The organism is Chryseobacterium nakagawai (assembly GCF_900637665.1).
Classification (GTDB): Bacteria; Bacteroidota; Bacteroidia; order Flavobacteriales; family Weeksellaceae; genus Chryseobacterium; species Chryseobacterium nakagawai.
Genome location: NZ_LR134386.1, coordinates 2998672 through 3229357, shown reverse-complemented (window position 1 = coordinate 3229357; position 230686 = coordinate 2998672). Strand labels below are relative to the sequence as shown.

Below are 230686 nucleotides of genomic sequence, written 5' to 3'. Positions count from 1 at the left end.
GGCTTATGGCGAACAGTTTTTCTATGATGGAGAAGTGCTGCATTTCGGAAATATGCCGGTTCCGGCTGCTCCTCTTGAGCTGATAAGCGGAAGTAATACTTCAAATATTCATACTGAACTTAGGGCAATTCATGCTCAACCTAATTATTACGGATATAACAGCAGTAAAAATACGATGTTGACTTCGGGAGAAACTCCGTTAAAACATATGGGAAATCTTGCTCAAACCGCTTATATAAATAATGAAAGTATTTTCAAGACCCCTTCTCTTCAATCGGCGCCTATCCGGGCAGCTACTGATATGGATGTAGTGAATTCTCAAACCGGAGCATGGGGAAGTAAGGGTGTTGATGTATTTGTAGTATCCGGTGATACCACAATGCCTTTTCTTTATCCCGGCTGCACAGCAGATCTTTATCTGAGAAAACCTGATTCCAGCAAAATGGGGTATTTCACCAAACTCATGATGACCAAGGTTATTCATGAGATTGATACCCTAGGCCATTATAAAGGAAGTTTTGAAGCCATTGCTTCTGATACGGGATATATGCCCAAACCTGAATTTACAGTTCCTTTTGCAGAAACCCAGCCAGCAGTGGTCGTTTCCAATGAAGATCCTTTGGGACAAGGACGTGTAAGAGTGAAATTTCTTTGGCAGCTCAATGAAACTACAGATTTTATCAGAGTAATGAGTCCTGATGCGGGTGGAACAGATCAGATCACCCAAAACAGAGGGTATGTAGCCATTCCTGAAGTAGGAGATCAGGTAATGGTGGGATTTGTTCATAATCATCCCGATCGTCCTTTCGTAATGGGAGGAATGTTTCATGGCGGTGTTGCTCTGGGTGGAGGGATAAATAATCACCTGAAATCGATTCAGACCAGAAGCGGAATCCGTATTCTGATGAACGATGCTGAAGGCAGTGTGAATATTGTGGATCCAAGCGGCAACAATTATTTCATGGATGGAAAAGGAAATATTACCGTATCTGCTCCCAATGATATCAACTTCAATGCGGGCGGAAACCTCAATATCAATGTCGGACAAAATATGTCTACCAGTGTTGGGATGAATAAAACAGATACTGTGACCATGAACCATAGTGAGAGTATAGGAATGATTAAAACCTCTTCTGTAATAGGAGATTCTCAGGTTTTCATAACCGGAAAACTGACAGAATTTATAGAAGGAGACGTACACAGCGAAGTAAAACAGGAACGTAATGAAATTTCAAGAAAAGAAATGAATTTCAGTACAGAAGAAAATTTTACCAGTCATACGAAAAGCTCGATCTTTATGAACAGTGGAGAAAAAGGCCATAATCATTAATACTTTTCTTATGAGCAGAACAAGAATTGTAAACGGAAAGTATACCAAGGTGACCCAAAAGGGATACAATCTGTACTCTGAAGGAAATACCAATATTAATGCATCAGGTTTGAATAACCTGAATGCTGATAAAGATATCCATCATGGTTCAGCGGTGGAAAAAGCGGCAGGTTATCAACCCAAAGACTCTATCAATATTTTTATCGGGATGTTTTTTGACGGAACAGGCAACAACAGGTATAATTCTGATAAAACCTATTACAGTAAAATCAATTCCGGAGAAACCTATTATAAAAATGATACCGTTCCCCAGGAATATTACGAAACGATTAAGGATCCTAAAACCGGAAAACAGAAAAAAATAAAAATCTCAGACCGTGACAGCTACTGGAATCCCTATTCGAACGTGGCAAAATTGTTTGATCTTTATAAAGAGAAAAAAAATCCAAGTGAAGATGCAAAAGGAAGTGAAGATGCGCATCCAGAATATGGAAACTATGTTATTTTAAAACAATATATAGAAGGAATAGGAACAAAACAGGATAAAGAAGATGATATTGCCGGTTCCTGCGCAGGAAGGGGCGATTGGGGAGTAATTGGCAGAGTAGAAGAAGGAATTAAAAATGTCATAGCCAATGAGTTTAGCAATATTTCTAAAGATAAGAAAATCAATAAGATTGTATTCGATGTTTTTGGGTTCAGTCGGGGTGCTGCTGCTGCAAGACATTTTTGTAATGAAGTAAAGAAATCTGCAAAATACGATACGGTCATGAGAGATGAGATGGATACCAAGATGGGACGTCCAAGAGTCACTTATGTTTCTGAGCATGCAGGTGGTCTTTTGGGAAAAAGACTGAGTAAAGCAGGCTATAAGCCTGTGGGAGATACTTTTACCATAGAAATTCGTTTTCTGGGGGTATTTGATACGGTAGTTTCAGATATGGTAGTGAAAGAAAATTTAGGGTATAAAGTAGCAGGGGTATTGGCGACCAGTCCTTTAACGGTTCCTTACAGTATTGCTGCTTTTTTGGGACAGGCCTCGCTGCAGAAGATCAAAACCAAAGTCTCAGGGTTGGGGATCAAAAAAATATTTCATATTACAGCACACAATGAGTGGCGTAAGAATTTTGCATTAACCCCTACGGAAGAAGGCTATACTTTATCAATGCTGGGAGCGCATTCAGATATAGGCGGGGGATATGCCCATCTGGATAAATATACCGCGGTACTGGATTATTTTGATGTAAAAGTAGGAGATCATAAAACGCTTCAGGAAAAAGAAAAAATCAGACAGTTTTATATCAACCAGCGTATTTCTACAGAAAAAGAGATTGTATTTAGGAATACCTATGACCACGTTAAGGAAACAACAGTGACCGGTGCAGGAGTTGGAACACGGGAAATTAAAGCAGAACCGGATTTCCCGGATAAAGAAAATACAGTATCTACAAGTCCTTATTATCAGATATTCCAGACCAAAGAATCAGACCATTATATTCTGGAAGACTCCCGGTATATTTCCAATAAATACAGCTTGGTAGCAATGTACATGATGTTGCAGAAAGGGATAGATAATAAAGTACCTTTTTATGATGATTATAATAAATCCCCTGATGTAAAGAAAAAGTTTGAGTATGAAATTCCGGATACAGACAAGTATAGAGTATTGAAACAATATATGGATTTGATGTTGGAAGAAAGTAAGAAGGAAGGTGTGGGAACTTATACGATGCCAACAGAAATATATCAGCATATCTGTAACCATTATATTCATCTTTCTGCTAACTTTGGGGGATTGGCAGCAATAGGAGTAAAAACAGGAGATCATCATCTTCTGGAAAGTGTAGGTTTTGTCAATCAGCCGGTAATGCCAAAAGTCGATAAAGAAGGGAATATTTATTATGAAAGAGAAAAATGGCACCCTTAAATTAATAATAATGATAAACAGAATAAAAAATATAGTAGTACTCTTATCAGGTTTTCTATTAATAATAAGTTGCCAACCCAAGGATAAATTTGAATGGAATGCTGCAATTTCAGCACCAAAGAATTATATATCAGGAGGCCCGTTTGTAGAATATTTTTATAAAGGAAAAGGAGTAGCAGGTACATCTGCCAATGTAGGAATAAATCCTGGTTGGGGGGTGACAAGTGGTGGTTATACAGGTGGAGAAATATTCAAACCTGTACCTGATAGCATTTCTGTTAGTTGGCGCTGTGGCCTTGATTTAATTGAATATAAAATTGGGGCAAAACTTCCAAGAGAAAAAATGTTGAAGCTCTTTCAAAAAGGCAAAGAAATTAAAGGAGAAAAGCAAAATTATACTCAAATCGTAACAGGGATGGCGCCTGGAGGAAATATAACAGTTTGGCTCTCTGGATCATTGGGAAATGAGGAAATCACAAAAATTAAAGCTGAGCGTGTAGGAGAAACGGGCAAAGATGACCCGAACTCTGTAACCCTTTGGTCATCAACTGGAAACGAGGCTAAAAATATTTTGAAATATGCTTATTTCCACGGTATTCCTTATTCAGTTTGGGAAAAAGGAGATAAATTATACAAATATGATCTAGGTTTTAGTAGTGAGGACAATTATAAATATTCAATTACTTATTACTCAAAAGATGGCAGTGTTTACTTTTTAGATTCTGATCCTTACTTTTTACAATGGGGCAATCGTTTTGCAAGCTATCCTAAAAACCCTAATCCACAGCATCAGTTAAAACTTCCTGTACAGATGGATTTGATATGGCATTCGTATGATAATGAATCACGCTGGTTTGAGGGAAGTGTAGTTTTACCCCAAAATCTACAGGGAACATTTGAAAAAGGCCATTATGATCGAATGATTGTGACAATTCCTAAAGATACAGGAGGGGATTTTGTTGAAGGAGAAATTTATTTTGTGAATAAACAGAAACATGATCGGGTAATGGGCTTTCGTTTAGGAAGATTTAATGATGAACAGAAAAAATTAATGTCACCTAAATACACACTCCCTAAAGGATTTGTAGTTCCTAAATGGGAAGGCCGAATTCCAATCCAAAAGCCTACCGATCTTGAATACTGGCAGGAGGAATAACAATAAGGGATAGTATTTATACTATATAACCTTTGCTGCCATGTGCTACAATCTTCTACAATACAACAAATACTTTTCTCATCAATACCAAAAAATCAATACATTTGAATAGATAAAAAAATTGTGGATTCTATTCTCAACGTTGCGGTTCGCTCCCTGTGCGTTTACCTTTTTATGGTAATCGCTATTCGTTTGTTTGGCAAGAATCAGCTTTCTCAGCTCAATGCGGGAGATGTTGTTTTGTTACTTTTAATATCTAACGCCGTACAGAATGCAATGGTTGGTCCGGATACTTCATTGCAAGGAGGTTTGATTGCAGCTTTAGTTTTATTTGTCGCCAATTTTATTTTAAAAAGACTGATGTTCTCCAATCGCTCCTTTGAAGCTTTTATGCAGGATGAACCCGTTATTTTAATAAGAGATGGAGTGGCAGATCAGACCGCCTTAAGTCGGGTTAAAATTACAGAAAATGAACTGGAAGAAGCCATTAGAGAACACGGTATCGAAGATATCAAAAATGTTAAATTATCCGTATTAGAGGTAGATGGGAATATAAGTGTGGTCTCTCAGGATGAGAAAAGCAAACAAACCCATTATGCACGAATCAAAAGAAAATACAAAAGAAAATATCATTAATCCTATGAATTACGAATTACGAGAAATGCTTCCCAATGACGAAGCAAGAGTGTTGGAAATTTTCAGACAGGGAGTAGAGGGCGGTATTGCTACTTTGGAAACAGAAGTTCCCACTGCTGAAGCCTGGAGTATGGAATATTTCAATGATTGCCGTTGGGTGCTGGAAAACGAAAATAATGAAGTGATAGGATGGTGTGCCCTTAAACCGGTAAGCAAAAGAGAAGCTTTTAAAGGAGTGGCAGAAGTCAGCATTTACTTCGATAATGAATATCAAGGAAAGGGATTGGGCTCGATATTGCTTAAAAAGATCATACTGGATAGCGAAGACCATGGATTCTGGACCTTGCAGACTAATCTCTTTTCCGAAAATGAAATGGCAATCAAATCTCACCAGAAAAATGGATTCAGAATGGTTGGTGTTCGTAAAAAAATAGGAAAACTGAACGGTGAATGGAAAGACCTGGTTATGATGGAAAAACGAAGCGAAATTATCTGATGAATAATGAGGTTGGGAAAGTTGCTTACAGGATATCTCAACTTTAAGCTCTACACTCCAAAGATTGAATACTAAATAACTTGGTTCGAACCTTGTTGTAGATCATTCATTAAATTGGAAAAAGTAGAAATAATGAAAAGTATGTTTAAGATTACAGGCATTTTAATGGTTGTATTGATGCTTTCTTCCTGTGTGGCATATAATAATGAGGGGTATCAGACCAAGAAAATTCCACCAGGACAAGCTAAAAAAATATATGGCGGAAGCGCAAAAGATTATGCTCCTGGACAGGTGAAAAAAAGAAATGGCTATTAAGAAATTATGATAAAAACATTCCTTCAAAAGGAGTGTTTTTTTATTTTAAAATAAGATATTTTTTTGAATGATTTGGCATCAACATTGATTATTTTAATACAGAACAAAAAGTTGAAAAAATGAAAACAATGCTTAAGGCTCTTGGAGTCATGGCAATAATACTCACGCTGTCATCTTGTGCAGTAGATGGATATTATGGAGGCAGAACGCATGGATATGGATATTACGGACCTAGATATTATGGTTACGGTCCCAGATATACAGAAAGAGTATATGTTTATGGTGGTGGCCATCATGGCGGATATTATCACCATGGAGGCGGAGGCCATCATAACGGATTTCATAGATAATAGATTAGATAAAAAAAGCACTGAAGATTTCAGTGCTTTTGCTTTATCATTACAGTCTCGATTTTTTTGGATTCAGAAGCGTGTCAAAAATCATTACTTCCGGTCCGAACTTATTTTCAATTCGCTCTGCGATATTTTTCAATTCACTTTCAAGAAAATCAGTTCTAAGTTCATCATTATCAAAGACCAGAAGGAGATTGTAATTTTTTCCTTCATCGATATAATCACTATGAACTTCAGATAGAATATACTTGTCGACATCCATCAGATTTTCGGTCATTAAAATCAGGGTTTCATCAATATAATTTTCCCATTCTTCCAGATTATTTTTCGTGCAGTGGAAAGTTATACTTAATACGCTCATATTTTAAGAATTTTTAAGATTTTGTGGATAAATTCTAACGCAAAAATCGGCATTTTTTTCGTAAATTAGCCCGTTAATAAAAATTGGAAATAAATAATTTTCAGACTTACAGCTAATGGTCTGACAATCATTATAATAAAATTTGTTTATGCAAAAAGAAGGAGAAAGACTGATTCCTATCAACATTGTTGATGAAATGAAGTCGTCTTACATCGATTATTCGATGTCCGTTATCGTTTCAAGAGCGTTACCGGATGTAAGAGACGGCTTGAAACCCGTTCATAGAAGAGTACTTTATGGTATGTATGGACTAGGGGTTTTTTCGAATAGAAAATATTTAAAATCTGCGAGAATTGTTGGGGATGTTTTGGGTAAATATCACCCGCACGGAGACTCCTCTGTATATGACGCGATGGTGAGAATGGCTCAGGAATGGAGCTTACGTTATCCTCAGGTTGACGGACAAGGTAACTTCGGTTCCATGGATGGTGACCCGCCGGCAGCAATGCGTTATACTGAAGCAAGACTGAAAAAAATCTCTGATGAGGTTCTTTCTGACCTTGATAAAGAAACTGTTGATTTCCAGAATAACTTCGATGACAGCTTACAGGAACCGACTGTAATGCCTACAAAGGTTCCTAACCTTTTGGTAAACGGAGCTTCAGGTATTGCTGTAGGGATGGCAACCAATATGGCGCCACACAACCTTTCTGAATCTGTAGATGCCATTTGTGCATATATTGATAATAAAGAAATTACGATCGATGAGCTGATGCAGCATATTGTTGCTCCGGATTTCCCAACAGGAGGTATCATTTATGGATACGACGGAGTAAGAGATGCATTCCATACAGGTAGAGGTAGAGTTGTTCTGAGAGCAAAAGTTAATTTCGAAGAAATCGGAAACAGAAATGCGATTATCGTAACAGAAGTTCCTTACCAGGTAAATAAGGCGGAAATGATCGCCAGAACTGCAGAACTTGTTAAAGATGAGAAAATTCCTGGTATCCACGAGATCAGAGATGAATCGGACAGAAAAGGACTTCGTGTGGTATATGAATTGAAAAACGATGCAATTCCGAACGTAGTTCTAAACCTTTTATATAAATATACAGCCCTTCAGACTTCTTTCAGCGTAAATAACATTGCGTTGGTACACGGAAGACCAGAGCAGTTGAATCTTAAAGATATCATTCATCACTTTGTAGAGCACAGACACGAGGTAATTGTAAGAAGAACTCAGTTTGAGCTTAAAAAAGCAAAAGAAAGAGCACATATTCTTGAAGGGTTCATGAAGGTGATTGGAGGTCAGGATGCTTTAGACAGAGCAATTTCAATCATTCGTCACAGTGCTAACCCTCAGGCTGCAAAAGAAGGCCTGATCGAAGCATTTGAACTTTCAGAAATTCAGGCTCAGGCAATTCTTGATCTTAGATTAGCTCGTCTTACCGGAATGGAGCTTGATAAGATCCGTGATGAATATGATGCAATTATGAAAGAGATTGCTAATTTGGAAGATATTCTTGCGAGTGAACCAAGAAGATTCCAGATTATCAAGGAGGAGCTGATCGAAATCAAAGAAAAATATGGTGACGAAAGAAGAACTGAAATTGATTATTCAGGAGGAGAAATGTCTATTGAAGATATTATTCCAAATGAATCAGTAGTTCTTACAATCTCTCACGCAGGATATGTTAAGAGAACTTCACTTTCAGAATATAAAATTCAGAGTAGAGGAGGTGTAGGAAACAAAGCAGCTACAACAAGGGATTCTGACTTCCTTGAATATATTGTATCTGCAACGAACCACCAATATATGTTATTCTTTACCGAAAAAGGTAGATGTTACTGGTTAAGAGTATTTGAAATTCCTGAAGGCTCTAAAACGGCAAAAGGAAGAGCGGTACAGAACCTTATCAACATTGAACCGGATGATAAAATCAAAGCATATATCAGAACCAACAACCTGAAGGACTCTGAATATGTAAACCAAATGAGTGTAGTAATGGTAACTAAAAACGGTACCATCAAGAAAACATCATTGGAAGCGTATTCAAGACCAAGGGTAAATGGAGTAAATGCTATTGAAATTAGAGATAATGATCAATTATTAGGAGCTTACCTAACAAATGGTACTTCTCAGATTATGATTGCTACTAAAAATGGTAAGTGTATCCGTTTCCCTGAAGAAAAAGTAAGAGAAGTAGGTAGGGGTTCTATTGGGGTACGTGGTATTGCGATGGAAGACAATGATGAAGCTATTGGTATGATTGTTGTGAATGACGTAGAGAACGAAACCGTACTTGTAGTATCTGAAAAAGGATATGGTAAGAGGACTGCGGTAGAAGACTATAGAATTACAAACAGAGGAGGGAAAGGAGTTATCACCCTAAACATTACCGAGAAAACAGGAAATCTGATTGCTATTCAAAACGTAACAGACGAAGATGGATTGATGATTATCAATAAGTCTGGTGTTGCTATCAGAATGGGAATGGATGAAATGAGAGTGATGGGTAGAAATACACAAGGGGTAAAACTAATCAATCTTAAGAAGAGTGACGAAATTGCAGCCATTGCAAAAGTAGAAATGGATAAAGATGTAGAAGAAGATTCTGAAGAGATAGATGGTATTGAAGGAGTTGACGAAACTGAAGGAGAAATTCAGGAAGGAATGGAGTCCTTATTTGATAACCTGGAAAATGATAATACAACCCCTCAGGCTGAGGAAGATGAGAATTCTGGTTCTGAAGAATAAATGTACAATTAATATAAAATAGTTATTATGAAGAAACTAATTTTAGGGATGGCGATCGTAGCATCTGCTTTTGTTTTTGGGCAGAAAGGAGATGTAAATGCTAAGCTTCAGGCTGCTAACAAAGCTGCTATGGATGCATATAATGCAAAAAATTATACAGCTGCAGCACCTAAGTTTGTAGAAGTTTACGACTTATTGAAAGCGAATGGTCAGGATAATAAGATATATATGTATTATTCAGGACTTAGTCATGCATTAGCTAACGAAAGTGATCCGGCTATTAAAATATACACAGACCTTATAAATTCCGGATTTACAGGAGTAGAAACTACTTATACTGCTAAAGAAAAGAAAAGTGGAAATGTAGTAAACTTGGATAAAGCTACTTGGGAGCTTATGAAAAAGAATTCTGAATATTCAGATTTTAAAACTGAGCAGTCTGCAGGAGTAGAAGTAGATTTATATGAAACTTTATCTTTATTGCTTCTTAATGCTAAAAAACCAAACGAGGCACTTGTAATCATTGAAAAAGGGTTGGTTAAATATCCAAACAATGCTAAATTGAAAGAAGGGCAAACCAATGCCTATCTTCAGTCAGGAAATACAGAAAAATTTGTTGCTGGTTTGAAAGAACAGTTAGCGAAGAATCCTAATGATGCAACCAACTGGTATAACCTTGGAGTTATGCAGGCAAAAACTCCGGCTACAGTTAATGATGCTTTAGAATCATTCAAAAAAGCTATTGAGCTTAAACCTGATTTTGCAAACGCTTATCAGAACCTTGTATATACTACCATTGGAGATGACTCTAAAATTGTAGCCGATATCAATGCGCTGAGAAAGGACAAACCGGATGAAGCTACTAAATTAATTGATGCAAGAAGAGAAAGATTTGCAAAAGCTTTACCATTTGCAGAAAGCTGGTATAAAGTAGATCCTAAGAATATTGATGCAGTTAGTACACTAAAGGAAATTTATGTAGTAACTAAAAATATGGATAAAGTTAAAGAAATGAAAGCTAAAGAAGCTGAGCTAAGCGCAGCAGCGAAGTAATCATTAATAATTTAATAATAAAAAGCCGAAACATCAGTGTTTCGGCTTTTGTTTTTAGCAAAAATCAAGATTCATTGCCTAAAATTTATCATTCAAAATTTCTATTCTTTCTGAAGAGGATCGGTAAATTTCATCCCTAGAAATTCTCTGCAATTCCGTATCTTTGAGAAAAATTTTACCAAAATGATCGAGTGGAAAACCGCTAAGGAATACGAAGATATTACCTATAAAAAATGTAATGGTGTAGCAAGAATTGCTTTCAACAGACCGGAAGTACGTAATGCATTCAGACCAAAGACAACCTCAGAATTATATGATGCCTTTTATGACGCTTCTGAAGACCCTTCAATAGGTGTTGTTTTGCTTTCAGGAGAAGGGCCAAGTCCGAAAGACGGCGGTTGGGCTTTCTGCAGTGGAGGAGATCAGAAAGCAAGAGGAGACCAGGGGTATGTTGGAGAAGATGGAAGACATCGTTTAAATATTCTGGAAGTTCAGCGTTTGATCCGTTTCATGCCGAAAGTAGTAATTGCAGTAGTTCCGGGATGGGCTGTAGGTGGTGGACACTCACTTCATGTAGTATGTGATCTTACTTTAGCGAGTGAAGAGCATGCTATTTTTAAGCAAACTGATGCTGATGTGACAAGTTTTGATGGTGGGTACGGTTCTGCTTATCTGGCAAAAATGGTAGGACAGAAAAAAGCTCGTGAAATATTCTTTTTAGGAAGAAATTATTCTGCTCAGGAAGCATTTGAAATGGGAATGGTGAACAAAGTAGTTCCTCATGCAGAATTAGAAGATACAGCTTATGAATGGGCTCAGGAAATCTTAGGCAAATCCCCAATGTCTATCAGAATGTTAAAGTTTGCAATGAACCTTACGGATGACGGAATGGTTGGACAGCAGGTATTTGCAGGAGAAGCAACCCGTTTAGCTTATATGACTGAGGAAGCTAAAGAAGGAAGAAATGCATTCCTTGAAAAAAGAAAACCGAATTTCGGAGAAGATCAATGGATATCATAACATTGGTAATGAGTAATAAGTGATGAACTAACTTTTTCATTATTTATTGCCTATTACCCATTGCTTATTTATAAATTTATGACTGATTGGATTAAAGCCGCAAGGCTCAGAACTTTACCGCTGTCATTAAGCGGAATTATTATGGGAGCTTTCATTGCAAAATGGAGACTTTACAGAGAAGGCGGAACCTGGGACTGGAAGATTTTCGCCTTGGCCCTTTTGGTAACCCTTTTATATCAGATTTTATCAAACTATGCCAATGATTATGGCGATGGGGTAAAAGGAACTGATGCAAAAAGAATCAATGAAGCAGAAGCAAGAGCGGTTGCCTCAGGAAAAATTACTGCCAAGCAGATGAAAAATGCTGTCATTCTTTTCTCGGCATTGTCTTTCGTTGCTACGATTGCATTATTGTATGTTGCTTTCATTCCAAACTATATGAATGAATTCTATATTTTTATAGGTTTGGGAGTTGCATGTATTTTGGCTGCAATCGGATATACAGTAGGGAAGAAGCCTTATGGATATATGGGATTGGGAGATATTTTTGTATTTATCTTCTTTGGATTGGTTTCCGTATGCGGAAGTTATTTCCTGTTTACAAAAACATTCAGCTGGGATATGTTGTTACCGGGAACTGCAGTAGGAATGATGAGTATGGCAGTTTTGAACCTGAACAATATGAGAGATATCGAAAGTGATAAGCTATCAGGAAAGAATAGTTTTGCATTAAGAATCGGATTCAAAAATGCAATGATCTATGAAATGATCCTTTTACAGCTTCCATTGGTACTCATTCTTATCTTTTTAGGAGTAAATGGATTTATACAGCAGCAAAATTACTATGTATTCATCGTAATGATTCTGTTGTTCCCATTAGCAAAGCTGAGAAGGAATATCATGTCGGTAAAAGAGCCGAAAGAATTAGATCAATATTTAAAGCAGGTTGGAATTATGACGTTTGTAATGGCTATTCTTACAGCTGCCGGACTTAATTTATTTAACTAAATCTTAAAATATTATATCATGAGTTCCAATGTCTATGTTGAAGCACAAATGCTTATTAGAAAATCAATTGAAGATGTTTTTGAAGCATTTATCAATCCTGAAGTAACCACTCATTTCTGGTTTACAAAATCTACGGGTAAATTAGAAGAAGGGAAAACAGTGACCTGGGAATGGGAGATGTACGGCGTGAAAAACGTGGTAAATGTTCATCAGATTATTCCGAACCAACTGATTAAAACAGAATGGGGAGAACCTTCAGTACATGTAGACTATGAGTTTAAAACTATGGAAAACGGAACTCTTGTTGTGATTAAAAGCTATGGATTCAGCCAGACGGGTGAAGATCTCCTAAGACAAATTAACGACAATACAGGCGGTTTTACGACGGTTTTAGACGGTTGTAAAGCTTATATGGAACATGGAATTAATTTGAGGCTTATTGAAGATAAATTCCCATCGAAATAATTAGAGTAAATAGACAACGCTTTGCGTTTTTAAAAAAAAACACGGATGGCACGAATCTTTTCACGAATGTCACTCACCTTATGGTGTTATTTGTGAAAGCATTTGAGTCATTTGTGTTTAATAATAATTGAAATTAAACTTACAATGAAAATACAATTTTTAGGGCAAAATTGTTTTCTGTTCACGTACAAGGACAAAACAATTTTAAGTGACCCTTTTTACAACTACAAAAAAGCGGAATCAGGTTTTGATATTACCGCTCAAAAAATCGATTACATCCTATTGACTCATGCCCATGGAGATCATATTGCAGATGTAGCGGAAGTATTACAGCATTATCCTGAAGCTACCGTAATTGGAGTACCTGAAGTATGTGGATACTTTACACAAGCTAAAAATAAGGATGATGTGAACCTCGGAGGATCGGCAAAAATCGACGATCTTAAAATTTCCATGGTTCCGGCTCATCACACCAGTTCTTTCCCAGATGGGAGCTATGGTGGTGTTCCTGTAGGCTATATTTTCAGATTACCTGAAGGTAAGAATGTGTATTTAGCTGGAGATACAGGTGTAATGGCAGATATGGAGCTATTCCCAAGATTATACGGGAATATTGACCTTTCTATCCTTCCAATCGGAAGCCATTATACAATGTGTCCTAGAAAAGCATCTTTTGCGGCAGCAGAACTATTAAAAACTCCAAAGGTAATCGGATGTCACTTTGATACGTTTCCAGCTATTGAGATCAATCATGAAAGTGCATTAAAGCATTTCGCCGATAAAAATGTAGAACTTGTTTTACCAAAATTAGGAGAAACTTTCGAATTTTAATCAATAATAAGACGGAGGTAATATAACAATTAGAAAAATGAAAAAGATGTGTAAAGTATTAAAAACAAAAAAAGATAATTATTCAATTACCTCTCTCTTCACTTTAAACCAAAAAAAAATGGCAAGCTACCTAAATCACACCGCTACGACCAATTACCTTTGCTGCGTTCCCACCCTGGAGGATTCTCAGGAGCTGGTTGTTTAGGACTTGCCGTTGCAAAGGTAGGAAATATTTGTAAACTTCAAAACTTTATTAAAGAAAATTTGTCGAAAAAATGTAGTAGTAGAGCTAATCAGCTGACATTTAGGAGGATAATTTTTCAACTTTTTTCTAAAAATTTTAACATGACGAAAAGTCCATCAACACTAGGAATTATACTTTTTATCGCTACAATGATCGTTTTCTTTGTAGTGTACACTTTTTTTTCAGGAATCAATTATTTTGATATTTCACTGAAAGCCAATGCTTTCGTATTGCCTATTCTCTATGCCGGAGCTGCATTCTGGTCCGTAAAAACCTATTGGAACAACCATAGAGTAGTAACTTTTAAGGAAGCGTTCAAAAGAGCATTCGTTCCGATGTTCATCGGAGGAATTCTTTCGATTTTCAGTATTTATGCTTTTTTAAACTTTGCAGATACGGATGCAAAAAAGCTTTTGAACTACCAATATGTTCAAAGACAGAAGTCGGAATTGGATACAGAATATACTTCGGCGAGAAAAATTTTGAAACATCAGAAAGATATTGACGAACTGGATGAGAAGTATAAAGAGAGAGTACAAAGCTTCTCTCCAGAGGCTGTAAAAGGAAAAGATATGCTTACGGCAAGTCATTTTTCAGGATATTTTGCAGCAATTCTTATATTTTACGTAGTTTTGTCGGTGTTTTTCGGAGCATTTTTCAGAACGAGAAGTATCTATCAGCCCGAAGAAACGAATCAAGACTAATTTTTATTAAAATTAAATGAACTTATCTATAGTTATTCCATTACTGAACGAAGAAGACTCTTTGGAACAGCTTTTTTCAAGGATTGACAAAGTCTGCCAAACCAATAGTTTATCTTACGAAATCTGGTTTGTAGACGATGGAAGTACGGATTTGTCGTGGAGCATTATTGAGAACTTAAAAGTACAGTATCCTCAAATCCACGCGATTAAATTTTCCCGAAATTATGGGAAATCACAGGCTCTTCATGCCGCTTTTGAAAGAACAAACGGAGATGTGGTGATTACCATGGATGCCGACTTACAGGATTTTCCGGAAGAAATTCCCGAACTGTATAATATGGTCATTCATGATAATTACGATATTGTTTCCGGCTGGAAAAAGAAACGCTTCGATAATGTAATGACGAAAAATATTCCGTCAAAACTATTCAATGCTGCGGCAAGAAAAGTTTCAGGAGTCTATCTTCACGATTTCAACTGTGGTTTGAAAGCTTACAAAAAGCAAGTGGTAAAATCTGTAGATGTATACGGAGATATGCACCGCTATATTCCGGTATTGGCTGCAAATGCAGGTTTCAGAAGAATTACAGAAAAAGAAGTACAGCATCAGGCAAGACCTTACGGAACTTCAAAATTCGGAACAGAAAGATTTGTAAGAGGATTTTTGGATCTGGTAACGCTTTGGTTTGTAAGTCGTTTTGGAGGAAGGCCTATGCATTTCTTCGGAGCAGTTGGAACCGTAATGTTTATTTTAGGTTTTCTTTCTGCACTGTGGCTGGGAGTATCCAAACTGATTGATGTAGCCAGAGGAATCTATGGCCATTTAATCACTAATAATCCTTGGTTCTACATTGCATTAACCATGATGATTATGGGAACGTTATTGTTTGTAGCAGGATTCCTGGGAGAAATGATTATCAGAACCAACCGCGAGCATAAGAATTATAATATTGATGAAGTGATATAATTTAAATTTTATATACTTTATTGAACATACAATATCTCAGAAAGAAAACTTTCTGAGATATTTTTTTAAACATTATTTTCCCGATCTTAGTGTAAGATGAAAAACACACAAATGGAAAATATTAGAATTAAAATTAAAGATATTACCGATCTGGATTCGCTTTCCAGAGAATATGGTATTTCTAAGGAAGAACTGATTGCCTTTCATAATCAGCATTGTGCTTTACACGAAATTATTCCCGGAAATCTACCAAAATACCTTAAATATATTTATATCCCTGCCGATAAGGAAAGTAAACGGAAAGAGAAAAGTCTACTCATTTCACAGATAACACTTCCCGATACCCCCGAAGAATCTACCTATGGTGTATTGATAACAACTGCTTTACCTGAAACAAAAATACATTACCTTGTTGATATCCAAAGAAAAGAGAAAATGGCGGTGTCTGTTGTCAGAAAAAAAATATACGTCAATGATCAGGAAATAGAACTGATGGTTGAAAAACTAATAGAAACTGCAGGTGAGGCTCTTTATCCATTACAAATTTCTTTAAAAAAAGATGGGCGACCAGAGGCGGTACTCAATGCAAATGAGATCAAAAATCGTTGGAAGGAAGAATATTATCCCAGAATACATCAATATTATGAAGGCGAGGTAGCAGATGAAGCGATCAGGAAGCTAAACCGGTTTTACGAAAACATGAGCGGGAGTACAGAAGTATTGCATCATAATCTGTTTTATGCAATTTACTTTATGCCGCTATACACTTTATATTCTAATTATCAGAAAGAAGAAATACTTACCTTCTATTTTCCCTCTCTGGAAGAGGTAATTTCTTATACAGCTATTTTTTCGCTGCAAAAAACACTGACGGATCATGATAAAATTCTTATTCATATAAAAGGAGAACAAATAAATACTCCCATTGCAACAGATTTGAAGAAAGGCTCTCTTGATCTTCTCTATCAGCTTAATAAGGAGACAAAAAGTATTTCTTCGATCGTGGGAAAATTATCAGTTTTTCATCAAAATAAGGAAATTGGTATTGATGTTGAAATATATCGGCAAAAATTTTATATTTGATATACCTAATCATTAAAATTAATGGTATGAAATATATTATGACCCTAAAAAAATAGGGCATACTTAAATTTCGACCTATTTTGTTACCGGAATAAAAAATTTCCAGAGCGAATGATTTATCCTTTAGATATTTCATGTAAGTCTCAGAACAAAATAAAATTGTAAAAACACAAAACACAATGAGCGAGAAACATTTAGTATGCCAGGGAGCCATCTGTAAATGCCAGTTCGGCACAGCTCCGGATAAATTGCTGGTGAAAACCCAAAGCAAACGATACATTAACGATAAGGAAGGCAGCAGTAAACTGATGGCTACCCACGTAGATATTGGTAAAACTTTTGAGAAAAATACTTTTGGAAGCTGTGCCAAAATGAACAACAATCCCTGTCAGGTTACCATCACCCAATGGAGCGGTTATTATCAGAACATTACGCTGGAAGATAATAACGGAAAAGCGCTGTTGGAAGACAGTAAAGCAACCTGTCCGATAGGAAGCCCGGATTGTATTACTATTACCAACCACGGACAAACAGCAGAAATTTCTCAACAAAACATAGATCATGCACGTCCTGAGGTACTTGCAGAAGTATTTCCGTTTGTTGATTTGAAGAAAGAAGAAATTGCAGAGGAGGAAAAGGATATCGTTAAACTTTAAAAAACACATTGATGAAAATTATAGGAGAAACAAGACCCCTTACTTATAAATCATACAGCTACAGCCTGCTGGCCATCACAGGAAATCCTAAAGTAAAAGAGTGGAAAATAGAATACAATGGTAAGATACTGTCGACCAACACTGCGGGAAGTTTCAAATTTCACCCTAATCTGGCAGGAAAGAAAGTAAGACTTATTGCTGTAGTTATTCAAAATGGTAAAAATACTGAGCATTCTATTGATTTATTTATTCTTTTGGGAAATCCAAAAATTCTATCCATAGAATGGCAGGATTTCAGAGGTAAACCGATAGGAAAAAGAAAGGTAGGCTATCTGGATAAAATACAGTTAGCCATTAAAACAATCAATATTCCAAAGGGAGATTCCCTAAAAATATCTATTTATGAGGAGGAAACGACTAAAGATCGGTCGATGGGTACTTCTACGACCAGCGGTGTAGATGATAAAGGTTTTGCCTATCTGTATTTTAATCAGCTCAGTCTCTATCAGGATGCTCTGAACAAAAAGGATTGGATTGAGGAAGGTGAACACGAGTATTATATCAAGGTAAAATATGAAAATTATATCAACCGTACAGAAGAAAAAATACAGCTTGTTATACAAAATGAGCTGACACAACATGTTGATAAACCGCAACAGACGAATAAGCCAGTGGTAGTTAGTGCCCCTGATAACAAACCTAAACAGGATAATAAATCTAAGAGAGACGTAGTTTTCAATATGTTCTTTGATGGAACTATGAATAATATGACCAATACTACGGAGAGGATTGGAAAAACAGATGTTTATAACAGGAAAAGCAATAAAGAGGATGATAGTTATACTAATTTCTACTCCAATGTAGCTTTATTATATATGAATAACGATGTTAAAGAAACCGAAGATATTATTAAAATTTATACCGAAGGGATAGGTACTGAAGATAAGAAAAAGGATCAGGCTTTTCCGGGAGGCGCATTGGGGACGGGCATCGCTATTTATATGAGAGGTATCAAAGATAAAGTACAGCGGGGAGTACAGCAAATGCAGGACTTCGCCAATAAAAAATATTTTGATAAAGATATATCTATTGGCAAAGTAACCATTAATGTATTTGGTTTCAGCCGGGGTGCGGCAGCGGCAAGATATTTTTTGTCCCAGGACTCATTAATTGCGATTTATCTGAATTTAAAAAGTTCTAAAGAAATTACCTTTAACTTTATCGGGTTGTTTGATACCGTTGCGTCTTATGGTATCCTCCATTTAAATGATGTGATAGAGCTTCAGTTAAAATTAAGAGGCAGAGCAAAAAAGATCGTACAGTTGGCCGCTGCTGATGAATACAGGAATAATTTTAAATTGACTAATATTGAAAGTTCTGTAAAAGCGGGAGTAGGTTACCAGCTTACGATGCCGGGAGTGCATTCAGATATTGGCGGTGGGTATGGTGAAATAAGTGACGAAAAAAGATATTTAGGAGAATACATGCTCTATGGAGATAATGAGAGTACAGCGAAAAAAGAACTGGAAAAAATAAAAAAACGTTATATTGAAGAAGGATGGTATCAGCCGGAACAGTTTATGATTACAAAAGAGCTTAAAACCAATTTTTCTAAACTGGATACCCTTTCTTACAGTCATTTATATACATTATATGGGGTAAGAAAAGGCTTGTCTAATATTATCAATATATTCCTTTATCAATAATGCTAAAGCTTTCTGAAAAGTATAGTAATTTGAAGTATAATAAGTTTTATATTGAAACTCCTGGAGAGAAATATAATGTGGACGAGGGGTTGCAGCCAATAAAAAAACAATTATATAATTATGCAATTGGCAATGATGGTATTAATTCTCTTGCAGTAACATTACCTAAAGAACAGCTAATGTGGGTTCGAAATAGATACCTTCATCGTTCAAATAAAGATGATGAGACACTCACTATGGATGGACGTTATGTAGGCGGAAAACCAGAAAGAGATATTTTAAAAGGTTAAATATGAAAGTGAATTTTTTATTTACATTAGGGATTTTATTGATTTTAACCTTGTTAAAAGATCAATATTATTTTTTAGATTATAGACAGATTATTGCTATTTTAACTGCAATAACTCTACTTATATTGTTAATCCAGCTTGTTATTCCTCTCATTTCAAGAGTAATAGATAATAAAAGATTTTATAATAAGTTTTTAGTTTTATTTTTTATGAAAAGGATAGGTATATTATTTTTAAGTTTAGTTCCTATAATACTTACATTTATTTTGGCTAATAATTATTTGATTGATTTTAATTCAGGCTATTTATTTTTTATATTGAGTAGTATCTTTTGTTTAGGTATTTTTGGATATATTGTCCTTGAAACAATAATTTTTTATAGAAAAAAGAGGCATCGATTATTTTTAATAAATATTTATCTTATTTTCTATGTTTTACTAACCTGTTTTTGTTTTGATGTTTAATACTATGAAAAATATAATTATATCAATTTTGATTGCTTTCTTTTGTAGTGGCTGTGAAAAAATAAATAATATGAACAATAAGTACGAATGGCTGACTTTGACAACTGCCGATATGGGATATAATATGGAGATTGTTGATGGATCCTTTTATGATAATAAGGGTGAAGTTATCGCTGGAATTCCTAGTAGGCAGGTTCTGCAATCTCAATGGTGGAATGGAGATTCCGGAGTTATGATTGTAGGAGAACAATATCGACCCATTCCTTTCGGGATGAAAATCAGATGGTTTTCTTATGCGGAAGACAAGTTTTATGAAGGCGATTTTAAATTGGATTATGAAAAATTGTCGAAGCTATTTAAGGAAGGATTAAACTGTAAAGAAAGTTCTAATTATAAATATTTTAAAATAGCCCTTGCTCCTGGTGGGCAAGTATTTCTTTATTTACTGGGAGGGAATTCTCTCTTGGTTGGTGATTTTTTAGCGAAAGAAAGCCATTCGTTGCAATGGACTGATCTTGGAAATAAAAGTAACGAACAAAGGAATAATGCGGTAAAACATTTTCAAGGTGAGATGCCTCTTCAAACGCAGCAGGAAATTTCAGAAAAAAGAATCAATACCCAGATTTGGAAAGATATTAATCTTCATTATCCCTGGAGCTATACTTTTAAGGTAGCAGATTTTAACAATTCTTTTGAATTAAAAAAGCAGAAAATGGGAGTCGACTACATTAACGGAGAGGAAGCATGGTGTATCTCTGAAATAGATTACTTAACGAAGTCCTCCCCCAAAGCAATCCCAATGGAGATTGATGGTAAATTTGAAACTTCTGCCGGAAGAAAATTTACCATTCGTGTCTATCCTGGCAACGTAAATGGACAAGAGCCCAAGATGCAGCCTTATGAGATAAGGAGAGGTCGTGAGCAGGAATTGGTAAAACTGTTTAAAGATTTTTATGAAAAGGTTGGAAAGAAAGATTTTGAAATTCATCTAAAACTTTCACCAGACTTTAAAACGGGTAAAGTATACCTGAAGAAAGATAATATAGAGCAGGAAATTCCTAAAGTACAGGTGGATATTTTCGATATGACATTTGATCAATGATAAATAAGCTATCCTCAATATTACTCTCATTATTGATTGTTTTGCAATTTTTTAGAGGTAAAAAGATTAATAATATGAAAGTATATATTCTCACTATGCTTTGCAGTATATTTATATTGTTGACATGCAACAAAAATGATATATCAAAGATAAAAAACAGCCAACAAGAAGAATTCTCTTACATGGTTACAGTGAGTGCACCTGAAGGATACCCTGTAGAAGTATACGAAGGTTGGTTGTTGAATAAAGACAAAAAGCTAATCTGCGGAATGCCAAGAGTAGGCCGTACAACGGGAAGTTGGGAGTATGATGGAAGTGAGGCTGGGCAAGGAAGCAATGAAATGCCTACTCACCTTAATCTTACATATGTGGCTTATGCAGAGAAGAAATTCTATACTGTGGATGCAGATTTACCATCTGCTAAAATTTTGGAAGAATTTCGCAAAGGTTTTTCGTTGGTAGAAGTTCCTAATGATCAGAATATTTATACTGATATTAAGCATAGTACTTACGATACATTTACAGTAGGAGCTGCACCTGGAGGTGTTATTGTAGTATGGTTATCAGCTGGGCATCATAGAGTAGAGATTTGTAGATTGCAGGCTAAAGAAGTTTTTGTGGATAAAAATGTTTTTATGGGATTTGTGGACAAAAATGAAAGTCAGCAACAATTTTATGATGATCTTTATAATATAATAGTTAAAGATAGTGTAAGAACAGAAATCAGTAAGAATGGTATTCCATTTGGTCTTTGGGATAAGTATCGCACCAAGTACAAATATCGTTTTGTTTTAAAACCCTATGATGAAAAAGATAAGATTACGTTTGAATCTATAAAATACTATAATGGAGAAGCAATCATATATTATCCACAGGATTTAGCAAAAACAGACTATAGGGCAGCAGCCCTTCCTTATAATGCCAATATATCTTTTACAAAGTATAATACAGAGATTTTTTTCAATGATAAAGAGCTAATGAAGATATTTGAGGACTTTAAACAAAAGTACCCTGATCAACCTGTAGACATTGTATTAGTACCTACATTTATGTACAATGAGATTAAGGTATATGCAGAATGCAACGGCGAAAAAATAGAATTACAAAAAGCTAAAGTTAATAAGATCTGGGGTGGGTAAATAAAAGCTTTAGGGTTCATTATTGTCTTAATATTTGATACTATGAAAAATATAATTATATCAATTTTGATTGCTTTCTTTTGTAGTGGCTGCGAAAAAATAAATAATATGAATAATAAGTACGAATGGCTGGCTTTGACAACTGCTGATATGGGATATAATATGGAAATTGTAGATGGATTCTTTTATGATAATAAGGGAGAGGAAATCGCTGGAATTCCTAGCAGACAGGTTCTGCAATCTCAATGGTGGAGTGGCGATTCCGGAGTTATGATTGTAGGAGAACAATATCGGCCCATTCCTTTCGGGATGAAAATCAGATGGTTTTCTTATGCGGAAGACAAGTTTTATGAAGGCGATTTTAAATTGGATTATGAAAAATTGTCGAAGCTATTTAAGGAAAGATTAAACTGTAAAGAAAGTTCTAATTATAAATATTTTTAAATAGCCCTTGCTCCTGGTGGGCAAGTATTTCTTTATTTACTGGGAGGGAATTCTCTCTTGGTGGGAAGTTATCAGGCTAAGGAATATGTTGTTAATGATTTTAAAAAAGAAATGCACCTACCTTTGCATACAGAAATTACAAGGAGCGAATTGGTAAATTTAATATAAAAGAAATGCCTCTTCAAACGCAGCAGGAAATTTCAGAAAAAAGAATCAATACCCAGATTTGGAAAGATATTAACCTTCATTATCCCTGGAGCTATACATTTAAGGTAGCTGATTTTAATAATTCCTTTGATTTAAAAGAAAAAGATATAATAGTCAACTATATCAATGGAGAGAATGCACGATGTATCTCTGAAATAGATTACTTAACCAAATCCTCTCCCAAAGCAATTCCATTGGAGATCGATGGAGAATTTGAAACTTCTGCTGGAAGAAAATTTACCATTCGCATTTATCCTGGCAACGTAAACGGACAAGAACCCCAAAAGCAAACTTACGGGGTACAAAGAGGTCGTGAGCAGGAATTGGTAAAACTGTTTAAAGATTTTTATGAAAAGGTTGGAAAGAAAGATTTTGAAATTCATCTAAAACTTTCACCAGACTTTAAAACAGGTAAAGTATATCTGAAGAAAGATAATATGGAACAGGAAATCCCTAAAGTACAAGTGGATATTTTCGATATGACATTTGATCAATGATAAATAAGCTATCCTCAATATTACTCTCATTATTGATTGTTTTGCAATTTTTTAGAGGTAAAAAGATTAAATTGGATAAACAAAAATAGCTAAGATTTTGGGTGGTTAGAAGGTATATTTATATTGAAAATATCATTAAGGTGATATAAGGGTTAAATAATATTTTTTGGAAAGCTTAAAAAAGATTAGGTAAAATCAGAACATAAAAGAACAACATCCATTTATTGGGTGTTTTTTTATTGCTGCCTATAAAAAATACCCGTTATATGAAAACTGAAAAATTGAAAATTATCAGGTATTTTATTGTCAAAAGACAAAGATTTTTAGAAATTTTAATCCTATTTTTGTTAAAACATATTATTGAAAGTCTTGAAAACTTTCGGTAAATGATCGTCAGTAGAATATTTAAAATTAAATATGAAAAAAGTACTATACACATTGATGCTGGTAGCAGTTGTTTCCTGTGGGAAAGTTTCTCCAAAGGGAAATATTGAAAAGAAAGATGTGGACGTTCCAGAATTTGTAAATCTGGATCTGGCAGGTAAATTCCGTGTATTTTATGCCAAAGGCCCGAAAAACTTCGTGGAAATAGAAACCTATCCCAACGTAGCGAGTAATCTGGATGTAGATGTAAAAGACAAAACCCTTATTATTAAGGAAAAAAGAGGAACAAAAGGAGTAGATTTTTACAATGTAACCATCTATTCAAAATATAATCTTGAGAAAGTAGCCGTTTCTGACTCAGTAGAAGTGAATATTTCAAGTGAAATTAAAACCGATAATTTCAGACTGAATATGAAAAATAACGCAAGCTTCATGGGATCTGTCAACACAAGAAGAGCAGAGGTGGAAATGCATAACAGAAGCCGTGCTAACTTTTTGGGATTAACAAAAGATGCCGTAATAAAGATTTCAGACACAGCAAGTTTAATTTCCCCTTACTGGAAAATTACCAATCTGAATATCGATTCCAAAAATGGAAACTATGCAGAAGTGAATGTAAAAGATTCTTTAAAAGGGAATATTCAAAATACAGCAAAATTTATCTATTATAACGATCCAATCAGGGCATTTAAAGTAGAGAAAACAACGAAAGTTGAGAATAAAAAGCTGGATTAAAAAACAATCTAATTGAAACTAGGAAATTTACAAACTATAAAAGAACAACATACAAATATGAATACAGTTGAAAAAGCGAAACTTTGGTTAAGTGAGACCTTTGATGAAGAAACGAGAAAGGCAGTACAGGCATTAATCGACAGTAATTCCCCGGATCTGGAAGATTCTTTCTACAGAGAACTGGAATTCGGAACAGGAGGAATGCGTGGAATAATGGGAGTTGGGACCAACCGCTTAAATAAATATACATTAGGGCAGGCGACTCAAGGATTGGCTAACTATATGCTGGAGCAGTTCAAAGGTGAGGAAATTAAAGTAGCCATTGCCTATGACGTTCGTCATAACTCAAAAGAATTTGGGAAACTGGTAGCAGATGTTTTAACAGCAAACGGAATTAAAGTATTGCTTTTCAAAGATCACAGACCCACTCCTGAACTTTCTTTCACGGTTCGCGATAAAAAATGTAACGGAGGAATTGTATTAACGGCTTCTCATAACCCACCTGAATATAACGGATATAAAGTATATTGGAATGACGGAGCTCAAATCGTGCCACCAAACGATGAAGCTATTATCAAAGAAGTATATTCTGTAAAATTTGAAGAAATCAAATTCAACGGAAATGATGATCTGATCGAATGGATCGGAGAGGAGCAGGATGATATTTACATTGATGCATGTATTGAAAACTCTACGTACCAGAACGAAGGAAAAGAAAATTTAAATATTGTTTTCACTTCCATTCATGGGACCACTTATACTACAATTCCTAAAGCATTAGCAAAAGCAGGTTTCAAAAAAGTAGATCTGGTAAAAGAGCAAATGATCCCGAGTGGAAATTTCCCAACCGTAGACTCTCCAAACCCGGAAGAACCTGCTGCGTTGGAAATGGCAATGGATCTTGCAAAAATTACCAACGCTGATATCGTGATCGGAACAGACCCGGATGGTGACAGATTAGGAATTGCCGTAAGAAACCTGGAGGGTGAAATGCAGTTGCTGAACGGAAACCAAACAAATACAATCCTTACTTATTACATTCTGAACGAATGGAGAAAGCAGGGAAGAATTACAGGGAAAGAATTCATTGGTTCTACCATCGTAACGTCTGATATTTTCTATGATATTGCACAGAAATTTGGTGTTGAATGTAAAGTGGGTCTTACAGGATTCAAATGGATCGGAAAAATGATCCGTGAAGCTGAAGGAACTCAGAAATTTGTGTGCGGTGGAGAAGAAAGTTTCGGATTTATGACCGGAGATTTTGTTCGTGATAAAGACTCTTGTGGAAGTATCCTTTTGGCTTGTGAAATTGCTGCTTGGTGTAAAGCTAACGGTAAAACAATGTATCAGTACATGATCGAAATCTATGAAGATCTGGGGATGTACTTTGAAGGATTAATCAATATTGTTAGAAAGGGAAGACAAGGTGCTGAAGAAATTCAGAATATGATGAAAGACTTCCGTGAAAATCCACCAAAAGAATTGGCTGGCTCATTAGTGGAAGAAGTAAAAGATTTCAAAGAGCAGACAAGTCTTACCATTTCTACAGGAGAGAAAAAAGTAATGAACGAAATTCCACAATCTAACGTATTGATTTACTATACACAAGATGGAACAAAGGTTTGCGTAAGACCTTCAGGAACAGAACCAAAAATTAAATTCTATGTTTCAGTAAAAGATGCCATCTCTTCTGAAGCAGACTTTAAAGATAAACTGAAATCATTAGAAGCTAAAATTCAGGCTGTTAAAACAGACTTAAAGCTGGATTAATCTACTGATAAAGAAGAATGATAAAAAAAATTATAGCAGTTTTTATGCTGTCTGTAGCTGTAGTTTCCTGTAAAAAGGAAACTACGGTTTCTGATGTAAAACCTGCAAATGACTCAATAGCTAAAAACGAAACCCAAGAGAATCAGTATAAACCCATTGATACAGCGTGTTCTTCAGAAAATAAAACGGAAGATTATATTACAGCTTTACAATGGTATCGTACTAAAATAAATAAAGAGATTGCAGGAAACAGTCTGGAGCAGAATAATAAAGTGTATGAAGCTTATGTGAAAATCAGAGATAAGTACACCGATTGTTTGAATACGTCTCAAACTGAGGTGCTTGACAAATATATCGATTATCATACAGGACCTGAGACCTATAATCTGCCGGATCACATAAAGAAAATGGCTACCGAGTTGAATAAAGTAGGTCTTGAATTCCGCGAGATGGGAGAAGGTCTTACAGAAATTCATTCGTTGCCGGGATATTATGAGTCTGTTTTTAAGAATAAGGTAACTCCTGATTATGATGCTTACATCTTACAGAAGGCAAAAGATAATAAGGAAAATTATGCTGTGAATGGTGGCCTCTTAATTACCTGGGAAGAGCTGGGAGACCGATTGATCGCTTGGGAGAATTTTATTAATAAATATCCTAAAAGCCCGTTGATAAAGGCTACAAGAAATATATATAACGATTATTTGCTGGACTATCTGCTGGGAATGGACAGTGATCGTATTTATGATAGTGAGGAAGGAAAAATTTATGATGATAAAAGAGAAGCATATAACAAACTCATCAAAAAATATCCAAATTCTACTACCGCGAAAAAAACTAAAGAACTAATAGCCGCTTACGATGCCCACGTTCCTGTGGATCAAATAGAAGACAAAATTAATCTGAGAAGATAATATTAGTAAATTTTAAATAAGAATAAAGTGAAAGTTTCAAAATTAGCAGCGAACCTGATCGGTTCTGAAATTGTAAAAATTGGTAACGAAGTAAATGATCTAAAAGCAAAAGGTGCACAAATTGCCAATCTTACTATTGGTGACCTGAATTCTAATATCTATCCTATTCCGGCATTGCTGAAGGAAGAAATTCAGAAAGCCTATCAGAATAACCTGACAAACTATCCACCTGCCAACGGACTTTTATCTTTAAGAAAAGAAGTATCCAAGGATTTAAAAAATAGATGGAACCTGGATTACTCTCCTAATGATATTTTGATTACGGCTGGATCAAGACCTTTGATCTATGCAGTATACAAAACCATCGTAGATGAAGGAGATAAAGTAATATATCCTACACCATCATGGAACAATAACCACTATGCTTACCTTACCTCTGCCAATGCCGTAGAAGTAAAAACAAAGCCTGAAACCAATTTTCTTCCAACAGCAGATGATTTAAGACCTCACTTGGATGGAGCTGTTCTATTGGCGCTTTGTTCTCCGTTGAATCCAACAGGAACAATGTTTACAAGAGAACAACTTTCAGAAATTTGCGAATTGGTAATTGCTGAAAACAAGAAAAGAGGAGCAGACGAAAAACCGTTATACCTTATGTATGACCAAATCTATTCTAACCTTACATTTGGTGCAGAACACGTAGATCCGGTTTCTCTTTTCCCTGAAATGAAGGAATATACTGTATATATTGATGGAATTTCAAAATGTTTGGCAGCTACAGGAGTACGTGTAGGATGGGGATTCGGTCCTGCACACATTATTGATAAAATGAAGGCTCTTCTTACGCACGTTGGAGCTTGGGCACCAAAACCAGAGCAGGAAGCTACAGCAAAATTCTATGAAAATCCTGAAAATGTAAATGTATTCGTAGAAGATTTCAAAGGAAAACTTGAAGAAAGTTTAAAAGTTCTTCACGGCGGAGTTCAGGACCTGAAAGGAAAAGGCTTAGCGGTAGATAGTATCGAACCGATGGGTGCTCTTTATCTTACCATTAAATTAGATTATATAGGAAAAACAAAACCGGATGGAGCGGTAATTGAAAACTCTTCAGACCTTGTATTCTACCTAATTAATGAAGCTGGGGTAGCTTTAGTACCATTCTCAGCATTCGGGGAAGATACATCTGAACCTTGGTTCCGTGCTTCCGTTGGAGGATTAGCTGTTGATGAGATCAAAGTAATGCTTCCGAAATTGGAGACTGCTTTGAATAACTTGAAGTAATTAATTAAGTTAATAACTATAAATGTACCAGTGTAACTGTTTACCAATTTTATTATTGGTGAATATTGTTACACTGGTATATTGTTATATGGATACATTTTAAAATCATTTTCCTGATTAATTATATAAACTAAGACTCAACTGCTATTTTATAAAAAAATTAAATAAATATTAAAAAATAAGTAAACATTTTGTAGTAAAGTCAACAAGGATTTATCTTTGGGGCTTTTATAAGCTAAGAATAAACAGGGTTGAAAACAACAACGATGAAAAAATTGAGATTTTTGCTGCTGCCAATGTCTATACTGGTATGTTCGCAAGAAGTAGATACGTTACAGGTAAAGGAACTGTCGCCAGTACCAGACTTACCTAAAGTACAAACTTACACTCTGAAAGACGGTTCTGTCAGAACATATCCAAAACCTAAACTGCTGGATTTTGTAACCAAGCTTCCGCGAAATTTTATTGATACCAATAAAGATTTTGTAGCAAAAGATCATGCCTACTATTTAGGAGGTGCCGTTGCTTCAACACTGATCCTTTTGCCTTTTGATCAGAAACTCATCGATAACTCAAGAGAGTTGGGTGAAAGATGGGGAATGGATAAAGATAACAACTATACCAAATTGGGTGGTGTTTTCAAAATTCCCAAAGATATCGGATCTACATTGTATCTTATAGGAAATGGATCTACATTAGTATTTCTTGGAATCGGTTTCGGAGCCTATGGTTTAATTAAAAATGATTATAGAGCACAGGCAACAGCGAGTGGATTAATGGAAAGTTTAATTCTTTCCGGAGTTTTCACCCAAACGATCAAAAGAATCACTGGAAGAGAAAGTCCGTTTATTGCGGAAGAAAACGGAAATAAAGGAGGGGCATGGAATCCGTTCCCAAGTTTTTCAGCATTTGGAAAATATACTTCTAATTATGATGCCATGCCATCCGGACACTTAACTACCTTTATGGCTGGGATCACCGTTATTGCAGACAATTATCCGGATGCCCGATGGATAAAACCTGTAGGATATACATTAGCTGGAGCTTTATGTTTTCAGATGATGCAAAGTAAAGTTCATTGGGCTTCAGACTATCCTTTAGCATTATTAATGGGATATTTTATTGGAAAAACCATATCAAAAAGCAGGTATACAACCTCAGAAGGAACAATAGGAAAAACAAAATATAAATTTGACCTTATGGCATCCCGCCAATGGGAATACAATATGGTAGGCGTAAAGCTATCTTTTTAACAACTGACTCATTTAAATAAAAATCTATACCCGATTCCCACATCTTCAATAAGAATGTGGGAATTTTGTTTTTTTAAAAGAGATAAAATTATAGTGTTTAATAGAAAATTTGGTTAGAATACCACATTTTATAGAACAAACTAAAATAGTTTTCACTATTTTTGGTCTGAATAAGCCATATCATTCATTTTTTTGGAGATATTGGCTTGAAAAGACTTAATTAATATTTACTGAATGAAAATAATCGCCGTTATCCCTGCGCGCTATGAAGCAAGCCGTTTTCCGGGAAAACTGATGCAGATTCTGGGAGAAAAAACTGTTATTACAACCACTTATCAAAATGTTGTGGAAACAGGACTGTTTGATGAAGTATTTGTAGCAACAGATTCTGAAATTATTTTGGAGGAAATCACTAAGAACGGAGGAAAAGCTGTAATGACAGGACAGCATGAAACAGGAAGTGACCGTATTGCTGAAGCTGTACAAAATATAGATTGTGATATCGTTATTAATGTTCAGGGTGATGAACCATTTCTTAAGCTGGAGCCTTTGAAGCAATTGATTGAAGTTTTTAAACAAGACGATCAACAGGAGATTTCCCTGGCTTCCCTAAAAATAAAATTGTCAGAAAAAGAAGAAATAGAAAACCCCAATAATGTAAAAGTAATTACGGATAATAACGGTTTTGCCTTATATTTTAGCCGTTCCGCAATTCCTTTTCACAGAGAAGTTTCTTATGATGTGAGCTACTTTAAGCATATCGGAGTATATGCATTCAGAAAAGAAGCTTTATTACAATTTTCTAAGCTTGAAATGAAACCCCTGGAGATATCCGAAAAGATCGAATGCATTCGCTACCTGGAATATGGAATGAAAATCAAAATGATAGAAACCAATTTCGTTGGAGTAGGCATCGATACACCGGAAGACCTGGAAAAAGCAAGAAAGCTGATTTAATTTGAAAAACGAGAGAAACTTGAGAATGTGATAATAAGACTCATACTTTCTCAGTCTTTTTGCTTTTTATCCCAATTCCCCTTATATTTGAATTGATAAATAAGTTTTTGATAGCAAGCTTATTTTATTAGCATTATTAAGATTCAGTTTTGAAATCTCAAAATTGTCACCTGTAAAATTTGAAAATAAAATATTATATCTTACAAAAACGTTAGGTTTTAAAGAAGATCCGGGAATGATTTTTAAATATATAAATGAAAATCAGGTTCCTCAAAATAAAAATAGCAAGGTAGGCTTGATTTTTAATTCTTCTTTAAATAACTATTTTAATAAAATTAAATGAAAAAAATAATATACTTAATTCTTTTTACCATTACAAGTTCATTGTACTATGCTCAAACTGCAAAGGAAATTATAGATAAAAATATTGAATTATCCGGAGGTTTAACCAATTGGAAACTTTTAAATTCCGTATTGTTACAAGGAAAAGTGGTATTGGGAATTAAAGATGAATATCCTATAAAAATATATCAGCAGAGACCTAATCTTACCAAAACGATCATTGTAATTGGGGGTAAAGAAACTGCAATTGAAGGTTTTGACGGAAACAAAGGTTATGCGATGAACTATGCCGCCAATAAACTTCAGGTATATCCGGAATATGTACCGGAAAACTTTGATAATGATTTTATTGACTGGGAAAATAAAGGCTTTGATGCTAAATATCTTGGAAAAGAAAAAGTAGGTGAGATTTATTGTCATAAAGTGGAACTAACAAAGAATGTGAATAAGAATATGTATTATTTTGATACAACAACTTACATGCTTTTAAAGGAGATTAAAAAAGAAGAAACGGTAGTATATTCCGATTATAAAAAAGTAGGAAACCTTACGATGCCTTTCAGAATAGAATCTTCAAGTCCTAAAAAAGATGGAGACTATGTGATGCTTCTTAACAGAATAGATATCAACAAGGTCTTTCCTGCCAATATTTTTAAGTTTTAATTCATCTGCAGCTTCGGTTGCTTAAATTTATAAGAAATGAAAAATATTTTTTTAATGCTGCTTTCTTTTATCGCGTTTCTGCAAAGCTGCACCAATCAAAAAAGTGAAATTTCTCAAGCTAAAACCAAAGAACTTATGGGAAAAACAATATATGACTTTAAAGTTGAAAGCCTTGATGGTAAGGAAATCAACTTTGCAGATTTCAAAGGAAAGAAAATCCTGATCGTGAATACGGCTTCTGAGTGTGGATTTACTTCTCAGTATGCAGACCTTGAAAAGCTATATGAAGAATATAAGGACAAACTGGTGATTGTAGGCTTCCCTGCCAATAATTTTGGTGGCCAGGAACCAGGAACCAATGCTGAAATCGGAACATTCTGCCAGAAAAACTATGGTGTGACATTTCCTATGGCAGCGAAAGTTTCTGTAAAAGGAGATGATACGGCACCTATCTTTAAATATTTAACAGAACAGGAATTGAACGGAGTAAAAAATACAGCTATCCTTTGGAACTTTACCAAATTCCTGGTTGATGAGAATGGAAAGTTGATTGATAGTTTTGTAAGTACTACAAAACCTACAAGTGAGTCAATTACAAAATATTTGAAATAAGAAATAAAAAAAAGTATATTTTTACAAAGTGGATGATTACATCCACTTTTTTTATTTTAAAATAAACAATAACTCATGAAAAAAATATTTTTTGCAGTTTGCATTCTGGCAGCTTTTTTATCAGGATTTGCCTTTAAAGCAGTGACAGAAAAAGAATCTGACGCTCTGAAAAGAGTAACAGGGATAGGTGGAATCTTTTTTAAATCCAAAGAGCCCCAAAAAATGAGAGAATGGTATAAAGAACATTTAGGTTTTGAAGTCAATGAATATGGATCTGTCTTTGAATGGTATCAAGGAGCAGATAATTCTAAAAAAGGTTTCAGCCAATGGAGTCCTTTCAGTGAAAAAACAAAATATTTCCAACCTTCAGAAAAAGATTTTATGATTAATTATCGGGTTCATGATCTTGAAAAGTTGGTTGAGCAGTTAAAAAAAGAAAACGTAACCATTCTGGACAAAATTGAAACCTATGATTACGGGAAGTTTGTTCATATAATGGATATTGAGGGAAATAAAATAGAGCTTTGGGAACCTAATGATACTGAATATGAGAAATTGGGACAAAGCATGGGAAGTAAGACCACAAAATAAATTATATTTTTGTTCCGAATCTTAAAAAAACAAACTAAATCAAAGCATCTGTGCCAATCTGCGAAAATCTGTGGTTAAATAAAAATTACCACAGATTGCACGGATTTACACAGATTTTAGTATAATGTTTTATCATCTATCAATCACCTTTTCTGCAAAACAAAAAATATTTCCAAGCTTGATACTGGAATAACCATTGCTTTTAATTTTCGAAGAATTAATCATAGCTTTGGCTAAAACATCGGTAGGTAAGGGTTTCTGGCTTTCTAATAGTCCCAATTTATTGGCGAATTTTATAATCCTGCTTCCCAAAACTTCGCCTGTTCTCTCAGAATCTCTTCTTTCAAGCATTCCAGGTTTAAAAATGGTTATTTTATTAAAATGTAATTGTTTTACAGCCTCTTCCAGCTCACCTTTCATTTTAGAATAGAAAACTTTAGACTTAGGATTGGCACCATAAGCCGATACAAGGATATAATCTTCCACATCATTTTCTTTGGCAGCTTTGGCAAATTCATATTGATAATCAAAGTCTACTTTTTTTTGAGCATCCTTGCTTCCGGCATCTTTTAAAGTAGTTCCTAAACATGAAAATGCAACATCTCCATGTACCATTCCTTTCCATTCTTCCGGCTTTTCAAAATTTACAACATGGACTTTTAATTTTTCATTCTTAATGTCAACAGGTTTTCTTACAAAAATATTGACTTCCTCAAAAGCCTTGTCATTAAGTAGCTGATTCACCAAGTCTTTTCCTGTAGCGCCTGTGGCACCTATTACTAAAGCTTTCATAATAATCGGGTTTGGTATAGTGGTATTTTCTTTTTTAAATTTACTAAATTTGGATAAAAGATAAAAGATAAAAGATAAAAGATAAAAGATAAAAGATAAAAGATAAAAGATCTTGTCATTAAAAATCTTGTCTATCAATTATCATTTATAAATTATTTTACTTATTATTAATTGCCCGTAAAAAACTATGGATGCCAACGAAATATTAGACTATTGTCTTACTAAAAAAGCGGTTACAGAAAGTTTTCCTTTTGATAATGAAACTCTTGTATTAAAGGTAGATACAAAAATATTTTTGTTGATGGGTCTCGAAAGGCAGCCTCTGTCTGTTAATGTAAAGACAGATCCGGAATGGAGCGCAGAGCTTAGAGAACAATACCCTCAGATTACGGGAGCCTATCATATGAATAAAACCCATTGGAATTCAGTGAATTTAGATGGACTGAAAAGAGATCTGATTTTTAAATTAATAGATCATTCTTACGATTTGGTGTTTAAGTCGCTTACCAAAAAAGTACAGCATGCCATCAATAATTCTTAAAAAATTTAATTTCTAATTTAAGGCTAATCAATTCAGGTACGAATTTTGTTATCAAATATCTGTGAAATATTAAACTGAAATTAATTAAAACAAAGAACATATGAGAAACCACCTTTTATTATTAATGGCAGCCGGGGCCTTAACACTATCAAGTTGTAATAAGCCTGCAGAGAAAAAAGATCAGACAGTTACTCCTGAAAGTACTGAGAATGTGAAGTCAGAAAACCTTAAGATTGAATTTACAGGGACTGATCAATTTACCATCAAAAATCCAAAACTTAAAGTAAGTTTATATGGAGTGAGTGAAGGCCTGCAGGATGCACCAGCAACATTGATTACCGAACAAGAATTTGAAGGAAAAACAATTCCTTTTACCATCGAATTACCAGTACCGCAAGATGCTGAAAGCAAGATCAATCCAAAACCTACAAATGGAGTAAAATATTATATTGCTACTGAATGGGATTCTGATGGCAATGGAAAAGCCAATGAAAAAGGAGATATCTTTATTGACCACGATAAAGCGTTTCCTAATGTAAAATTAAATAGTGACACCCAAAAAATCTATGTAAAGATTTTGAAATAAAAAAATTAAAGGCTATTCAGGAATGAATAGCCTTTTTTATATCTTAAAAATTAAATGCTTCTGTTAGTTGTTTATCTTCATCAAGTCGTTCAATAAGCTTTTCTAATCCTTCAAACTTGATTTCATCATGAAGAAAGTCTCTGAATCTCACGGTGATCTTTTCATTATAAATATCCTTATCAAAATCAAGAATATATACTTCAACAGTTAGTTTTTCTCCGTTGACAGTAGGATTTGTTCCAATGCTCAGCATTCCCTTATATTGTTGACCTTTTACTTCCACTTCAACAATATAGGCTCCTTTTTTAGGTAAAAGTTTAATGGATTCCGTGTCAATATTGGCAGTTGGATAACCAATGGTTCTCCCAATCTTCTTTCCATGCACTACAGTTCCGGAAACAGGATAGAAGTATCCCAACATTTCATTGGCTTCTTTAATATTTCCAGTTAAAAGAGCATTGCGAACTTTGGTAGAGCTGATATTATTCTCGTGAATATTAATGGCTTCCATCTGTTCAACCTCAAAATCAAGTTCTTTAGACAGCTTTTGAAGAAGTTCGAAATTTCCGCTTTTATTTTTCCCGAAAGAATGATCGTATCCTATAATAAGATATTTTACATTCAGTTTATCAATCAGGATCTGACGTACAAATTCTTCTCCGGTAAGATTTCTGAATTCTTCATCAAATTCCTTCAGAAACAAATTATCAATACTATATTTTTCAATACGTTGCTGCTTTTCCTCTATGGTATTCAGAAGTTTTAAATCTTCATTGGGATTAAAAACAAACCTCGGATGTGGCCAGAAAGTAAGGATGGCAGTTTCCAGATTGTTTTCTGTTCCTACCTTAATGAGCTCATCTATAATACTTTTATGTCCAAGATGCACCCCGTCAAACATCCCTAAAGACAGTGCTAAAGGCTTTTGAGAGGAATAATCTTTAAAATTCTTGAAAACTTTCAAAACGGAAAAATTTGATTTGCAAATATAAAACCTTTAAAATTATTCATACGGATATAATTAAATTATTTGAACTATTATTTATATTTAAATAATTCGTTGTTTTTCATTGAGATATTTTTATTGAAAATTGGTTTGTTTTAATAATTTTTGTATTTTAGAAAGAAAATGATATGAATAAAATATTACTTATTGGTGCAGTTGTTTTAGGAATTCAGATAAGTGCACAGTGCAATCCTTTGAATTTACCCTATACTGAAGATTTTGAAAGTGTAACAACGCCGGCATTGCCTGCGTGTTCTACTATTGAAAATGCTGGATCTGGTAATGACTGGACCACTAGACAGAGTGCTTTTACTGGTATTGACAGTAAGGCATTAACCTATAAATATCACTCCTCAAATGATGCTAATGCCTGGTTTTTTACTCCAGGTCTGAATCTTATGAGTGGAGTAGAATATAAGTTGACTTACACTTATTCAGGAAGTGGATTTGATGAAAAGCTAAAAGTAGCTTACGGAATGAATGCTAATAGCTCTTCAATGACTAACCAACTGGCAGACTATCCGGATATTGCGGATGAAGATATTCATACGGAGACCGTAACATTTATACCTCAAACTACTGGAGTATATTACATGGGGTTTAATTGTTATTCGGATGCTGATCAATTTTATTTACAAGTGGATGATATTAGTGTAACGACTTCGCAGCTGAGTACATCAGAAGTAACAAATAGAAATAATGGAGTAAAAATATATCCTAATCCATTTACAGAGGTAATCAGTATTAATAAGATTGAAAATGTACGATCTATTTCAATTACAGATATTTCTGGAAAATTGATCAAAACATTTGATAAACCATCATCAGACTTATATGTAAAGGAGATTGGCTCCGGAATATACATGTTGAAGCTAGAAATGAAAGATGGTTCACAAAAAGTGATTAAGATTATTAAAAAATAAATATTTTTTGATTAACTGAAATAAGCAATTAATTAATAATAAAGAATATTTACAGGTTAGAGCCAAAGGAGTTTTTCTTCTTTGGTTCTTTTATTAAAAAGCATGATAAAAATCTTTTTTTTACCAATTGCGTGTTTACGAAGAATCACTATATTTGCACCAAGAAAAAATTTAGCAATGGCAAACCAAATTAAAGGTAAAATTTCTCAAATTATTGGTCCGGTAATCGACGTTGTCTTTAATGATGTGGAAGCAGTTCCAGCAATCTATGACGCGTTAGAAATTACAAAAGAAAACGGTGAAAAAGTAGTTTTAGAGGTAGAACAACATATTGGCGAAGATACAGTAAGATGTATTGCAATGGACGCTACTGATGGTCTTAAGAGAGGTCAAGATGTAATCGGATATGGAGATCCTATTACTATGCCAATCGGTGAGGCTGTAAACGGAAGACTATTCAACGTTGTTGGTGATGCTATCGACGGACTTCAAAATATATCTAAGGATGGTGGTCTTCCAATTCACAGACCAGCTCCAAAGTTTGATCAATTATCAACTTCAGCAGAAGTTTTATTTACAGGTATTAAAGTAATCGACTTAGTTGAGCCTTACGCAAAAGGAGGTAAAATTGGATTGTTCGGTGGTGCTGGTGTAGGTAAAACAGTATTGATTCAGGAGTTGATTAACAATATTGCAAAAGGACACGGAGGTCTTTCTGTTTTCGCTGGAGTAGGTGAAAGAACGAGAGAAGGAAATGACCTTTTGAGAGAGATGCTTGAATCAGGAATTATCAAGTATGGTGATGACTTCATGCACTCTATGGAAAACGGAGGTTGGGATCTTTCTAAAGTAGACCTAGAGGCTATGAAAGAATCTAAAGCAGCATTCGTTTTCGGACAGATGAACGAGCCGCCAGGAGCAAGAGCTAGAGTAGCACTTTCTGGTCTTACATTAGCTGAGTATTACAGAGATGGTGGTGAAAGCGGACAAGGTAGAGACGTACTTTTCTTCGTAGACAACATCTTCCGTTTTACACAGGCTGGTTCTGAGGTATCTGCACTTCTTGGTCGTATGCCATCAGCGGTAGGTTACCAACCAACACTTGCTTCTGAAATGGGTGCGATGCAGGAAAGAATTACTTCAACTAAAAATGGTTCAATTACTTCAGTACAGGCAGTATATGTACCTGCGGATGACTTAACTGACCCGGCTCCTGCAACAACATTTGCTCACTTGGATGCAACTACGGTACTTGACAGAAAGATTGCTTCATTAGGTATTTACCCAGCGGTAGATCCACTAGCTTCTACTTCAAGAATCTTATCTCCGGAAGTTATCGGTCACGATCACTATAACTGTGCTCAAAGAGTAAAAGAAATTCTTCAAAGATACAAGTCACTTCAGGATATCATCGCGATTCTTGGTATGGAAGAACTTTCTGAAGAAGATAAATCAGTTGTTTACCGTGCAAGAAAAGTTCAGAGATTCTTATCTCAGCCTTTCCACGTAGCAGAACAGTTTACAGGTATTCCAGGATCTTTAGTAGATATCAAAGATACTATCAAAGGATTTAACATGATTATGGATGGTGAATTAGATCACTTACCAGAAGCTGCTTTCAACTTGAAAGGAACCATCGAAGAAGCTATCGAAGCTGGACAAAAAATGTTAGCTGAAAACGCTTAATAATTAGACATAAAGATATCAGATACTAGACATGAGACTTTAAAGTGTCTGAAATCTGAAATCTGAAATCTTCAAATCTAAATTAAAATGAATATTAAAATTTTAACACCAGAATACGTAGTTTTTGAAGGAGAAGTAAACTCTGTATTATTGCCTGGGAAAAATGGTGAATTTCACATCATGAAAAACCACGCAGGAATCGTTTCTTCTTTAGTTGGTGGAAAAGTAAAGCTTTTTACTAATTCTGTAGATGAAGCTTTCGCTAAAAATCTAACCAAAGAAAATGATAAAGATTCTATCTTTTCATATTCTATCAAGAGCGGTGTTGTGGAATTTAATCATAACAAAGGAATTATCCTTTGCGAATAATTAAATGAAAAGCTAAATATATTTTCAAAAAAGTGTAACTTTGGTTACACTTTTTTTATTTCAATTCATGTAAAAATCTGATTCTATGAAGAAAAATATAATCATATTCTTTACAATTCTGGGTACTTTCCTCAATGCCCAGAATATTAAGACCAAAAGAGGAATTATTAATTTAGACGGAGTTCCGGTAGCTAAAATTTCAAATAAGTCTAATGAATACACTTTCATGGACTTAAAGGAAACACCTCTGTATACTATAAAATTTATTGATAAAAGTATTGTAGACTCTGTTAGAGATAGCTATATACAAATCAATAGGGTATATAACAGGGATAAAACCATCGAAGTCGATTATTCTTCACCTTCCGCATTTTCTGGAGAAGAAAAGTCTGCCATTTATACTTCCGTAAAAGACTTTAAAATTATAGATAATAAAGGGATCAATATAAAGACCCTGGATGAGTTGTTTTCAAATGTTCCGAAAAGGAAACTGGACAGTAAAACTAAGGATGCCTATACTATCAGAAAAAAGATCGATAAACTGAATCTTGAAGTAAACAAGGTAGGTGAAATTCTCAGTAATGGTGTTCCTGTGGGATATTTTACCAACTTACCGGTAAGTTTTGGCTCAGATGATAAAATTATAGATAAAAGCTTTATTGATATTGAGATCTATGATGCCAAGAGTAAACTCATCGGTAAATATATTACAACAACAAAACAGTTGAAAACGGCTGGCGGAAAGTCTTTTACCCTTTTCAAAGAAATGTCCGGCAGAGCATCTATCTTAAAATATCCAACCTATAAAGCGCTTGCAGAACGTATGGCCATTATGGATCCGAATTTTATTAAAATTCAGGAAAAAGTATCTGTAGGACCAGTTACGAAAGACAGCCCTAATTAAGTCTACTGAAAAGGTATAGATAAAACCTTGGAAAAGCTTTTTGAGGTTTTGTTTTATCTATTAATATATATTATTCGTGTATTCATGGCAGAAAATAGATGCTAAGAATACACGAATTTTTTTATAAAATATGATATAATAATCAGATAAGCCGGAATGGCAAAAATTATGGACATTTTATTTTTAGCAGATATAAAGCTATTCAATAGAAACGGGCTTTAATCCGTTTAATTATAAAAGGAGAATTCCATTGGCTAGCCAAAACCTATTTTTACCCTTTCATTTAGAAAATTCTGCTATTTAGAAAATCCCTGAGAAAAATTGCCGCAATTTTACAAACTCAAAATCACTCCATTTTCCTTCAATTGTTGTATTGGTTTTGAGAACCAGAACAATTCGAAATCTTCAAAATTCTCTTCAAAATGATTCTTAAGTTGTTGAGCTGTAGGTTTTTTCTGATTGTCTATTGAATATTCTTCCAACATACTCGTCAGCCATTCTGCTTTGTCCTGTTCCATTTCAACCTTAACAATATTGGTTTTTAGGTGGAATGTAAGAAGCGTATATGTACCAGAATATTTCTTTTTATTTTTTATGCGATTCTCAGCGATTACATTTTTAGTTAAAAAGACAATTTTTGAATTTCCTTTGAATTTAAAATCTTCATCTTCCAATAAGCTATCATGAATATAATCGGGATGAATTGTTGTTCTTGGAATTTTAAAATCAAACCACTCTTGAAGAGGAAGTTCAAAATTAACTCCGTGCATATAATTGAATAAAGATTTTTTTAAACCTGAACTAAATTTATTATGATTGATCCCTGTTTTGTCTGTAAAGTCAATATCATTATTTGCAAATAGAATTTCCTGCTTGATGGGAGTAACTCCAAATTCTTCTGGATTCAATCCAACAGGTGAATGGGCAGTCATGGCAAACTGATGCCAAAAACCACTTTGTAAAATTCCCATTTCAAATAACTGACGAATCATTTCCATAGAATCAATTGTTTCCTGAATGGTTTGTGTAGGGTAGCCATACATCAAATAGGCATGGATCATAACTCCGGCTTCTGTAAAATTTCTTGTCACTTTTGCAACTTGTTCCACAGAAATCCCTTTATCAATTAATTTCAACAAACGATCACTTGCCACTTCCAATCCACCGGAAACGGCGACACAACCTGAAAGTTTTAATAAATAACATAAATCACGGGTGAAACTTTTCTCAAAACGGATATTCGTCCACCAGGTAACGACAAGATTTCTTCTTAAAATTTCAAGGGCTACTTCTCTCATCAAGGCAGGAGGTGCTGCTTCATCTACAAAATGGAAACCGGTTTCTCCTGTAGTTGTAATGAGTTCTTCCATTCTGTCAACCAGAATTTTGGCAGAGATAGGTTCGTAAATTTTAATGTAATCTAAAGAGATATCACAGAATGTACATTTCCCCCAATAACATCCATGGGCCATCGTTAGTTTATTCCATCTTCCGTCACTCCATAAACTGTGCATTGGATTGGCTATTTCAATAACAGAAATGTACTGATCCAGTTTTAAATCGGTATAATCCGGAGTTCCAATATCTGACTGCTTATAGTCGTGCCTTTTGGAATTGTTCTTATAAACAACTTCTTGATTTTCAATTAAAAAAGTCCTTTTATATTGAGATTCTTCACTTTGCTCAGAATGACCAAAAACATTTTCACATAGAAGCTCAAGAGGAATTTCACCATCATCAAGAGTGATAAAATCAAAGAATTCAAATACTCTTTGATCTTTTATTTCTCTTAATTCAGTGTTGGGAAAACCTCCGCCCATTGCGATTTTAATATGCGGGTAATTTCTCTTGATAAATTGTGCAGACTTGAAAGCCGAATATAAGTTTCCAGGAAAGGGAATAGAAAAACAGACCAATTTAGGCTGAACCTCTTTTATTTTTTTCTGAAGAATTGTTAAAGTAAAATCATCGATAAATGTTTGCTGATCGGATAATTTTGAATACAATTCATCAAAAGAATTGGCGCTCTTTCCAAGGCGCTCAGCATACCTGCTGAAACCGAAGTCAGCATCAATATTTTCAACGATATAATCTGAAATGTCCTCCAGATATAAAGTCGCCAAATGTTTAGCTTTATCTTGCAAACCCATGTTTCCGAAGGCAAATTCCATATCATCCAACTGGTTGAAACGGGAAGCTTCCGGGAGAAAGTTCATGCTGCAAATCTGCCTCGCCAATGTTGGCGTTTTCCCTTGTAAAAAAGGAATAACCTGATCGATGGTTTTTAAATATTCTTCTCTTAATGCATAGATTCTCTGAGCGTTTTCAGAAGCATTGTGAATATCAATTTCTTTATTGAAAACCTTTTGTAATCCACCTTTTGAAAATAATTCCAAAATAACATCTATTCCTAAATCAATCTGATAACTGGAAATATTTTTGGTATTTAAAAATCCTTTAATATAAGCAGTTGCCGGATAAGGAGTGTTAAGTTGGGTAAAAGGCGGAGTAATAAGAAGTAGGTCTTTCAACAGAAATTTTTTGCAAAGTTATTCTAAAGTTTTTTTAGAAAAAAATTTTTTACTCTGATTATAAACAGGGTTGAAATAATACCTGTATGCTTTGAATTATTTTCTCGGAGATCTCACTGATTTCGTAGATCATCATATAGTGTTATAGTATTATCAAAAAAAGAAAAATTTTTGCATTTGTGACTTAAAAATTTATGCCACGAATGCACGAATTAAATAGTGTAGTTTTTTAGAATTTCAATAAGGTAAAAGGATGGGTAGATATTTTGAATTTTGTTTTGACGCAAAGTTTTTATTATTAAGTTGGATATTTTAAGGGAGCAAAAGATGGAATCAATGAAATTGATTCTTATTAAGCGAGCGCATAGCCATAAAGCTTCTTCAATGACGAAGTCAGCTCCTTAGCTCCCTAAAATAAGATATTAAAATAATTTTAGCTTTGCGTTTAAAAATAAATATCTACTATTTTTGATGCAAAGTTTTTTATAATCAAGCTGAATATTTCAAGAAAGCAAAAGATGGAATCAATGAAATTGATTCTTATTAAGCGAGCGCATAGCCATAAAGCTTCTTCAATGACGAAGTCAGCTCCTTAGCTCCCTAAAATAAGATATTAGAATAATTTTAGCTTTGCGTTTAAAAATAAATATCTACTATTTTTGACGCAAAGTTTTTTATAATCAAGCTGAATATTTCAAGAAAGCAAAAGATGGAATCAATTTCATTGATTCTTATTAAGCGAGCGCATAGCCATAAAGCTTCTTCAATGACGAAGTCAGCTCCTTAGCTCCCTAAAATAAGATATTAGAATAATTTTAGCTTTGCGTTTAAAAATAAATATCTACTATTTTTGACGCAAAGTTTTTTATAATTAAGCTGAATATTTCAAGAGAGCAAAAGATGGAATCAATGAAATTGATTCTTATTAAGCGAGCGCATACCCACACAGCTTCAACGACGAAGTCGGTTCCTTAGCTCTCTAAAATAAAACGTTAGTTTGCGTTTAAAAATAAATTATAGCTATTTAAATACAGTATCAACAGCATGATTACTGATGAAATTAAGAAAAGATTCTTCGTCAAAATATCAATTTTTATCTATAAGTTCAGGATGTAAAAATTCGGCTTCATGAGAACCATCTAAACTTATATTTTCTATAAATCTGCCTGTTTTTCCCTCAATTACATTGTGAAGACTTATTAAATATGTTGAATGTATACTGCCTTCTGCAACAGTATAATGTCCGTTTTCTGCAATAAGGGAACTGGTTATATTTCCATTACTATAGGTTTCATTATCGTTGCCGGATGCTCCAACAAAACATTACAGGAAATATTTCCGGAACAATAAAGACAACCATTAACAATGATATTTTTGGCCTGTATATTTCCGATAACAATAAGTACAACATAATCCTCCACAAAAAGATCTTCGGAAAGGTCAATGTCTTGCTCGGATAAGATGATTTTATATCCTTCTCAGTCTTCTGTAGTTAAATCAAGAGTGTTCGGTTCTTCGTTTTCTGCAAGGATAATCGTAGGCGTATCATCATCATTATTGGAATCTAAAGAAGCTGCTTTTATCTTTTCCGCAGTTTCCTCATCCAACATTTCAATAAATTCTGAAAGATCTTCTTCCTCTATAGAGTGATCTTCGAAAAAAGTGAAATCCAATGTTGATGAAACTGTAGAATAAAAACTTTCTGAGTGATTTTTAAGTCGGGTATATAATTGATCTTTTGTGAGTTGTTGTAATTCTTTCATAAACTTTAACCCTATTGCATCTACTTATTGTAGAGAAAATAGGATAGATGCAATATAAGGAGATAAGTTTTATTATGCTAAAAAGCCAAATTTATTCTCAAACATTTTTCCGATCACCGGAATAGGCTTTTTCTGTTCATTGGCAGCATTAATAATCCCAAATATCCATAAGATTAATAGAACTAATCCTATATAATTTAAAAAAGATAAGGCAGGAAGAATGGGGATTATGATGGAAAGAAGAACATTGATAACGACAGTCAATAGGAAGAATCCTAGCCCTTGTTCCAAATGATAGTTGGCCAGGTCATTTTTAGCATGCAAGTCTTTGCTTTTAACATAAGCAATGATCCATCCGATAATTGTTACATAACTTAGAATAGAAATTGTTTTACTGTTCATATTGAATATTTTTTGTCAAAGGTAGAACAGTAGATTTCATCTATCAATAACTGATTGGTTAATGGCAACTTTCAATTGGTATTCAGTAGATCTTGGAAAAAAATGATATTCCGGTAATTTTATTCTTCCTTCATCAGTTTAAAAAAAGCTTCTTTCTTTGCCCTTGATATCGGAATACTGGCTCCATTTTCCATTTCAATCATCCCTTCTCTGGAATAGCTTACAATATAATTGGTATTAATTAGGAAAGACTGATGTACCCGGAAAAAATCGGGTGGGAGGAGAATGCTTTCATAGTTTTTAAGAGGTTTAGAAATCATGATTTTCTTTCCATCGTTTAGGTAGAAAGTCGTATAGGAACCAGACGTTTCACAATGCATAATTTGGTTAATTTTTACCACATGCATCGCCTCTTGAGTAGGGAGAATGATTCTTTGGGGAGTTTTGTGCATATTATGATTGAGCTCATGTACCTGTTGTTCTTCAAGAAAACGTTCCTTTATTCCTGAAATTCTGTCAATTGCTATTTCAAGTTCCTCAGCATCAATAGGCTTTAGTAAATAATCCAAAGCGCTGAATTTGAATGCCCGAATAGCGTATTCCTCATAAGCTGTTGTAAAAATCAAATGAAATTTCCGGTAAGAAATCTGTTGAAGTACCTCGAATCCTGTTCCATTTTTTAACATAATATCCATAAATACAAGATCAGGCTGTAGTCTGTCAATAAGTTTTGCTGCTTCATCAGCACTCTCAGCATAACCTATAATCTGGATTTTATCCGGGGCAATCATTTCCAACATAATGGACAAAGCTTCCCTTAAGTGATATTCGTCTTCTATAATTATTGTTTTGTACATATGTTATAATATTGGAATAGATAATATCACCGCACACCCTGATTGGCCATCCTTATCAATGGTAAGCTCTCTAACTTCAAGTTTTGCCCTTGAATTATCTTTAAGCATAAGAAGCAGTCTCTCATCCGTAATCTTAGTGGAAAGAGAACGATGAGAATCATCTGTTTTCTGTTTTCTGGAAGCGGTGAGTCCGATTCCATTATCTTTGATGGTGCAGATCAGAAGATTTTCTTCCGGCTTTTCTTCAAAATTAATAAATAATATTCCTTTTTGGAAAGCTTCTAAAGGTTTTAATCCGTGTTCAATTGCATTTTCAACAAATGGCTGGATTAAAAGAGGCGGAATATGAAGTTGGAGATCTACAGATTCATCACATTGTATCTGGTAATTAAAGCTTTGATTTAAACGAAGCTGCTGAAGTTCAATATAGTTTTCTAAAGTATGTATTTCTTCTTCAAGAGTAATCGTTTCCATTCGGGATTGTTCTAGTACTCTTCGACTGAGTTTGGCAAATTTTCCAAGATACAATACTGCAAGATCTGTATCTTTTCTGAGAATCATTCCCTGGATATTTCCTAATGCATTAAAGATGAAATGCGGATCCATCTGAGATTGTAACAGTCTTCTTTCAAGAGATAGTTTTTCCGCTAAGCTTTCCAATGTTTCCTTTTCCAAAAGTTCCATTTTAAGTTCATTATTGGTTTGTTGTTGTTGAAGAAAATCTTCTCTTTTCTGATGATAACGCTGTCGGAAATAGTAAGACCGATACATAAAGACAAGTCCAATAAGTAGAACTGCAGAAATTCCATATCCTAATAACTGATTCTTTTTCTGAAGCTTATTTTCCTGCTCCAGTTGTTGAATACGAGCAATTTTCTTTTCCGATTCATATTTGGCATCAGCATTCTGAAGGATCTGTTGGGTTGATTCGTCGTATTTGAGTTTGTTATATTTAATAAAATATGTATCATATTCAAGATAGGCCTTGTAATCCTTTTCTTCCGCTGCAATATTTTTCAGACATTCATAAAATGCTGCCAAAAGATAATTGTCTTTGTAGGGAAGGCTTTGCTGATAGGTAATTCCTTCTTTAAAAAGATTTTCTGCGGTTCTGTATTCCCCTTTTGCTACATAAAACTGTCCGCGCAGTCCCATAGAGCTCCTGTATACGCTTTTGATACCATATTGTTTTCCAATTGCTAAAGCTTTTTCCAATGCAGATAAAAATGAATTTTCATCAATGGGCTTAGGCCCATTCATATATAAAGCAGCAAGGTTGATATAGGCAATTCCGATATTACTTTTGCTATCTATTTTGGCTTCATTTTTTTCTATAAAAGTGATGGTTTGTTTAAAAAACAAAATGGCATCCTGCCAACGATCGGTGTTTCCTGAAACAATGAGATCAGAAAGATAATTTCCTACCGCCAGTCTTGCATGAAGAATACTTTCAGGATTTCCAGATTTTTCCGCGAATGAAAGTCCTTCATCAGCATATTTTTTAACTTTTTCAGGAGAATCTGGTGAAAAGAGGTAAGAGATGTCCGCACCGAGTTTAGCAGATTGGTCATAGCTCTGCATTGTATTAAATAGAGCATAAGCCTTCAAAAAATAAGTAAGAGCCTGTGACTTATCATCAGTATATGATTTGAGATATCCCATCGCAGCATTAGCAAAAGCGTTTGCTCGATCACTTTTTAAAGACTTGGCAATATCATAGGATCTTTCTGTGTATTTTGTAAATTCCTTGAGATGAAGAAGACGTTTATGGGTTAAAGCAAGATACGCACTACAAATTGCTTCATCTTCTTTATTTCCTGTTTTTTGAGAAACTTGAAGAGCTGCCATCTGCATTTTGAGGCTTGCTGATGAATCAATAAACCTTTTAGAATAGCCTGTACTGGCCTCATGTTCTATAGACGATATCTGCTGAGCTTTTATAGTACTCAGAGAAATCCAGCAAAATAGGAAAAAAAATAAAAGTTGGGTTATGTCGTTTTTTGTGATCATCTTAATTGATACGTTGGGCTAAATTATAAATTGTGGAAGGATTAACAAAATAACGATAGGTTTAAAATGCTGATTTTAAGAGTGAAATTGAAATAAATTAAGCCCGTTATAACAGGTTTTTTACCAAATACCAATTCAAAATATACAAATACCAATTGATGCTCGCAAAAGGACATCCAAATCTTTAATCTTGCATAAAATATAATGCAGTAAACCATGAAAACTATATATAAATTCCTGACTTTCCTTATCTTATTTTTCTCGGCTAACATACTATTCTCTCAACAAACAGATGAAAAGCGGATGAAAATTCAAGTATCTGTGAAAGATGGAAAAAATCAGATTGTTTCTGTTATTAAATCCTATACCATATCCTATAACAGAACTTTATTAACCCCTGAGAATAATAAATCAGGGGAGACTAAAGCATTTTATATATCATTGGATTTTGAAAAACAGGATATTCCTTTTTTAAGAGCATTTATCCAAAACAAAGCAGGTTTGGACGGTCAGATTACAGTAACAGATACTTATGGGAAATTACCTTCCCGAAAAATTGATTTTCAATCGGCCACAATGGATATTATGAACGATCAGGCGATGGGAGAGTACAGTGGGATGTTCATGAATTTAAGCTGTAATATTATTACTATTGATGGGTTGAAAATAGAACATTAAGCCTCACAAATGATGAAAAAAAACACAATATATTCAATGCATTAAAATTTCTGAAATGAGGTATCTGCAGTTTAAAAATATTAAGCATAAATTTCCAAAAGATAGTTGGCTGTATTGGCGCAATGAAAAACGTGCCGGAGAATTTGATGATGCCTGGCTAATTTATATAGAACATGACGTGGAAGTAAAGAATCTGAACTTGGATGATCCTTTCTCTATTTTTACAACCATAGAAAATCAATTTGAAATAGATCAGGAAAGTTGTCTTGCTATTTTTATTGAAGGAAACCTTATAGCAAAAAATATTTATAATCATGAGCCAGATGGTTCTATTTGTCTTTGTGTATTAGGAAATCTTGAAGCAGATAATGTGATTGTTGGTGGTCAGGAGTTATATATTGCCGGAAATCTGAATGTCAGAGAATGTTTCTGGGGTGACTATAATCATGGAGACCTTATTGTAAAAGGAGAAACCAAAGCCAAGGTATTTGTTGCGACGGAAGGCTATCATTATGATTATAAAAAAGAACGGATCGACGCTGAATTTTTCCTTTGTGACGAAGAGGAAGAAGATGGGATTTTCGATCGTACATTTCCTGAAGCTGTTTTTCCTGAAGAAATTTTATATACAGAAGAGGAAGTAGAGGAAGATGATCTTTTTACCTGGCATGCATGGCTTTCCCGCTCTACAGCCATTAAAATGTTGGAAGAAAACCATTCAATTGTAAATCAGAATATCCAAATCCTTTCAAGAGAAGAAGAAAAAGCTATGGAACTCGCTTCTATTCCAAAGTATTTTGAAAATACAAGATTTAATGACTTATCCTCTTTTCTACTTCAGCTGAATAACTTTCATAAGTTGATGGGTATTGTGAAATTGCATAAGGAAGAATATCAGTATTATACTTTTGAAGAGTATGAAGTGCAGTTACATCCTGATACAGAAGATGGTCAGGCTCATGTAATGTTTACCCATCCATCAGGTTTTATTTTTTTCATCTGTACCATACAGGATGAAAATAGTAAGGAAGCACTGTCTGCAGTATATCGTGAAAATGAAGAAACTTCATTTATAGATATTTTTCATCCGGTAACTTCCATCAATTATTGTACTCAATTAGACATTTTATGGAAGAATCTTCTCACAAGAGCTGAGTGTGGTGCTTACTTCTATAGTAAATTCTTGGACACCGTTAGGCCCTCAGCGATTCTAAGTTATCTGAATCTTGCTATGGTACACGAAAAGTACAATGACTATAAGGATGCGGATAAAAATAATTTTTGGTATAATGGCTATTGCTTCCTGATGCGTAGACATGGTGAAAGAGGATTAGTAGGAAGTATAGATATTGGAAAGGAGAGGGAAGGTGATATTTTTGATCTGAGAACTTATTGTTTCCGTCCGGATGAACTCGATGCTCCTGAAAAATGTAACCTTTTTTATGCTTCAAGCCAGGAAGGACTTGCAGATGACAGTTACTCAGGTGACGGAGAAGTGTTTAAAGTATTTCTTTACGATTGGGAGCTCTTTAGAGAATCTTTAGAATGGTATCCTAAAATAGAAAAAGCTTTTACAGCAATGAATGAAGAGTATCTGGAAGAAAAGAATATATAAATCTAAAGATAAAACCGTGAATACATTACATCAGGAAGCCATTGAAGCATTCCGTCAGAAAAACTATGCTGTTGCTGCTAAAAACTGGATAAAAGGGCATGCTCTTCCGGATAATAGAGAAGAGCTCAAGGAAATCTACCTTTGGGCAAATTCTTTAAATGAAACTTCTCCTGATTCTGATCTTTGCGCCATATTAGGACTCATTGCTCTGGATCATTATGAAATATTTACGAGTAACCGTGAAAAGTCCCTTCTTCAGTGTATAGAATGGAGCAAACAGGGAATCAGTATCAGCCCAAACCACCCTTGGTGCCATCGCCATGCAGGTTCTGCTTTCTATTGGCTGAATCAATGGAATGCAGCGGTTCCTTATTATGAAAAAGCGTTATCTTTAACTCCGTCACCAACTTTACAGGTGAGACTATTTACCATTAATAATAAAGAAAATACTACTCCTGATTTTCTGTTATTGGATATAAATCCTGAAACTTCCGAAGCCATGGAAGCCTATAACGCAGGCGTCGAAATTAATAAAATTCTCAACCAATATCCTCAAATGTCTGAATTTGAAAAGGAGAGGCTTACCCAATTGAAAAGAGACTGTTATACTGTAGCTTATGATCTTTATCATAAAACGTTGGTTGAAAGAAACGGCAATTCCTATAATGAAGATCCTCATACCTTTGCGATGTGCTGTAATAATTTAGCAGCAGAATTTATCAATCAGGAAAAATATGACGAAGCTATTGTTGTGGCTACAGAAGGGATGAAATTCAGTTATTTCATGTACATTCTCCAGAATAGATTTAATGCCTACTTAGAAGCAGGATATCTCAAAGAAGCTATAGCAGATGGAGAACAGTTCATGGAGGATTTTATAAATGACATGGATTCTATAACCTACTTTAATAGTATAGACCAGCTTTGTTACAGTTATATGGAATTGAAAGATGATACGTCTGCTATGGAATGGATTAATGCAGGGTTGGAAAGTTATCATGAATTAGATATGACAGATCCTTTACTGACCCATCCGGAAATTGTACGATGCTTTACCAATTTTTATATCCATAAATCAAAAATTGAAGAAAAGACTGGAATACAACCAGATCCAGCTATGGCTTCAAAAGAAGCTGATCGTATTTTGGAGGAAATGCCGGACAATCCAAGTATATTAATCAGCCGTTCCAATATTTTTTTAGAAGAAGAAAACTATGAAAAAGCGCTGGAATGTTTGCAGTATGCTATACATTTTGCGTCAGAACAAAATAAGATAAGATCTGCACAGGTGGCTTTATACAATATGGGGTATATTCATGTTGCGAAGCTTCGGGATGAAACAACGGCATTTGAAAGTTTTGAACAGAGTATAGCCTTAGGAAATGAAGATTTTTGGTGTTATTATTGGGCAGTTCATTGCGGATATCACTTGCAGGAAAATGAAAAAACGGTAGAATATGCCTTGCAGGCACTCCAGACTTTACCCCAACAGGAAGCAGGCGTAACCGCAGATATTATAGCAGAGATTTATGAACATTTAGGAACAGCACAGTTAGATTTAGCTCAATATGTTGAAGCAGCAGAAAATCTGAAATTGTCTTTACAGTACAATCATTCACCTATAGCAGAAGATAATCTGAAAACGGCCGAAGCAGAAAATAAGCGTAATAATTCCGGAGGCTTTTTCAAAAAAATATTCGGAAAATGATGACTGAAGCTTGATGCTGAATGAGGGGTGTTATGAAGGTCATAAGAGGCTATCAGATTTCTTTTCACTTTTTTTAAGTTGTTTATCATAACTTTCATTAACCCTACCAAAGGGAATTTCTATCCTACAAAATACAAACCCCGAAGAATTTCTATTCTCCGGGGCCATTTTTATAAATTACTTTAAACTCTTTAGGTATGAACTGAGCTCTTTCGGTCAGAAATAACATTCAGTATTACGCCCATTAAAATAAGCGTGATCCCAATCAGTAAGTTGGTGGTAAACTTTTCATTAAACATAAAGACACTTACCATTACAGCAACAACGGGTTCCAATGCACCTAAAATAGCAACCGGAGTAGAACCAATGCTCTTAATAGCATACACCAGACATAAACTGGAAATAACGGTAGTAAGGAATGCAAAAATAAGAAAGTTAACAAAAACTGTCATTGAAGGGATCGCAAATGATTGATGTGCAATAACAGACTTGCTCATAAAAAATACAGACGTAAAAAGCATCGAGTAGAAGGTAAGTTTAAACCCGGAAACTTTCAGTTTTGATTTATTGACGATCACCATATAAAGGGCATAAAACAATGAACTCAGCATAACGATTCCCAATCCTGCAAAATTGATTTCAAAGCCATTTCCTTTCAGGCATAAAACAATGACTCCGGCAAAGGCAAGAAATAATGAAGCAATAGACAATTTGGTGAGTTTCTCTTTATAAAAGAAAAACATAATCAATGCTACAATCACGGGATAAATAAATAAAACTGTAGAAGCAATTCCCGGGGTAAGAAAATCATATCCTATAAACAGAAATTCAGAGGAAAGAGCATAGCATACTCCCAGAATGGCTAATATTAAGGTTTCCTTTTTATTGATTCTGAAATTTTGTTTGGAATAAATGAGATATCCACCCACCATTATGGCTGAAAAGAAAAACCTGTAAAACAGTGTAATATCCATGGAAAAATGAGCATGCTTGATCGGTAGGATAAAAATCGGAATCAATCCATATGAAACCGCCGACAAAACACCCAATAAATAACCCCTAAGTTTTATTTGCATTTTATAGTGTATAGTTTTTAAAACAAAAAACCACTGAATCAATCAGTGGTTTTTTATTATTTTGTTAAAGATTAGATCGGTTTAAAACTTAATCCCTGTTCCTGCAGTAATAATTGTTCCTGCTCTTTATAGTAACCACTTACTAGTTTATCGTGAATCGCTTCAAACGCGGCCAGAGTTTCATTAATTTCTGAATCCGTATGAGAAGCGGTAGGAATCAGTCTTAAAAGAATCATTCCCTTAGGAATTACCGGATAGACTACTACTGAAGTAAAGATCCCGTAATTCTCTCTAAGATCTTTTACCAATAGAGTAGCTTCTACAGGAGTTCCCTGCATCATTACCGGAGTAACACAAGTATTCGTATCTCCGATGTTGAATCCTCTTTCTTTTAATCCGCTCTGTAATTTTTCTACATTTTCCCAAAGTTTAGCTTTGATTTCTGGTCTCGATCTCAATAGCTCTAATCTTTTCAATCCTCCGATTACCATTGGCATCGTAAGAGATTTTGCAAAGATTTGTGATCTTAGGTTAAACTTCAGGTATCTGATGATTTCTTTGTCACCCGCAAGGAATGCTCCGAAACCAGCCATTGATTTTGCAAAAGTAGAGAAATATACGTCTATCTGATCATTACAGTCTTGCTCTTCACCTACTCCGGCACCCGTTTTACCTAGTGTTCCGAAACCGTGAGCATCATCTACTAAAAGCCTGAACTGGTATTTTGATTTAAGTTCGCAAATTTCTTTAATTTTTCCCTGCTGGCCTCTCATTCCGAAAACCCCTTCAGTGATCACAAGGATTCCTCCTCCTGTTTCTTCTGCTACTTTGGTAGCTCTCTGAAGGTTTTTCTCAAGACTTTCCATATCGTTGTGCTTGTAGGTAAATCTTTTACCAGCATGAAGTCTTACTCCATCCACGATGCAGGCATGAGAATCCATATCATAAACAATAACGTCATTTCTGCTTACCAAAGCATCAATGGTAGAAACCATTCCCTGGTAACCGAAATTTAATAAATATGCTGATTCTTTTTGTACGAAGTCTGCCAATTCTCTTTCCAATTGAAGGTGCTGATCTGTTTCTCCAGACATCGCTCTTGCTCCCATTGGATAGAACATTCCATATTCTGCAGCCGCCTTGGCATCTGCTTCAATTACTTCAGGATGATTACACAATCCTAAATAATCATTGGCACTCCAGAAAATTACTTCTCTACCCTGAAATTGCATTCTCGGGCCGATAGGTCCCTCTAATCTTGGGAAAATAAAATAGCCTTCTCCGTAATCTGCAAATTGTCCAAGAGGTCCTGGATTTTCTTTTATCCTTTCAAAAATATCCAACATTGTATCGTAATTTTTAAGTAAAAAAGCCTTTTTTGTAGAACACGCAAAAGGCTTTATTTGTATCGTGATTTTATTTATTACTATTTGATAAACTCAGTCTTAAAGACTTCGTCATAATTGTGGACACAGTTATTAACAAATCCCTGTTCGGCCATCCATTTATCACTATATACTTTAGTGATGTATCTTGAACCGTGGTCAGGGTAGATTAATACAACCATATCATTTTCGGTTAATTCATGAGACTTTGCATATTGTATCAGTCCCTGCGTTACAGCTCCTGTCGTATACCCTCCCATAATAGCTTCCTTCAAAGCAATTTCACGGGTTCTGTAGGCAGACATCTCATCATTTACCCTTACAAACTCATCTACCTTATCGAAAAGAAGAGCGGCAGGGATTAAATTTTTCCCCATTCCCTCAATTTGATAAGGATGTACATCTTCCTTGTGAATCTCACCCGTCTCGTGATAGCTTTTTAATATAGAACCATCTGCATCCACCCCAATAATTTTAATATCCGGGTTTTTCTCCTTCAAAAACTTTGCTGAACCAGATAACGTACCTCCTGTACCGGTACAGGCAAAAAGGTGAGTGATCTTACCTTCTGTCTGTTCCCAGATTTCAGGACCTGTGGTCTGGTAATGGGCATCAATATTCAGTTCATTAAAGTACTGATTGATGTAAATAGAATTGGGAGTTTCCAAAGCGATTCTTTTCGCTACTTCATAATAAGATCTCGGATCATCCGCCGCTACGTTGGCAGGACATATATAAACCGTAGCTCCTAAAGCCTTAAGATAAGCGATTTTTTCCGGTTTGGTTTTATCACTTACCGCAAGAATACATTTATATCCCTTAATGATACATACCATTGCAATAGAAAACCCAGTATTTCCGGATGTAGTTTCTACAACTACAGAATCTTCTTTCAATAAGCCTCTTTTCTCTGCGTTCTCAATAATATGAAGTGCGATTCGGTCTTTGGTGGAATGTCCAGGATTATATGATTCTAACTTGGCATAAACGGTTGCTGGAATATCTTTTGTAACAGTATTTAGCTTCACCATAGGAGTATGTCCTATTAGGCCAAGAATATTATCGTAAACATTACTCATTATTTGTTATTTTCAATAAAAATCTGACTGCAAAAATACAAAAAAATAAATAATTACTAAACTTTTGTTTGATTTCTAGGGCATCGTTCCGTAAAAAAATATTTTTTTGTTTACAGTTTTAGCAGGAGTATAATCGCAAATTTTGCGCCAAGTTTTTAAATTTTGTTAAAAACAATATAAAATAATATAAAAGCCTTATTTTCGCATAATTGATTTAATACTATGAAAAATTGGACTTTTAGGCAATGGAACACCGTCTTAGGATGGGGGATTTTCGTCATTGCGTTTTTCACGTACTTGTCCACAATAGAACCTAATTTCAGTTTTTGGGATTGTGGTGAGTACATTTCTTCTGCAGTAAAACTTGAAGTAACGCATGCTCCCGGAGCGGCTTTATTTCAGATAGTGGGTGCCGTGGCAGCCATTTTTGCATTAGGGAAAGGCGAAAATTACTCCATCGTAATCAACGCGATGTCTGCATTGTTCAGTGCGCTGACTATTTTATTTTTGTTTTGGACGATTACTCATTTTGTGAGAAGATTGCTCAACAAAGATTTTGAAGAAATTACAAAACATCAGGAAATTTCTATCTTGTTTGCCGGAGCAGTAGGAGCACTTTGCTTCACCTTCTCAGATACCTTTTGGTTCTCGGCGGTAGAAGGAGAAGTTTACTCAATGGCTTCTATGTTTATCGCGCTTTTGGTCTGGTTGATTACGAAATGGGAAAATGAGTATCAGGCAGCAGACAGTGAGAGATGGATTATCCTTATTTTCTTCGTTTTAGGGCTTTCCGTTGGGGTACACATGATGTGTATGCTGGCGACTCCTATGGTATGTCTTGTATATTATGCAAGAAACTATAAGTTTACGTGGAAGAATTTTATTTGGGCTAACCTTATCACATTAGGGATTTTGATTATCGTTTTCAAAATTATTTTCCCATTGATCATGACGATGTTCGGAAGATTGGAGATCTTCTTTGTAAACGGTCTTGGGCTTCCTTTCCACTCAGGAACTATTGCCGCATTTATCCTCATGGTAGTGATTTGCTATTTCCTGATTAAGTATGCGAGAAAAGCAAAAAAGAATATATATCAAACAGCTGCTTTATCTGTAGTTTTTATGATGATTGGTTTCTCTTGCTGGATGGTTATTCCGATCAGAGCGAATGCAAATCCGCCAATGAACCTGAATGACCCGGATACTGCCATTGGTATGTTAGATTATTATAACAGAGAGCAGTATGGAGACTGGCCAACTATTTATGGACAAAACTATACGGCTTTCCTTGATGCGAACGGAATTCAAAAGAATGAAGACGGAAGCTTTAAAACGAAAAAGACTGGGGAAATCTACGAAAAAGATGAAAAAACCGGAACCTATAGAAAAACCGGAGATCGATTCAATTATATTTTCAGTCAATCTCAAGTAAGCTTAATGCCAAGAATGTTTAATGAGGATAAAGATGTAATGGCCAACTACATATCAATGTATGGAGCTCCTGATTTTACATTCAATTACGCAAATGAAGATGTGGCAGATAACCCTCAGGCTAAACAGATCTTTGATGAACTGAGAGCTAAATATGATGATAAATCTATTACGGCTGCAGACTATTTAAAGGTAAAACCTTATAACCTTATTAATGTTCAGAAGCCATCATTGCTTCAGAATATGGATTATTTTATTTCTTTCCAGAATGGATATTACTTTGTAAGATACCTGCTTTGGAACTATGTAGGAAGACAGAATGATCTTGAAGGAAATATGGAGAGCACAAAAGGAAACTGGATTTCCGGAATTCCTTTTATTGATAATGTAAACGTAGGAAATCAGGATAAAATGCCGGCTAAGTTTAAGAATGAAAGTACGGTAGCATTTTTCTTCCTTCCATTAATTTTAGGATTAATCGGATTCTTTTTCCAATTGAACAGAGACTTTGGAAGATTCTATGCTTTATTATCCTTATTTATTATTACCAGTGTCGGAATTATTTTCTATACAGGAGTAAAACCTTTCGAACCAAGAGAAAGAGATTATGCAATGGTAGGTTCATTCTACGCTTTTGCCATCTGGATTGGATTGGGTGCCGGTGCTATTTTATGGTTCGTACAGTCTAAGATAAAATCTAATGGAGTTAATATTGCACTGGGAGTTGTTTTATTAGGAGTTCCTTTTATGATGGGCTTCCAGAATTACAATGTTCACGACAGAAGTAACAGATATACGGCTTATGATTATGCTTATTCAGTATTAAAATCATTACCAAAGAATGACATCCTATTCGTATATGGTGATAACGATACTTATCCGGTTTGGGCAATTCAGGAAACAGAAAGATTCAGAGATGATGTAAAAGTGGTCAACTTCACCCTTGCTTCGACGCCTTGGAATCTTGATCAGGTAAAAAGAAGAACTTACAACGCAATGGGGATTCCAAGCGAATTGACTCACGAAGATTACAGAGATGGAGTAAATGACCAAATCTATATGATGAAGAAGGAAGATTGGGAAGGTGTTTTCTCTATGCTGAAAGAACAAGGAGTTCCGGATACAGAATTCAAGGACTTCAGAAAGTACCTAACACAGGATTCTTTAACCCTGAAAGATGCCATTAAGTTTATCAAATTTAAATCTCCTGAGAAAGATCAGTTACTGAAAATGTATTTCGGAGAAGAGAAATATGAAAAGTATAACATTCTTCCGGTAAACAAATTTATTCTTCCTGTGAATAAAGAAAATGCTTTAAAAGCAGGAATTATCAACCAGGCAGATCTTCCGAATGTAGCCAATCAAATTATGATTACTTATAAAGGAAATACCTTATATAAAAACAACCTGATCCTAATGGATTTATTGGCAAATTTCGATTGGAAACGTCCAATTAACTTCTCTTCAGGGGGTATTTATGACAGTGAAAACATTTTCTATCTTAACGATTATCTTCAGTTTGACGGATTCAGCTACAGATTAATCCCAATTCAAACACTACCATCAGCAGATGGAGATATGGGAAGAGTAGATGCCAACAATCTTTATAATGTGGTGAAAAACTTCAGATGGGGGAACTTTAAAGATCTAAGCGCTCACTTTGATGAAACAGCAACCTCTAACATCATCAGCTACAGAATGTCAGCAAGTAGAGCTGCTTCAGCATTAGCATTAAGCGGACAGAAAGCTAAGGCATTAGAAATTCTGGATCTTGCAGCAAAAGAAATTCCTGCTGAAAAATACAATGATCCACGTTCATTAAGCTCAATTGTAACAGGATATATTATTGCAGGACAGGAGCAAAAAGGATTACAGCTGGCAGAAGTACTTAAAAAAGGAATCTTTGATGAGTATGACTATTACTTAAGCCTTTCTAAAGCGGATCAAAGCTATGTGAGAAGACAAATGAGAACAAAACCAATGGAATATTCTCTTGTAGTAGCAGCGGTTACAGATGCTTATATGAAGATCGGACAAAAAGAAAAAGCCTATGCTTACCTGGTGAAATCCATCGAGCCGATTGATAAGAAATTCAATGCTTTTGTGAAGGAACTTCAGCAGATGGGCAAAGAAAAAGCAATGAAGGAATCTGAAGATGTTCAAAAGATCACTCCATTCTACCAATATTTATTTGATGTAATGGAACCTTTTGATTCAACTTATTCTAAGGAAAAAGAAAATCAGATTACTTCAGCAATCATCAAAGTAACAACACAATAAAATACTTTTAAAAACGGAACTTCGGTTCCGTTTTTTTGTTATTGGAAGTCCTGAATTTTAAGATTATATTTGTGAAACTAAAAATGCATAATGGCAGAAACACAAAAAAGCAGGTTCCCAATGTATGCCGTAATCGTTACGGTAGTTTTTAAACTTCTTTTCTTATTGACACATTACATTCAGGAAGATGCCTTCATCACCTGGAGAGTAGCCCAGAATCTACTGGATTATGGAGTGATTGGCTTCAATGGTGATACTAAGATTTCTGCCTCTACTACCCATTTATACGTTTTTGTATCTTATATTTTCAACCTGATTTTTGGTAAAGAATATTTTATTGAACCTCTTTTAATTTTTAATTCCATATTGTTCACCATAGGAACATTATTCTTATCTCATCTGGTTCTTAAAAACCCTTGGCATAAGGCTATTTTCATCTTTTTAATTGGAATCCTGCCTCCTGCCATTAAGATCTCGATCCTTGGGATGGAGTACGGGCTTTTATTTTTCCTGGAAATGTCTCTATTATATTATGGGTTCAACAAAGGGAAAAAATGGGTGTTAACTCTTCTTCCGATTCTGATTATGTTTACAAGAATTGATACCGTCATATTTCTTGGAATTGTATTTCTGGTTGATCTGTTTTGGACTAAAAAAATCAGATGGAACTATATTTTTGGTGGAATTTTAGGAATGCTTTCAACGGTTGCTTTCAACTGGTTTTATTTTGGAGAAGTCGTTAATAATACCATTACTGCGAAAAAACTCCTTTATGAGCAACAACTGACTTTCGGAGAACATCTTGATTATTTTCTGGTAAGTTTTGGAAACTTTTGGGGAATGCTGAAAGTTCCGGGAGCTTTTAATCCAATTACGGTGATCGTTCTTATTTTTGAAATACTTTGTTTTATTTACCTTATCAGACAAAAAGAAAAGAGAAATTATTTTCTATGGATGATCTTTATCTTCGGATGGGTAAAACAGGTTATTTTTATCTCCCAAAAAAGCTTATTTGACTGGTATTATTGGGTGCCACAGCTCTTGCTTTTCGTTCCGGTTCTTATTTTTGTATTGGAGCAGAAAGAAAGAAGAAACTTATGGCTGCCTTTGCTTGTTATATTCTATATCGTTCCGATGCTGGCTTTCCAGACCATTCATGCCATTGCCACTGGAAATGGGGAATGGAACTACAGAAGAACCATAGGTATATTTCTTAACAAGTATGAAAAAGATAAGAATCAATGGATTTTATTGGAACCTGCGGGGTATGTTCCTTATTTTTCGGGATTAAAAACCATTGATGAAGTTGGGCTGGTAGACAAACAGATTCAGGAGGAGATCAAAAAAGATAAAACGAATTATTGGATCAACACAGTTAAAAATAGGAAACCAAAATATTTACTTTCATACCAAAATCTATATGAAGGTACCAATACAGCATATTATCAAACCCATTATAAATTATTGAAGGAATTTAGGGTCAAAGATCATCTGAAAAGTGACAATAAAATACTGGAAAAGATCTATAATCTGAAGCCTTCCGGAACAGACTATAATTTGTATATTAGAGTGGATTAAGAAGATTAAAATTTGAACTCTAAAATATTCAAAACTAGTAACCTATGAAGTATTGTGCTTTTCTCCGCGGTGTCAATGTAAAAGGAACAAACATGAAAATGGCAGATGTCTGCCAGGTCTTTAAGGAAGCCGGAATGAAAGAGGTGGCTTCTATATTAGCTTCCGGAAATATTGTTTTTTCGTCTGATCAACAGGCTGATGAACTAAAAATAATTCTTGAAAAGGCAATGTCTGAGTATTTTTCCTATGAAGCTTTCCTGTTCATCAAATCTCATGAAGAGACAGCCGTTTTTTGGAATAGTATTCCTTTTGAAAAAAATGGGGATCTTCATATTTACGGTTTTGTTGGAATGCCAGGGGTAGAAAATGTTTTAATGGGAGAATTTGAAAAGGCTGCTCAGGCTGAAAATGAAAAAGCAGAAATTGTCAATGGTATATTTTATTGGCAGGTTCCTAAAGGAAATACTCTGGATTCTACATTTGGAAAAGTCTTAGGAAAGAAAAGCCTAAAAGATCAAATGACTAGCAGGAATGTCAATACTTTTGAGAAGATTTTGAAAAAAATGGAGTAGGTCTTATATAAAATCTCACGAGGAATTCGAAAATAAATAGCAATAAAAACATATGATACATCATCATCTGATGTATATAATTCAATAGGAACGGGCTTTAGCCCGTTCTTTTTTTATCAAAATTCCATTGGCTTTAGCCAAAACCTAAAATATCTGTGATCTTTGTCAGTGCGAGCAGAGCGAAGCAATCATACTATATATGCTGGAAATCGCAAAGACGCTAGGCTTTTTTGAATATATACTGTGTTTAAGGCGTAAGGATTTTATCTTCGATAAAATGATATGCTGCATATTCTTTAACAGATCGTTCAACTGCTTTTATTTATAGAACACTAATACCACTAATATTCACATAAATATTCACAAACATCTGCGTAAATCTGTGAAATCTGCGGGAAATAAAAATCCGGAAACTTTAATCAAAGCTTAACCCATAAAATAGCGATTGCTGGAATAGAGGCATTACCTTTCCTTAAACCTTAAACCTTAAAAATTTCCATTTCTGAAACTTTCTCAGTATTTTTACTGAACTTTTTAATTATAACAAAAATGATTCAGTATTTAGATAATATTCAGCACAAAGATTCAAAGAACTTTTTCCTTATTGCAGGACCTTGTATTATTGAAGGAGAAGATATGGCATTGAGAATTGCTGAAAAAGTAATCAATATTACAGACAAGTATAATATTCCTTATATTTTTAAAGGGAGTTTCAAAAAGGCGAACAGAAGCCGTGTGGACTCTTTTACAACCATCGGAGAAGAAAAATCTCTTGAAATCCTTAAAAAAGTAGGAGAAACATTCAATATTCCTACGACTACAGACATCCATGAAAATGAGCATGCAGCATTAGCTGCGCAATATGTAGATGTGCTTCAGATTCCTGCATTTCTGGTACGTCAGACAGACCTATTAGTGGCAGCAGCAAAAACAGGAAAATGTGTGTCTTTGAAAAAGGGACAGTTCCTTTCTCCGGAATCCATGAAGTTTGCGGTTCAGAAAATTACAGATTCTGATAACCAGAAAGTATCCATCATAGAAAGAGGAAATTCTTTCGGATATACAGATTTGATCGTAGATTACAGAGGAATTCCCACCATGAGAGAATATGCGCCTGTGATTCTGGATGTTACGCATTCATTACAGCAGCCTAACCAAAGCTCTGGAGTAACAGGAGGAAGACCAGATCTTATTGAAACCGTTGCCAAAGCTGGAATTGCAGTAGGAGCAGACGGAATTTTCATTGAAACTCACCCAACTCCGGAAACCGCATTATCTGATGGTGCCAACATGTTAAGACTAGATTTATTAGAAGATTTGTTACAAAAATTAACAAGAATTAGAGAATCGATTTTGTAATTGTTAAAAAAACATTAATTTTAGAAATTCTAAAATATTTCTTTTGAAAAAACTAGTTTTACCGCTAAGCCTTATGGTCCCAATGCTGATTTTCTCCCAACAGAGAAAAAGGGATACAGCGACCAAAGTAACCGATATAGAGGAAGTTGTCTTCCAGAAAAAAACAACAGGAAGAACCAATGACCTTACCAATGTAAAGATTTCAGCAAAAGAAGCGAAAGCTGTTGCTTCTATCAGTGGCGGAATTGAAGGACTGATTAAAACGCTACCTTCTGTAAACTCCAATACTGAGCTGTCTTCCCAATATATGGTACGTGGTGGAAACTATGACGAAAACCTTATCTATATTAATGATATTGAGATTTACAGACCTTTCCTGATCAGAAACTCTCAGCAGGAGGGGATGAGCATCATTAACCCGGATATGGTTTCTTCAGTGAACTTCTCTGCAGGAGGTTTTGAGGCTAAATATGGTGATAAGATGTCTTCTGCTTTAAATATCTATTACCGTGAACCTGAAAAATTTGAGGTTTCCGGTGAAGCAAGCTTAATTGGAGGGAGATTAACAACCGGTTTGGCTTCTAAGAATAAAAAGTTTACCGCTTTATTTTCAGGAAGATATAGAAATACCAATCTCGTTCTTAATACCTTAAAAGAAGATACGGATTTTAATCCTACCTATTGGGACTTTCAGTCTTATCTGAATTATCATGTTAACGATAAATTTTCCATGTCATTCATCGGATATTATTCTAAGAATGATTATGAGATGATTCCTAAGGCAAAAAGTGTGACTTTCGGAAGCCTTCAGCAACCTATCACTGTAAATATAGGGTATGGAGGTAAAGAAAATGACCAGTATAAAAATATGATGGGGACATTTTCTATGAACTATAAGCCGGCAGATAGGTGGAAACTTACATTGGATGCCTTTGCTTATCAGAACAGAGAAAGAGAGTATTACACCATCCGCTCAGAATATGATCTGCAGACATTTGATCCGATCACAAAGGAACCTGTTTCCAGTTATGATGTGGGAGGTCAGACGGAGCATGCCAGAAATGATCTATTTGTAAGAACTTACGGAACACAGTTCAGAGCGAAGTTTTCTCCTAATGTCAATACAGACATTGAGGTTGGATTTAAATACGAAAAAGAAAACCTTAAGGATCTTACCAATGAATGGAAGTTAGTAGATTCTGCAGGATACAGCTTACCAAGACCGGAAGTGATTGATCCAAGGGCAGGCACTACAACAGGAGATCTGAGAATGTTCTATTATATTGCCGGGAAAAATAATATTGAACCCACAAGATTATCTGCTTATGCTCAGTATTCCCAAAAATTCTATTGGGGAGCAAGCAAAGTATTCTTGAATGCTGGTGTAAGAGTATCTAACTGGAGTTTCAACAAAGAGACTATATTCTCTCCAAGAGTTCAGTTTGCGATAAAACCAGATTGGGATACCGATATGTTATTTAAACTTTCCGGAGGTATCTATTACCAATCTCCATTTTATAAAGAGATTAAAGATCTTGACGGAAATTTCAACTCAAATATTAAGTCACAAAGATCCATCCAGGCCATTCTTGCCAATGACTACGAATTCTATATGTATGACAGGCCGTTTAAGTTAACAACGGAGCTTTATTACAAGAAAATGGATAACCTGATTCCATATTATATGGATAATGTGAGAATCCGTTACTCCGGACAAAATAATGCGAAAGGGTATGCTTATGGAATTGATACCAGATTATTCGGTGAATTTGTTCCGGGAGTAGATTCTTGGCTATCTGCAAGTTATGCCAGAGTATATGAAAATATTGATGGTAGAGGAGATATCCCAAGACCTACGGATCAAAGATTCAGAGTAGCGATGTTCTATCAGGATTATATGCCGCAGTTCCCATCCATGAGGGTAAACCTTACTTTGGTGTATGCAATGGGATTACCAACGGGATCTCCGGTCATGTTTAATGATAACGGGCAGCCGGATTTCAATTCAGCATACAGCTATCAGAAAACGTTACCCGCTTACAAAAGAGTAGATATTGGATTGACAAAAGTATTTATTGATCCAAAGGATAAAAATAAAAAATCAGGTTTCTGGGGTAATTTCCAGGAGTTATCTTTAGGAGTACAGGTTTTCAACGCATTTAATATCAATAATACTGTTGCTAACCAATGGATCACGGATTACAATACCAATTATATGTATCCGGTTCCAGTGCGTCTTACAGGACGTTTCTTCAACGTGAAGCTGGAATTCAAACTATAAATCTGTTCAATTTGCATGATCTGCAAGAGAATATAAAACAAAAATCCTCTGAATTATTTTTCAGAGGATTTTTTATTTGCCTGAATTTTATAACAAGATTACAAAATTTTATAACAATGGTTTAACATATATTTCTAACTTTGTCTCAATAATGAAAAAGATTCTAGCCATACTATTCTCTATTTTCTACTTCGGATTCTCTTCCGGAGCAGCATTTAGTGTTCATTATTGTATGAAGGAATTTGTTTCTGTGAGCCAGAAAGTTGATGATATTTGTGGTAAATGTGGAGTCAAAGATAAAAAAGGATGCTGTAAGACAGAAATCAAAGTTGTAAAAGTTGATTATTCTCAGAAGTCTGATCTGCTAAACGTTGATTTTTTAGGACAGGTTTCAGAAATCCCTGTAACCCATCATTTTGTTTTTGTAGATAAGTCTTTCTCTGCCACTAAATTTACACAAATCCAGATCAACGGACCACCGGAATATACACCGATACCTATCTATATCAATCATTGTAATTTTAGAATTTAGAATCCGTCCGTCGTTTTCGATGTTATATAACATGGATTCAGACGACATGTCTTGACGCATTTCATGTGCGTTACCCTTATTCTTTATTTAAAAAATTAATTCTAAAATGTAAAACAATGAAAAAGTATATCATTACAGCAGCCTTATCTTTATTTTCAATTATTTCATTATCAGCGCAATCTAAAAAAGATGCTCAGGTTTCAAAACTCTATCAGAATTATATTGCAATCAAATCCGCCTTGGCTTCAGATGATGCAGATAAAACTTCAAAAGCTGCTACAGAATTCATTAAAACGGCTTCTGCCATTGACTATAAGTTAGTTTCTGAAGGAAATCTTAATATCCTTAGAAAAGATGCTTCTGTCATTTCAGAAGCAAGAAATGTTGCTGCTCAAAGAGAGACATTCCTTAATCTTTCAGATAATATGATTGCTCTTACCAAAGAGTTTAAGCTATCCGAAAAACCGGTTTATGTACAATATTGCCCAATGGCTGATGGTAGCTGGTTAAGTGATGAAAAACAGATCATGAATCCATACTACGGTAAATCTATGCTTTCTTGTGGAAGTGTAAAGTCAGAAATTAAATAAATGTTGTATTAATCTTTAAAACAATGAGTTGTGGGATTTAAATGATTCTTAGATTTAAGTCCTGCAATTTCTAAAAAAGTTCGGAATATTATGAAAAAACTAATAATGTTTCTGGTACTTTTGTTCTCTGTTTTTACGTTCGCCCAAACAACAAAGACTTATTATACCTGTCCTATGCATCCTGAAGTAGTCTCTTCAAAACCCGGAGACTGTCCGAAGTGTAAAATGACATTGGTAAAGAAGACCATTGTAGTACAACCTAAAGTTGTGGCAAAGCCAGCAGTAAAAGCTGTACCTAAAACAGAGACGAAGGCAAGGCCGATAGAAACTAAAATAAATAAATTAAAAGTTGATGTTAAAAAGGCAAATAAAGCGGAAACAGCTAAGAAAGTAAATGCAGTAAGGAAAGCAGAACCGGCTCAGGTGGCTAAACCTACTTTAAAATCAGCCAATCAATCCAAAATTTCATCTTCATCTTCAATTAGTTATACTTGTCCCATGCATCCTGAAGTGATTTCCGATAAGCCGGGAAAGTGTCCTAAATGCGGTATGGAACTGGAAAGGAAAGAAGACCATCAACATGCTGTGGCTGAAGATCCTAAAGTAGAACAATCAGTTCTAAAAAGAAATTCCGAAAATGGAAAACTTACTTTTGGTGGAAAAAAAGTTCGTTATGATCTGTATGTAAAAGATACCATTGTCAATTTTACAGGGAAAAACAGACGGGCCATTGCGATTAATGGTAAACTTCAGGCTCCTACATTGTATTTTACAGAAGGGGATACTGCAGAAATTTACCTGCATAATATGCTTAAAGAAAATACGGGACTTCACTGGCACGGAGTCATTCTTCCTAATGAACAAGATGGAGTTCCCTATCTTACCACAAAACCTGTAAAACCTGGAGAGACGCATTTATATAAATTTAAAATCTCCCAAAACGGGACCTATTGGTATCATTCACATGAAGCTTTGCAGGAACAGATAGGGATGAACGGGATTCTAGTCTTTAAAAAGAGAGAAGGAGAGCCGAAAACAGAGTATAATGCTGAAATTCCTGTTCTGTTAGGAGATTGGAGTGATGATGATCCTATGCAGATTGCTCGTCGACTTCATATGGCGAATACAGATTGGTATGCAGTGAAGAAAAATGCAGTTCAGAGTTATTGGGAAGCCATAAAATCCGGAAATTTCGGGACAAAAGCCCTGAATGAATGGAAAAGAATGGAAGCCATGGATGTAAGTGATGTCTATTATGATAAGTTCTTAATCAATGGTACTCCAAGTTCTGACTATTCTAACCTGAAAGCAGGAGATAAAGTAAGACTAAGAGTGGCCAATGGCGGTTCGTCCACTTATTTCTGGCTGAATTATGGCGGCGGAAAAATAAAAGTAGTAGGAAATGACGGAAATGATGTTGTTCCGGTAGAAGTTGACCGATTGATTGTAGGGGTCTCTGAAACCTATGATATTGAAGTAACCATTCCTGAAAATAAAAGCTTTGAGTTTCGTGCGACTTCAGAAGATAGGATAGGACATGCTTCACTATGGCTGGGTTCCGGAGAAAAAGTAGATGCACCTAATTTGCCAAGATTAATGCTCTTTGAAGGGATGAAAATGATGAACGGGATGATGGAAATGAGCGGAAATATGAAGCCTATGACCATGACGATGGGAAATCAAATGATGGATATGAATGAAGTAATGTATCCGGAAATTCCTGAAAGTCAAAGAAAAACAACGGCGAAACATATTAATGAAATGATGGGCGTGAAAACGAAGGAAGAGAAAAAGAATGAAGATCATTCTCAGCATGCAGGAATGGATATGAAAGAGGAAAAAACCATCAAAAGGTTATCTTATAATATTTTAAAATCTCCTGAAAAAACAATTCTTCCTACAGACAGCATTCGTGAAATGAAATTTACCCTGGAAGGAAATATGAACCATTATTTGTGGACGTTGGATAATAAAACAGTTACGGAAACAGATAAAATTCTGATCAAAAAAGGAGAGATTGTAAGAATTAAGTTGTATAATAATTCTATGATGCGCCACCCGATGCACCTTCACGGGCACGACTTCAGATTGATTAACTCAAAAGGAGAATATTCTCCGTTGAAAAATGTAGTAGATATTATGCCGATGGAAACTGTTACTCTGGAATTTGCAGCCAATCAGGATGGAGACTGGTTTTTCCATTGTCATATTCTATACCATATGATGGCTGGAATGGGGAGAATCTTCAGTTATGAAAATTCAAAACCGAATCCACAGCTTCCGAATAGAAAGCTAGCCTGGAAAAACTTTTTAAAAGATAATAAAATGGTAAGCTCTATGGCAATGCTGGATGTGGCAAGCAATAAAATTCATGCGGAAACCATGACGATGTTCGGGCCAAGATGGGCGAACCTGAATGAGTTTCATACCAACTGGAACTTCGATCATTTTGATGGAAGTGTGAAAGTGGGAAGATTCTTAGGGAAATTCCAATGGGCACTTCCTTATGCAGGATTCAGAGCCCAGAAGAACCATGAGATTATGGAACGACAAATGGCAGAGGATATGGGAATGGATTTTCATGGTAAGAAAACCTGGTTTGGCCAACAGAAAGCTTCAAAAAACAGATATTCATTTATGGTCGGGATGCAATATGTTTTACCGATGTTGATTACTGCAGATGCAAGTGTAGACCAGAACGGAAAAGTATTGTTGGAACTCAGCAGAGAGGATATTCCGCTTTCCAGAAGATTGAGAGGAAATTTCAGTGTCAATTCTGATGGAGAGTTTTCAACAGGAATAAGATATATCGTACAAAAATATCTATCTATTTCCGGAAATTATGATAACGAAATGGGCTGGGGTGCCGGTGTTACCCTAACTTATTAATCAAATTGACTAAAAACACAAAGCCACTTCATTGTAAGTGGCTTTGTGTATTAAATTTTATCGTTTATTTTTTAGATTGGGTCTCCTTAACTTTTTCTGTAGGAGTATAAGTAACCTTTGTAATATCGACTGTCATTTCTTTCAGGCGTTTTGCTACATTTTCAGGCATGTCTTTCTGGTATCTTCCACCAATAACTTCGGAAAGGAACTTTTCTGTTTCAGCATACATCGCCATGCTGTTAATCGGTTTCCTGAATCCGTGTCCTTCATCATCAGCTAAAATATAATTTACTTTTTTCCCTTTATCACGAAGGGCAATGACGATCTGGTCTGCTTCAGCCTGTTTTACCCTAGGGTCATTAGCTCCCTGAATAATCAGTAAAGGTTTAATGATTTTATTGACACTAAATAAAGGGCTGGCCTCACGCATTAGCTTTTTACCTTCTTCAGTCTTGGGATCACCTACCATACCATAAAGAGAAGCACGTGCAGCTTCCCAGTATGCAGGAACAGAATCCAAAAGGGTGAAAAGGTTACTTGGTCCCACAATATCTACTCCTGCTGCATATACATCAGGAGTGAAGGCTAATCCAGCAAGAGTGGCATATCCACCATAGCTGCCTCCCATAATAACCACTTTATTTTTATCAGCGATTCCCTTTTCAATCAGATGTTTTACTCCCCAGGTGATATCATCCTGCATCAATTTTCCCCATTGCAGATCACCTGCATTTTGAAATTTTTTCCCATATCCACCACTTGCTCTGAAGTTAGGCTGCAGTACAGCATATCCTCTGTTCGCCAAAAACTGTACGATTGAATTATATCCCCAATAGTCTCTTGGTCCCTTTGGTCCTCCATGAACCAGGACTACTACAGGTATGTTCTTGCCTGAAGATCCAGATGGTAGAGTAAAATAAGCCGGAATTTCAAGTCCATCACTACTTTTATAGCGAATAGGGGTCATAGAAGCCAGATACTTTTCAACTTTCTTCAGTGCTGGTCTTGGAGTATACTGGAAAATTAATTCTTTTGTTTTGGTATCGAAGAAATAAGACTCAGAAACATATTGATCACCCCAAACAGAGATTAAAAATTTAGAATAATCTTTTGTTGAGCTTGAGAAATCAACCTCTCTTCCAGGGAATTTGCTTTTTAAAAATTTATAATTGGCCTCCCATGTTTTATCCTTCCAGTAATAATCAGTTTTATCCCCGGTATAAGAAGTAGAAATTATTTTTCTGGTATTTCTGTCCATAAACAGTCCACCGAAATCGACTTTTCCTTTAGGATCACTTTCTATTTTTGTAGTTTGTTTGGTTTTTGGATCCATCATAAATAATGTAGATTGATCCAGATTTCCTTTGTTAGTTACCAGGTAAAGCTTTGAGTTGTCTTCATTCCAATTTGGAATATAGGCTTCTTCAGTTACTAATGTTTCATAGATAGGAGTTAGTTTTTCACCATCCTTATAAAGAAACTGGGTAGTCCCTTTATCATCCGTTCTGTTCAAAATTCTAAGCTTTTCATCCCAATCGAAATTGTACCCTGTAATGCGGTCTTTATTTTCGAATATTTTTTTCAGTTCACCCGTAGAAATTTTTAATGAATATAGATCATGCCATGCTTTATCACGATTATTTAATCCAATCATCATAAGATCAGGATCTTTTCTGCTGACCATATAGATCTGAGCTCTTACTTCATTGATTGGGGTCAGATTCCTTGACTCAGGAACTCCGTTTGTAGCCTTTGCCATTGGATCTACGGCAAAAATATTCATGTTCTCATCTCCGTTTTTATCCTTTACATACAATATATATTTGCCGTCTTCTGACCAGAAATATCCATTTAGCGGGCGCTTGCTGTCTGTTAATGGACGTGCTTTTTCAAAAGGCTCATCAATTTTTTTTACCCAAATATTCATGATCCCGTCATATTCTTTGGTAAATGAAATCCATTTTCCATCCGGGCTTAACTGTCCGCCGGAAATCTCAGGATTTCCAAAGAATAACCCTCTGTCTAGCAATGGAACATCTTGTGCCCTTGCTGTAGTAACTCCCATGATAAGAAGAAATACATAAAAGATTTTTTTCATATTTTTTTGATTTTGGTTAATTTAGTCATTTATTTCTAAAAAAAGTGAAAAATATTGGTGCTTTTAGCTGGAAATGTGATGGTTAGATTTATCTCTCCAATTCAATGATTTTTTTGACCATCTTTTCGTTAATGCTTTCAGGAATTAAACTCATCATGAAATTCCGTAATGAATTGCCATGCTCCCATTGAGAAATTTTTCCGATGCTACGGCTGGTCTTCACAATATAGTCTACTTTTTTTCTTCTTATTTTTTGAAATTCTTCAAAAATGGAATTAAAATCCTTACTTTTTTCCAATAGTTTACCAATGATATAAGCATCTTCAATGGCCTGACATGCCCCTTGCCCCATATTAGGTGTGGTAGCATGGGCTGCATCTCCTATCAGACAGAGATTTTCAGAATACCATTTAGAAATAGGAGTGAGGTCGGTAATTTCATTACAGATAATGTTTTCTTTTGAAGTTGCCTCAATAAGCTTTATAGCTAAAGAATCAAAATCACCAAAAATATCTTTCAGTTCAGAATAACGGCCAAAACTTTTCTCATTAATACAGGCATACCAATAGACTTTTTTATCGGAAATCTTTACAAAACCAAAACGTTTTCCTTTTCCCCATATTTCAAGGGCTTCCTGATGAAATTTTTCAGGCAGATCAAAGTCTAACAGGCCGCGCCAGCATTTTTGTCCTGTACTTCTAATTGTACCTGTTTTCATGATCTGAGCTCGGATATTGGATTTGATACCATCTGCCCCAAAGACAATTTTACTTTCCTGCTGAGTTCCGTTCTGAAAATTTAAGATATAGTTTTCCTTCTTTTCAATTTTCTGTAAGGAATGATTGAGCTGAATAGATCTTTGATCCAGATTTTGTGCAAGAATCCGTTGCAGCTCTGCCCGGTGAATGGCAACATTACAGGAATTGTATTGATGTTCAAGATCAAGAATCTCAGTTTTGGAAATAGGTCTTAAAGATTCATTAACGATGGTTATCCTATGAATTTTGTTTCCTGCATTTTCAATTTTTTCTTTCAATCCTAATTGGTCAAATACCTGCATGGCATTTACTGCCATCATGATTCCAGCTCCTACAGGTTTTATTTCCGGTGCAGCTTCGTAAATGGTAAAATCGTATCCATTTTGTTTTAGAACATTTCCTAAGGTGAGTCCGCCAATTCCGGCTCCGATGATTGAAATGGTATTCATGAGATTGATTTGATTTTTGTTCCGGATTCACTAATAAATAATTGATGTATTCGTTTGTTGAAAATACCTGACTTATAATGAGATAACTTAGGGTTATGTCAGTTTTATAAGATAGATCTATAATGTTAGCATAAAGCTTTCAGATACTTTTTGGAAGCCATACTTACCGAAAAAATGATGGGCGCCATGGTTGTCAACACCACTTTCCAGCATAATAAAGCTTATATTCCAGTTTTTGGATTCCTGAATTACCTCTTCCAAAAGCCTGCTTCCCAGAGATTGCCCTCTTACCGATTGATCCAAAAGCATATCTTCCAGAATAGCATACTTTTTAAATGGACTATTGATTATATTGAAAACTAGCATTCCGACAATTTTTCCTTCTTCATTTTCAGCGATTAGAATATTCAGTTTTGAAGTCCCGTCATAATCATAATCGTTCATAAGCTGTTCAGTGAATACAGCTCTAAGGTCAGGATTCCAGTTTTGAGAATCCAAAGCCCTGCCATACATAATTTCACTGTGAGAGATATAGGAATCTGTTTTATGAGCGATAAAAAAATCTACGAGTTCTTCAACACGTGTTTTATCTGTAAGCCATTTCGTAGTATATTTCATAAAAGGTATTATTTTATATTTTTTAATTCTTCCAACAGTTTGTTCTGTTTATTGATAAAAGCGTCCAAGCTATCTGCTTTTAAAGGATGAGCGTTTTGATATTTTTCAATTTCAGAAAGTGCTTTTCTAATTTTAAAGGCAGTATATAAGTTGTTCAGATTGACATTGTTTTTATTAATTTGTGCAATTAGTGAAATAATATTCCTGGTTTTTACACTGTATTGATCAGCACCGGTTTGAATTTCTTTTTCAATTTGCTGTTTGATCAAAGAATCTGTAATAGATTTTGCTGAATATCCGGCTTCTTTGTAAAACGCATCAGATTTGCCAAGTATTTCATCATATGTTTTTAAGAGTTCGGCACTTTCTTTTTGGGTTTTCAGTATTTTATCATCAAGTGCCTTAAGGGTTTTATTATTTTTAATAAGCTCAGAGTAAGTTTTATCAATAAGATTATCATCACGATAGCTTTTAAAAGATCCTGATACAGAAGATTCTGCATTATCAATAGCATTCTCTATAATGGGAGGATTTTGACGCTGACTTTCTCTACAGGAAAGTACAGATAAAGTCAATGTTATTGCGAAAAGTATTTTTTTCATTATGATTGTAGTTAAGTTTATATTGTATTGGTGGAAATTGATGTCTTATCTATTAGTTGATAAGGTTTTCATAATTGTTACAAATGCTATATCTACAAAAATAAAAAAAACGGAGCCTGAAAACAGACTCCGCTTATAAAATTGTTTGCGCTAAAATTATTTACCTAAATAAGATTTAAGGATCTTACTTCTGGTATTGTGTTTTAGTCTCTTAATTGCTTTTTCTTTGATCTGACGAACTCTCTCTCTTGTAAGATCGAAAGTCTCACCAATTTCCTCTAAAGTCATTGGGTGTTTTCCGTTCAATCCAAAGTATAATCTTACCAAATCAGCCTCTCTTGGAGTTAAAGTATTCAATGCTCTTTCGATTTCAATCTGAAGAGATTCAAGCATTAAATCTTTATCAGGACTTGGAGATTCTCCTGAACGTAATACATCATAAAGATTAGAATCTTCACCTTCTACTAAAGGTGCATCCATAGACAGGTGTCTACCGGAGTTTTTCATAGATTCTTTGATATCTTCCTCACTCATGTCAAGAACTTCAGCCAATTCTTCCGGAGAAGGGGGTCTTTCATTTTCTTGCTCAAGGTGAGCGTATGCTTTATTAATTTTATTGATGGAACCAATTTTGTTCAACGGAAGTCTTACAATTCTTGATTGTTCAGCTAACGCCTGTAAAATTGATTGACGGATCCACCATACTGCATAAGAGATAAATTTGAAACCTCTAGTTTCATCGTACCTTTTTGCCGCCTTCATTAATCCTAAGTTACCCTCATTAATCAAATCGGGTAAGGAAAGACCTTGATTTTGGTATTGCTTAGATACAGAAACTACGAAACGAAGGTTGGCTTTAATTAATTTCTCCAATGCGGCTCTATCACCAGCACGTATTCTTTGTGCCAATTCTACTTCCTCGTCCGCAGTAATCAGTTCCACTTTACCAATTTCCTGCAAATACTTGTCTAATGAAGCAGTTTCCCTGTTGGTAACCTGCTTAGTGATTTTTAATTGTCTCATTTATTTTATCCTCAAAAAAAGAGTTACTATATAATATACGTATGGAAATACAAAAAGGTTACACAAGTTTTACTTTTTTATTAAATATTTTAATTAAATGTGAATAGAAGGCTCCAGAACAAGATTTAAAAGTCGGAAATAATATTTTCTAATCAAGAGAAATACAGAAAAGTAAATTCCTCATTTCTTTTATTGAGAATGGCTGTCATTCCTCCCATCCTTTGTAGGGTATCAAAAATTTAAAGACTTTTTGACGGGATGGTTTAAAACAAATAATTTTCATAGAATATACAACATCAAACCTTAAACCTAGAACTTTAAAACAAAAAAACGGGACCGAAGTCCCGTTTTTATCTGTATCTATAAGAATTTTATTTTCAATTAGAATAGCTCATTCAATACTTTAGCCAATCTCAATCCTCCGTATAGCAATTGTCTTTCAAGAGTATCATTGAATTTGTATTGGTAATCATAAGATAATTTTGATCCGTCAGGAGTCTGTGCATAGATCTTGTTGGCGATTTTGTGAGAATCATACAACCAGTCCTCCAGCGTTCCGGATTGAATTTGTGCAACTTCTTCTTTTGATTTAATATCTAAAAGTTTAGAATATTCAGTATAGCTGTACTTTTGAGAGTCTACTAATTTTCCGTCCCAAACAGAATGTAAATTAGTTTTATCACCGAAATAGGTAACATTAATTTTGTTTCCCCCTAAATCATCAGCTCTTCCTACGTGTAATGGTTGAGCCAGGTCTCCCATAATATGAATAAGGAAGATCAAAGCAATCTTTCTGTCTTTTGCTGACGTTTTTTCATCTTTAATCTGGCTGGATAAAGTATTTACCTGAGTGTAAAGACTTGGTCCTGCCTGCATTTTTAAATTTTGATCAAAAGCTTTAAGATCAGTTTGTGGATCAATATTTACATAATGCCATGATGAAGCCTGCTTCCAAACTCCTGTCGTATCAGATTTGATGAAATCCGGCCAGTTAGCCCAGTATGCAAGACGTTCCTTGCCCATTATTTTTTTGATTTCTCTCTTAGCCTTTCTGGAAAGGTGATTTTCTGCAATGTCTGCAATTACTCTATGCCCCGTCAATCCCCACGCATAAGAATACAGTGAAGAGGAAATGAATGCTAAAATCAGAATTTTAGAATAAATACTTTTCATTTTAAATAACAATTTTCAGTCTGCAAAGATACGGCCCGCTTTCCGAATGAGCATACATTATCCTGAATTTATTCCAAAGAATAATGTTAATAAAACTTAATCTGAATAAAATAGGGAATTATGCTAGGTTTGGGATGAATTTAGGGGAATGTAAATTCAGATACGAAATAATTATATACTATATTTTAATGCTAATTAAGCATATAGGTTGAAACTTTAAATGATCGTAACGCTTATCGATCAAGCTATATTTTAAAAACGGATGTATCTTGCACCGGACTAAAAAATTAGATTTCGAATCCTTTGAAATGTTAACTGATTGATTATTAGCAACCAGCTTTTAACTTTAAACATTGAACAAATTCTCTTATTACCGTATTTTTACGGAATTTACTGAAAATAATTCCTTTTAATGTCAATAAATTAGTATTTTTAGAATAAAATTATTGCCAAAATATTTTTTCAAACTTATGAGATATATTATCTTTACAAGTCATAATCACAGGAAACACTATGCATGAGAATAATATTGTAGATATGAACTATAATAAGCTGCAGACAGACTTTAAAGCGGAAGCTGTGGCTGTTAATCTTTTAAAATATCATCGGACGGTAAGCAATATATTTATTGAAAGAGTCGGTGTGAACGATCGTGCTTATCTTAAAGATATTAAAAGCATTTCGAGCAGTTATTTAGGTTTTGATGAGGAAGTTTTTACGATAGAAAGTTATAGGGAAGGGATTTATGATTATCTTCCTGAAGGGTTGTTTCACCCACCTTCTCTCGGAGCTTCCAGAAAAAATGTAGATACGGTTGTAAGAGAGATCAGAAAGCAAAAAAGAGTAGAGGATGATGCCCGTAAATTTTTCCGTCCTTTTGAGCTGGAAGTCTTTTTCACAGAAATAAGTGCTCTTCTTAAAGAGTCTGAATTTGATATTACAAGCAATACGGATGCTTTACTGGAGACGGTAAGTGAACTTTGGCCGCTTATTGATATGCTGGATAAACAGAGCGCTTATATATTCATGCATATTCTGCCATTTTTTCATCAGATCCGTGGAGACAAAAGATGGTTTGAAAGATGTATGACCGCTTTTCTTCAGGTTCCGGTTAAAGTAACCTTTTCTCCCAATGTTGTTGATGAAATAGAAAAAAATAACGATTCAATGCTGCTGGGGAATTCAAGATTGGGGGTAACCTATATTCCGAGTGGAAAACATATGGATGGGCAGCGAAACTGGGTGGTAAATATGGGCCCAATCCCTTATGAGGAAATGAAAAAATACATTCCGGGAAGCCCATTCAGAAAAGTTCTTCAGACACTGTATGATTATTTTCTTCCTGTAACTGTGGATATAGAAGAGAATTTTGTTACCGAAAAGCTGGAATATTCTTTCAGTCTTGAGGATGATGAAAGAAATGCCAGCCGCCTTGGATACTCTACATTCCTCTAAATTATTTTATTATATTTACAACTACCAACAAAGTATAAATTCGAAAAGAAACAAATGGAAATTTCTTCAGTAAAAGGTATTTTTTTAAGGTATATTTTAATGCCTTTAATCGCAATCATTATGGTGTTTATCCTGGGAATTATTAGGAGAAACAAACCTGCGATCAAAATTAAAGTAATTATTGTATACGTTCTTCTGTGCAGTTTATGCCTGGCTCTACCAGGTTTTTTTGGATTTGCCGGAAATCTTTTTAATCCGTACTGGTATCTCATAGCACAGGTTGTTTACCTTATTTTTGGGATTATTCACGTTAACTTATTACACAAATATTTCAAAAAGCATATTGATTCTCTGGCAATGAGTATTTTGTTTGAATCTATACTTTCATTGACGTGTATTGTATTGGGTGGCTATTTGTTTACTCTATTATTCAATTGGATGAGTAGAGATACAGGGTATGCTGTGATGGCAGCTACAAGTATGCTGATCTTTGTTGTTCCAATGGTGTTTTACTATTGCTATATTCAGTTTATCAGTATTCCTTTTGATATTTATAAAACCTGGAGATATTCTCCGGAACAAAAACTTCCTGATTTTGAAGGGGCAGATTTTGATCGTTTAATGGTTTTGAATGTTGAATTAAGTAAAAACCTTGAAGATTCAAACCGATTCCGAATTAAAGCGAAGACCCTTCCCACTGGGATCACTTTTGGTGACTGGTTTTATAGAGTGGTAGATGATTATAATCATAAGAATCCGGGATCTATTATCCATCTTTCAGATGAAGTAAGAGAACCTTATTATTGGATCTTTTATACCAAAAAATCGTTTTTCAGCTTTAGAAAATATATAGATTTCGACCAGGACATTACTGCAAATAGCATTTCTGAAAACGAAGTGGTGATTTGTAAGAGAGTCATTCAACATGAAGAGGAGGGAGTCACAAGAAAATCATAAACACAAAAATTAAAAAGTATTAAACATGATACAGCCTATTAAACATTTTGCAATCAACTGGGTGGATGGGATGAAAGTTTCCCAAAGACATCTGAATGATCAGGATAATTTCTTAATTGATACCATCAGAGATTCCAATTCACTTGGGATTACTACATATAACTATGGGCTTTTGCCTATTTCTACAGAGTATACAGATCGCACAATTTTTGATGTTCATAATACTGCTACCAATGATGTACAGTTGGTGATCAAAAGATGCAGCGCTGTTACCATGGCAGGTTATCGTATCGAATTAAATGACAGAAGAATCAGTGTAAAATCGCTGGCAAAGTCTATGAGTGAAGAACAGGCTGATGGCGAATATTATATTCTGATTTCTGTAAATCCTTTTGATAAAGTTCCTTTTGGAGATATTGATCCGGAAGAAATTCCGCCACGTCACCCAAATGCACAACCGAATCACCATATTGAACTTCTTCCTGTAACGTCTTTGAACAGCAGCTATTCAGGAGGAAATTACCTGATTATCGGAAAAGTAGACTTAAAGGCAAACATTGCCCAGGTAGATTCTAATTTTATTCCACCTTGTACTTCGGTTCAAAGTCATCCGGCCTTGGTAGAATATTACAGCAATTTTGCAAAATCTATTGGAAATCTACAGCAATATGCTTTCAAAATCATTCAGAAAGCTTCTCACAAGAATCAGAATACAGCCTTAGCCCAGAATGTTAAGTTTGTTTGTAATACGATGGTAACTACTTTTGGCGATATGTATTTCCAATTCAGAAATATTACACCTTATCAGCCACCGGTATTTTTAATTGAATCTTTTGCAAGATTAGCCCTTCATTTATATAATTCTACACAACTTCTGGTTCCTGCCGAATTGGAAGAAATGCTGAACTATAGCTTAGAATGGAGTGAGATTGCTCCTCATACTTTATTGAATCAATTGTCTATTGTAGCTGAAACAAACTACGATCACCATAATTGTGGAGAGCCATTATTGTATATTCAACAGATGCTAAGAAGTTTAGAAATTATTTTCTCTAAATTGAGCGAATTGGATTACATTGGTCAGAGAAAAGAAAATATCATTGTTAATGAGCAGGAAGTTTCTACTAATACCAATCCAAAAAGAGGTTGGAGTGTACTAGACTAATTCAACTCTCTATCAAATACAAATCCCGAATGAACTTCATTCGGGATTTTTTATTGATGTTTTTGATCAGACTATTTCTTGTTCAAAAGTTCTAAAGTGTGTTCAACATGTCCACCGCCTTTCCATTCATCATGTCCGGGAAGAATAAGGGTAGCTTTTGAATATTTGGTTTGCAGTTTTTTCATGGTCTTTGGCCATTCTTCTACATTGGCTTCTTTAGTATATCCTAAATCAGTAGCTGAATTGCTTTTTACAAGGCATCCACCATCTAATACATTGTATTTTGGGAACCATACTACAACATTATCGGCAGTATGTCCTTCACCAAGAAAGTCTACCACAAACTCTTCTCCACCAATACGGTAAGGTTTTCCGATTTTAGTGATTTCACTAGAGGTGGCTTTCCCATCTTTTTTTAGGAATTCATTGGTTTTAGTAGTAGCATAAGTTTTAATTCCTTTGTTATTAAAGAAACTCAGATCTCCGGCACGGTCATCATGAGAATGGGTAGCAAATACAGCAATAACAGGTAAGTTATGACGTTTTTTTATGGTATCCATCAGGCTTTGATACTGTACTTTTTCCCATGGAACATCAAATAAAACAACCCCTTTTTTAGTGATAAGATATACTGAATTGGCAGAATATTCTTTACCTCCGAATACTCCGAAAGTTTTGTAAATATATAAGTTATGTTTAATCGGTGGCTGTTCGATTACAAAATCTTTTACCTGTGCACTTGCAAAAGGGCTCAACAACATCGAAACAATAAAAAACTGAATGCTTTTTTTCATAAATTTTTAAGGTAATAGTTAAAATTTTGGTACTTATGAGATAGACGAATCTCAACAGAATATTTGCAAACGTAGTGAAATTAATCTTCGAAGTTTTTTAAGAAAAGAAGTTTAACCGTTTTTTAACAGTTGTGGAAGAGGGGGTATTATTTGAGGGGATTGTTGGAAAACGCAAGGACACAATTTTTTTAATATCATATTTTCTAAGGCACATAGAATATCATACTTCATATATAAAAAATTCGTGTATTCGTGGCAAAAAAAGCTGCTTCATTGTTGAAGCAGCCTTTATGGTGATTATTTTTTTACCAATATTTTTTCAGTGGCTTTTTTACTGAGAATTTCTTTTTGACCCTCAATTTCCAGCGTCATCGACTTATCAAAACTTTCGATTTTAATAACTTTTACCTTGGTATTCAGGAGAAGCTTTCGATCATTTAAATAAGTTAGGAAAGCATCATCTGAAAGGGTTACTGATGCAAATACAACGGTTTCTCCCTCTTCACAGCTGCTTAATTTCTGGAGATCCTGGGCAATAATATTTCCGTCTTTATCAGGAATCGGTTCTCCGTGGGGATCAAATTTAGGGTAATCCAGAATTTCGTCCATTTTATCAAAGAAGATTTGGGAATGTACATGCTCCAGCTGTTCTGCAATTTCATGAACGTTTTCCCAGCCGAAATTCATTTTCTTAACCAGAAACATTTCGGTAAGTCTGTGCTTTCGAACGACTAATGCTGCTTCACGTTTTCCGCTGGCAGTAACGATCAATGGTTTATAGGTCTCGTAAATGACCCATTTTTTTTCTGCAAACTTTTTCATCATATTGTTAACGCTCGGCATTTTTACATTTAAAAATTTGCTGAGTTCGTTAATCGTCACCTTTCCTTCATTGTCAACTAAATGAAACAAAGCTTTCAGGTAATTTTCTTCTGTTAGGGTTGTTTTCAAAATGTTAGATGATTTTCACTACAAATCTAACAAAATAATATTAAAAGATCACTCTTGTTATTTTAACTTTTTTTAATTTTACTGTATGAAATTTTCATTTAAAAACGATTATTCTGAGGGATGTCACCCGAACATTTTACAGGCACTTTTACAATATAATCTTGATCAGCAAGCGGGGTATGGAGAAGATGAATATTCTTTAAAAGCAAAGGAATTAATTAAAGCTAAAATCAATAAAACTGATTCTGATGTTTATCTGGTTTCTGGAGGTACACAGGCGAACTTAATTGTTATCTCTTCTGTTTTAAAACCTTATCAATGCGCTATTTCAGCGTCTACAGGACATATTCTGAACAACGAAACGGGAGCCATTGAAGCCACAGGTCACAAAATTTTAAGCATTGAAACGGAAGATGGAAAATTAAAGCCATCAGACATTATTCCGGTGTTGGAAAATCACAGCAATGTTCCGCATCAGGTGATGCCTAAATTGGTTTATATTTCCAATTCTACTGAGCTTGGAACGATTTATCAGGCTAAAGAGCTTGAAGAGCTTTCAACGTTCTGTAAACAAAATCGCCTTTACCTGTTTATGGATGGAGCAAGGCTTGGGCATGGATTAACTTCTGAAATCAGTGATCTTACGCTGGAAAAAGTAGCGGAATTAACGGATATCTTCTATCTGGGAGGAACGAAAAACGGAGCTTTGATAGGAGAAGCTATTGTAATTAATAATCCTGCTCTTCAGGAAGATTTTGCGTTTAATATTAAGCAGAAAGGAGCGTTATTGGCAAAAGGAAGATTATTAGGAATTCAGTTTCTGGAACTGATGAAGAATGACTTGTATTTTGATCTGGCCAAACATGCCAATCAACAGGCTATGAAGATAAAGCATGCTTTGCAGGAAAAAGGAGTGAAATTCCTTTCCGATACCTATACCAATCAGATTTTTCCAATTCTAAGCAATGAGCTTATCCAGGTTTTATCAGAAAGCTTTGAATTCTTTGTCTGGAAAAAAATAGATGAAGAGTTTTCTGCTATCCGTTTGATTACCTCATGGAGTACAAGTGATGAAGCTGTAAACCAATTCATTGAAATTCTTAAAAAAGAATTATAATACTATTGAAGTAAGGAGGCTCTAATAAGAGAAGTTATTGAGATCTGAAATACATTTAAGTCCATATTTTTTAAAAGAATATGGATTTAAATTTTATAAATATAAAGTAAATAAATACTATGAATTCTATTTTTCCTGCTACCTACTCAACACTTTGCCCAAAGGCATTATCTGAACTTATTGCTGAAAAATACGGACTTAAAAATACTCAATGCAAGCTCTTGGTTCGAGGGGTGGGAGATACTTATCTGATAGAATCGGACAATGAATCCTTTATCCTTCGTATTTATCGTTCTTCTCATCGAAGTTTGAATCACATCAAAGAAGAAGTAAGATTATTACAGGCATTAAAAGATGCTCAGGTATCTGTTTCTTATCCGATAGCTGATCTTTCCGGACAGACTATTTTAAAGTTGAATGCTATAGAAGGGGAAAGACATGCTGTACTGTTTTCTTATGCTAAAGGTAGGGTTGTTAGAGTCATGAATGACAATCAGCTTCGTATGATGGGAAATGAAATGGCTCGCTTTCATAATGTGTCTTCTGATTTTAAAGTTGAATATGAACGATGGAATTTTGATCTTCAAACTACTGTTTTTAACCCTTTGGAAAGGTTAAAGCCCTTTTTTACAGAAAATCCTGAAGATTATGAATGGTTGCAGACGATTGCTGTTCAATTAGAACGTAAGTGGGCGGCTTTTGATACCTCAGAGTTCTCAAAAGGATATTGTCATTTTGATTTTTTGCCTAAGAATTTTCATTTTGATCATGATACGGTTACCTTTTTCGATTTTGATTTTATGGGATATGGTTGTCTCGTTAATGATATCATGACATTTTGGTTGCATTTTGTACTGGATGTTTCTGCAAGAAGAATGACTGATGAAGAATTGCAAAACTCCTATCATATTTTTCTGAATGGATATAAGGAATATCGTGCAGTGAGTCCTGAGGAACTAGCTTCGGTACCATATCTTGCAGTTGGTTTCTGGCTCTTTTATATGAGTTTTCATACGACTCATGATCAGTTTTCTATATTTAGCGAGCCAGCCCATTTAAAATTATATGTTGGATTCATTAGGAATATTGTAGAAAATTATTGGGAGAAGGAAGTTTAGAGATTCTATTTTGTTGGAATTTTAATTTGTCATTCTGAACGGAATGAAATGAATAATCTCAATGATCTTATTAGATTAATAATGTATAAGTTTCTTGCAGATTGCAAAGATTTCGCAGATGTTTGTGGTTTACAATTTATAAAACAAAATGCTGTTCTCAGGTGTTGAGAACAGCATTTTTATTTGGCTTTAATAGAGTTTGTTTATTTTACGGCTTTGCTCACTACTTTACAGTCAGCTGTGCTTAGCTTTTGTCCGTCTTTATAGCTGATTTTCTTTTCATCCGCATATTTTGACTGTCCGTCTTCTTCTTTATGATCTCCGATACCTTCTGTTAAAGCATTGTCTTTCTGTAAGAAGTAAATATCTCTTTTGCTTTTTTTACCTTCAGAAGAAAATTCGTAGGTTAGTTTCAGAGTATCTCCAGATTTGAATCCTGTTACGTCTCCTTTTGAACTGTCTTTTTCACTGTTTTTATAAGATAATTTCCCAGTGATGGTTCCCAGGTTGTCGTCAATAGAAGCGAAAACACTGTCTTTTCCAGTTACTCCTACATAGCAGAACGATTTTGGACCCAGCGTATCTACTACAGGTTCTTCTACTGCAATAGTATCAGTATCAACTTTAGGAGCAGGAGCTTCCGTTTTTTTATTACAATTGATTAAAAATGCTGAAACAGCACCTAATAAGATTAATTTCTTCATATCCTTAGTTATTTAAAATCAAATTTTGAAGCGCTAAATTAGTGATACTATTTATATATTAATGGATATTTTATAAAAGTTTAAAAATATCATTCACTTGGGCACGGAAAATGATTCATATTATTTTATTTTTAAATTCATATTATGAAACAGACTGTCAGAAAGCTGGGATTAGGATTATTATTTTTAGGGGTAAATTTTTTGATGGGGCAAACACCTCAAAACTATATTTATACTTCGTCAGGAGATCTGCAGAATATTGAAAAGATGATTGTACGAAAAGATATTGGCGGAGTGCAGATTGTCTATAATTGGAGAGCTTTGGAGACTTCAAAAGATGTTTATAATTTTTCAGGTATTGAAAAAGATTTAGAGTATCTGACTTCTTTAGATAAAAAATTGTTTATACAGCTCCAAGACAGATTTTTTGAACCTCAGGCAAGGTACGTTCCTGATTATATTTTAAAGGAAAAGGAGTATACCGGTGGATTGGTGGCACAATATGATAATCCGGGCGAGGATAAACCTATTGGAAGTGGTTGGGTAACCCAGCAATGGAATCCTGCAGTTAGAGCAAGATATCAAAAGCTGATTGGAGAGCTGGGGAAAAGGTTTGATGGGAGAATTCAGGGAATTAATCTTCCTGAAACCTCAATAGATATTGAAATGAAAAAAGATAAAACCGGGTTTAGCTGTGACAACTATTTTCAGGCTGAGTTGGAAAATTTAAAATTTGCAAGGCAAGCATTCAAAGAATCTTATGTATTACAATATGTCAATTTCTTTCCGTGTGAATGGGAAAATGATCATCAGTATATGTCCAGATTGTTTGATTTTGCCGATAAAAATAAGATAGGTTTGGGCGGACCGGACATTGTTCCTGATAAAAAGGCTCAGATGAAAAACTCTTATCCGTTTTTTAATCAATATAAAGGAAAATTGCCACTGGTCGCTATGGCAGTTCAGGAGCGCACTTTAACTTATATCAATCCAAAAACAAAAAAGCCCTTTACAAAAGAAGAATTTGTGAATTATGCACAGAATTTTCTTGGAGTTAATATTATATTCTGGAGCGTGGAATCTCCCTGGCTGCAAAATTAATGAACACTTTTTTGAACCATTGAGTACTATCTTAATGGTTCAAAAGTATTGTTTAACCACAAAAGTCACAAAAGTTTTTAGACACTTAAGTTATTTTAAGAGACAAGCTTTGTGTATAAAGAAGTGCGCATAAGTTTTGAAAAATCTTTGATTTTTCATTTCCACTCTAACACTCTCAAACTCTAGAACCCTCAAACTCTCAAACTCCCCCTAAACCCTCTCGCTGCATAATAAGAATCTGCACCGTTATGGTAATAGAAAACCGTATTGTAGCGTCTGTCGCAGAAAACAGCGCCTCCAAGTTCCCGAATTGAAGCAGGTGTTTGTATCCAGCTGGATGTTTTCTGATCAAACTTTCCAAGTTCCTGAAGATGACGATATTGTTCTTCGGTTAAAATGTCAATACCCATTTCTGAGGCTTTATCAATAACATTACTTTCCGGTTTGTTGGCTTTTCTTGATTCCCATGCCTGGTAATCGTAGCAAAGGCTTCTGCGTTTTGGGCTTTCCGGGGAGCAGTCGAAGAAGAGATATTCGTCTGTTTTCTGGTTATAATCCACTACGTCAGGTTCACCTTCTGTTTCTTCCATTTCGTTTAAAGACCAGAGTTTTTCAGGGCTGGCTTCCAGTTTGGACTGGATGTTTTCCCATTTCAGGCTTTTGTGGCGGGGCATATTTTTTTCAAAACGGGTTTGAAGTACTTTTAAAAGAGCATGGCTTTGTTCGGGAGTTAATGATTTCTTTTTCATGTTAAATTTTGTTTTACTGTTTGTTATTTTGAATGAGTTGGTTTCTGTTGTTGGAAATCGCAAAGGCGCAAGAGGTTTTGGAAGCTGAGAATATTTTTAAGGCGCAATGATTTTATCTGAGATAAAATTAATTTTAAATAATTTTACTATCAAAAATTATTAGTCAATAATAGTAATTTTTCTGTTGGCAGGTCTGAAATACCATGAAATAATAACCAGCACAAACAGCAATACAGCAGGGAAAGTTCTTCCGGCAATATCTCCCACAATAAGGTGTGAGATCACAGCTCCGGACATCACGAAGAAAAATCCTGCATAAGCCCATTCTTTTAATAGCAACCGCTTCGGGATGAGAATAGCAATGACTCCCAAAATTTTCCATACTCCGATGATGGTCATAAGATAAGCCGGATAACCAAGGGTAGTAAAATTGGCAAGCTCATCTTTATTTTTCATAAGTTGAACAATGGCTGTTGAGACCATACCTAAGGCCATCCAAAGGGTAAATACCCAATAGATGATTCTTTTTCTTTTTTCTGATTTGTTTGATGTTTCCATAGTAATTGTTTTTGTGATTAGTCGTTAATGCCTTTTCCTTCGAGGATTTGGGGGATGCATTTCTCGATTCTTGCTTCCCTGGTCTTGGATTGTTTGGCAGAGGAAAAGTGGAGTAGGTAAGCTCTTTGTCGGCCTGGTGTTAAGGCTTCAAAAGCATCTTTTAATACAGCATTCTGATCCAGTCTGTTTTGAAACTCTTCAACCATTTCAAAGTCTTTGGTTTTCTTCATTTCAACCTTCACTCCGGATTCTTCAATCTCAACCGCTTCAAACATATACGCCCGAAGTTCCTTTTTAAGATCATGGATCTGCTGTACTTCTGTAAAACGGATTTGTCTTGCTGCCTGCACATTTTCAGACTGCTGAATAAGAATCTGGTCGGGATCTTTCATCAAAGCACCTTTAAAAAAGAGCAGAGCGCAATATTCTTTAAATCCGTGAATTAAGAATATATTTTTTCCTTCATAGGTATAACACGGGCAGCCCCATTTTAAATCTTCTACCAATTCGGTACTTAGAGCAATGGTTCTTAATGCTTCAAATTCTTCTTTCCACTGTGTGGCATTTTCGAAGAAAAAATTAACTTTTGGATTCATGGAGTTGGGTTTGAGAGTATTAGAGTATTAGAGTATTAGAGTGGGAGCGTGATAACGTTCAAAGTTTCATGTTTAAAGTTCAAGGTTGTTATCCTTTCACTGATCATTCACGACTCAATTGCGAAGCGAAATTGACGATTAGCATCCACAAGTTAAATTCAGACATCATCGTCTCTCATCTCTTCGTCTATTATCTATTATCTATTATCTATTGGTCTCTAAACAGCTCCTGCAAACGATCATGTGCCCTATTAATTCCCTGTGCAAAAGGCATTTTCAGATGTTGATCTCTGAAATCTACGGATTTGTATATCGTCTGGATTGTGATTTTGCTGGTGGTATCCGTTAGTTTTTCAAATGCTAAAAACTCGATCTGAACCGGAAAAGGAGTGTTTTCCATCTGGAATGTTCTTATAATTTTCTCATTTTCAACAATGTCATGAATGGTTCCGTTGGCACTAAACATTACTTCTCCCTGAGGATTAGAAGTTTCGAAACGGTAACTTCCATGTTGTTTGTTTTCAAACTTGGTGACTTTCGTTCCCATCCATTGTTCAAAAAGTTCAGCTTCTGTATACGCTTTGAAAAGCAATTCTACAGGAAGATCAAATTCTCTGATAATGAAGATTTCCTGTTTGCCATCTTCTGCCTGGATTTTTGTTTTTAGTTCCATATTTTGAGTTTGAGGGTTTTGGTGTTTTAGAGTATTAAAGTATTAGGCTTTTAGAGTGGGAGCGTTTAAGGTTGGTAACCTTTCCCTGATGATTAACGATTCACTTGCGAAGCAAAATTAACTATATACAATCCACAAGTTAAACTTTGACATCATCGTCTCTCATCTCTTCGTCTATTATCTATCTGTCTTACTTATTATTACTCATTTTTCAAATTCTGATACGCTTTCATCACACTTTCCAGCTTATTGAATTTCTCATCCCACATTTTGCGGAACGGCTCTATAAAATCGGCTATTTCTTTCATTTTATGGGGATTGAGGTGGTAAGTAATTTCACGACCGTTCTGTTCTGATCTCAGCAACTCACATTCTGTAAGGATCTGAAGATGCTTGGAAACAGTAGGTCTTGCGGTATCGAAATTGGAAGCAATGGCTCCTGCAGTCATGGATTGAGCAGCCACCAGCATCAATATGGATCTTCTGGTAGGGTCTGCAATCGCCTGGAATACATCTCTTCTTAAATTCATTGTGTAGTTATTTGACTACAAATATATGTGTAGTTATTTAGCTACACAAGTTTTTTTTGAAAATTTTAATATTTTAAGACATAATGAAGTTCTAATTAATCTATAATCATAGAATTCATAGATTGTTTGATATTTTCATAAAGGTTAACAATATAATTTTCCATCCCTACTTCTTGAAGAATTAAATAGAATTCTTCATCCTGAACTAGCTCATCTAGTTTAATATCAAAATAGATAGTACTTTCTTTGGTAAGAAAGTCAAAGCCATTTCTTTTAGATAGTTTATTTATAATATATTTATAAAATTTAGGATGTGTTTTTATGTTAATCCCATACTTTTTAATATTTTCTTCAGAGTAAAAATCTTTAAAAAAATATACATCCAAGCTAATTGTTGTAAAATCAATCCCTAAATATTGAATGATTAATACAATAAACCATTCATCGTCTATTAGTGAACTTTCACTAAATCTTCTTTCTTGTTTATTCCATTCTATTTCAAATTCCATTTTGAAAAAATTTAAGAATGATGAGAAAATTGCTCTTGATGATGTAGTGTCAATATTAGATATGAATCTTTGGAGTTCAGGAATTATGACAATTTTGTTTAAGCGATTAATATTTTTATAACTTAAATAACATAATAACTGCGAATCATGTATTTCATAGGTGTATTCACTTACCATTTCTTTGAATTCTTCTTCAGATTCAATATTATTTAAATGCTCACTAATAAAATAAATTTGAAAATCATAGATGGAGAATTTGTACCATTTTTTATCCGCTATAATAATTGGATATAATACATCAATCTTATTTTTGGGAAAATTATACTTAGTAAAAAGTTTTTCTATTTGAGTTTTTGTAATTGAGAAGTCACTATCAAAACTATTTTCGGCTAATTCAGAGAATATACTTTTAAAAAGAACGGGATTAATATCTCTATTTTTGCAGTAATAAATAAAAAATGAATCTAGGATTGTATATTCATTATAAGATAATAAAGAAATAGATTCCTGTTCTATCCAATGAATAAAAAATGAAAATATTTCTCTGTTATATTTAAATGGATCTATAGATTTATTTCCATGTAAATTTATTACTTTATTGATGTCATCAACTAATTTTTTACTACCCTTAATCTTTTTCAGATGTTGAATAGGATCAAAATTTTCATATGAATCATTTGGTATATATTCATCAATAATTAATTCAAATTTTTTATTTTTATGTTTAGGTTTGAATTTAGGTTTTTCTTTTTTTGGGCTTGCTTTTTTTTTAGTGGGTTTGGAAGTAAAAACTCTTTGACCAGCCATACTTTCAATTTCACTATTAAATTTAGCTGTAAGTCTAATTTTATATTTTTTACAAACTTCTTCTATCATATAGCCTAGATGTGTATCAAGTTCTGATTCCATATCATAATCAAGATAGTAATCAATATCATCTATTATATAATATTTAATGATTTTTTTTATTTTGGTATTATTTTTTTGTATAAAAGTATCAAACTCTAAAGGAAAGATTTCTTTAAATCCATAAAAACTATCAAACTCATATGTAAACGTACAGCTATCGAAATAAGCATTAATTAAATAATTTGCTTCAAAATTTACATAAGGTGCAATTAGCTTTATTATTCTTGGAAATTCAGACATAGCTCGTTTATTGACTATTTTTCTCCTATCTGATTCATCATAAGAGTCTATATCTTTCTTGACTGCTTGAATAATAAAATTTCTTATATCCAAATTTTCATCTTGTGAAATATCAAAAAGTTTATTAAATAAAAATAATTTCCAATATTTTGATTCTTCAGCAGTATTTATAGAAGAAAATTCATCATCATACAATACTCTATCACCCTGAAAGCAAAAATTTAAGATATTAAATTCTGATATTAATTTAAGCTTTAATAGTGTTTGTAATTCTCCGGATAATACTATTTTTTTTCCATATAAACTAGCTAAGGAATAGTCATTTATATCATTATCATGAATGTCAAAAATATGATTAAGTTGATTGAAAAATAAAGCATTTTTTATTAATGGTTCTATCCATAATTTACCATCTGTTCTAAGATATTCTAGCAAAAAGTCTTTTATTCCTGGACTTTGAAAATGAATAAGTATTTGACTAGAAGAATTTTGTTTTTCTGAAATAATATAAAAATCCTCTAAAATCTTCAATTCTTTATTAAATGTTAAAGGTTCTATATTCTCATTTAAACTAATACGGATAGAACTTTGCATAGTATTAAAAGTCTTTTCTAAATCGCATAAATCTATTGGATCACTTGAGATAAGTAATATCAAAAGAATGAGTTTAGATGTCCCATTTAGTTTATTAAAATTAGCATTCCAATATTCAATAGGGCTCTCTAAATATTTTATAAATGAATGATAAAAATTAAAGTTATTTTGATCTTCAGATGCTAAAAATTTTCTAATAAAATATTCAACATGTCTGGGTGAATAATTAGGATGTCTTATAATACTTTCTAAAGAATCACTATATCTTAAATAAGTAAAAAAAGATTTTTCGAAATCATAATAAAGAAGATGATTAAGGAATATACGGACTTTATCTTCATTACTGTAATCATCTAAGTTTACAATAAATCTGTCAGTATTTAAGATGTGCTGAGTTTCATGTTCTGAATGACTTAAAACATCTTTAATAATATATTCTCTCGAAGTGAGAATAAGATAGCGATTTTCACTTTCTTTAAAATCATTTATTATTCTATTAAAATTTCTAAGTAAAGTCCCATCACGATGTATTGGACTAAAATTTTGCCCCCAAAAATCATCTACGACAATAATTTGATTTTCTTGAAAAAGGCCTTCAATTTCAACGAAATCATTATCAGTTAGAAAAAGTACATTCTCTACTTTTTGATTGATAAAATAATTTACAATCATTTTGGCAGTGGTAGTTTTTCCAACACCAGGATTTCCAGTAAGAATAATAACCCTATTTTTCTCAAGAACATCTATACAATGTCTCAAAATTTGAGTATTGTGAAATAATTTATGTTCTTTATGTATCTGTTGGAGAAATGAGTTTGTTTTATTAATATACTTTTTATTAACAACTTTTTCTAACGCTAGTTCAACAAACTGTAAGTTTGGAACAAGCAATTTTGAATAAACTTTTAATAGGTGTTGGTATTTTTTGTCATTAAGATATTTATTCAATTTCTCGCCATCTACAATATCTTCTTCCTCTTTAATGTATCCCTTGAAAAGCTCATAAATTTCAGTTGCTTGTTCTGGGCTTAGTTTAATGTTAGTACATAGAATATATCGGTCGGGATTTTGACGCTTACATTTTTTTACTTCATTTTTCAAACTTGCTAAGAATGAAGAATAATTAGCTGGATTGTATAATTTACATTGACCGATTATTTTTATTTGGGTGTTGGTAGATTTAAAATCAATACCTCCATCTTTTCCCCGTCTGTATGTCGTAAATTTAATTGGGTTATCCCGAATATCAACTATATCTCTACATAGTTTTTCAAATTCGGTAGGGAAAAGTAGATTATGGAAATCGAAATCAGTCATTAAGGATTTTTGCTTAATAATAAGCTGGCCTTAGATAAAATATCTCGGCAAGCCATTGTGAGTAAATTTGATTATTAGTTGTTGTTTGCGAGCTGGTATTTTATTATTTCTTTATCAATTTTTCCAATTTCTCAATCATCTCCTTCTGCTGCTCCAGCATACGCTCATAAAGTTCCACCATTTTATCAATAGGATTAAAGCTTGGTTGATAATTAAAGACTGCCGGATTTGTCATCGTGGCATTATCATTATTGTTGATTGTGTTGGCTATAATATTTATTGCAGAATCTTCATCAAAATTCTCAATCGCTTCCGCCGGCACTTTTAAAATCTTCGCTACCTGCGCCAGAATATCAGATTCCACGGTTTCTTTTTGTTCTAAAAGAGAAACCTTCTTCTGGTTCCAGTCGTCACCCAATTCAAAAGCTAAGGCTTCCTGCTTGATGCCCAGCATTTCACGGAAACGTTTTATATTTCTACCCTGATGTATTTTTTTATTTTGCATATCTGTGTAAGTCATAATAACAAATATAAAGCTTTAAAAGGTAAAAATAAAGCCCCTGTTTAAAATAAATTATCTTCTAAAATATCCATTCTACGGCATAAAATATTCATTTTTAACTGGTATAGCTGTCATGATATTTCTTGCTTTGTTGAAAAACAACGATATGAGAAAAGTAATTATTCGGGGCAAATATAAGATTGTCTCCATTCGGAACCTTACGGTTTCCCATAAATCATTTGAAAGAGCGTATAGAAGGCTGGTATTTTTCCCGGAAATCCGGTTGGCAGGGAAGTGGTTGCTGGAGTGTGGTTTTGAACCAGGAGATCATGTGGTGGTGACGGTTCGGAGAAATCAGATTACTTTAGAAAAGGAGATGAACTATGAAGAGGTGTAAACAAAACATTTTATCTACTAAAAATATTATTGGCCACTAATGCACGAATAGGATATTTCGTTATGGTAAATAAAGATCCCTTTTTTATAAACTTTATAAGATATCATTGTATAGGCTTTAAAATGAACGAAATCTTTTTTATTAGTGCATTCGTGGCAAAAAAATCTGCGTAATCTGTGTGATCTGTGGGAGAGTTTTTTAGACACAAAGTTTTATGGAGGTAGCTGTTATATTTTTAGGGGGCTAAGGATGGGCAAATGAACTTGCCATATGAAGATGGTGAAAAATTTCTCTCTGAACTTGGAGATTATTTAGAGTAGATAAATAAAAGATAGAATCTGTGAAATCTGTGAAATCCGTGGGGAAATCATTTTTTTGTTAGACGCAAAGTTTTATGCTGGTGGATGGATATTTTTAGGGAGCTAAGGATGGACAAGTGAACTTGTCTGATGAAGGATGTGGATAGAGACTCGGCGGCTTTTGAGATTTCTCGCAAATTTCGGTGATTAAGCAGATGATTGGGGATTAGAATCTGCGATATCTGCTTGATTTGTGTGAGTTTTTAACGTAAAGTTTTATGATAGTGGTTGGATATTTTTAGGGGGCTAAGGATGGGCAAGTGAGCTTGCCTGATGAAGATGGTAAAAAATTTCTCTCTGAATTTGGAGATTATTTAGAGTAGATAAATAAAAGATAGAATCTGTGAAATCTGTGAAATCCGTGGGGAAATCATTTTTTTGTTAGACGCAAAGTTTTATGCTGGTGGATGGATATTTTTAGGGAGCTAAGGATGGGCAAGTGAACTTGTCTGATGAAGGATGTGGATAGAGACTCGGCGGCCGGAGGCCGCCGAGTCTCTTATTATATTTTATGCTAAATATAACGAGCTTGCTTACAAATATATTCAGATATTTTTCTTAATCATCTTAACAACTTAATAGATTCTTAATGGTTTAAAAAATAAAATTAATTTATTTATCCCTTTCAAAATCAGTAAAAAATGAATCTATTTCACCTTTCGCATTGGAAATTTCTGGCTGGCCATTCTTCCGTTCATCATTCCGGAAATCTCTGCCATCAGAGAATCTTTTCCTTGTTTTTTATAAGCAATCATTTGTGGGAAATCATGAGCCGGATTTTCAAAGACAAGAGAAGTTGGATCTTTGATTTCTTTGATCGCAAAGTCTACGGGAAGCTCATGGTTTTGATGCTTTACAGAAACAATATAATGCAGCTTTTTATCCTTTTCTAGCAATCGGACAGACTCGAATAAAAGGGTGTCTTTATTTTTCAGATAATAGCTTTTTCCCTGAAATTCAGTAGGGCTTTTTCTTTTCCAGGTTTCATAGAGGCTTCCTTTGGGTGTTTGGGTTTCCCAGGTTCCGAGAAGCCATTCCAGTTTGTTGAGTTCACCTTGTTGCTGAGCCCAGCTCCCAATCATCAGAATACCGATGATGGTCGGGATGAGTTTTGTTTTCATTGCTGTCGTATTTTATTTCAGCAAAGTTCAGGATAGGGATGATCTTAAAATTGTAAAAATGCGACATCATGAATCTTTACCATAAAACAGAGAGGACATCTGCAGGTTATTACCGTAGAATTCTTTTGGGGTAAGTCCTGTAAATTCCTTGAAATCTTTGATAAAATGAGCCTGATCATAATATTCGGCATCATGAGCAAGTGCCGTAAGGTTAACATATTCCTTATTGAGAAGATGCTTGAGCGTTGACTGAAGTCTTATGGTTTTGGAAAGCTGTTTGGGACTCATACCAATTGCTGAAGAGAATCTGCGTTCCAATTGTCTGCGGTTGATATTGGTTTGCAGGGAAAGTTCATGTACGGAGATTTGCCCGTTGACCTGCAAGAGAATATCTACGGTTGATTGTACAATCTTGTCAATGGTTTCTGTGTTCAGTCTTTCACTCAGGAAGGTTTCTACAAGATCTATTTTTTCCTGGATGGTGTTGGATTGGTAAACTTTTTCTCCCAATTCATTTCCGGCAGCTCCAAACAGGTCTTCTAAGGGAATTGCTTTATCATCCATTTCTTTGATGGGAATGGTGGCAAAAGGAAGAAAACCATCATGATGAAAACGGACAGAAAATATTCCGGTAATGCCTGTAGGTTCAATTCTTAAAGGTTCAGTAAGCTGCCCGAAAACACAGTATCTTGGCTGTACAACGGATTTTCCATTAATATACTGTTTGTACAGATCTCCATAATGGAAGATCATTTCCATGCAGCCATCAGGAACAATGGTTTGAGGTTGGGGAATGTCTTCTTTGGGACCGTCCAGCGTCCAGTAGCATTTGATGAGTGAAGCCAGCTCCGGATGGGGTTGGAATATCTGATAATCCATTGTACTTAATAATTCTGTTCTGCTAAAATTATTAAAAAATAAAATCATTTTCAATAAACAATTGAAATGCAGTAGATTTTTCCCACGAATTTCACGGATTTACACAGATGGATATGGATAATTAGACGCAAAGTTTTATAATGTTGTTACGTATTTTTAGGGAACTAAAGGTAGTCAAGTGAACTTATCTGATGAAGATTGTAATCATTGAAATACAATGAGAAAAATACTAGTCATGAAATAATCTTATCTTTGAAAACCCAATGTTTTCTGAGCATTAATCAATAGTATCATCAATGAAATTTTTACTAGACCTTTTATTCCGTATTTTACAGCTTTTTACAGAACCTTATTTTTTAGTATTTCTTGCAGTAGCCATTATTGCTCTGCTGAGAAGGAAGAATAAGAGTAAAAAATGGAGAATAGGAATTCTTATAATAACCATATTGATGATTATCTTTATAGGAAATGGATTTCTGGGGAAACTAACTTCCGGATATCTGCAGAAAAGCTATCTCAATACACCTGATGTAAAAAATACAGTGGGTCAGATTCCTGTTATTGTTGTATTGGGTGGCGGTGTTGTGGATATTGATCATACAGAAAAATTGCATACCATGTCTTATTCAAGAATGGTAACCGCTTATCAACTGTATCATGAGTTTAAGAAAAATAATCAGCCTTGTAAAATATTAATTTCCGGAAAGGGAAGAGGACATACCAGTGAGGCAGAACTTTTCAGTGAAAATTTTAAAAAGATGGGGGTAGAAGATGCTGATATTATTAAAGAAGATCAAAGCATGAATACCTATCAGAATGCAAAATTTTCCAACGAGATACTAAAAAAGATGGGAACTTACAACTTATATCTGGTCACTTCAGGTTTTCACATGAAAAGATCTGTTGCTTTGTTTCAGACCTTTGGGTTAAAACCTATTCCAGAGGCTTCAGATCTTATTGATACTGAAATTACCGGATTTCCAAATAGTTATAATGCTGCATTTACCTTTGTTATGCTGAAAGAAGTAGTGGGAATATGGCAGGTACAGTTGTATAACAGTTTGGGGATGAATAAATAAAACTATAAAAGTTGTTTTAAAGGATTTAGATTAATAAAAATATTTAACGCAAAGTTAGAATGATTCTGATGCTTTATTTTAAGTGAGCAAAGGGAACGACTTCGTCGTTGAAGAAGCTGTATGGCTATGCGCTCGCTTAGAAAGAATCAATGAAATTGATTTTATCTTTGCTTCCTTAAAAATACCCAAGAGTCATCATAAAACTTTGCGTTAGAAATTAAGTCAATCTAATGATTAAAACCTGTTTATCAGGTTATTATTATGATATAATGTGATTTTTTTAACGCAAAGAAAATTGATTGAACCGTTTTATTTTAAGTGAGCAAAGGGAGCGACTTCGTCGTTGAAGAAGCTGTATGGCTATGTGTTCGCTTAGAAAGAATCAATGAAATTGATTTTATCTTTGCTTCCTTAAAAATACCCAAGAGTCATCATAAAACTTTGCGTTAGAAATTAAGTCAATCTAATGATTAAAATTCTGTTTATCAGATTATTATATAATGGGATTTTTTTAACGCAAAGAAAATTGATTGAACCGTTTTATTTTAAGTGAGCAAAGGAGCAACTTCGTCGTTGAAGAAGCTGTATGGCTATGCGTTCGCTTAGAAAGAATCAATGAAATTGATTCTATTTTTGCTTCCTTAAAAATATCCAAGAAGTATGATAAAACTTTACGTTAAAAATTAAACTAATACGATAAACGAAATTCTATTTCTCGATTTATAATACAGAGAACCGGACTCTTAAGTTAGCTTAAGTGTCCGGTTTGCTTTAAAATGTTTAAACAGTTTTAATAAGTTTTGGCTAAAGCCAAATTGATTGTATTTTTTTATCGGATGGGCTAAAGCCCATCTCTATTGAATTTACTTACATGCAGTATTTTAAATTTTCGTCTTGTTTTCTCCAATGAAATCAGCATGTTTTTTCTATAAAATCTTTCAAAAACCACAGAAAAGCCCTGAAATACAAAAAAGTGATAAGAAGCCCAAATAAGCCGTATTTTCAATCCAGTACCTATGCTATCTGACTGAAAATACAGGCGATTTATGGGCAAATTTCATTTTAGGCTAAAATGTTGGAGTTTTACATTTTGAAAACATTGAATTTATGGCCGTCAGGATCAGCAAAGACAAAACCATAATAATTATTTCCAAAAGCTTCGGGTTTTGAGACTAAGGTTCCACCTGCTTTTTCAACTTCTTCAGCCCATTGATCTACCTGCTCATTGGTTTCTGCAGACAGGGTAAAGATAATTTCATTGGAGGTTTGAGAATTACCAAAGGCAACACCTTTCACATTGGTTTCCAGTATGTTTTTCAGAAAGAAATGGATGATAAAGTCGTTTTCTCCGAAAAAGAAGCTTACTAACTCATTAGAAGTATGGGGATTATTGGGTTTACATCCTATGGCTTCATAAAATTTTTGGGTGCGTTCCAGGTTGGCAACCGCCAGATTGGCCCAGATCATTTTAGGTTTCATACTATTCTATTTTTTGGTTAGGATAAAATTACTGCCTTTTATCCGGACAAAGCTTGTCATGTGGCAAGATTTTGTATTTTTAATGGACAGAAAGAAATCAATGGAAAAGATACTTGAGACCTTAGATTTACATATTAAAAAATTAAGACCGGAATTGTATAGTCATTTAAACGCATCATTGACTGAAAAGGATATTCAAAGGATTGAAAAACAATATGATATCCAGATTCCTGAAGATCTGATAGCGCTTTATGGGTGGAAAAACGGGCAGGTGAGTGACTGTTATGATTCTTTTGTGAATAATTCTATGTTGATTCCTTTGGAGGAGGCTCTGGACATTGCTCAGGAACTGACTTCGATGATCGGGACAGATTTTGAGATTGAAAACTGGTGGAATGAAAACTGGCTTCCCATTTTCCATAATGGTGGCGGAGATTATATCTGTTATGATCTAAAAGGGATTTTTACCGGAAATAAAGGTCAAATTCTTGAATTCTGGAACAGAGATAATGATAGAAACGTTATTGCTGACAGTCTTAAAGACTTTTTGAATCAGTTAAATCAATATTACGAAAATCATTCAGGTGAATTTGATGAATTTTTTACTGTTGAGAGTAGAAAAGGCTTTCCTAAGAGGTTTATGGCTGGATAATTTAACATAATGTATTTGAATATAAAGGAATAATGAAGTTAAGAAATGAAATAGAACCGGATTTTGAAACAGCGGAAAAGCGATATCCCGAAGTTTTAAAGCTTATTTTGGAATATACAGAGTATTGTGATGAGCACGGAGATGAAGATTCCGTTGAATATAAAAAGCTGGAAGACAAGCTTCATTCCATGACGGGAAAAGAAATGTCCCGGTTTAATCTTTGGGAATGGTGGGAAGCCGACGGAGCAGAACATCTGTCTTTTGACATCAGTTTGCCTGATCCTCAAATTATAAAGGATATTACCAAAGATGAGCTGTCTGAGATTATAAGAAGAATGAAGACTTTTGAAGTTCCAAACCCGGATGATTCATCTTTCAAAGGGATGTTTAATCATTATATCTGTTTTGGAAGTAGTTATTTTCCTGATTTTTTAAAATTGAATTTCAAAGGATATAATATTAAATTATTCCAGTCACACAAAGATAAAGACGGTAATTACTATGAGTATAGCCAGGAAGAAATAACAGCTACATTATGGAATGGTGGTCTGAATAACCCTATGAAAAAATAAAAAATGAACAATATTATCATCAATAAAATCAAAGCTTTAGGGGGGAATACAGATGCTGTACATCCAGATCAAAACTTTATAGAGAATTGGAAACAGATTAAGTTTCCTCACTATTTGTATGATAAAGACTGGGATGTTTATGGGATTGACCAGTTTTATGAAGCGAATAAAGAATTGTATCAGAATCAACAGGACAAATTCTATGAGAAGCTGATGTCGCATTATTTTTCAGCCCATGACTCGGCGTATGGGCAGTATTTTGTGAAAGATTGGACGTTTACTCCTTTTAAAGAAGGCTCAGAAGATCAGGAAGAATTTGAGGATTTGATTGATGAAAACTATGTACAAGAAGTTGTGGGGATTTCTAAACCTGAATTTTTCTGTATATTCTATTCCTACGGATACCCTGATCATTATTTCATCTGTACGCAAGATCCGGATCAGTCTAATCCAACGGTTTACAGTACGGATCATGAAGTTTATTTTGATGAACTTGACAATAAAGGTAAATTTGAAGAATTCTTGGATTGGTTTATGACGAAAGATGAGTTCCTTGAAGTGGTTAAGGTATATTTGGCAGAGAAGTTTGGGGGATAGAGGTTTTTATAAGTAAAACAGATTACTTTATTTTTCCATTTTCGGTGAGGGTTTCGGAAAATGGAATTTTTGTAAAGTTCACTAAATCAAGTTATAATGAAGCTTTTACAGAGGATTTACAAGGACTGAAAATCACCGAAATAAATAGCATAAATTCAACAAAAATTTTAGAGGTATTGCAGCATTCAGTGGTGAAAGCAAAAAAAGCAGATTAGAACTAAGTGAAGATTATTTCAATGACTATTATAATTTGTTCTTTATCAAGGGAAATATACTGGAAATAACCTTTGATCAGGGGCAGAAATTAAAGATTCCCTTAATAAGAAAATCAGGAATTAAAAAATTATTTAAGGGGAATATCCGGAACTGTAGGCGTTATAGAAAGCTGGGAAAATTATAGGATCAGAAACCGGAGGATTTATAATTTCGCCTGGAGAAGTTGTAGAAAGACAATTATCCAATTCAAAATTATTTCTGAACATATCATCTACAATAGATTTTAATATTGGAGCAACGGAGCATGACAGAAATGCTGTAATGCCTGATATACAGATTGAAGCAGGAAAAGCTTTAGATTATACGGTAGAAAGGCTTATCAAGCAATAAGTGAAGTTGTTATGTACTCTTTCCTGTAATAATATGTTTTTTCCTATAATTTATATTATGTTAAATTGTATTTGTTTTAGGATTTCAAAATCTTCTCTCTTGAACTCCATTTCGTTGATTCTATAAACTTATAATACATATCCCATATTACTATTTTATTCTCGAGATTATTTCATCGAATTTTTCAAGCAACAATAGCTTGTAAAGTTCAGCAACTTCTTTCCAATCTTTAGCTTTATATTTAATTTCTTTTTCTTCAAAAATTACAGAAAGTGAAAGATCTTTATGTACTTCAATCACGTTTTCATCATTAGTGATAACTGAAACCCAAAAGGCTCCATGCTCGTCATCCATTAATTGAATATCTTTTATCGCTTTTACTATATCCTTTTCATCAATATTGTCTTTTTGATAGCCTTCAGCATATTGTATGTAGTTTTCTGTCATTACGTTTTAAATGGTTTGTTATTTTTGTATGAAATAAAGATCAGGCAATTATTCTTCATTAAGAATCTGCTGTAATATTAAAGCTGTTGCCTTAGCATCGTCTAATGCTCTATGAAATTTAAAATCTTCTTTTATATTCATTTTTTCTAAAACTCTTTCTAATGAAATTCCAGATGTAGAAATGTTTTTCTTTGCCAGCCAATAAACACCCAATGCTCTGATATCAAAACCTCCGCCAACAAAATATTGATTATAATCTAATCCAAATTCTGTAAATTCTTTCCTTAAAAGGGGCAAATCATAGTATAATCCCCACCCTGCTAACGTTGATTTATTCTTTTCTCCATACCAATCCAGAAACGTGGGAATGGCTTCATCAAAATACTTTTCATTTTCAACCATTTCGTTGGTAATGTTTGTAATATCCGTTATAATCTTGAAGATTTGCTTCAAAATCGGTTTCGTTATATTCTATAATTGGCTGTATCATTATTGAATTTATCAAGTTGGATGAATTGTATACTTAGAACCTTTATTCTACTCTGAATAAAATTGTATAGGACGCTTACCTATTTTTATCATGTAAAGATTTTTGTTAATTTTTCTTTTCAGATTATTATTTTGTGTATCTCTTTAAGAATCAATTGCCTCTCTGCTTCATTAAAATTATTATTATTTCCAACTAATGCATATTGAACTTCATGTATGTCCTGTTTACACCACCCTATCATCCTGATAATTCCACTTTTGGTAATTATTCCTTTGCTATCTTCAAATTCTGGAGGTGAAGATAAATGAACTAGCTTGGTATAATCTTTTAAAATAAGAGCTAATTTTCGATCATCTTCCTCTTGCTGCAATCCATATTTTATAAAGTGAGTTTGATCTGAACATACCGCTTTAATCTGTATCCCATCAAATGTTGTCTGATCATATTCATCAAATACCCACCACAGATATTCTTTACCATTAACAGTAACTTTACTTTTATTTTTCTTGCTTATTGCCATATTTTTAACAGATTATATCAGAAATTAATAAAAAATTCACTTTGTTTGTGAGAGAATGTTCAACAAATAGGAATCGAGAAAGCTATAATAATTTCATTATGTTTAATTAAGCTCCAGCTCATCAAAATCCTTTATTTCAGATAGTTTTATAAGTTTGTTTGATTTGATCGTTTCCCAGGTATCTTTGTACTTGACTTCATAATTGTCTCCATCATCCTCTTTATTTAAATTATCTTTAGTAAGTTTCCTTCTGGTCAGAAAATTAAAACTCACTTCATACTGAGGAACGGGTCCTCTGCTTGAATAGGAATCATAGCCAATAAGTTCCATATCTCCATTTTGATACCTAAAAGTGTAGCCCCAGGATCCATATCTTCCATGCCCATAATCTATATGTAAGTTTCCTTTTTCAATGCTTACACTTAATTCAGGAGCAAAATAGACGCCACCATCCTCATTTTCAGATGAAAAGCAGGTGTAATTTTCAGAGGCTAATTGGTAATAATCTCCTTTATTCAATAGTACAATAATGCCTCTTCGGTTTCGGTCTAATTGGCCACGGCTTTCATTTTGTATTACTTTACTTTTGTCTGTTCCTTTAATGATCAATACAATATCTTCCAGTCCATCTTTGTTCAGGTCGCCTTTTATTTCGTCCCAGCCACTAGCAGAAATTCCACCTTCATATGTACTGATGATATATCCTTCTGGTACAAAGTCTTTTGGTTTTTTCTTTCCCTCTATATTTTGGGATGGATTATTGGCAACAGTATCATTTTTTAGGATCTTTTGAACTTCTGTGCTTTTATCTTCTCTTGAATTTGGTTTTTCTTTTTTACAAGATGGTAAGGCAAAAGCAAATGCCAGAAGTATAAATACTTTATTCATCTGTTTTATGCTGTTCAGTTAGGTAATTAGTTGACGAATATAAAAATATTTTTACAATCTTATAATACTTCTGTCATGCTAATAGGAGCTCTCTCCTATTGTTATCTTGTATTAATATATCGTACAACAAAAAACTCCAAAGTCATAGACTTTAGAGTTTAATTTCTACAAATAGTATTAATCTATTTATTTCTTAATTATTTTAGTGAAAACTGTATTTCCTTTTAATAGGTAATTTCCTGATGGATATGCTGTTAGATCAATACGGTTGCTTCCTTTATTTAAATTTACATTTTTAATAATTTTACCTGTGATGTCATACAAATTAACATTTTCGTTAGCGGCAGACTCCACAGTGATCATTCCTGTTGTGGGATTTGGGTAGGCTTGATTTTTAGCTTGTTTTACGGTTTCATCAGTTGATAAACTTAAATTGCAACTAGCATTATAAGTATCTCCGGTAATATTAAAACCTTTGTTTACCAATTGAGCTCTTGCCATAATGGCTTGTGTTGTAGAATAGTTTAGTCCTGCAGCATCTATATTTCCGGTTGTAAGTCCTGAGCTTGCCCATGTAGGATTATTATTGATTGCAATCAGGAATTTATTATAATTGTCACATGATAATCCTGAATTTTTTAACCCGAAAAAGGCCGAATTTCCAGAAAAATTTTGAAAATTGATATTCCAGGTAGAAATATCCTGATTAAAATGTGAAGCTCCATTAAACATATTAAAGCCGGCATAATAATCAACTTTGCTTACATCCCAGTTTCCAATCGGCTGGTTAAAAGAGACTGCATCTGCAAACATATGTTCAAGATCTTTTACCTTGCTTGTATTCCAATTATTTAGAGGTTGGTTAAAAGATGTGGCATTAGAGAATACATAACGAAAATTAGTAGCATTTGATGTATTCCATAAATTTAATGGCTGATTGAAGGCTGTTGCATTCGAAAACATTCCGGAGAAATTTGTTCCGGATACTGTATTCCACAAAGATATATTTTGATTAAAAGCAGAAGCTGAAGAAAACATGCTGCTAAAATCTGTTACTTTCGCTGTATTCCAGTTTCCAATATTCTGATTAAACAGTTTAGCTCCGTAAAACATACCGCTCATATTCGTAATGTTACTGGTATTCCAATTAGCAAATGAACTGTTACCAATTAAAGATGGACAAAAAAGGAACATTTCAGATAAATTATTTATTTGAGTCAGATTAGGGGTATCTGTAGCTGTTACATCAAGGTTTGGACAATACAAAAATGCCCGATCGAATTGCTGAAGCCACATGATGTTTCCCCACTGACTCACTTCGAAAAGTTCCGGATTTCCCGTAAGATAGATAGGATTTACATTTCCCTTAAATCCATAAAATAATCCATTACCATTAGATACTTTCACTTTATAGGTTGCCTGAACAGGATTGGTGTGTAAAGAAGTACCAAAAGAAATGACCGAAGGATTGCTGCTATTAGAAGTCACAGAACTAAGAGTTCCATTATGTTGCGGAAATCCTACTTCTTCCCAGCTAATGGTGTAATTTGTTCCTGTACCACCAAAAGAAATCGCATTATCGATGGTTCCGTTGATATTAGGTTTCCATACCGTAATAAACTCGGTTTGCGCATAAGAAATGAAAAATAGAAAAAGAAAAATGGTTACTAGCTGTTTTTTGTACATAATTTAAAATAATAATTTAAATGTTAAAAATTGAGTTGAATAAGATCGTAATCTCCTGTGTTTTCCGTATCTTATCTATATACAAAGATATAGGTTTATAGCGACAGAACTTGTCGTATTAAATATTGATTTTTTCATTATAGAAATCTCCAAAGTCATAGACTTTGGAGATTGATTTCTATCAATAATTATTGATCTGCTTATTTTTGTATTGAAAAAAATAGTTTATTTCTTCACTATTTTAGTGAAAACTGTATTTCCTTTTAATAGGTAATTTCCTGAAGGATATCCTGTTAGATCAATACGGTTATTTCCTTTACTTAAAGTTACATTTTTAATAATTTTACCTGTGATGTCATATAAGTAGACATTTTCGTTAGTGGTAGACTCCACAGTAATCATTCCTGTTGTTGGATTTGGATATGCTGGAGTTTTAACTTGTTTTGTTGTTTCAGCGGTTGATAAATTTGAGTTGCAACTCGCGTTGTAAGAATCTCCATTAATATTAAAGCCTTTGTTTACCAATTGAGCTCTTGCCACAATAGCTTGCGGTGTAGAATAAGTTAATCCTGCTGCTTCTATAACTCCAATTGCGGATCCTAAGTTTGATAATGTAGGATTAGTGCTGAGAGCAATTAGAAATTTATTATAATTAATACATGATAAACCAGAATTATTAAATCCGAAATATACATAGGCTGAAGGTACATTTTGAAAGCTGATATTCCAGGTAGAAATATCCTGATCAAAAAGCGTAGCACCATTAAACATCATAAAACTATCAGCGCCCCAAACTTTACTAACATCCCAGTTTCCAATAGGCTGATTAAAGGCTGATGCATTGGTAAACATTTGACCAAAACTTATTACTTTACTGGTGTTCCAATTATTAAGAGGCTGATTAAAGGATTTAGCATTAGAGAACATAGAACGGAAATTTGTTGCATTGCTCGTATTCCATGAATTTAATGGCTGGTTGAACGCTACTGCATCCTGGAACATTGAAATGAAATTAGTTCCGGACGAGGTATTCCAGGCAGAAATATTTTGATTAAAAGCTGACGCTGAAGAAAACATATCCCGAAAATCTGTTACTTTTGCAGTATTCCAGGTTCCAATAGGCTGATTAAACAATTTTGCTTTGCTAAACATACCATTCATATTCGTAATGGTGCTTGTGTTCCAGTTAGAAAATGAATCATTTCCAATCAAAGAAGGGCAATTAGAGAACATTTGTGATACATTGTTTATTTGGCTTAAATTAGGAGCATCTGTAGCCGTTACATTAAGATTCGGACAATTTGCAAAGCCCTGCGCAAATTGCTGAAGCCAAAGGATGCTTCCCCATTGACTCACTTCAAAAAGTTCCGGATTTCCACTGGCATTCATAGAAGCACTGCCTTTAAACCCATAAAATAATCCATTACCGTTGGATACTTTCACTTTGTAGGTTGCCTGGATTGGATTGGTATGTAAAGAAGTGCCAAAAGAAATAGTCGTAAAACTACTGCTGTTAGAGGTTACAGAAAGAATTCCATTATGCTGTGGGTATCCTACTTCTTCCCAATTAATGGTGTAGTCGGTTCCGGTTCCGCCAAAAGATATGGCATTATCAATGGTTCCTGTGATATTAGGTTTCCATACCGTAATAAATTCATTCTGCGCATAAGAAATGAAAAATAGAAAAAGAAAAATGGTTACTAGTTGTTTTTTAAGCATAATTTAAAATAATAATTTTAGGTTAATAGTTTGATTTAATAAGATGATAACTTCCCGGGGTTCTGTATCTTATCTCTAATACAAAGATATAGACGCACAGCGACAGAACTTGTCGTATTAAATTTTATTACCAATTATTTTTATTTTTTTTTCTCAATTAAGATATGATTATATTTTGTTGAAAATGAATGTTATAGAAGTATTGAAATTTCGTTGCTTGTTTATATTTGATCAAGCATTTTTAACTAAGTTTTGCTCAAAAAAATTATTGCACATTGAGGAGATCTGTTTACAATGTTGCGAGGATGAAAAACTTTTATTCCCTATAACAAAAAAGCACCCGATTGGGTGCTTTTAATTTTAAGTATGAAAAAATATAGAAATCTGTGCTTTTTTCCAGATTCTAATATTTCAGTTGTTGTTATACAATAAATAAAGAAGCAATAGTTTGTGCATCACTACCACTCAAAATTTCATCATAAGCGGCAGAACCTGCTGCTGCTCCAAATAAGGTTGCTGTATTGTATCCTGCCTGATTGGTATTATCTTCTCCGGCATAAACAGGATTGGTTGCTGAAGGCATATTTCCGCCATTAGCAAGTTCTATCCATCCTTTATTAGCTCTCATTCTTCTTACTTGTGAAGCATGTCTTGCTTCTACGGAATGAATCTGTAATGCAGCTTGAAGTACAACTTTATTTGACATTACGTTTCCTGCCTGTCCTTTGTAAGCTCTTACCCCAGTGTCTTCAAAAGCCTGTGAAAGAATAAGGAACTGATTATAATCTGTAAAAGGCGAGAAATTTCCATTCGCCGTAAAATCAAAAGTAGGTTTAGCTCCCGGAGTAACTCCTAAAGAAGTAAGGGTGCTTTTTAGAAAACTAACATGTGCCGATTCATGTTTTGAAATTTGCATGAAAACGGTTCTGTCTGCATTGGGGATCAACCCTGCAGTAGATAGTCCTTTACTGTAATATTCATCTTCAAGATATTCCAGTACCAAAGCTAATTGTAGAGCATCGGTTAAAGTACTTTTTAACGCAGTACCTGTAACCTGTTTAGTTACTGTTTCTGCTTTTGCCGGCGTTGCCATTAAGACGCCTAAACCTAGTGGAACTGCTGCTACAGCTGCTTTTTTACCGAATAATGACATATTCGTAATTGTTTCTAATCTTGAGGCTTCCGTTGTAAAAAATTTATCATGGGAAAGCTTATCTAATAATTTAAGAATATTCATAATATAAGTTTTTGAAGATAAATAATTAATTAATGCCTCTTTCTTTCCATGTGAAGCGGTTTTTGATAAATCCGCCGGCAGCCATTATAATGTCTTTAGGCTCTTTGGCGAGGTCAAGGCCATTGGCATCTATTACATCATCCCCTGAAAAATCTGCAGATCCAGGGTTAATCAGATTTCTAATAGCTGAGGCGTGTCTGGCTTCTACCGAAACTATTTTCCCTGCAATAACTAGATAAGCAGCATTGGTGATGTATTTTCCTGCACCATTATATGCTGCTACACCAGTATCTTCCAATGCTTTTGCTGTTGCTAATACAGAATTTCTGTCATTAAAATTTACACTAGGGTACTGAAAATCCAGTTTTGGAAGAACATTCTGGGTGGCTCCACTGATGGCTGCCTTGAAAAAATCCCTGTGAATGACTTCATGGTGATATAAATCTGTAAAAACTTCTTTTTCAATACTGGAAATACCTGCATAAAAATTATTGACTACTTTAGTATAAAAATCAGCTTCCAGCTGCTCAAGAGCATAAGCATAATTTAATACACCTATATCGCCCGTTCCAAGATCAAAAATCTGGTTATCATCCATCTGTTGAAAATCATCGTCATCATTACAGCCTATCATGGTAAGACCTGCGATGGCCAATCCCACTCCACTCAATTTTAAAAAATTTCTTCTTCCTGTGTCAAGAGTAGCACCTTGATTAGAAACATGAATTGTTTTTTTCATAATATTAATTTTTTAAGTGTTTGATTATATGATAAGAAGAAAAAACAGCACATTCAATATGCTGTTTAATTTTCTATTGGTTTTTTAGGGCATCAGAACCGTATCAATTACATGAATAACACCGTTGGATTGGTTAACATCAGCAATGGTTACTCTGGCGCTGTTTCCTTTAGCATCTTTTACATAAAGGTCTTTTCCTTTTGTCCAGAAAGTAAGTTCTTCCCCTTGTACTGTTTTCATCATGCTTTTTCCGTTTCCTGCTTTTACAGCGGCCCATATCTCTTTAGCACTGTATTTTCCAGGAAGAACATGGTAAGTTAAAATACTGGTAAGCATCGCTTTATTTTCAGGTTTTACAAGGTTTTCTACCGTTCCTTTCGGAAGTTTTGCAAATGCAGCATCGGTAGGAGCCAATACAGTGAAGGGACCCTTTCCTTCTAACGTTTCTACTAATCCTGCAGCTTTTACCGCAGCCACTAACGTTTTGTGATCTTTAGAATTTACGGCATTTTCAATAATATTCTTTGAAGGGTACATCGGAGCTCCTCCTACCATTACTGTTTTTTCTTTCATCATTTGTGCAGTTACCTTCCCACTGAAAGCAAACGATAAAGCTACCATTGCTAAAACTGTGATTTTTGTTCGTGTGTTCATTGTAATATTTTTTTAAATTAATTATAGTTAATTTGTGCTTTTAATATCATTTACGAGCTTGGTTTTATTTTAGATTGAAAAAAAATGAAATTTTATTTAACAGTCTGTAAATCAGTGTATTATTTTTTAGTTGGAATAAAATCAAGACAAATGGAATTCATACAAAATCGTTTTCCGGTCGGTTTTGGGCCATCTTCGAAGATATGCCCCAAGTGAGAACCACATCTTCCACACAAAACTTCTGTTCGAACCATATTGTAAGAAGTATCTTTTCTGTAGGATACACTGTTTTTACGGATAGGCTGATAAAAAGACGGCCATCCGCAAGTGGTAGCAAATTTTGAAGTAGAAAGAAAGAGTGCATTTCCACATACAGCACAATAATAAGTTCCTTTCTCATCAAGCTCATAATATTTTCCTGTAAATGCGGTTTCAGTAGCTCCTTCTCTTGCGACCTGATAGAGTTCAGGCTTTAAAATCTTTTTCCATTCTGTATTGCTTACTTTCAGTGGAGATTCAGCAGTGCGGGAATAATAAGGATTTTTAGTTTTAAAATGATCAGTCTGTGCTTTATATTCTCCGGCTGCAACTGTCATACAGCTTATTAATAGTAGTTTTGATATTATATTTTTCATAATTATTTTTTTTTAATTTTTATCTTAATATCATATACGTAATAAAAGAATATTCGGATTTTGTTGGGGATATGATTTATTTTATTACATTTGGGTAGAAAAATAAAAGCTATTAAAACAACCTGCTCAGAAGAGGAACTTATCGTTTTACTAAAAGAAAAAAACGAAAATGGTTTTCATTATCTGTATGACCACTACTCCGGTGCGTTGTATGGGGTTGTTCTTCGTATTGTTCAGTCTAAAGAATATACAGAAGAAGTCCTCCAGGATGTTTTTGTTAAAATTTGGAATTCTATTCATCAATATGATGCTTCTAAAGGAAGGTTTTATACCTGGATGATCAATATTGCTCGTAATACAGCAATTGATTATTTGAAATCTAAAGGATTTCAGAACGAACTTAAAAACCAATCTCTTCCCGATTTCGTATATAACACTGCAGAGCTTTCAACACAGAATAACTCATCCGATTATATTGGATTTAATAATGTGCTGAAAGGGCTGGAAGTTGACAAGCAGGAACTTATTAATCTTGCTTACTATCAGGGATATACCCAGCATGAAATATCCGAGAAACTGAAGATACCGCTGGGAACTGTAAAAACGAAAATGCGGAATGCATTGATGAAATTAAAGGATTTGTTAAAAGATTATCAATAAATTGAACACTAAAGAATACATATCATCCGGAATTATAGAATCTTATATTCTAGGCCATGCTTCTCTTGACGAAGCAGGGATTTTGGAGTGTGTGATGAAAAATAATGCCGAAGTTAAAGCTGCTTTTGAAGAAGCACAAAAGACTTTGGAAGATTTGGCTACAGCTCAGGCTGTAACACCTCCTGGTGAACTGAAATCTAAAATATGGAACGCGATTCAGGAGAAGCAGACGATTGAAGAAAAAATACCTTCTATTCCGCTATCTAATCCAATATCGAAAGATCAGGAGGAAGGCAAAGCCAAAGGAGAAATTCAGAAGAATATTAATTGGAAAGCCTATGCTGTTGCAGCATCTGTTTTATTCCTTGTAAGTATTGCAGGCAATTTATTTTGGATGAATAGCCATTCTTCAACAAAACAAGAAATGACAAAACTGGCAGCCGAAAAACAATCTCAGGATGCTGTTATGAAAAAGATGGATCAGAAACTGAATATGTTCTCTAATCCGGATATGCAGATGGTGATGTTAAAAGGTGTAGAAAAGCATCAGGACGCCAAAGCAATGGTTTTCTGGGATAAGAAAACGAAAGAAGTTTACCTCAATGCAGAGAATCTTCCTAAAGCTCCTACAGGTATGCAGTATCAGCTTTGGGCTATTGAAGACGGAAAGCCTGTAAATGCAGGAATGTATTCTGAAAATAAAGATAGCGAGATTGCATTGGCTACCATTTCAAAAGCACAGGCTTTTGCCATCACGCTTGAAAAAGAAGGTGGAAGTATTGCTCCTACCATGGAAAATATGTATGTAATGGGAGGAATATAGGTCCCTATTATATTCATGTTCTATTGGTTAAAAGCTTTTTATTATTTTTAAAGGATGCTTTTAGAAAAACTATTTAAGGAGTTCAATGTAGAGGTCAATACATTTAATACCGCTGAATCTGAACTTTTTGACCAATTTTTTGAAAAAATACAGCTTAAAAAAAACACATTTCTTATTCGGGAAGGTGAATTAGAGAAATACAGTTATTTTATATTCAATGGAATAGTACGATGCTGGACTTTAAATCATAAAGGTGATGAACAAACCTTCTGGTTTTGTAAGGAAGGTTCCTTTTCTTTGTCCAATATTTCATTTACACTTCAAGAAAAGTCAACTTTTAATGTGCAAACGATTACCGATTGCGAAATATATAAAATTGATTACCAGCAAGCAGTACAACTTTACGATGCGATTCCCGGTTTGAAAACAGCCTTTGAAGATTTAACAGCCAGATTGTTGAATAAGCTTTTAAGTAGAAATATCGACCTGATAAAATACACTCCCGAACAGTATTATTTACAGATGATGGAAGAATTTGGAAGTACGTTCAATTGTATTCCATTAAAGGATATTGCTTCCTATTTAGGGATTACTCCACAAGCTTTAAGCAGAATACGCAAACGGATTTTTTAACCCAGGTTCAGTGGTTGAGAGGTAAAAAATACGATTTTTGCTACTCAAAATTTATGACTATGATAAGAGAAATACATGAAAGAGATTATCCTTTGCTAATGAAAATCTGGGAAAGTTCTGTACTCAATACCCATGATTTTCTGAAAGAGGAAGATTTTAATTATTATAAAAAAGAAATTCCCGGTTATTTTGAACATGTTACTTTATTAGGGTTTGAAGAAAATGGAACTTTAGTTGGATTTATGGGAATTGCTGAAGGAAATCTTGAAATGCTGTTTATTCATAACGATTATCGTGGTAAAGGGGTTGGTAAAAAACTGATTCAGTATGGAATCAATCATCTAAACGTAAGTAAAGTAGATGTGAATGAACAAAATGCTCAGGCCGTGGGCTTTTACCAATATATCGGATTCCGTGTTCTTGATAGATCAGCATTAGATAATCAGGGTAAAGAATATCCTATTTTACACATGGGATTATAATTTGGTAAAAGAATTTATATGATAACCAAAAAGCATCCAAATCGGATGCTTTTTTGATTTTCTATGAGGTTGAAAAATAGTTAAGATGCATATTCTACAGACGCTTCTTTAGCAGCAGCAACCATAGCAATTAACGCTTTTTCCGTTTCTTCCCAATGTCTGGTTTTTAATCCACAATCCGGATTGACCCAAAGCTGACTGGCAGGAATTACATCCTGAGCTTTTTTCAGCAGTTCAATCATTTCTTCTTTCGAAGGAACTCTCGGAGAATGAATGTCATAAACTCCGGGACCGATCTCATTAGGATATTTGAAATCTGCAAAAGCATGTAGAAGCTCCATTTGTGATCTTGAACACTCTATTGTAATCACGTCGGCATCCATATCTGCAATATTCTTAATGATATCATTAAATTCCGAATAGCACATGTGAGTATGAATCTGGGTAGCATCTTCTACTCCACTTGCTGATATTTTAAATGCTTCTACTGCCCATTTAAGGTAATTTTGCCAGTCTGTTTTTCGTAACGGAAGACCTTCGCGGATAGCGGGTTCATCAATCTGAATAATTCTGATCCCTGCCTTTTCAAGATCCTGAACTTCATCACGAATGGCAAGAGCAATCTGTTTACAAGTTTCAGAACGGGGCTGATCATCTCGTACAAATGACCATTGTAATATGGTTACAGGACCTGTTAACATTCCTTTTACCCATTGATTGGTTTGTGACTGAGCATATTGAGACCAGTATACGGTCATAGGTTCAGGTCTGGAAACATCTCCGAAGATGATCGGAGGTTTTACGCAACGGCTTCCATAGCTTTGTACCCAGCCGTTTTTAGTAAAGGTAAATCCATTCAGTTGCTCTCCGAAATATTCCACCATATCATTACGCTCATATTCTCCATGTACAAGAACGTCTATTCCGATACTTTCCTGCCAACGAATGGTTCTTTGGGTTTCTTCTTTTAATAAAGCATCGTATTGTTCTGCCGTTAGTTCTCCTTTTTTAAATTTCGCTCTCCAGGTTCTCACTTCTGCTGTCTGTGGAAATGATCCGATGGTTGTAGTGGGGAATAAAGGAAGCTGCAATGCCTTTTGTTGCTCTTCTTTGCGGATATGGAATGAATTTTTTCTTTGTGAATCTTTCCCAGTCACAGCATTCGCTCTAAGTTTTACATTTTCATTATGAATCAATGAAGATGTTTTTCTATCTGAAACCGCTTTTTTATTTTCTTCAAAATCCTGAAGAATATTCTCATCAGAAGTTTCTGAAGCTAATTCTTTCAGGGTAACCACTTCTTTTACTTTTTGTTTCGCGAAAGCGAGCCAGTTTTTGATTTCAGCATTAAGACTGGTTTCAAAGTCTAAATCACATGGTGAATGAAGCAGGGAGCATGACGGAGCGATTAAAATTCTTTCAGATCCAAGTGTTTCAGTTGCTTTTTTGATAAAGGATAAAGATTTTTTGTAATCATTTTTCCAGATATTTCTGCCGTCTACGATTCCAAGAGATAAGCTCAGATGTTCAGGAATAGAATGAAGAACATCTTCAAGTTGTTCAGGATTTCTTACCAGATCAAGATGCAGAACATTTACAGGTAATGATGTAGCAAGAGCTAAATTATTCTTTAATCCTTCAAAATAAGTGGTTACAATGAATGTAAGCTTTGGAAACTGTCTTTTAAGTTCAGCATATACAAAAGTATAGACTTCTTTTGCTTTTTCATTGATATCTAATGCTAAAAAGGGTTCATCAAACTGAATCCATTGAGCACCTTGACTTTGTAGTTTTGAGATAATCTCAACATAGACCGGAAGAAGATTGTGGGCAAGATCCAGTTTATCAAATCCTTCTTCCTTCTCTTTTCCTAAAAGCAGATAAGAAACGAGACCGATAATCACAGGTTTTGCATTGATTCCCGCCTGTTTGGCGCCTGCAAATTCATTGAAAATCTTATCTGAAGTAAGTTTGAATTGCTGGTTTTTATAAAATTCAGGAACGATGTAGTGATAATTGGTATCAAACCATTTGGTCATTTCCATGGCTGTGATATCTAATTCATCTTTCTGGTATCCTCTTGCCATGGCAAAATAAAGATCCAATTCAGAATTATTTTTTTTAAGGGCTACTTCATGATAGCGCGTTGGAATAGCACCTACTACCAGACTCATATCCAGAACCTGATCGTAATAAGAGAAATCATTACATGGAATAAGATCAATTCCGGCTTCTTTCTGAAGGTTCCAGTTTTGACTGCAGATGGCTCTTCCTACGGTAAGAAGTTCTTCCAAAACAATTTTACCTGACCAATATTGTTCGCAGGCTTTTTTAAGTTCTCTTTTGCTACCAATACGCGGATAGCCCAAAATGTGAGTTTGCATTTTTACAAATTTTAAATTAAACTTATTTTAAATGCTCTTTTCATGCTTCGGAATGCTTGGCTGGGATAGAAAAATTTGAAATCAATGATACAAGTGCATGGTACTACTTCATCCGGAGATAAAATGTACTGCAATATATCATCTGTATGACTCAAAAGCTTCAGATCGCGAAAGCATTGTCAATTCAGTAAAGGCAGGTCTCCTGACTTGTAACGGTTTCTGTCATCCTTCCCGCTTTTGGCAGTGGATATCCAAGTACAGAAACCTTTGGTGTGTTACTTACAGTTGCGCGACAGCTCGTGATTTTCACACGATTCCCTATTAATTTACCTTAAGTAAAACCTTTCCTGTTTGATGAAGATTGTAAAGAACTGATCTTTTATCAATATCAAGTCTGATAAAAGATTTTAATTTTGTGTAAAATTATTAAAACAGAATATAATAGCAATTAAAAGTAAATTATTAGGTTAATTAAACTTTTTAAATGGTATTATAAAGAATATAATTCTGTAAATTTGAATGATTTTAAACTCTAAAAGAATAATATTCTGTGGAACAACTCGATGATAAGGATTTAAAACTCTTGAAACTGCTTCAGAACAATGCAAAACTGACAGTTAAAGAGCTGGCAAAGGAAGTTAATCTATCTCCGTCTCCTGTTTTTGAGCGGGTAAAAAGGCTTGAGCAGGAAGGTTTCGTGAAAAGATATGCTGCAGTTCTGGATGCAGAAAAGCTTAATCGTGGATTTACGGTGTTTTGTCAGATCAAATTAAAAATTCATGATCGGTCCGTGGGTTATGATTTTGTAAAAGAAATTCTGGAAATTCAGGAAGTTGCAGAATGTTACAATATTTCCGGAGATTTTGATTTTTTATTAAAGGTTCAGGTTCGGGATATGAAACACTATCAGGATTTTGTATTCAATAAGCTAGGCTCTGTAGATTCTATAGGGAGTACCCATAGCACATTTGTAATGGCTGAAGTAAAGAACAACCATGGACTGACTCTGTAAAGTAGAAAAGTATGGTTTGTTTATCTGTATGAATTGAAAAACCTCTTGGTTATTGAGATTCATTTTGTGTAGAATCTCCAGATTTATAGTTCTACCTAAAGGGTTTGATGCAATGACATATTCCTACTTGGGAAATAAAAAACCGCTCTTTTCAGAGCGGTTGTACTTTTTTAACTTTTAATGGGCTGCTGATTAGCAAGTAGAACCACACTCTAATAATTTGATGTGGATTACACCATTAACAACACACTGTGTTTGGCATAAAGCGTTTCCTACAACGGTACCAACACCGCCGATAACTCCACCTACTGTAGAACCTACACCGCCAACAACACCGCCAACGATAGTACCTACTCCTCCGATAACGCCACCAACAACGCCACCTAGACCACCGATTAATCCTCCAATTGGATCAAGTAATCCTTCTCCTGAAATAGATTTTAGTTCGTTTCTGTCTAGTTTTTTGAAATTTTTCATGATTAAAATTTTATATGATTAATACATCACAAATATATGATAAATAACAATAAACTCATATTATTTTGAATAAAATAATTAAACAATTTTATTATTTAATATTTCGTTAATATAAATGGATAATATTAGAAATATCGTTTTTATTTGTATCTTATTGATTTACTAAATTTTAAAAAACATATCTCAAATTTTAAATATTGGAGTTAATATTTTCAGTTTAAAAGAACTTTTTTATGGTTAATATTTAAAATTTGTTAGAATGGGTTTTTGAGGGAAAAAAGCTACCATGATACAGTAAAAATCAGATGTTTTATCTACCAATTTTGGAGTCTTTGTTTAACAAATAATAAAAATCTTCAAATTTTATGGTAAAAGCTGCTTGTATTATTGATAAGAGGAGGCAAAATTCGTATTTTTGTGGACATATTTCTATCAATGTCAATTTTTTCAAACAATATACGCTCTCTGAGAGCTAAGAGAAAGCTTTCTCAACAAAATGTAGCTGATGACCTTACGATCTCCCGAGTGAGATATTCTAAATATGAAAATGGAATTTCGGAACCTCCTATTGAACTTCTCATCAGGATATCCAAATATTTTCATGTGAGTATAGATCTGTTGTTGTCTGTGGATCTTCAAAAATATGCCACGGAAGATATGCTGAAGCTTCCGGATAATAGAATTGTTCTTCCTGTAGCAGTGGATGATCTTGGAAATGATACCATAGAAATCATTCCGCAGAAAGCTTCCATGGGATATTTGGAAGGATACAGTGATGTAGGATATATTGAAAGCCTTCAACGTATTGCCCTACCCTTTTTAAATAATGGTAAATACAGAGCATTTCCGGCAGACGGAGATTCGATGCCACCATTCAGAAACGGTTCTTATATTGTAGGAAAATATGTAGAGGGAATTGACGAACTGAAACCTGGAAAAACCTATGTTTTTATTACTCAAAACGATGGGATTACCTATAAGCGTTTTAAGGAACATAAAGGAAATGCGATCTGTGTAAGTGCAGATAATTCTTTCTATGAACCTTATGACATTGCATTTGAAGATATCGTAGAGATCTGGCAGTATGCGTCAGGAATTTTCCCGGAAGATTTTGAACCGGGAGATTATGAAAGCTACAATTTCAAAGAAATGTTCAGGGAATTAAGACAGGATATCAAAGAATTGGATAAAAAAGTGTCTACACGTCGTAGAAAGTCTTCGAAATAAATCATGTAGTAACATGACAAATAAACAGGCTCTTCAAATTAAATTGGAGAGCCTGTTTTAAAACCAAATAAAAATGTTAATATGATATGAAAATACTTTTTAGTTATATAGGAGATGCTTCCAGCATTAGATAATGAAGATCTGTATTTTTAATATAAGGCTGTAAAAGCTGACTTCCTGGCCCATAGGCTGCTACTTCCACATAATCTCCTGAGTGATCCATACTGATCCAGCCTACTGAATTCCTGCTTTTCTGAATTTCTGAATAAAGCTTGAACGGTAATTTCTTATAATTATAAAGTCCTTCTTCTTTTTCAAGTCCATTATAAAAACTTTGCAAGTGTTTGGCTTCATCATCGCTTAATGTCAGTTTGTTTGCTTCATATATCCAATCTTTGATATCCTTAGCTGAATGATCTTTGTGGATTTTATTCAGAATATATTCATTGGTATATTGATAGGATGAAATACTATTGAAGTTTCTGGTAGCATCTGTCCCATAAATTATTCCTGGATTGGCATTTCCATGATCTGTGGTAATAATTACCAGGGTATTTCCATCTTTTTCAGCAAAATCTATTGCTTTTTTCACAGCATCATCAAATGCCAGTTGATCGTGAATCAATGCGGCTATATCGTTGGCATGAGCTGCCCAATCTACCTTACCTCCTTCTATCTGAAGAACAAAACCTTCCGGATGGTCCTTCATATGATCAATAGCAGCTCCTGTCATCTCTGCTAAACTCGGAGTATTCTCAAACTCAGAAAGATTAGCCTTGTCGATGCTGTAAGGCAAAGCTCCTGTATTGAAGATTCCTAATATTTTGTCTTCCTTTTTAATCGTTTTTAGATCGTCACGATTTTTCAGAACTTGATATTTCTTTTTTCTGTAAACAGAATAGAGATCTTTTTGGTCTTCTCTTTTTAATGGATTAAAAAACTCATCTCCTCCTCCCATCAGAATATCTATTCCCAGTTCTGCATACATTTCAGCAATTTGAGGCTCTGCATTTCTTTTGGCTGAATTGACGCAGAAACCTGCAGGAGTGGCATGCGTAATGGTTACAGTAGTTACACAACCAATTTTTTTTCCGGCTTTTTTATATTTCTGCCATATTGGAAAATGGGTTTGTCCATTAGCTCCCATATTTAATACTCCGTTCTGTACCCTTATTCCTCCTCCGAAAGCGGAACTGGCGGCAGCAGAATCTGTTACAACAGAACTGGCAGAAGCAGTATCCATTAGTGCCCGTGAAACTTTTTTTTCATGATATAAACTGAGCCAATGACTTTCTTTTCCTAAAATATTTCTGGAATAAAGATCTGCCATTGAAAGTGTTCCAAGGCTCATTCCATCACTGATTAGAAATATAATATTTTTTGCTTTTCCGGTTTCTGGAGGAGCAATATTCTTTTTGGAACTCCAAAGTTCAGAGGGTGACAGGGATAATAATCCTGAAAGTAAAACTGAACCTTTTAGAAATTTTCTTCTATCCATATATTGTATAAATAATACCCTAAGTTATTTCATATTTTTATTTAATGACACTTAGTTGCATTAATAAATAGTTAAATTTAAATATGTTTTGGAAATGGATCTTCAAAATCTGATTTTTGGTCAAATAATTCCTTTTCAATATCATTGATTAGACAGTGAGTGAGATTTTGTAAAATTTGCTCTTTGTCCAGATCCTGTCCAATGAAAACCAATTCATTCATTCTGTCGCCCCAATTTTTATCCCATCTGCTTTCGATAAATTCCTGATTTTCTATAAAAGAAGCATATTGTGCCCTTTGACTCAAAGGCATACTGCTCCACCAAACTCCTGCTTTCTCCAGGCGAAATGAGCCTCCAGCCTGGGAAAAATTCAATGCATCATCAGGTCTGGAAGCAAGCCAGAAAAGCCCTTTAGCTCTTAATATGCCTTCCGGATAATGATTAAGATATTCCCAAAGTCTTTCCGGATGAAAGGGTCTTTTATCTCTAAATATCAGAGAACCTATTCCATATTCTTCCGTTTCCGGAGTATGATGATCAGATTGCAATTCCTTTTGCCAGCCTGCGGAAGACTGGGCTTTATCAAAATCAAATAGTTTTGTGTTTACAATATGTTTCAGATCGATCTGTCCAAATTCCGATTCCAGAATAGCAGCATCCGGATTTAGTTTTTTAAGTGCAGATTTCAAGAATCCAAGAGTTTCCGGATCAATTAAATCTGTTTTATTCAGAATAATCACATTGGCAAACTCAATCTGGTCAGTAAGAAGGTTGACAATGGTACGATAATCGCCCTCCATGTCAGTAAGATCACGGTCCATCAATCGTTCATTCGAAGCAAAATCTTTCATGAAATTGAAGCCATCAATTACTGTTACCATTGTATCTACATAACTGAAACGGGAAAGGTCTATTCCACTTTCTTCATCAATATAGGTAAAAGTTTGTGCTATGGGAATAGGTTCACTGATTCCTGTACTTTCGATTAAAAGATAGTCGAAGCGGTTTTCATGAGCTAAACGCTCTACTTCTTCCATAAGATCTTCTCTTAATGTACAACAGATGCATCCATTACTCATTTCTACCAGTTTTTCTTCTGTTCTTGAAAGGGTGTTTTGATTTTCTACCAGTCGGGCATCAATATTAACTTCACTCATATCATTGACAATGACAGCTACTTTTAAGCCTTGTTTATTATGTAGAATATGATTTAATAAAGTCGTTTTTCCAGCTCCTAAAAAACCACTAAGTACCGTTACAGGAAGTTTCTTTTTCATGTATTCTTAATGTTTATGGTTCTTAAAATTGATAAAGTGTGCTGTAATCAATCCTGCGGCACCAGCGTAGATCAATGGTAGATGAATCTCAAATATAAAGTCAGACAATATTGAAACTGCAATTAAACCAATGGATGCCCAAAATAAAATTCGCAGCCAGTAATTGGTTATCTGCTTGGTTTGTTGATATACCACAAGGGTTCCAATAATAAGAAATGTAAGATCTATATATGGATTATGTGATATTCCCAAAGGAATGATAAGTAATAAAGGAAAAATAATACAATGAATCAGGCATAAAACTGCGGCTGAGATTCCTACTGCATCAAGAATTTTTGACTTCATAAAAAGATTAGGATTTAAAATTGTTATTGTAACTTTGTTGCAAATGTATATATAAAAAATTAAATAACGCAACTTTGTTGCATTAAAATATGAAACAGGTTAGAAATACACACGCCAAAACTGAAATTTTAAACCTTATTAATGGCTCTGAGGTGGCTTTAAGCCATTCTGATATCCAGAAAAAATTAGGGACCCTTTGTAATAGGGTTACCATTTACAGAGTGTTAGAAAGGCTTGAAAATGAAGGAGCTGTTCACAGGGTTGTTAATGTAGATGGTGTAGTCAACTTTGCAAAATGTATTGGTAAATGTAGTCATGAACAACATTTTCATAATCATGTGCATTTTAACTGCAAAAAATGTCATTCGGTGACGTGTATTGAGAATGCGATCCCTGAAATCAGTCTACCAGAGCATTTTATTGCTGAAGAATATAACTTTATTATCAGTGGTGTTTGTCCGAAATGCACGATGAAGGCATAAATAACTTCCAGATATATGTTTTTAATTTCCTCTGTATGCAGAAGGCGTCATGCTGGTATATGTTTTGAAAAACCGACAAAACAATGATGATTCAGTAAAATTTAATACATCAGCAATTTCCATTACTGACAGGTTGGTTGTTTTCAATAAAGATTTGGCCTGTGTTACAACTGCTTCATTGATCCAAACCAGAATAGATTTTCCTGTCTGTTTACGGATTATTGTAGTCAAATATTTACTGGTGAGATGCATTTTCTGCGCATAAAAGGAAACGCTTCTTTCTTCTTTATGATGCTGGTATAATAAATCAAAAAAAACAGTTGTTAATTCTGCAGCTCTTGTATGTTTTTGAGCCTGTTCACCCTTAGTATTATATACATCTTTTACTTCTGCCAAAAGAGCTAACAGAAGGAATTGAAGGATATCAGCTTTACTCCTGCTTTCTTCTCTATAATAATGCATAGAAATACTCTTATGATGTTGTCTGAAGATCTCAAAACCTGTATCATTTAACCTGATACATGGCATTTGTTTTATTTCGTGAAAAAATAGGTAGCTATTCGAAAGAGAATCTCTGAAAATACAGTTAGGATCGAAAAAAATGGTGTCTATATGCAGATCTTCTGATACCTCTATCGGTTCCATCATAGAACCGGGAACTACAACCATCAGAGTGTAGGGTTCCAATAATTTTTTCTGAAAATTTATTTTCAGTTCTGCTTTTCCTTTTATACAGATGGCGCAGATAAAACCATTGACAGTATGGGGATAATTTGTTAATCCCTTTCGAACAGAATCCTCTGCTTTGTTTACTGCAATTCCATCTACATTCTGCAACCCTATTTTCTCAGACACATAAGGTATGCTATAATCCTCAACAATTTCCATAACGCAAATTAAATTTCAGGTAAAGAAGATATTTATTTTCCGATAAAACAAACGTATTGCACATTTATTCTTCTTCAGGGATAATATCTTTCGATTGCCGATCTACTTACTTTGCAACAGCTTTAATAATTAATAAAGATTGAGTTATGAAAACAAAAATGGAAATACCATTGCCTTTATCATTGAAAGAGCGTGATCGTCGTTGGGATATTGCACGCATCATCATGAGAAAAAATGAACTGGACACTCTTATTATTTACGGAGATAGAGAATCTGCGGCACCTGCCCCGTTTTCTATTGACCATTATTTTACCAATGACAGGCTTGGGTCTGTTGTGATATTTCACAAAGAAGAAAAGCCAATTGTGATCACTTTTGCTTCTATGATGGTGGCGGATCATATGCAGGCCGCCATTCGTGGAGATCAGCAATGGATTGAGCCTGAACAAATCTATGTGGGTAAAACGGGCGCTCATATTGGAAATATCCTTAAAGAAAAGGGTCTTTCAAATACACCCAAGATTGGAATAATCGGTTTAGAGCCTTATCCACCCTTCTATTTTGACGGAGCGCTCCCTCATCGGACATGGAAAGGTATTATGGAAGCCTTTCCTAATGCTGAGATAAAGCCCGTTTATATGGATTTTTTCAAACAGACAGCTTCAAAAAGTGAAGAAGAACTGGCTTTAATCAGGCATGCTGCCTATATTGGGGAAGCGATGAGTGAAGCCATGCGAATGACTGTTAAACCTGGAGTAAGTGAAGCTGAAGTAGCAGCAGCTATTACTTCGACTTGTATTTCAATGGGAGGATTTACGGCTGAAATATTAATGGGCTCAGGACCTGAATATATTGGGTGGGGTCCGCCAGCGTGGCAATATCGGTCACAATCTCCCCGAATCATTAAAGAAGGAGACATTGTTTTGTCTGAGATCTTTGCTTTGTATGGGATGTATGAAACACAACATCAGGCTGCAGTTGCCGTCGGGAATATACATCCGAATCTTGAACGTGCTGCTCTTATTGCGCGTGAGTGTTATGAAGCAGGAGTGGATGTTTTGAAATCCGGGAAAACTTTTGGCGAAGTTGTTGATGTCATGGAAAAGCCACTTTTAGAAGCTGGCGGATGGCATGTACATCCTTTGATACATAGTATAAATCCTTATGGTCCAATTGGCTTTGGAACTGCTCCGGGGATAGAAATATTACCACAATCCACCCGGTATGGAAATGTGGGCAGGCTCCCCAACCCTGGCAGAGATTTAGTGCTGCAGGAAGGAATGTGCTTTGCCTTTGAGCCCAATTGTGCTTTTGAGAATCATCTTGCCAATATCGGGGGAACTGTAATTGTTGGCAGTGACAGAGGTATTGAACTCAATACCAACTCTACTCATCTGATGAGGGCAGAATATTAATAAAGACAGTAACACAATTTTCTAAAGAATAGTCCTTCCGCCTGGAAGGATTATTTCTGCATAATTAGAATGGCCACGAATACACTAATTCCTTTCTGTTCGTGTACTTATGGCAAAAAAAAACTGTCCATTTTAAACTAAAAAATAGATTACATTTGAGCTTTGTTACCCATTAAACATTTACAATGGAAAATAGAACCCATATTTTTAATACTGCGAAAGCTGAGTTTAAAGAATCAAAGGCTTCTGAGCAGTCTCCCGAAAACCTTACTCAGTTGTATTGGGATGATATTTTAATTTCTGAGCAAGAGGATGGAGATTGTTTTGAAATCACCATATCGGACACTGTAAAACATATTGTTATTGCGAATAAAAATCTGGAAAATAAAGAGCTTAATGTCTCAATTTTTGTAAGCAAAGATTTACAAAAAAATATTGAAGCGGATTGGGTATATAAGCTTATCAATCAGATAGAATGGTTGGGTAATATTAAGAATGAACTCATTGATTTTTATAACGGTTCTGATTTTGATAATAAATTGGATAAAGTCGGAAAAGTATGGTTTGACGGATTGGAGATAATGGATTTATATATTCATATTGAGAATGATGAAACCATTGTGACTGAAATTACTTTTTCAGATTATTTACGGAATGATATAGGAATAAGTTTTAGCTTTAAAGATCAAATAATAGAAGATGTAGAATATGGCTGTTAAGAGATTAGAGTTTTAATATTCAGATAAAAAATACTTATTGATCATAAAAAAGCCTCCTTAAAGTTATTTTAAAGAGGCTTTATTTTTTTGATATCTGCTATAAAGGAGAGATATACACTTCTATTTTAGTTCCATCATAGTTGAACGTTCCATCGGAATTGATTTTCCCAAGAACCCATTTCATATCTACTGGAACAGACCATGCAGAGCCTAACGCAAATCCGTTAACAGATCTGATCTCATTTCCGTTTCCTGTTGTAATCGCTGAATGAAACCATGTTTTGTCAATAGGTCTGTAGAAACCAATGGCTTTTCCTTTAGCAATAGGAGAATATCCATCCCATTTTTTCCCTCCGGTATAATTGAAGGTTTCTAACCATTTCTGACCTGCTGAACCTGCTAATTGATCCGGACTGATGCTGGCTCCTCTCATGTAAAGAGCATAGGCAACCACATCATGGCATACTCCATTGTTGTACTTTGAAATATTTTCTGCTCCTGAAAGAACAGCGTGAGCGACGGGTGCCCTTTCTGATAAAGATAACTGAGCCTTCCTGGCTCCTTCTGGTGTTACTGACATATTAATGTGATTTGTTTGGTTACTGTAAATATAAGCTTTTTATAATTAATCGAGAATTAAGTATTGAAAATGAACGAATTATCATATAAGAAGAAAATAAGAATTGAGGTCCTTCAATAGTGTTGTTCAGTTTTGTTTTTTGTAACTTTTAACATATATGTCTGACATATTGTATATTAAAACTCTACTGAATCATATAAACACCAATCATGAGACATACACTTATAGCACTTATTGCTTTACTATTTTCATTTATAGTATTCGGACAGAACCAAAAGACAGGTAATGAATATACTGAAGCCAGGGAAATCATCAAGGACCTGGATTCGATCGTAAGCCCTGATGGAATTCAGGAAAGATATAAAGCGACTATCGACGGTGCTCAACAATGGGTATATGTTCGTGGCCAGAATAAAGAAAATCCTGTAATTTTATTTGTACATGGAGGACCAGCCTCTCCTATTTCTCCGGTGATGTGGATGTTTCAACGGCCTATCGAAGAATATTTTACGGTGGTGAATTATGACCAGAGAGCATCCGGGAAAACCTATAATGCTAATGATACCCTTAGTTTGAAAAATACCATTAATATTAATCAATATGTAGAGGATGCCATACAACTTGCGGAGCTGATTAAAGAAAAGTATAAAAAGAAAAAAGTGCTTCTCATAGGACATAGCTGGGGAACAATAATCTCTATGAAGGCTGCACTGAAAAGACCGGATCTATTCTATGCGTATGTTGGTATCGGGCAGATTATCAATACCAGAGATAATGAACGGTTAAGTGTTGATTTTGCAGTAAAAGAAGCTACTCGGCTGAAAAATGATTTGGCTCTAAAGGAATTAGCTTCTATAGCACCTTATCCAGGAAATACCCCAATTACGCGACAGAGAATCATTATTGCCAGAAAATGGCCTCAATATTATGGAGGTTTGACTGCTTACCGAAATAATTCCAGGTATTTCTTCCAGGCTCCGCTTTTATCTCCGGAGTATTCCTATAATGATGCGGAAGCTATAGGGAAAGGAAGTTTATTTACCCTAACGAAAGTGCTTCCGGAGTTTCTTGATACTGATTTTAAGAATGTTAAAACATTTCCGATTCCGGTTTTCATGTTGATGGGCAGACATGATTATACCACTCCATCAGAGCCTACGGCTCAATGGCTTCAAAATGTAAAAGCTCCTTTTAAAAAGGGAATATGGTTTGAAAATTCAGCTCACCTGATTCCTCTTGAAGAACCTGGAAAAATGCTGATTACTTTATTGAATGATGTTCAGCCTGTCTGCAAATAATAGAATCTTTACACATCCAGCTGGAAAAGTGCCATTGTAGCATTATGATAGTGATCCGGACGACCTTCTGTATCGGTCATTTTTTTATCCCCAAGATAGGTAAATCCACATTTCACATAATAATCTGTTAACCTCTGATTTCCCGCTGTAGTATCCATCCTTAAATATAATTTATTATGTTGAGGAGCGAATTGCTTTGCCCATTCCACAATCTGTTCTACAAATTTCTGTCCGCGGAAATTGGGATTAGTTGCAATTCTGTGGATATAGATGGCAGGATCTTCATTTTTTTCTTCCCAAACCTGGTGATCATCGAAAGTAATGCTCCATACACAGACCACCTTCTCATCTATCGTAATTTTAAAATGACGGCTTTCATTGATTTCAGTTTCAATCATTCTTTGATCAAATTCCGGCCATTGTACGCCGGATACTGTTTTCTTAAAATCAGAAGCCATTTTATATAAGCCAAGGACCGCTTCAATATCCTTCAAAGAAGTATTCACTATCATTATTCCTGTTATAGGGCGAAGATACGGAAAATAGATGAGGTCTTTTCCTTATTGTTATTCAGAATGGGTATAAATACCACTAGATTGCTAATGTTACGTTGGGAAAAGTAAATAAAAATACTATTTTTATCGCCCCAAAAAGAAAAAACAAATATGCCGACTGATGCTTCTCATAAGCTGATTCCGATGACGACCTTTGTGCTTGAATATTATGCCCACGAAGGATATGCCGATCTTCAAACCTTAAGTTTGATGAATAATTATGCTAATTTTTTAAAGCAATCTCTTACATTAGGAATGTTTGTTCCTGTAGATCCCAACGGAAATGTATTGAAAGAACCTAAAAATTATGCTTCATGGAAATCACTGGAACATAATGATAGTGGCGGTGAGAGAACAGATATGGCAGGCTTCGAAGAATATGGTGAGTATCAGAAAGCAGAACGTAATTGTATGTTTGAAGGCTTTAGAGTAGACTATAATGGATATTCAAAAGTAAGAATTGTAGCTTCTTACGATACTTCTATAGAATTATCATTCAATAAAAACGACCTTATTCCTACAGGTTTCAATGATGTGGAGTCTTTGACTGTTTTTGATGATATCTTTTTAACTTTCAATGTATTAAGATTGATTGGGATAAAGGGGCAAAAATAAACTTTATTTTGTAGAATATTATTGTTTTTGCTAAACTTCTACTTTTGTCACTCTGTAGGAGTCTCAATATTGTAAACCTAAAGAGTTTTTGAAACGCAAAGTTTATTTGTGATTACATTAAATTTTAAGTGAGCAAAGGGGGCATCGATTTTCAATCGATTTGATGAAGCGTGCTGCTACCATTAGTTTAATCAACGGTTTTTGCCATAATCTTTGACTCCTAAAATCATAAGCATAGAAAACAAAACCTTTGCGTTAAATTCAGATATTAGCATTATATATTTTAGAAAATAGTAACAGAAAAACTTTATCAACAATGGATAAAGGTTCTATAGTTTACATAATCTTATCTTACACATTCACCGGAACGGCATTGATACCCTGATGCACACAATCCATTGATACAAGGCCCTGCAACATCCGGATAACACCTTTCATCTGCTCTGCAATGGGAATTAGGTGGACATAAACCAATAAGATTTCCGATACAGATTCCCACAGGAAGGGGCAAATTGATCTCAATACCAATCTCTCCGGCAATATTCTTTAACGTTTTTCTGCTTAATTTTTTCATGAGTTTAGTTTTAATGTAAGCCAAAGGTAATTATACTTTTATGGAGTTTATACAGTACTTTTGCTGAATTTAAATGGCTGGGAGATGGGAGATGGAGGCTGGAAGTTCCTATTCAACATACTATTTCTGAAAGTGGTGTAAATAAATGTTTGTTAAAAAGAATACAAGAGGACTATCATTGCTTTTCTGGTTTTCGGAACTTCCGTCTTCCAGCCTCAGACTTCCTTACTTTAAAAATGATTTGACAATCGTAACAAGACTCATTAAAATAACCACTATTCCCACTACTACAAACATTTTCTTTGTAGGAAGTTTGGAGGTTAGCATGGCAGAAAAAGGAGCAGTAAAAACCCCACCCAACAGAAGTCCCAACACAATATTCCAATGATGGATCCCAATGGTGAAAATGAAAGTAATGGCACTTGTAACCGTTAATAAAAACTTAGCAACAGTGGAACTTCCCACTACATAACGTGGAATTCTTCCTTCTTTAATTAAAGTTCCGGTTACTAATGGGCCCCAGCCTCCTCCTGCAAACGAATCGATAAATCCACCTACAAATCCTAATACTCTAAGATTGGTTCTTTTTTTGGTTTTAACACGGCTTTTATTCTTATCTTTAAAGGCATTTCTGAGGATATTTGATCCTAAATATAGGGTGTAACAGGCAATGATAGGCTTTACAATATGGGCATAATGCTCTCCATAATGAGATAAGGTTAAGGCTCCGATGATGGATCCTACTATTGCCAATGGAAACAGAACCCAAACCATTTTCTTATTGACATTTCCCAATTTATAATGGCTGAATCCTCCTGCAGCAGTTGTAAACGACTCTGCAGAGTGAATACTTGCGCTCACAACAGGCGGTGGAACATTCAGCAAAAGCAATATAGTTGTACAGATAACGCCATATCCCATCCCCATGGATCCTGCTACAATTTCAGCCATAAAACCGGCAAATAGCATCCAGTAAAAAATATGACCATCTTTACTGAGAAACGTCTGAATGTCATTAGAAAGATCAAATTGATACACCACAAGGCCAAAGATTCCGATAAGCAGCATCACTCCTATAATTGCCAGATAGATATTGGCTTTTCTCTGGGCAATTTTAGTAATACTGATAAGTTTTTCAATCTCCAGATCAGACTTTGCAGGAGATAATTTTCCATCAGCCAGATATTGTGTAGTGATCTTGTTGAGTTCTGTGACTTTGTGATTAAAATCTCCTTTTAACTGATTGCGGATGTTGTGCATATTATCAAGGACAAGATCCATTTCATCAGGAATGGTTTCTGTGAATGTTTCTCTGAGCCTTTTAGCAATGGTAGGAGATTTTCCATTAGTGGAAATGGCAATTTTAAGACTTCCTTTTTTAACAATGGAACCTAGATAGAAATCACATAGGTCGGGCTTGTCTGCAATATTAACCAATACATTTTTTTTGTGAGCATCTTCACGGATCTGTGAGGCTAAATCAATATTATTTACAGCGATAATCGCGACATCAGTATCATTAAAATCGTCATTATTATAGGCTCTTTCGTATAATTTTATATTAGAAAATTGACTTTGTAAAGCTCTGACTTCCGGACTGATTTCGCGGGCTACCAGTTTTATGGAGGTTTCAGGAGAGTTACCCAACACTGATTCCAGTTTTTCAAGCGCAATTTTTCTGCCACCGATGATCAGTAAGGATAAGGTTTCAAGTTTTAAAAATACGGGATATAAGGAATTACTCATTTCATTACAGTTTTAAGTCATACGTAAAAGCGAGATAGTATAAACCTCCGATTTCAGGGCCTGCTGCATATTGGAAGTAACGTCTGTTCAGTAAGTTGGTGGCTCCAATTTTTACATTTGCGTGAATTTCAGGAATTTTCCAGCTAGCCTGGGCATCGACAGTATAGTAAGCAGGAATTTTTCCTGAAGCTAAAGGACTTTCCCAGTCAAAACCATTTTGCCATCTTGCTACCACTGTAAATCCAATATTCTTGATAATCTCTCTGTTTCCTATACTTACATTAACCATCCATTTTGGAGTATTAAAAGCTGTAATAAACAGGTCTGAAGTATTGTTGGAAGCAAGATCGTTGTAAGATACATTGGCATTGACATTGTAATTTTTAATCACATTATATCGGATCCCCAATGAGCTGCCATAACTTTTGTAAGTGCTGTTGCTGTTGGTATATACTCTGTATCGGTCTTGTTTACTTCTGTCAAGCATTGCCAAAACGGCTGCATTGCTTCCTACTTGACTGTTTTTAGGAACAGCTACTTCTACCTGTCCAAGGAATCCTTCATAAATGTTGTAGTAAAAATCCCAGTCCAGAGCCAGTTTATTATTAAAGAACACAGATTTATACCCTATTTCAAATGAATTGATCTTTTCAGGCTGTAGTTTTTGCAGATTGGCAACGGTTAATAGCTGTTTATTATCCTGAGCAGCCTGGCTTTGGTTTTTTCCACCATCTACATCAGCATTTACGGCTGAAGTAAATCTGTCAATGGAAGCAAGAGTATAAGAGTTTTCCAGATATCCTAAACCGTCATTTACTTTTGAAAGACCGCCTACTCTTCTTACATTTCCGTTATTCACAAAAGAAAGGGCTTCAAATAACGAAGGGAATCTGTACCCATTTTGAAAAGAAGCTCTGAAGTTGTGCTGCTTAACGGGGGAATATACAACACTTATTCTCGGATTGAGTTTGGCTTCAAATTCAGGGTTTCTGTCGATGCGGAGAGCTGCGTTAATTTTCAATTTTTCATCAAATAAAAGCTTGGTAATCTGGGCAAAAGCTCCGTATTTCTGATAAATTACATCCTTACCAAAAGTCCCATTGGATAAAGGAATATTTCTTTCATTAACAGGTCTGTTGAAGTCTACAAAGTTGTTCCCATCCGGAGTAATGCTGTACAAACGATAATCTATTCCGGCCAGAAGATTAAAAATCTTTACAAACCGACTAAGATCATAGGTCAGTTCACCCTGATAAAATCTGGATTTCTGCTCCAGTTTTGCTCCTCCCGTTGCGGGTGCTCCTGCAATTCCTGCATTGGCAGAATCCCAGTTGTTGATTCCGATGATGGTGTTTTTTAACTGCTCAAAGGCTGCGGTTCCGGGTACTGCTCTATTTTTGTCAGCTTCACGACGTGCCAGGATAAGAGCTTCATTGAGGTTTGTTCCTGCATTTAAATTATTTTGAAGTGATGTCTGGAAGATGCTTTTCCAATTATTGTTGGAAAGATTCGTAAGGTCAAGATTATCAGCCAAAGGTTTCAGATTGTAAGAATCTCCTGTATTTTCTATAGAAACATAAGCTCTGAACGTCAATTCTTTTCCGGTAAGTTCTACTTTATGGTTTTGTACGGTAGCATTTTGCAAACGGATTTTATTTCCTCGCTGAAAAGTTCCATCAAGCAGTCCGTAGCAGTAAACATAAGAAGCTTTCCACTGATCTCCAAAGCGATAGTATAATCCGGCATCGAATTTTATATTCTTTACTTCCGGGCTTACAAGATCTTTTTCAAAATATCCGGTTCTGGAAACATTGAATGTGGTAGGCTTTCCATTATAATCCACTTTTACCGCTACTCTATTGTTTCTTTCATCGCCATATTTGTTCCAAAGGTCTTCTGCTGGATTATTGGCTAAAGAAAAATTGGGGTTGGCGGTAATTAAGGAATTCGGATTCTGATCAGTATGATTATCTGAAATCCAGTCTACACCTGTAAAATAAGAAGCATTCACTTTAACGGCAAAGTTTTTATGAAACACTTTGGCAAATCTGATGGCACTTTCGCCCAGGGAACTGATTTTGTGATTGAAATTATCTACATGATTCACCCCGCCCCGAAAATACACACTTACTCCTTCAGAGGTAAAAGGGTCTTTGGTTTGTAAGCTTGCAAGGCCATTGATGGCATTCATCCCATATAACGCAGAGGCTGCTCCGGGAGTGACTTCCATAGACTGAATATCCAGTTCTGTAGGGCCAATTGCATTTCCGAGTGGAACTCCTAATGTAGCAGACTGTACATCTACGCCATCTACCAACTGCATAAATCTGAAGTTATTAGGAGAATTGAATCCTCTGGAATTAGGGATTTTCAACGTAAGGCTGGATGTTAAAAGCTGTAACCCTTTTACGTTTTCCAGGGTTTCATAAAAAGAGGCAGCCGGACTTTCGCGGATGGTTTTGATATCAATCTTTTCAATCGCGATCGGAGATTTTAATATTTTTTCAGGAATACGAGAGGCAGAAATAACGACATCATCAATAATGGTATTCTGAGGATTAAGCCCGATGGTAAGTTTGTTGGAAAGCGAAAGAATCTCTACGGTCTGGCTGGAAAATCCATCTTTGTTGATAATCAAACGAAAAGGAATGGTTACTCTTGTTCTGATCTTAAAATTCCCGAGCTGATCTGTTGATGCGGTATCCTGTGTGTTTTCAACCTGTACTTTTACAGCATCAAGTCCTTTTTGGGTTCCTGTATTTCTGATGATTCCGCTTAGTTCGATAAGCTGTTGTGCTTCTGCAAGGTTGCAGAATAAAAATGTGAATAGTATAACTCCTGTTTTAGGCAGGAAATATCCCTGTCTTTTGTTTTTCATTGTTCTTCTATTTTAGGTGAGGATGAATGGAGCTGTTTGAAACTTTAATTTTTAAACCACAAAAGACACAAAAGTTATTATTTTAAACACTTTAGTTCACTTAAGAAGTTTAAAATGCTGCAGTATAAAAGTTCACATAAGATGAAAATCATAGATTTTCATAAAACTAAAGTGTATTTCCTTCGCAAAGCTTGTCACTTCAAATCACTTAAGTGTTTAAAAGCTTTTGTAACTTAAATTTTCCCACAGATGGCACAGATTAACACAGATTGCTATACATTTTTCAAAACTTATGTGTACTTCTATACTCAAAGCTTGTCACTTCAAATGACTTAAGTGTTTAAAAGCTTTTGTGATTTAAATTTTCCCACAGATGGCACAGATTGACGCAGATTGCTATACATTTTAAAAATCATAGATTTTTCAAAACTTATGTGTACTTTCTATACTCAAAGCTTGTCACTTCAAATGACTTAAGTGTTTAAAAGCTTTTGTGATTTAAATTTTCCCACAGATGGCACAGATTAACACAAATTGCTATAGATTTTTAAAAACTTATGTGTACTTCTATACTCAAAGCTTATCACTTTAAATAGCTTAAGAGTTTAAGGCTTTTGTGACTTTTGTGGTTTAAATAAAATTCAAACAGTCTGTATGTTTGTTATTATTGAAAATCAACAACACATACACATTCGCTCACTTAGAAGAAATGGTTGATGTTTTTTTAGTTTTTTCAGGTCATAAAAAAGGCTAGTCATATTTTCAGTTTAAGGTTTGTAAGTAACGGTATGAAAAGTCACCAAATGTTTCTTCTGTATGCTTTTCATTCACATAGGTTCCGAAAAGTTCATCCAGCGTAGTCAGAATTTCTTCTTCGCCGATATTTTCTCTGTATTTTGTATTCAGACGCATTCCCAATCGATCGCCACCGATATGGAGATTGTATTTCCCATAAGCAGTTCCTACAAATCCGATCTCAGCATTGGGAGAACGTCCGCATCCGTTAGGACATCCGGTCATTCTGATGGTAATGTCATCTTCCAGAAGACCATATTTTTCAAGAATAGGCTCTATTTTGGTAACCAAAGTTGGCAAATAACGCTGTGCTTCTGCTAAAGCCAATGAACAGGTATTCAAGGCTACACAAGCTACAGAGTTTTTACGCAAAGCACTTGCTTTTTCAGTGGCTTCTGAAATTCCATACTCTTGTAAAAGGTCTTCTACTTTTGCTTTATCTTCTTCCTGAATATCAGCAATAATCAGGTTTTGGTTGCAGGTAAATCTGAAATTGATATTCGCTGTTTGAGCGATTTTCAATAATCCTGATTTTAAAGGATAACCTTCAATGTCAAGAACTCTTCCGTGCTCTACGAAAACAGTATAAAACCATTTTCCTTCATGATTTTGAGTCCAGCCATAGCGGTCTTTTCTTTGCTCAAACTTAAATTTTCTGGCAGGCTCAAAGTTGAAACCTGTTCTTTTTTCTACTTCGGTTCTGTACTGATCGATTCCAAGTTTATCAATGGTGTATTTTAATCTTGAAAGCTTTCTGTCACTACGGTTTCCGAAATCACGCTGTACGGTAATGATTTCATAAACAGCTTGTAAAGCTTTTTCCTCGGAGTCTACAAATCCAAGAACAGAGGCAAGACGAGCGTAAGTAGCTTCATTTCCGTGCGTTGCACCCAATCCGCCTCCTGCTGCGATATTATATCCTACGATTTCATTGTTTTCAATGATGGCAATCAGGGCAATATCATTAATGAAGACATCTACATCATTGTTTGGCGGAACGGCAATTCCGATCTTTAGCTTTCTCGGAAGGTATCTGTCCTGATATAAAGGATCTTCTTCCGTTTTTCGATCTACCATTAATTCATCATCAATCCAGATATCATAGTAAGACTTGGTTTTCGGAAGACACATTTCACTGATTTTACCTGCTAACTCATAAGTCTGCTGGTGCAATGGAGACTCTGATGGATTGGCTGTACACGTCACATTTCTGTTCACATCACCACAGGCCGCAATAGAATCAAGGTGATTGATATTAAAATTCTGAATGGTTGGTCTTAAATGAGACTTTAAAATACCATGCAGCTGAAGCGTCTGACGGGTTGTTATTTTGATGGTGCCTGTAGAATGATCATTCGCAATATCATTCACTCCGATCCATTGATCTGAAGTTAAAAATCCGCCGGGAAGCCTTAGTCTTATCATGTAGGAATACAGCCATTCCAGTTTTTTGGAAACACGTTCTTCCCTTCTGTCTCTGTCATCCTGCTGGTACATTCCGTGAAACTTGATTAAAGTCTGATCGTCTTCTCTTATCGCTCCGGTAAAATCATCGGCAAGGCTTTCCTTTAAGGTTCCTCTGAGTCCGTTGCTTTGGGTTTTAATTCTTTCTACAGGAGAAAGATTATCTTTATGGCTCATAATTGTTTTCTTTTAAGGGTGTGGGTACTTTTTAATAAACATCTTTAGCATATCGGCCGCTGAGCTCCATTTCTTCCAGATAATGAACAGCTTCTTCCTGACTGCGTTTTCCCTGATGCTGAATAATATTGAGCAGGGTATTTTCTACATCACGGCTCATAGGTTCTTTGGTTCCGCAGACATAGACAGAAGCTCCGTTTTCCAACCAGTAAAAAACTTCCTGTGCTTTTTGCTCCAGCTTGTGCTGTACATAGACTTTCTCAGCAGTATCTCTTGAAAAAGCAAGATCTAAGTGGGTTAAGCTTCCTGTTTTAAGGAAATCCTGAAGTTCAGCCTGATAAATAAAGTCTGATACAAAATTCCTGTCTCCAAAGAAAAGCCAGTTCTTCCCTTCTGCTCCTGTGGCATCACGCTCCCAAAGGAATGATCTGAAAGGAGCAATTCCGGTTCCAGGGCCAATCATGATGACATCTTTATCCGGTTCCGGCAATCTGAAATGTCCTGCGTCCTGAATATAAAATTCAACTTCTCCGCCTTCGCTAAACTCGCTGAGATAACCGCTGCACAGACCGTTATGTTTCTGGTGGTCAATAAAGAATTCCGATCTGGCAACGGTTATATGAATCTCATTTTCGCCATGCGCTTCCGGAGAAGACGATATGGAATACAGACGTGGTGCCTGAGCGGTCAGAATCTGGATTACTTCTTCAAATTCTTCTGCATTTTTCACAGGATAAATTCTAAGCAGATCCAGAAGGCTTAAACGGACTTCCGGAATAGAATGTCCGGTGATTTTAGCATATTGAGCCACTACAGTTTTAAGCAAATAGCTAATATTAAGATGTTTGTGTAAAAGTTCTTCTACACAGTCTGTCGTCTTCGAAGTTTCGATCTTTTTTTTAGGATCAATACCTGTTACAGCAATAATTTCATCCACTACAGATTTTGAATTGAAAGGAATGATACCCAAAGCAGCACCAGGCTGATAGCTTAAAGCTTCCTCTGTTTCTATTTCAATGTGATAGGTTTCTTTTTCAGAGGTAATATCATTCAGATTGATAATCGCGGATACTGTACCCTGGTATTTTTTTCTTCCTGTGGAAGCTTTCTGAGCAGATGGATTTTTAACACTGTTGGCAGACGTTTTATTGACAGCTTCAAAAACATGTTCAATCCAGTTTTGAGCATCCTGTTCGTAATCAATATCACATTTTTTTAATGGAATGATACGCTGCGCTCCAAGAATTTCAAATCGGGAATCTACATCCTCGCCTGTTTTGCAGAATAGAGGATAGCTGCTGTCTCCCAATGCCAGAACCCCAAATTTTAAAGTACTGAGATTGATTTCATTTTCATAGATATAATCATAGAATTTCTTGGCCAATACCGGTGGATCTCCTTCTCCCTGTGTACTGATAACCACAAAGAAAAACTCTTCTTTAGCTAAGTCTTTAGGCTTATATTGGGAAAGATCGGCTAATTTAACCTGAATTCCTTTCTTCTTGATAATTCCGGCAAGAGCTGTTGCCAGTTTTTTACTGTTTCCGGTTTCTGTGCCATAAGCCAGAGTAATTTTCTTAACTATATTTTGTTCCGGTAGTGTTACCTGCAAAGGAGGTTGTACCCCTGTAAGAGGAGTTCCGGCTAATCCTGCAAGGTATCCGCTTGCCCAGATCGATTCATCTCTGGAAAAATCACTGGAGATCTGTTTAAGAATATTTAATTTAGTTTCAGACAGCATATTCGAAGAAATTTTGAGTTTTTGGTACTACGCTTCCGTTTTCAACTGATTTAAAATAAAGACCTTCCTGCTCTGTATTTTCCAGCCAGGAGAATTCCTCATGAAGGTTCACCACTTTTCCTATCACCACCAATGAGGGTGAGGCAAAGGCTTTATCACCAAGTGTTTTACTAAAATCCTCAAAAGATGAGGTGTACACTTTTTGGTAAGGAGTTGTGGCCTGTTCAATCACAGCGATTTTTTTCTCGTTGGAAATATTCAGTTCAATGAACTTTTCTACCAGACTGGTCAGGTTTCCTTTAGACATATAGAACACAAGCGTATCCTGAGTGTTGGCAAGATCCTTCCAGTATTCATCTGTCAGAATTTCAGACTTATAATACGTCAGAAAACGAACGGAGGTGGAATATCCTCTGGCTGTTAAAGGCATTCCGGCATACGCCGCAGCTCCCAAAGCAGCTGTAATTCCGGGGATAATCTCAAATGGGATATGATTTTCTTTCAAAGACTGAAGTTCATCCAGAATATTAGAAAAAATAGACACATCTCCCCCTTTAAGTCTTACGACTGTTTTGTTCTGTAAAGCATAGTCTACCATTAAAGTATTGATAAGTGATTGAGGAGTAGACGCATTTTTACTGCATTCTTTGCCTACATAGATAAGCTCTGTATCTTTATTAACATAAGTCTCTAAAATTTCAGGACTTACCAGACGGTCAGCAAGAACAACATCTGCTTTGGCAATGGCTTTTACGGCTTTTACTGTGATCAAATCAGGGCTGCCGGGCCCTGCACCGATAAGGTAAACCTTAGGTGATTTTATTGTTGTGTTCATTGAAATCGGTGTTAGTTAAAGGATTTTAGAAGAGTCCTTCAATAGAAAGATACCTTTCTCCGGTATCGTAATTGATGGTAAGAATTTTAGCTCCGGGTTGTATTTCCGGTAATTGTTTTGCGATAGCAGCTAAAGCGGCTCCTGTAGAAATCCCTACAAAAAGACCTTCTTTTTTAGCAGCATTAATAGCATATTCATAGGCTTCATCCTTCCCTACTGTAATCACTCCGTCTAAAAGAGTAATGTCTAAAATAGAAGGTACAAATCCGGCTCCAAGACCCTGTAATGGATGTGGTGCAGGACTTCCGCCGCTCAATACCGGAGATAATTCAGGTTCTACCGCAATGACTTTAAGGTTGGGAAGCTGTTGCTTTAATGCTTTAGCAATCCCAGTGATGTGTCCGCCGGTTCCTACTCCTGTAATCACATAATCTAACCCTTCAGGGAAATCTTTTAAAATTTCCTGAGCTGTAGTTTCAACGTGTACTTTTACATTTGCAGGGTTGTCAAATTGTCTAGGGATCCATGAATTAGGAGTTTCTTCTGCCAGTTCATTAGCTTTCTCGATAGCTCCTTTCATTCCTTTTTCTCTTGGGGTAAGTACAAATTCAGCACCATAGGCTTCCATGATCTTACGGCGTTCTATACTCATACTGTCCGGCATTACCAGAATCAGCTTATATCCTTTTACTGCAGCTACCAATGCTAATCCGATTCCTGTGTTTCCACTGGTAGGCTCTATGATAACGCTGTCTTTATTCAGTAACCCTTTGGCTTCTGCATCTTCAATCATTGCCAGGGCAATTCTGTCTTTAATGCTTCCTCCAGGGTTGCTTTTTTCTAATTTGATCCAGATCTCATGATCTGAATTGAATAAGTTATTGATCTTTACGACTGGTGTATTTCCAATGGTTTCTAGGGCATTTTGAAATTTCATATCAATACAATTTTTTGTTTTTCTGTTCTTATATTACAAAGGTTAATGATTCCGGTAAGGGATTATTATCCTTTATTCTTATTTCACTTTTGTTATAGACCAGGGAATTGGGCGGTACATCCTGTGTGATCCACACATTTCCTCCGATAACGCTTTCCCTGCCTATGGTTGTATTTCCGCCCAAAATAGTAGCTCCTGAATAGATGATGACATGATCTTCAATATTCGGATGTCTTTTCTGGTTGGCTTTTTCTTTAGAGACATTCAACGCACCGAGGGTTACTCCCTGATATATTTTGACATGATCGCCAATAACGGTAGTTTCTCCGATAACAATTCCGGTTCCGTGATCGATGAAAAAATATTCTCCAATCACTGCTCCCGGATGAATGTCTATTCCTGTTTTGCTGTGTGCATATTCTGAAATAACGCGGGGTAAAACAGGGACTTCCTGATTCCAGAGCTGATGCGAGATCCTGTATACATAGGTTGCAAAATATCCGGGATACGCAAGGTATATTTCTTCTAGAGAGTCTGCTGCCGGATCAAATTCAAGGATAGACTGCGCGTCCTGAACGAGATGACCATAAATTTGTGGCAAGGCCTCAAAAAAAGCATTTACCTGGACTTCGGTAAGGTCTTTATCTCTCGTGATTGTATTAATCAGGGCTGAAAGATGATCGTGCAGTTTAGCAAAATCCTGTTTCAGCTGGTCAGGCGTATTGACTTCTTGTGGAAGAAACAATACTTTATACAATTCTGTTACAAAAACCTTTACTCTGGCTCTGTCAAAGAATCCATGGGGTTTATTCTGTTTGCTCTGATGAATTCTTTCTATAAAATGATGGGTAACTGACATATTCTTTACTGAATTATGCAGGCTGCAACCGTTGAATTAGAAGTTTCATCTACCAAAATTGCAGAACCTGTTCTTTTGTTATTGATAAAACTATCATAGACCAAAGGTTGTGCCGTTCGTAGGGTTACTTTTACCACTTCATTCAGTTTGATATTCCCTTCTGCTTTTTCCTGGGTAAGGGTATTCACATCAATCTTATAATCAATCTCTTTCACTACGGCTCTTATCAGTCTGCTGTTCTGCTGTAAGAGGTATTTATTACCAGGCTGTAGTGATTTTTGATCGAGCCAGCAAAGCAAAACTTCAAGGTCTTTTTCTATCACAGGAAGCTGTTCTTCGGTAGCAAAAATATCTCCTCTGCTGATATCTACATCATCGTTTACATGAATCACAACAGGCTGTCCTTCAAAGGCTTCTTCTTTTTCAATTCCGTTGATCTCGATTTTTGCAATTTCGGTTGTAATGCCTGCTGGAAGAATTTGGATTGGGTCTCCTTTCTGAAACTTTCCGCTTAAAATCTGTCCTGCATATCCTCTGTAATCATGCAACTCTTCAGTCTGAGGACGAATGACATATTGAACCTGAAAACGATTTCCATTATTCAACTCTTCATTCAGAGTTACATTTTCCAGATATTCTAAAAGCGAAGTTCCTTGGTACCAATCTGTTTGAGCTGATCTGGATACAATATTGTCTCCTTTCAATGCTGAAATCGGGAAATAGCTTACGTCATTTAATCCAAGACTTTCTGCAATTTTAGCATAATCTGCTTTAATGGTTTCAAATACTTCTTTTGAATAATCCACCATGTCCATTTTATTAATGGCTACAGCTACCTTTTTCAATTTTAATAACGAAGCAATGATAGAATGTCTTCTTGTTTGCTCAATTACTCCCTGACGGGCATCAATCAGGATTACCATCAAATCGGAGTTGGAAGCTCCGGTAATCATGTTTCTTGTATATTGTACGTGACCGGGTGCATCGGCAATGATAAATTTTCTTTTTGAGGTAGAAAAATACCTGTATGCAACATCGATGGTGATTCCCTGCTCCCTTTCAGCACGTAAGCCATCCGTAAGAAGAGCAAGGTCTATCCCGTCATCATTTTTATTTTTAGAATGTTTTTCCAGTACTTCTAACTGATCCTGTAAAATACTTTTACTATCGTATAGCAGTCTTCCGATCAAGGTACTTTTACCGTCATCCACGCTTCCTGCTGTTATAAATCTTAATATATCCATCTGTTTGTAATTATAAATGATAAGTGATTGTTGATAATTGATAAAAAACTTTGGCTCATCATTCATCAATGATCTTTTATCAATGATTAAAAATAGCCTCCCTTTTTACGGTCTTCCATTGCTGCTTCCGTCACACGGTCATCAATTCTGGTTTCTCCGCGTTCGGAAATTCTTGTGGCTACAATTTCATCAATCACAGCATCAATTGTAGTTGCTTTAGATTCTACTGCTGCAGTGCAGGTCATATCTCCTACGGTGCGGTATCTTATCCTTTTTGTAGTGATGATATCGCTGGTTTCAAGAGAGGCATGGTGAGAATTGGCGATCCACTGTCCGTTGAGGTCTACCACTTCTCTGTCATGCGAGAAGTAAATGGATGGAAGTTCAATTTTTTCTCTTCGGATATAGTTCCAGATGTCAAGTTCTGTCCAGTTGCTGATCGGAAATACTCTTACATTTTCTCCTTTATGGATTTTTCCGTTGAAGATGCTCCATAATTCCGGACGTTGAAGTTTTGGATCCCACTGTCCGAATTCATCACGAACAGAGAAGATCCTTTCTTTGGCGCGGGCTTTTTCTTCGTCTCTGCGAGCGCCTCCGATACAGACATCAAATTCAAATTCTTCAATAGTATCGAGTAAAGTAAAGGTCTGCAGCCAGTTTCTGCTTGGGAATTTTCCTTTAGGCTCTGTTAACCCTTTCTTTTTGATGGTATCTTCAACTTTACGAACTACCAAGTCAACTTCCAGCTGATTAACAAGTTCATCTCTAAAGTTCAAGACCTCAGGGAAGTTGTGCCCTGTATCTACATGAACAAACTTGAAAGGTATTTTTCCGTAACGGAATGCTTTTGAAGCTAAATGAGCCAGTACTATACTGTCTTTTCCACCGCTGAATAAAAGTGCCGGGCGTTCAAACTGTCCTGCGACTTCCCTTAAAATGTAAATAGATTCAGCTTCCAACTGATCCAGGTAATCTAAATGATATGTTGACATGTTTTTCTTTTTTTATTGATGAATATGGAGACCGCATTCTTTTTTATTAGCATCTTCCCACCACCAGCGGCCGGCTCTGAAATCTTCTCCTTCCTGAATAGCTCTTGTACAAGGCTCACATCCGATGCTTACGAATCCTTTTTTATGAAGATAATTGTACGGAAGCTGATGGGTTTTTACGTAATCTGTTACCTGTTCAGTGCTCCAGTGAAGAAGAGGATGAAATTTAATGATCTGATTATCTTCGTCCCATTCCAATGATGGCATGTTTTGTCTGTTTGGAGAATGCTCAGCTCTTAAACCGGTGATCCATATTCTATATCCTTTTAATGCAGATTTAAGAGGGTGTACTTTTCTGATAGTACAGCATGCTTTTCTCTGCTCTACGGATTGATAAAAAGAATTGGGACCGTTTTCTGATACAAATTTTTTCAGTTCTTCAGTATCCGGATAGTACGCTTTGATCTCTTTTTTGAAGAAAGCTTTTGTAGAAGCCCAGGTGTCATAAGTCTGTTCAAAAAGTCTCCCGGTGTCCAATGTGAAAATCTCTACATTCAGGTTTTTTATTAAATGAGTGATGACCTGATCTTCATAACTGAAGCTTGTTGAAAACACTACTTCACCCGGAAATACTTCTGTAAGTGATTGCAAAATATCCTGTTGAGAAGACTCCCCTAGGATTTCTTCTTTCAATTTTTCGAATTCGTTTTTCAGACTATTTTCCATTTCCATTCCAATTTGTTGATGCAAATATATATAAAATTCTATAACTCCTATCAAAATAGTAGAATTTAAATGAAAAAAAATTATTTTTTGTCGATAAACTTGGTCAGAGTGGCCTCCATCATACTTTTTCTGGTCTTCTCACGAACGATTATGAGTTCGTTTCTAAGGTAACATTCTGCTTCATCTACACAATCGTCACATGCCTCGTAGAAGTTTAAGGATACGCAGGGCGTTAGTGCAATAGGCCCGTCGAAAATACGGTAGATATCCGCCAATGATACTTCATCAGGTGATTTTAGCAGGTAATATCCACCTACTTTTCCTTGTTTGCTGTTAACAAGTTTAGTTCTTTTAAGTTCAAGAAGGATTTGCTCGAGAAACTTTTTGGGAATGTTTTCATCCTGTGCAATAATCGAAGTGGACAGATAGCCTTGATTGTAATTTCTTGCTAATCTGACCATTGCTTTCAGCGCGTATTTGCAACGTTTGGACATCATAATCTATGCAAGGTATGACAAATTATCTGATTAATGAAATGAAAGATAAATGATCCTGAAATATTTTTTGAGCCCAGGAAAAATAAAGGAAGCTGAAAGTGCAACGGTGGTAAAGTTATAATACAGGCCATTCTTCACATTTTCAGCTCTTTTTATTTATTGCTCCTTTGAAAATAAGAAATATGCTAATGCTCTGTCCTCTCTTTCCAGGTTTTCTAATCTGTTAAATCCACTTTTTAGAAGGACTTTCTGTGAGCCAATATTATCAAGGTCTGTTAATGCAACGATTTCCTTTTCCTGATCGGCTGAAAGACAATAATCAGCAAGTGCTTTACAGACCTGGGTTCCGATTCCTTTTCCCCAGTAATTCTCTCCAAGCATATAGCCTATTTCTATGGAGTTGGCATTTTCAGCGAAAATTCTGGCCAGGCATACTCCCACGAAAGCACCATTCTGGGCATCAAATATTCCCCATCTGCTGAGTGGCCCTTCTTTATAATCCAATAATGCTTTTTCAAACATTTGTTTAAATTCTTCAGGCGATTTGTAAGGCAGATAAAGGGTAACATTTTCGTTTGTAAACAGATCTAAAAATAAATGAAGTTCCTGAGGAGTGAACTCCCGTATAATGATTGTGTCGTTTTTATAGTACATAGGATAATTTGAGTTTGAAATTAATTAATAAAATTAGGTAAAATAAAGTAATGACCATGGAATACAGGATAATAATTGCTTTCTTCCTGAATCATTATTCCACCTCCATCAGCTTTGCTGTAACTGAATCCTACACTTCTCAGAAAGTCTTTATAATTGCAGCCTAAAGATTATTTATCGATGGTATAAGCCATTACAAAAATGTAATGGCTTATTGGTTTATTAGGTTACAAATCTATATTTCTATTTTTTATCTTCACCATATATTTTTTTAAGATTTTCTATTTGTTTAGCTTTTTGTAAAGAATCCTCTCTTCTTTCTTTTGCCAAAATTTCCGGTGCATATGGACCAACTTGGTCTTTTCTTGCTTGCCTGTCTAAACAATAAAATGAAAAAATGAAATTTCCAATAATCAATAGCACCAATCCAAAAACAATCCAACTTCCAACCAAATTCTTCTTTTTGGGTAACTGATCAAACTCATAATTATAGGATTTCCACACATCTAAATGATCTAATGTATAATAATTAAAACCTATAATACAGATAAATGGAATATACATGATAGGTTTAGAAAAAGATAATTCTACTTTATTTCCTGTTATAAATGTGTAATAATTTATTATAGAAAAAAAAGTCCAAAGTTCTAAAGCTATCATTATCACACCTGCTTTAAAATTATTTAAAAATTCTCCAAATGGTGCAGATGTGTATTGAATTGATTTATATATTTTGTAAAAAAAATGATAATAAAACTTCTTTAGTAACATAATTTAAAATTTTTGTGATCCATAAGGAGCTATTATAAATCCTGACATGATCGCTGCATTGTCAGATTGTATACTTTGGTAATCATTCCCATAACCTTCCCAGCCACGGGGCAAAAGTCATCAACACCAAAATATAGCAATCCGGGGATAGTTCCTGCCCCGGTCAAACCGTAAGCACTCATAGCTGTATTTAATCCTGCTTTTGCAGGATGTACTTTATTAGTTGATTATGGGCTATTATAATAATTATAAACTCCTATTGCATCCATTGTCAACCCAAGACCAAAACGACCATACCCAACCAATGTTCCGGTTTTTCTTAACCCCATTGTTTTTGTATATGCATTTCTAGTAAATACGTTTCCATTTGTATTAGGGCGATACAATTCAATAGTTGAGTCTGTAGTTGTGATTCTAGTTTTTCCTGAAAAATTGGCTAATCCAACTGCTGCTGCACCTAATCCATAATTTGCCCGTCCTCCAAAAGTATACCATTCAGGTGTATTATCTGGTCTGTAAAGATTAAAATTATGATAGGATTGTTTAATCTGTTGTATACTAGAAGAAGAACGCTTCAATATATTTAATGTTTCCAGTCCTGTAACTCCAGAATCAGGATTTGTATAATCTGTCCACCATTTCCAGGTCCCATTATTATTCACAAATTCTGCTGTACCACCATTGTAATACGCTGTCATGATATCTCTATATGCCTGCGTTTCACCAAAAGTTTTACGTTCCCATCCAAAACTACCTCCGCCATCATTCGCAAAATACATCCCAAGTGAATTTCCCATTCCATTATAACCAGATAGAGAAGAATTGGGGTCATAATCTCCATTGAAAGCTGAATGTTCTCCATATGTTTTCCTTGGAGAATTTCCATCAGGATCTATAAAACTAACAGGGTTATTAAAGGCATAATTATAAGGCGAATGTCTCCTCATTGCCTCTGCATAAGCATCTACAACACCCCATCTTCCCAGATCAGGCATATACATTCTTGCGCCATAATCATACATCCCCGTTTTCTGGATCTCTTTCCCATTATACTTGTAGGCATTATAGCTTCCTAAACTAGATAAGAAAGAGTTTGCAATATGATTTAACCCAAAAGGATAATAGTTGTTGGTATCTGTAACTTCAAGAACGCCTGCGCTATCTTTGGTAAAGCTTACCCTGGTGTTTCCAAGGTGGTCTTTGTACTAGTATATATAGCTAATTGTTAATAAAAATACCACGAAAGGATTCGTGCGGCAGCTTGTGAAACCACTTCAAGATATAAACTATTGATTTAACACAATTATATTACTTCTCAAGTTTCCCGTAAAAAATTCATATTTTTTTAATTCTTGCTTTTGTCTTTCTGTAAGATAGTTGTAAGTATCTGAATCAATACAAGTAGAAAGCATTACTTCAATCTTCTTACCCCAATCTATTGGGTAGTAATAATAAATATATTTTTGATTTGTTATGTTATCAAAGTTAACAGCAATTTGAAATTTAATTTTTTGTTTAGATTTAATAAATACTAGATTATTATATAAATAATAATTTTTTTTTGCAAAATCTAAATCTGAAATTTTATTGCTTTCATCCCATTTTTTAATGAAATCTAAATATCCATTATTAATTTCTTGTCTTTCTAGTACAATTCTATTAAAATTATTATTTCCTGACACTTCAATATTATGAATACTGCCAAACATCTTTTCATGTTCATTTTCTACTAATAGAGTTAACCCAAAAGAAGGATATGGAAATTCATAATCAATCATAGAACATTCATTCTCAAAATGAGGCTTTAAAGATTTTAAATCTATCGGCAAGAGAATATCTTTCGCACCCTCATTATAAATGATTACATCAGCTTTTTTAAGATTTTTATAGTATTCCCAAGTCATTTTAATTTGAGAATTACAAATATTATGTAATAAAAGGAACATAATTATTAAATTTTTCATATTATTTCAGTTTCGAGTTATATATAAAATTCCAAGCCGATTTTAATTCATATAGATATTTATTTACCATATCAATACTTTTTTGACTATAGCCTAAGCCATTTGGCCCATAGTAAAACTGAGCTGCTTCAAAACCTGAACGTTTCCCATATCTATCAGAGCCCAACTGTATTTCCCACGATAAAGCCATCACTTCTTGGAAAAAATTAAAGGAACTTGTAGTAGTTTTTGAGCCTTTAGATTGATGGGTAATTTCATTAAATTTATCACTAAAAAATAAATCTGCAAATGAATGATTCATTTCATGTCCTAAAGTAAAAGCTAGTTTTAAAATATTCTGAGCATTATTCATATTAATCCATACTCTTTGGTATTCAGCCTTATTTGCACAACTTCCACCAGTATTATCAATAAATTCGACTTTTGTTATTGCAAAAAAATCATTTAAAGCAGGAACTTTTTTTACCAAAGTATCTATATCATTAAATTTTGCCTGAGTATTAGCAGGATCATCCCATCCAGCTTTTTTCAACTGCTCTACCATAGAAAACAAATTCCCTACACTTCCGCCACCTCCAAAATAGCTGAAAGCAAACCTAATTCCCTCTGAAGTACTAAAAGATAATGTACCAGTACCACTTCCTTGTTGTGCAGATCCAAAACCACCTCCATCATTATTCGCAAAATACATCCCATGGGCTCCCCCCATTCCGTTATAACCGGATAAAGAAGAATTTGGATCGTAATCTCCATTAAAAGCGGAATGTTCTCCATAGGTACCTCTAGGAGTATTCCCATCCGGGTCTATAAAATTAACAGGGTTATTAAATGCGTAATTATAAGGCGAGTGTCTTCTCATCTTCTCTGCATAAGCATCTATAACACCCCATCTTCCCAGATCAGGCATATACATTCTTGCGCCATAATCATACATCCCCGTTTCTTGTGCCTCTTTGCCATTATACTTGTAGGCATTATAGCTTCCTAAACTAGACAAAAAAGAGTTCCCGATATGGTTTAACCCAAAAGGATAATAGTTGTTGGTATCTGTAACTTCAAGAACGTCTGCGCTGTTTTTGGTAAAGCTTACCCTGGTATTTCCAAGATGATCTTTGTACTGGTAAATATAGCGGTTTTCACATTTTAAAAGTAATAAAGACCATTGTACTTGCAATGGCCTTTATTTTTTAAACAAATCAATGATAGAAATCCAAAGCTATTCATATCTAAGTCTACAAGTTTGATTCATGTCTACTTACTTAACTTTTGGGGGAAATCTTCAATTTCAAATAACTTATCACATTCTTGAGAAATAATAGTTTCTTTTTCTATAATTTTAAGAATATTATCTATATCTTCATCTACTATAATTTTATTTAAAGACATCTTTTTTAAATTACATTGAGTATTGTAATCCTGAATTGTAATACCTGATTTATAGATTGTACTTTGTGTGGAAGGAGGAAGGATATAGTAGCTTTTCATTAAATATTCATACTTAAAATCTTTATCTACAATAATCATAAAGGGTATTACCACATTTTTATCAACATATAAACTAATATCAAAAATGTTTTTTTCATTATGGTATATTACCTGTTCGAAATTTGTTAAAATTCCTTTATTATATTTCTTAGAAAAATAAATAATGTTTGCAGTTCATCCAACTCTTAGTCCTTTTTTTAAATTAAAATCTCTTCTATTTATAACATAAAATACACTAAACTTATCATCATCAAATATTTTTATAAAATTTCTGTTTTCTGTTTTCGAATTAATAATTAATTTTTTACCATTTATATCAATCATTTTCATTTGAGAAAAGAAAACCGTACTAATAAATAAGCTAAATACTAGTATTATTTTATTATTTAATCGTTTTAACGCCATATTTTGTCATTCTTATATTAAAATTTTGTTGGCTAATAATACCATTCCGATATTGTACCCATCCTTTTAAATAATTTTCGTGAGAAGTTGATTATAATTTATAAAATTCTGAAATAGAATAATATTCTGTCCTTTAATAGAATAATTGCTTGAATAGTCTCTATTGACAAAAATATCCCTAGATTTTGCAATTGAAGATATACTTTGACCAAAAAGATCATCAAACCTTGCAGACCAACACGTTCCCATTACCAGATTTTTTCCATTTTTAACATAATTTACAATGCCTATAAAATTCTCTACACTACTCTTTTTATCTGATGTTAATTTGTTTTTATCAGAAATATATTGTTGTATATCACTACCTAGAATTTCTCATCACCTTTATGAAAGCCCCCATCACCTGTCATTTTATATCCTGTATCTGAGCCTGAATCAGGAATTAAATCACCGTTTTCATTAAAAACATAACGTTGACTTATTAAACCATGTGAATTTATATAAATATTATCGGCTTGATTGTTTCCTAAATATAAAGAGAATTTAGAAAAAGCATCCATAAGGCTAGTTGCATCTATTACATGCCACCCATTTTGTTTAAAATAACTATTTACAAAATTACCAATACCTTTTTCTTCTCCTCTTAAAAAATTAACAATAATGCTTGTTAATAAAAATACCACACGAAAGGATTCGTGTGGTAGCTTGGAAAATATTATTTAATAATTTTTTGGAAAAAACCTCTAAGATCAATTTCAGCAACAATAGGATCACATTTCTTATTAGAATCACTTTTAGATATTTTAGAAATATTACTCAAAATATCGTCTATGTTCTCATAGATCATATTTCCCTTTATATTAAATTCAACTGTATTACATTTATTTTTATTATCCTGTATTTTAACACCTGAAGTGTATACATTTTTATCATATGGTAAAGGCATATAATAATATTTCATAAGATACTCATAATTAAAATCGTTATCGACAATAATCATCGATGGTTGAAACATATATTGATTGTGAAAATTTGTATGTAAAGTTATATTATAATCAGATTTCTTTTTATATTCAATACTTTGCTTAAATATAGCAAGAATTCCTTTATTATATTTTTTAGAAAAAAATATCAAGTTTACTAAATCTACATTTTTGTGTCTTTTATCAAAAATATATCTTTCTTTATCTAAAATATAGAATACATCAAAATCTTTATTTTCAATTATTTTTACAAAGTTTGATTTTTGTGATTTTAAATTAATTGTCAACTTTTCCCCATCTATATCTGCCATTTGTAATTGAGAAAACAGATTGATTGAAAAACCTAAAGCTAACAATAGTATTATTTTATTTAATTGTTTTGACTCCATATTTGGTCATTATTATGTTAAAATTTTCTTGAACAGTGGCACCATCTCTATATTGTACCCATCCTTTTATATAATTTTTGTTAGAAGTTTGATTAAAACCAGTAAAATCTTGGAACCTTATTTTTCCGCCTATAGGCCACAAACTTGAATAATCTCTATTTACAAAAATATCTCTGGACTTTACAAGTGATGATATTCCATTACCAAAAAGGTCATCATATTGAGCAGATTTACATGAACCCATAATCAAATTTTTATCTTTTTTTACATAATTAGCCACATCAATAAAACTATCTATGCTTTTTAATGTAACAGAAGATAATTTACTTTTATCCGTAATATATTGCTGTAAATGACTCCCTAAAATCTGATCCTTAGTTGTATAAAATCCGGTATCTCCTGCTACTTTATATCCATTTCTACCACTAATACTTAGGTCAGAAATCAATTGTCCGTTTCCATCGTAAACATATCGCTCACTTATTAATCCATGTGTGTTTATAAAGATGTTATTAGCCATACTATCCCCTAAATACGAAGATAATTTAGCTAAAGCATCTATAAGGCTAGTAGCATCAATTACATGCCATCCATATTGTTCAAAATCACTATTTACAAAATTACCAAGACCTTCTTTATCATTTCTTATAAAATTAAGAATAATATTTACCGCTTTATTTTCTGTAGCAAAGCCTCCTCCATCATTATTCGCAAAATACATCCCATGGGCTCCCCCCATTCCGTTATAACCGGATAAAGAAGAATTTGGATCGTAATCTCCATTAAAAGCGGAATGTTCTCCATAGGTACCTCTAGGAGTATTCCCATCCGGGTCTATAAAATTAACAGGGTTATTAAATGCGTAATTATAAGGCGAGTGTCTTCTCATCTTCTCTGCATAAGCATCTATAACACCCCATCTTCCCAGATCAGGCATATACATCCTGGCTCCATAATCATACATTCCGGTTTCCTGGATCTCTTTACCATTATATTTATAAGCATTATAGCTTCCTAAACTAGACAAAAAAGAGTTTCCGATATGGTTTAACCCAAAAGGATAATAGTTGTTGGTGTCTGTAACTTCAAGAACGCCTACGCTATCTTTGGTAAAGCTTACCCTGGTATTTCCAAGGTGGTCTTTGTACTGGTAAATATAGCGGTTTTCAGCGAAACTGTAGAACCCTTCTGCGGTCACTACAAAATCAAGTTTCCATTCAGGAATACCCACAATAGGACCGTTAATATTTTTATACGCCTGTGCTTCATAGGCTACTTCCATTCTGCAGGTTATACAGCTTCCACCTTCCTGGTACTGGTATTGAAAACCATCCAGATAATCCGTTATGTGAGTAATATCTAGGGCTCCTTTTCCTTCCCGTTTAGAATGCTTTGTTTTTCTCAGTTTTGTTCCGTCGGCACGATACAGGGTATTGATATTGGCATTAGCCATTACCCCAAGAGAATTTTCCGTTACAGAAAGCTGGTTAGGCAGATCCAGGAAGTTATACCCAATGGATTGTATTCCTTTATCCAACATATCTTTCATATTCCCATTCTGATCGTAAGTGACAAGGTTATTACCCCCTTCATATCCGGTTTCATTCAACGCATTTTCTATTACTCTGTTTAAACGGTTTCCGGAGTATTCGTATACAAGGTCATCTACTTGAGTAGCCGTATTCCCCATGACCGGAAAGGCATTTCTTTTCAAGGTAGCAATATTTCCGTTCAGATCATAGGTCAGGTGTTCATTATAATAATTATTAAATGGCGTGGTCGTATTAGGTTCTGTATAGACCGCATCTTTCAAACGGCTTAAGCCATCATAGGAATAGGTGTATCTTTTCAGTACATCCTCAGAAGCGTTTTTCCAGTCTACTTCTGTGATGGTCCCATTGTATTTTCCGCCTGCAATATTGGAGTATACCGGATTGTTGTACCTGATCTCATACCCGAACAATTTCCCGTTAAGGTTAGCAGGGTCATTGATCTTAGTGAGCCAGCCTCTGATATTATAGGAATAATCCATCACCTGAAGTGGCTGAGCAATATCTGTTCCCCCTACTTTCTTGGTTTTCACCTGGGAAAGTTCATTATATTCATTCTGAGCCAGGATTTCCTCCGGGTTGTTATCAATTTGATGCTTATGCACCAGCAGCCTATACTGATTATCGTAGGTAAAGGTCTGGGTAATTACTTTTTCAGTATCGGTAGTCAGCCTTTTATGGTACACTTTGGTCTGTTTGGCAGTTCCTGCAAAATCCAACTCGGTCTCGGTACGGGTATAGCCCCCCAAATGATTGATGGATTGTGAGCCAATAAGTCTTCCATTGGTATCATACCAGGTATAGCCTTTTGTCCAGTTATCATCTTCTATATTTTTAACAAAGGAAGCTACCGGAAGGTTTTGTGTTGTTCTCAGGCTGCTTCCCTGGCCGGGCTGGTTCAATACCTTCTGATTGATGATCTGTGAAGGTATTGCCGGAGATTCTGCTGGATAAGTATCATAATAATTGACACTTAGCAGCTTAAAGTTAGCAGTAGGATAGGCATTGTTGTTGGTGTAAAAAACATCTATTCCTGAATTATTCCAACTTGAAGTACTTCTTATTTCATAATTTGTTCCATGTGCATCTATTGCAGCTGCTTGTTGAATCCTTCCAGGTGGGCTGTTCAGGATTCCAGTGTAAATAGGTCTTGAAAACTGGTCATACTTTGTAAACAGCCATTTATCTTGCGACCTTAAATTGGCATCCTGGGTCAAAATCACTCTGCCTGCCTTATCATACACCATATATTCCCAACCTTTTCCGGGAACTTTTTTCTCTACCAGCCTGTTCCAGCCATCATAACGGTACTGATAGCAAAGGTCGTTAAGCAGGGCATCGTTTAAAGGTTTCTGAACCGCATTGGGAGGAATCACAAATGCCAGCTGATCGTATTCATTATATATATAATAAGTGTCTGCCTGACCTGTAGAACCTATCATTTTTCTGATAAGCAAGGTCTGACCTTTTCCATTTTTGAACTCTAAAGTTGGATTTCCATCTTCATCTGTCACCGTATTTTTATACAGGGTACCCGGAGCATAGACCACAGCCGGGGATAAACTTACTCCAATTTTAGTGGCTCCGTGCTCCCATGTGGTAGTGGTAACATACTGATATACTTCGTTACTTCCATTGGTTTCATAGTCAAACTTTACAGGTTTACTGCTCCAGTCATTTCCTATCTGGATCTGCTGTAACAATTTGTTAATCGGTGAGTTTTCCAGGATACTTTCCGAATAGATTTTCTCTGCACCATATACGGCAGAGGCATTAGAAAGCGGAGATGTATAGATCGCTCCTTCCTGAGTACCCTGCTGGGGAATGGGAAGGTAGTTTTTCACCTGTCTTCCAAAGCTATCATATTCTATATGAGAGACAATGTCTTTACCGGAGGGAGAGCCTTTGATGGCAATGCCCTGCACCACTTTCCCCCAATTGTCAAAATACTGAACGCTTTCTGATTTTTTGGTACAGTCGTCATTCAGACAGGTACTGTTATAAATATAGTTTTCGGTATTGGTAAGCCCTGTCTGTGCTGAAAACAGTGATACAAACAATATTCCGAATGTGTTGAGAATCTTTTTCATAGTTGTGGTTATTGTTTATAGTTATACTGATATTCACTTACTTTTTTAGGTACTTCGACTCCATTAGCATCCAGATCTATCCTTTTGGTCGTTTTAAGCCTGCCCGCGCTGTCGTATTCGTATACTTCTTTCATTCCTGATGGAGAAGTCATACTGGTAAGACCAATAGGCGGATCATAGGTATAGGTCGTAACAGGATATTTGGCTACAGCAGGGTTTTTCCTGAAAACCTCCAATGCCTGAACCAGGAGATACTCTGAATTGGTAGTGGCATGATCTGCATTGGAGGTCCTAATGATATCAGCAGTGTACGGAGATACTTCTGCCAAGGTAGCGCCTTCTATTTTGGCAATAACCAGGGATTTGTTGTATCCGTAGATCAAGGTAACAGGAAGTCCCGTGATCCCTCTATACTGAACAAGATTGCCTATGTTGTTGTAGATTTCCATTTTCATATCTTCCCGGCTCTCCCCCAAGCTATTAACAGAAACCACTGAAGTAGGCAGTAAAGAAGGTGCTGCAAATTTTGTAATGGCTTTGGCAACAGGTTTTCCGTTTTTCTTTTCTTCCACTATAACGGGACTGTTTACCATATAGGCCGCTTCCAGATGGCTGTATTCCGGAAGATTTACAGGATAAGTCATCAATTTTTCCATGACATCACCATCTGCTTCAGATTTAGAATACACCGGTTTGAAACTGATTCCTTCAAATTGAGTTTCGGAAGAGGTTTCCATCTTTTTACCACCAGGATAATAAACAGTACTCTTATTCATTGTTTTTTTAACATAAGCCGGTTTAGAAAATATTTTTCCACTACCTGCATTTAATGCATATTCATCGGTTGAATAATAATCCAGATCATAAGTATTTTCTTCAGAAGCTAAAAGGGTATTCTGTTCATTATAAATTTCCTTTTTAAAAGGCAGTCCTTGTTTGGTGATCCTGTAATAAGGCCAGAAATAAATAGGATAAAGCTGATCCCCTCCACTTTGATATTTAGGAAAATCATTCGCAGTTAAAAACCTGTTTTTGATATACCCTTTCCCTGTTTCAAAAACTTTTACATTGTTGTAGATGATATAAGATGAGCTGGCATTAGACTTATCTCCTTCACTATAGAACTCATAGCCACTGGTACTGTTGGGAAGGTCAAAGGATTCATACTCATAGTTTATGGTGCGTTCAGGAGCAGTATCTGTACTATTTTTATAAAATTTAATGTTTTTGATTCTCCTTCCGGTAGCTTGGGCCGCATTTCTATAAGGTCCAGGCTTAAAGGCTCTGTCTATTATACCAAAATTCCCCGATCCCTTTGTTCCTGTCACCGGAATAATTTCCAGTGTATAATTTCCAGGATAATTGGTAAATTCATATTGTTTCCCAACGAACTCTTTAGTAGAGACTTTTATTGATCTTATTTCTACATTATCACGCTTTAATTTAAAGGTAAGGCCATGCTCTACTGGAATTGGAATAGAGGGAAAATTAGGATCGCCAGGAATTCCTGGTCCTTCTTCACGTGGAGGACGAGTATATTTGGAAACCTGCAGAAAAAGCTTATAGTTTCTTTCTTTTGCAGCATCTCCCGGAATGGTAAAACTATAGACCAGATTCTGCTCAGAATCTAAGGGAGTAGTAAATCTTGAATATTCATATTGAAAATCTGGATTATAATCATATCGATCCAAATAGTCAAGATAAGCTGGATCATTAAAATTAAAAAACTTCTCATTATTTTCATAGACATATTCTGTAGTACCACCCGTAGGAGAAATAATTTTACTTAAATTCCCTCCAGCGTTATAAACAAAAGCGGTCTGTTCAATTTTCTGTCCGTTTTTATCATTTTTCCTTACATAATTCAGCATTCTTTTTCTGTCAGCCACTTTATCAGGCTTGTCAGCAATACTGTAATTGAATTCATAAGAATAAACGGTTTCACCGGCAAGATTTTTCACCGTTATTCCCTGTAAGCTATAAGGATCATTAACCGTTGTTTTCAGAGCTTCATCATATGTATAATTCAATTCAACAACTCCATTAAGAGTAGAGATTGTTTTTAGCTTGCTAGATTTAATGTTGTTAAATTCATCATACTTGCTATCGTATGTCATAGAAGCTACTTCTCTACCCAAAGGACTCATAATCCTGGTCAGAAAATAGGCAGGCTTATAGGAAAACGGCAAATCACCCGCATAACTTCTGCATTTATAGTATCCTTTATCAAATTCATTAAAGAAATACTTATACCCATTGTCTGTAGTAATGGTAAAACCATCTGCTTTAAAGGTAGAAAGATTGGTGTTGTCTCTTGTATATTCTATTTTTAAATGGTCCGGAGTAAGGTTGATGAGGGAGAAAGTATTGTTGGCTACATCTCTTTTTATTCTGAATTTCCCGGAACCTCCCGGAAAGTTGTAATAATAGAGGTCATCAAACTCATTATTAACATGACCTTCCAAATCAGGTCTGTCAAAACATTCATCCAGTTTATCAATAATTTTTTTATAAATCACTCCAGTTCCGAAAAAGGACCATCCTGATGCCACATCACTCACTATTTGATTATCCGAATGATAACTTAAACTTAATGGATATTGAATTCCTTTATCCACCAAAGGAACATTCAAAAGAGGAAGACCAATTTCCGGAAGCCCACTGGCTAACGAAACCGGCATATCAGAATACTTGGCCATAGAAGCCATGGCGGGAGAAGCAATAGGCCTGTTTCCACCATCATTCCCTATTCCGATTTGTGAGTAATGCATACTGGCAGCTAGTAATGCCAGTGTTACCATATATTTCTTCATGATTAATGTTTTTTTACTTTTTAATCAGCTTTGCATTCGCTGTTTTATTATTATCAGTTTTTATAGTTACCAAATAAGCGCCTTGTATCAAAGCCTGGGTATTGATCTTAGTCACTCTGTTCTTGGTTTTGAAATTCTGAAGCTGTCTTCCACTCATATCATACAGCATAATATCTGCTTCTTTAAAATCAAATCCGATTTCTATATAGGTATAATCGGATACAGGGTTCGGGTAGATCTTCATTTCATATTTGGCAATCAGATCACTTACCTGCTTGTCGCCAAGCTTCACGATCTTCCAGTTTTCTTTCCCTAATTCTTTGGCACTGGTTCCCGCTAACACAATAGAACCATCTCTATTCAGCTTTAAATCTGAAAGTCTTTCCTCTTTTTGTCGGGAATGCCCTGTTATATGTTTTCTCCACTGTTCATTTCCATTTCCATCCAGGTACAGCATCCAGAAGGTCTCATCATCTTTTTCTATTCTTCCCTCGGCCTGGGTATAGCCCCCTAATAAGATTCCTTTAGTGATGTCTTGATTCTTGGCTCTTGCCTCCTGACTCTGGATCACACTCATTCCCATCAGAATATCACGGTTTTTGAAATTGTAGGACTTTTGCCACTGCTCCTCGCCTCTTTCATTAAGGGCAATCAGCCAAAGGTCTGTTCCTTCTTGGGTGCCTACTGTTTTGTTTCCTGATCGTTCGGATCTTGATTCACCGCCAATAACATAACCGTTTGATGTTAAGGCCAAGGTTCTCACATGGTCGTCTCCCTTACCTCCAAAGTTCTTTTCCCACTCTACTTTTCCATTTTTATCCAGTTTGACAATCCAGTAATCCCCTTCACCGAAGTTGCTGCTGGCTTTTGGCATCTGGCTTATGGCTGTTGAACTCACTAATCTTTCATCGGAAGATTTTACTTCAGTATTTCTTATCCCAGAATCCTTAACCTCGGAACTTCTTGAATAAATACCCAATAATGCTCCGCCGTCTTTGGTGGGAATCATTTTTTCCACTTCGTCTAAACCTTTTCCACCTAATATCAATTGGGAGAGTTCTTTACCGTCTTTGTCGAGTCTGGTTATCCAAACATCTTTTGAACCATAGCCCTTTGATGAGTTTTGAACATTTCCGGCGACAAAAAAGCCCAAGTCTGTCGTTTGAATAACAGATTTGGCTTCCTCATCAGAAGAAGTTCCCAATGTTTTCTGCCATAATTCATCACCGAATTCATTGATCCGGATGAGCCAGATATCGGAACCACCTTTGGAATCATCTTTCTTATCGAGTCCTTTTCCTGAATACGAAGTTCCGGCTAAGAGAAATCCACCATCCTGAATGCTTACTGTTGCGGATAAATAGTCATGATTTTGCCCTGAAAAATACTTTTCCCAGGCCTGCTCTCCCTGTTGGTTCAGCTTCACCAGATGGAAATCATAGCCGTTGTTCTGTTTATTGCCTTGTTGGAGTTTGTCGCTCTGTATAGAGCTTCCTGTAATAAGATACTGCTGATCAATGGTCGTAGTCACCTGACTTAGGAAATCCTGGGTAGTGGATTGAATGTCTTTCTGCCAGAGTACTTCCTGAGCAGACATACCCAGAACCGTGCATACAGTACATGCACCGAGATAAATTTTTTTCATTCCCGTGTTGTTTTTGAGTTTAATGATTAGGTTTTTTAAATTCGAACAAATTTAACTTTTTTTTGTTAATACAAATCATATCTATGTGATTTAACACTAAATATTTGTAATGAATTACCGAATTTCATTACATTTTAATGATCCTACATGATTTTACAAATCTACTACAGTACTGCGACAGAAGCTGTCGTAAAATATAAAGAGTACACTTAAATAATATTATTTATAGCTAAGATTTTAACGATTTCTAGCGTAGAGTAATATTCATCATAACATAAAAGATGGACTTAAAAAATTAAGCCCATCATCTATTCAACAAGTGAATAACTAATATATCAATACTAAATTATTTTATTAATTGCATCTGTTTAAAAAGCTTTAAGCCAGTTTGTAACCGCTGTGAAGTAGTAATCAGGAGGCTGGTGGCCAAGAAGGGTTCCATTTCCAGAATACTGCACACCTTTAATATTGTATTGATATAGCGTTTGATCCTATTTTTTAATGAATTTTTGGGAAGATTTTCCTAAAGAAGTTTCAATATCAATTAGATAAGTTCCGCCTAAGAAGTGTTTAACATCAACCTTATCCCCAATAACTTTAGCATTCATTTTTCTTCCAGACATGTCGTAAACAGAAATTGATTTAATTTTCCCATTTGTTTTAATATTCAATACATCAGAAACTGGATTCGGATAAATGGAAGTTTCTGAGTTTGTTGTATCAACGTCTGAAGTGGATAATGATGATAATGGTAATGCACAAGGCGTTGTAATACTGCCATTTGGTTGTGTATTATAGGCAAAGTCAGTTACAGAATAACCAGAACCATTGGCTCCAACATTCAGTTTGAAATAGCCGTTAATATTGTAGCCTTCGAATTGGTTTCTAAAACCAACATAAGCTGTTTGGCCAGACCAGGTAGTGTATGTAGGGGTATATACGTCAAGTTGTCCAGGAGTACCCGTTGGATAACCTATATTATTTGCATTACTTATAGTGGTGCAAGACGGAATTAAACTAATATTTCTTGTCCCTACCCCACATACTAATCCTTTCCAATAGGTTTCCAATTTTAATTGATTGGCTCCATAGTACCAAGCACCATACCCTGCATCATCACTAAGCTCTGGGTTAATGATAAAATATTTCCAGGGTGCTCCGGAGTTGGTTGTTACTGTTGTTGGTGTTGGATTGGCATAACTTTCCAGAGGAGTTCCTGTAACTATTTTATAAGGATCTTTGTAAGAAAAAGTTAATGCCAAAGATGTTGTTGATCCTAATGAAGTTACGCCTCCTGTTATAGCCGGATTTAGGAACGTAATTGATGAATTCAGAACCTGACTTTTAGGATGACTGGTTGCCGCACCATTTATGGTAAGTGTAGCAGTAGTAGGGCTTGTAACGGCTATAGTTGCTGTTTGTCCTGCTGGTAATGAAGAATTGAAATGTGTTCCTGCACTAAGAGTTGTTCCATTCGATACGGCAAATGTTGCTCCGTTTAGCGTAATCGTTGATTTAGGGGCAGATGCTACTGTTCCATCTAATGACACGGCTCCATTATTGTTTAAGTTCTCTGTAAAGGTACTGTTGCTAAGAGTTAACTTAGGTGGCGTATTGGCAACTCCGGTTGCTGCTAAGTTAGCAGGCTGCCATAAATTTATTCTTGACGGGTGATTTAATGCGGCTAACATTCTGTTAACTTGTCCATTGGTAAACATTTTATAACAACCAGCAGAACCGTTGTATCCCATATAGTTTTCAACGTTCACTCTTTGTCCAAGACAATTGTTTCCAGTTGTACATCCTAATCCGGAAGAATTATTTTCTACAGGGGTGTCAGCAACTCCGTCACCATCATTACTAGGGTTCGCCGTTGAACAAAGAACATTGAACGTGTGTTGAAGATTTAGCCAATGCCCGAATTCGTGAGTGAATGTATCAGAAAACTCGTTTGAAGCCACAGTTCCTGCAGCATCATATATATAACGGCCATTATAAACAACTCTTGCTGTATTTACTGAAGACATGTATGAATCCGGATACCAGGCAACTCCTGATTGATATAAATCTTTATCAGCATATAGATCATTTTGTATATACACATTCATATACTTTGTATTATCCCATGCATCTGCTCCAATTTGTGCATCATATCCGCCTCCGTTGCCATATCCACTTTTGAAAGGGTGAAATACCACTCCACTTGTTGCTTTTCCGGTTGGGTCAATTTTAGCTAAGCGGAATTCAATACTTAATGTGCCCCTAATCGGCTGGAAGTAAGGGTCTATAGTGTTTGAATCGGTATTGATTCCATTGAAATTTAAGTTGATTTGTTGCAGCAAGTCAACTACTTTTTGGTAATTTACTTTTACATTACTCTGAGATTCTCCATACACATGAAAAACCACAGGGATGATGTAGGTGGGATTGTTGGCCTTTTTATTCAATGGAGTTTTGTTTGATTCTATTTTTTTTACAAAATCTTTGGTGAATTTTTCAAATTTTTCATATTCAGCCTTAGATTCAGGGTGCCGTTCAAAATGATTTTTCATCATTTCATCTGCTTTACACTCATGAGGTCTATTTTCCTGAGCAAAACCTATTATTGGAAATAGGGAAACAAGTAGTAGTAATTTAAATTTTTTCATGATTTTTTGGATTTGTTTGTTAATAAATTATTTGAATAGTCAATTTTTCCATGCTTTTGTCAACAACTTTACCATCTCCAATGGTTCTGATTCTTTGCTTTCACAGGAATAGCAAAATAAAAACCTGTTAAAAAATGCAATCTTCATAATAGAATGTATTGCAAGAGTTATTGTTTTCATAAATAATAATTTTGTGGGTTATGTGATGTTTTTTAATTAAATCTTTCAGGGTTGAATATCTTTATCTCAACCGTTGGTTTTTGGTCATTGGCAAGTTCTGAAACTGTTTTTCCAAAAATGGGTCCTAAGCTTAGTCCCATCATACCGCCGCCGCCTGCGATGATCAAGTTCTTTAATTGGGAAGATTGTCCCAGATATGGAAGTCCATCCGGAGCACAAGGTCTGTAACCAAACCAGATTTCCGATTCTTTGGGTAATTTAACCTGAAAATCTGGCAAATATTTGGGAATAGATTGTACAATTCCCTCTACCCTCTTCATATTAATTTTATTCTGATGGGAAGCCAGCTCCATGGTTCCCCCAAAACGGATTTGTCCATTCATAGGGGTTACCGCTACTCTTGCTTCCAATAATAAAGCGGCATGCTCCAATTTATGGATTGGGTTCTCTGGAGTATGCATAAAAGAATAACCTTTCCCTGGCATCAATTGAATTTTAATCCCTGCTTTTTGCGCAAGTTCTGGCAAAAATGAACCTCCGGTCATTACAAAACGGTCTGCTGAAAACTTTTTACCATTCGCTATGATCGCATTGATGGTGTTCCCTGCAATTTCATATCCTGTTACTTTATGCCGTGTGTGGAAAATAACACCACTATTTTTAAGATAAGAAATCATTTGTTTCATCAGCTTTACAGGATTCATGTGCCCATCGCATTTGTAATTGATTCCCCCAATGACATCCAGTTGAGCATTGGGTTCCAGTTCCTGAATTCCCTTTTTATCCAGAATATCAACTGTTAATCCTAAACTGGTAGCCTTATGAGCGAGTTCTGTCTCCTCTTCTGCTACTTTTTCTGTTTTATAGAGCATCAGAATTCCGTTTTGGTTCAGTTCAAAATCAAATTCAGGGTTTTGGGCAATTTCATTGTAAAGATTACTGCTTGCTAAATTAAGATCTCTAATGGCTGCTGCTGAGCGGTCTACATGGTTCTGATTGGAATGTTTCAGAAATTTTAAACCCCAGGATAACAATTGAGTACTGAGCGAGGGTTTCACATAAAACGGACTTTTACTGTCAAACATCCATCGAATGCCCTGTGCCACAACTCCGGGAGCTGCCAATGGAGTGAAATGGCTGGGTACGATCATTCCTGCATTGCCGTAAGAACAATTGTTGGTAAGATCATTCTGTTCCAGGATTTCTACCTGCCAGCCTTTTTGTAAAAGATAATACGCTGAACTTAGTCCTGCTATTCCTGCACCGATAATAAGTGCTTTATCTTTATTTTGTGTCATACTTTTTACAAACTTTACATTACCTGAAAGCCCTGCCAATAAGGATCTTCATCATCAATAATAATCTGATTATAGCCGGTAATTCTTGCCCAGCCTTCTACTGAAGGAACAATAGCCGGTTTGCCATCAACGGTAGCGGTGCCTTCAATTCTTCCAATAAATTGGGAACCGATATAGCTTTCATGGATAAACTCTTCCCCTTCTTTTAGCTTTCCTTTAGCATACCATTGAGCCATTCTTGCGGATGTTCCTGTTCCGCAAGGAGAACGGTCTAAGGCATTTTCCCCTACTAATACGGCATTTCGTCCGCTAGCTTTAGGATCTGTAGGATTTCCTGTCCATTGAATATGGCTTAACCCGGAAATATGTTCGTTTTCAGGATGGATGAATTGATATTTTTCATTAAGTAATTTCCTGATGATTTTCCCATAATGAATGAGCTGGCTAGCTGTAAAATCTGAAATATCTCTGAAATTCTCCTGAGGGTCAATAATGGCGTAAAAATTTCCTCCATAAGCGACATCGGCTTTTATATGACCTAGATCGGGACATTCTACTTCAAGGTTTTCAGCATAAAGGAAGGATTTTACATTGGTTAGTTTTACAGATTTTACTTTTTTTCCTTCCTGTATATAATCTATGAGAATAAGTCCGGCTGGGGTTTCCAAACGTAATTTTCCAGGAATTTTAGGAACAACCAACCCTTCTTCTATAGCAATGGTAACCGTTCCGATGGTTCCGTGTCCACACATAGGAAGGCAGCCACTGGTTTCAATATATAATACTCCAATATCATTTTCTTCATCAACGGGAGGATAAAGAATACTTCCACTCATCATATCATGACCGCGAGGTTCAAACATTAACCCTTTTCGAATCCAGTCATATTCTTTCATAAAATGAAGTCTGCGCTCCATCATAGAGTTTCCCTTTAAAATTGGGCCACCTCCTGCAATAAGACGTACAGGACAGCCACAGGTATGAGAGTCTATGCAAAAAAATGTTCTGTTCATATTGTTTATAATTTTAATGATCCTGAATGAATTTCTCCATCCACCATTCTGCTAATTTGTAATGGATTTTCGTTCTTCAGTTCTTCAGGTAAAAATTCATCCGGCCAATTTTGGAAAGAAATAGGGCGAACGAATCGCTTAACTGCATCCGGACCTACTGAAGTAAAACGGGAATCTGTGGTAGACGGGAATGGCCCTCCGTGCTGCATTGCATAAACAACTTCTACTCCTGTTGGCATTCCATTGAATAATAATCTTCCGCATTTATCTTTCAAAAGACTGATCAATGCTGCATTTTCATATACATCATCCTGAGTAGCTGCTACAGTAATAGTTAGCTGGCCTTTTAACTTTTGAGCAATTTGTATGAATTCTTCCTGATTTTCGCAAGTGACAATAATTCCAAAAGGGCCAAACACTTCTTCACTCAATACGGGATTATTGATAAAGTTTTTGGTATTTGTTTTTATAATCACAGCGCTCCCCTTTCCATCTTCTGCTTCAGCCGATGCCATTATTTCAATATCGGGTTGTTGTAATGCAATAGTTTTATGTTTTTCAAAGTTGTCATATATCCCTTTGTGAAGCATATTAGAAGGAATCGTTTCTTTAATTTCATTTTTTATTGCAGCGATAAAACGATCCAACGATGTTCCTTTAAGCGCAATAAATACCCCCGGATTGGTGCAGAATTGCCCTACACCTAAGGTTAATGAGCTGACATATTCTTTAGCTAATGCTTCTGCTTTATTTTCAATCAAGTTTTTAAGTGCAAATACCGGGTTGATACTTCCCATTTCAGCAAATACGGGAATAGGATTTTCACGACGATTGGCGGTATCAAACAGTGCTTTTCCGCCATTGAATGAACCGGTAAATGCTACTGCCTGAATATTCTGATGCTGTGTTAAATAAGTTCCGATTTCATAGGAAGTTCCTGTAATATGGCTGAAGATACCTTCAGGCCAACCAAATTCTTTTACAGTATTTACTATTGCATCAGCCATGATTTGAGAGGTCTTAGGATGTGCCGGATGAGCTTTTACAATCACAGGACATCCTGCTCCTATGGCACTTGCAGTATCACCGCCTGCCGTGGAAAAAGCAAACGGAAAATTGCTGGCTCCAAAGACCACTACAGGCCCTAATCCTATATTATACTTTCTGAGATCTCCTTTCTGTTTCTCAGGCTGGGCAAGATCAATTCTGGGTTCTGTATATATTCCGGAGGCTACCGCTTTTGCATAACTTCGCCATTGGCCTACCGTTCTTGCTTTTTCACCTGTAAGTCTTGCCAGAGGTAGTGAAGTTTCAGAATGAGCAATGGTGAAAAGTTCATCTCCTAACGCTTCAATTTGATCGGCAACAGCATTCATAAATGCTGCCCGTTCTTTTATCGTTGTATTCTTCAGGAATTGATAAGCTTCAGAAGCCATCTGAATGCTCAGATCAATATTTTGTTTTGATGTTTCTTCGGTCATAGCTTTATTCTGATGTTAATTCAATACCGGACGGTTGGTTCTGCCCTCTTCAATAATCTTGTTAACTCTTTCTGCTTCTTCACCCTGAAGTTCAAGACGGGGTGCTCTTACGTATGGATTGCTGATTCCTTCGGCAGTAGCAGCCAGTTTAATATATTGGATCAGCTTAGGATGAATATCCAGTTCTAGCAATGGCATAAACCATCTGTAAATAGCCACTGCTTTATCATATTCTCCTGCTTTGGCGTAGTTGTACATAGCCATTGTCTCGTTGGGAAAAGCATCTACCAACCCTGCAACAAGTCCGTCAGCACCAAGCATTAATGTTTCAAGACAAATAGTATCTACACCACCAAGAATTTTAATTCTTTTTCCAAAACGGTTGATCATTCTGGTTACATTAGCCAGATCTCTGGTAGATTCTTTCACTGCCTGAATGGTTGGATATTCAATAAGCTCATCAAACATTTCTAAGGTTACATAAATTCCGTAATCAACAGGATTGTTATAAATAAGAATAGGAAGATCTGTAGCACTAGCCACTGCTTTGAAATATTCTACCACTTCACGGCTGTCTGCTTTGTAACGCATTGGAGGGAGAAGCATTAATCCATCCGCTCCCAGTTCTTTTGCTTTTTGGGCAAAGCCTACTGCATTTTTGGTTGTATTTTCAGAAAGGTTAAGAATAACGGGAATTCTGCCTTGTGTCATTTTTTTAGCATATTGGAGAAGTTCAAACTTTTCTTCGGTTTCCAAGACACTGGCTTCTCCTAATGTTCCGGCAAGGATAATTCCATGTACTCCGGCTTTAATCTGGGCTTCTGTATTGACTGCAAACATTTCAAAATCAATCTTTCCTTCTTTTGTAAAAGGAGTTAATACAGCAGGATAAATCCCTTCCCAGTTTAGTTTTGTACTCATATCAAATAATATTTATTCAAAACTAAGTGAATTTTAAAACGGTAAATGTTAATATTTTAATGTATTCTAACCGTATTTTAACATGTGCTTATTCGTGGTCTGTAGTAGCCTCTTTATAATGCTTCAGATATTCTTTTGGGGAGTACTTCATGATGGATTTAAATACCCGGTTGAAGTTGGTAAGACTGGTGAATCCGCTGTTAAAAGCAACGGAAGAAATGTTGTACATGCTGCTGGAGGTTAATAATCTACAGGCTCTCTGCACTCGTAATTCATTAAGATATTGAATATAGGTAATTCTGGTACGTTTTTTAAAAGATCTGCAAAATGCCTGTGGAGTCATACAAGCTTCTTTCGCAATCAGATCAAGGGTGAGTTTCTGCTGGGTGAAATTTTTCTTAATATAATTCTGAGCATCTATAATCCGCTGGTCATTATCTGAAATATGATTAGGCAGGTTCTTTTCTGAGGATAAAGGAATATGCAAATGTCTGTTCTGCATCAGATGGTTTAAGATCTTTATAAAATCGATGATCTGTTCTATGCCTTGTGTTTTTTGTAAAGCTGCCATGCTTTCACCCACACTCAATTTTAGCTTTGAAGCAATCTGAAATCCTGTTTTTGAGAGTTCAATGAAATTTTTAAGCTCTCCAAATTCAGGAAGATCAAAAAAAGCGGCTATTTTTTTATCAGGATCAAAGAATATAGAAATGGCATGAACCTTTTGTTTTTCGTTTTCATTAAAAGCTCCCTTAAAAACATGTGACTGGTTGGCTCCCAGGTAGAAAATATCTCCGGATTCAAAGGTAAAAAGGTTTTGTTCTATCGCCAAAGTACCATGCCCTTTAAGAATCCACATGATTTGAGTTTCCGTGTGTCTATGAAAATAGGGATAGAAATTAGGCATAATATCTTCCTGAATACGGATGCTTTTATTGGTGTCGGCAGGAACTGAAAACTGGAGGCTCTTCATATAATCAATATTTTAAAGGGATCAATGATTAGGAATGTTAAAATATTGCCGAATGTAAGCAAAATATGAACATTAAATATCAAATTAAAATCCAAACTTTACATACTTATTATTTTAATGAATAAAGGGTTGTAAATAGTACAAAATCGTAACTTTAACCTTTTAAAATAAAAACTATTCATAATATATGTTTTCATCAAAGACTTATCAAGACAGAAGAGCCGTATTACAGAACAATGTGGCGAGTGGAATTCTATTGTTTCTAGGAAATATAGAAAATCCTGTTAATTTTGAACATAATCCTTATTACTTCCGTCAGGACAGTACTTTTCTGTATTATTTCGGAATTCAGGAACCAAAGATTGCGGCTATTATTGATATTGATGAAAATAAGACCATTGTTTTTGGAGATGAGTTGAGTATTGATGACATCGTATGGATGGGCAGACAAGAAACGTTGAAAGAGAAAAGTCAAAAATCGGGGGTGCGGGAAACTTTACCATATGCAGAACTTTCTCAATATCTTTTAAAAGCACAATCATCAGGCAGAAAAGTACACTACCTTCCACCCTATCAATCTTCCAATAAAATTTTATTGACTGATCTTTTAGGTATTAAAATAGCAGAATTGCAGCCTTCTGTGGAGATGATTAAATCTGTTGTAAAACAACGTTCTATAAAAGAAGCTCAGGAAATTGTACAAATAGAAGAAGCTGTAAATGTATCTAATGAAATGCATTTACTGGCGATGAGAATGGCAAAACCAGGGATTAAAGAATATGAAATAGCCAATGCGATTCAATACCTTGCTGCTAATAAAGAATGCCAGATGTCTTATCCACCGATCGTTACTATAAACGGAGGAATATTACATAATCATTACCGTCTTAATACGTTGAAGGAAGGAGATCTTTTCCTTAATGATTCAGGTGCAGAAACGGCAATGGGATATGCAGGAGACTTGACCAGAACATTTCCGGTAAGCAAAACCTTTAGCACAAAACAAAAAGAGATCTATGAGATTGTGCTGAATTCATTCAATAATGCTCATCATCTTTTGAAGCCTGGAGTTAAATTTAAAGATATTTATCTGAAAGCTTCTGAATATCTGGTAGAAGGACTTGTTGATCTGGGATTGATGAAAGGAAATCCTGAAGAGGCCGTAAAAAACAATGCTCATACTCTGTTTTTCCAATGTGGACTGGGACATATGATGGGATTGGATGTCCATGATATGGAGGATCTTGGAGAACAGTATATTGGATATACCGAAGAAGAGCCAAAAGACACTAAAACATTTGGACTTAAATCTTTACGTTTAGGAAAAGCTTTAGAATCCGGATATGTAGTAACCGTAGAACCTGGTATTTATATGATTCCTGAGCTTATTGATATCTGGCAGGCTGAAAATAAAAATGCAGCATTCATTAATTATGATAAAGTAAATGAATACCGAAACTTCGGCGGAGTACGTGTAGAAGATGATTTCCTGATTACTGATGATGGTTATAAACTTCTAGGAAACGGACTGATTACTACTGTTGATGAAATTGAAAACTACAGAGCAGAACATTTAGCTTAATTCGGATTCAATATATGAAGAATATAAAAAAAATAACGGCTATTGCTTTATACTTCCTGTGTCTGTCACCATTGGCTGCACAAAAGACGCAATGGACTCCTGATGGCAATGCTTATTATTCATTCACTAAAAATGGCGTTGGGATTATTGATGTACTGAATCCTGGAAAGGATCAGTCTTTTTTAAGTAATAATGAATTAATTCCTTCTGGAAGTGCTACCGCTTTAGTAGTACAGAGCTTTCAGGTATCACCGGATGGCAAAAGCTTATTGCTTTTTACCAATACCCAGAAAGTTTGGCGGGATAATACGCGTGGAGATTACTGGATCTTTGATAAAAATACTAAGAAGCTCACTCAGCTTGGGAAAGATCTGCCCACATCATCATTAATGTTTGCCAAGTTCTCTCCTGATGGTAAAAAGGTGGCTTATGTATCTAAACACAACATTTACATTGAAGACCTTTCCAATAATCAGCTTACTAAAATTACGAATGATGGTACAGATGGAATGATTAATGGTACTTTCGATTGGGCCTATGAAGAGGAATTTGGTACACAGGATGGTTTCAGATGGTCTCCTGACGGAAGCAAAATTGCTTACTGGAAGCTGGATGCACGAGGGACAAAGAACTTCCTGATGATTAATAATACAGACAGTCTGTATTCATTTACCGTTCCTGTAGAATATCCGAAAGTAGGTGAAAATCCTTCAGGATGCAGCATCTGGTTCTATGATCTTGCCTCAAAATCTTCGAAGAAAGCAAACATTGAAGGCGACGAAGTACAACATTATATTCCCAGAATGGAATGGGTGCTGGATTCTAAATCTATTATTCTACAGCAACTGAACAGAAAACAGAATCAGAGTAAAATTATGGTAGCAGATGCTCAGTCCGGAAGCAGTAAAACCATTTATACAGAAACAGATAGTTCATGGATTGATATAAAATCCCGCTGGAATGAGAATGACCCAAGTGGCTGGGATTGGATTAACAATGGTAAAGAATTTCTGTGGCTTTCTGAAAAAGACGGATGGAGACATATTTATAAGATAGATATGAATGGCAAAGAAACATTGATTACAAAAGATGCTTTCGATGTGATAAAACCTGAATTTTTTGATGTTCAGAATAAGCTGATTTACTTTTTGGCTTCCCCTGACAATGCTGCTCAGAAATATTTATATAAAGTAAGTATGCAAGGCGGAAAAGCCAACAAGATAACTCCTGAAGCGTACACCGGATCTAATCAATATACCATATCTCCGAACGGAAAAATTGCTATGTTTAATAATAGCAACGTAAACTCGCGTTCAACAGGTGCCGTGGTATCATTGCCGCAACATAAAGAGCTTGTAGCTGCTAAGAGTATTTTAAAAGCAGATCCGGCAAGATCTAAAGCTGAGTTTTTCCAGATAACAACCCAAGACGGAGCTACATTAGACGGATGGGTGGTAAAACCTAAAAACTTTGATCCCAACAAAAAATATCCGATTGTTTTCCTGGTTTACGGAGAACCGGGATCACAAACGGTAACAGATAATTTCAATGCCGGCCGAAATGGTTTATACATTGGCGATATGGCCCAGGATGGCTATTTATATGTTTCCCTTGAAAACCGTGGAACTCCTGCTCCTAAAGGACGTGAATGGAGAAAATCGATTTACCGTAAAATTGGACAGCTTAATATCCGTGATCAGGCTATGGGAGCAAAAGCGCTGTTTGCAAAATGGTCTTATGTGGATACTTCAAGAGTGGCTGTTTGGGGCTGGAGCGGTGGTGGTTCTTCCACATTAAACCTTTTAGGGCAATATCCTGATATTTACCAGACCGGAATTGCTATTGCTCCCGTGGCCAACCAATTATTCTATGATAATATCTATCAGGAACGTTATATGGGCCTTCCACAGGAAAACAGAGAAGATTTTGTAAACGGTTCTCCTCTGGCTTATGCTAAAAATCTTAAAGGAAATCTGTTACTGGTTCATGGAACAGGTGATGATAACGTGCATTACCAAAACACAGAAGTTTACATTAATGAATTGGTAAAATATAATAAACAGTTTCAACTGATGTCCTACCCTAACAGAACCCACTCTATCAGTGAAGGTGAAGGAACATCATTGCACCTGGCTACAATGTTTACCAAATACTTAAAAGAACATTGTCCTCCGGGAGGAAGATAAGTTATGCAATAGAAGTCTCACAGTAATGTGGGGCTTTTTTTGAGTAAGGAAGATGGAGGCTGGAAGCTGGAAGTACTTGAAACGAGAAAGCAATGTGATTTCTTTTTACTACTTTTAAGAAGAAGTTAAAATGTCATTCAGAAGTTATAAACGGAATAGTAACTTCCAGCTTCCATCTTCCATCTTCCTATCTTCCATTCTTTCATTTAACAAATTATCACTAATTTTGAGTAACCCTATCTCTAAAATAAACCCCTTGAAACTACCACTCTCCTACTATTCTAATCAAGATGTTCTTTTTCTGGCTCAGGATCTTCTGGGTAAAGTGCTCTTTACAAAAATTAATGACGAAATAACAGCTGGAATCATCGTAGAAACTGAAGCCTACAATGGAATATCAGACAAAGCTTCTCATGCTTATGGTGGAAGGCGTACAGATCGTACAGAAACATTGTACAGCCATGGAGGAGTTTCCTATGTGTACTTATGCTATGGAATTCATCATCTTTTCAATGTAGTGACTTCTGTGGATGATGAACCGCATGCGGTTCTCGTGAGAGCTATTGAGCCGTTAATCGGGATGGAAATTATGGAACTCAGGAGAAATATGCCGGCTTCCAAAGCTGCGATTTCGGCCGGTCCCGGATCTGCTGCTAAAGCATTGGGGATTGACCGCTCATTGAATAAAAAAGATCTGAACGGATCTGAAATCTGGATTGAGGATCATGGGATTCAGTATTCTGCTGATAATATTGTTGCCGGACCTCGTATAGGAGTTGCTTATGCGCAGGAAGATGCTCTGTTACCATGGCGTTTTTTTATAAAGGGAAATAAATATGTGAGCAAACCGAATACAATATAGATTTTATAAGGGATGAATGGCCTGATAAAGCTCTTTATAATAAACAACAAGATCATCCAGAGAAAAGCCTCGGTTTAAACCACTCGTATTAGGTAACACCCAAACTTTCGCCTCACAAAAATCCTCTGACTGTAGCCCCCATTGAATTTCTTTCTTTTTAGAAAATGCTTTATAGGCTGCTTTACCAAGAAAAGCTATATATTGAGGTTGAAATTCCGTTATTTTGGCTGTAAAAGCTTCAAGTGCATCATCAAATTCTTCTTTTGATAGCTCATCTGCCCGTGACGTAGCTCTTGCAACCGCTGTTGTCAAACCACATCCAAAGTCTAAAATTGAAGTATCATTTACTGCTTCAATTTCGTAAGAGGTAAACCCTGACCGATGAAGAACCTTCCAAAAACGGTTGCTTCTCCCTGAAAAATGATGCCCATCATTAGAAGATTTTAAACCGGGATTAATCCCACAAAAAATAACATCTAGATTTGAAATAATAATATCTGTTAACATATTTGAAGTAAATTAAATAAGATACATCTGTTCTCATTTTTATAGCTTAAAGATATCAATATTCCAGTTACTCAACCTTAGGTTGGAGGTAAGATTTTATCGTTTCATTCTTAATATGATACGATTTATCTGCCTTTTTTGCAGGGTCACTTAGTTTATCGCTCTGAATATGAAAAGATCCAGGTACCTTTGCAGGGTAATTATGAAGGATGAAATAGCCTATTAAAGAGCAGTAAAACTTAATCATAGATCTTCATTCCTAATCATTAAAATAAATAATATGAACTGGATTGCGTTAATTATTGCAGGAATTTTTGAAATCGGATGGCCGTTGGGTCTTAAGCTATCTCAGCAACCTGAAAATAATAAATGGGGTTGGATCATGTTTTCGATTGCATGTATGGCAGTTAGTGGCGGATTTCTCTGGTATGCTCAAAAAAGTATTCCCATTGGAACAGCATATGCTGTGTGGACGGGAATAGGTGCAGTAGGAACGTTATTGGTGGGAATTGTATTTTTCCAGGACTCGGCAAGTATTTTGAGATTATTATCCGCATTATTGATCGTAGTGGGAATCGTTGGACTTAAACTTTTTTAAATAAAAAATGGCTTAAGATTATTGCTAATCATTAAGCCAAACCATTATTCAACATTAGAATAATAAACCAACTACATTATATTTACTTTTATTATGCTTTAGTAAAAGTCCACATCAGTAGGAGATGTTTTCTTAGTAATGATTTTATTGTGATAAGATAGTTTAGATCATTTCTTCCTACATCCATTCTCTAATCATTTATTATTATTTCAAAGATCAATAAATAATTATCAAATTGAAAAAAACATCTATCAAAGAGAAATTAGGGTCTATGAATTGTTTTTAAATAGGATCAAGCTTAATCAAATAGGTTACCAATCAATAAACGGTTTATAAGTCCTCCCAATCGGAAGTTTTTTCCCTTTAACCTGTACAATATTTGCTGATTTCACCTCTATCTTATGTTTGGAAATAATATAAGATTTATGAATACGGGTAAACATGTTAGGATTCAGACTTTGCTCTATCCTGCTTATCGGCATTTTAAAAGTGAAAGTCTCCGTTTTGGTATGGATATGAATGTATTCCCTTAAACTTTCGATATAAAAAATGTCCTGAAGAATGATTTTGATCTGTTTTTTACCACTGCTGATGAAAATATGGTCACGCTCAGATATTTCCAGCAAAGCATCTTCGGCTTCCATTAAATATTTAAACTTACCAACAGCTGTAACAAACCGTTCATAAGGAATGGGTTTCAGTAAATAATCTGCAATATCCAGTTCATAGCCTTCTATTGCATATTGATGATAGGCTGTTGTTACAATGACAAATGGAGGATTCTTCAGTTGTTTCAAAAAATCAAAACCTTTTACTACAGGAAGATGAAGATCTAAAAGCATAAGGTCTACCTCGTGAATGCTCAAAAGATTACTTGCATGCACGGCATCGGAACACTTTCCTATAAAATTCAGTTCCGGATCACGGGAAATAAAAGTTTCCAGTATTTCTGCAGCAATGGGTTCGTCTTCTACAATAATGCAATTGTATTTTTTAGAGGCTGGATGTATCATTGAAATCAATTTTGAGTTGAACCATATATCGGTCACTTTTGTCGTTCACAGTTAGCTTGTGTTTAGGGTAAAGCAGTTCAAGTTGACGGCGGATGTTTTTAAGTCCTATTTTTGTAGAATGCTGATGGGGTATTTCTTCTTTGGAATTTTCAATACGATAGGTAAGAATTCCGTTTTTCAGTTCAATATCAATGGTGATATAAGAATCTCCCAGACTTTCGGAAATACCATGTTTAAAAGCATTTTCAACAAACTGAATCAGGATGAGCGGTGAAATTTCCTGAGCAGGATTGTCAATATTTTCCTGTAAATGTACACTAAGATGATGATGTCTTATTTTCTGAATCTGTATATAATCCTTAATATTCTCAAGGTCTTTTTCTATAGAAATATTTTTTTCAGCAGCTTCATAAATATTGTACCGCATGATTTTGGAAAGCTGGAGAATAGCATCAGGGGTTTCATCTGCCTTTTTAAGAGCCATTCCGTAGATATTATTCAGTGTATTGAATAGGAAATGAGGATTGATCTGGGCTTTTAACATTGTAAGTTCCTGATCCAGCTTTTCCGATTTCAATTGAGAAATCTGCTCTTTCAGCATGTTTTTCTGCCTCGTAATCTCTACCCCGAAAACCAGTCCTACCATAAAAATAAGATCCATAAAGGAATTGAAAGCAACCAGACCGTTGATAAATCCGGAAGGCTGTTTGCTGTCTAAAGTCTCTATAACACCATAGATACAAGGATAAATAATATAATGAGTGAAAATCCGGTGTCCTAAAACTGCCAGTATCACGATCAGAACATAGAAAATACATTGAATAACCTTAGTAAAATGTATCTTTTCATATACATACAACAAGGAATAGGCAAGAGGAATTTTAATCAATAAATAACCCAATTCAAGAATAAGCGTATTCTGAAGTCTCAACTGCCAGATGAAATCCGGAAACTGGTATCTGGACCAGTAAAAGTCAAGATAAACTTCCAGAATATAATACAATATCCAAAAAAACAGATGAATTTTTAGTTTAGATTTACGATCTGATGTTACACTTATTGCCATTTAAAAATATAAAATAATAAGATTCAGTCAAATATAGAAATATAAAGTCTATCAATGTCTGCGATCTATCTATAAACTACCCTACTTTATTCCTTAAGATAATTTTAGGAAACATGAGATTGATAAAACTGAAAATTAACAGAACATTAAATTCGATCCCATTAGTTCCTCCGCCTACCACAAACCAACCATTTTCCCAATGAATAAAGTAGATCCCTAACACAAAGATCAGGATGTTACAAATAGCAACAGGTTTTATACATCGATCTATCCAAATTAGGAAAACGGAAGCAAAATGGATAAGCTTTACTATCCAGGCTATATACAGCCCTATTGGAGAGAATCCTATCATATCCAGATAGTTTATGCCAAAACGATTGACATCTCCACTCAAAATAGAGATTACACTATGCATAAACAGGATAACAGAGAGTGCAAGTCTCAGGTAGTAGTTATTTTTCATGAAACTAAGGTAGTTATCATGTAGAAATAGTAGGTTTTATCATATATCAATTGCTTTTAACAGCATACGAAATTCTTTTCATTGATTAAAAATCATTCTTTATGATCTGTTATAACTTATTTTATTTCTGATAGTTAACAAATGTTTCTATTTATTTACTCCTCTTTTATTAATGATTTATTGCTTATTTAAAGGTAAATTAACATTTTAATTATTCCCTTAATTGTGATTTTTATAAATTAAATTCTTATTTTTACAGTATTAATTACAGAAATTAATGAAACTTGACTGAAAAAACTCATCAATTGGAAAATATTTCCCTCTATAATTTTCTGATTGGTGAGAATAGCTAAATTCAGCGTCGATTCTAATGCACAAATAGCTGTCAATGTAAAAAGAGTGGCCATCCTGACCACTCTTTTGTATTGTTATTCTTTCGGTCTTAATTTTGACCTAAATTTTTCTTTAAAAATTCTTCAAGTTCCTTTTCATGAAGATTCTTCGCAATAATCATCCCTTCGCCATCAATAATAACATTAAAAGGAAGTTCATCTATTTCATAAGCTTTTGCAACAGGGCTCTTCCAGAATTTTAAATCACTGATCTGTATCCAGTTGATCGTAAATCGGTCAATAGCTTTCTGCCAGCTTTCTTTATTTTTATCTAAAGAAACACCCACAATTTCAAACTTATTGGTTTTCACCTGATCCGAATAAGTTTCATACAGCTTTTTCAGTTCAGGTTGTTCTCCTACACACGGAGCACACCAGGTTGCCCAAAAATCAATAAGGATAAGTTTTCCTTTTTGGCTTGAAAGTGAAAATGAAGATCCATCCGGTTTAGACATTGTTATTTCAGGAGCCTTCTTCCCTATTTCAATTTTGTTTTGAGCGAATGCAAATCCAGAAAACAGGCCCAAAAACAATATAATAAAACTTGTTTTCATATTAATCATTTGTTGGATAATCTTTATCCAGCCAATCGGTTTTTATATTTTTAGGAAGATTTAAAAGCTTGGCGTTTTTAAAGCCCATCTCCATCAATACATTAAATGCAGGACGGATGTTCGGACATTTTACAAAAGGACAGCATCCACAATAGATTACAATTTCCTTATTTTTAGGAATGTCTTTAAGATAAATTCTTAATTTTTCCAGGTTTTCCGGCTCATGGGTCGGACCAATGTCTACCGAACCTTTAATGATAGCTTCAGGACCTACAGAAATGATTAATAAATCCTTAGTCTTGTGCTTTACAATTCTTGAGGCTAATAATGCCGGATCCATCAGCTGACTGTCTTTCCACGGATCCTGTGTTTGTTGTGCCTGACTGAAAATGGAGCACACAAAGCACACCATCATAAACAAATACTTCATACTTCTATTTTTCACAAATATATAAATGATTTGTTGAACTTTAAAAGGTTTCAGAGCCTGTTTCCTGATTATTACAGGTATTTTAGAGGTTTTCATTCTTTTTTGGAGTAATATGGACTACATTAGAAGCTCCCGGTTCTATAATCAGTCGGGTACCAGCTCCTCTCTCCTGCTCCCGTCCCTGAATAGCAGAACCTGTAGTCAATGTCAGTTTTCCCTGGAAAACAGGATGTGGCGGGAGTAAGGATATCTCAATCTCGTCTTCTTCAAGCTGTATGATAATAGATGCTGCGTCAATGCTGTATCGGTTTCCATCTTTATCTACGGCAAATACCGGATAAGGTTTAGGTTTTTCCATTGTAATATGATTTTTAACAAAGATAAAACTTCAAATGAATTCTCTTTTTGTAATTTAGTGGTGAAAAACAAATCATAGCCAAGTATGGATTGTGGTTTTAGGTATTTCAAAGTACCTTTTCTGATTTAAAATAAATTTTCTTTTTATTCTATGAAAATCAATCCTCCTGAACATTGGACCAACTTTATAAAAGTTTTTACTAAAAAATTCAACGATGAGATCGTTGCTGATGTAGTCCGTGTATTCCGTACTATGGAAGATATTCAGGAGCGCTATGATACTTATGAATTTGAAGAATTTATTCCCGGATATATTCCGATTGCAGACGATTCCGGAGGACAGGTTGCTGTTATATCAAAAGATGGCAGAAATACAAAAGTCTATCTGAGTTCGTATGGAACATTGCAGGAAAAGTATTTTGAAGTTTTGGATCGGGATCTGATGCATTGGATGCAACGAAAATTTCCTTTTGAAAGAATACAAAATACCATTTCAGAGGCGGATATTGAGAGAAAACAAAAAGAAAATACAATTTTAGCTCAGACAATAGCTTCTTTTCCCCCTATTCTGCAGTTTTTGAAAGAACCTGTCATTATTGAAGGAATTGCCTTACCGGAAAATTATGCTTCTGTGGAATATATTTATTATTTCCAGGATGGGTACCATTACAATTCGGTAGAAAATAAAGATCTGACGGGTAATGCTCCTGGAGAATTTAAACCAAGCTGGATTGTTTTAGCATCCAATTATTTTGCAGATCCTTTTTTTATTGATTTAAATGAAGCTAAACATGATTTTCCTATATATTTCGCCTATCACGGACAGGGAAATTGGGAACCTATACAAGTTGCTGAAAGTTTGAAAGTATTTCATAAAATATTGAATGAGATTCAAAACTTAAGAGCTGATAAAACGAGTCTAATTGATTATTTTGATGAAAATATAGATCTGGAAAATCCTTTATGGAAAGAAGTCTATACAAGTATTGAAGAAGAAAGCGAAGAGGAAGAAGAGTCAGAGGAGCCAATAGAAATATATGAATTAATAGGTTCAGAAGCCCGTTTGTACATTACTGATATTGGGCCTAATAAAATGAAGGTCATTGCATTACTGAAAAAAGAGTTTGGTATCTCCGGAACCGAAGCTCTTGAGCTCAGTAAAAAGCCAAAAATATTATTCAAAACCGGGTACAGCAAATGGCTTGAATATGACCGTAAGCAATTGGAAGAGCTTGGCGCCAGTGTTGAATTTGGGCCTTTAACCTAAAACGTATTCATTGATTTCTAATCCTATAGCTATGTATGCTAATTTCTTATGATTTTTGAAAGTGCTTTGCTTATTTAAATCCAGATATTTTATACATTTATATAAAGTATTGTGAACTAAAAAAATACCTTTATCATGGAAGAAACATTCCAGCCTGATGCGATTATCATAGGAACCGGATTGGCAGGGCTTACTGCGGCAATGGAAATCACAAATGCCGGAAAAAAAGTAATGCTTCTGGATCAGGAGACTGAACAGAATATTGGCGGACAGGCTTTCTGGTCATTTGGAGGTCTTTTCCTGATCAATTCCCCCCAACAACGGAGAATGGGAATTAAAGACTCCTATGAATTGGCCTTACAGGACTGGAAAGGAACTGCTGGTTTTGACCGTTATGAAGATTACTGGCCCCGCAAATGGGCAGAAGCCTATCTGAAATTTGCTGCTGGTGAAAAGTATGATTACATTTCCAAGTTGGGAATCAAATTGATGTTTATGGTAGGCTGGGCAGAGCGGGGTGATGGATCTTCCACGGGACACGGAAATTCTGTTCCCCGTTTTCATGTAAGCTGGGGAACAGGAACAGGTGTAGTAAAACCCTTTGTTGAGAAAGTATACAAAGCGAAAGAAAAAGGACTGTTAGAGATGAAGTTCAGGCATAGAGTTACAGAACTGATCGTCAAAAACGGAAAGGTACTTGGCCTGAGAGGTGATATTCTGGAAAATGATGCGCAGGAAAGAGGTGTTGCCACCAATAGAAATATTATTTCACAATTTGAATATTCTGCACCCCATATAATAATTGCCTCAGGAGGTATAGGAGCCAATCATGAATTGGTAAGAAAAAACTGGCCCGAAAGATTAGGAACACCTCCGGAAAATATGGTGTGTGGAGTTCCTGCTTATGTGGATGGTAAAATGATTGGTATTGCTGAAGATGTAGGCGCTGATATCATCAATCGTGACAGGATGTGGCATTATACGGAAGGGCTCCAAAACTGGAATCCCATCTGGCCGAATCACGGGATAAGAATACTTCCGGGACCTTCTTCCCTATGGTTTGATGCTATAGGAAAACGTCTTCCTGCTCCTTTCCTGCCAGGATTTGATACTTTAGGAACATTAAAATACATTCAGGATACAGGATATTCTTATTCCTGGTTTATTCTCACACAAAAAATCATTAAAAAAGAATTTGCACTCTCTGGTTCAGAACAGAATCCGGATATTACCAATAAAGACTATTCCCTTTTTCTGAAAAGGATTTTTGGCAAGAAAGCTCCCGGTCCTGTAGAAGCCTTTAAAGAGCATGGTAAAGACTTCATTGTATCAGATAATCTGAAAGACCTGGTGGAGAAAATGAATCAACTGGCAGGTAATCATCTTCTGAACTATGAAAAGATAAAATCCCAGATCGAAGCCAGAGACAGAGAACTGGATAATAAATTTTCAAAGGATACACAGGTTAATTATATCAGGAGTACCAGAAGTTATTTAGGAGATAAACTTGGAAGGGTTGCTGCTCCGCATAAGATTTTATTGCCTGAAAATGGACCTTTAATTGCAGTACGGCTTAATATTTTAACCCGAAAAACACTAGGTGGGATAAAAACCAATCTGAACGGGCAGGTTTTAAAAGAAGATGATAGTCCTATTGAAGGGCTTTATGCAGCAGGTGAAGTCGCAGGTTTTGGTGGTGGTGGCATGCATGGTTACCGGGCATTAGAAGGAACATTTTTAGGTGGATGTATTTTTTCAGGAATGAAAGCCGGAAAGTATATTGCCGGATTAAAATGATAATTCAAATGAATAAAGACATACAATGAGCAACTATTACAATGATAAAGTAGTCTGGATCACAGGAGCTTCATCAGGAATTGGGGAAGCTTTGGTAAAAGAATTAGTAGAGAATAGCAATGCAAAAGTGATTCTTTCTTCCAGAAATGAAGAACAACTCTATGAAGTGGCAGAAAGTATCGGGCTTACCGTGAATCAATATGCGGTAATCCCATTAGATCTGAAGAACTATAAAGAAATGCCTGCAATAGCCGCTAAAGCCATAGCAACTTTTGGGAAAATAGATATTTTAATTAATAATGCAGGGCTATCCCAGCGTTCTTTAGCGATGGAAACTGATATTGAAATAGATAAACGCTTAATGGATGTTGATTTTATCGGGACAGTAGCATTAACTAAAGCGGTAGTACCCTATATGATTCAAAATAAAGGAGGACAGGTTGCTGTAGTTTCAAGTCTTATGGGAATTTTCGGAGCTCCGATGCGCAGTGGCTATGCAGCTGCAAAACATGCTCTTCATGGATTCTTTGATGCTTTGCGTGCAGAATTATATGCGCAAAACATTTCGATAACAATAATCTGCCCGGGATTTATACAAACCAATATTTCCATTCATGCAGTAACTGGTGACGGCTCTTTACAGGGAACAATGGACGATGCCACTAATAATGGAATGCCCGTTGATATTTTTGCAAAAAAAATGCTGAATGCCATTGAAAAAAAGAAGAATCAAAAAGCCATTGGCGGCAAAGAAGTATTGGGCGTTTACCTGAAACGCTTCTTCCCTGCCCTGCTGGCAAAGATCATCCGAAAAGCAAAAGTAGTGTGAGGAACTTTTTTAAATAATAATTATATATACAATTTTTATAATAAGTTCTATTCTTAGTGATTCTACTCTGTCATTCTGACGAAGGAAGAATCTCATCTACAGTTTAGATTATCCTTCATCAGAATGAAAATTATATATAAGGCTTCTTAATGCAAAAAACCACACAAAAAGTGTGGTTTCTATCATTTTTAGTATAAAATATTATTCTATAATGATTTTTTTTGTCAGTTTTTGTGTACTATGTGGGATCGTCAAAAAGTAAACTCCTTTTCCAAGATGACTTGTATTGATCTTTGTTTTTAAACCATCCAATTTCTGTTGATGAACTGTTTTTCCCAGCATATCTGTGATTGAAACCTCCATAGAAGGTGTAAAATAATCAAGTTTTAAAGTAACGTGATCTTTTGCTGGATTTGGAAAAACCTTAGCGGTAACAGCATCATCTTTCACAACCTCGTTAGTAGCCAATTGAATTTCCGGAGCAAGTTTTACAACCCAAACATCATCATTTCCGTTATTTACTGTTACATCGCCATTGTTTGAATTAGAGCCTCCGGCAATTATATATCCACCGTCTGTAGTTTGAATAACAGAATTAGCACTATCAACTCCCGATCCTCCAAAGCATTTTTGCCATTGAATATTTCCTGTAGGAGTAAGTTTTACAGCCCAATAATCATAAGAAAGAGGTATTTCTCCGGTACCTGATCCTGAAGGGGGATGATATCCTGTTACCTGACCATCATTTGAAGCGGTGCTTCCTACAACCAAATACCCACCATCAGTGGCTTGAATAATAGAAGAAGCCAAGTCAGCTTTGCTTCCACCCAAAGCTTTTTGCCATTGGATGTTTCCTGTTGCATCTATTTTTACAACCCAGTAATCAGTTCCGTCGTGATTTTCCGTTACATCTCCATCATTAGAAAAAGCATGACCTGCTACAATAAAACCTCCATCTGAAGTTTTTACAATAGATGTTGCTAAATCCTGATGAGAACCACCTAAAGATTTTTTCCAATAAATCACTCCGCCATCAGAATTCAATTTTATGATCCAGTAATCTTTCCCTCCATGGTTTCCTGTTACATCACCATTGTTGTTTTCGGCATATCCGGCAACTACATACCCACCGTCTGTAGTTTGAACAACGGAAGTAGCTCTGTCATCTCCTGTTCCTCCTAAAGATTTTTTCCATTGGACATTTCCATCAGAATTTATTTTTACGATCCAATAGTCTATATACCCATTATTTCCGGGTACATCACCATTATTATTTGAAGAAGAGCTTCCCACAAATAGATATCCACCATCTGTTGTTGAGATCATTTTACTGATAGCATCATAATTGGTTCCTCCAAAAGCTTTTTTCCAATAAATAACTCCGGCATCAGAATTTAATTTTAAAGCCCATCCATCTGTAAATCCATGATTTCCTGTCACATCACCATTGTTTGATTCGGAAGTTCCGGCAACCACATATCCGCCATCTGCCGTTTGAATGATAGAGCTTGCATAGTCGTTTCCTGTTCCTCCCAAAGATTTTTGCCATTGAAGAGTTCCTGTTGCATTTAATTTTATGAGCCAGTAATCTGAATTTCCGTGATTTCCGGTTACATTACCATTATTGGAAGCAGAAGTTGCGGAAATCATATATCCTCCATCTGCTGTTTGAATGATAGAGCTTGCATAGTCACTTCCTGTTCCTCCTAAAGATTTTTGCCACTCTATAGCTGGAGCCTGTGCCATACTAAAGCCTGAGAAAAAGAGCCCAGCCAATACAGGCAGCATTTTTTTGTAATTGAATTTCATGGTTTTTTAGTTTATTTTGACGTGCAAAATTATAATTTATAAAGAAATAAATATCAACAATTCTAATCTATTTTAAAATTATAGAAAGATTTGCTTATTCTGCATGTGAAGTTGCAATTTTATACCAGAAAGTTAATTTTTGAAAATTTGTTTTTTTTAATCAATGAACAATATTTTTAGTCTGAATATGAGGACTCGGCGGCCCAAGGCCGCCGAGTCTGTTTATCAATTTTTTGTATTTAAATGTCCTTAAAAAAGCTTCATTCAAATGTATTTAAACCTTATCTTTAAAATCTTAATACTACTTAATGCCTTAAAAATGAGGTCAGAAATTCTTCACCAATCCTATTCCTACTATTTTATTCTGATAGAAAGGCATAACCATTGTAGAACTTGAGAGGTTTTTAGCTTTACTTTTTCCACGCAGCATAGTATCAATCCTTGGGAAAAGCCAGTAGGCCAATTCTGTGGATAGAATTCCAAATCCAGCACCTGCAACAACATCTCCCAGCCAATGTTTGTCATTCAACATTCGATATACTCCTGTAAATATAGCGAACGGATATCCGGAAAGGCTGAGCCAGAAATTGGTATCCTTATATTCTCTGAACATAAACTGAGCTGAAGAAAAAGCCGTCGCAGAATGTCCGGAGGGAAAAGAAAGTGTGTTTGATCCATCGGGTCTCTCTTCTTTGACTAGATATTTTAAAGGCATAGTAAACGCTGCAGAAATCAGCTGTGAAGAAGCATAGATAATCGTTCGGTCTCTCAGGTTATGTTTTCCTTTTATTCCTATAGCATTCAATCCGTATACCATCACTGCAGGAGCATATTGGGTGTAATTATCCAGGTTCATTCGTGCCGGTTGATGTTCATTAATCTCTGTACGGGTAGAAAAATTAAGCTGTTTAAGCTTATCTGATGTTAAACCCGCTACTCCATAACTGATAAACACTGCAGGAATAATCAAACTTTTATAATTCAGTTTATTGGTATGGATAGCAGACAGGCTATCTTGCTTAGGCTCAACAATAATAGTATCATTATTCTGAGCATTGATTTTGCTAATAACTGAGGTGAAAACTAGTAGATAGATCAGTAATTTTTGACAGGACCTTTTCATTTGACGTAGATTGGTTTTAAATTAAAACTTATAACTGTATCCCAGTCTTACAACCTGGGTTTCGTAATAGTCATTGCTGGTATAGGCAAACCCCATCCCCTGAATATTTTTCTTAATAACCATAGTGTTGAGGAGATCAGAAGCATTTAAGAAAAGCTCTCCTTTTCCTTTTTGAATTGCTTTTTTCAATCCAATATCCATAGTGAATCTTGCTTTTATTTTTCCTTGAGGAATAACATCCGGTGCCAGATAAACTGCTGTAGCCTGAAGATTCAGCCCTTTTGAAAAACGAAAAATATTATTCAGCTTTATATTTCCGGACACTGCGGTTTGTCTATCAGCAGAAAATGTATTAGGTTCAGGGTATAAATTTTGAACGGTAAAGGCATTGATCTGGTTGCGATAGATATTTCCATTGATATTGAATGAATATACATCAGAAACCTTTTGATTCCATATTGCTTCTAACCCTGTATTATAACTTTTGTCTGCATTTTGAAAGATGGCATAGATCAGATTACTGCCTGGTACAATGCTGGAGATCCTGGTAATGGTTCCATTCGCAAAGCGGTGATACAGGGCAGAATATAAATATCCGTTATCCCAATTATATTTATATCCCAATTCAATGGAATTCGTAAACTGTGGTCTTAATGCCGGATTTCCAACCTTGATGATTTCGGCATCATCATATTTTGGAAATATTCTGATATCTACCTCATTCGGACGGTCTACTCTTCTGTTATAAAATACTGAAAACTTGTTACGATCGTTAAGTTTATAAGCTAATCTAAAATTGGGAAATGGCTGAGTATAATTATATCCATCACTTTTATAAGTAGGATGATTAGGGTTCACATCATATTCAATTTTTACGTATTCTAATCTTAATCCAAGTTCTGCTTCCCATTTTTCATTCTCAAAAATATAGTTTCCATAGACGGCCGGAATAAATTCTTTATAGTCCGCTTTACCCCCAGCCGATACATCCAGTACTGAATTTGCTCCGGGAATAAAGTTCATATTGGTAGGGATACTTCTGCTTCTCAGTTTAATTCCTGTTTCAATTCTTCCATATTTTAACGGCTTGATATAATCTACATTGAAATCATATACCTGCTCATCTGACAAAAGTTTAAAAGCATCGGTTCCGGTAGAAGCCGGTAAGTAATTATCATAGAAATATTTTTCATCTTCCCTGTGAAATGTATAATTGAATCCAACATTTAATAAATGACCTGCTTCTTTAAACTTATGCTGATAAGAGGCACTCCCCATGATTGTCGTTTTCAGCTCATCTTCCAGAAATTGCCACAGACGAAGGCGCTGAGATTGATCTCCGTTAAAAAATGGCTGATCTCCACGGTCAATAATTTTTTCACTTCCGTACATTCCTGAAACCGTCAACGTATTGTGTTCATCAATATTCCAGTCTAATCCTGCTTTTGTAGTAAAGAAATTGGTATTTCTGTTCCTTTTCAGCTGAGAATTGATAACCGTTCCATCATCGTAAGTACGGGTTACAAATTCATTTTTATTCAGCGTTTCCGTGTATAAATTATCGGCTTGTAGAAATAGATTGACCTTATTTTTTCTATAGTTAAGAGAAAGAGACGGATTAATTTTAGGAGTCAATGTATATTGAGGTCTGATGGTTGGTAAGTTCTCTTTTCTTACCCACAATGAACCCAGCCCTGTGGTAAAGCCTACTTTCCCGTTCCAGCCATTCTGTTTATTTTTCTTCATGATGATATTGATGATTCCGGCATTACCGTTGGCATCATATTTTGAAGAAGGATTGTTGATAATTTCAATTTTATCAATAGCTGAAGACGGAATATTATCAAGTCCTGTCTGGCTTCCAAATCCGGTAAGAGCGGTCTGCTTACCGTCAATAAGAACGGTTACCTTGTCATTTCCTCTCAATTGTACTTTTCCATCCTGTACAGTAATACCGGGAAGGTTCTGCATACTTTGCAGTACGGATCCTCCACTTTGGCTGATATTATCCGCTACAGAATACGTTTTTTTATCAAGCTTGTTATCCAGTTCATTTTTTTTAGAAGCAGATACCACTACTTCTTCAATTGTTGTTTCCTTTTCCTGTTTTCGGTTGAGTTCTATTGTTGGGATCTCTAAAAATTCAGAAAGACTCCCGATAAACACCGATTGTCTTTGCGTATCATATCCTGCCATAGAGGTCTCCAGAAGATAATGATCCGGTTTTACCCCAGCAATAGAAAACCTTCCCTCTTCATTGGTGATGGTTCCGGCAACAAATGCTGTATCTTTTTCCTTTTTTAAAATAATATTGGAATAACGAAGTACTTCCTTATCCTTGGTAGTTACTTTTCCGGAAAAGGTTACAGAAGTGACTTGTGCTGTAATCATAGAAGAGAGAGCAACAGTTGGGAAAAGTAAAAATTTCGATCGATTCATTATAATTAGGTCTTTAATTACTTATTGTATAAAATTTCAGTTTTGAAGAGCTTGTTTGTTATTGTGTTTTCGTTGTGAAATAAGAATCATCACTACCATTAAGAAAATAGATACCAAAGAGGCATTGATGGTTCCCAAATCAAAGCCTCCTTTTGCAATCGGTTTGGTTAAGAGATCCCCAAACGTAGCTCCAAAGGGTCTTGTAAATACAAAGGCAATCCAAAACAGCACAACATGATTGATTTTGGTAAAATAATGAAGCAGTACAACGATTAAAATGATCAATCCGGTAATAAAAGCTCCCGTCATATATCCAAGTCCCAAATTATCACTCAGGAAATCTCCGAATGCAGTTCCAAGACTGTTAGAAAACAAAATGGCTGTCCAGTAATAGAATTCTTTATTTCTTTCAAAAATGGGATATACATCAAGATTGTTATACTTTTTATACCAAAAAAAAAGTGAAAGTAAGAGCCCGGAAAAAAGGATAAGGCTTCCTGCTAAATACCCGGCTTTTAATGTTCTATCAATAAAATCTGAAATTTCTGTTCCCAGTGTGGTTGTTCCGATAATCACCAGCCAGTACACTGCCGGAATATATTTTTTGATACGGAGTTGTATAGATAGTATAAAGATGAAAAAGAATAAGGTAATCAGAATTCCTTTAGTGTAACCTAAATTCAGAGTCATGGAAATAAAATCTCCAAGGGTCTCTCCTAAGGTGGTCGCTACAATTTTCATGAGCCAGAAAAGTATAGTGACTGCAGCTACTTTGTTTGCCGTTCTCATTGTATCTATTTTTTTATTAGGTTAAATCTTCAAAATGTTAAATTCTCTGTCTTTATATTTTCCACTCATTATTTATATTGCTAAGCTTTAAATTTTGTCAGAATATTATCTTTATAACAATAGAATTCATGAGATGTCTTTTTTCCTAATACATATACTTTCTCAACATGAACTTCATCATAATGTGCCATGAGTGTATGATACTGTTCTTTCAGATGTCCGGACAATTCGTCAGGTTGCACACTCCTTTCTATTTCTATTCCTCCTTGAGCTTTATATTCCATAACCACACGCGTATTTCTCCAGGACATGGTGTAAACATTTTTATTTGCTGTAGATGAAGAATTGATCTCAATTTGATCTTGTTGAACAATTTTTCCCGAGGTACTTGAGAATAATGTAATCCCAGAAACTACCATAGCTGCATATCCTATCTTTTTGAACAAGTTTTCACTGAGATGAGGAAGAATATACTTCACGGTGTAAGAAGAGACAATAGCTGCTATTGCAATGGCAATTCCCAGCCATAAAGCCATATTAGAATATAATCCTAATGAAATATAAATGATAAGTTTAATAAGGTGAAGAAAAATTTCATTGGCGGCGCGGGTGGCTACAATTTCTTCTTTTTTAAGCCCGAACTTTAGATAAAAACGATTAAAAAGCAATCCTACAGCACCTGTGATCCCCGAAATGAAACCTGCAGAAAAACCAATAAATGCCAATGCAGATTTTGGATATTCTTTTCCAGTTTCCTCAGCTTTGTTCTTAGAAGCAAAGAGTTGTGGTACATTAGCAATCAGGAAGAATGCTACAATTAATTGCAGATAATTGGGATTTACATATTTAATCAGATAAGCACCCAACAGAACAGCTGGAATAGAAAATGGTACAAACCATAGAAATATTTTCCAGTTGATATGCTGCTTAAATACTGCAATACGGGAAGCTGAACTTGTAAACGTTCCGATTGTTAAAGAAAAAGGGACTAGTGAGGTAGGAAGCAAAAGATTCAGGATCGGAATCAGAATGAGACTTGCACCGCCTCCACAGATAGCGCTGATCCAGAATGCAAGAATGGTTCCTGCGAATAAAAGGGCAATTTTTAAAATCATTTCTAAATAAAATTTACACTTCAGTACGTATATATTTTCAGTACAAAGATGCCAACCGATTTAGAATTAATTTTGAATTTTTAGATTGTAAATGTTAAGAAAATGATAAACTGACAGAAAAAATATGATAGCCGTTTTCAAACCTGTAGCTGATGATCCAGTGATGAAATTTACAGATTTCCTGGATGATAGATAAACCTAGCCCACTTCCATTACTATCCGCTGATAATTTTGAAAACCGTTTAAATAATAATTCTTCATCCAGTTGTTGAGTTCCTGAATTGGAAACTTCAAAGACAGAATCCGTCAACCTTATTGAGATCAATCCATTAGGAGTGGTATGTCGGATAGCATTGATGATAAGATTATTAATCATAACCTCAGTGAGACTGCTATTACCATTTACCTTAACATTAGAGGCTATATTTTTCTCCAGAGCTATATTTTTCTGCTCAAAATGTTCTTCAAGAATGTCAATACTTTGTGTTAGGATATGGTCAAATGAAATACTTTCAGAATTATCAAACTGATGATTGTCTATTTTGGCAAGCAACAATAAGTTCTTATTAATACGGGAACTTCTGGTAAGTGCTTTATTCATATCCTCCACAATGCGGTATTGCTTTTCAGTAAGATCCTGATCCTGCAGCAAAAGATCCAGCTTGTTTTTAATAATGGCAAGTGGAGTCTGTAGTTCATGAGACGCGTTTTCCGTAAACTCTTTTTGAGTTTTATAGACAGAGATATTACGTTCTATCAGTTTTTGAACAGATTGATTCAGTTCCTGAAATTCTGTGATATCAGATGTTGGGAAATCTATTTTACTCTGGCTGTTAAGATTAAAGGTTTTTAGCTGGTTAAGAGTACTTCTGAAAGGTTTCCAGATAGATGCGGAGAACTTTCTGTTCAGATAAAGAATTCCTACCAATATTACTACAAAGAAGAATACCGTGACCATTGCAAGGATCCCAATTGTTTCATGAGACTCTTCAATATTGGTTTCTACAGTAAACAGATAAGGTTTATCATGGATATATACTACCTTTTTCAGGCATCGATAACGTTCTTTTTTTTGCTCAGAGATAAATGGTAGATGTTTTTCTGTAATATAAACACTGTCTTTCTTTATTTGATCTTTGGTAATTCTTTCAATATCGGTTTCAGGTTGAATATGATTCCAAAGATCTATACTCTGTTCCAGTTTTTCATCGGAAAGCTGTAAATGATTGAATTTATAGGCTGTTTTCTCTACAATAATCTGATTATGTTCATCCAGTTCATCCTGCCAGATGGTATCCACTACAAAATAATACACAGGAATACTTATCATCAGAACGATAAGTACATAGATGATAAAAGGTTTGGTGGTTTTGCTAAGTAGAGGTTTCAAATGGTGTAGTTCAAGGTTTAATATTTAACATGTAAAGTTGGTGTACTTTGACATGGAGATCTATTTTTACTGTATGCAATTTAGTATTTTATTGGTTGTGATCTTACCCGTTAAAAGGTTGAAAATATTTTATTATTTTTTCACTTCGAATGGAGCTGGAAACTTATTTTTTAGATCCCAAATCACGAACCATGAATCCCGCGACTCATTTAAGCTTCCCACTTATACCCCGTCCCGTAGACCGTTTTAAGATAATGTCCACATCCCGCATCATATAATTTTTTCTTGAGATTTTTTACATGAGCATATACAAAATCATGATTATCAAGCATGTCGGCAAAGTCACCAGAGAGATGTTCTGCAAGAGTACTTTTAGAGATTACTTTGTTCTTATTCCCTATAAAATAGATTAAGAGATCAAATTCTTTTTTGGTTAAAGAAATAATTTCATCATTTACTGCTACTGTTTTTGCCAGTAGGTCAATCTGAAGTTCATTTTGCTTTACAACATTGGAACTGCTGAACTGTTTTCTACGAATAATGGAATAGACTCTTGCCATCAGCTCAGAAAGGTGAAAAGGCTTGGTAAGATAATCATCCGCTCCCAATTTTAAACCTTCAATCTTGTCATCCAGAGCATTTTTGGCAGATATGATAATAACTCCATCCTGTTTATTTTGCTTCTTTAATTCCTCCAGAATCTTAAGCCCATTTCCATCGGGCAGCATAATATCCAATAAGATACAGTCGTACTCGAACATATCTATTTTGGTCATGGCTTCACTGAAAGTAGCAGCATTTTCACAGAGATAATTTTCCACAGATAAATATTCAGAAATACTCTTGGCGAGTTCTGCTTCGTCTTCAATAATTAGAATTTTCATGCGATAAATCTATGATTAAATTTTGAAGAAATTTTGAATTTCCAACAAAATAAGCCTGAGAATACATTGAATGAAAAACAAATTGATGTTCTATTGAGGAACCTCTGCTTTTTCATAAATCAATCCTTCTGCTTTCAATTCTTGCCAAAAACCAAGAGGAATCTGAGTGTGCAGTGCTTCCAGATTACTCTGTACCTGTGCAGGTTTACTGGCACCGGGAATAATAGAAACAAAATCTTCTGAAGCAAGTACAAAATGAAGAGCTGCATCAACAATATTGATTTTATATTTCTCTGCAATGACCATTATTCTTGCCCGTTTTTGTTCCATCCCTTTTGGAATCACATCTGTATAATTATACCGTTCACGTCCTGTAATATATCCGGAATTGTATCCTGCTCCAGAAACCAGTTTTACTCCTGCTTTTTTTACTGCCGGAAGAAGTCTGTCCACTGCATCTTCATGTTCCAATATAGAGTATTGGGTAGCAGAAAGGCAAATATCAGGGTCTGCAGATTCAATACAGTCTAGAATAGGCTCAATTTTATTGACTCCCATTCCCCATGCTTTGATAACTCCCTGATCCCTCAATTCGGAAAGAGTTTTAAAAGCTCCTTCTCTAGCCTGCTTCAAGAAATAAGGATAGCGGTCACCTACCTGATCTTCAGACAGGTCATGAATGTAAACAATATCGATATGGCTTAATCCGGTTCTTTGCAGACTCTCTTCAATAGATTTTTTTACAGCATCTGCAGTATAATTATGTTCGAAATCAAAGTTCAGAGGATTTTTCCACATGGTAGGCGGTACTTCAGATTCCGGAACCTGATGAAAGAGCCTTCCTACTTTTGTGGAAAATATAAATTCATGGTGATCTTTATTTTTAAGAAACTCCCCAAACCTTCTTTCACTTTTGGTGAGCCCATACCAGGGAGATGTATCATAATACCTTATTCCTGAGTTCCAGGCAGTTTGAAGAATATCATGAGCTTCTTCATCTGTTATATTTTCAAAAGCAGTACCTATAGCAACTCCTCCTATTCCTAACCTGTGTTTGTCTGTTAAAAGCGTCGTTTTCATATCAAAATATTTTTATGATGTTATATATACCGCTGCAAACATCATGCAGTTCAGCCTTTTTATTGATTCCTTACAGGTGGATATGAAAAATTTAAGGTCTTCTTATAGGATGTTAAATATTTATATTTTAAAGCATTTGGTCTTGTTCTTGAATGAATTACACTACACTATTTCAATATCCACTTAATATGAAAAAGCATGTTCTAATCGTAGGGGGAGGGTTTGCAGGTATTAATCTTATCAAATCCCTCAGGAACGACAAGAGATTCAGAATTACTTTGGTAGATAAAAATAACTATCATTTCTTTCCACCGTTGATTTATCAGGTGGCTACTTCATTTATAGAAGCTTCAAATATCAGTTATCCCTTTCGGAAACTGTTTTCAAATAATAAGAATGTAAAATTCCGCATGGGAAATCTGATCAGAATTTATACTCAAGATAAAACCATAGAAACAGATACAGGAATCTTGGCGTATGATTATCTCGTTCTGGCTTTAGGCACAGAATCTAATTTCTTTGGAATAGAAAATGTAAGGAAGCATGCCCTTCCCATGAAGAATATAGAAGAAGCACTCTACCTGAGAAATCACATCCTATTAACGTTTGAAAAAGCGGCCCGGAATAAAGATATAAAACAAGCTGAAAAACTTCAGAATATTGTTATTGCAGGAGGCGGACCTACAGGCGTTGAACTCGCCGGAATGCTTGCAGAAATGGGGAAATATATTGCTCAAAAAGAATATCCGGAAATTAAATTAGGACTTTCCCATTTGTATCTGGTAGATGCTCTTCCTTCCCTACTTTCACCGATGAGCAATATGGCCAAGGAAACCGCATATAACAAACTCAAAGAACTAGGTGTGAAAATTATTCTGAATGGGGCTGTAAAGGATTATGTGGATGGTAAAGTTATTTTAAGTAATGGTGAAACAATTGAAACAGAAACCCTGATCTGGACGTCAGGAGTCATCGGTCGTGAAGTTCAGGGGCTGCCTGAAAAAAGCATCGGAAAAGGAAAACGACTGTTGGTAGATGCTTATAATAAAGTAAATGAAACTGAAAACGTGTATGCATTGGGAGACATTTGTCTTATGCTTTCTGAAGAAAAATATCCTAACGGGCATCCTCAGCTTGCTCAGGTTGCTATTCAGCAAGGTAAAAATCTTGCGGCCAATTTTAAGCGTATAGAAGATGAAAAAGTATTGGAACCTTTCCAATATAACGATAAAGGAAGCATGGCCATTATTTCGAAATATAATGCCGTTGTAGATCTTCCGAAATATTCTTTCAAAGGATTTGCAGCCTGGCTTACCTGGCTTTTTATCCACATTATTCCTCTCGTTGGTTTTAAAAATAAAATTCAGCTTGCCTTTGACTGGTTTCGGTTGTTTATAACCAATAATCCATCCATCAGGTTGATTTTATATCCCAAAAGAAATACGGAAAACGGATCTTCTTAAATCTTAATTAATAAATAACTCATACTTAAATCCATTGATATGAAAAATAGTAGAAAACCTCCGTTTTTTGGAGAAACAGTAGTCATTACCGGGGCATCCAGCGGAATTGGTAAAGCTACAGCAGAAGCTTTTGCCAAGCAGGGAGCAGATCTTGTTCTTGCAGCCCGTAATGAAGAAGCTTTGAAAGAAACTGCAGACCTATGCAGAAGCCTGGGAGTTGCCGTTCTTGCTGTTCCTACTGATGTTTCTGTTGCAGAAGAAGTTGCCCATCTCGTAAATGAAGCCCTTCAGTTCAGCGGTAAAATTGATTATTGGGTGAATAATGCAGGTGTGCTCGCATTGGGAAAATTTGAAGAAATTCCTGTAGAAGTTACCGATCAGATTGTTAAAACAAATCTTTTGGGATATATGTATTCAGCACATGCAGTACTTCCTGTTTTTAAACGTCAGAAAAAAGGAGTATTACTCAATAATATTTCAATTAGTGGCTGGATGCCGGCACCTTATGGTACGGCTTATACCGCTTCAAAATACGGTATTCGGGGCATGACTGAAACGCTACAAGGCGAAGTGTCAGACTTTCCAGATATTCACATTTGTGCATTGTATTCCGGTTTCCAGAAATCTTCAGGCATAGAACACGCTGCCAATTATTCAGGAATAAAACTGAGTACTCCTCCTCCATCATTTGACCCCAGAAAGCTTGCGGCTTCCATTGTAAAAACAGCAAAGAATCCCGCAGACGCTTCTTATCCAGATTGGTCGGCTGTTGCTTTTAAAGGCATTTATGAAATATTTCCCGGCCTTGTCCGATATGTTTCTTCGTCTGCAATGCGAATGGTGATGAAAAAAGCAAATAAAGACGAACAGACGGGAGGAAATGTACTGGGACCTTCAAGAGGAAATACAGGAATTGACGGAAAATCATTGGTTTCTATTCCTCCAAAACCATTGCTTTGGGCTGCAGCCGGAGTTTTAGGAATAGTGGCCGCTAAATTTATTTTTTCTGGAATTTCAAGAAGAATTAATGAAGCCTAGTAACAAAATATAAATCGGCTGTAATAGCGGATACTTACATCTGTTTTACAGCTGATTTACTTCATTAAAAGGGTCTGTTTATGTAAATTAACCAGAAAAATAAAGCCTTTTATATGTTTCAAGGAAAATTTTTAAAGGGCTTTTTAGGAGTGTTTTTATAAGATATTTCATAAATTTACACAGCAGTTTCAAATTGAGACCTGCATTAAAATTCTTCCCAGGTGAAAATTCACAACAAAAAAAAGTACCTAAGTTTTCTAAAATTTAAAAGAGATTTCCAGAAATACGGACTGGAAAAAGCACGCAGTTATGAGCTTATTCTACATTGGCTAAACAATAGGCTGAGCCGGAATCAGTTTCTTGTGCTTTCCGGAATCTTGGTTGGATGTACAGCAGGTTTAGCAGGAGTAATTCTGAAAACACTCGTACATAATATCCATTATTTCATTACCAGTAAAGTCCATTTTGAATATCAGATTCTGTTCTATATCGTTTTTCCTTTTTTAGGAATTGTTCTCACCACAATGATTGTTCTAACATTATTTAAAGGTCAGGATCGAAAAGGGATTGGAGCAATCCTTTATGAAATTGCCCAGAACTCAAGTATTGTAGCCTCTGTAAAAATGTATTCTCAGGTGATCCAAAGTGCGGTTACCGTTGGGTTGGGAGGTTCTGCCGGATTGGAAAGCCCCATTGCAGTTACCGGAGCTGCGATAGGGTCAAACTATGCACAAACTTACAGGCTTAATTATAAGGAACGTACATTATTACTTGCAGCGGGAGCTACTGCCGGGATAGCCTCAGCATTCAACGCACCTATTGCCGGAATTATGTTTGCCTTTGAAATTCTCCTGACGGGAGTCGTTTTTACAGACTTTATTCCATTGGTCGTTGCTGCGGTTTGTGGAAGTCTTTTGTCCAGGATATTGCTTCAGGAAGATGTTCTCTTTAGATTTTATACAAGAGAAGCTTTTAACTATAAAAACCTGCCTTATTATCTTATTTTAGGCCTTGTAACAGGACTTTATGCAAGATATTTTGTGATTATTTCCCAAAAAGTAGAGCATTTTATAAAAGGACTTCAGCTTTCAAAAATGCGTAAAGCGATGTTTGGAGGTGCTGTGCTTTCTCTGCTTTGTGTGCTTTTTCCTCCTTTATTTGGGGAAGGATATGAAACGGTGAAAGCTTTCACCAATGGCAATACACATTCTATTATTGAAAATAGTCTTTTCAGATACTTTGAAATTGGTGACTGGACGATTATTATATTTTTAGTCCTTGTATTATTATTAAAAGCCTTTGCTACTTCATTTACAATATTCAGTGGCGGAAACGGTGGAAACTTTGCCCCTTCTCTTTTTGCAGGTGGAACCTTAGGGTATTTATTTGCATTGGTTTGTCAGCATATTGGATTTGCAGATGTTCCGGTTACCAATCTTGTCCTGGTAGGAATGGCCGGAGCCATGAGTGGCGTAATGTATGCACCACTTACAGCGATATTCCTGATTGCAGAATCAAGTTTTGGATATGATTTGTTTATTCCGTTGATGATTGTTTCTATTATTTCATACCTGATTGCGAAATGGTTCTCTCCAATCTCTCCGGAATTAAAATCCCTTGCTGATGAAGGTAAAATATTTACCAATAAACATGATAAAAACCTTCTTTTTGCTTTAAGAACAGAGGATTTTATCGATAAATATTCTCAGACAATTCAGGAAAATGCTCCTATTACAGACCTTTTTGAGCTGGTAAAGAATGGAGATAAGAATATTTTTGCAATAGTAGATGATACCAGAGCATTAAAAGGTGTTTTAACGCTGGATGATATCAGACCTTATCTTTTTAATAAAGAAATTGACACTACCCAAACAGTTGCTCAGATTATGAAGGCACCTCCGGCAATAGTCCATCCTGAAAATAGACCCCTCCAAATTCTTCAAATCTTTGATGATTCCGGAGTTTGGAATCTGCCTGTGGTGAGTGAAAATAATGTTTTTATTGGTTTTATTTCCAAATCTTCTATTCTGATGAGTTATAGAAAGTTGTTGAAGGAGTATTCGGATTAAGGAGTTAAACCACCTTTCAAACAGTAGTAGTACCTTAAAATAACTTAGTGTTAAAACTTCTATGCTTTTCGCGTTAAAAAATAAATCCGTTCAAATACTGTGAACGGATTTTTAATCTAATAATGAAGTTTAAAAATTAATGGCTCACTTTATTAAGCAAGTCAATATCTTCCTGATCTAAAGTAAGTTTCGGAGCGTTGAATAGCGTTTCAAGCTGTGAAGAACTGGTAGCACTTACAATAGGTGCAGTAATCAATGGATTGGATAATAGCCATGCTAGAGCCACTGTTCCCTGATTGCTGTGATGTTTTTCACTCACCTGATCCAGTGCTTTTAAAACATCCAGACCTTTTGGATTTAAATATTTTCTTACACCTTCTCCCCTTGCGCTTTTAGCAAGATCTGCTTCATCACGGTATTTTCCGGTTAAGAATCCCGCTGCCAGTGACCAATAAGGAAATACACTCAGATCAAATTGTTCAACTAAAGGAGCATAGTTTTTTTCAAAACCTTCTCTTTCCAATAAATTATAATGAGGTTGTAAAGCAACATATTTAGGCAGATTATTCTTTTCAGAAGCTTCAAAAGATGCCTTTAAACGTTCAGGAGAAAGATTAGATGCTGCGATATAGCGTACTTTTCCGGCTTTAATAATTTCATCATAAGCAAAAAGTGTTTCTTCTACCGGAGTGGTATGATCGTCAAAATGCGTGTAATAAAGATCGATATGGTCGGTTTGAAGCCTTTGCAGAGACTCATCTACAGATTTAAGAATATGTTTTTTACTGATATCGTAGCCATGCTCTTTTGTTTCAGAACCTACTTTGGTAGCCAACACAATATCCTTACGGTTATTACGGCTTTTCATCCATTTTCCGATGATTTCCTCAGATTGCCCGCCTCTTCCGTTTACCCACCATGAATAGGTATCTGCCGTATCAATAAAATTGAATCCGGCTTCTGTAAACTGATCCAATATATCAAAAGATTGTTTTTCATCCAGTGTCCATCCGAAAACATTTCCTCCGAAATTAATAGGAGCTATTTCTAAATCCGTGTTTTTGATTTTTCTTTTTTCCATAAAAATAATTTTACTAACTGAAATCTAAGGTAGCGAATATTATTCTTCATCACTATTCAAAATAGCCATACGCTCTATAGTTATTATAAATGAAAAAGCCGATGATTCCTTATTTATTTTGCAGAATGCGATAATAAAAAAACAGTCTTATAGAAGACTGTTTCTGCTGTAATTGTTGGATTAACGTAAAAAGTATAAGTTTTATCTGTATTGTGTATTTTTTTTTACACAAGATAATTTCAGTATTCTTTTCATACTAATTCTATGGGACTATGTGGTTAAATTTTTAAAATCATATAGAGACATAGAATTATGCAAGTTAATTCAAGTAAGTAAAATAATTAATCCGTTCATTGTGGTGTATTTTTCGAATTATCTGCAAGATAATCTATTGCTTTTCAATCTGAGGAATTTCAAGTGCTATCAGAATTTGTCTGTATTCCTGTAATTGAAGATTAATCGTTTGTAATCCTTGTTTAAAGAATGCAGATGTATTGAATAGGTTTTGATAATATTCTACTCCCTCCAGCATATTCTTTTTGAATGCATTCCATTTCTTTGTTTGAGACTGGGTAATTTGTATGGAAGTGTTTTCGATTTCCTTTTTCAGATACTCTACATACATTTTCAATTCATTGATGAACATATTAGGACGGTTGTTATCAGGCAGGATATTGGTATTGCCATAAATATGTTTTACCATTTCCGAAAGAGAAACTTCCTTATCAAAGAAGGCAATATTGGGTCCCGGACAGATGACAACACCTTGTTTTTCGCCCTTAATCTCCATTCCCTGTTCCATGTAAGCAGCGTTTACAAGTCCTACACAAAGACAGGCTTTATCTGTAATTTCAGTTTTTTTCTTTTCAAACTCTTCTGTAGAAAGTGTTTCTTTCTGATGAGAAAGTTCGTTCAACTTCATATCCTGATATTTCTTAGAAGCAGTACAGGTGCCTTCAGGAGAATATTCCTTGCTTAATGCTAATAATTTCTTTGGACATGAGCTTCCATACCTTCCTTTGGCTTCTTTCTGCTGTTTTAATAATTCGTTAGAAGTTCCTTTTATAGTGTTGAAAGGAACACCCAAAGGTGAAATTTGGCTTAGGTAAAAATCATTTTCCTTAGCATTTAAAAGAAGATTTCTGGTCTCGGTATCTACAGAAGTGGCTTCAGGAACTAATAAAAATGGAGAGCCCCATCCCACACTGTCTACGTCATAATTGGACAATAAAAAATCATGTTCTTCAGAAGTACCTACACCTCCCTGTACGGTAATTTTCATTGGTAAAGGTTTGGAGACAACAGGTTTGCCTTTTTGCTCTAATGCACTTATCATTAATGAATAAGCAGACTGGATCAGATCATTCTTTTTCTGTCTGAATTCTTCCATAATAGGTCCCAAAAGCATTCCTTCTGTAGCAAATGCATGGCCTCCGCAGTTTAATCCTGATTCTATTCTGTATTCTGAAACCCATAAGCCTTTTTTAGCCAGAAAATTTCCCTGAATCATCGCAGAGCGGAAATCACTTACTTTAAGAATGATTTTCTTTTTCAGAATTCCGTTTTCATCGGGGAAAAAATCATCAAATTCTTCCATGTAACTGTACAGACGGGGATTCATTCCTGCCGAAAGAACCATTGAGGAAGATAATTTACTCTTTGCAAATCCACGCAGCGAAGCATGAGCATCATTGTACATTGCAGGAAGTTGCTCATTCTTTTTATAGTTGTCTTTATCAACTTTTGTCATGATATTGACATCAATACTTCCGGGTAGCAGATTTGTTTCAATAAAGTGTTTGATACTGTCACTCCAGTTATCTTTTTGTACAATAAGGTTTTGAAGACTGTTTTTCAGATCTGAAGTATTGGGTAACATGGCCACAAAGTCTTTCAATGCCTCTTTATTTTTACTGATTTCCTGTTTGAAAGCTTCGAATTTTTCATTCACGATATCATCTACCATGTCCAGATAAGCAGTAATTCTTTTGGCTCTGTAATCCTCTGTTTTTGTTGAAATTCCAGAATAATCAAGATTAAACTTTTTGTTGTAAAAGTTTTTCATTTTTTCCAGAATTTCATCATCAATGATGGAAATCACAGAAGAAATTCCATATTGTGCAACGCGGATCGGGCTGTCTATGGTATAAGCCAATCCCATTACCGGAATATGGAAATTGTGTAACGGTTTAGTTGTCATTATGTTTCAATAAAAGTTCTTTACTTAATGCAACTAAAAATTCTTTCAACTAATTCACTGCTTAAAAGTATTGCTTTTTTAATTAATTATGCATCAAATAGTATCTGTAATATTGAAAATATGCTAAAAATCATTTTATCAGGGTGTTATTTTCTTCAAAAATGCATAAATATTATAGACTTTGTCCAAACAGTATTTTTAGCCACTTTTCCTACTACAATATTCTATGTGACTATGTGGTTTAAATAATAATTTAATTTTTACCCCATAGCCACATAGAGTTTACACATAAATTAAAATTATTCGTGAATTCGTGGCGATAAAAACATAGCAATCATCCGCGTAATCAGTAAAATCTAGTACGGTATTAGTATAAAAAAGGTTTCATTTACTTAGTAAACAAAACCTTTTCTATTAAACGTATGGATAGGCCATTACTCTGCCTTATTCTTCAGCATCATCAGAAGGCTATACGCTCCTTTCTGTACAATCTTTTTACCTTGTAAGAAATCTGCTTTTAAAACTTCTGTAAACTGGTCGTCTGAAATTCCGGTGACTACAGGGATCATCTTATATTTTGATTTTCCAAGGTCTTCAAAAACATAATTTTTATTTTCAAAAGAAACTACAGCATCATTGGGAAGTCCTTGGGTATATCGGCTGCTGATATTGACTTCGGCATTGACGTACATTCCTTTTACAAATTCAGCGTTAACAGATGATAACTTAGCTATAGCCGTTGCAGAGCCTCCATTTTCAATACTTGGAACTACACTTACAATTTTAGCATTGGACTTCATATCAGGATTTTGATTATTATAAACCAGAATATCCTGTCCTACTTTTATATCATTAACATCGTTTTCAAATACCTTTAATTCTAGAAGCAATCCAGCCGGATTAATTAGCTCAAATAAGGTATCTGCGGGGTTAATATATTGCCCGTTATTGACCAGAATTTTGCTTACAAAACCACTGAATGGCGCATAAACATTAATTTTACTTCTTATATTTCCTGTATTCAAGCCTTTTGCATTGATTCCGATGATCCTTAGTTTTTCTTCAAGACCTCTTAAAGTGGCATTGAGAGTTGAATAATCTGCCTGAGCGGTTTGTAGCGTTTTATCACTGCTTGCTTTGCTTGTATTAAGGTCTTTCTGGCGGTTAAAGTTGAGTCTTGCAGCATCAAGTTGTGCTTTGGTTACCAGATAATCCTGTTGAAGTTGTATGAATTGCGGATCTTCTACAATTGCCAGTACCTGACCTTTGCTGAAGCGGCTTCCATTAATGACATTGATCGCTTTGATATGTCCGCCCATAATGCTTGAAACAGAGCTGATATGAGATGGGGCTATCTCTGCTTTCCCATTCAGGCGTACCAGTTTCTCCATGTTCCTGTCCTGAAGAGATGTAATCGAAATTCCTACAGACTGAATTTGCTGATTGGTGAGATGAACCGTGTTCTCCGCTCCCTTTGCAAATTTTGTATTTTCGTAGACTGTTTTTTCCTCTTCTTTTTTGCCTGAACAGGATGATAAAGCAAATACTAAAGCCAGGCTGTATATTGATATTATTTTGAATTGCATGACGCTGTTATTTTGAAATTAAGAAATTAAGTTCTGCTCCGATCTGATTCAGTCTTTCCAGGCTGTCGATGTAATCTGCCTTGGTCTTGACAGCTTGATTCACCAGTATTACCCAGTTTAAATAATCAATTTCTCCTACATCCATCTGCTTTTGAGCTGTTTTTAAGATCGTTTCAGATTTTGGAAGCTGTTTTTGCTCATAATTTTCAATAATCCTTTGCTGATTCATATAGTTACTGAGCTGTTGTCCCAATCTGTTTTTAAGTTCAATTTCCTTTCTTTGATATTGATTTTCAGAAATAGCAATTTTTGCCTGTGCGGCTTTGGCTAAAGCTCTCTGGCCTTTGGTAAACAATGGAATTCCTACTCCAACCTGTACAGAATTAAAACGGTTATTGTTAATGTTTTTCATACTCTGATTGGTGTAGCCAATCAAAAGTTCAGGAAGCAGTCTGCTCTTTTCAAGTTGTACTTCAGCCTCTCCTACTTTGATCTGCTGTTGCAGATACATCAGTTCAGGGTGTTGTTTTACCATTTCCTCTGAAATCTGAAGTCCTATATCCATTGTGGGTTTATTGGCAACGGGTTGATAGGTAATATCAGACTGCAGGAGCAACTGAAGCTGAAGTTTTGCAATATTCAGATCATTTTCAAGGGAGTTCAGTTGTACTTTTACCTGTTCTTTTTGAATTTCTGCGGTGGATTCTTCTAGAATGTTGGCTTCTCCTTTTTTTAATCTTAAACCAGCCTTATCTGCAAAATTGGAGTATAGCTGACTGATGTATTCCAATACTTTTTTCTTTTCCTGAAGGACTAAAATTCTATAGAAAACATCTGTAACCTCTTTGGTGAGCTGTGTTTTTGTAAGGTTCTGACTGATAATACTTGCTGTCCATTCCGCATCCAGCATCTGCTTTCTTTTCGAATAAACAGTTGGAAAGCTGAATCTTTGTGAAATTCCAAATGAATTGTCGGTCTCTTCTCCCTGAATCTGCCCGATTGCTCCTGTAACTTCCAGCTGTGGAAGGTCAAGATAACTGGCTTTCAGTTTCTCCTGATAATGAGTGATGAGTTTTGAACTTTTAAGCGTTCCGTTTTGTTGATATGCCTTTTCCAGTGCCTGTTCAAACGTTATGTTTTCCTGAGCCTGAAGACTACCGAAAGAAACGAATAGTAAGAAAACAGACAGTTTTTTATAGTGTATTTTTTTAGAGAATTTCATTTTATCTTTATTAATATGTTCAAATAAGACGTAAAGGATTGGGAGAACAAATAAGGTTAAAAGGGTGGCCAACATCAATCCACCAATTACTACTGTAGCCAAAGGTCTTTGTACTTCAGCTCCTGCTCCATTGCTGATAGCCATTGGCAGAAATCCTAATGAAGCTACAAAGGCAGTCATCAGAACCGGACGAAGTCTGATTCTTGTTCCCATTAGTACAATTCTGCTGGTATTGGTTATTCCATTCTTTTTTAAACGGTTAAACTCTGATATCAAAACAATTCCGTTAAGTACAGCTACCCCAAATAAGGCAATGAATCCAACCCCGGCACTGATGCTGAAAGGCATTCCTCTCAGGGCGAGAAAATACACCCCTCCAATGGCTGATAGCGGAATGGCAGTGTAGATTAATAAACTGTGTTTTACAGATCCAAATGCAAAGAATAACAGTAAGAAAATCATGACTAAAGAAATAGGAACAGCAATTCCTAATCTTGCTTTGGCTTCGTTTAAGTTTTCAAAAGTTCCACCATAAGCAATGGTATATCCTGGCGAAAATTTCAGGTTTTTTCCTACTTTTTGCTGAAGTTCTTCCACAATACTCTGCACATCTCTATCTCTGGCATTAAATCCAATGATGATTCTTCTTTTGGTATCTTCTCTCTGGATCTGGTTCGGACTGTCTTTAAGTTCTACTTTCGCCAGTTGGGATAAGGGCACCTGCTCTCCGGAAGCTGTCGGAACCAATAGATTTTGGATGCTGGTAATATCTTTTTTATAATCATTATCCATACGAACAACGATGTCAAACTTTTTCTCTCCTTCATACAATGCTCCGGCAGTTTGTCCTGCAAAAGCCATATTGATCACTCTGTTGATCTCGGCAACAGAAATATTGTATCTTGATAATTCAGAACGGTTGTAATCAATAACTACCTGTGGAGCCCCTTCAACGGGCTCTATATAAAGATCCTGAGCTCCTTTTACCGTATTAATGATACTTCCCAGCTTTTTGGCATATGTAGTAAGACTGTCAAGATCTTCCCCGTAAATTTTACAAACTATATCCTGTCTGGCTCCTGTCATCAATTCATTAAAACGCATTTGTACAGGGAACTGGAAACTTGTTGTTAATCCGGGAATGACACGTAATGCCTTGCTCATCTTTTCCGAAAGTTCAGGGAATGATTTTGCAGAAGTCCATTCTTTTTTAGGCTTTAAAACAATAATCATATCTCCCGCATCCATTGGCATTGGTTCTGTTGGAATTTCTGCGCTTCCGATCTTTACAACAATCTTTTGTACTTCTGGAAACTGTTTTAAAAGAATACCGGAAGCCTGTGTCGTTATTTTTTTGGTCTCATTAATATTACTGCCTTGAAGAATTCTCATTTCAACAGCAAAATCTCCTTCTTCTAATGAAGGAATAAATTCGCCTCCCATTCTTGATAAAGTGAAAATGGCACCCGCAAAAAGCACAAGAACGCCTAAAATGATTGTTTTTCTATATTTCAAAGCCTTTATCAGGAACTTTTGGTGTCCTGTTTCCACCTTCGTCATTACCCTGTCAGAAATATTATCTTTTACCTTTTTCTTTCTGCTTAATACCAATGAACTCATCATAGGAATATAAGTAAGGGAAAGAATAAATGCCCCAATCAAGGCAAATGCTACAGTTTGTGCCATAGGCTTAAACATTTTCCCCTCAATTCCCTGTAGAGTAAAAATCGGAAGGTACACAATAAGGATAATAATCTGCCCGAAAACAGCACTGTTAACCATTTTGGTAGCTGAACTGGAAACCTGGCCATCCATTTCCTTTTTGCTCAACATATTGTCTTTTCCAAAATGCTTTTTGTGAGCCAGCTGATGCAGAACAGCTTCCACAATGATAACCGCTCCATCTACAATAAGACCGAAATCTAAGGCCCCAAGACTCATCAGGTTGCCTCCAACACCAAAGATATTCATCATAATAATGGCAAACAGCATGGCTAAAGGAATTACGGAAGCAACCAATAATCCGGCTCTGAAGTTTCCAAGGAATAAAACAAGAATGAAAACTACAATCAGGGCCCCTTCCATCAGGTTGGTTTTTACTGTACTGATGGTATTATTAACCATCTTAGCGCGGTCAAGGAAAGGTTCAATTACAACACCTTCAGGCAGAGATTCCTGGATTTTCTCTAGTCTTTGTTTAATATTGCCTATTACCTCGTTAGCGTTTTCTCCTTTAAGCATCAATACAATGGCTCCGGATACTTCTCCGGTATCATTATAGGTCATAGCGCCATACCTTGTCGCATATCCGATTTTTACAGATGCTACGTCTTTAATGTGAACCGGAATTCCTTCTTTGGTTTCTGCTACCTGAATACTTCCAATATCTACTGCTGTTCCCAAAAGACCTTCGCTGCGGATAAAAAGAACTGTTTCTTTCTTTTCGATATAAGCTCCTCCTGTATTTTGGTTATTCTTTTCCAAAGCGGCAAAGACATCGTTGATATTGATATTAAAAGCCTGAAGCTTATTAGGATTAATAGCAATTTCATACTGTTTCAGTTTTCCCCCGAAACTGCTGACATCTGCCACACCTTTGGTTCCTAATAACTGTCTTCTCACGACCCAGTCCTGAATAGTTCTCAGCTCCGTTTCGTCATACACATTTTCATAGCCTTTCTTGGCCCTTACGACGTATTGGAAGATTTCTCCCAATCCTGTAGAAATAGGTCCTAGTTCGGGCTTTCCAATTCCGTCTGGAATATTATCCTGAACGAGTTGTAGACGTTCCTGAACTTGTTGGCGGGCCCAATACACATCGGTATTATCATCGAAAACTACAGTGACCAGTGACAACCCGAATCTGGAAAGGCTTCTAAGCTCGGTGATTCCACTGATGTTACTGGTTGCCTGCTCGATGGGGAATGTTACAAGACGCTCAATATCTGCGGCTCCATAAGACGGTGCGGTGGTGATAATCTGTACCTGATTATTGGTGATATCAGGCTGAGCGTCAATGGGTAGTTTAGTGGTTTCATATACTCCGAAAAGAACTAAGCCTATGGTGAACAGAGCAATGATGAGTTTATTCTTTACAGAAAACTCAATAATTTTGTTTAACATGAAAAATTATTAATGGGTAAATCTGTAGTCTTTTATAAACTGCTTATATTTTGTATTTGAACAGCAAAAGTCGCAAAAGCTTTTAAATACTTAAGCTTAAAATAATACCAGATAAAAAGTTCGCAAAAGAGTAAAATCAAAGAATTTCACAACTCTAATTGTACTTTTTATTTTAAAAAAAGCAGAATAATATTGTACTACAAAATTGATTGATAAACAATAACAATTGATTACCTTAAGTAAAACTTAAAGTATCTATTTTTAAATTCAAAATCAATTAAGAAAGCCGTGGAGGCTGGAAAATATTGGAAAGGTAAAGGTTTGAGAAATCCTTTTCCTGATAAATACTATTTTTTTGAGGAATTCTGATTTCTTTAGGTTTTTTGATTTCAAAGGTGTAATCAGGAAGCTGGGCATGTACTGTCAATACAATTGGTGGATTGATAAACGGTAGCTTTTGATCCAGATCCCAGTCAGCATCTTTTTTATGATTGTCATAATGTTCCATGACAAATTCCGAAAGATTCCCTTCATATTCTATAAAATGTTCTACAAACATAGGCACCTTCAATACTTCCCCCGCATTGGTGGTAGCCAGTACATACATCATTGAACATATTATGGAGAACCATTTTAACATCCTTGCAAATATAGGGCTTAAATTTTTCCTGAGAAAAGAGAAGAAGATTAATTTTTGTTTAATAAATAGGTTTTTGGGTGTTTTATCTGTATTCCAAAATCTTCTACAGTCTGAATAAACTTTTGGGAAGGATCAAAAAGTGATATATTTTACCGGATGACAGCAAACAGATCTCATTAATGGAAAATATTCTCGGGCTTAATCCATCATTGTTTCACTTATATTGTAAGTGAAAATTTAATCAAAATCTAACAATCCATCAGTGAGTTGCTTCCATTGAATTTTAGCAACTCCCATCATACCTCCTATTGCTATCATTAGATTCCTGCTGATATCAATAAGATTAGCATTAAAATTGGGTGATTCATTCCGACCGTACACGGCGGCTTTTAAATAGGTGGCATTTCTTTGAATCATAAATGTAGAAGTGGCTTTTGAACTGTAAAAGTGAGCAATATGACTCTTTTTTTGGGTGGGATTCTGAGAAGGTCGGCAGGTCATTATAATACTTTCAGAATAGGTATCTTCAAAATAACAGATATCAATAATTTCGACCCAGTCAAATCCTTTGGCTTCCGTTTCACCAGGTCCGGGAATATTTATTCTGACAAAGTCTCCTTTTTGTGGTTCCCGTTCGATCGGAGTACCTGTGAGATCGTATAGTTTAAAATCGGCAAAGGCTTCTCCACAGTAACTTTTCCATTGATTGATAGAGAAAAATCTTGTCTTTAATATCTCATACTTAAAGGAAAGGAGTGCAGGTTCAAATTTGGCATAGCTTTCAGTATCGTGAAAGCCACCTGATTGCTGATCAGGAACTCCTCTAATCTGTTTTGGCTTCATACTTCTTTTTATTCAAATTAAAAGAATTTATACATTTTATTTTATGAGTACAATCACAATGTAGTTGATAAATTACTTAAAAAGTTAATTTTTTTTACTTGATGCTTTTGGAATTTAAACCTGATCCCCATTATTCCTTTTTGCGGAGTTTTTATTCCGTCTTAGGGATCTCAGGTTAGAATTTTGAAGACTAAGTTTGTTCAAAGTTATTTAGAAAAATTATTACATAGATAAATATCATTAATTTAATTGTTAAAGTGAGTGTTCATCGGAAGCCAGAAGAGAGAGAGCTGAAATTATTTTTGTTGGTAATCAGTAATGTAGATGTAATGGGTTTTCTCCCTTATAATTTCCTTCTTCCTAAGTCTGGCTTCCTTTTATATCATTTACCTTATCAATTCTTAATCATTAACAATGGAACAACAGAGACAGCTTATTTTAAACGGGAAAATGCATAAAGTAATGTGGCAAATGTCGTGGCCGGCAGTTATTGCGATGGTACTTTATGGGTTGAATAATTTTCTTGATGGAATTTTTGTAGGACACTTGATTAGTAATACAGCTTTAGCGGCAGTAGGTGTTGCCTATCCCCTAGCGCAGTTTGCCCAGGGATTCGGAACGCTTATTGGAACGGGTTTAGGAGCCGCAGTAAGTATCTGGATTGGAGCGGGTGATAAAAACAAACTGGCCAGAGCTATGGGAACTGTTAATTTTCTTACCCTGATCTTTTCAGCTGCAATTACATTTCCGTGCTATATTTTTGCCAAAGAGCTGGTGTATATGATGGGAGGAAGAGGCGAAATTTTAACCTTAGGAGTAGAATATTTCAGAGCGACTATTATTGGAAGTTTTTTCTGGATTCATGGGTTGGCGCTAAATATGCTGATACGCGCAGAAGGACGGATGAAAACTGCTGCCTGGATGATTGCTGTAGGTCTGGTTGTAGACGTCGCATTAAAACCTTTGTTTATTAATTCTTTTGGTGGCGGTGTAAGCGGTGCAGCTTGGGCAACCAATGTCTCAATGATGATCTATACGGTATTAGGGGTTTGGTATTATGCATCCGGAAAGGCTTCTTTTGTTACCCGATTTTGGTCCTTAAAATATGACAAAGCCATTATAAGGGAAGCTCTTTCGTTAGGAATGCCCGGTTTTATTATGATGGTCATGATTGTGATTCAGAACATCGTAGTCTTTAATGTAATTGCTAAATATGGAAAAGATCCAGACATTACCTTTTTTACGGCAGTCAACCGGTTTTATATTCTTTTAAATACTCCGCTTTGGGGATTGATGAGAGCTTTGCAGCCTGTCTCAGGCATGAATTTCGGAGCCGAAAAATATGAAAGAAGCATCAAGGCATACCGTCTTTTCTCTTTTACAGGGCTTATCATTTTGATTCCTTTCTGGCTTTTTGTGATGTTCTGTCCATCAGAGGTATTGTCTGTAATGATTCCCAATGTATCTTTTCAGCCAAGCCAGCTAACTGATTTCAGGATTTATATGAGCGTTTTACCAGCCTTACCATTCATTTTTATGGCAATGGTCTGGTTTCCTTCTGTAGAAAATGCCCGACCTGCTACCGTGATCAGTATTGTAAGACAACTGGTATTATATATTCCTGCCCTTCTCATTATCCCAATGTTGTATGGAATCCGAAGTATTTATGTTGTAAGTGCCATTATAGAATGGATTGTGTTTGGTGGGGTCATTTATATGATTGGGTTACATTTCAAAATATTAAGAAAAACAAGCATATATTAATAAATGATAATTTTTAATTAAAATAAATAATTTTTAAATAAAATGCTTGTACAATGCGCTGCATAATATAAATTTTGCTTATATTTGTGAATCGAAATAATTTTTTTTCATCATTTGTGTTTTTTTAAGGTCTCCATTACTGGGGGCCTTTTTGCTTTTATAAGCTGTATAATAAAGAATCAGTTACGGATATGATAAATGAGTAAAATGGGAATTATTTATAAAATAAAGCTTATAAATTCTTTTATATAGACGAATACGGTGCTTTAATGATATTAATAAATCCCTTTTCCTATACCTAAGTTAATGTTTTTCATAAAATCCGTAGGTCTGAACTGCATCACCGCCTGGAAACTTCTAGTGTAAGCCTGTACACTCTTATACCCTACTTCATACGCTGTTTCTGAAATGGTCAGATTTCCTGAGCTCAAAAGTTCAAGGCTTTTAATGATACGAAGCATTTGCTGATATTTACTCAAGGTAAGACCGGTTTCCTTTTTAAATATGCGTTCCAGACTTCGGGAAGACAACAGTGCTAATTCTCCCAGCCCTTCTATTTTGATCTCTGTATTGTAATAATGATGAAGGTGTTCAATGACTTTTTCTAAGCGTTTATCTTTAGGCAGGCAGAGATGAAGTTTCAGGGAATGTTCTACAAAATGAGGGAGCTCATTAAACAACGCTTTTAAGAATACCATTTCATCCCTATCCATTTTCATCAGTTTGGACCATTTTTCAGCATATTTTATCATTTCTCTCAATACGGAAGGAACAGAAAATACATTCACCTCATCATAAAATGAATTCTTCTGATCTGTGTCTGCAAACATAATCATCAATTTGATCTTTTCAGAATGGGAATTAGTTTTATGAATGGCATTCGGAGGTATCCAGGCTGCATGGTTTTGAGGAAGAAGATAAATACGTTCTTCAATGGTGATATACTGAAATCCGCTTTCTACGTATACCAATTGGCCCTTTTCATGCTGATGGAGAACATTATCATGAATCCAGTTTTCTTCAAACCATACAAAATAGGGTTTATTAAGGTCATCTATTTTTATACTGTCGTTAGCATTCATGTCGTTTCAGGTTAAAACTTTGGCAAAATTAAACAAAATTACTATGCTAATTTTGTGCAAAAGTTTTTAATATGATGAAGAACGAAGTTAAAAAGAATGCGTCTTATGTTTTAATGATTCTGAATGTGTTGGTGGTTATATTAATTTCCAGCAATCTTCGATCTCCTATTGTTGCTGTATCTCCGGTACTTGGAGATGTAAGAGATGCTTTGAAGCTGGATAATTTTCAGGTGAGTCTTTTAACCTCTATTCCACTTTTTATGTTTGCGGTCTGCTCTGTTTTGGTCAGCAGGTTTTCTAATAAGTTCGGAATCAGCAAACTGTTGATGTATTCATTAATTATTTTAAGTTTTGGATTATTTCTGAGAATTTCAGGCTCACTTTGGCTGTTGTTTATTGGCTCGGTATTTATCGGTTTGGGAATTTGTATCGGAAATGTAGTGACTCCCGGATATGTTAAGAATAATTTTCCGAAACAAATTGGTTTAATGACAGGGATTTTTGCTGTTTCTATGAACCTTACAGCTGCTTTGGCTTCCGGTTTTAGTGTGAGAATCGGTGAATGGACCGGATTTGGATGGCGTGGCTCTCTGGGTATATGGCTGGTGATTGCCGCACTTGGATTTGTCGTATTGATTCTTGAAATTTTATTTAACAAAAAGAATTCTAACCAGCCTAAAACGGCTTTGGCAACTTCTGATTTTAATATGTTTAAGTCTTCCCAGGCATGGAATATCAGTATTTTTATGGGATTACAATCCTTGTTTTATTACTGTATGGTTGCCTGGTTACCTTCATTCCTTACCGATTACAATATGCCGGGTGAAAGCTCGGGATGGGTCCTTTTTGTCATTCAGATCACTATGATTCCTATCACCTTCTGCTGCCCGATCATTGCCAGTAAAATGAAGGATCAAAGAATTATGATTCTGTTTATATGTGCTCTAATGTTTGGAAGTACCATGATGTTTGTCTTTCTGAAATCTCAATGGATCTATGTAAATGCTGTCATTATCGGGATTTCCAATGGATTGTCTTTCAGTTTATCCATTCTGTTTTTCTCTACAAGAACGAAAAGCAGCATCAATGCAGTGAAAATTTCCGGAATGGCGCAGTCTGTAGGGTATCTGATTGCTGCATTCGGGCCTCCGGTATTTGGGAAGCTGCATGATTGGGATATTTCCTGGAATACTTCATTCTATTTTCTGAGCATTGCAGTATTGATTATGCTTTACTTTGGATTGAGGGCTGCGAGAAATAAATGTGTAGAGGATTAATTGTTCTTAGTTTTAATTGTAAATAAAATGAGGCTTTTTCTATTTGAAAAGCCTCATTTTTTATTGAAAACCCAGTTTTAAAAAGGAAATACTTTCTCCTGTAATCAGATTATTCTAATAAATGGACAAATTTATTTCTTCACCATCTTCAGGAATGAAGCATTGATTTTCATATTCTTTTTCATAAATCTTTTCCTGAATAAATGCCCTGTCCTCTTTGCAGTGGCTTACAGCTTCCAAGTGGGTTACCCAAACTTTTGATTCCGGAGCATGTTCGCAGACTTTGAAAATGTCTTCACTAGTCATAATAATAGGATCTCCTACAGAAAATGTAGCGGCACCTCCTGCTACAATAATATGCCTAGGCTGGTGTTTTTCAATTTCTTTTGCGATATCATCATACCAGATACTGTCTCCCACAATATAAACGGATTGATTGTCTTTTTTAAGAACAAATCCGTTGACTACTCCCATTTTATCGCCAATTTCTCCGGTTCCATGTTGTCCTTTTGTTAAGGAGATATCAATATTGTTCCAAAGAAGGTGCTCGTTGACTGCGATAACATTCTGAAAACCCTGTTTTTCGATCTGATCTGAAATCACAGAAGGACAGAGAATTACTGTTTGTTTATCAATCATCTCTATGGCTGCAGAATCCCAATGATCCGGATGTAAATGAGTAATGGCAACTGCATCTACCATCTGTAGCTTTTTGATTAAATCTTCCCGGCTGAAAGGAAGATCCAGCAAAGGATTCAGTAATTCATTATCTGTCATTGGGAATTTTCCCAAAGAACCTTTTTTTCCAAGCATCGGATCAACCAGAATGGAGAGGTCACCAATAGTCAATAGCAATGTTGCATTGCGCCATAATTGTAATTTCATTTGCTTAAGTTTGTAAAGCAAATCTATTGGTTAACTAAGGCAAAACAATCGAAGGTTACCAAAAGGTTATTCATTTACATCTAAGTAACCTATGAATTTTGAAGAGTTTAAAAACTGTGGGCTGAGAAGAAGTCTGAATATTCTTTCGGGAAAATGGAAACCATTAATCCTCCATAATCTTTTTGAAGAAAATCAGGTCCGTTTTGTGGAATTATGGCGGAATATGCCAAGAGTATCCAAAAAAGTTCTTGCAGAACAGCTTAAACAACTGGAGGAAGATCATATTGTTCAACGAATTGAAGTGTATAATTTTCCTCCGGAAGTCTATTATCAACTGACAGAGAAAGGACAAAAGCTGGGACCTATCCTTTTTGAGCTTCATGCCTGGGGAAATGAATTAAATTCTTAGAATGGCTTTTAATCTTTAAACAGATCCAAAACTTCAAGAATATTGTGGTAGACTGTATCCAGTTCTTCTGTAGAAATACAATAAGGAGGCACCAGATAAAGAACATTTCCTAAAGGCCGCATAATAATTTCCCTTTGTAAAAACTCATTATAAAGTTTTTTTCCGATTTCATTAAAATAAGAAGTTCCCTGTCCGGTTTTAAAATCAAAAGCCAAAATAGTTCCGATCTGGCGGGCATTTTCAACCTTAGGATGTTCAGTCAAAACTTTTACAAACGCTGAATGCTGTTGGGAGATACGTTTAATATTCATTAGGGTTTCTTTTTTTAGTAATAATTCCATACTGGCCAAAGCTGCGGTACAGGCTAAAGGATTGGCTGTAAATGAATGTCCATGGAATAAGGTTTTATGTTTGTCATCAGACCAGAAAGCATCATAAATTGCTTTGGAAGATGTTGTAATTCCCATAGGCATGGTTCCCCCAGTCAGTCCTTTTGAAAAACACATGATATCCGGTTGTTCGGTAAGATAATTGGCCGCGAAAAGCTTCCCGGTTCTTCCGAACCCTGTAAAAACCTCATCCTGAATCATCAGAATTTTCTGTTTTCTGCAGAATTTCATCAGGGTATTGAGATCTTCTGCATTATACATAAGCATTCCTGCTGCCCCCTGAACTAAAGGTTCATAAATAAAACAAGCTACCTCATCAGCAATAGCTTCAATTTGTGATTGTAAATTTTGCAGGTTTTCTGGAGTAGGAGTATCAATGAAAACGACTTCAAACAGTCTGCTTTCAAAAGGTTTCGTCCAATAGCTTTTTCCACTTACAGACATTGCTCCGAAGGTATCACCGTGGTAGGCGTTTTTAAAAGCAAGGATTTTGGTTTTTTCTTTTCCCTGATTGTGAGCATATTGAATACACATTTTCAAAGCTACTTCCACAGCGGTAGATCCATTGTCAGAATAGAACACTTTTTTCTGATTGTCGGGTAAAAGCTTCAATAAATTCTCTGAAAGCTGAGTAGCGGGCTCATGGGTAAATCCGGCAAAAATAACCTGTTCCAAGGTATTAAGTTGTTCAAATAGGCGTTGAGCAATATAAGGATGTGAATGTCCATGCAGGGTTACCCACCATGAAGAAACCACATCCATATATTTTTTACCTTCATTGTCATAAAGATAAAGGCCCTTTCCACTTACAATAGGAATGATATTGTCAGCAGACTTCATTTGCGTATAAGGATGCCAGTTGACGGCTTTATCTCTTTGTTGGAGGTTTGTTGGTGTTATTGTATCCATATATTGATGATTTTGAGATAAGAGTTTCTGTTTTTAATGCAACGTTTGCAAAGGCTCTATAAAAGATGCTTTGTATTAAAACCCAGAAACTCTACCATCTCATTGATAATTGTTTAACAGCAGGTTTCTTTTTTCATCATTGGTTTTAACCCAAGGGTTTCCAGCATTTGCATGTCTTCAGAAACTCCGGGATTAGGAGTTACCAGTAATGTTTCTCTTTCTCCTGTGAAGATAGAGTTTGCACCTGCCATGAAGCACCATGCCTGTTCTGTTTCGGTCATCTCTATACGTCCTGCGCTCAACCTTACCATAGAAGAAGGCATTACAATCCTTGCGGTAGCAATCATTCTTACCATTTCCCAGGTATCCACTTTCTCGTTATCTTCCAACGGAGTTCCTTCTACTCTAGCCAATGCATTGATAGGAACTGATTCCGGATGTTTAGGCATTGTCGCTAAAGTGAGTAACATGGAAATTCTATCTCTGTGTGTTTCTCCAAGTCCGATGATTCCTCCTGAACATACCGTGATTCCCGCTTTTCGAACATTATTGATCGTATTGATTCTATTATCAAATGTTCTGGTGGAAATGATTTCTTCATAATACTGCTCAGAAGTATCAAGATTGTGGTTGTATGCATATAATCCTGCTTCCTGAAGCCTTATAGCCTGTTCTTCAGTCAGCATTCCCAGTGTACAGCATACCTCCAGGCCAAGTTCATTTACTCCTTTTACCATATCGATAACCCTGTCAAAATCACGGTTGTTACGTACCTCACGCCATGCAGCAGCCATACAGAAACGGGATGAGCCGCTGTCTTTTGCTTTTTGAGCATGAGCAATTACCGTTTCAGTAGGTAACAAAGCTTGTACTTTGATATTCGTATGATAACGCGCTGCTTGTCCACAGTATGAACAATCTTCGGGACAGCCTCCGGTTTTGATTGATAATAAAGTGGAGATCTGTACTTCGGATGGATCATGCCATTCACGGTGTACGGTTGCCGCTTTATAAATAAGTTCCATAAGCGGTAAATGATAAATTTCTTCTATTTCTTCTTTGGTCCAGTTGTTTCTGATTTTTGTTCTATCCATTATCATAGTTTTGTTATTTTTAATTGTTTTGCAGTTGTTGTGATATGTTCCTTATCCGTACTTTCGATTTCAGGAATTTTGATAATTTTTGTTTCTTCTGTGATGAAATTAGAGATTACTCTTTCTGTATCTTCTGGGAAATCTCCGTTGAAAACCAGGTATTCCAGTGGGATATTTCTTTGCTTTAGGGCTATTATTGATAGTAAGGTATGATTGATACAACCTAAATAGTTTCTCACAACCAATGCAGCGGGAAGTTTTAACTTTTCAATCAGATCAATCATAAAAGTATCATCTGAAAGCGGAACCATAAGTCCTCCTGCTCCTTCTACGATTAAAGAATTTTGAGTTTCCGGCAATTGGAACGTATCAAGATTGATTTGTATGTTTTCTTCTCTTGCGGATTGGTGTGGAGAAGCAGCCAATTGGAGGCGGTACGTTTCAGGATGGCAGAATGTATGGTCTGTCCAGATTTCAATTTTATGACTGTCTGAATAATGCAGATCTCCTGATTGTATGGGCTTCCAGTAATCAGCTTTGAAATATTGCACTAAAATGGCGGAACAGACGGTTTTTCCAATTTCGGTTCCTATTCCTGTTATAAATAGTTTCATTAGGTTTCTAGGGTTTTGTAATACGAAGTGTAAAACAATATTTTATAACTTTCTTTACATGAAATCTTTGATAATTCCTGTGAGTTTGATGATCTCCTCTTCTGTATTGAAGCTGTGGAGACAGATCCGGAGTCTTTCACTTCCTTCTTTTACCGTTGGGCTGTATATGGCATAGGTTAAGAATCCTTCATCTGATAGTTCTTTCTGTAAAGACTTTAGTTTCTGATTATCGGGAATGATAATGGCCTGAACCGGACTTATTACAGAAGATGGAGATGCTAATCCCTGGCTCCGGAATGTTTTTATATTTTCCTGAAGGCGTATGGATAACTGTTGATTATTTTCTAAAAAATCATATCCTGTTTTGATCCTCATCCATTGGAAGTCCTGTGCGGAAGTAGTATAAATAAAAGGAGATGCAAAATTAACCAGATAAGACTTTAAAGTGTCATTGCAAAGGATGGCAGCACCATGAGCACCCAATGCTTTGCCATAAGTGATTACATTGGCTGTAACCTGATCCTTTAAGCCATATCTTTCTACCAATCCATATCCAAAAACTCCAAAAGCATGAGCTTCATCAACGATTAAACCGGCTTCATATTTCTTTGCCAGTGCAGCGATCTCTTTGATTGGGGCAATATCTCCTTCCATGGAGTAAAGGCTTTCAATAGCGATATAACAATGTCCTTCCTGTTTTTTTAAAATGCTTTCCAGGTGTTCCGGATCATTATGCCTGAATTTTAATTTTCGGACATTTGACATTTTACAAGCGTCATGTACGGAACGATGAATCTGTTCATCCACAATAATCATATCATGACGGTTGGGAAGCGTTGAAAACAACGCTAAATTGGCATTATAACCGGAAGGAAAAAGCAATGCAGAAGGAAACTGATGTTTTTCAGCGATAAAACGCTCTGTAAAATCTGTTATTCCGCTGTTTCCGCTAATCAATCTGGAGCCTGTACTTCCTGAAAGCAATTGAGGACATTCATTGATTTTCTCCAATATTATCTTTTGGAGTTCCTTATTTTTTGCTAATCCCAAATAATCGTTAGAGTAGAAATCAATCCCTTCAGCTTTTGGCTTTAAAGTTCTTAATGTTCCGTTCTGTTCTCTTTTGTAGAGTTCCTCCTGAAAGCGATTGATGTTTTTAAGCATAATTCAATTGAGCTACTTCTTCCGTAATAGCATTAATCCATTGCTGGTGCAGGTCCTTTTCTATTTCCAGAATATGATCTGCATGTAATTGCCAGTCTTCAGAGAATTCATTAAGCTGATGAATCATTTCTTCGAGGTGACCTTCTTCTTCCAGGATAATAGATTTTACCATTATTTTGGAAGATTCTTCTGTCAGGATTTCCTGATAAACCGGATAAAGCTCATCAGCTCGAACTTCAATAGCATAAGTAACAAAGAGATAAGCAGCATATTTCAGTTCTTCTTTTGTAAGCCGGAAAACACCCTGAAGATATCTGCAGGCTTTAATATCCAATGAATGCAGATATTGTCTTGTTGCTGTGGGAGCCAGCAGCTCTCTATTTTCATAAGTTTTGCAAAGTTCCGGATCTATTTTTCCGATCTGTTTTTTAAGATAATAAGCATGGCGATGTTCTTCAGCAGCATGTTTCAGCTGAATTAGGGTAACCATTACCGGATGTTCACACTTTGATATTTTTCTTGCACCGGCATTTTCCATAAAGGAAAGGGTGTTCAGCCATTTGGCATGGATACTGCCATCCTGCACTATTTTTTTAAGGAGATGATGAAATTCCATAGATTTTTATTTTGATGTCAAAAGTAGTATATTGCCGGATGGTTCTATGGTGCCAGTTTTTATATTATGGATAGTCCGGTTAAGATTCCTTATGAAAGTTTTATTAAAATAGATAGAAAATCAGAGACTTCTATCTATTTACAAATAGCTAATCAATTGGTGAATGCGATTCAAAGAGGTTTTTTGCCTTTTGGTACAAAACTTCCCGGAACGAGAGCTTTTAGTGAAATACTGGATGTGCATCGAAATACAGTCGTGGCAGTATATGATGAACTGTCTGCACAAGGCTGGGTGGAAAGTTTTCCTAACAAAGGAACTTTTGTCATCGGAAAAGACCAGGAAAAACCCGTTAAAGTAAAAGATTTTGAGGATAATAGTCTTCAGAACTATCCCCAATTGACAGGCTTTACTTTTAAGACTTCCAATATTCTGGATAACCCTTTTGAACATTCGGATTGTGAATATGTCTTTAATGATGGGGTTCCGGATATCAGACTTACCCAAATCGGGCAACATTCGCGATATTATAGTTCTATTCTTAAGAGAAAGTCTAGCCAAAAAGGACTTGGACATTATAATCATGATGGAAGTGAATTTTTTAAAGAGCATTTGTCAAGGTATCTCAACTTATCCCGTGGATTACCCATTTCTAAGAACAACCTTCTGATTACCCGAAGTACGGAAATGAGTATTTATATTGTTTCCGAAATTCTTTTGTCTCCAGATGATACCGTTCTTGTTGGAGATTTGAGCTATTTTTCTGTGAATATGATTTTCCAAAAAGCAGGGGTAAATATTGTTACACTTCCGATTGATGAAGATGGAATTATCGTAGAAAGTGTAAGGGAAGCTTGTCAGAAGAAGAAAATAAGGATGCTGTATCTTACTCCACACCATCACTATCCTACTACTGTAGCTTTAAGTGCACAACGAAGGCTGGAACTGCTGGACTTAGCGAATGAATATGGATTTGTTATTCTCGAAGACGACTATGATTATGAATTTCATTATGATAAAAGTCCAATCTTACCGTTGGCAAGTGCTGATACAAACGGAATGGTGATCTATATAGGATCTTTCGGGAAATCATTGGCGCCGGGATTCAGAACCGGATTTATTGTAGCTCCTGAAAATCTGATGGTGGAAATGCGGAAACACCTTGGAATTATAGACCGTCAGGGTGATATTCTGATGGAAAGAACACTGGGCGAAATGATTGAAGAAGGAGAAATCAACCGTTATCTGAAAAAATCCTTAAAAGTTTATCAGGAAAGGCGGGATTATTTCAGTGTTTTGCTCCAAGAAAACCTTGGTGATGTGATTGCTTTTGAAAAACCTTCCGGAGGTCTTGCCATCTGGATGGAATGGAATATTCCGATTAATCTGATGCAACTGAGTCGGAAATGTGCTCAGGATAATCTTTTTATTCCTAAAACCCTGCTTTATCAGAATAAAAATCTTACCGCGATGAGGCTGGGCTTTGGAGATCTGAGTTTTGAGGAGATGGATAAAAGTATAGAGATCCTTTCCCAGAATATCCTCCATTTTAGATAAAGATAAAAAAGCCTCTATCATTATAGAGGCTGATGGTATTTATTGGTTGTTGATCTGAAATTTTTTCTTTGGTTTCTTCTTTTTTCGGTTTAAATAAATGATAATTCCCGTAATAGGAAGTGATGTAGCAATAATGCCGGCTAAAAGATACATGATTCGCCCGGTGATTCCGAAGATACTTCCGGTGTGCAGATCATAATTTCTTTCCCTTAAGGCAGTACCATACCCTATTTTTTCATCTTTATATAGTTGATGTTTTAAGATTTTCCCGGAATACTGGTCAAAATTATATTGTTCATTTTGGTATTGTTTATTTCCATAGGTTAGTTCTGCATAATAGGTACCTTCATCTGTTCTTGGAAAATTAATAAGCGCTGATTTTTTATTAATCAGATCCTTTTCAACTTTTTTACCAATGCTGTTCAAAATAATTTCACGGTCTGTAAATTCCTCTGAAGGAATACTACTCTTTGCTTTTTGTTCAGTAATAGCGTTTCCATTTAAAGCATCTTTCACCCATTTATCTATGTTTTCAAAATTCCAGATGATGGCAGAATAAGAGATGAGTACCAAAGGAATTACAACATAAAATCCTAAGACATTATGAAGATCATAATTAACTCTTTTCCAGCTGGCTGAAGTTTTGATGGTCAACATTCCTTTCAACATCTTTTTACTCATCTTTTTGGGATACCATATGATAAGTCCCGAAAAAAGAACAATAACCAACATGAGTGTAGAATATCCTGTAATAGTTTTTCCTATTTTCTCTCCCAATAATAGCCTTCTGTGGAGATCCAGAACGATTTCAAAAAAATCATGTCTGGCATCTTCCACTTCATGAACTCTTCCGGTATAGGGATCAATATAAACCCGGTAATAATAAAGATAAGTTCCCCAATACGTTAGGGCATCATTGTCCATTTTAAGAGTTCGGAATACATAAGTCCGGGTTGGGTCAGAAGAGATTTGAACTCTTTTGATTGTAAGTCCGTCAGGAAGTGCTTTTTCAGCTTGTAAGGAAAGTTCAGAAAGGGATAGTTTTTTGTTTCCTATGGTTTTTACAACATGTCTGTCAGGATATACGATATGTTTTAATTCTTCTTCAAATGCAAGAATACATCCCGTAGCTGCCATAATCACAACTATAAGCCCGGATATTAATCCGAGCCATAGGTGTAATTGAAGGGTAGCTTTTCTAAGGGTAAGCTTCATGATTAAAATTTAAGACTCACCTCTGCAACAAAATTCCGAGGCATTTGGGCAACGATTACTCCTTGTCCTGCATAATACTGAACATTCCCCAGATTATTCATTTTAAACCCTATTCTATATCTTTCCTTCTCAAGAGAAAGTGATGCATTCACAAGCGTATAAGCTGGGAAAGTGAATTTCCCTGTGTCTGTTTTATTTTCGCTGAGCTGATGCCCTACACGATTAACTCCAAAACCTAACCCAAGCCCTTGTAAACTACCGGATTGAAGAGTATAACTTATCCATGAATTAAACACATTGGCTGGTCCTGCGGAACCTGGACGTCTTCCGTCTACTGTTGCTTCAGCTTTAACGAACTTGCTGTCATTATATGCATATCCGGTTATGATATTAAGCCCCTGAATAGGATTGGCAATGACCTCTACTTCGATTCCTTTACTTCTTTGCTCTCCATCCTGAATGGTAGCACCAAAGCTTTTTCCATTTCTGATGACCTCAATCACTCTCTGAATATTATCAACCTGTATATCATAATATCCTACCGTAAAATTTAAACGGTTTTTCCAAAGATTCCCTTTGAATCCTACTTCCCATTGATTGGCCTTTTGGGGTTTCATCACTCCAGTATAATCGGCAAGCTCCTGGTTAACCGGAGGTGTATAGCTGAAACCATTCATATAGTTTCCATATACTGATAAACGATCCTTAAAGATTTGGTAAACAACTCCTACCTTAGGTGATAATGCTGTTTGTGTGAAATCTCCGGAACGGGTATTTTTATTCAGATCCAGCTGTCCTTTGCTTTCATAATGATCCACACGTAAACTCAATAACGTAATTAATCTGTCTGTAATATAGAGAGCATCAGAAAGATAGGCTCCATAGACATTGCTTGAGGTTGTAGTTCTGGTCAGAGCAGCTTTTGAAGCCTGTATTTTCTGTAAAGCAAGATCTCTGGAGATAAAGCCATACTTCGCTCCGGGATTTTGCCCATTAATGGTGTCATATTTAATGATGGGTGAATGGTTATTGTTCAGAGATTGATTTAGATAATCTAAACCAATAAGAACCTTATTTTTTATTTTCCCAATGTTGAATTGCCCGTTGAAATTCTGCTGAACACTTGTAGATGTTGCTTCAGAGTTCTGCCATTGTACATTACGTTCTAGTTGTGTATCATTATTTTTCCCTCTGATAAACTGATATTGATATAAGCCTTCTGTTTTTCTGTAATTTCGCGAAATGAGAGTCTGTGAACTCCAATTGTCTGAAATTTTATAATTAACCTCAGCCTTTACATTCGTAGAGGGTGCTTTTAAAGTCATATCATTATTAGAATATGACCTTTTCCAGTCAAAGCCCAATTCATCAGGAGTATGGGCTTTGTATTCCCTTCCTCTTGCCAGGAAAATGATGGGGGTATTTGTTCCTTCATAATTGTAAATCTGAGCCCCAAGGCTAAATTTCAGCTTATCATTTACCTGATAGCTTAATGAGGGTGAAACAAAGAAAGACTTTCTGAACTCCGAATCCCTGAACCCATTTTGATACTGATAAGCAGCATTCAAACGGAATAATGTCTTTCTGGAATCTGTAACAGGTCCATAAACATCAACGGTTGCCCTGTTTAGATTATAACTTCCTAACAAATAGGAAATTTCACCGCCAAAGTAATCTTTAGGCTTTTTCGTTACAAGATTAATAAGCCCTCCAAAAGAAGTGACTGCCCCTCCATATAAAGTTCCCGATGGACCTTTGATCACTTCAATGCGTTCAATATCTGAAGGATCAATTTCTCCGTTGGTATTGGCAGGAACTCCGTCTACCATTGATATTTTTGTTGGGAAACCTCTAAGGCTATAGTAGAAACTTCCATCTCCTGAACCTCTGCCCGGACTTCCCTGCATTTTTACCATACCGGGAACGTTTTTCATAACTTCAGAGACATCGTAAGTAAGCTGCTCCTTTAGGATTTGTTGATTGAGACTTGTATAGGCTTGTGGATTCTCCAGATTTTTCAAAGGCATTTTTGAGATGGAGGTACTGTCTTTATTCAGAAATTTGTTTCTGCTGAATGCATAGATCGTAATTCCTTCAATCTCATTATTCTGTGCAGGAGTGTGAATCGTCGGAATCTCATAGACATCTTTTTCAATACTGATCTGTTTCCGCATGAGTTCGATATCATTTAAAACAACCTGAAGTGTATATTCGCCTGGAGTGACATTATCAAAGTAAAATTCTCCCTGGTTATTGGTTTTGGCCTGATAGGGTGTATTGACAAGCCTTAGAATGGCATTTTTTACAGGAGTTTGCTCCGAAAGTAAGATTTTCCCATGAACACGTTCGCTTTGCTGTGCCAGAAGAAAGGCAGGACACAGGATAAGAGTAAAAAGTAATATAAGGGTTTTAAATGTTTTCATATTAGAGTTTTTGTAACAGTAAAGAGTTTTTCATTTTTTTAGGTTGTAATTTCATAAGTTTCTTTTGTAGTGATTTTTTTACATTTTTAAAATTTTCTGTTTATTATTGGCGGGTTGATGAGGAATCTGCTCACATAAAGCAAAGGCATGCTCTTCCCTGCCGTTTTATATGGAGGATTTAAGAAGTTATTCATATAAGTTAGTGTTCTTAATACTGATATTTGGAGTTATTCTCTTGGTGTATTGAGTTTATATTGAAGAAGATCAATGGATTGAAGAGTGTTTTTGTAAGATAAATTTTCATTAGTTTTTATTTATTCTTATTTGGAATAATTAAAAACAAAGATAAAAATAAATAGCAATAACTCTAATTTTTTAATTAAATTATCTGTTAAGCCCGCAAATTTTGAAATTACTATCCTTTTTAGAATGAAAAAATCCTCTTTAAGAACAAGGCTTAAAAAGGATTTTAATGAGATTTTTAATGATCTGTATTATTTTAAATATTTGTCGAATAAAGTAAGTTGTTCAGAAAGTGAACGGCTCCAATATTGAGTATCATGGGCACCTAAGGATTCTGTGTACAAATGCTGTATTTTTTGTTCAGTAAGTTTTGTATGGAATTTTCTGTTTTGTCCGATCATCTGAATATCTTCCGTTCCACAATCAAAAATATAACGTTGATCAGCTGCAGCCATTAATCTGATCTTACTGTCTGTTAGAAAAGCAGAATTTATAGATTCTAATGGTCCTAGTACCTTATTGACCATATATTTATTATAGCCTTCTCCGAAAGCACTAAAATCTAAAGCTCCACATGAACTTCCTACAATCCCAAAGGTTTTGTTATAGGTAATCCCAATATTTGTAGCACCATAGCCACCCATACTCCATCCTAAAATTCCTCGGAATTTCTTTTCAGCTTTTACCGGATAATTTTTATCAATAAAATCAACCAATTCTTTTCCGATAAAGGTTTGATATTGGGAATCTTTAATAATCGGACTATCTACATACCAGGAACTGTAGTTTCCGTCTGGCAGCACATAAATGGTTTTATATTCTTGAGCTTTCTTAACGATATCTGGAATATCTTCCTTTATTATTCTGTCTGGATTACCACTGAAACCGTGAAGAATGTATACAGATGGATACGTTGTATTGGGTTGTACGTTTGGAGTGATGATGATGGTTTTGATCTTTTTATTCATCTTAGGACTGAAAACTTCCTGATGAATGATCTTTTGTGCCGAAAACTGCGTAAAGGCAGTAAGAACAACAACGCTGATTAACTTTTTCATGCTTTAAAAATGTTTAATTAATGATAGACGATCATCAGATATATGTTACATAAATTTAAAATCTTTTATTTAAATAATCAATATATCTATGGTCTTATGACAATACAAAATTGCATCGGGAAAAAAGGAAAAGCCTCAACAAATGTTGAAGCTTTTGTTAATTTATTTCTTATACAATTTCTTGTAATTAGTATTTCCATAGCATTAATCCTGCCTGATAGCCTGTTCCTAATGTCCATAATAAAATATATTCTCCTTGCTGGAGTTTTCTTACATTTTTTTGATATTGATGCAAGGCAAGAAAAGGACTTGAAGAACCGGTATATCCTACTTCTCTTGAGTAGAACGGAACCTTTTCCGGAGGTAAATTAAAATGTTCACAAATAATATTGATATTTTTTAATGAAAATTGAGAAAATAAAAACAGGTCGATTTGTTCAATGCTTACTTGATTGCGTTCTAAAAAGCCATTCATATCATTCAATGCAAAATTGACACTGCCACTTCCATCAAAACTTTTGTCCCATAACATCACATCGTTGGAATTATAACAGGAATATCCTTTAGGTGGAAACAAAACTGTATTACAGATACTACTGTCTGTATGGTAAAGAACATCCATTAATCCTGAACTGGATTCATCTTTTTCTACAATAAAAGCAAAAGATGAATCCGAAAAACAAAATGCTGTTACAGGATTCTCGGAATCTAATATAACAGAAAATTTTTCAGAACATATTATCAATGCTTTGTGGGCAGTATCGGTTAACGATAGATATTTTGTAATTTGGTCTAAGGCAACAAAAGCACCAATACAATTGACATTAATGTCATAACATAGTGTATTCGGCTTTCCTTGTAATGCCTGATGAATTTTGATTGCATCACAAGGGATGAGATGTTCTGAAGTACTGGTTACAAATACAATAATATCGATATCCAGAATGGAAGTATTGCTTTCTCTGAGTACTTCTTTTGCTGCATTTATTCCCATAGACAGTGTTGTCTCTTCAGAACCTTCAGTTACAATAAAACGATTGCCTCGTCCTAATACATTCTGGATCTTTTGCATAGATACATTTTGCTGTTCAAATTGTTCAATAACAAATTCATTGGTTTCCGCATGTTCCGGATGATAAAAATAAGTGTAACTTAATTTCATGGTTTTGGTTTTTATTAAATTTAATTATTTCCCAGAGTAGGGATTTAATGTAAAATTAATAAAATATACTGTGCGAAAGTTATATTAATAAAAATTATTCTATCAGTAAAAGATGTTATTAAGATATCAATATGAGAAATAATAATATTATCTGTTGATTTCCTTCTTTATACGGCTTAATTGAGTAGGAGTAATTCCTAAATAGGAGGCAATATGATGTTGTTTCAGTCTATCATACAGGGATTTATTTTTAAGGAGTAACAAATACCGTTGTTTTGCGGTTTCAAATTTCAAGGAAACCTCAAGGGGTTCCTTTTTTACCACCCAGTTTTTTTCCAGATATTTGATATGAAAAAGAGCAAGGTCATGATGCTTTTCCAGTAATTCTCTAAAAGCTTTTGTCGGATATTTAATGACTGAACAGTCTTCAAGGGCGATGATGCTGAAATCACTGGGCTCATTTTTAATAATGGCAGAAGTGGAAGCTACAAAACTGTTTTCCTCAAAAAAGATCTTATAGATGTTATTTCCTTCTTCATCTGTTGTGTAATACCCTATCAAACCGGATTTAATGAAATAATAATATCGGGCCATGCTTCCGGATTCCAGAAGAAGTTCATTTTTTTGAAAATGTTCCTCACTGCAGATTTCGATCAAAGCAGCAGTTGTTTGTTTGGATAGTGGATAATAAGTGTTGATTTGCTTTAGAAATTCTGAATTGTTCATTGTATCAAAGAAATGGCATTTTGGTTCCAGGAAGGCTATATAAGACAAAAGCAAAAACACTTTAGAGTATGTACAGAAACTTTTACTCCAGAGTTTTCTTCATCATCAGATCTGTTTGTTCTTCATCTCCAAGCCTGAAAATGTGTTTATCAAACTCAACAAAGCCGTTCTTTTTGTAGAAATGTAAGGCTCTCAGGTTTTCTTCCCAAACTCCCAGCCACAGATATGATTTTTTGAAATGTTGAGCGGTTTTCAATGCCTGATCGTAAAGAAGCTGTCCAATTTTTTTACCATGATGGCTTTTCTTTACATAGATTCGTTCAATTTCAAGGCTGGTATCATCTTGTAATTCGGTCTGCGCTTTACCGGAATTCACTTTCAGATAACCTACCGGATCATCTTCTTCCCAGGCAATATAAAAATGAGAATCAGGATTCTTAAGTTCAGAGGTTACTTTTTCAATATTGAAGCTTTCTTTAAGGTATTTTTCCATGGCTTCTTCCGTATTGTCTTCTGAAAAAGTTTCAGAAAATGTCTGGACACCAAGCTTCTGGATAATATCTATATCTTCAGCAGAGGCTTTATTGATGATAATTGACGCCATTTTTAGTTGATTTTATGAAAATAATATTTTCTTGAATGCTTCAGAAGCCAGGTGTACCTGTACACTCCAGTCATCGGCAGCATCGCTCCCTGCATCATCAGAAATGTATTTTAAACATAAAAACGGAATGTTTTCTTGTTGTGCAATTAATGCTAGAGGATAGGCTTCCATATCTACAATATTATAATCTGTTTCAGAATGGTTCATTTCAAAGCTGTCACCACTTCCGCAGATTCCTTCTTTTAAAGTGTCCATTTTAAGGCCATATTCCAAAACAGGCGGAACTCCGGATAATGGGGTTTCATACAGTTTAAAACCTAAGCCTCTCACATCCATATCCCTCTGGATAAACTTGGTACAGCAAACCACTTCTCCTTTATGAAAACCCTTACTTCCTGCAGAACCCAGATTCACAATTAATTTAGGCTTTCTAAGGTGAATCTCCTTCGTTAATTCTATCGCTGCATTCACCTTCCCGATGCCCGTTATTAATTTATTTTTCCCGTCAAATACCGTTCCTGCTTCAGAATCCAGTGCAAAAACAAAAAGACTGTCTGCAATAGGAAAATGAAATTCATTATTAATTTTAATCATTGAAAAATATAGATTTATACTGTTTTACAAAGATACAAATCATTATAAAGTTTTTTAATCTTTTGCATTAAAATAAATAACCTTTCAGAAGATTATAATAAAAATAAAACCCCAAACTAAAATAGCTTGGGGTTAATATGATTAAATGCTGCATCCATCTGCATCACAGGAAGCTCCGTTATTTCTTGAGAGATCTTTAAAAGGACTCACTGTTTCTTTATAAGTCTGCTGCAATGCATTTTCAAATACTTCTACAGGTTGTGCTCCGGAAACGGCATATTTTCCGTTCAGAACAAAGAAAGGAACTCCGGAAACACCATTGTTTCTTGCTTCCATAATATCCTGATTTACTTCATAATCCAATTGGTCAGAAGTAACAGCTTCCTTCGCTTCTTCTTTATCAATACCTAAGTTTTCAGCAAGGGAAATCAACACCTCAGAATCACCTACATTTTTACCATCAATAAAATGAGCAATAAATAATGCTTCTTCCATTTCATTGGATTTGTTATGCTTTTTAGCCAAATGAAGAAGTCTGTGAGCACTGAATGTATTGGTAATGAGTGCCTTTTCAAAATTGAAATCAATTCCAGCTCCTTTTCCCATTTGAGTAACCTGAGCCAACATTTGACTAGCCTGAGCCTCCTGAACTCCCTTTTTTTCTCTAAAATATTGAATTGTATTTTGAGTCTTATCAAAATCTAAAGTTGGGTCAAGCTGAAAGCTCTTCCACTCTACTTCCACTTCATCTTTAAATGGCAATTTTTCCAAGGCCTGTTCAAAGTTATTTTTCCCGATATAACAAAACGGACACATCACGTCCGACCAGATTTCTATTTTCATTCTATTTAATTTAGTATAACAAAGATACGCAATTATTTTAATGTAATAAAATTTGTTACAGTTATTTTACACAACCTGATATTACCTGATTTCTTTTCTCAAATACATTTCTTAATATCATCGTCAGGAAGGCAAAAAGCCCAAATACAAAACCTATCCAGGGTGTGTATGCTACTCCTTGGGTAATAATGATCCATCCTCCAATAGTGGTTCCTAAAGTAACTCCCAGATTACCGAAAGAAGTGGCGAGACTATTGGCAAATTCCAAAGCATCAGGCGCTGCAGAGATCATATAGGTAGAAGCATTCAGGAAACTTGGTGAATATAGGAATCCCCAAACTGCAATGACAATAATAGTAGCCCATAAATTTCCATCAGAAACAAATAATAATACAGGAATTAATACCGTCCCGGAAAGAAAAAATGCCAGAGTTGCATTTACATTTTTATTGAGCATTTTGCCTGCCATTCTATTGGCAATAATTCCTATCATTCCAAATAAAAATAACATATAGCTTACCATAGAAGTGTCCATTCCTTTAGCTTTACCTAAGTAATCCGCAAAATAACTATAAGTGGAAAACCAGGCTGTAATCATAAAAAAATTAGTGAGTGTACTTAAAATAAATGGTGGCTGTTTTAAAATGCTGATCTGGCTTCCATATGACTTTTTCTCCTTGACAGGCATTGATGGAAGAAGAAAATAAATGGTCCCCAACGCAACCAAACTCACGACTGCCTGTATCATAAATGAATATTCCCACGAATAAAGTGCTGAAATCCAGGTAGCAAAAGGAACCGTAGTAACCATTGCTATAGCCACACCACTGAAAACAATGCTCATCATTTCATTTTTCTTAGTGTGATCGGCTTCGGATACCGCTACAGACAATGCGGTTGCAATATATACGGGCTGTAAAAATGCAGGAAGAACTCTAACGACCATCAGTAACCAAAATGGTGGTGAAAAAGAAGAAACAACTCCGGTGAACAGAAACATAAAGATAGCTGTTGTCATGATTTTCTTACGATCGATTCCTGAGGTAAGTAAAGTCATAAAAGGCCCGGTAAGAGCAATAACCAAAGCAAACGCACTTAAAAGATATCCCGCTTTGTCTATGCTGATCTTGTAATAGTCTGCCACCTGTGGCAAAATTCCAATGATCCCAAACTCTGTAGTAATAACTGCAATAAATCCTAAACATCCAATGTAGGCATACTTTTTCATTGTTATTTCTGGGGATTGATTTATTTAAAATGTTGTTGTGCAAAACCTGACATTTCATTGACAGCTAACTGGGTTTCTTCTAAAATTTCACCCATATGCATAAAGCCATGAACCATATCTTTAAAAAAACTTGTTGTAAGAGATACTCCTGCATTTTTCATGTTTTCAGTAAGATGTCTTGCATCATCAGCCAAAGGATCGTGTTCTGCGATCATGATAAGTGTTGGCGGTGTATTTTTAAAATCTTTAATGAGAATAGGAATTGCCAGTGGATTGTTGCTTTCTTCTTTGGGAAGGTACGAGTTCCATGCTTCTACTCCACCTTGCTTATTGAGAACCGGCCCGTTTTCATAGATTTCCCAGGTTTTCGTATTAAGCTGATTATCCACTGCAGGATAAATCAGAATCTGAAATTTAAACAGTTCTCCAATTTGGGTAGACACTGCAGTTGATAAGGCTCCTCCGGCACTGTCTCCAATAATTCCTATTTGATTCTTGTCAATCCCCAAAGAATCTACGTTTTCAACAATCCATTGTACCGTATCAAGACAGTCATTTAGACCTGCCGGAAAAGGGTGTTCTGGAGCGAGGCGATAGTCTATGAAAATAACAACAGATTCTGTTCCATTGGCCAGTTTACGGACAACGGCATCATGGGTTTCATATCCTCCTGCGATAAACCATCCCCCATGAATATAAATAATGGCTGAGGATTTTTCAACGGTTTTTCCTTTTGGACGGTAAATTCTGATCGGAATCTCATGATTTTCTCCTGGAATATTCAGCTCTTCAATCATTGCAACGGCTTCTTTTTTAGCACTAAGCTGTAAAGACATGGCTTCAAGGTATTTACGGGTATCATCCAAAGGATTCTTTGGATTAAATGACTGTATTTTTTCTAAATGGTTTAAAATCTGAGTGATTTTTGGGGTCAACTGCATTTTGCTTTTAATTTTAAGTTAATGTTGTTTTGCAGTGAACAGTAGCGCTATTGTTATTTATCTGCTTTTATGAAGCAAATTTAGGTTTGATACCTTACATTTGCACTATACGGATATCATTGTATGGTACTAACAAATTTGTAAGTAATGGGAAATATAAAAGAAAGTTCAACGAATAATATCAACAAACAATACATTCAGGAATGTGATCTGAGTTATGCCGTTTGCAAGATTGGCGGAAGATGGAAACTCTTTATTTTGAGCAAATTAAAAGATGAAAAATTACGCTTCAGCGAACTTAAAAGATCTATTTCAGGCATTACAGAAAGAATGCTTACCCTCCAATTAAGGGAGCTTGAAAAAGAAGGTTTAGTAAAAAGAACAGTGTATGCGGAAGTTCCGCCAAGAGTAGATTATGAACTCACTGAAATTGCGAGAGAACTAATTCCTATTTGGGATGCCTTAAATGAATGGGGTGGAAAACACCGGAAGTTTATTGAGCTGCAGGATGAATGTGAAGAATAATCAAATGTAATGGATGAATGGTGAAAAATATAGAAACAACAAGAGTTTTTAACTGTCACTAATATACGAATGACTTTTATTATGCATAAAACGGATGGATCTATATAGATTAAGAATAAACTCTAATCATATAAATCCTTAGAATATAATGAAAGAAAAATAGTTTGTAAGCGCATCCCATTAAAATATATTAGAATGATTTAAAATCACTTAAATCTAAGATTTGTTAACTTTATTGCAAAACAGAACGTGAGCGATCAGTGCCAAAACGCCAAATGTCGTTCCTACGATACAAACGCCTGTCCATTGTGCTTTTTGCCAGGCAACGGAAGCCAGCCATGTTCCCAGTGAACCTCCAATAAAATAAGAAACCATATACACTGTATTCAGCCTGTTCACCGCATTGGACTTAATTAAAAAGTAATTAGTCTGGTTCATAATATGACTGGATTGCACCCCAAGGTCTACAAGTATTACCCCCACAATTAGACCCCAATAGGTTTCACCTCCAAAATAAGTGAATCCCCAGCTTCCTATCAGAATAAGTAGTGAATATAATATGATGCGGTTAATGTCCAGATATTTTTGTAGCTTTCCAACTTTTGCCGCTGCTAACGCTCCAACTGCTCCAGCCAGACCAAAACTTCCTACGACCGATGAACCTGCATTGAAAGGAGGTTTTTCCATATGAAAAACCAATGTCGTAAATAAAGCACACATAGATCCGAAAGCCATTGCACCACGGAATGATGCGAGCTGAAGAATTGGCTGTGTTTTAGCAAGATGAACTACGGAACGCATCAGCTCCTTATAAGTACCTTTGAAATTTGGAGATAATTCAGGAAGCATTTTATAAACGGCAAACCAGACTACGATCATTAATCCTGCAGCAATTCCAAACATAGCTCTCCAGCCCCATACTTCACCCACAATTCCACCAATGAAACGGGAAAGGAGAATTCCTAATAAAAGTCCGGACATTACCAATCCGATATTAGCCGATTTCTCTTTATCTGATGAAAGTTCTGCTGCAATGGGTACAAACAGCTGAGGAATAACCGAAGTAGCTCCAATCAATAAACTGGCAGCATATAGCATCCATAGCTCATTGGCAAAGGTCATCCAAAGCAAGGAGCCAAAAACAAGAAATAAGTCGATCAGGATTAATCTTTTACGGAAAAACTTATCTCCAAGTGGAACAATTAATAACAGTCCTAGTGCATAGCCGATCTGGGTGAGCACAGAAATTCTGCTGGCAGCAGCTTCAGAAACGTTAAGATCTTCAGAGATCAATGCCAGTAAGGGTTGGTTGTAATAATTGTTAGCCACTACAAGTCCTGAAATAATTGCCATTAGCCAGACTACTGTTCTGGAAATGTTGTTGGTAGAATTCTCCTGCATCTTAAAATTTTTATTAAACAAAATATATCCTGATGACTTTATGTTTTGGATATATTTTTAACGACCTCAAAGGTAAGTGTTTTCATAAAAAAGAGGAATATTTTTAATTGATTTCACCTGTCAGTGTTATAGATTTCCTCCTTATAACCTGCTTCAATAAAGAGTTTTTTTTAAGTATTCTCCGATTTTATCTTTACATTTGTAATAACACACATTTATTTTTATGGATTATATGGATTCCAGGGAACAGATCTTACAGAAATCTGCAGAAGCAAAAGAACTTTTTCTTCCTCATATTTCAGTAGACCCGGTTGTTTTTGGTTTTGACCAAAATGAGCTTAAGGTACTGCTTGTAAAAATGAAGTACAGAAAACAATGGCTTTTGCCGGGAGGCTATGTAAGAAGAGATGAAGATTTGGATGAAGCAGTCGTAAGAGTGTTGGAAGACAGAGCTGGCGTTACTGATGTATTTCTGGAAGAATTTGGCGTTTTTGGAAGAAAAAACAGGAGTCAGATCTATTTTGAGGAATTTGATGAAACGCTTTTCCAAAAACAACGTTTTATTTCTGTAGGATATTATGCACTTTATAATTCTTCTGAAATTAATCCTGTAGCTGATGATGTAAGCGAAGCCTGTGAATGGGTTTATCTGCGCCAGCTCCCTGAAATTGATTTTGCAATGGACCATCGTGAAATTATTGAAAAAGCATTGCTTACTTTACGGGAGAAGATCTCCAGCAAGCCAATTGGATATAACCTCATGCCTGAAAAATTCACCCTTCCGGAACTGCAGAAGCTATACGAAGCGATATTGGGTAAAATACTCAACAGAGGAAACTTCTACAGAAAGATTAAAAATCTGAATGTTTTAAAAAAGCTTGATGAACAGAGATATGTAGGAGCCCACAGGTCTCCCGATCTTTATTCTTTTGATATAGAAAATTATGAAAAAGCTTTGGAAAACGGACTGAACAGCTGGTAGAAATTTTCATTGTTTTTGCCGATGATCTATATTGATGAAAAACCTTTTGAATATTGGAAATATTCAGGAAATTTGCAGTATGAAAATTATTCCACTTAAAGAAGGCAATTTCTCAGCCAGTAAAATCAAAGACTTTACGCTCTTAACAGAAGAAAATTTTGATACCGTTCGTGGATTAAAAATGTCTGTTCAGCCTTTTTTAATCATTACTGAAAACGATTATATCCTTCTAGATGCCGGAATTGGATGGAAGAATGAGACAGGTAAAACAGTGATATCAGAAATTCTTAAAAGAGAAAATGTGAATCCTGAACAGATTACAAAGCTTCTTCTTTCTCACCTTCACAAAGATCATATTGATGGAGCAATAACCATTACAGATAATGGTTATGAAGCCACTTTCCCCAATGCGCAAATCTATATTCAGAAACGTGAACTAGATTTTGCTATGGAAAATAAAGGAAATCCTTCTTTTGATTTTACTATTTTGGAAAAGCTTATTCAGTTACCGAATATTGTTTGGATGAATGATGATAAAGGTCAGATTAGTAAAGAAATTTCCTATGAGATGGTTGGTGGACATACTCCGTTTATGCAGGTGTTCTGGATCAGAGATCATGAGGAAACTGTTTTTTATGGCGCAGATGATCTTCCACAAGCTTCCTATTTGAAATACCACCTGGCCTACAAAAGTGACTTCGATGGCAGAAAAGCAATGGAGCTAAGGCTTTTATGGGCAAAGGAAGCCAAGGAGAACAATTGGAAAATACTTCTTTATCATGATCTGGATAAAACTGTTATTAACACCTAAAAAATGGTTTAAATTTCATTAAACCATTTATAGATATCAAACTCAGAGGGAATATTAAGCTTCTTTCTGAGTCTGTTTTTCCGGTTTTGTATTGCTTTTGGAGTAACAAAGATACAGGTT

206 protein-coding genes, 1 other RNA gene, 1 pseudogene and 1 riboswitch (2 of these 209 running past the window's edge) are annotated in these 230686 nt (G+C 35.4%); of the genes and pseudogenes, 89 read left to right on the top strand and 119 right to left on the bottom strand.

Features of this window, described 5'->3' with window-relative positions:
- From EL260_RS14590 to EL260_RS14560, 7 genes are all read left to right on the top strand, one after another.
- A protein-coding gene (locus EL260_RS14590; protein WP_123856043.1) for a type VI secretion system Vgr family protein crosses the window boundary here: on the top strand, window positions 1–1330 show its 3' portion. 623 nt of this gene lie to the left of the window's left edge; the window shows 1330 of its 1953 coding nt (coding positions 624–1953); its start codon lies beyond the left edge, outside the window; its stop codon occupies window positions 1328–1330.
- A gap of 10 nt (window positions 1331–1340) precedes the next feature.
- Window positions 1341–3257, top strand: a complete 1917-nt coding sequence (locus EL260_RS14585; RefSeq protein ID WP_123856042.1) for a phospholipase effector Tle1 domain-containing protein — start codon at window positions 1341–1343, stop codon at window positions 3255–3257.
- A 10-nt stretch (window positions 3258–3267) separates the two neighbouring features.
- Window positions 3268–4413: a DUF2931 family protein gene (locus tag EL260_RS14580; RefSeq protein WP_164466522.1), complete on the top strand. Its 1146-nt coding sequence runs from the start codon at window positions 3268–3270 to the stop codon at window positions 4411–4413.
- Window positions 4414–4536: 123 nt separating this feature from the next.
- Entirely contained in the window at window positions 4537–5049 is a 513-nt protein-coding gene (locus EL260_RS14575; protein ID WP_123856040.1) for a DUF421 domain-containing protein, read from the top strand.
- A complete protein-coding gene (locus tag EL260_RS14570; RefSeq protein WP_228412793.1) occupies window positions 5009–5545 on the top strand; it encodes a GNAT family N-acetyltransferase in 537 nt (178 codons plus the stop codon). Before EL260_RS14575 ends, EL260_RS14570 begins: the two co-directional genes overlap by 41 nt.
- Window positions 5546–5710: 165 nt before the next feature.
- The gene (locus EL260_RS14565) at window positions 5711–5860 is read left to right on the top strand and encodes a quinol oxidase subunit 4 (protein WP_394343547.1); all 150 of its coding nucleotides are present in this window, start codon (window positions 5711–5713) and stop codon (window positions 5858–5860) included.
- A 119-nt stretch (window positions 5861–5979) separates the two neighbouring features.
- Entirely contained in the window at window positions 5980–6210 is a 231-nt protein-coding gene (locus EL260_RS14560; RefSeq protein ID WP_228412794.1) for a hypothetical protein, read from the top strand.
- Window positions 6211–6259: 49 nt separating this feature from the next.
- Here the strand turns inward: EL260_RS14560 and EL260_RS14555 are convergent, their stop codons facing one another.
- The gene (locus tag EL260_RS14555) at window positions 6260–6574 is read right to left on the bottom strand and encodes a DUF4286 family protein (protein WP_123856038.1); all 315 of its coding nucleotides are present in this window, start codon (window positions 6572–6574) and stop codon (window positions 6260–6262) included.
- Window positions 6575–6722: 148 nt separating this feature from the next.
- On the opposite strand from EL260_RS14555, the gene gyrA reads away from it, so the two are divergent.
- From gyrA to EL260_RS14525, 6 genes are all read left to right on the top strand, one after another.
- Window positions 6723–9332 carry a DNA gyrase subunit A gene (gene gyrA / locus EL260_RS14550; RefSeq protein WP_123856037.1) on the top strand — a complete coding sequence of 870 codons (2610 nt, stop codon included), beginning with the start codon at window positions 6723–6725 and terminating at the stop codon, window positions 9330–9332.
- Window positions 9333–9359: 27 nt separating this feature from the next.
- Window positions 9360–10385 carry a tetratricopeptide repeat protein gene (locus tag EL260_RS14545; protein ID WP_123856036.1) on the top strand — a complete coding sequence of 342 codons (1026 nt, stop codon included), beginning with the start codon at window positions 9360–9362 and terminating at the stop codon, window positions 10383–10385.
- A 183-nt stretch (window positions 10386–10568) separates the two neighbouring features.
- Entirely contained in the window at window positions 10569–11405 is an 837-nt protein-coding gene (locus EL260_RS14540; RefSeq protein ID WP_115925838.1) for a 1,4-dihydroxy-2-naphthoyl-CoA synthase, read from the top strand.
- 78 nt (window positions 11406–11483) lie between these two features.
- Window positions 11484–12413, top strand: coding sequence for a 1,4-dihydroxy-2-naphthoate octaprenyltransferase (menA, locus tag EL260_RS14535; protein ID WP_123856035.1), 930 nt, complete (start codon window positions 11484–11486; stop codon window positions 12411–12413).
- Between the two features lie 18 nt (window positions 12414–12431).
- Entirely contained in the window at window positions 12432–12878 is a 447-nt protein-coding gene (locus tag EL260_RS14530; protein ID WP_123856034.1) for an SRPBCC family protein, read from the top strand.
- 144 nt (window positions 12879–13022) lie between these two features.
- Window positions 13023–13709 carry a metal-dependent hydrolase gene (locus tag EL260_RS14525; RefSeq protein WP_068943468.1) on the top strand — a complete coding sequence of 229 codons (687 nt, stop codon included), beginning with the start codon at window positions 13023–13025 and terminating at the stop codon, window positions 13707–13709.
- Window positions 13710–13825: 116 nt separating this feature from the next.
- On the opposite strand, the gene ffs is transcribed toward EL260_RS14525, so the two are convergent.
- Window positions 13826–13923, bottom strand: an RNA gene (gene ffs, locus EL260_RS14520) — signal recognition particle sRNA small type.
- Window positions 13924–14054: 131 nt separating this feature from the next.
- Between ffs and EL260_RS14515 the strand changes: the two genes are divergently transcribed.
- From EL260_RS14515 to EL260_RS14420, 20 genes are all read left to right on the top strand, one after another.
- Entirely contained in the window at window positions 14055–14657 is a 603-nt protein-coding gene (locus EL260_RS14515; RefSeq protein WP_123856033.1) for a DUF4199 domain-containing protein, read from the top strand.
- Between the two features lie 16 nt (window positions 14658–14673).
- Window positions 14674–15624 (top strand): glycosyltransferase family 2 protein, encoded by a 951-nt coding sequence (locus EL260_RS14510; RefSeq protein WP_123856032.1) that lies wholly within the window; start codon window positions 14674–14676, stop codon window positions 15622–15624.
- Between the two features lie 111 nt (window positions 15625–15735).
- Window positions 15736–16707 carry a hypothetical protein gene (locus EL260_RS14505; RefSeq protein ID WP_123856031.1) on the top strand — a complete coding sequence of 324 codons (972 nt, stop codon included), beginning with the start codon at window positions 15736–15738 and terminating at the stop codon, window positions 16705–16707.
- 179 nt (window positions 16708–16886) lie between these two features.
- Complete coding sequence (locus EL260_RS14500; RefSeq protein ID WP_123856030.1) at window positions 16887–17363, top strand: DUF4280 domain-containing protein; 477 nt, start codon at window positions 16887–16889, stop codon at window positions 17361–17363.
- Between the two features lie 11 nt (window positions 17364–17374).
- Entirely contained in the window at window positions 17375–19069 is a 1695-nt protein-coding gene (locus tag EL260_RS14495) for a phospholipase effector Tle1 domain-containing protein (protein ID WP_123856029.1), read from the top strand.
- Window positions 19069–19359, top strand: a complete 291-nt coding sequence (locus EL260_RS14490; RefSeq protein WP_123856028.1) for a hypothetical protein — start codon at window positions 19069–19071, stop codon at window positions 19357–19359. Before EL260_RS14495 ends, EL260_RS14490 begins: the two co-directional genes overlap by 1 nt.
- A gap of 2 nt (window positions 19360–19361) precedes the next feature.
- The gene (locus EL260_RS14485) at window positions 19362–19823 is read left to right on the top strand and encodes a hypothetical protein (protein WP_123856027.1); all 462 of its coding nucleotides are present in this window, start codon (window positions 19362–19364) and stop codon (window positions 19821–19823) included.
- Between the two features lie 70 nt (window positions 19824–19893).
- Entirely contained in the window at window positions 19894–20925 is a 1032-nt protein-coding gene (locus EL260_RS14480) for a DUF2931 family protein (RefSeq protein ID WP_232534811.1), read from the top strand.
- Window positions 20926–20999: 74 nt separating this feature from the next.
- On the top strand, window positions 21000–22064 hold the full coding sequence (locus EL260_RS14475; RefSeq protein WP_164466520.1) for a DUF2931 family protein: 1065 nt from the start codon (window positions 21000–21002) through the stop codon (window positions 22062–22064).
- Window positions 22065–22172: 108 nt separating this feature from the next.
- Window positions 22173–22508 carry a DUF2931 family protein gene (locus tag EL260_RS14470; RefSeq protein ID WP_232534810.1) on the top strand — a complete coding sequence of 112 codons (336 nt, stop codon included), beginning with the start codon at window positions 22173–22175 and terminating at the stop codon, window positions 22506–22508.
- Between the two features lie 173 nt (window positions 22509–22681).
- Entirely contained in the window at window positions 22682–23212 is a 531-nt protein-coding gene (locus EL260_RS14465) for a hypothetical protein (protein ID WP_123856023.1), read from the top strand.
- Between the two features lie 417 nt (window positions 23213–23629).
- Window positions 23630–24331, top strand: a complete 702-nt coding sequence (locus tag EL260_RS14460; RefSeq protein WP_123856022.1) for a GIN domain-containing protein — start codon at window positions 23630–23632, stop codon at window positions 24329–24331.
- 57 nt (window positions 24332–24388) lie between these two features.
- Window positions 24389–26104, top strand: a complete 1716-nt coding sequence (locus EL260_RS14455; protein ID WP_123856021.1) for a phospho-sugar mutase — start codon at window positions 24389–24391, stop codon at window positions 26102–26104.
- Window positions 26105–26121: 17 nt separating this feature from the next.
- Window positions 26122–27018 (top strand): tol-pal system YbgF family protein, encoded by an 897-nt coding sequence (locus EL260_RS14450; protein ID WP_123856020.1) that lies wholly within the window; start codon window positions 26122–26124, stop codon window positions 27016–27018.
- A gap of 27 nt (window positions 27019–27045) precedes the next feature.
- A complete protein-coding gene (locus tag EL260_RS14445; protein WP_123856019.1) occupies window positions 27046–28299 on the top strand; it encodes a pyridoxal phosphate-dependent aminotransferase in 1254 nt (417 codons plus the stop codon).
- Between the two features lie 266 nt (window positions 28300–28565).
- Window positions 28566–29552: a phosphatase PAP2 family protein gene (locus tag EL260_RS14440; RefSeq protein ID WP_123856018.1), complete on the top strand. Its 987-nt coding sequence runs from the start codon at window positions 28566–28568 to the stop codon at window positions 29550–29552.
- A 234-nt stretch (window positions 29553–29786) separates the two neighbouring features.
- Window positions 29787–30509 carry a 3-deoxy-manno-octulosonate cytidylyltransferase gene (gene kdsB / locus EL260_RS14435; RefSeq protein ID WP_123856017.1) on the top strand — a complete coding sequence of 241 codons (723 nt, stop codon included), beginning with the start codon at window positions 29787–29789 and terminating at the stop codon, window positions 30507–30509.
- Window positions 30510–30848: 339 nt separating this feature from the next.
- Window positions 30849–31514, top strand: a complete 666-nt coding sequence (locus tag EL260_RS14430) for a histidine kinase (protein ID WP_123856016.1) — start codon at window positions 30849–30851, stop codon at window positions 31512–31514.
- Between the two features lie 36 nt (window positions 31515–31550).
- The gene (locus EL260_RS14425; protein ID WP_123856015.1) at window positions 31551–32126 is read left to right on the top strand and encodes a glutathione peroxidase; all 576 of its coding nucleotides are present in this window, start codon (window positions 31551–31553) and stop codon (window positions 32124–32126) included.
- Between the two features lie 75 nt (window positions 32127–32201).
- Window positions 32202–32717 carry a VOC family protein gene (locus tag EL260_RS14420; RefSeq protein WP_317126508.1) on the top strand — a complete coding sequence of 172 codons (516 nt, stop codon included), beginning with the start codon at window positions 32202–32204 and terminating at the stop codon, window positions 32715–32717.
- 132 nt (window positions 32718–32849) lie between these two features.
- Here the strand turns inward: EL260_RS14420 and EL260_RS14415 are convergent, their stop codons facing one another.
- Window positions 32850–33509, bottom strand: coding sequence for an NAD(P)H-binding protein (locus EL260_RS14415; protein ID WP_123856014.1), 660 nt, complete (start codon window positions 33507–33509; stop codon window positions 32850–32852).
- 187 nt (window positions 33510–33696) lie between these two features.
- On the opposite strand from EL260_RS14415, the gene EL260_RS14410 reads away from it, so the two are divergent.
- Entirely contained in the window at window positions 33697–34050 is a 354-nt protein-coding gene (locus tag EL260_RS14410) for an MmcQ/YjbR family DNA-binding protein (protein ID WP_123856013.1), read from the top strand.
- A 100-nt stretch (window positions 34051–34150) separates the two neighbouring features.
- A complete protein-coding gene (locus EL260_RS14405) occupies window positions 34151–34636 on the top strand; it encodes a hypothetical protein (RefSeq protein ID WP_123856012.1) in 486 nt (161 codons plus the stop codon).
- A 43-nt stretch (window positions 34637–34679) separates the two neighbouring features.
- Here the strand turns inward: EL260_RS14405 and EL260_RS14400 are convergent, their stop codons facing one another.
- The gene (locus EL260_RS14400) at window positions 34680–35600 is read right to left on the bottom strand and encodes a bifunctional riboflavin kinase/FAD synthetase (protein WP_123856011.1); all 921 of its coding nucleotides are present in this window, start codon (window positions 35598–35600) and stop codon (window positions 34680–34682) included.
- Window positions 35601–35770: 170 nt separating this feature from the next.
- Between EL260_RS14400 and EL260_RS14395 the strand changes: the two genes are divergently transcribed.
- The 4 genes from EL260_RS14395 to EL260_RS14380 all read left to right on the top strand — a co-directional run bounded on the left by EL260_RS14395 (window position 35771) and on the right by EL260_RS14380 (window position 39524).
- The gene (locus EL260_RS14395) at window positions 35771–36565 is read left to right on the top strand and encodes a T9SS-dependent choice-of-anchor J family protein (RefSeq protein WP_123856010.1); all 795 of its coding nucleotides are present in this window, start codon (window positions 35771–35773) and stop codon (window positions 36563–36565) included.
- Between the two features lie 177 nt (window positions 36566–36742).
- Complete coding sequence (gene atpD, locus EL260_RS14390) at window positions 36743–38251, top strand: F0F1 ATP synthase subunit beta (protein ID WP_123856009.1); 1509 nt, start codon at window positions 36743–36745, stop codon at window positions 38249–38251.
- 87 nt (window positions 38252–38338) lie between these two features.
- Window positions 38339–38620: a FoF1 ATP synthase subunit delta/epsilon gene (locus EL260_RS14385; RefSeq protein WP_123856008.1), complete on the top strand. Its 282-nt coding sequence runs from the start codon at window positions 38339–38341 to the stop codon at window positions 38618–38620.
- A gap of 85 nt (window positions 38621–38705) precedes the next feature.
- Window positions 38706–39524 carry a hypothetical protein gene (locus tag EL260_RS14380; RefSeq protein ID WP_123856007.1) on the top strand — a complete coding sequence of 273 codons (819 nt, stop codon included), beginning with the start codon at window positions 38706–38708 and terminating at the stop codon, window positions 39522–39524.
- A 332-nt stretch (window positions 39525–39856) separates the two neighbouring features.
- Here the strand turns inward: EL260_RS14380 and EL260_RS14375 are convergent, their stop codons facing one another.
- The 5 genes from EL260_RS14375 to EL260_RS14355 form a co-directional block, all read right to left on the bottom strand.
- Complete coding sequence (locus tag EL260_RS14375; protein WP_123856006.1) at window positions 39857–42055, bottom strand: B12-binding domain-containing radical SAM protein; 2199 nt, start codon at window positions 42053–42055, stop codon at window positions 39857–39859.
- Window positions 42056–43533: 1478 nt separating this feature from the next.
- Window positions 43534–43818 (bottom strand): hypothetical protein, encoded by a 285-nt coding sequence (locus EL260_RS14370; RefSeq protein WP_123856005.1) that lies wholly within the window; start codon window positions 43816–43818, stop codon window positions 43534–43536.
- Window positions 43819–43890: 72 nt separating this feature from the next.
- Window positions 43891–44220, bottom strand: a complete 330-nt coding sequence (locus EL260_RS14365; protein ID WP_123856004.1) for a DUF4870 domain-containing protein — start codon at window positions 44218–44220, stop codon at window positions 43891–43893.
- Window positions 44221–44339: 119 nt separating this feature from the next.
- Window positions 44340–45077 (bottom strand): LytR/AlgR family response regulator transcription factor, encoded by a 738-nt coding sequence (locus EL260_RS14360; RefSeq protein ID WP_123856003.1) that lies wholly within the window; start codon window positions 45075–45077, stop codon window positions 44340–44342.
- Between the two features lie 3 nt (window positions 45078–45080).
- Window positions 45081–46925, bottom strand: coding sequence for a sensor histidine kinase (locus EL260_RS14355; protein WP_228445473.1), 1845 nt, complete (start codon window positions 46923–46925; stop codon window positions 45081–45083).
- Between the two features lie 465 nt (window positions 46926–47390).
- Between EL260_RS14355 and EL260_RS14350 the strand changes: the two genes are divergently transcribed.
- The 3 genes from EL260_RS14350 to EL260_RS14340 are packed head-to-tail and all read left to right on the top strand — an operon-like array spanning window position 47391 to window position 51088.
- On the top strand, window positions 47391–47765 hold the full coding sequence (locus EL260_RS14350) for a hypothetical protein (RefSeq protein ID WP_123856001.1): 375 nt from the start codon (window positions 47391–47393) through the stop codon (window positions 47763–47765).
- Between the two features lie 55 nt (window positions 47766–47820).
- A complete protein-coding gene (locus EL260_RS14345) occupies window positions 47821–49380 on the top strand; it encodes a hypothetical protein (RefSeq protein WP_198418046.1) in 1560 nt (519 codons plus the stop codon).
- Window positions 49349–51088, top strand: coding sequence for a tetratricopeptide repeat protein (locus tag EL260_RS14340; RefSeq protein WP_123855999.1), 1740 nt, complete (start codon window positions 49349–49351; stop codon window positions 51086–51088). Before EL260_RS14345 ends, EL260_RS14340 begins: the two co-directional genes overlap by 32 nt.
- 191 nt (window positions 51089–51279) lie before the next feature.
- Here EL260_RS14340 and EL260_RS14335 read toward each other — a convergent pair whose 3' ends face one another.
- The 3 genes from EL260_RS14335 to EL260_RS14325 all read right to left on the bottom strand — a co-directional run bounded on the left by EL260_RS14335 (window position 51280) and on the right by EL260_RS14325 (window position 54628).
- Window positions 51280–52164 (bottom strand): DMT family transporter, encoded by an 885-nt coding sequence (locus EL260_RS14335; protein WP_228445471.1) that lies wholly within the window; start codon window positions 52162–52164, stop codon window positions 51280–51282.
- Window positions 52165–52235: 71 nt separating this feature from the next.
- On the bottom strand, window positions 52236–53507 hold the full coding sequence (locus EL260_RS14330; protein ID WP_185145932.1) for an aminotransferase class I/II-fold pyridoxal phosphate-dependent enzyme: 1272 nt from the start codon (window positions 53505–53507) through the stop codon (window positions 52236–52238).
- 83 nt (window positions 53508–53590) lie between these two features.
- Complete coding sequence (locus tag EL260_RS14325; protein ID WP_123855997.1) at window positions 53591–54628, bottom strand: PLP-dependent cysteine synthase family protein; 1038 nt, start codon at window positions 54626–54628, stop codon at window positions 53591–53593.
- A 222-nt stretch (window positions 54629–54850) separates the two neighbouring features.
- Here EL260_RS14325 and EL260_RS14320 point away from each other — a divergent pair, with 222 nt between their 5' ends.
- The 8 genes from EL260_RS14320 (at window position 54851) to EL260_RS14285 (ending at window position 68140) form a co-directional block, all read left to right on the top strand.
- On the top strand, window positions 54851–58339 hold the full coding sequence (locus EL260_RS14320; protein ID WP_123855996.1) for a glycosyltransferase family 117 protein: 3489 nt from the start codon (window positions 54851–54853) through the stop codon (window positions 58337–58339).
- A 90-nt stretch (window positions 58340–58429) separates the two neighbouring features.
- Complete coding sequence (locus tag EL260_RS14315) at window positions 58430–59917, top strand: LTA synthase family protein (protein ID WP_123855995.1); 1488 nt, start codon at window positions 58430–58432, stop codon at window positions 59915–59917.
- A 44-nt stretch (window positions 59918–59961) separates the two neighbouring features.
- Entirely contained in the window at window positions 59962–60489 is a 528-nt protein-coding gene (locus EL260_RS14310; protein ID WP_123855994.1) for a DUF1697 domain-containing protein, read from the top strand.
- Between the two features lie 549 nt (window positions 60490–61038).
- Window positions 61039–61848: a 3-deoxy-8-phosphooctulonate synthase gene (gene kdsA, locus EL260_RS14305; protein ID WP_123855993.1), complete on the top strand. Its 810-nt coding sequence runs from the start codon at window positions 61039–61041 to the stop codon at window positions 61846–61848.
- Window positions 61849–61891: 43 nt separating this feature from the next.
- Window positions 61892–64129: a TonB-dependent receptor plug domain-containing protein gene (locus EL260_RS14300; protein WP_123855992.1), complete on the top strand. Its 2238-nt coding sequence runs from the start codon at window positions 61892–61894 to the stop codon at window positions 64127–64129.
- 151 nt (window positions 64130–64280) lie between these two features.
- Window positions 64281–64661, top strand: coding sequence for an HYC_CC_PP family protein (locus EL260_RS14295; RefSeq protein ID WP_228445469.1), 381 nt, complete (start codon window positions 64281–64283; stop codon window positions 64659–64661).
- Window positions 64662–64777: 116 nt separating this feature from the next.
- Entirely contained in the window at window positions 64778–65251 is a 474-nt protein-coding gene (locus EL260_RS14290; RefSeq protein ID WP_123855991.1) for a DUF3347 domain-containing protein, read from the top strand.
- A gap of 90 nt (window positions 65252–65341) precedes the next feature.
- A complete protein-coding gene (locus tag EL260_RS14285) occupies window positions 65342–68140 on the top strand; it encodes a multicopper oxidase domain-containing protein (RefSeq protein ID WP_228445467.1) in 2799 nt (932 codons plus the stop codon).
- Between the two features lie 64 nt (window positions 68141–68204).
- Here the strand turns inward: EL260_RS14285 and EL260_RS14280 are convergent, their stop codons facing one another.
- The 6 genes from EL260_RS14280 to EL260_RS14255 all read right to left on the bottom strand — a co-directional run bounded on the left by EL260_RS14280 (window position 68205) and on the right by EL260_RS14255 (window position 74861).
- Window positions 68205–70238, bottom strand: a complete 2034-nt coding sequence (locus tag EL260_RS14280) for a S9 family peptidase (RefSeq protein ID WP_123855990.1) — start codon at window positions 70236–70238, stop codon at window positions 68205–68207.
- 88 nt (window positions 70239–70326) lie between these two features.
- On the bottom strand, window positions 70327–71445 hold the full coding sequence (locus EL260_RS14275) for an FAD-dependent monooxygenase (protein WP_123855989.1): 1119 nt from the start codon (window positions 71443–71445) through the stop codon (window positions 70327–70329).
- A gap of 117 nt (window positions 71446–71562) precedes the next feature.
- Window positions 71563–72063, bottom strand: coding sequence for a GNAT family N-acetyltransferase (locus EL260_RS14270; protein WP_123855988.1), 501 nt, complete (start codon window positions 72061–72063; stop codon window positions 71563–71565).
- Window positions 72064–72071: 8 nt separating this feature from the next.
- Window positions 72072–72665 carry a hypothetical protein gene (locus EL260_RS14265; protein WP_123855987.1) on the bottom strand — a complete coding sequence of 198 codons (594 nt, stop codon included), beginning with the start codon at window positions 72663–72665 and terminating at the stop codon, window positions 72072–72074.
- Window positions 72666–72821: 156 nt separating this feature from the next.
- Window positions 72822–73688 carry a sigma-70 family RNA polymerase sigma factor gene (locus tag EL260_RS14260; RefSeq protein ID WP_002979276.1) on the bottom strand — a complete coding sequence of 289 codons (867 nt, stop codon included), beginning with the start codon at window positions 73686–73688 and terminating at the stop codon, window positions 72822–72824.
- 381 nt (window positions 73689–74069) lie between these two features.
- Window positions 74070–74861 carry a S1/P1 nuclease gene (locus tag EL260_RS14255; protein ID WP_123855986.1) on the bottom strand — a complete coding sequence of 264 codons (792 nt, stop codon included), beginning with the start codon at window positions 74859–74861 and terminating at the stop codon, window positions 74070–74072.
- Window positions 74862–75398: 537 nt separating this feature from the next.
- Between EL260_RS14255 and EL260_RS14250 the strand changes: the two genes are divergently transcribed.
- The 3 genes from EL260_RS14250 to EL260_RS14240 are packed head-to-tail and all read left to right on the top strand — an operon-like array spanning window position 75399 to window position 78438.
- On the top strand, window positions 75399–76316 hold the full coding sequence (locus tag EL260_RS14250) for a type VI secretion system baseplate subunit TssG (RefSeq protein ID WP_228445465.1): 918 nt from the start codon (window positions 75399–75401) through the stop codon (window positions 76314–76316).
- A 54-nt stretch (window positions 76317–76370) separates the two neighbouring features.
- Complete coding sequence (locus tag EL260_RS14245) at window positions 76371–77273, top strand: TssN family type VI secretion system protein (protein ID WP_123855984.1); 903 nt, start codon at window positions 76371–76373, stop codon at window positions 77271–77273.
- A 25-nt stretch (window positions 77274–77298) separates the two neighbouring features.
- Complete coding sequence (locus EL260_RS14240) at window positions 77299–78438, top strand: hypothetical protein (RefSeq protein WP_123855983.1); 1140 nt, start codon at window positions 77299–77301, stop codon at window positions 78436–78438.
- 71 nt (window positions 78439–78509) lie between these two features.
- On the opposite strand, the gene blaIND is transcribed toward EL260_RS14240, so the two are convergent.
- Together blaIND and EL260_RS14230 are read right to left on the bottom strand one after the other, a co-directional pair.
- A complete protein-coding gene (gene blaIND, locus EL260_RS14235; RefSeq protein WP_123855982.1) occupies window positions 78510–79232 on the bottom strand; it encodes an IND family subclass B1 metallo-beta-lactamase in 723 nt (240 codons plus the stop codon).
- 297 nt (window positions 79233–79529) lie between these two features.
- Window positions 79530–80183 (bottom strand): metal-dependent transcriptional regulator, encoded by a 654-nt coding sequence (locus EL260_RS14230; protein WP_123855981.1) that lies wholly within the window; start codon window positions 80181–80183, stop codon window positions 79530–79532.
- 85 nt (window positions 80184–80268) lie between these two features.
- On the opposite strand from EL260_RS14230, the gene EL260_RS14225 reads away from it, so the two are divergent.
- A complete protein-coding gene (locus tag EL260_RS14225; RefSeq protein ID WP_123855980.1) occupies window positions 80269–81300 on the top strand; it encodes a threonine aldolase family protein in 1032 nt (343 codons plus the stop codon).
- Window positions 81301–81419: 119 nt separating this feature from the next.
- Window positions 81420–82418: a phosphotransferase enzyme family protein gene (locus EL260_RS14220; RefSeq protein WP_123855979.1), complete on the top strand. Its 999-nt coding sequence runs from the start codon at window positions 81420–81422 to the stop codon at window positions 82416–82418.
- Between the two features lie 203 nt (window positions 82419–82621).
- On the opposite strand, the gene EL260_RS14215 is transcribed toward EL260_RS14220, so the two are convergent.
- Window positions 82622–83122 carry a hypothetical protein gene (locus EL260_RS14215; RefSeq protein ID WP_123855978.1) on the bottom strand — a complete coding sequence of 167 codons (501 nt, stop codon included), beginning with the start codon at window positions 83120–83122 and terminating at the stop codon, window positions 82622–82624.
- A gap of 144 nt (window positions 83123–83266) precedes the next feature.
- Between EL260_RS14215 and EL260_RS14210 the strand changes: the two genes are divergently transcribed.
- A complete protein-coding gene (locus tag EL260_RS14210; RefSeq protein WP_123855977.1) occupies window positions 83267–84223 on the top strand; it encodes a hypothetical protein in 957 nt (318 codons plus the stop codon).
- Between the two features lie 191 nt (window positions 84224–84414).
- On the opposite strand, the gene EL260_RS14205 is transcribed toward EL260_RS14210, so the two are convergent.
- The 7 genes from EL260_RS14205 to EL260_RS14175 form a co-directional block, all read right to left on the bottom strand.
- On the bottom strand, window positions 84415–84972 hold the full coding sequence (locus EL260_RS14205) for a DUF4256 domain-containing protein (RefSeq protein WP_123855976.1): 558 nt from the start codon (window positions 84970–84972) through the stop codon (window positions 84415–84417).
- 159 nt (window positions 84973–85131) lie between these two features.
- Window positions 85132–85530: a DoxX family protein gene (locus EL260_RS14200; RefSeq protein WP_123855975.1), complete on the bottom strand. Its 399-nt coding sequence runs from the start codon at window positions 85528–85530 to the stop codon at window positions 85132–85134.
- A gap of 17 nt (window positions 85531–85547) precedes the next feature.
- Entirely contained in the window at window positions 85548–86126 is a 579-nt protein-coding gene (locus tag EL260_RS14195; RefSeq protein WP_123855974.1) for a YdeI/OmpD-associated family protein, read from the bottom strand.
- Between the two features lie 208 nt (window positions 86127–86334).
- Entirely contained in the window at window positions 86335–86799 is a 465-nt protein-coding gene (locus EL260_RS14190; RefSeq protein WP_123855973.1) for an SRPBCC domain-containing protein, read from the bottom strand.
- 200 nt (window positions 86800–86999) lie between these two features.
- Window positions 87000–87329, bottom strand: coding sequence for an ArsR/SmtB family transcription factor (locus EL260_RS14185; protein WP_123855972.1), 330 nt, complete (start codon window positions 87327–87329; stop codon window positions 87000–87002).
- A 95-nt stretch (window positions 87330–87424) separates the two neighbouring features.
- A complete protein-coding gene (locus EL260_RS14180) occupies window positions 87425–90898 on the bottom strand; it encodes an nSTAND3 domain-containing NTPase (RefSeq protein ID WP_123855971.1) in 3474 nt (1157 codons plus the stop codon).
- Window positions 90899–91001: 103 nt separating this feature from the next.
- The gene (locus EL260_RS14175) at window positions 91002–91418 is read right to left on the bottom strand and encodes a helix-turn-helix transcriptional regulator (RefSeq protein WP_123855970.1); all 417 of its coding nucleotides are present in this window, start codon (window positions 91416–91418) and stop codon (window positions 91002–91004) included.
- A 148-nt stretch (window positions 91419–91566) separates the two neighbouring features.
- Between EL260_RS14175 and EL260_RS14170 the strand changes: the two genes are divergently transcribed.
- Window positions 91567–91797 (top strand): SymE family type I addiction module toxin, encoded by a 231-nt coding sequence (locus EL260_RS14170; protein WP_164466519.1) that lies wholly within the window; start codon window positions 91567–91569, stop codon window positions 91795–91797.
- A 1006-nt stretch (window positions 91798–92803) separates the two neighbouring features.
- Here the strand turns inward: EL260_RS14170 and EL260_RS14165 are convergent.
- Window positions 92804–93277, bottom strand: a complete 474-nt coding sequence (locus EL260_RS14165) for a DUF6265 family protein (RefSeq protein ID WP_123855969.1) — start codon at window positions 93275–93277, stop codon at window positions 92804–92806.
- 66 nt (window positions 93278–93343) lie between these two features.
- On the bottom strand, window positions 93344–94156 hold the full coding sequence (locus EL260_RS14160) for a helix-turn-helix domain-containing protein (RefSeq protein WP_123860542.1): 813 nt from the start codon (window positions 94154–94156) through the stop codon (window positions 93344–93346).
- Between the two features lie 296 nt (window positions 94157–94452).
- Here EL260_RS14160 and EL260_RS14155 point away from each other — a divergent pair, with 296 nt between their 5' ends.
- The gene (locus EL260_RS14155; RefSeq protein WP_123855968.1) at window positions 94453–95235 is read left to right on the top strand and encodes a YdcF family protein; all 783 of its coding nucleotides are present in this window, start codon (window positions 94453–94455) and stop codon (window positions 95233–95235) included.
- 1083 nt (window positions 95236–96318) lie between these two features.
- Here EL260_RS14155 and EL260_RS14150 read toward each other — a convergent pair.
- The gene (locus EL260_RS14150; RefSeq protein WP_123855967.1) at window positions 96319–96714 is read right to left on the bottom strand and encodes a VOC family protein; all 396 of its coding nucleotides are present in this window, start codon (window positions 96712–96714) and stop codon (window positions 96319–96321) included.
- A gap of 100 nt (window positions 96715–96814) precedes the next feature.
- Between EL260_RS14150 and EL260_RS14145 the strand changes: the two genes are divergently transcribed.
- From EL260_RS14145 to EL260_RS14135, 3 genes are read left to right on the top strand one after another with little or no spacing between them, the layout of a single operon-like run.
- Entirely contained in the window at window positions 96815–97366 is a 552-nt protein-coding gene (locus tag EL260_RS14145) for an SMI1/KNR4 family protein (protein ID WP_123855966.1), read from the top strand.
- 32 nt (window positions 97367–97398) lie between these two features.
- Complete coding sequence (locus EL260_RS14140) at window positions 97399–97938, top strand: hypothetical protein (RefSeq protein ID WP_123855965.1); 540 nt, start codon at window positions 97399–97401, stop codon at window positions 97936–97938.
- Window positions 97939–97941: 3 nt separating this feature from the next.
- Window positions 97942–98535 (top strand): hypothetical protein, encoded by a 594-nt coding sequence (locus tag EL260_RS14135; protein WP_123855964.1) that lies wholly within the window; start codon window positions 97942–97944, stop codon window positions 98533–98535.
- 756 nt (window positions 98536–99291) lie between these two features.
- On the opposite strand, the gene EL260_RS14130 is transcribed toward EL260_RS14135, so the two are convergent.
- The 10 genes from EL260_RS14130 to msrB form a co-directional block, all read right to left on the bottom strand.
- The gene (locus EL260_RS14130; RefSeq protein WP_123855963.1) at window positions 99292–99588 is read right to left on the bottom strand and encodes a hypothetical protein; all 297 of its coding nucleotides are present in this window, start codon (window positions 99586–99588) and stop codon (window positions 99292–99294) included.
- Between the two features lie 48 nt (window positions 99589–99636).
- Window positions 99637–100041, bottom strand: coding sequence for an exonuclease domain-containing protein (locus tag EL260_RS14125; RefSeq protein WP_123855962.1), 405 nt, complete (start codon window positions 100039–100041; stop codon window positions 99637–99639).
- Window positions 100042–100196: 155 nt separating this feature from the next.
- Complete coding sequence (locus EL260_RS14120) at window positions 100197–100598, bottom strand: hypothetical protein (protein WP_123855961.1); 402 nt, start codon at window positions 100596–100598, stop codon at window positions 100197–100199.
- Window positions 100599–100700: 102 nt separating this feature from the next.
- Window positions 100701–101486 carry a hypothetical protein gene (locus EL260_RS14115; RefSeq protein ID WP_198418045.1) on the bottom strand — a complete coding sequence of 262 codons (786 nt, stop codon included), beginning with the start codon at window positions 101484–101486 and terminating at the stop codon, window positions 100701–100703.
- Between the two features lie 186 nt (window positions 101487–101672).
- A complete protein-coding gene (locus EL260_RS14110) occupies window positions 101673–103172 on the bottom strand; it encodes a BspA family leucine-rich repeat surface protein (RefSeq protein WP_123855960.1) in 1500 nt (499 codons plus the stop codon).
- 225 nt (window positions 103173–103397) lie between these two features.
- Window positions 103398–104891, bottom strand: coding sequence for a BspA family leucine-rich repeat surface protein (locus EL260_RS14105; protein ID WP_123855959.1), 1494 nt, complete (start codon window positions 104889–104891; stop codon window positions 103398–103400).
- Window positions 104892–105312: 421 nt separating this feature from the next.
- Window positions 105313–106128: a ferritin-like domain-containing protein gene (locus EL260_RS14100; protein ID WP_123855958.1), complete on the bottom strand. Its 816-nt coding sequence runs from the start codon at window positions 106126–106128 to the stop codon at window positions 105313–105315.
- A gap of 25 nt (window positions 106129–106153) precedes the next feature.
- Window positions 106154–106867, bottom strand: a complete 714-nt coding sequence (locus EL260_RS14095) for a ferritin-like domain-containing protein (protein ID WP_123855957.1) — start codon at window positions 106865–106867, stop codon at window positions 106154–106156.
- Between the two features lie 84 nt (window positions 106868–106951).
- Window positions 106952–107521, bottom strand: coding sequence for a fasciclin domain-containing protein (locus EL260_RS14090; RefSeq protein WP_123855956.1), 570 nt, complete (start codon window positions 107519–107521; stop codon window positions 106952–106954).
- Between the two features lie 119 nt (window positions 107522–107640).
- The gene (gene msrB, locus EL260_RS14085; RefSeq protein WP_228445598.1) at window positions 107641–108117 is read right to left on the bottom strand and encodes a peptide-methionine (R)-S-oxide reductase MsrB; all 477 of its coding nucleotides are present in this window, start codon (window positions 108115–108117) and stop codon (window positions 107641–107643) included.
- A gap of 129 nt (window positions 108118–108246) precedes the next feature.
- Between msrB and EL260_RS14080 the strand changes: the two genes are divergently transcribed.
- From EL260_RS14080 to EL260_RS14065, 4 genes are read left to right on the top strand one after another with little or no spacing between them, the layout of a single operon-like run.
- Entirely contained in the window at window positions 108247–108816 is a 570-nt protein-coding gene (locus EL260_RS14080; RefSeq protein ID WP_228445461.1) for an RNA polymerase sigma factor, read from the top strand.
- 1 nt (window position 108817) lies between these two features.
- Window positions 108818–109639 (top strand): anti-sigma factor, encoded by an 822-nt coding sequence (locus tag EL260_RS14075; protein WP_123855954.1) that lies wholly within the window; start codon window positions 108818–108820, stop codon window positions 109637–109639.
- A 54-nt stretch (window positions 109640–109693) separates the two neighbouring features.
- Complete coding sequence (locus tag EL260_RS14070; protein WP_123855953.1) at window positions 109694–110272, top strand: Crp/Fnr family transcriptional regulator; 579 nt, start codon at window positions 109694–109696, stop codon at window positions 110270–110272.
- Between the two features lie 59 nt (window positions 110273–110331).
- Window positions 110332–110754: a GNAT family N-acetyltransferase gene (locus tag EL260_RS14065; protein WP_123855952.1), complete on the top strand. Its 423-nt coding sequence runs from the start codon at window positions 110332–110334 to the stop codon at window positions 110752–110754.
- 80 nt (window positions 110755–110834) lie between these two features.
- Here the strand turns inward: EL260_RS14065 and metE are convergent, their stop codons facing one another.
- Window positions 110835–113138 (bottom strand): 5-methyltetrahydropteroyltriglutamate--homocysteine S-methyltransferase, encoded by a 2304-nt coding sequence (gene metE, locus EL260_RS14060; protein ID WP_123855951.1) that lies wholly within the window; start codon window positions 113136–113138, stop codon window positions 110835–110837.
- Window positions 113139–113313: 175 nt separating this feature from the next.
- Window positions 113314–113499: riboswitch (cobalamin riboswitch) on the bottom strand.
- A 189-nt stretch (window positions 113500–113688) separates the two neighbouring features.
- Here metE and EL260_RS14055 point away from each other — a divergent pair.
- Window positions 113689–114150: an Lrp/AsnC family transcriptional regulator gene (locus tag EL260_RS14055; RefSeq protein ID WP_123855950.1), complete on the top strand. Its 462-nt coding sequence runs from the start codon at window positions 113689–113691 to the stop codon at window positions 114148–114150.
- A gap of 192 nt (window positions 114151–114342) precedes the next feature.
- Here the strand turns inward: EL260_RS14055 and EL260_RS25590 are convergent, their stop codons facing one another.
- Complete coding sequence (locus EL260_RS25590; protein WP_066694205.1) at window positions 114343–114627, bottom strand: bacteriocin-like protein; 285 nt, start codon at window positions 114625–114627, stop codon at window positions 114343–114345.
- Between the two features lie 435 nt (window positions 114628–115062).
- Between EL260_RS25590 and EL260_RS14045 the strand changes: the two genes are divergently transcribed.
- On the top strand, window positions 115063–115854 hold the full coding sequence (locus tag EL260_RS14045; protein ID WP_123855949.1) for an XRE family transcriptional regulator: 792 nt from the start codon (window positions 115063–115065) through the stop codon (window positions 115852–115854).
- 103 nt (window positions 115855–115957) lie between these two features.
- On the opposite strand, the gene EL260_RS14040 is transcribed toward EL260_RS14045, so the two are convergent.
- The 3 genes from EL260_RS14040 to EL260_RS14030 all read right to left on the bottom strand — a co-directional run bounded on the left by EL260_RS14040 (window position 115958) and on the right by EL260_RS14030 (window position 118974).
- Window positions 115958–117352, bottom strand: coding sequence for an alkaline phosphatase (locus EL260_RS14040; protein WP_123855948.1), 1395 nt, complete (start codon window positions 117350–117352; stop codon window positions 115958–115960).
- A gap of 77 nt (window positions 117353–117429) precedes the next feature.
- Complete coding sequence (locus EL260_RS14035; protein ID WP_123855947.1) at window positions 117430–118629, bottom strand: GTP-binding protein; 1200 nt, start codon at window positions 118627–118629, stop codon at window positions 117430–117432.
- A gap of 6 nt (window positions 118630–118635) precedes the next feature.
- A complete protein-coding gene (locus EL260_RS14030; RefSeq protein WP_123855946.1) occupies window positions 118636–118974 on the bottom strand; it encodes a MerC domain-containing protein in 339 nt (112 codons plus the stop codon).
- An 89-nt stretch (window positions 118975–119063) separates the two neighbouring features.
- Between EL260_RS14030 and EL260_RS14025 the strand changes: the two genes are divergently transcribed.
- Window positions 119064–119456: a Fur family transcriptional regulator gene (locus tag EL260_RS14025; protein WP_123855945.1), complete on the top strand. Its 393-nt coding sequence runs from the start codon at window positions 119064–119066 to the stop codon at window positions 119454–119456.
- A 21-nt stretch (window positions 119457–119477) separates the two neighbouring features.
- On the opposite strand, the gene EL260_RS14020 is transcribed toward EL260_RS14025, so the two are convergent.
- Complete coding sequence (locus EL260_RS14020; protein WP_123855944.1) at window positions 119478–120344, bottom strand: helix-turn-helix domain-containing protein; 867 nt, start codon at window positions 120342–120344, stop codon at window positions 119478–119480.
- A 146-nt stretch (window positions 120345–120490) separates the two neighbouring features.
- On the opposite strand from EL260_RS14020, the gene EL260_RS14015 reads away from it, so the two are divergent.
- Window positions 120491–121759, top strand: coding sequence for a M24 family metallopeptidase (locus EL260_RS14015; RefSeq protein ID WP_123855943.1), 1269 nt, complete (start codon window positions 120491–120493; stop codon window positions 121757–121759).
- A 185-nt stretch (window positions 121760–121944) separates the two neighbouring features.
- Window positions 121945–122478: a hypothetical protein gene (locus tag EL260_RS14010; protein ID WP_123855942.1), complete on the top strand. Its 534-nt coding sequence runs from the start codon at window positions 121945–121947 to the stop codon at window positions 122476–122478.
- 97 nt (window positions 122479–122575) lie between these two features.
- On the opposite strand, the gene EL260_RS14005 is transcribed toward EL260_RS14010, so the two are convergent.
- Complete coding sequence (locus tag EL260_RS14005) at window positions 122576–123058, bottom strand: hypothetical protein (protein ID WP_123855941.1); 483 nt, start codon at window positions 123056–123058, stop codon at window positions 122576–122578.
- A 209-nt stretch (window positions 123059–123267) separates the two neighbouring features.
- On the opposite strand from EL260_RS14005, the gene EL260_RS14000 reads away from it, so the two are divergent.
- Window positions 123268–124356 (top strand): alpha/beta fold hydrolase, encoded by a 1089-nt coding sequence (locus EL260_RS14000; protein WP_123855940.1) that lies wholly within the window; start codon window positions 123268–123270, stop codon window positions 124354–124356.
- An 8-nt stretch (window positions 124357–124364) separates the two neighbouring features.
- Here the strand turns inward: EL260_RS14000 and EL260_RS13995 are convergent, their stop codons facing one another.
- Window positions 124365–124868 (bottom strand): GNAT family N-acetyltransferase, encoded by a 504-nt coding sequence (locus EL260_RS13995; RefSeq protein ID WP_123855939.1) that lies wholly within the window; start codon window positions 124866–124868, stop codon window positions 124365–124367.
- Window positions 124869–125021: 153 nt separating this feature from the next.
- Here EL260_RS13995 and EL260_RS13990 point away from each other — a divergent pair, with 153 nt between their 5' ends.
- The gene (locus tag EL260_RS13990) at window positions 125022–125525 is read left to right on the top strand and encodes a hypothetical protein (RefSeq protein ID WP_123855938.1); all 504 of its coding nucleotides are present in this window, start codon (window positions 125022–125024) and stop codon (window positions 125523–125525) included.
- A 346-nt stretch (window positions 125526–125871) separates the two neighbouring features.
- Here EL260_RS13990 and EL260_RS13985 read toward each other — a convergent pair whose 3' ends face one another.
- The 30 genes and pseudogenes from EL260_RS13985 to EL260_RS13840 all read right to left on the bottom strand — a co-directional run bounded on the left by EL260_RS13985 (window position 125872) and on the right by EL260_RS13840 (window position 164256).
- A complete protein-coding gene (locus EL260_RS13985) occupies window positions 125872–126099 on the bottom strand; it encodes a hypothetical protein (protein WP_123855937.1) in 228 nt (75 codons plus the stop codon).
- 225 nt (window positions 126100–126324) lie between these two features.
- Complete coding sequence (locus EL260_RS13980; protein ID WP_123855936.1) at window positions 126325–127845, bottom strand: TSUP family transporter; 1521 nt, start codon at window positions 127843–127845, stop codon at window positions 126325–126327.
- 4 nt (window positions 127846–127849) lie between these two features.
- Entirely contained in the window at window positions 127850–130723 is a 2874-nt protein-coding gene (locus EL260_RS13975) for a TonB-dependent receptor (RefSeq protein WP_123855935.1), read from the bottom strand.
- Between the two features lie 762 nt (window positions 130724–131485).
- Complete coding sequence (gene cysI, locus EL260_RS13970) at window positions 131486–133159, bottom strand: assimilatory sulfite reductase (NADPH) hemoprotein subunit (protein ID WP_123855934.1); 1674 nt, start codon at window positions 133157–133159, stop codon at window positions 131486–131488.
- Between the two features lie 31 nt (window positions 133160–133190).
- Window positions 133191–134900, bottom strand: coding sequence for a diflavin oxidoreductase (locus tag EL260_RS13965; RefSeq protein WP_123855933.1), 1710 nt, complete (start codon window positions 134898–134900; stop codon window positions 133191–133193).
- Window positions 134890–135735 carry a uroporphyrinogen-III C-methyltransferase gene (gene cobA, locus EL260_RS13960; protein WP_123855932.1) on the bottom strand — a complete coding sequence of 282 codons (846 nt, stop codon included), beginning with the start codon at window positions 135733–135735 and terminating at the stop codon, window positions 134890–134892. Before cobA ends, EL260_RS13965 begins: the two co-directional genes overlap by 11 nt.
- 25 nt (window positions 135736–135760) lie before the next feature.
- The gene (gene cysK / locus EL260_RS13955; protein WP_123855931.1) at window positions 135761–136672 is read right to left on the bottom strand and encodes a cysteine synthase A; all 912 of its coding nucleotides are present in this window, start codon (window positions 136670–136672) and stop codon (window positions 135761–135763) included.
- Window positions 136673–136700: 28 nt separating this feature from the next.
- Complete coding sequence (gene epsC / locus EL260_RS13950; protein ID WP_123855930.1) at window positions 136701–137531, bottom strand: serine O-acetyltransferase EpsC; 831 nt, start codon at window positions 137529–137531, stop codon at window positions 136701–136703.
- Between the two features lie 5 nt (window positions 137532–137536).
- Entirely contained in the window at window positions 137537–138775 is a 1239-nt protein-coding gene (locus EL260_RS13945; protein WP_123855929.1) for a sulfate adenylyltransferase subunit 1, read from the bottom strand.
- An 86-nt stretch (window positions 138776–138861) separates the two neighbouring features.
- A complete protein-coding gene (gene cysD, locus EL260_RS13940) occupies window positions 138862–139770 on the bottom strand; it encodes a sulfate adenylyltransferase subunit CysD (RefSeq protein WP_123855928.1) in 909 nt (302 codons plus the stop codon).
- A 12-nt stretch (window positions 139771–139782) separates the two neighbouring features.
- Window positions 139783–140496 (bottom strand): phosphoadenylyl-sulfate reductase, encoded by a 714-nt coding sequence (locus EL260_RS13935; protein WP_123855927.1) that lies wholly within the window; start codon window positions 140494–140496, stop codon window positions 139783–139785.
- Window positions 140497–140576: 80 nt separating this feature from the next.
- Entirely contained in the window at window positions 140577–140993 is a 417-nt protein-coding gene (locus EL260_RS13930; protein ID WP_123855926.1) for an RrF2 family transcriptional regulator, read from the bottom strand.
- Window positions 140994–141149: 156 nt separating this feature from the next.
- Entirely contained in the window at window positions 141150–141647 is a 498-nt protein-coding gene (locus EL260_RS13925) for a GNAT family N-acetyltransferase (RefSeq protein WP_123855925.1), read from the bottom strand.
- Window positions 141648–141890: 243 nt separating this feature from the next.
- On the bottom strand, window positions 141891–142418 hold the full coding sequence (locus EL260_RS13920; protein ID WP_123855924.1) for a hypothetical protein: 528 nt from the start codon (window positions 142416–142418) through the stop codon (window positions 141891–141893).
- Window positions 142419–142645: 227 nt separating this feature from the next.
- A pseudogene (locus tag EL260_RS13915) lies at window positions 142646–143530 on the bottom strand (RHS repeat-associated core domain-containing protein); the annotation flags it as partial.
- Window positions 143531–143704: 174 nt separating this feature from the next.
- Window positions 143705–144382 carry a hypothetical protein gene (locus EL260_RS13910; RefSeq protein ID WP_123855923.1) on the bottom strand — a complete coding sequence of 226 codons (678 nt, stop codon included), beginning with the start codon at window positions 144380–144382 and terminating at the stop codon, window positions 143705–143707.
- 1 nt (window position 144383) lies between these two features.
- The gene (locus tag EL260_RS26150) at window positions 144384–145556 is read right to left on the bottom strand and encodes an RHS repeat domain-containing protein (RefSeq protein WP_123855922.1); all 1173 of its coding nucleotides are present in this window, start codon (window positions 145554–145556) and stop codon (window positions 144384–144386) included.
- A 77-nt stretch (window positions 145557–145633) separates the two neighbouring features.
- Window positions 145634–145906 carry a hypothetical protein gene (locus tag EL260_RS13900; RefSeq protein WP_123855921.1) on the bottom strand — a complete coding sequence of 91 codons (273 nt, stop codon included), beginning with the start codon at window positions 145904–145906 and terminating at the stop codon, window positions 145634–145636.
- Window positions 145907–146041: 135 nt separating this feature from the next.
- Window positions 146042–146272 carry a hypothetical protein gene (locus EL260_RS13895; protein ID WP_123855920.1) on the bottom strand — a complete coding sequence of 77 codons (231 nt, stop codon included), beginning with the start codon at window positions 146270–146272 and terminating at the stop codon, window positions 146042–146044.
- A gap of 365 nt (window positions 146273–146637) precedes the next feature.
- Window positions 146638–146955: a hypothetical protein gene (locus EL260_RS13890; protein WP_123855919.1), complete on the bottom strand. Its 318-nt coding sequence runs from the start codon at window positions 146953–146955 to the stop codon at window positions 146638–146640.
- Window positions 146956–146987: 32 nt separating this feature from the next.
- Window positions 146988–147644 carry a hypothetical protein gene (locus tag EL260_RS13885; RefSeq protein WP_123855918.1) on the bottom strand — a complete coding sequence of 219 codons (657 nt, stop codon included), beginning with the start codon at window positions 147642–147644 and terminating at the stop codon, window positions 146988–146990.
- Entirely contained in the window at window positions 147622–151284 is a 3663-nt protein-coding gene (locus EL260_RS13880) for a DUF6443 domain-containing protein (protein ID WP_228445459.1), read from the bottom strand. Before EL260_RS13880 ends, EL260_RS13885 begins: the two co-directional genes overlap by 23 nt.
- An 8-nt stretch (window positions 151285–151292) precedes the next feature.
- A complete protein-coding gene (locus EL260_RS13875; RefSeq protein WP_123855917.1) occupies window positions 151293–154097 on the bottom strand; it encodes a hypothetical protein in 2805 nt (934 codons plus the stop codon).
- A 13-nt stretch (window positions 154098–154110) separates the two neighbouring features.
- Window positions 154111–155742 carry a T9SS type A sorting domain-containing protein gene (locus EL260_RS13870; protein ID WP_123855916.1) on the bottom strand — a complete coding sequence of 544 codons (1632 nt, stop codon included), beginning with the start codon at window positions 155740–155742 and terminating at the stop codon, window positions 154111–154113.
- Window positions 155743–156233: 491 nt separating this feature from the next.
- Window positions 156234–158390 carry a zinc-dependent metalloprotease gene (locus EL260_RS13865; protein ID WP_123855915.1) on the bottom strand — a complete coding sequence of 719 codons (2157 nt, stop codon included), beginning with the start codon at window positions 158388–158390 and terminating at the stop codon, window positions 156234–156236.
- Between the two features lie 212 nt (window positions 158391–158602).
- Window positions 158603–159868 (bottom strand): NAD(P)/FAD-dependent oxidoreductase, encoded by a 1266-nt coding sequence (locus EL260_RS13860; RefSeq protein ID WP_123855914.1) that lies wholly within the window; start codon window positions 159866–159868, stop codon window positions 158603–158605.
- Window positions 159869–159882: 14 nt separating this feature from the next.
- Window positions 159883–160881: a 4-hydroxyproline epimerase gene (locus EL260_RS13855; RefSeq protein ID WP_123855913.1), complete on the bottom strand. Its 999-nt coding sequence runs from the start codon at window positions 160879–160881 to the stop codon at window positions 159883–159885.
- Window positions 160882–160886: 5 nt separating this feature from the next.
- Window positions 160887–162362: an aldehyde dehydrogenase (NADP(+)) gene (locus EL260_RS13850; RefSeq protein ID WP_123855912.1), complete on the bottom strand. Its 1476-nt coding sequence runs from the start codon at window positions 162360–162362 to the stop codon at window positions 160887–160889.
- Between the two features lie 15 nt (window positions 162363–162377).
- Entirely contained in the window at window positions 162378–163283 is a 906-nt protein-coding gene (locus EL260_RS13845; protein ID WP_123855911.1) for a dihydrodipicolinate synthase family protein, read from the bottom strand.
- An 88-nt stretch (window positions 163284–163371) separates the two neighbouring features.
- Entirely contained in the window at window positions 163372–164256 is an 885-nt protein-coding gene (locus EL260_RS13840; RefSeq protein ID WP_123855910.1) for an AraC family transcriptional regulator, read from the bottom strand.
- Between the two features lie 187 nt (window positions 164257–164443).
- Between EL260_RS13840 and EL260_RS13835 the strand changes: the two genes are divergently transcribed.
- The 3 genes from EL260_RS13835 (at window position 164444) to EL260_RS13825 (ending at window position 168886) form a co-directional block, all read left to right on the top strand.
- Window positions 164444–165838 (top strand): aminopeptidase P family protein, encoded by a 1395-nt coding sequence (locus EL260_RS13835; RefSeq protein WP_123855909.1) that lies wholly within the window; start codon window positions 164444–164446, stop codon window positions 165836–165838.
- Window positions 165839–165852: 14 nt separating this feature from the next.
- On the top strand, window positions 165853–168024 hold the full coding sequence (locus tag EL260_RS13830; protein ID WP_123855908.1) for a S9 family peptidase: 2172 nt from the start codon (window positions 165853–165855) through the stop codon (window positions 168022–168024).
- Window positions 168025–168280: 256 nt separating this feature from the next.
- A complete protein-coding gene (locus EL260_RS13825; protein WP_123855907.1) occupies window positions 168281–168886 on the top strand; it encodes a DNA-3-methyladenine glycosylase in 606 nt (201 codons plus the stop codon).
- Between the two features lie 3 nt (window positions 168887–168889).
- Here the strand turns inward: EL260_RS13825 and mug are convergent, their stop codons facing one another.
- Window positions 168890–169393 carry a G/U mismatch-specific DNA glycosylase gene (gene mug / locus EL260_RS13820; RefSeq protein ID WP_126367220.1) on the bottom strand — a complete coding sequence of 168 codons (504 nt, stop codon included), beginning with the start codon at window positions 169391–169393 and terminating at the stop codon, window positions 168890–168892.
- Window positions 169394–169673: 280 nt separating this feature from the next.
- Here mug and EL260_RS13815 point away from each other — a divergent pair, with 280 nt between their 5' ends.
- Window positions 169674–169991, top strand: coding sequence for a DMT family transporter (locus tag EL260_RS13815; RefSeq protein WP_123855906.1), 318 nt, complete (start codon window positions 169674–169676; stop codon window positions 169989–169991).
- Window positions 169992–170302: 311 nt separating this feature from the next.
- On the opposite strand, the gene EL260_RS13810 is transcribed toward EL260_RS13815, so the two are convergent.
- The 6 genes from EL260_RS13810 to EL260_RS13785 form a co-directional block, all read right to left on the bottom strand.
- A complete protein-coding gene (locus tag EL260_RS13810) occupies window positions 170303–171004 on the bottom strand; it encodes a LytR/AlgR family response regulator transcription factor (RefSeq protein ID WP_185145912.1) in 702 nt (233 codons plus the stop codon).
- A complete protein-coding gene (locus EL260_RS13805; protein WP_123855905.1) occupies window positions 170985–172070 on the bottom strand; it encodes a sensor histidine kinase in 1086 nt (361 codons plus the stop codon). Before EL260_RS13805 ends, EL260_RS13810 begins: the two co-directional genes overlap by 20 nt.
- 76 nt (window positions 172071–172146) lie before the next feature.
- A complete protein-coding gene (locus EL260_RS13800; RefSeq protein ID WP_123855904.1) occupies window positions 172147–172533 on the bottom strand; it encodes a DoxX family protein in 387 nt (128 codons plus the stop codon).
- A 442-nt stretch (window positions 172534–172975) separates the two neighbouring features.
- The gene (locus EL260_RS13795; RefSeq protein WP_228445455.1) at window positions 172976–173479 is read right to left on the bottom strand and encodes a TlpA family protein disulfide reductase; all 504 of its coding nucleotides are present in this window, start codon (window positions 173477–173479) and stop codon (window positions 172976–172978) included.
- A gap of 1 nt (window position 173480) precedes the next feature.
- The gene (locus EL260_RS13790) at window positions 173481–173909 is read right to left on the bottom strand and encodes a rhodanese-like domain-containing protein (protein ID WP_123855902.1); all 429 of its coding nucleotides are present in this window, start codon (window positions 173907–173909) and stop codon (window positions 173481–173483) included.
- Between the two features lie 82 nt (window positions 173910–173991).
- Window positions 173992–174267, bottom strand: a complete 276-nt coding sequence (locus EL260_RS13785) for a hypothetical protein (protein WP_123855901.1) — start codon at window positions 174265–174267, stop codon at window positions 173992–173994.
- Between the two features lie 150 nt (window positions 174268–174417).
- Between EL260_RS13785 and EL260_RS13780 the strand changes: the two genes are divergently transcribed.
- The 3 genes from EL260_RS13780 (at window position 174418) to EL260_RS13770 (ending at window position 178159) form a co-directional block, all read left to right on the top strand.
- The gene (locus EL260_RS13780; protein ID WP_123855900.1) at window positions 174418–175533 is read left to right on the top strand and encodes an SMI1/KNR4 family protein; all 1116 of its coding nucleotides are present in this window, start codon (window positions 174418–174420) and stop codon (window positions 175531–175533) included.
- A gap of 135 nt (window positions 175534–175668) precedes the next feature.
- Window positions 175669–177330: an FAD-binding dehydrogenase gene (locus tag EL260_RS13775; RefSeq protein WP_123855899.1), complete on the top strand. Its 1662-nt coding sequence runs from the start codon at window positions 175669–175671 to the stop codon at window positions 177328–177330.
- 25 nt (window positions 177331–177355) lie between these two features.
- Window positions 177356–178159: an SDR family oxidoreductase gene (locus EL260_RS13770; protein WP_123855898.1), complete on the top strand. Its 804-nt coding sequence runs from the start codon at window positions 177356–177358 to the stop codon at window positions 178157–178159.
- A 201-nt stretch (window positions 178160–178360) separates the two neighbouring features.
- Here the strand turns inward: EL260_RS13770 and EL260_RS13765 are convergent, their stop codons facing one another.
- From EL260_RS13765 to EL260_RS13730, 8 genes are all read right to left on the bottom strand, one after another.
- A complete protein-coding gene (locus EL260_RS13765) occupies window positions 178361–179968 on the bottom strand; it encodes a T9SS type A sorting domain-containing protein (protein ID WP_123855897.1) in 1608 nt (535 codons plus the stop codon).
- A gap of 325 nt (window positions 179969–180293) precedes the next feature.
- The gene (locus EL260_RS13760) at window positions 180294–181091 is read right to left on the bottom strand and encodes a phosphatase PAP2 family protein (protein WP_123855896.1); all 798 of its coding nucleotides are present in this window, start codon (window positions 181089–181091) and stop codon (window positions 180294–180296) included.
- Between the two features lie 21 nt (window positions 181092–181112).
- On the bottom strand, window positions 181113–183530 hold the full coding sequence (locus tag EL260_RS13755) for a TonB-dependent receptor domain-containing protein (RefSeq protein ID WP_123855895.1): 2418 nt from the start codon (window positions 183528–183530) through the stop codon (window positions 181113–181115).
- A 36-nt stretch (window positions 183531–183566) separates the two neighbouring features.
- On the bottom strand, window positions 183567–184319 hold the full coding sequence (locus tag EL260_RS13750; protein ID WP_123855894.1) for a COG4705 family protein: 753 nt from the start codon (window positions 184317–184319) through the stop codon (window positions 183567–183569).
- Window positions 184320–184399: 80 nt separating this feature from the next.
- The gene (locus tag EL260_RS13745; RefSeq protein WP_123855893.1) at window positions 184400–185434 is read right to left on the bottom strand and encodes a sulfite exporter TauE/SafE family protein; all 1035 of its coding nucleotides are present in this window, start codon (window positions 185432–185434) and stop codon (window positions 184400–184402) included.
- A 94-nt stretch (window positions 185435–185528) separates the two neighbouring features.
- A complete protein-coding gene (locus EL260_RS13740) occupies window positions 185529–186824 on the bottom strand; it encodes a sensor histidine kinase (protein WP_123855892.1) in 1296 nt (431 codons plus the stop codon).
- A gap of 209 nt (window positions 186825–187033) precedes the next feature.
- Window positions 187034–187708, bottom strand: a complete 675-nt coding sequence (locus EL260_RS13735; protein ID WP_123855891.1) for a response regulator transcription factor — start codon at window positions 187706–187708, stop codon at window positions 187034–187036.
- A 90-nt stretch (window positions 187709–187798) separates the two neighbouring features.
- Window positions 187799–188788 (bottom strand): aldo/keto reductase, encoded by a 990-nt coding sequence (locus tag EL260_RS13730; protein WP_123855890.1) that lies wholly within the window; start codon window positions 188786–188788, stop codon window positions 187799–187801.
- A 188-nt stretch (window positions 188789–188976) separates the two neighbouring features.
- On the opposite strand from EL260_RS13730, the gene EL260_RS13725 reads away from it, so the two are divergent.
- The 3 genes from EL260_RS13725 to EL260_RS13715 all read left to right on the top strand — a co-directional run bounded on the left by EL260_RS13725 (window position 188977) and on the right by EL260_RS13715 (window position 193358).
- Complete coding sequence (locus tag EL260_RS13725; RefSeq protein WP_123855889.1) at window positions 188977–190251, top strand: NAD(P)/FAD-dependent oxidoreductase; 1275 nt, start codon at window positions 188977–188979, stop codon at window positions 190249–190251.
- Window positions 190252–190290: 39 nt separating this feature from the next.
- Window positions 190291–191289: an SDR family oxidoreductase gene (locus EL260_RS13720; protein ID WP_123855888.1), complete on the top strand. Its 999-nt coding sequence runs from the start codon at window positions 190291–190293 to the stop codon at window positions 191287–191289.
- A 221-nt stretch (window positions 191290–191510) separates the two neighbouring features.
- Window positions 191511–193358: a chloride channel protein gene (locus tag EL260_RS13715; protein WP_123855887.1), complete on the top strand. Its 1848-nt coding sequence runs from the start codon at window positions 191511–191513 to the stop codon at window positions 193356–193358.
- Between the two features lie 136 nt (window positions 193359–193494).
- Here the strand turns inward: EL260_RS13715 and EL260_RS13710 are convergent, their stop codons facing one another.
- From EL260_RS13710 to EL260_RS13685, 6 genes are all read right to left on the bottom strand, one after another.
- Window positions 193495–194439 (bottom strand): aldo/keto reductase, encoded by a 945-nt coding sequence (locus EL260_RS13710; protein WP_123855886.1) that lies wholly within the window; start codon window positions 194437–194439, stop codon window positions 193495–193497.
- Between the two features lie 388 nt (window positions 194440–194827).
- Window positions 194828–196639: a hypothetical protein gene (locus EL260_RS13705; RefSeq protein WP_123855885.1), complete on the bottom strand. Its 1812-nt coding sequence runs from the start codon at window positions 196637–196639 to the stop codon at window positions 194828–194830.
- Window positions 196640–197073: 434 nt separating this feature from the next.
- Complete coding sequence (locus tag EL260_RS13700; RefSeq protein ID WP_123855884.1) at window positions 197074–198225, bottom strand: efflux RND transporter periplasmic adaptor subunit; 1152 nt, start codon at window positions 198223–198225, stop codon at window positions 197074–197076.
- Window positions 198226–198232: 7 nt separating this feature from the next.
- Window positions 198233–202570 (bottom strand): CusA/CzcA family heavy metal efflux RND transporter, encoded by a 4338-nt coding sequence (locus tag EL260_RS13695; protein WP_123855883.1) that lies wholly within the window; start codon window positions 202568–202570, stop codon window positions 198233–198235.
- 277 nt (window positions 202571–202847) lie between these two features.
- Window positions 202848–203180, bottom strand: a complete 333-nt coding sequence (locus EL260_RS13690) for a hypothetical protein (protein ID WP_123855882.1) — start codon at window positions 203178–203180, stop codon at window positions 202848–202850.
- 267 nt (window positions 203181–203447) lie between these two features.
- A complete protein-coding gene (locus EL260_RS13685) occupies window positions 203448–204053 on the bottom strand; it encodes a hypothetical protein (protein ID WP_123855881.1) in 606 nt (201 codons plus the stop codon).
- Window positions 204054–204467: 414 nt separating this feature from the next.
- On the opposite strand from EL260_RS13685, the gene EL260_RS13680 reads away from it, so the two are divergent.
- Window positions 204468–205817, top strand: a complete 1350-nt coding sequence (locus EL260_RS13680; protein WP_123855880.1) for an MATE family efflux transporter — start codon at window positions 204468–204470, stop codon at window positions 205815–205817.
- A gap of 275 nt (window positions 205818–206092) precedes the next feature.
- Here EL260_RS13680 and EL260_RS13675 read toward each other — a convergent pair whose 3' ends face one another.
- Window positions 206093–206899, bottom strand: a complete 807-nt coding sequence (locus EL260_RS13675) for an AraC family transcriptional regulator (protein WP_123855879.1) — start codon at window positions 206897–206899, stop codon at window positions 206093–206095.
- A 71-nt stretch (window positions 206900–206970) separates the two neighbouring features.
- Here EL260_RS13675 and EL260_RS13670 point away from each other — a divergent pair, with 71 nt between their 5' ends.
- Window positions 206971–208176, top strand: a complete 1206-nt coding sequence (locus tag EL260_RS13670) for a CynX/NimT family MFS transporter (protein WP_228445453.1) — start codon at window positions 206971–206973, stop codon at window positions 208174–208176.
- Window positions 208177–208290: 114 nt separating this feature from the next.
- On the opposite strand, the gene EL260_RS13665 is transcribed toward EL260_RS13670, so the two are convergent.
- The gene (locus EL260_RS13665; protein ID WP_123855878.1) at window positions 208291–209061 is read right to left on the bottom strand and encodes an MBL fold metallo-hydrolase; all 771 of its coding nucleotides are present in this window, start codon (window positions 209059–209061) and stop codon (window positions 208291–208293) included.
- 91 nt (window positions 209062–209152) lie between these two features.
- On the opposite strand from EL260_RS13665, the gene EL260_RS13660 reads away from it, so the two are divergent.
- Complete coding sequence (locus tag EL260_RS13660) at window positions 209153–209470, top strand: winged helix-turn-helix transcriptional regulator (protein WP_123855877.1); 318 nt, start codon at window positions 209153–209155, stop codon at window positions 209468–209470.
- A gap of 8 nt (window positions 209471–209478) precedes the next feature.
- Here the strand turns inward: EL260_RS13660 and bioA are convergent, their stop codons facing one another.
- From bioA to EL260_RS13635, 5 genes are all read right to left on the bottom strand, one after another.
- Window positions 209479–210768 (bottom strand): adenosylmethionine--8-amino-7-oxononanoate transaminase, encoded by a 1290-nt coding sequence (gene bioA / locus EL260_RS13655; protein WP_123855876.1) that lies wholly within the window; start codon window positions 210766–210768, stop codon window positions 209479–209481.
- Between the two features lie 113 nt (window positions 210769–210881).
- Window positions 210882–211868: a biotin synthase BioB gene (gene bioB / locus EL260_RS13650; protein WP_123855875.1), complete on the bottom strand. Its 987-nt coding sequence runs from the start codon at window positions 211866–211868 to the stop codon at window positions 210882–210884.
- Complete coding sequence (gene bioD / locus EL260_RS13645) at window positions 211865–212476, bottom strand: dethiobiotin synthase (RefSeq protein WP_123855874.1); 612 nt, start codon at window positions 212474–212476, stop codon at window positions 211865–211867. Before bioD ends, bioB begins: the two co-directional genes overlap by 4 nt.
- Window positions 212477–212530: 54 nt before the next feature.
- Window positions 212531–213640, bottom strand: coding sequence for an aminotransferase class I/II-fold pyridoxal phosphate-dependent enzyme (locus EL260_RS13640; protein WP_123855873.1), 1110 nt, complete (start codon window positions 213638–213640; stop codon window positions 212531–212533).
- Entirely contained in the window at window positions 213633–214256 is a 624-nt protein-coding gene (locus EL260_RS13635) for a hypothetical protein (RefSeq protein WP_123855872.1), read from the bottom strand. Before EL260_RS13635 ends, EL260_RS13640 begins: the two co-directional genes overlap by 8 nt.
- Before the next feature lie 66 nt (window positions 214257–214322).
- On the opposite strand from EL260_RS13635, the gene EL260_RS13630 reads away from it, so the two are divergent.
- Window positions 214323–215810, top strand: a complete 1488-nt coding sequence (locus tag EL260_RS13630; protein ID WP_123855871.1) for an aminotransferase-like domain-containing protein — start codon at window positions 214323–214325, stop codon at window positions 215808–215810.
- A gap of 39 nt (window positions 215811–215849) precedes the next feature.
- Here EL260_RS13630 and EL260_RS13625 read toward each other — a convergent pair whose 3' ends face one another.
- The 10 genes from EL260_RS13625 to EL260_RS13580 form a co-directional block, all read right to left on the bottom strand.
- Window positions 215850–217025, bottom strand: a complete 1176-nt coding sequence (locus tag EL260_RS13625; RefSeq protein WP_123855870.1) for a PepSY-associated TM helix domain-containing protein — start codon at window positions 217023–217025, stop codon at window positions 215850–215852.
- Between the two features lie 2 nt (window positions 217026–217027).
- Window positions 217028–219448, bottom strand: coding sequence for a TonB-dependent receptor (locus EL260_RS13620; RefSeq protein WP_123855869.1), 2421 nt, complete (start codon window positions 219446–219448; stop codon window positions 217028–217030).
- A gap of 494 nt (window positions 219449–219942) precedes the next feature.
- Entirely contained in the window at window positions 219943–220749 is an 807-nt protein-coding gene (locus EL260_RS13615) for an alpha/beta hydrolase (RefSeq protein ID WP_123855868.1), read from the bottom strand.
- 187 nt (window positions 220750–220936) lie between these two features.
- On the bottom strand, window positions 220937–221911 hold the full coding sequence (locus tag EL260_RS13610; protein ID WP_123855867.1) for a 3-oxoacyl-[acyl-carrier-protein] synthase III C-terminal domain-containing protein: 975 nt from the start codon (window positions 221909–221911) through the stop codon (window positions 220937–220939).
- A 147-nt stretch (window positions 221912–222058) separates the two neighbouring features.
- The gene (locus EL260_RS13605; protein ID WP_123855866.1) at window positions 222059–222637 is read right to left on the bottom strand and encodes a Crp/Fnr family transcriptional regulator; all 579 of its coding nucleotides are present in this window, start codon (window positions 222635–222637) and stop codon (window positions 222059–222061) included.
- Between the two features lie 82 nt (window positions 222638–222719).
- Window positions 222720–223241, bottom strand: coding sequence for a GNAT family N-acetyltransferase (locus EL260_RS13600; RefSeq protein WP_123855865.1), 522 nt, complete (start codon window positions 223239–223241; stop codon window positions 222720–222722).
- Between the two features lie 12 nt (window positions 223242–223253).
- Window positions 223254–223835, bottom strand: coding sequence for a 5'-methylthioadenosine/S-adenosylhomocysteine nucleosidase family protein (locus tag EL260_RS13595; protein WP_123855864.1), 582 nt, complete (start codon window positions 223833–223835; stop codon window positions 223254–223256).
- A gap of 141 nt (window positions 223836–223976) precedes the next feature.
- Window positions 223977–224678, bottom strand: a complete 702-nt coding sequence (locus EL260_RS13590) for a DsbA family oxidoreductase (RefSeq protein WP_123855863.1) — start codon at window positions 224676–224678, stop codon at window positions 223977–223979.
- 61 nt (window positions 224679–224739) lie between these two features.
- Window positions 224740–225906, bottom strand: coding sequence for an MFS transporter (locus EL260_RS13585; protein ID WP_123855862.1), 1167 nt, complete (start codon window positions 225904–225906; stop codon window positions 224740–224742).
- Between the two features lie 20 nt (window positions 225907–225926).
- Window positions 225927–226847 (bottom strand): alpha/beta hydrolase, encoded by a 921-nt coding sequence (locus EL260_RS13580; RefSeq protein WP_123855861.1) that lies wholly within the window; start codon window positions 226845–226847, stop codon window positions 225927–225929.
- A gap of 147 nt (window positions 226848–226994) precedes the next feature.
- Here EL260_RS13580 and EL260_RS13575 point away from each other — a divergent pair, with 147 nt between their 5' ends.
- On the top strand, window positions 226995–227372 hold the full coding sequence (locus EL260_RS13575) for a winged helix-turn-helix transcriptional regulator (RefSeq protein WP_123855860.1): 378 nt from the start codon (window positions 226995–226997) through the stop codon (window positions 227370–227372).
- A 216-nt stretch (window positions 227373–227588) separates the two neighbouring features.
- Here EL260_RS13575 and EL260_RS13570 read toward each other — a convergent pair whose 3' ends face one another.
- Window positions 227589–228773 (bottom strand): MFS transporter, encoded by a 1185-nt coding sequence (locus EL260_RS13570; RefSeq protein WP_123855859.1) that lies wholly within the window; start codon window positions 228771–228773, stop codon window positions 227589–227591.
- Between the two features lie 223 nt (window positions 228774–228996).
- On the opposite strand from EL260_RS13570, the gene EL260_RS13565 reads away from it, so the two are divergent.
- Together EL260_RS13565 and EL260_RS13560 are read left to right on the top strand one after the other, a co-directional pair.
- Window positions 228997–229755 carry an NUDIX hydrolase gene (locus EL260_RS13565; RefSeq protein ID WP_317126503.1) on the top strand — a complete coding sequence of 253 codons (759 nt, stop codon included), beginning with the start codon at window positions 228997–228999 and terminating at the stop codon, window positions 229753–229755.
- 79 nt (window positions 229756–229834) lie between these two features.
- Window positions 229835–230566, top strand: coding sequence for an MBL fold metallo-hydrolase (locus EL260_RS13560; RefSeq protein WP_123855858.1), 732 nt, complete (start codon window positions 229835–229837; stop codon window positions 230564–230566).
- 8 nt (window positions 230567–230574) lie between these two features.
- On the opposite strand, the gene EL260_RS13555 is transcribed toward EL260_RS13560, so the two are convergent.
- Window positions 230575–230686, bottom strand: partial view of a helix-turn-helix transcriptional regulator gene (locus EL260_RS13555; RefSeq protein WP_123855857.1) — the 3' end only. 230 nt of this gene lie beyond the right edge of the window; 112 of the gene's 342 nt are visible here — the last part of the coding sequence; the start codon falls outside the window, past its right edge; the stop codon is at window positions 230575–230577.

Coding starts and splice junctions, on each gene's coding strand:
- EL260_RS14585 (WP_123856042.1), top strand. CDS start 1,341: ATGAGCAGAACAAGAATTGTAAACGGAAAGTATACCAAGGTGACCCAA.
- EL260_RS14580 (WP_164466522.1), top strand. CDS start 3,268: ATGATAAACAGAATAAAAAATATAGTAGTACTCTTATCAGGTTTTCTA.
- EL260_RS14570 (WP_228412793.1), top strand. CDS start 5,009: ATGCACGAATCAAAAGAAAATACAAAAGAAAATATCATTAATCCTATG.
- EL260_RS14565 (WP_394343547.1), top strand. CDS start 5,711: ATGGTTGTATTGATGCTTTCTTCCTGTGTGGCATATAATAATGAGGGG.
- EL260_RS14560 (WP_228412794.1), top strand. CDS start 5,980: ATGAAAACAATGCTTAAGGCTCTTGGAGTCATGGCAATAATACTCACG.
- EL260_RS14555 (WP_123856038.1), bottom strand. CDS start 6,574: ATGAGCGTATTAAGTATAACTTTCCACTGCACGAAAAATAATCTGGAA.
- gyrA (WP_123856037.1), top strand. CDS start 6,723: ATGCAAAAAGAAGGAGAAAGACTGATTCCTATCAACATTGTTGATGAA.
- EL260_RS14545 (WP_123856036.1), top strand. CDS start 9,360: ATGAAGAAACTAATTTTAGGGATGGCGATCGTAGCATCTGCTTTTGTT.
- EL260_RS14540 (WP_115925838.1), top strand. CDS start 10,569: ATGATCGAGTGGAAAACCGCTAAGGAATACGAAGATATTACCTATAAA.
- menA (WP_123856035.1), top strand. CDS start 11,484: ATGACTGATTGGATTAAAGCCGCAAGGCTCAGAACTTTACCGCTGTCA.
- EL260_RS14530 (WP_123856034.1), top strand. CDS start 12,432: ATGAGTTCCAATGTCTATGTTGAAGCACAAATGCTTATTAGAAAATCA.
- EL260_RS14525 (WP_068943468.1), top strand. CDS start 13,023: ATGAAAATACAATTTTTAGGGCAAAATTGTTTTCTGTTCACGTACAAG.
- EL260_RS14515 (WP_123856033.1), top strand. CDS start 14,055: ATGACGAAAAGTCCATCAACACTAGGAATTATACTTTTTATCGCTACA.
- EL260_RS14510 (WP_123856032.1), top strand. CDS start 14,674: ATGAACTTATCTATAGTTATTCCATTACTGAACGAAGAAGACTCTTTG.
- EL260_RS14505 (WP_123856031.1), top strand. CDS start 15,736: ATGGAAAATATTAGAATTAAAATTAAAGATATTACCGATCTGGATTCG.
- EL260_RS14500 (WP_123856030.1), top strand. CDS start 16,887: ATGAGCGAGAAACATTTAGTATGCCAGGGAGCCATCTGTAAATGCCAG.
- EL260_RS14495 (WP_123856029.1), top strand. CDS start 17,375: ATGAAAATTATAGGAGAAACAAGACCCCTTACTTATAAATCATACAGC.
- EL260_RS14490 (WP_123856028.1), top strand. CDS start 19,069: ATGCTAAAGCTTTCTGAAAAGTATAGTAATTTGAAGTATAATAAGTTT.
- EL260_RS14485 (WP_123856027.1), top strand. CDS start 19,362: ATGAAAGTGAATTTTTTATTTACATTAGGGATTTTATTGATTTTAACC.
- EL260_RS14480 (WP_232534811.1), top strand. CDS start 19,894: ATGAACAATAAGTACGAATGGCTGACTTTGACAACTGCCGATATGGGA.
- EL260_RS14475 (WP_164466520.1), top strand. CDS start 21,000: ATGAAAGTATATATTCTCACTATGCTTTGCAGTATATTTATATTGTTG.
- EL260_RS14470 (WP_232534810.1), top strand. CDS start 22,173: ATGAATAATAAGTACGAATGGCTGGCTTTGACAACTGCTGATATGGGA.
- EL260_RS14465 (WP_123856023.1), top strand. CDS start 22,682: ATGCCTCTTCAAACGCAGCAGGAAATTTCAGAAAAAAGAATCAATACC.
- EL260_RS14460 (WP_123856022.1), top strand. CDS start 23,630: ATGAAAAAAGTACTATACACATTGATGCTGGTAGCAGTTGTTTCCTGT.
- EL260_RS14455 (WP_123856021.1), top strand. CDS start 24,389: ATGAATACAGTTGAAAAAGCGAAACTTTGGTTAAGTGAGACCTTTGAT.
- EL260_RS14450 (WP_123856020.1), top strand. CDS start 26,122: ATGATAAAAAAAATTATAGCAGTTTTTATGCTGTCTGTAGCTGTAGTT.
- EL260_RS14440 (WP_123856018.1), top strand. CDS start 28,566: ATGAAAAAATTGAGATTTTTGCTGCTGCCAATGTCTATACTGGTATGT.
- kdsB (WP_123856017.1), top strand. CDS start 29,787: ATGAAAATAATCGCCGTTATCCCTGCGCGCTATGAAGCAAGCCGTTTT.
- EL260_RS14430 (WP_123856016.1), top strand. CDS start 30,849: ATGAAAAAAATAATATACTTAATTCTTTTTACCATTACAAGTTCATTG.
- EL260_RS14425 (WP_123856015.1), top strand. CDS start 31,551: ATGAAAAATATTTTTTTAATGCTGCTTTCTTTTATCGCGTTTCTGCAA.
- EL260_RS14420 (WP_317126508.1), top strand. CDS start 32,202: ATGAAAAAAATATTTTTTGCAGTTTGCATTCTGGCAGCTTTTTTATCA.
- EL260_RS14415 (WP_123856014.1), bottom strand. CDS start 33,509: ATGAAAGCTTTAGTAATAGGTGCCACAGGCGCTACAGGAAAAGACTTG.
- EL260_RS14410 (WP_123856013.1), top strand. CDS start 33,697: ATGGATGCCAACGAAATATTAGACTATTGTCTTACTAAAAAAGCGGTT.
- EL260_RS14405 (WP_123856012.1), top strand. CDS start 34,151: ATGAGAAACCACCTTTTATTATTAATGGCAGCCGGGGCCTTAACACTA.
- EL260_RS14395 (WP_123856010.1), top strand. CDS start 35,771: ATGAATAAAATATTACTTATTGGTGCAGTTGTTTTAGGAATTCAGATA.
- atpD (WP_123856009.1), top strand. CDS start 36,743: ATGGCAAACCAAATTAAAGGTAAAATTTCTCAAATTATTGGTCCGGTA.
- EL260_RS14385 (WP_123856008.1), top strand. CDS start 38,339: ATGAATATTAAAATTTTAACACCAGAATACGTAGTTTTTGAAGGAGAA.
- EL260_RS14380 (WP_123856007.1), top strand. CDS start 38,706: ATGAAGAAAAATATAATCATATTCTTTACAATTCTGGGTACTTTCCTC.
- EL260_RS14370 (WP_123856005.1), bottom strand. CDS start 43,818: ATGAAAGAATTACAACAACTCACAAAAGATCAATTATATACCCGACTT.
- EL260_RS14365 (WP_123856004.1), bottom strand. CDS start 44,220: ATGAACAGTAAAACAATTTCTATTCTAAGTTATGTAACAATTATCGGA.
- EL260_RS14360 (WP_123856003.1), bottom strand. CDS start 45,077: ATGTACAAAACAATAATTATAGAAGACGAATATCACTTAAGGGAAGCT.
- EL260_RS14355 (WP_228445473.1), bottom strand. CDS start 46,925: ATGGCAGCTCTTCAAGTTTCTCAAAAAACAGGAAATAAAGAAGATGAA.
- EL260_RS14350 (WP_123856001.1), top strand. CDS start 47,391: ATGAAAATTCAAGTATCTGTGAAAGATGGAAAAAATCAGATTGTTTCT.
- EL260_RS14345 (WP_198418046.1), top strand. CDS start 47,821: ATGAGGTATCTGCAGTTTAAAAATATTAAGCATAAATTTCCAAAAGAT.
- EL260_RS14340 (WP_123855999.1), top strand. CDS start 49,349: ATGAAGAGTATCTGGAAGAAAAGAATATATAAATCTAAAGATAAAACC.
- EL260_RS14335 (WP_228445471.1), bottom strand. CDS start 52,164: ATGCAAATAAAACTTAGGGGTTATTTATTGGGTGTTTTGTCGGCGGTT.
- EL260_RS14325 (WP_123855997.1), bottom strand. CDS start 54,628: ATGAGTAATGTTTACGATAATATTCTTGGCCTAATAGGACATACTCCT.
- EL260_RS14320 (WP_123855996.1), top strand. CDS start 54,851: ATGAAAAATTGGACTTTTAGGCAATGGAACACCGTCTTAGGATGGGGG.
- EL260_RS14315 (WP_123855995.1), top strand. CDS start 58,430: ATGGCAGAAACACAAAAAAGCAGGTTCCCAATGTATGCCGTAATCGTT.
- EL260_RS14310 (WP_123855994.1), top strand. CDS start 59,962: ATGAAGTATTGTGCTTTTCTCCGCGGTGTCAATGTAAAAGGAACAAAC.
- kdsA (WP_123855993.1), top strand. CDS start 61,039: ATGATTCAGTATTTAGATAATATTCAGCACAAAGATTCAAAGAACTTT.
- EL260_RS14295 (WP_228445469.1), top strand. CDS start 64,281: ATGAAAAAGATTCTAGCCATACTATTCTCTATTTTCTACTTCGGATTC.
- EL260_RS14290 (WP_123855991.1), top strand. CDS start 64,778: ATGAAAAAGTATATCATTACAGCAGCCTTATCTTTATTTTCAATTATT.
- EL260_RS14285 (WP_228445467.1), top strand. CDS start 65,342: ATGAAAAAACTAATAATGTTTCTGGTACTTTTGTTCTCTGTTTTTACG.
- EL260_RS14280 (WP_123855990.1), bottom strand. CDS start 70,238: ATGAAAAAAATCTTTTATGTATTTCTTCTTATCATGGGAGTTACTACA.
- EL260_RS14275 (WP_123855989.1), bottom strand. CDS start 71,445: ATGAATACCATTTCAATCATCGGAGCCGGAATTGGCGGACTCACCTTA.
- EL260_RS14270 (WP_123855988.1), bottom strand. CDS start 72,063: ATGAAATATACTACGAAATGGCTTACAGATAAAACACGTGTTGAAGAA.
- EL260_RS14265 (WP_123855987.1), bottom strand. CDS start 72,665: ATGAAAAAAATACTTTTCGCAATAACATTGACTTTATCTGTACTTTCC.
- EL260_RS14260 (WP_002979276.1), bottom strand. CDS start 73,688: ATGAGACAATTAAAAATCACTAAGCAGGTTACCAACAGGGAAACTGCT.
- EL260_RS14255 (WP_123855986.1), bottom strand. CDS start 74,861: ATGAAAAGTATTTATTCTAAAATTCTGATTTTAGCATTCATTTCCTCT.
- EL260_RS14250 (WP_228445465.1), top strand. CDS start 75,399: ATGAACTATAATAAGCTGCAGACAGACTTTAAAGCGGAAGCTGTGGCT.
- EL260_RS14245 (WP_123855984.1), top strand. CDS start 76,371: ATGGAAATTTCTTCAGTAAAAGGTATTTTTTTAAGGTATATTTTAATG.
- EL260_RS14240 (WP_123855983.1), top strand. CDS start 77,299: ATGATACAGCCTATTAAACATTTTGCAATCAACTGGGTGGATGGGATG.
- blaIND (WP_123855982.1), bottom strand. CDS start 79,232: ATGAAAAAAAGCATTCAGTTTTTTATTGTTTCGATGTTGTTGAGCCCT.
- EL260_RS14225 (WP_123855980.1), top strand. CDS start 80,269: ATGAAATTTTCATTTAAAAACGATTATTCTGAGGGATGTCACCCGAAC.
- EL260_RS14220 (WP_123855979.1), top strand. CDS start 81,420: ATGAATTCTATTTTTCCTGCTACCTACTCAACACTTTGCCCAAAGGCA.
- EL260_RS14215 (WP_123855978.1), bottom strand. CDS start 83,122: ATGAAGAAATTAATCTTATTAGGTGCTGTTTCAGCATTTTTAATCAAT.
- EL260_RS14210 (WP_123855977.1), top strand. CDS start 83,267: ATGAAACAGACTGTCAGAAAGCTGGGATTAGGATTATTATTTTTAGGG.
- EL260_RS14205 (WP_123855976.1), bottom strand. CDS start 84,972: ATGAAAAAGAAATCATTAACTCCCGAACAAAGCCATGCTCTTTTAAAA.
- EL260_RS14200 (WP_123855975.1), bottom strand. CDS start 85,530: ATGGAAACATCAAACAAATCAGAAAAAAGAAAAAGAATCATCTATTGG.
- EL260_RS14195 (WP_123855974.1), bottom strand. CDS start 86,126: ATGAATCCAAAAGTTAATTTTTTCTTCGAAAATGCCACACAGTGGAAA.
- EL260_RS14190 (WP_123855973.1), bottom strand. CDS start 86,799: ATGGAACTAAAAACAAAAATCCAGGCAGAAGATGGCAAACAGGAAATC.
- EL260_RS14185 (WP_123855972.1), bottom strand. CDS start 87,329: ATGAATTTAAGAAGAGATGTATTCCAGGCGATTGCAGACCCTACCAGA.
- EL260_RS14180 (WP_123855971.1), bottom strand. CDS start 90,898: ATGACTGATTTCGATTTCCATAATCTACTTTTCCCTACCGAATTTGAA.
- EL260_RS14175 (WP_123855970.1), bottom strand. CDS start 91,418: ATGACTTACACAGATATGCAAAATAAAAAAATACATCAGGGTAGAAAT.
- EL260_RS14170 (WP_164466519.1), top strand. CDS start 91,567: ATGAGAAAAGTAATTATTCGGGGCAAATATAAGATTGTCTCCATTCGG.
- EL260_RS14165 (WP_123855969.1), bottom strand. CDS start 93,277: ATGAAAACAAAACTCATCCCGACCATCATCGGTATTCTGATGATTGGG.
- EL260_RS14160 (WP_123860542.1), bottom strand. CDS start 94,156: ATGGATTATCAGATATTCCAACCCCATCCGGAGCTGGCTTCACTCATC.
- EL260_RS14155 (WP_123855968.1), top strand. CDS start 94,453: ATGAAATTTTTACTAGACCTTTTATTCCGTATTTTACAGCTTTTTACA.
- EL260_RS14150 (WP_123855967.1), bottom strand. CDS start 96,714: ATGAAACCTAAAATGATCTGGGCCAATCTGGCGGTTGCCAACCTGGAA.
- EL260_RS14145 (WP_123855966.1), top strand. CDS start 96,815: ATGGAAAAGATACTTGAGACCTTAGATTTACATATTAAAAAATTAAGA.
- EL260_RS14140 (WP_123855965.1), top strand. CDS start 97,399: ATGAAGTTAAGAAATGAAATAGAACCGGATTTTGAAACAGCGGAAAAG.
- EL260_RS14135 (WP_123855964.1), top strand. CDS start 97,942: ATGAACAATATTATCATCAATAAAATCAAAGCTTTAGGGGGGAATACA.
- EL260_RS14130 (WP_123855963.1), bottom strand. CDS start 99,588: ATGACAGAAAACTACATACAATATGCTGAAGGCTATCAAAAAGACAAT.
- EL260_RS14120 (WP_123855961.1), bottom strand. CDS start 100,598: ATGGCAATAAGCAAGAAAAATAAAAGTAAAGTTACTGTTAATGGTAAA.
- EL260_RS14115 (WP_198418045.1), bottom strand. CDS start 101,486: ATGAATAAAGTATTTATACTTCTGGCATTTGCTTTTGCCTTACCATCT.
- EL260_RS14110 (WP_123855960.1), bottom strand. CDS start 103,172: ATGTACAAAAAACAGCTAGTAACCATTTTTCTTTTTCTATTTTTCATT.
- EL260_RS14105 (WP_123855959.1), bottom strand. CDS start 104,891: ATGCTTAAAAAACAACTAGTAACCATTTTTCTTTTTCTATTTTTCATT.
- EL260_RS14100 (WP_123855958.1), bottom strand. CDS start 106,128: ATGAATATTCTTAAATTATTAGATAAGCTTTCCCATGATAAATTTTTT.
- EL260_RS14095 (WP_123855957.1), bottom strand. CDS start 106,867: ATGAAAAAAACAATTCATGTTTCTAATCAAGGTGCTACTCTTGACACA.
- EL260_RS14090 (WP_123855956.1), bottom strand. CDS start 107,521: ATGAACACACGAACAAAAATCACAGTTTTAGCAATGGTAGCTTTATCG.
- msrB (WP_228445598.1), bottom strand. CDS start 108,117: ATGACAGTTGCAGCCGGAGAATATAAAGCACAGACTGATCATTTTAAA.
- EL260_RS14070 (WP_123855953.1), top strand. CDS start 109,694: ATGCTTTTAGAAAAACTATTTAAGGAGTTCAATGTAGAGGTCAATACA.
- EL260_RS14065 (WP_123855952.1), top strand. CDS start 110,332: ATGATAAGAGAAATACATGAAAGAGATTATCCTTTGCTAATGAAAATC.
- metE (WP_123855951.1), bottom strand. CDS start 113,138: ATGCAAACTCACATTTTGGGCTATCCGCGTATTGGTAGCAAAAGAGAA.
- EL260_RS25590 (WP_066694205.1), bottom strand. CDS start 114,627: ATGAAAAATTTCAAAAAACTAGACAGAAACGAACTAAAATCTATTTCA.
- EL260_RS14045 (WP_123855949.1), top strand. CDS start 115,063: ATGTCAATTTTTTCAAACAATATACGCTCTCTGAGAGCTAAGAGAAAG.
- EL260_RS14040 (WP_123855948.1), bottom strand. CDS start 117,352: ATGGATAGAAGAAAATTTCTAAAAGGTTCAGTTTTACTTTCAGGATTA.
- EL260_RS14035 (WP_123855947.1), bottom strand. CDS start 118,629: ATGAAAAAGAAACTTCCTGTAACGGTACTTAGTGGTTTTTTAGGAGCT.
- EL260_RS14030 (WP_123855946.1), bottom strand. CDS start 118,974: ATGAAGTCAAAAATTCTTGATGCAGTAGGAATCTCAGCCGCAGTTTTA.
- EL260_RS14025 (WP_123855945.1), top strand. CDS start 119,064: ATGAAACAGGTTAGAAATACACACGCCAAAACTGAAATTTTAAACCTT.
- EL260_RS14020 (WP_123855944.1), bottom strand. CDS start 120,344: ATGGAAATTGTTGAGGATTATAGCATACCTTATGTGTCTGAGAAAATA.
- EL260_RS14015 (WP_123855943.1), top strand. CDS start 120,491: ATGAAAACAAAAATGGAAATACCATTGCCTTTATCATTGAAAGAGCGT.
- EL260_RS14010 (WP_123855942.1), top strand. CDS start 121,945: ATGGAAAATAGAACCCATATTTTTAATACTGCGAAAGCTGAGTTTAAA.
- EL260_RS14005 (WP_123855941.1), bottom strand. CDS start 123,058: ATGTCAGTAACACCAGAAGGAGCCAGGAAGGCTCAGTTATCTTTATCA.
- EL260_RS14000 (WP_123855940.1), top strand. CDS start 123,268: ATGAGACATACACTTATAGCACTTATTGCTTTACTATTTTCATTTATA.
- EL260_RS13995 (WP_123855939.1), bottom strand. CDS start 124,868: ATGATAGTGAATACTTCTTTGAAGGATATTGAAGCGGTCCTTGGCTTA.
- EL260_RS13990 (WP_123855938.1), top strand. CDS start 125,022: ATGCCGACTGATGCTTCTCATAAGCTGATTCCGATGACGACCTTTGTG.
- EL260_RS13985 (WP_123855937.1), bottom strand. CDS start 126,099: ATGAAAAAATTAAGCAGAAAAACGTTAAAGAATATTGCCGGAGAGATT.
- EL260_RS13980 (WP_123855936.1), bottom strand. CDS start 127,845: ATGAGTAATTCCTTATATCCCGTATTTTTAAAACTTGAAACCTTATCC.
- EL260_RS13975 (WP_123855935.1), bottom strand. CDS start 130,723: ATGAAAAACAAAAGACAGGGATATTTCCTGCCTAAAACAGGAGTTATA.
- cysI (WP_123855934.1), bottom strand. CDS start 133,159: ATGAGCCATAAAGATAATCTTTCTCCTGTAGAAAGAATTAAAACCCAA.
- EL260_RS13965 (WP_123855933.1), bottom strand. CDS start 134,900: ATGCTGTCTGAAACTAAATTAAATATTCTTAAACAGATCTCCAGTGAT.
- cobA (WP_123855932.1), bottom strand. CDS start 135,735: ATGAACACAACAATAAAATCACCTAAGGTTTACCTTATCGGTGCAGGG.
- cysK (WP_123855931.1), bottom strand. CDS start 136,672: ATGAAATTTCAAAATGCCCTAGAAACCATTGGAAATACACCAGTCGTA.
- epsC (WP_123855930.1), bottom strand. CDS start 137,531: ATGTCAGTTACCCATCATTTTATAGAAAGAATTCATCAGAGCAAACAG.
- EL260_RS13945 (WP_123855929.1), bottom strand. CDS start 138,775: ATGGATATATTAAGATTTATAACAGCAGGAAGCGTGGATGACGGTAAA.
- cysD (WP_123855928.1), bottom strand. CDS start 139,770: ATGTCAACATATCATTTAGATTACCTGGATCAGTTGGAAGCTGAATCT.
- EL260_RS13935 (WP_123855927.1), bottom strand. CDS start 140,496: ATGGAAAATAGTCTGAAAAACGAATTCGAAAAATTGAAAGAAGAAATC.
- EL260_RS13930 (WP_123855926.1), bottom strand. CDS start 140,993: ATGATGTCCAAACGTTGCAAATACGCGCTGAAAGCAATGGTCAGATTA.
- EL260_RS13925 (WP_123855925.1), bottom strand. CDS start 141,647: ATGTACTATAAAAACGACACAATCATTATACGGGAGTTCACTCCTCAG.
- EL260_RS13920 (WP_123855924.1), bottom strand. CDS start 142,418: ATGTTACTAAAGAAGTTTTATTATCATTTTTTTTACAAAATATATAAA.
- EL260_RS13910 (WP_123855923.1), bottom strand. CDS start 144,382: ATGAAAAATTTAATAATTATGTTCCTTTTATTACATAATATTTGTAAT.
- EL260_RS13900 (WP_123855921.1), bottom strand. CDS start 145,906: ATGATTATTGTAGATAAAGATTTTAAGTATGAATATTTAATGAAAAGC.
- EL260_RS13895 (WP_123855920.1), bottom strand. CDS start 146,272: ATGGCGTTAAAACGATTAAATAATAAAATAATACTAGTATTTAGCTTA.
- EL260_RS13885 (WP_123855918.1), bottom strand. CDS start 147,644: ATGGAGTCAAAACAATTAAATAAAATAATACTATTGTTAGCTTTAGGT.
- EL260_RS13880 (WP_228445459.1), bottom strand. CDS start 151,284: ATGAAAAAGATTCTCAACACATTCGGAATATTGTTTGTATCACTGTTT.
- EL260_RS13875 (WP_123855917.1), bottom strand. CDS start 154,097: ATGAAGAAATATATGGTAACACTGGCATTACTAGCTGCCAGTATGCAT.
- EL260_RS13870 (WP_123855916.1), bottom strand. CDS start 155,742: ATGAAAAAAATTTATCTCGGTGCATGTACTGTATGCACGGTTCTGGGT.
- EL260_RS13865 (WP_123855915.1), bottom strand. CDS start 158,390: ATGAAAAAATTTAAATTACTACTACTTGTTTCCCTATTTCCAATAATA.
- EL260_RS13860 (WP_123855914.1), bottom strand. CDS start 159,868: ATGACACAAAATAAAGATAAAGCACTTATTATCGGTGCAGGAATAGCA.
- EL260_RS13855 (WP_123855913.1), bottom strand. CDS start 160,881: ATGAACAGAACATTTTTTTGCATAGACTCTCATACCTGTGGCTGTCCT.
- EL260_RS13850 (WP_123855912.1), bottom strand. CDS start 162,362: ATGACCGAAGAAACATCAAAACAAAATATTGATCTGAGCATTCAGATG.
- EL260_RS13845 (WP_123855911.1), bottom strand. CDS start 163,283: ATGAGTACAAAACTAAACTGGGAAGGGATTTATCCTGCTGTATTAACT.
- EL260_RS13840 (WP_123855910.1), bottom strand. CDS start 164,256: ATGAAGAGCCTCCAGTTTTCAGTTCCTGCCGACACCAATAAAAGCATC.
- EL260_RS13835 (WP_123855909.1), top strand. CDS start 164,444: ATGTTTTCATCAAAGACTTATCAAGACAGAAGAGCCGTATTACAGAAC.
- EL260_RS13830 (WP_123855908.1), top strand. CDS start 165,853: ATGAAGAATATAAAAAAAATAACGGCTATTGCTTTATACTTCCTGTGT.
- mug (WP_126367220.1), bottom strand. CDS start 169,393: ATGTTAACAGATATTATTATTTCAAATCTAGATGTTATTTTTTGTGGG.
- EL260_RS13815 (WP_123855906.1), top strand. CDS start 169,674: ATGAACTGGATTGCGTTAATTATTGCAGGAATTTTTGAAATCGGATGG.
- EL260_RS13810 (WP_185145912.1), bottom strand. CDS start 171,004: ATGATACATCCAGCCTCTAAAAAATACAATTGCATTATTGTAGAAGAC.
- EL260_RS13805 (WP_123855905.1), bottom strand. CDS start 172,070: ATGGCAATAAGTGTAACATCAGATCGTAAATCTAAACTAAAAATTCAT.
- EL260_RS13800 (WP_123855904.1), bottom strand. CDS start 172,533: ATGAAAAATAACTACTACCTGAGACTTGCACTCTCTGTTATCCTGTTT.
- EL260_RS13795 (WP_228445455.1), bottom strand. CDS start 173,479: ATGAAAACAAGTTTTATTATATTGTTTTTGGGCCTGTTTTCTGGATTT.
- EL260_RS13790 (WP_123855902.1), bottom strand. CDS start 173,909: ATGAAGTATTTGTTTATGATGGTGTGCTTTGTGTGCTCCATTTTCAGT.
- EL260_RS13785 (WP_123855901.1), bottom strand. CDS start 174,267: ATGGAAAAACCTAAACCTTATCCGGTATTTGCCGTAGATAAAGATGGA.
- EL260_RS13780 (WP_123855900.1), top strand. CDS start 174,418: ATGAAAATCAATCCTCCTGAACATTGGACCAACTTTATAAAAGTTTTT.
- EL260_RS13775 (WP_123855899.1), top strand. CDS start 175,669: ATGGAAGAAACATTCCAGCCTGATGCGATTATCATAGGAACCGGATTG.
- EL260_RS13770 (WP_123855898.1), top strand. CDS start 177,356: ATGAGCAACTATTACAATGATAAAGTAGTCTGGATCACAGGAGCTTCA.
- EL260_RS13765 (WP_123855897.1), bottom strand. CDS start 179,968: ATGAAATTCAATTACAAAAAAATGCTGCCTGTATTGGCTGGGCTCTTT.
- EL260_RS13760 (WP_123855896.1), bottom strand. CDS start 181,091: ATGAAAAGGTCCTGTCAAAAATTACTGATCTATCTACTAGTTTTCACC.
- EL260_RS13755 (WP_123855895.1), bottom strand. CDS start 183,530: ATGAATCGATCGAAATTTTTACTTTTCCCAACTGTTGCTCTCTCTTCT.
- EL260_RS13750 (WP_123855894.1), bottom strand. CDS start 184,319: ATGAGAACGGCAAACAAAGTAGCTGCAGTCACTATACTTTTCTGGCTC.
- EL260_RS13745 (WP_123855893.1), bottom strand. CDS start 185,434: ATGATTTTAAAAATTGCCCTTTTATTCGCAGGAACCATTCTTGCATTC.
- EL260_RS13735 (WP_123855891.1), bottom strand. CDS start 187,708: ATGAAAATTCTAATTATTGAAGACGAAGCAGAACTCGCCAAGAGTATT.
- EL260_RS13730 (WP_123855890.1), bottom strand. CDS start 188,788: ATGAAAACGACGCTTTTAACAGACAAACACAGGTTAGGAATAGGAGGA.
- EL260_RS13725 (WP_123855889.1), top strand. CDS start 188,977: ATGAAAAAGCATGTTCTAATCGTAGGGGGAGGGTTTGCAGGTATTAAT.
- EL260_RS13720 (WP_123855888.1), top strand. CDS start 190,291: ATGAAAAATAGTAGAAAACCTCCGTTTTTTGGAGAAACAGTAGTCATT.
- EL260_RS13710 (WP_123855886.1), bottom strand. CDS start 194,439: ATGGAAAAAAGAAAAATCAAAAACACGGATTTAGAAATAGCTCCTATT.
- EL260_RS13705 (WP_123855885.1), bottom strand. CDS start 196,639: ATGACAACTAAACCGTTACACAATTTCCATATTCCGGTAATGGGATTG.
- EL260_RS13700 (WP_123855884.1), bottom strand. CDS start 198,225: ATGCAATTCAAAATAATATCAATATACAGCCTGGCTTTAGTATTTGCT.
- EL260_RS13695 (WP_123855883.1), bottom strand. CDS start 202,570: ATGTTAAACAAAATTATTGAGTTTTCTGTAAAGAATAAACTCATCATT.
- EL260_RS13690 (WP_123855882.1), bottom strand. CDS start 203,180: ATGATGTATGTACTGGCTACCACCAATGCGGGGGAAGTATTGAAGGTG.
- EL260_RS13685 (WP_123855881.1), bottom strand. CDS start 204,053: ATGAAGCCAAAACAGATTAGAGGAGTTCCTGATCAGCAATCAGGTGGC.
- EL260_RS13680 (WP_123855880.1), top strand. CDS start 204,468: ATGGAACAACAGAGACAGCTTATTTTAAACGGGAAAATGCATAAAGTA.
- EL260_RS13675 (WP_123855879.1), bottom strand. CDS start 206,899: ATGAATGCTAACGACAGTATAAAAATAGATGACCTTAATAAACCCTAT.
- EL260_RS13670 (WP_228445453.1), top strand. CDS start 206,971: ATGATGAAGAACGAAGTTAAAAAGAATGCGTCTTATGTTTTAATGATT.
- EL260_RS13665 (WP_123855878.1), bottom strand. CDS start 209,061: ATGAAATTACAATTATGGCGCAATGCAACATTGCTATTGACTATTGGT.
- EL260_RS13660 (WP_123855877.1), top strand. CDS start 209,153: ATGAATTTTGAAGAGTTTAAAAACTGTGGGCTGAGAAGAAGTCTGAAT.
- bioA (WP_123855876.1), bottom strand. CDS start 210,768: ATGGATACAATAACACCAACAAACCTCCAACAAAGAGATAAAGCCGTC.
- bioB (WP_123855875.1), bottom strand. CDS start 211,868: ATGATAATGGATAGAACAAAAATCAGAAACAACTGGACCAAAGAAGAA.
- bioD (WP_123855874.1), bottom strand. CDS start 212,476: ATGAAACTATTTATAACAGGAATAGGAACCGAAATTGGAAAAACCGTC.
- EL260_RS13640 (WP_123855873.1), bottom strand. CDS start 213,640: ATGCTTAAAAACATCAATCGCTTTCAGGAGGAACTCTACAAAAGAGAA.
- EL260_RS13635 (WP_123855872.1), bottom strand. CDS start 214,256: ATGGAATTTCATCATCTCCTTAAAAAAATAGTGCAGGATGGCAGTATC.
- EL260_RS13630 (WP_123855871.1), top strand. CDS start 214,323: ATGGATAGTCCGGTTAAGATTCCTTATGAAAGTTTTATTAAAATAGAT.
- EL260_RS13625 (WP_123855870.1), bottom strand. CDS start 217,025: ATGAAGCTTACCCTTAGAAAAGCTACCCTTCAATTACACCTATGGCTC.
- EL260_RS13620 (WP_123855869.1), bottom strand. CDS start 219,448: ATGAAAACATTTAAAACCCTTATATTACTTTTTACTCTTATCCTGTGT.
- EL260_RS13615 (WP_123855868.1), bottom strand. CDS start 220,749: ATGAAAAAGTTAATCAGCGTTGTTGTTCTTACTGCCTTTACGCAGTTT.
- EL260_RS13610 (WP_123855867.1), bottom strand. CDS start 221,911: ATGAAATTAAGTTACACTTATTTTTATCATCCGGAACATGCGGAAACC.
- EL260_RS13605 (WP_123855866.1), bottom strand. CDS start 222,637: ATGAACAATTCAGAATTTCTAAAGCAAATCAACACTTATTATCCACTA.
- EL260_RS13600 (WP_123855865.1), bottom strand. CDS start 223,241: ATGGCGTCAATTATCATCAATAAAGCCTCTGCTGAAGATATAGATATT.
- EL260_RS13595 (WP_123855864.1), bottom strand. CDS start 223,835: ATGATTAAAATTAATAATGAATTTCATTTTCCTATTGCAGACAGTCTT.
- EL260_RS13590 (WP_123855863.1), bottom strand. CDS start 224,678: ATGAAAATAGAAATCTGGTCGGACGTGATGTGTCCGTTTTGTTATATC.
- EL260_RS13585 (WP_123855862.1), bottom strand. CDS start 225,906: ATGAAAAAGTATGCCTACATTGGATGTTTAGGATTTATTGCAGTTATT.
- EL260_RS13580 (WP_123855861.1), bottom strand. CDS start 226,847: ATGCAGTTGACCCCAAAAATCACTCAGATTTTAAACCATTTAGAAAAA.
- EL260_RS13575 (WP_123855860.1), top strand. CDS start 226,995: ATGGGAAATATAAAAGAAAGTTCAACGAATAATATCAACAAACAATAC.
- EL260_RS13570 (WP_123855859.1), bottom strand. CDS start 228,773: ATGCAGGAGAATTCTACCAACAACATTTCCAGAACAGTAGTCTGGCTA.
- EL260_RS13565 (WP_317126503.1), top strand. CDS start 228,997: ATGGATTATATGGATTCCAGGGAACAGATCTTACAGAAATCTGCAGAA.
- EL260_RS13560 (WP_123855858.1), top strand. CDS start 229,835: ATGAAAATTATTCCACTTAAAGAAGGCAATTTCTCAGCCAGTAAAATC.